Here is a 230686-nt window from a genome sequence, read left to right on the forward strand (position 1 = left end):
GCCGGTGCCGCCGGGGGCGGATGTGGGGGCGGAGGTGGAGGGGGTGACGGGGTGACTTCCCTTCTCCCCTTGTGGGAGAAGGTGGCATAGGCGGCCTACGGCCGCCGTCTTAAGCATACGCCGACGCGTAGCGTCGGCTACGGCGCCGGATGAGGCGTTGTTGCCGCGCGTGGGACCGTTCGCGAGGATAGAACCCCTCACCCGGCTTCGATGCTTCGCATCGAAGCCACCCTCTCCCACAAGGGGAGAGGGGAAGCGCACTCCGCTACCGCTGCTTTTGCCTTTCGCTGACACTTTTCGTTAAAATTCTCGGGCGCGGCTTAGGGGGATCGCATCAACTCTTTTCCATGATTGGGACAGATCAGCCGCCGCGACCTGCGGAGTTGGAGGAGACGTGCCAATGCATCCGCGCAAGTTTGTCCGTGTGAAGCCCGCGGGCCTGGTGTCACGCCAGGCCAAGATCATCACCGACCCGCGCGCGCCGGTGATCCCGTGCACGCTGATCGACTATTCGCCCGGCGGCGCCTGCGTCGATCTCGGCGGGCAGGTGACGATTCCCGATCGCTTCGAGCTGCTGCACGTCAACACCAAGAAGCGCTGCCGCATAGCCTGGAAGCGCGGCACGCGCGTGGGCGTGGTGTTTTGAGGGAATAGCGGCCGGTTGCTGGCCCTGCCTTTTTGGCAAGGACTCGCCTTGGAGAGATTTTCCCCTGCAGCCATCCTTCGAGACGCCCGCTTTAAGCGGGCTCCTCAGGATGAGGGTGGAGTGCGCGGCGGCAGTTCTCGACGGGCACCGGCGCCGATGAGCCTCATCCTGAGGAGGCGCGTAGCGCCGTCTCGAAGGACGAGGCGTGCGCGCCGGCCGCCGCCACATCTCATCTTCAACAGCCCCGCCCCTCGCGCTGCGAAACGGCCAGCGTCTTCGCGCATGACTGACGTGGCGGGGTCGGCTAGATTGCGGCCACAACAACACCAACGAATTGTCCGGGGAGGACAGGCGTGCACCAGGGACGTGTCGTGTTCGGCGCGATCGAGGAGGTCGTGTTCGGCCATCCTGCGGCCGAAGCCATCGTCGCGCAGATGGACCGGCTCGGAACAAGCCGCGCCTTCCTGATGGTGTCGGGGACGCTGAACCGGCAGACCGATGAGATCACGAAAATCAGGGAGGCGCTCGGCTCCCGCTGCGCCGGCCTGTTCGATGCCATGCCGGCCCATACGCCGCGCGAGGCGGTGATCGCGGCGACACAAGCGGCGCGCGCGGCGGAGGCCGATCTGATCGTCACAATCGGCGGCGGTTCCATCACCGACGGCGCCAAGGCGGTGCAGCTCTGCCTTGCCAACGGCATCGACGATATCGCGGGCATCGACCGCATCCGCGTGCACAAGGGCGTTGCGCCCGAGATGAACGCCCCTCACGTGCGGCAGGTCAGCGTGCCGACCACGATCGCCGGCGGCGAGTTCTCATCGATCGCCGGTGTCACCGACCGCGCGAGCCACGTGAAGCAGATGCTGCGGCATCCGCTCGCGGTGCCGCGCGCGACCATCCTCGATCCTGCGATCACCGTGCACACGCCGGAATGGCTGTTCCTGTCGACCGGCATCCGCGCCATCGACCATTGCGTCGAGGCGATCTGCTCGCGCGAGACGCATCCTTACGCCGATGCGCAGGCGGTGAAGGGCCTCGCCATGCTCGCCGACGCGCTGCCGCGGGTGAAGGCCGACCCTTTGGATCTCGATGCGCGGATGGATGCGCAGATCGGCACCTGGCTGTCGATGGGTGCGCTCGCCGCCGGCGTGCCCATGGGCGCGAGCCACGGCATCGGCTACGTGCTGGGCGGGGCCTTCGACGTGCCGCACGGCTACACCTCCTGCGTCATGCTGCCGGCGGTGATGCGCTGGAACGCGCGCGACAATGCCGAGCGGCAGATGATCGTCGCGGCCGCCATGGGCTATCCCGGCCGTGACGCAGCCGACGTGCTCGATGCCTTCATCCGCTCGCTCGGCATGCCGCGCAGCCTCGCCGACGTGCGCATCTCGCCGGAGCATTTCGACGCGATCGCTGAAGCCGCGATGCGCACGAACTGGATTCCGCGCAACCCGCGCAAGATCGAGGGCCCCGCCGATGTGCGCGAGATCCTGCTGCTTGCCGCCTGATCGACATCCGGAGGATCGATGTACACAGGTCACCACGCCCGCCTGCGTCCGCTGCAGCCCGCCTTCATCATGGCGGCGACCGGCGAGGCCGTCACCTATCGCGACTTGGAGGCGCGCAGCAACCGGCTGGCGCACTTGTTCCGCCAGCACGGCTTGAGGCGGCTCGACCATTATTCGATCTTCATGGAGAACAATGCGCGTTATCTCGAAGCCTGCGGCGCGGGCGAGCGCTCCGGGCTCTACTACACCTGCATCAACTCGTTCCTGACGCCGGGCGAGCTCGCCTATCTGCTCGTCAACAGCCAGTCGAAGATTTTGATCACGTCGATGGCCAAGCTCGCCATCGCGCGCGAGGCGATCGAGGCTTGTCCCGACATCAAGCTCTGCATCGTCGCCGACGGCCCTACCGAGAGCGAGCGCATCGTTGGCCTATCGGAGGTGACCGCCGGCCTGCCGGCAACGCCGATTCCCGACGAGTGGCTCGGCACCGCCATGCTCTATTCCTCCGGCACGACGGGACGACCTAAGGGCATCCTGCGCCCGCTGCCGGAGGAGAAGCCGAAGCACAATCTGCCGCTGTTCGATTTCCTGTTGAGGCTCTGGCACTACCGCGAGGGCATGGTCTACCTGTCGCCGGCGCCGCTCTATCATTCGGCGCCGCAGGCGGCCGTGAACCTCACGATCCGCATGGGCGGCACCGTGATCATCATGGAAAGCTTCGATCCCGAGCGTTACCTGCAGCTGGTCGAGCAATGGGGCATCACCCACACGCAATTGGTGCCGACGATGTTCTCGCGCATGCTGAAGTTGCCGGAGGAGGTGCGCGCCCGCTACGATCTGTCCTCGCTGGAGATCGCCATCCACGCCGCCGCGCCCTGTCCGCCGCAGGTCAAGGACGAGATGATCAAATGGTGGGGACCGATCATCCACGAATATTACGGCGCCACCGAAGGCCTCGGCTTCACCGCCTGCAACAGCGAGGAATGGCTGGCGCATCGCGGCACCGTCGGCAAGGTGCTGCTCGGGGACCTGCACATTCTCGACGAGAACATGCGGGAATGCCCGACCGGCACGCCCGGCCAGGTCTGGTTCAAGACGGCAACGCCGTTCGAATATTTCAACGATCCCGAGAAAACCAAGGAGGCGCGCTCTGCCGATGGGAGCATGAGCACGGTCGGCGACGTCGGCTATGTCGATGCCGACCGCTTCCTATACCTGACCGACCGCGCCACCTTCATGATCATCTCCGGCGGGGTGAACATCTATCCGCAGGAATGCGAGAACCTCCTGATCACCCACCCCAAGGTGGCGGACGCCGCGGTGTTCGGCGTACCCAATGCCGATCTCGGCGAGGAGGTGAAGGCGGTGGTGCAGCCGATGCCCGGCGTGGAGCCGGGGCCGGCGCTCGCCGAGGAGCTGATCGCGTTCTGCGCAAAGTCGCTGTCGCGGCAGAAGGTGCCGCGCTCGGTCGATTTCGAAAAGGAATTGCCGCGGCTGCCGACCGGCAAGCTGTACAAGCGGCTGCTGCGGGACCGGTACTGGGGGAACAAGGTCTCGCGGATCGTGTGAGGGTTTCCGCTACGTAAGGTGCGCAAGCAAGCGCCATACACGCAACTGTCTTCCCGGGGCGCGACGAAGTCGCGAGCCCGGGACCCATAACCCCAGGAAGGAGTTGCGGCATGGGCTGGCAACTCCGAGTCTTCGCCAAACTCCTCCCTGTGGCTATGGATCCCGGATCGGCGCGCGCTGAGGGCGCGCTTGTCCGGGATGACAGCGGAGGTTGTTGAGGCGACCTCGCGCAAACTCTCACAGGAATCGCGTCTTCGCACCTGCACTCTCGCATGATGAGAGAAGCCCCCGAGATATTCCGTCATCCGAATTGTCGAGATTGCAGCTGGCCTTGCGGGTTGCCTCGCTGCACGCGCCTCGCTATCGTCGGGATAACAGGCCGCAAAAGGCCGAGGTCCAGGGAGGATGAGCATGCGGAGCGTGTGGGCGCTCGCCGCAATGGCGGCGTTATCTGTGCTGACGGCCTCAACTGCCACGCTCGCCGGCGAGCCCAAGCAGGGCGGCATTTTGCGGATGTATCACCGCGACAGTCCGGCCAACGCCTCGATCCTCGAAGGCGCGACCTATTCGATCAACATCCCCTTCATGGGGGTGTTCAACAATCTCCTCATCTACGATCAGCACATCGCGCAGAACAGCCCCGATACGCTGCGGCCGGACCTCGCCGAAAGCTGGTCCTGGAGCAGCGACAACAAGAAGCTGACGTTCAAGCTGCGCCAGGGCGTGAAATGGCACGACGGCAAGCCGTTCACCTCGGCCGACGTCAAATGCAGCTTCGATCTGTTGATGGGCAAGTCGCAGCAGAAGCTGCGGCAGAATCCGCGCAAGGCCTGGTACAGCGAGGTCAACGAGGTCACGACCAACGGCGAATTCGAGGTCACCTTCGACCTGAAGCGGCCGCAGCCCTCGCTGCTGGCGATGCTCGCCTCCGGCTACACGCCGGTCTATCCCTGTCATGTCTCGCCGGCGGACATGCGCACCCATCCGATCGGGACCGGACCGTTCAAGTTCGTCGAGTTCAAGGCCAACGAATCGATCAAGCTGACGCGCAATCCCAACTATTGGAAGAAGGGTCTGCCCTATCTCGACGGCATCGAATACACCATCATCACCAACCGCTCGACCGCGATCCTGGCCTTCGTCGCCGGCAAGTTCGACATGACCTTTCCGACGCACATCACGATCCCGCTTTTGAAGGACATCAAGTCGCAGGCGCCGAACGCCACCTGCGTCGTCGAGCCGACCAACGTCTCGACCAACATCATCGTCAATTCCACCTCCGCGCCGTTCGACAACATCGACATCCGCCGCGCGATGGCGCTCGCGCTCGACCGCAAGGCGTTCGTCGACATCCTGTTCGAAGGCCAGGGCGACATCGGCGGCACCATGCTGCCGCCGCCGCAGGGCCTCTGGGGCATGCCGAAGGACCGGCTGGAGACCATTCCGGGCTATGGCCGCGACATCAACGCCAACCGCGAGGAAGCCAGGAAGCTGATGCAGAAGGCGGGCTACGGTCCGGACAAGCGCCTCGCCGTGAAAGTCTCGACGCGCAACATCGCGGAATATCGCGACCCCGCCGTGATCCTGATCGACCAGCTCAAGACCATCTATATCGACGGCGAGCTCGACGTCGTCGAAACCGCGAACTGGTTCCCGAAGGTCGCGCGCAAGGATTACATGCTCGGCCTCAACCTGACCGGCAATGCCGTCGACGATCCCGACCAGTCGTTCTACGAGAACTATGCCTGCGGCTCGGAGCGGAATTACACCAATTATTGCAACAAGGAGATCGAGAAGCTGTTCGACGTGCAGTCGCAGGAGACCGACATCGGAAAGCGCAGGCCGCTGGTCTGGGACATCGACAAGAAGCTGCAGGAGGACGTCGCCCGCCCGATCATCTTCCATGCCCGCGCCGGCACCTGCTGGCACCCCCACGTCAAGGGCGTCACGATCATGTCGAACAGCTCCTACAACGGCTTCCGCTACGAGGACGTGTGGCTCGACAAGTGACGCGACGCTAACGGCTGGCGCGGAGGGCGGTGCATGTTTGCCTATCTGGTGCGGCGCCTGTTCCTGATGTTCGTGACCCTGTTCGGGATCTCGATCGTCATCTTCTTCCTGCTGCGCATCGTACCGGGCAACATCGTCGACATCCTGTTCGCCGCCGCCGGCTATGTCGATCCCGCCGACAAGGCCAATCTGGAGAAGGAGCTCGGCATCGACCGTCCCCTGATCGTGCAATATTGGCACTGGATCAGCGGTTTCATGCGCGGCGATTTCGGCTTCTCCTATGTCTCGGAGAAGCCGGCGCTGCAGGAGATCCTGCCGCGAATTCCGATCACGGCAAAGCTCGCCGGCCTCGCGCTGCTGTTCTCGGCATCGATCGGCATTCCGCTCGGCGTCATCAGCGCGGTGAAGCAGGGCACGAAGCTCGACTACGCGCTTCGCGTCGTCAGCCTCAGCGGCCTGTCGCTGCCCTCGTTCTGGCTCGGCCTTCTGATCCTCACCGCCTCGGTGGCGATGTTCGGGCAGATGCCGATCTTCAATCCCAATCCGAAGACATGGCTCGAGGCGTTCGCGACCTACGCCGTGCCGGCCGCCGCCGTCGGCTTCCGCAGCGCGGCGCTGACCATGCGCATCACGCGCTCCTCGATGCTGGAGGTGCTGCGGCAGGACTACATCCGCACCGCCCGCGCCAAGGGGGCATCCGAAGCGGCGGTGAACTATCACCACGCGCTGAAGAACGCGATCCTGCCCGTGATCACCGTGATCGGCATCGAGGCGGCGTTCCTGATCGGCGGCCTGATCGTCACTGAGACCGTGTTCAACATCCCCGGCGTCGCGCGCTTCCTGGTGGAGGCGATCCGCTGGCGCGACTATCCGATCGTGCAGAACCTCGTGATGTTCATCGCGGTCGTGGTGGTGTTCGCCAATTTCACCGTCGACATGCTCTACGCGGTGTTCGACCCGCGGATCAGGTACACGGATTAGGAGATCAGCTTGGCCGCGATCGATTTCGACGTTGAGCTGAGGCGGGCCGGGGCGCATGCGACCGGGGGCTGGCGGCGCGTGCTGTTCATGGCGCAGCGGCACGTGCTGGGCGCGGCCGGGCTCGTCATCATGACATTGTTCGTGCTGACGGCGATCTTCGCCGATGTCATCGCGCGCTATGATCCGCTGACCGTCGATTCCGCCCGCGCGCTGGCGCGGCCGAGCTGGGCGCACTGGATGGGCACCGATTCCTTCGGCCGCGACGTGTTCAGCCGCATCATCCACGGCGCACGGATCTCGCTCGCGGTCGGCATCGGCTCGACCGTGCTCGGCGGCACCATCGGCGTGATCGTCGGCCTCACCTCCGGCTATCTCTCCGGCTGGTTCGATCTGGTGTTCCAGCGCGTCTCCGACGTGCTGCAGGCGCTGCCGCTGCTGGTGCTGGCGCTGGTGATGACGGCCGCGCTCGGGCCCTCGCTGCCGAACGTGATCATCGCCATCGCCATTCCGCTGATCCCGACGGTGGCGCGCGTCATCCGTGCCAACACGCTGGCGCTGCGCGAGCAGCCGTTCGTGGAGGCCGCCAAGTCGATCGGCATGAGCGAGATGCGGATTGCGCTGCGCCATGTGCTGCCGAACACGCTGGCGCCGCTGATCGTGCTGGCGACGGCGCAGCTCGGCTCGACCATCCTGACCGAAGCCTCGCTGTCTTTCCTCGGCCTCGGCATTCCCGAACCCTATCCGTCGTGGGGACGCATGCTGTCCGAATCCGCCGCCGAATATGTCCGCACCGCGCCCTGGCTCGTGATCTTCCCGGGCGTCGCGATCAGCCTCGCCGTGTTCGGCGCCAACCTCTTCGGCGACGCCCTGCGTGACATCCTGGATCCGAGGCAGCGCGGCTGATGGCGGACAAGACCGATCTCGTGCTCGACGTGAAGAACCTGAAGACGGTGTTCTTCACCAATTCCGGCCTGTTCAAGGCGGTCGACGACCTGTCCTTCAGCGTGAGGCGCGGCGAGACGCTGGCGATCGTCGGCGAGTCCGGCTGCGGCAAGAGCGTGACCGCGCTGTCGCTGATGCGCCTCGTGCCCGATCCGCCCGGCCGCATCGTCGGCGGCTCCGTCGCGCTGGAAGGCACCGACCTGCTGGCGCTGGATGAGGCGCAGATGCGCGCGGTCAGGGGCAATCGCATCTCCATGATCTTCCAGGAGCCGATGACCTCGCTCAATCCGGTGATGCGGATCGGCGACCAGATCGTCGAGGCGGTGCGGCTGCATCGGCATATCTCGGCGAAAGAGGCGCAAGGCATCGCGGTCGAGATGCTGCGGCTGGTGCGCATCCCCGAGCCGGCGCGGCGGGCGCGCGAATATCCGCACCAGCTCTCCGGCGGCATGCGCCAGCGCGCGATGATCGCGATGGCGCTGGCCTGCCGGCCGGCGCTCCTGATCGCGGATGAGCCGACCACCGCGCTCGACGTCACCATCCAGGCGCAGATCCTGGCGCTGATCCTCGACCTGCAGAAGGAGCTCGGCACCGGGCTCGTGCTGATCACGCACGATCTCGGCGTGGTCGCGCAGACCGCGCAACGCGTGATCGTGATGTATGCGGGGCGGAAGGTCGAGGAAGCCAGCGTCGAGGCGCTGTTCGCCGCGCCGAAGCATCCCTATACGCGCGGGCTGATGGCCTCGATCCCGGCCGTGCCGGCTTCCGGCGCCGCTGCGCAGGCGCGGCTCAACGAAATCCCCGGCACGGTGCCATCGCTGGTGCGGCTGCCGCAAGGCTGCGCCTTCGCGCCGCGGTGCAAGCTCGCCATCAAGCGTTGCGAGGCCGAGTATCCGCCGCTGGCCGATTGGGGCGGCGGACATCTCGCCGCATGCTGGCGCGCGGAAGAAGTCGCGGAGGTGGCATGACCGAGGCGCTGCTCGAAGTCACCGACCTCAAGAAGCACTACCCTGTGCGCGCCGGCGTGTTGCGCCGGCAGGTCGGCACCGTGCACGCGGTCGATGGCGTCTCGTTCGCGCTCGGCACCGGCGAGACGCTCGGCCTCGTCGGCGAATCCGGCTGCGGCAAGTCCACGGTGGCGCGCAGCGTGCTGCGGCTGGTCGAGCCGACCTCGGGCCAGATCCGCCTCGACGGCGAGGACATCACGCATCTGTCGAAAACCGCGATGCGGCCGCACCGCCGCTCGATGCAGATCGTGTTCCAGGATCCGTTCGCCTCGCTCAATCCGCGCATGACCGCCGGCGACATCGTCGGCGAGCCGATCGCCGTGCACGGGCTCGCCACCGGCAAGGAGCTGGACGCGCGGGTCGCAAGGCTGTTCGAGCAGGTGGGATTGCGGCCGGACCAGATGCGCAATTTCCCGCATCAATTCTCCGGCGGTCAGCGCCAGCGCATCTGCATTGCCCGCGCGCTGGCGCTGGGGCCACGCCTGATCGTCTGCGACGAGCCGGTCTCCGCGCTCGACGTCTCGATCCAGGCGCAGGTGATCAACCTTTTGATCGACCTGCAGCGGCAGCATGGCTTCTCCTATCTCTTCATCGCGCACGACCTTGCCGTGGTCGCCCATATCAGCCACCGCGTCGCCGTGATGTATCTCGGCCGCATCGTCGAGATCGCCGACAAGGACGAGCTGTTCCGCAATCCCAGGCATCCCTACACCCAGGCCCTGCTTGCCTCGGTGCCGATCGCCAATCCGCTGGCGAAGAAGCTCGCGCCTCTGGTCGACGGCGACGTGCCGAGCCCGGTCAATCCGCCGTCAGGCTGCGCATTTCACACCCGCTGCCGGTTTGCAATGGAGCGGTGCAAGACGGAACGGCCGGCGCTGGTGGATGCCGGTGACGGGCATCAGGTGGCGTGCCTGCTCAATGACGGGACGGGGCGAGGCCGCTAAGGCGGACTCATAGAAGAAATGTCAGCTCCTGAGGGAGGAGCGGAAATCTTCTGCTCGGCAGAGCGTTACCGCTTTTGACCCAAAGCGGACCTCAAGGGGCTATATGGGATCATCCTCACATGGAAATGACCAGTAAGGGCGGCTCTCGAGATTTGCGGGCCCAAGCCGATGCACCTCGCCCGCCAAGCAGGCGTGACAGGGACGGCGGCACATCCAAAGGATCCGGACAAGAACCTTGAAGTAGCGCAAAAATTTTTGCAGGTCCTCTTGACTAGAAATCCGCGTATTCCTAGGTCGTTTGCCGCCCGGGGGCCGGTTCCGGACCCGGATTTTGGACATCGCTGAACCTACCCAAAGGAGGATGTGCATGCATTTCCGCCCGTTGCACGACCGTGTGCTCGTGCGCCGCATCGATGCGGAGGAGAAGACCGCCGGCGGCATCATCATTCCCGACAACGCCAAGGAGAAGCCGCAGCAGGGCGAGGTCATCGCCGTGGGGCCGGGCGGGCGATACGAGCAGGGCCAGCTCGTGCCGCTCGACGTCAAGGTCGGCGACCGGGTGCTGTTCGGCAAGTGGTCGGGCACCGAGGTCAAAATCGACGGCGAGGAGCTGTTGATCATGAAGGAAAGCGATCTTCTCGGCGTGACCGAGCAGGCCGGCACGCTGAAGAAGGCGGCGTAACGCTGACAGTCATCGAACGGAAAGGAGTTTAACAACATGGCTGCCAAGGACGTGAAGTTCGCGACCGAGGCCCGCGAGCGCATGCTGCAGGGCGTCGACACACTGGCGAATGCGGTGAAGGTCACGCTCGGTCCAAAGGGGCGCAACGTCGTCCTCGAGAAATCGTTTGGCGCTCCCCGCATCACCAAGGACGGCGTCACCGTCGCCAAGGAGATCGAGCTGGAGGACAAGTTCGAGAATATGGGCGCCCAAATGGTGCGCGAGGTCGCCTCGAAGACCAGTGATCTCGCCGGAGACGGCACCACCACGGCGACGGTGCTGGCGCAGGCCATCGTCAAGGAGGGCGCCAAGGCCGTCGCGGCCGGCATGAATCCGATGGACCTCAAGCGCGGCGTCGACCTTGCCGTGGATGCGATCGTCGCCGACCTCAAGTCGCACGCCAAGAAGATCACCTCCAACGACGAGATCGTCCAGGTCGGCACCATCTCCGCCAACGGCGACACCGAGATCGGCCGCTTCCTGGCGGATGCGATGCAGAAGGTCGGCAATGAGGGCGTGATCACGGTCGAGGAGGCCAAGAGCCTGCACACCGAGCTCGAAGTGGTCGAGGGCATGCAGTTCGACCGCGGCTACATCTCGCCCTATTTCGTCACCAACGCCGAGAAGATGAAGGCCGAGCTCGAGGATCCCTATGTGCTGATCCACGAGAAGAAGCTGTCGGGCCTGCAGGCCGTGTTGCCGCTGCTGGAGCAGGTCGTGCAATCCGGCAAGCCGCTCCTGATCATCGCGGAGGAGGTCGAGGGTGAGGCGCTGGCGACGCTGGTCGTCAACCGCCTGCGCGGCGGCCTGAAGGTTGCCGCCGTCAAGGCGCCGGGCTTCGGCGACCGCCGCAAGGCGATGCTGGAGGATATCGCGATCCTCACCGGCGGCACCGTGATCTCCGAAGATCTCGGCATCAAGCTCGAGAACGTCACCGTGAAGATGCTGGGCCGTGCCAAGAAAGTGGTGATCGAGAAGGAGAACACGACGATCGTCGACGGCGCCGGCGCCAAGAAGGACATCGAGGCGCGCAGCCAGCAGATCAGGGCGCAGATCGAGGAAACCACCTCGGACTACGACCGCGAGAAGCTGCAGGAGCGCCTCGCCAAGCTCGCCGGCGGCGTCGCGGTGATCCGGGTCGGCGGCGCGACCGAGGTCGAGGTCAAGGAGCGCAAGGATCGCGTCGACGACGCTCTGCATGCGACCCGGGCCGCGGTCGAGGAAGGCATCCTGCCGGGCGGCGGCGTGGCACTGCTGCGCGCGCTCAAGGCGCTCGACGGGGTCAAGACCGCCAATGCCGACCAGAAGGCGGGCGTGGACATCGTGCGCCGCGCCATCCAGGTCCCGGCGCGGCAGATCGTGCAGAATGCGGGTGAGGACGGCTCCGTCGTCGTCGGCAAGCTGCTCGAGAACCAGACCTACACCTGGGGCTTCAATGCCGCGACTGGCGAGTACCAGGATCTGGTGCAGGCGGGCGTGATCGATCCTGCCAAGGTCGTCCGCACCGCCTTGCAGGATGCGGCCTCGGTGGCCTCGCTGCTCATCACGACCGAAGCGCTGGTGGCCGAGAAGCCGAAGAAGACGGAAGCGCCGAGCGCTCCCGCGATGGACTTCTAAGGACGGGCGAGCCCGGCCGAACGGCCGGGCTCGTTTGCCATGGATCTGTGACTGTGTTCTCGAACGAAAGGAGGATGAAATGATCAAGGATCGTGCTTTCTCCGCTCGCGGGGAAACCACTCGGAAAACGTTGCGGCGGCTCGCCGCCTTGGCCGTTGGGGCTGGCCTCTCGCTGGTGCCCTTTGCGGCCTTTGGCGCCGAAAGCCCCGGCCCTGCCGCCAAGACGGCGGACAGTTTCGAGCGGCTCGCCTTGCCGCCGATCCCGTACCTGGACACGATGCCGTGGTCGAGCTGGGACCGGGGCAGCCCGACCATGAAGGTGGACACATTGCTGCCGGTCCTCGGGCCATCCGGGATCCGGCTCGACCTCACGCCGCCTGATCGGGACAGGCCGGAGCCTGCCACCAGCTGATACGGGGGAGCGGCCGGCGAGGCCGCTCCTCATCGTTCAGCCACTCATCGCTCACGCGAAAGGAGGATCATCAGATGAGAGGCATTGTCCTCGCCGTCGCTGTGTTGGGCATGGCCAATGGGCTTCAGGCCAAGGAGGCCGACACGCCTCGCGCCGAGATGCGGAGCTCGGCCGAGCCCGCCCGGCAGCTTGCGACCAGTTCCGTCGGAGCGTCTCGGAGCAATCCTGAGAAGTCCGGCCAGACCGAGCGCAGGAGCCGGGAGTTTTCGCCCGAACGTCTTGTCCCCGATATCTGCAGAGGATGCTGATCGGCCTTGGCCGATCAGCATTCTTCTTCGCTCGCCTAACGCGACGTCGCAAGGCGCGCCTCATCGAGGCGCGCGAACATCTTCGCCTTGATCCGCTGCAACGCGCGCTGCTCGATCTGTCGGACGCGCTCGCGCGAGATGCCGAACTTGCCGGCGAGCGCATCCAGCGTCTGCTGCGGCTCGCCGAGATATCGCGCCTCGACGATGCTGCGCTCCCGCGGTGTCAGCGCAGCGAGTGCATCGGCGAGGGCAGCCTTGGTGCGTTCACGGTCGGCCGCGTCCAGCAGCAGACTCTCCGGATCGGGAGAGGGATCCACCAGCCGGTCCTGCCATTGGTCGCCTTCCGTCTCGACGCTGATCGGCGCGTTGAGTGAGATGTCGCCGCGCAGCCGGCCGTTCATCTCGGCGACGTCGGCTTCCCTGACGTCGAGATGCCTCGCGATAGATGTCAGCTGATCCGTCCGGAGCTCGCCATCCTCCGCAACGCCAAGTCTGTTCTTCAGCTTGCGCAGGTTGAAGAACAGCTTCTTCTGCGCAGCAGTGGTGCCCAGCTTGACGAGCGACCATGATCGCAGGATGTATTCCTGAACCGAGGCCTTGATCCACCAGGAGGCATAGGTCGCGAGCCGGAAGCCTTTCTCGGGATCGAACCGCTTGACGGCCAGCATCAGCCCGACATTGGCCTCCGAGATGAGGTCGGCGATGGCGAGGCCATAGCGGCGATATTGCAGCGCGATCTTCGCCGCGAGCCGCAAATGGCTCGTCACCAGCCGATAGGCGGCGTCACGATCGCCGCTATCGCGCAATCGCCTCGCATAGTCGGCTTCCTCCGATGCCTCGAGCAGCGGAAAACGATGGATCTCCTTGAGATAGCGGGATAGCCCGCTTTCCCCGTGAAGGGCAGGAAGTGAGGCAACCAACATCGCGCCCTCCCTCACGAGCACCGTTCGCCCCGATCAGGGGCGCTTTGCCGATCCAAGCGATAATCTGAGTGAAGCGCCGAGAGCGGCGCGGTCCGAGCGCAGTCAGGTTTCATGGCCAAATCCTCGTTAGAGCAAGATGGTTGGACCACCGCGAACCTGATCCGCTGAGCCCGATCATGGCACCCAGACGCCTCAGGCCGGTGGGCGCCACTAGAATTTGGAAATGGCCGGAATGTTCCAGCGTGAACGGTCGTGACGGAAATTGCGATTGCCGTATGCCTTTGCCGCTGCAGACAGGCTCTTGAAACGCGGAGCCTTCATTCCAATCTGGTCCACGCAGGCGCCGATGAGGCTGCACGCATGCTTGGTTCGTGGGATGGATGACTATCGTGATCTCGTGAGCGCAGCTCTTGCGCTGTTCTGCGCCGGCTTGATGTTGGTGGCCGGCCATCTCCTGATCGAATGGCACGCCAGAAGCACCGATCCCGGCATCGGGATCGAGGCGCCGAAGCGCGAGGGCGCGCCCGCGCCGCTCATCTCGAACGGTTCGCCGCCGGACACGTGGATGATCGAGCTTCCCGCCGAGATCAGGCGCAAGCGCGCCGCGTGAGTGGCCCTAGATCGCCCGCAGCCCTTCCTTGGGCATTTCCCGGATCAGCGCATCGATGTCGCTCTGCTCCAGCGTCTCCTTCTCGAGCAGCTTCCTTGCGGCGCGGTCCAGGATCGGCCGCCGCGTGGTCAGGATGCCCTGGGTGCGCTGGAACACCTGGTCGACGATGGTTTTCACCTCGTGGTCGACCGCGGCCGCGGTCTCCTCGGCATAGTCGCGCTCGCGCGTCGGATAGGGGCGGTCAGGGCCGGCCAGGAAGTTGCCGGGATCGCGCTCATAGGCGACGCTGCCGAGACGCTCCGACATGCCGTAGCGCGTCACCATGCTGCGGGCGATATCGGTGACGCGGCGCAGGTCGTCCGCCGCACCGGTCGACAAGTGCCCGAACACGATAAGCTCCGCGGCGCGGCCGCCGAGCAGCACCGCCATCTTGTTCTCCAGCTCCTCCTTGGTCATCAGGAAACGGTCCTCGATCGGCCGCTGGATGGTGTAGCCGAGCGCGCCGACGCCGCGCGGGATGATCGAGACCTTGTGCACGGGATCGGTCCCCGGCAGTGAGAGCGCGACGAGGGCGTGCCCCATCTCGTGATAGGCGACGATCTCGCGTTCCCTGGGGTTGAGCAGGCGGTTGCGCTTTTCCAGGCCTGCGATCATGCGCTCGACCGCATTGTTGAAATCGCTCATGGTCACCGCCTCGGCGGCGCGGCGCGTCGCCAGCAGCGCGGCCTCGTTGACGAGATTGGCGAGATCCGCGCCCGTGAAGCCTGGTGTCAGCGCGGCAACGGCGTCTGCATCGACATTCTCGGCCAGGCGCACCTTCTTCATGTGCACCTTGAGGATCTCGATCCGGCCCCGCTTGTCTGGACGGTCGACCAGCACCTGGCGGTCAAAGCGGCCGGCGCGGAGCAGGGCAGGGTCGAGGATCTCGGGCCGGTTGGTGGCGGCGAGGATGACGAGCCCGGAGCGCGAATCGAAGCCGTCGAGCTCGACGAGCAGCTGGTTGAGCGTCTGCTCCTTCTCGTCATGGCCGCCGGCGAATGGGCCGATGCCGCGGGCGCGGCCAAGCGCATCGAGCTCGTCGATGAAGATGATGGCCGGCGCCTTGTCGTGCGCCTGCTGGAACAGGTCCCGCACCCGCGCGGCGCCGACACCGACGAACATCTCGACGAACTCCGAGCCGGAGATCGAGAAGAACGGCACCTTGGCCTCGCCGGCCACCGCCTTGGCGAGCAAGGTCTTGCCTGTGCCCGGCGGTCCGACCAGCAGCACGCCTTTCGGCATGCGGCCGCCGAGCCGGCCATAATCGGTCGGGTTCTTCAGGAAATCGACAACCTCGCGCAGCTCGTCCTTGGCCTCGTCCACGCCGGCGACGTCGGCAAACGTGACGCCGGTGTTGGATTCGACGTAGACCTTGGCCTTGCTCTTGCCGATCGCCATCAGCCCGCCGCCGATCCCGCCGCCCTCGGCCATGCGGCGGCCGATGTACCACCAGACGCCGAAGAACAGCAGAACCGGCATCACCCAGGACAACAGGTCGCGCAGAAACGTGCTCTCGATCTGCCCGGTGAAACGGACGTTGTGCTTCTCGAGCTCCTGGGCGACGTCCTGGTCGACGCGCGTGGTGACGAATTGCTTCTGGCCGCCGGACAGCGGCTCCTTCAGCGTGCCCTGCAAGGTGCGGTCGGAGATGCCGACCGTCTCGACTTTCCCCTGGCGCAGCAATTGCTGATATTCGCTGTAGGGGATCACCGCGATCTGGTTCGCCGCCGAGATCAGATACTGAATCAGGAAGACCGCGAAAATTGCGGCGATGGCGTATCCGATATTGAAACGGGCATTCTTGTTCATGGGGAGGCCAGATCCGATCGTGTTACGCGGGCCGGGCTAACGTCGAGGCGCATTTTGGCGCGCTCGCTCGGGCCCGGTGCGCCTCCGGACCTGCATCTTAGCGACAGAACTTCTCCTGCTGCCATCGGTTCCAGTCATCTCAAACGCGGGCTCGGCAGCGCCGGACGCAGGCGATCGAGATGCCGGACAGCGATAAGGCCCGGTTGCGGGCCGGGCCTTTGCATCAGTTCACCAGGGATACCAGTAAGGATATGCCGCCGGATAATACCGGACGGTCCGGTAATAGCGGGGGCCATAATAGTATCGCGGCGGACCATAGACCGGCGCATAATAGACCGGAGGTGCGGCCGCGGCGGCCAGCGCTCCGGTGAACAGGCCGAGCGCGATGGCCGGACCGATGCCTGGACCGCCCCAATGATGATGATGGCCCCGCCAATGGGCCGAGGCCGGCGCAACGGTTCCGATGAGGAGCGTTGCTGCCGCGGCGATTGCAAGAGCAAGCTTTCTCATGTGACTTCCCTCGACTTATGCCCGCGCAAGCGGGCTTCTCGATCCTTTGCATGAGTTTCGTTTTGCCGGACACAGCCGGCAGCGTCTGAACTTAGGATGGGCGGCGACGACTTCAAGCCTCTAACCGACAATTGGCCAAGTGGAGAGAACAGTCAGATCGTGTCAATCGAAGAAGGGCTTCGAACGTCCCTGCTGGCGCGTGCCAATAGTGACTAAGTCCGTAAATTCAGCCTTTGGTCCATCTGCGAAGTTGCGCTGCGTCTCACAGAGGTCTGCTTATCGCGGCAGAGCGGTCCAGATTTGCTCAACCTGAGTTCTTCGCATTTTGACCCTTCAGCGACCTCCGAAGCCGTCCGCTTTCCCGCCGCTGTTAAGGTTGGGACCGCAGGCGGTCAGCTGCTTAATGAGCACACAGCCTAGGACAGCACCGGCGCGGCGGGTCCGCCTCTCCGTTGCCATTATGCCGCGGGCCGCGATGGAAACCGGCTCGGCGATTACGCGGTTGATTTGGCATCGAAACCTCCAATGGAGGGTGCCATGCAGAATTGGGAAGGGAATTGGACGAACGCAAAGTTTTGTGACGTTGCGAACCTGATCCTCGGCGCGATACTGTTCGTTTCGCCCTGGATATTCGGTTTCGATGCGGGGACGGTCTCTCAGAACGCCGTTATCACCGGTATCGCCATCGCGATCCTTGCGGTCGCGGCGCTGGCGGCGTTCGCGGTGTGGGAGGAGTGGCTGAACCTCGTCGTCGGCTTGTGGGCACTGGTATCGCCCTGGGTATTGGGCTTCCAGGGAACCACCGCGATGACCGTGCATGTGATCATCGGCGCGGCGGTCGCAATCTTGGCAGCGATCGAGCTCTGGATTATGTCCCGCAACCCGCCGCGGCTGACCACCGGTAGCTGAGAAGCTGGATCGTTTGGCTCGTGGCATAGCTTCGCCGTCATCGGAAAAACCTGTCCAGCCGACGCGGACGAAATTCGGTGCGGACCTGGGGCCGGCAGCTACTCAGCGCAGTCGGCCTTGGGTCAGCCGTAAGTGCCGCAGCTCGAGCTAGCCTTGCTGGACGGCTTACTCCCGGCGCCAAATTCCGAAAGTGCCGATGGAAAGGCCTTGCTCCGGGGCTAGGTTCATCGGGCATTCCGTTTGCGTCGGATTCCCAAATTTGAATGCCACGGGGCATGATTTTTGGGACCAAGCTGCGTTTGCCATCCAACGGCAGACCTCTCGGTCCCAGCTCGTTTTTCGATCCGGAAAAACCTCCAGGCTGGGGCCGATGTGGTCTACTCCGGGCGTAAGCCGCCCCATCAGTACCAGCCCATCTTGAAACAGAGACCAAGCCAACCAGCGAGCGCGATTAGAGCGGCAATGTTGATGTACTTCTGAGCGTCCTGCATCATTGCACCGCAATCAAAGGCGCCCCGCAATTCGGAGCAACGTTGATTTGTCACTACCCGTTCCGCCTCTCTGCCCTTGACCAGATCAACAAGGTTCCGGTTTCTGGCGCTCGGTTCATCGCGGGAGCTCGGGGTTCTCCACCTTATGTGCTTTGGCGTGTTCTTCTCGACCTGCGGGACCATGCGGGCGGGATCGGGACCGCCCGGAACGCCCCTGGGGCCGAGCAGCTCACGCGTAATGTCATCCTCGGTTCTTTCCGGCTCGACGCCGTTGATGGGCCGCTGTCGCACGGGAGCGACCTCCTGATGCCCACGGCAAGCTCAGGTCACCTCAGGCTTGAAGGTCTGCGGCTGCTGCTCTGGCGGCGGCATTTTAAAAGGAATGGGGAACGGCGTGCGCGCGAGGCTTACCAGCGCCGCCCGTTCCTCGGAGAGACGGCTTTCGATGTACTCGCGCTCCAGATCGGAAAGGCGGGTCTTGAGCAGCCGGTGGTAGCGGTGAATGCTATTGCGGTGGGTGCGCAAGCGGGCGAGCTTTTCTTCCAGTGTCATCATCGTCGTCCTCGACGGTTACAAGCAATCCTTTCCAAAAGAGGTCGGAGGAGCCCTCCGGCGTGAGACTTAGAGAGGCTTGATCTTGTTTCAAGATGGATCAGAAGATTGGACCAATTGCCTCAACCTCAAGCCAGCGTTCTGTACGCTCCGTGCTCCCCAGCGCGGGGCCGGATCATGGCAACCGAAAATCCGCCATGTGCTCTTGCATCGTCCCGTTGATGTCCGCTTGTGGCCCTCAGCCGACCATTGGGACCTCGCCCTCCGAGCACCGCTTTTGACCCATAGCAGAAGTCTGAGCCTGCACTCCAACCCCTCAACCGCCCGGGTCGAAACTCATTCTTGCGGTTGCACGTGCCTGACGCCGGAACGTGAGCATCGTCAGGGTCTCTGATCTCCTTAAACAATGGCATGGTCAGCAATCCCAGCGAATGTGTAGCAGTAATGCTGTCGCAAATTGGCTTGCCATATTGCAATTCTAGGAGCGGGAACAAATGCTTCTCGCTTCGTGGAGCTGGGGAGACAGAAGTCTGCGGCGGTTCGCGGATGCAACACTTTTGACCTTGGCCACTTTCAATGAGCTCGCCTGAACGGCTACGATGCCGTCACCAGAGAGCTTAGGAGCGCACATGAGACGGCGGGAGTTCATCACGCTTCTTGTCGGCGCGGCACCTCTGTGGCCGCTGACAGCGAGCGCGCAACGTTCAGCGGTAGCTGTTATCGGTGTGTTGTCCGTGGGTTCCCCTGACATTGCGAGTCCCTATGACGCAGCATTCGAAAGAGGTCTCGCGGAGAGGGGTTTCGTAGTTGGCAAAAACGTTACGATAGAACGTAGGTGGGCACGAGGAAACCACAGTAGGCTTCCGGAGCTCGCTCAGGAGCTCTTGCATTTCAATCCAGCGCTGATCATCGGAGGGGGCAATGTGGTTGCGCTCGCCGCAAGGAAAGTGACTTCAACCATTCCGATCGTATTCGTAATCGCGTCAGACCCCGTGAAGCTCGGACTGGCAAAGAGCTTCGCTCACCCCGGGGGCAACGCCACGGGCATATCTATGATGACAGCGAGGCTTGTCCTAAAGCGCCTCGAACTGATCCAGGAACTGCTCCAGCAAAAGGCTACCGTCGGATTTTTGGTGAACCCTGACAATCAAGACTTGCTTCAGGAAATTGACGAAGTTGCCCGTTCGACCGGGCGGACCTTGAAAGTAGCCAAGGCGCGCAACCAGGATGAATTAGAGCCAGCTTTCAGGCAGCTTGTTAGCGCCCAAGTCGGGGCGGTCCTCGTCAGCAACGATGCGATATTTTTCAACCTGCGTGCGCAACTTGTCGCATTGGCCGATCGTCATTCGCTTCCGGCGTCCTATGAATTCCGCGAGTTTCCGGCGGCCGGTGGCCTGATGAGCTACGGCCCGAGCCTTGTCGCAAACTTTGAAAAAGCCGGCATCTACGCCGCACGAATCTTGGGAGGTGCTCGGCCGGAGGATTTGCCCATTCAGCAGCCCACGGAGTTCAGTTTGGTTCTCAACTCAGCAACCGCGCGCTCCTTAGGCATCGAAATCCCGCCATCACTGCTCGCCCGTGCGGACGAGGTGATCGAATAAGGCTCTACGCCCGATGTCGGCCCGTAGCGACCTTGCCGCGCGACCGCGACCGTCTGCATTCGACCCATTGCGGACTCATTTCCCTATCCTCGGTCCTGATTGCGCCCCATAATGCTCCGCTGTTTGGAGGCTAGTCATGAGGCGACGCGATTTCATGTCGACCCTCGGCGGACTGGCCGCAATTTGGCCAGTTGCCGCGCGCGCCCGGCAAAAGGAACGTGTCCATCGAATTGTTTATCTAAGTGCTCCGAGCCGGGAGTTGGTACAACGCACGCTCGATGCTTTTCTGCGAAAGCTCCGAGAGCATAGTTGGGTTGAAGGCGAGAACTTCATCACTCGCTCTGACCTAATTCAGCGAGGTTCTCGCTGTGACGTTATTTTCGACTCATTCAACCCAAACGGCCCATCTCAGTCCCGCATACCTCCGTCGATCACACGGTCCCATGGCAAAATGCTAATGTAGTCATCCCCTGGCGTGGTCCTTGGAGGGTACATGCAGCGGCGGGAGTTCATTGCACTGATCGGGGCCATCGGTGCCGTTTGGCCGCGCAGCTTGATTGCGCAGCCCGCCCATCAGCTCATGAAGAAGATGCCTCGCATCGGTTTCCTGGCGTCAGTTCCGCACCAACGAATCGAAGCCTTCGATCGCGGACTCCGCGAGATGGGATATGTGGAGGGCGCGAACATCATCATCGAGCGCCGGTTCTGGAAGAATGACCGGGAACAACTGGCGAGATTTGCCGCCGAGCTGGTGGCTCTCGAAGTCGAGGTGATTGTGGCGTCCAGCACGCCCGAGGCAATTGCCGCCAGGGCAGTCACCGGCACGATCCCCATCGTGACTGCCACCGCAGACGCGGTCGGTGTCGGCCTTGCGGCAAGTCTTGCGCGGCCGGGTGGAAACGTGACGGGACTGACCGGGGTCGCAAGCAGCGGCAAGAATTTCGGGCTTCTGTTGGAGTTACTGCCACGGGCGTCGCGGTTCGCGGTGCTCCTCGACCCCGACAACCAATATCATGCACGGCTGATGGCCGACTTCCAGAAAACCGCCGCGGACCGGCAGGTCGAGATACTTCCGGTGATCAAACGCTCGGTGGAGGACATAGGCCCTGCTTTCCAGACCATAGCTTCGAAGGATATTCAGGGCCTGCTCGTGCTTGTGGACCCCATCGGGTTCGCCAACCGGCGCAAGATCATCGAGCTCGCCGCGCAAAACCGCATTCCGGCGGTGTATCACTGGCGTGAAGAAGCGGTCGAAGGTGGCCTTCTCGCGTATGGCCCTGACATCATTGACCTCAATCGCCGCTCCGCCGGTTATGTTGCAAAACTGCTGCGGGGCGCGAAAGCGGCCGAACTCCCGATCCAGCAGCCGGAACGCTTCCGATTGGTGATCAATCTTAAGACTGCTCGCGCTCTCGGTCTGAATATTCCAACCGCGCTACTCGCGACGGCTGACGAGGTGATTGAATGATGCTGCGCTGCATGAGTCCGCATGTGGCCCTTCAGCTACATTGGAAGATTGCTGCTTCTCCGCTGGTGTTGGGGCTTAAGCGGACATCAGTCGACGGCCAGCCGCTTAATGCGTACACGGCCTAGATCCGAGTGCCCGGATCACCGGCCAGGCCGCGAGCGCGGCGGCGAGATGTTTGAGCGTATGGCCCGAGACCATGTGGCCGGTCGCTTCGAACACGGTCACGTCGCCGAGTTCGAACAGCTTGGCTAGCACATAGAAGACGATCACGCCGCCGAGCGGCACGCCAAGCGCGCCGGGTCGCGGGCGTGTGAACGCGAGGCCCACGGCCAGCGCCATGCCGCCGAACTGCACGACCACCCAGGGCGTGAGATTCTCGCGTGCCACCCAGGCCGCCAACAGGCCCGCGACCATCGTCAGCACCAGCACCGCCTCGCCTGCGCGCGTGCTGATGCGCTCGCTGGCCGCGATGCCCAGAAAGCCCGCGAACGCGACCGCCATGCCGAGACGATCGGCGATGAGCCGTTGCGGCACGTCGGGGTCGAGATGATAGAAGCCCGAGCCGAGGCACGTGAGGATCAGGCCGACGAAGAACCAGTTCGCACCCACCGGCGCATCGTGGCGGGCACGCAGCCGCTCCGAGCCCCAGACGCCCATCGCGAGGAAGGCGAGATTGCTCAGCACGTCGCCGGCATTGGGCACGCCGAGGAAGGTGCGGCTATCGACGAAATGCGGGATGTGCCAGGCGGCGGCGGGCATCGTGGGCGCCAGAAGCGCGGTGAGCGTCAGGACGAGGAGCGCACCGATAAGATATTTCTCGCCGGTTTGAAGGGGGGCGTACGAGAGTCGGCGAACGACTGGCGGGACCAGTGCATTGGCCGGTTGAGCTTGGTCGCGCGCGCGCAGCATGAACATCTCCCGATATTGAACATTGTTCAATATTGGTAGCTCGAAAATGAACTATGTTCAATGGGAGATGTCGCGAGATTTCTGCACCAATCAAGATATTGAAATTGCTTTGTTTTTGGAATGTGAGCGGCCGCCACAGCCGTGGGGTGGGCAAAGCGAACCGTGCCCACCATTCCGCTTATGATCGACATTCGTGGGCACGGCGCTGCGCGCCTTTGCCCACCCTACGAGACCGCGTTTGTGGCGCTAACCCGCCCCGATCTCCGCGACGATGCGGCCCGTCGTGACCTGCTCGCCTTCGGCGACGTCGATCGCGCTGACCACGCCGTCGATGCCGGCCTTGTGGACGTGCTCCATCTTCATCGCTTCCAGCGTCAGCACCGGCTGGCCGGCGGTGACGCGGTCGCCGGGCTTGACCAGCACGGCGACGACGCGGCCGTTCATGGCAGCGCGGACCTTGCCGTCGCCGCCATTGCTCGCGGCGGCCTGCGGTGCGGCTAGCGTGAGATCATTCACCGCGAGCGGGATGCCACGATGCTGCAGATAGAGCCGATCGCCATCCCGCAGGAATTTCGCGCTGTCCATCACGCCGGCGTGGCGGAAGCGGATGGCGTCGAGATCGAGCTGGTCGATCTCGAACTTATGCTGGCGGCCTTCGACGGCGACGGTGTAGCTGCCGTCGCGCTCGCGCATGATGTCGAGCTCGTGCGCATCGCCGCCGATGTCGATTTTCGCCGGCAGCGGAAAGGTGGCGGCGAGGCTCCGTCCGCCCTGCCGCGATGGCGCGCGCGGATTGGTGACGTAGAGCAGCAGGCCTGCCAGCGCGATCTTGAATGCCGCGTCCGCACGCGGCGCAAGCAGCTCGTTGCGATGGGCGCCGATGAAAGCCGTCGTCGCCTCACCCTTGGCAAAGCCGGGATGACGCAGGCACGATAACAGGAACGCCTGATTGGTCGTCACGCCAAAGGCCGTAAGCTGCTCGAGGCCAACGATCAGCCGTCCCCTCGCCTCCTCGCGATTGGCGCCATGGCTGATCAGCTTGGCGATCATGGAATCGTAGAACGGCGGAATCTCCGAGCCCGGTTGCAACGCGTGCTCGACGCGGATGCCCTCAGGCACCTGCCAGCGCGCCATGCGGCCGGACTGCGGCATGAAATCCTGCGCGGCATCTTCCGAGCAGAGCCGCACCTCGATGGCGTGGCCGGAGAACCTGATGTCCTGCTGCTTCACCGGCAAGGGATCGCCGCGCGCGACGCGCAGCTGCAGCTCGACGAGATCGAGCCCGGTGATCGCCTCGGTGACGGGATGCTCGACCTGCAGCCGCGTGTTCATCTCCATGAAGTAGAACGCGCCGCTCTGATCGAGCAGGAATTCCAGCGTGCCGGCGCCCTCATAGCGCAGCGCCTTCACCGCTGACACCGCGACCTCGCCCATTTTCGCGCGCAGCTCCGGCGTGACCGCCGGCGACGGCGCCTCCTCGATCAGCTTCTGGTGCCGCCGCTGCACCGAGCAATCGCGCTCGCCGAGATGGATGGCATTGCCGTGCCTGTCGCCGAACACCTGGATCTCGATGTGGCGCGGGTTCTGGATCGCCCGCTCGAGGATGACGGCCGCATCGCCGAACGCGGCTTTCGCTTCCGACCGCGCGCTGCGCAGGGCTTCGGGGAAGGACGCAGCGTCAGTGACGAGCCGCATGCCGCGGCCGCCGCCGCCGGCGACCGCCTTGATCATCACGGGGAAGCCGATCTTCCCGGCTTCGGCGAGCATGACCTCGTCGCCTTGCTCAGCGCCCTGGTAGCCGGGCACGATGGGCACGCCGGCCTTCTTCATGATCTCCTTGGCGCCTGCCTTGTTGCCCATCGCCTCGATCGCCTGCGGCGACGGGCCGATGAAGACGAGGCCGGCATCCTTGCAGGCGCGCGCAAACGCCTCGTTCTCGGCGAGAAAGCCATAGCCGGGGTGAACGGCATCCGCGCCGCTGGCCTTGGCCGCTTCGATGATCGCGGGAATGTTGAGGTAGGATTGCGCCGGCAAGGCGTCGCCGATGCGCACGGCCTGGTCCGCCTGCTTCACATGAAGCGCATCGCGATCCGCATCGGAATAGACCGCGACGACACCGAGGCCGAGTTTTCGCGCGCTGCGCATCACGCGCAGTGCGATCTCGCCGCGATTGGCAACCAGAACCCTAGAGAACGGCCGGTGCTGCACTGATCCGTTCCTCATGGGCGGGCCACCGAAAACTGCATGCGCTGGGGCGTGCGCGCATCGCCCTCGCGGCAGATGGCGAGCACCTCCGACAGCACCGCGCGGGTGTCGCGCGGATCGATCACGCCGTCGTCGAGCACGCGGGCGCTGGTCGAGAATACGTCCATCTGGCCGTCGAACACGCCGATGATTTGCGCCTTCATCGCGTCGAGCTTGTCCTTCTCGATCGGCTTGCCGCGGCGCACCGCTGCGGCCTCGGTCACGATCGCCATGGTCTCGGCCGCCTGCTCGCCGCCCATCACGGCGGTCTTGGCGTTGGGCCACGAGAAGCAGAAGCGCGGATGGAAGCCGCGGCCGCACATGCCGTAATTGCCGGCGCCGAACGAGGCGCCGCAATAGATGGTGATCTGCGGCACCGTTGCCGAGGTCACCGCCTGGATCATCTTGGAGCCGTGCTTGATCATGCCGGCTTCCTCATAGGCTTTCCCGACCATGTAGCCGGTGGTGTTGTTGAGATAGAGGATCGGCGTGCGGGTCTGGCAGCAGGCCTGGATGAAATGCGTCGCCTTGTTGGCGCCGGCGGGATCGAGCGGGCCGTTGTTGGTGATGATCCCGATGGCCTGGCCCTCGATGCGGGCATGGCCGCAGACGGTGGCCGGGCCGTAACTCGGCGCCATCTCGGTGAAGTCGGAATCGTCGACGATGCGCGCGATCACCTGTTTCATGTCGACCGGGCGCTTGTGGTCCATCGGCATGATGCCGAGCAGCTCGTCCTGATCGTAGCGCGGCGGCTTGAACTGCGCCGACGCTCTGCCCGGCCGCTCCCATTGCAGCGCCGCCATGATCTCCCGCGCGATGCGCAAAGCGTCGCGATCGTCCTCGGCGAGGTAATCGCCGAGGCCGGAGATTTGCGTATGCATCTCGGCGCCGCCGAGCTCTTCCTCCGTCGCGATCTCGCCGGTCGCGGCTTTCAGCAGCGGGGGTCCGGCGAGAAAGGCGCGGGTGCGGCCGCGGACCATGACGATGTAGTCGGAGAGGCCGGTCTGATAGGCGCCGCCCGCGGTGGAGGAGCCGTGCGTGACGGTGACGACCGGCAGACCGGCAGCGGAGAGCCGCGCCAGGTTGCGAAAGATGTTGCCGCCGCGAACGAAATCCTCGACGCGGTAGCGCAGCAGATTGGCGCCGGCGCTTTCGACCAGCTGCACGTAAGGCAGCTTGTTCTCCAGCGCGAGCTCCTGCACGCGCAGCGTCTTGTCGAGGCCGTAAGGCTGCAGCGCACCGGCGTCGATGCCGGAATCGCTGGCGCTGACCATGCAGCGGATGCCCGAGACGAAGCCGATGCCGGCGATGACGCCGCCGCCCGGCACGCTCTTGCTCGCATCCGGCACGTCGAACATGTAGCCCGCCAGCGTCGAGAGCTCGATGAAGGGCGCGCCGGGATCGAGCACCAGCGCGACGCGCTCGCGCGGCAGCAGCTGGCCGCGCTTGTGGAAGCGGTCCTTGGCCGCGGCGGACGCGGCGCGCGTGCGCTCCTCGAGCGCGCGCATGCGGTCGATCAGGCCGAGCATGCCGTCGCGGTTGGCTTGGTAGGCGGCGCTGCCAGGGGAGATGGTGTTTTCGAGAATGGACATGACTTGATCCTGCTCGTCATTGCGAGGAGCGAAGCGACGAAGCAATCCAGACTGCATCCGCGGAAAGATTCTGGATTGCTTCGCTTCGCTCGCAATGACGGGGCGATACCTTACCTGTTCGTCCCAAAGATCTTCCGCGCCTCGGCGGGGCTCGCGATCTCGCGGCCGGCGCGCCTTGCGCAGGCGGCGACGGCTTCGATCAGCTGGCCGTTCGACGTCACTTTCTTGCCGTCGGCGAGATAGAAGGTGTCCTCGAGGCCGGTGCGCAGATGACCGCCGAGCTCGGCGCAGCGCTGGTGCAGCGGCCAGATCTCCTCGCGGCCGATGGCGGTGACCTGCCAATGCGCCTCGGGGCGCTTCAGCTTCAAGAGGATCGGCAGCAATTCAGGATCGGCCGGCATGCCGGAGGCGACGCCCATCACGAAATTGTACTCGAGCGGGCCGTTGTACATGCCGACCTGGTGGTACATGCCGACGCAGCGGACGATACCGACGTCGAAGCACTCGAACTCGGGGATGGTGCCGACCGCGTTCATGACGTCGAGATAGTCCTTCACCTTCTCGACCGAATTGTCGAACATCATCGGCGGCCAGGCCCAGCTGTTGTCGGCCTTCACCTTCAGGTAGTTCAGCGAGCCTGCGTTGCAGGCGGCAATCTCGGGCTTCGTCTCGCGGATGCAGTCGAGCGCGCCTGAGTAGTTCGGCCCCGACACGCCCGAGGTGTGGTTGATGATCGCGCCCGGGCAGGCTTCGCGGATCGCCTGCTGGATCTCCTTGCTGACCGCGACCTCCCAGGACGGCAGATGTCCCTTGCCCGGCGCCTGCTGGCGCAGATGGATGTGCATGATGGACGCGCCGGCCTCGAACGCAGCCCTGGCCTCGCGCGCCATCTGCTCGGGCGTCACGGGCACGTTGTGCTGCTTGGGGTCGGTGAGCACGCCGTTCAGCGCGCAGGTGATGACGGCCTTGTCGCTCATGCGTTCACTGTCTCGCACGTTGAGAATTCAACGCTTGCGATCATGTGACGCGCGACATGCGGCTTCTTGCGCGGAGAAGCTGGGAAAAACGACGAATTCGTAGGGTGGGTTAGCCGAAGGCGTAACCCACCACTGTCGGCCTCCGTGAAATTGACGAGGTGGGTTACGCCGAGCAGCTGCGCTTCGCGCATCTGATCGGCTAACCCACCCTATGAAGCCTCCGCCATCCGCACGGTCTCGGTGCTGCGGTAGATCGCAAGATCGCGCGAGCCGACGAAGATCGCCCGCGGCTTCAATCCGTAGAAGCGGCGGATCGAGTGGCTGAAATGCGTGGAATCGGGATAGCCGATGTCCTGCGCCAGATGGGCGAGGTTGAGGTCCTGGTTGGCGAAGTGCAGCAGATACCGCGCGCGCTTCCAGGCGCGGAAGGAGCGGAACGAGATGCCGGTCTCCTCCTTGAACAGGTGCAGGAAGCGCGAGGCCGAGAGGCCGGCTTCAGCGGCGCAGGTATCCGCCGTCACCGGCTCGCCGGAGAAGCGCTCGATGCGGGCCACCGCACGCATCACGCGCGGATCCAGCACGCGGCGCGGCAGCGCCTCGCCAAAGCACATCTCGTCGAACTCGGCGGTGGTGATGTCGCCATAGCGGCGCTGACGCAAAAGTGCGTAGGCGGCGAGGATCTTGCGGACATAGGCGGCCTGGTCGGGTCCGGTCAGACGTGCGGCCAAGGCTTCGATCACGCCATCCGGCATGCTCTCCGGCTCCAGCGTCACGCTGATGACGGTGCGATAGTCGCTGGCGATGGAGTGCCGCTGGTTCGGCAGGGTGACGAACAGCTCGCCGGTGGCGAGAACGTCGTCGATGGTCAGGTGCAGATTGCCCTTCACCGCGACATAGACATGGCAGCAGCCGGGTGTCCGTTTGCGCGGACGACCAAGCAGGCCCGCATAAAACACCCGCTCCGGCGTGATCAGCATCAGATGGTCGGATTCGCGACCGTTATATTCCATTGGGTTCCTCCTCGCGCGGCTCTCTGGCCGCTGCGGACGGAGGTCACCTTAGCGGAAATTCGGGCGCTGTCACGATAGGATAGCGCTGTCAAAAGACATAGCACGTCGTGGACGCGCAATAGCGCGAGCCGGGAAATCGCGAGGTTCCGGGATCGCGCTTCCGCGCCCCGGAATGACAGCCTTCCTTACGCCCTCACCCTCGGCGCAACATCCTGCTCTTGCCCGGCCTTTTGCTCCGCAGCAACCGCGCGCTTATAGCCGTCGCGCTGCTGCAGACGCGACCAATAGGCTGCGACGTTAGGGCCAAAATCCTTGGCAAGCCCGATATTGCTCGCGAGCCGAAGCGCGTAACCGATGACGATGTCGGCGGCGGTGAAGCGGCCCGCGCACAATGTTTCGGCATTCGCCGTCGCTGCCTCAACGGCGCGCAGTCTGCCCAGAAACCATTTCGCGTAATCGGTGGCGACCTGCGGGTTGCGGCGCTCCTCCGGCTCGAGCTGGGTGTATCTCAGCACCAGCGTCTGCGGGAAGGTTAACGTGGCATCGCTGAAATACATCCAGTTCAGGAACGCGCCGTAGGCGGGATCCTCAGGACCGACCATCAACGGCGTCGGGCCGTATGTGATGCCGAGGTAATGGCAGATGCCGGAGGATTCCGTCATCCTGGTCTCGCCGTCGATCATGAAGGGAATGGTGCCGAGCGGATTGAGCGCGAGATAGTCCTTGGCGAAGACGCGCGGCGGGAACGGCAGCATCTTCAATTCATAGGGCAGCCCCATCTCCTCCAGCATCCAGAGCGGACGGAACGAGCGTGCGGCGTCGCAATGATACAGCGTGATCATCAGGCGTTTCCTTTGCTGCCCGGCAGCGTCCCCATCATCTTGCACAGGACCATCAGCATGACCTCGTCGGCGCCGCCGCCGATCGAGGTCAGACGGCTGTCGCGATAGGCGCGGCTGACCGGTGTCTCGTTGGTAAAGCCCATTCCGCCCCAGTATTGCAAGCAGGCGTCGGTGAGCTCGCGGCCGAGCCGGCCGGCCTTCAGCTTGGCCATGGTCGCAAGCCGCGTCACATCCTCGCCGGCGACCAGCTGCTCGCCGGCGCGATAGATCAGCGCGCGCAGGAGCTCGACCTCGGTCTGCATCTCCGCGAGCTTGAAGTGCACGACCTGGTTGTCGAGGATGGACTTCCCGAAGGCTTTGCGGTTGCGGGTGTATTCGATGGTCTGGTCGATGATGTATTCGTGCGCCTTCAGACAGGCGGCCGCGCCCCACAAGCGCTCCTCCTGGAACTGGATCATCTGGTAGGTAAAACCCTGGCCCTCCTCGCCGATCCGGTTGCGCTTGGGCACGCGGACATTGTCGAAGAAGATCTGCGCGGTGTCGGACGAGCGCATCCCCATCTTGTCGAGTTTGCGCGCGACGGTGACGCCCTTGCTCTTCATAGGCACGCAGATCAGTGACTTGTTGCGGTGAACGGGGCCGTCGCCGGTGTTTGCGAGCAGGCAGATCCAGTCGGCCTGGGTGCCGTTGGTGATCCACATCTTGCCGCCATTGATGACGTAATCGTCGCCGTCGGAGCGCGCACTCGTCTTGATCGAGGCGACGTCCGAGCCTGCGCCCGGCTCGGAGACGCCGATGCAGGCGACGTAATCGCCCGAGATCGAGGGCGCCAGGAATTCGCGCCGCACCTCATCCGAGCCGAACCGCGCCAATGCCGGCGTCGCCATATCGGTCTGCACTCCGATCGCCATCGGCACGCCGCCGCAGGTGATGGCGCCCAGTTCCTCCGCCATCATCAGCGCGTAGGAATAGTCGAGGCCCGAGCCGCCGAATTCGACCGGCTTGTTCAGGCCGAGGAAGCCGAGGCTGCCCATCTTCTTGAACAGCTCGTGCGCCGGGAAGATGTCGGCCTTCTCCCACGCGTCGACGTGCGGATTGATCTCGTTGGCGATGAATCTTTGTAGCGAGCGGCGGATGTCGTCGTGGTCGGCGGTGAATAACATTCTCTCTCAGCCTCGTCATTCCGGGACGCGCCCCTTGGCGCGGGCCCGGAATCCATAACCTCCGCTTGTGGTTATGGATTCCGGGCTCGCTCCGCTTCGCTCGCGCCCCGGAATGACGCGAGGAGAGAGCGTTCAAAGCCCCATTTGCCGCGACGCCAGATCCTTCATGATCTCCTCGGTGCCGCCGCCGATGGCGTTGACCTTGACCTCGCGGTAGATGCGCTCGGCCTTGATGCCGCGCATGAAGCCGGCGCCGCCGAAGATCTGCACGGCCTCCGAGGCGCAGAACGCCATGGTCTGCGTCGCCTGGTTCTTCATCATGCAGATTTCGGCGACCGGGCTCTCGCCCTGCTCGAGCCGCCAGGCCAGCATCTCCAGCATGGCTTGCGATGCCGCCACCTTCTGCGCCATGTCGACGATCTTGTGGCGGATGACCTGGTGCTGCGCGAGCGGCTTGCCGAAGGTCGTGCGCTCTTTGGCATAGGCGATCGCCTCGTCGAGACAGACCCGCGCGAAGGCGGTGCAGCTCGCGGCCATGCCCATGCGCTCGCTGTTGAAGTTCTGCATGATGATCTTGAAGCCCTGGCCCTCCTCGCCGATCAGATTTTCGGCCGGCACACGGCATGCGTCGAAATGCAGCGTCGCGGTGTCGGAGGCCCACCAGCCCATCTTCTTCAGCTTGGTCCTGGACAGGCCGGGCGTGTCGCCTTCGATCAGGAGCAGGCTGACGCCGCCGGCGCCCTCGCCGCCGGTCCGCACCGCAACGGTCAGATAATCGGCACGCATCCCCGAGGTGATGAAGGTCTTCTCCCCGCTCACGACGTAGTCATCGCCGTCGCGACGCGCCCGGGTGCGCAGGTTCGCAACGTCCGAGCCGCCGCCCGGCTCGGTGATCGCCAGTGCGGAGATCTTCTCGCCTGCCAGCACCTGCGGCAGCACGCGCGCCTTCACCTCGGCGCGTGCGGCCCGCGCGATCGGGGGAGAGCCGATCGTATGGCTCATCAGGCTGGCGCTGACGCCGCCTGCGCCGGCGCGCGCAAGCTCCTGGCTCGCCACGATCTTCATGAATTGGTCGGCGGCGATGCCGCCATATTTTTCCGGGAATCCAAGTCCCAAGAGGCCAATTTCGGCCGCCTTGCGATAGAGCGTGCGCGGGAATTCGCCCGCTTCGTCCCATTGATGGGCAAAGGGCGCGATCTCCTTCTCGACGAAGCGCCGCATCACGTCGCGGAACGCGTCGTGCTCGGCGGTATAGAACGGGCTCTTCATCGCGAGACTTGCCTCGAACGGTTTCGTCTCAGCCACCATGGCTCTAACCTGGGCCGTTCACTTGCGCGGAGTGGCTGATCGGGCGCGAACGCTTCGAGCAAGCCAGCAACGCACCCCCAGCGGATTGCTGTCACAGCGTCAGAAACAACGCGAACGGCTCTTCCACCGTGCGGCGCAAGTGCTTTCGATACAAGGCGTGGTTGGGATCCTCGGGCGCAACCCGGCCCAAGGAGGGTTTTGGAATATTCCTGAGCGGCACATAGGCGATCGGCGCCGCGATCGGCGTGAGCTGCGAGCCGGGCCCGGCGCGCAGCGTCGAGATGATGCCGTACATCTCGCCTGATACCGTCGGCCGCGACACCGTGATCACGCGGTGCTGGCCGTGCTTGATGATGACGAGGTAGATGAAGCCGGACTGATGGGGAACGGCGACCTCGCCGGTATGCTCGTAGGCGGCATCGGTCCGATCGCCCTCGCGGAAGACCAGCGACGAGAGCTTCGGCTCCCAGGCGATCTCAGTGCGATAGGCGAAGATCGCATCCTTGTCGCCGAACGACGGCCGCAGGGTGATGTAGACGTCCTCGAGCCAGGTCACTGCGCGGTGGGCATAAGAGCCGAGGCTGTCGGGCGCGACGTCGTTTGCGGCCGGCGGCGTCGCCACGATGACGCTCTTGCGCAAGGAGACGCCGAGCGCCTGCTCCAGCCGAACGGTCGTCGCCAGCGTGAACGGCCGCCGGCCGCCGAGCACTTTCTCCAGCGTCGACAGGCTGAGCTTGGCTTGCTCGGCCAGCGCCTGCCGGGACATCCGGCGCCGGGCGAGCTCCTCGCGAATGGTCTCGGCGATCTCGCGGCTCTGCTCGTCCGAAAGCTGCTTGTCCGTGAGTTTGTCCTGCATCTGCATCGTCAGCCCCGCTCCAGGCCGGTCACTCTAGCAGGGCGGACAAACCAGCACAAAACCGCACATGACCGCCCCGGCTCAAACGAGCCTGGGCCGGCCGCGGCGGAACATTGCCGATCATTCTGCTCGCGAAATCCTGCCCCGCCGGCGGATGCTGAGGACCAGCAAACATGCTTCGGAGCAAGCCAAATGAACGCCTACGACACGGCCGATAGCGACGACCACCCGCTGTTGAGCCGCCTCATCAAGGTCGGACTGTTCCTTCTGGCGCAGGGCATCGCCGTGATGCTGGTCGCCTTCCTGGCCCTGCTGGTGAGTTTCGGGGCGAGCTGGTCGGCGACGACCGAACAGGCCAGCCTGCTCCAGCCCGGCGAAGCACGGTCGGGCAGCCTGCTACTGAAAGAGGACGGCACTACCACGGAGGCGATTCGCCTCGGGACCGATATCGACATCACCGTGTCGGGCCCGACCTTGCGCGCCCGCGTCACGCAAGCATTCCGCAACCCGACCAAGGATTGGGTCGAGGCCACCTACGTCTATCCGCTCGCGGCCGGCGGCGCCGTCGACACACTGAAGATGGTGGTCGGCGACCGCGTCATCATCGGCGACATCAAGGAACGGCAGCAAGCGCGCGTGATCTACGAGGAGGCGCGCCGCGCCGGCCAGAAGGCCGCGCTCACCGAGCAGGAGCGGCCGAACATCTTCACCAACTCGGTCGCCAATATCGGTCCCGGCGAAACCGTGCTGGTGCAGATCGAGTACCAGGAGCCGGTGCATCAAGTCGGCAACGAATATTCGTTGCGCCTGCCGCTCGTGGTCGGACCGCGCTACAATCCCGCACCGATCATCCAGAGCGTCGATTTCCGCAAGGACGGCTCGGGCTGGGGCGCGACGTCGTCGGACCCGGTGCCGGATCGCGAGCGCATCTCGCCCCCTGTGCTGGATCCCGCCAAACATGCGCCGCTCAATCCGACCAGCATCATTGTGCGCCTGCAGGCCGGCTTTGCGCTCGGCGAGGTCAGGAGCCACCATCACAACGTCAAGACGGAAAGCCCGGATAACATGACGCGCGTGGTGACGCTCGCCGACGGTGCCGTGCCCGCCGACCGTGATTTCGAGCTGACCTGGAAGCCGGCTGCCGAGACAGCGCCGTCGGTCGGACTGTTCCGCGAGCACATCGGCGATGCCGATTATTTGCTCGCCTTCGTCACCCCGCCGAGCGCCGAGCAGGCGGCGCAGAAGCCGCTGCCGCGCGAGGTCGTGTTCGTGATCGACAATTCCGGCTCGATGGGCGGCACGTCCATCGTGCAGGCCAAGGCAAGCCTGCTCTACGCTCTCGGCCGCCTGCAGCCGAATGACCGCTTCAACGTGATCCGCTTCGATGACACCATGGACATGCTGTTTCCGGCCTCCGTGCCGGCCGATGCTGCGCATGTCGGCGAGGCGACCTCCTTCGTCGGCGCCTTGCAGGCGCGCGGCGGCACCGAGATGGTGCCGGCGATGCGCGCGGCACTGGCCGACAGGCTCGGCGACACCGGCATGGTCCGCCAGGTCGTGTTCCTGACCGACGGCGCGATCGGCAACGAGCAGCAATTGTTCGATGCGATCACGACGATGCGCGGCCGCTCGCGCGTCTTCATGGTCGGCATCGGGTCCGCGCCCAACACCTATCTGATGACCCGTGCCGCCGAGCTCGGCCGCGGCGCCTTCACCCATATCGGCTCCACCGAGCAGGTGGAGGAGCGCATGCGCGGCCTGTTCGCCAAGCTGGAGAATCCGGCCGTGACCGGCCTCACCGCAAGGTTTTCCGAGGCCAATGCCGACGTCACCCCGGCGATCATCCCCGACGTCTATCGCGACGAGCCCCTGGTGCTGGCGGCGAGACTCGACAAGCTCGCAGGCTCGCTCGAGATCAAGGGCCGCGTCGGCGACCGTCCGTGGTCGGTGACGCTGCCGCTGCAAAACGCAGCCGAAGGCAAGGGCCTGTCAAAGCTCTGGGCCAGGCGCAAGATCGCCGATGCGGAGGTGGCGCGCACCCTGCGCGAGATGACGCCGGAGGAAGCTGACAAGGCGATCCTGGCGCTGGCGCTCGACCATCAGATCGTCACGCGGCTGACCAGCCTCGTCGCGGTCGACAAGACGCCGAGCCGGCCCGAGGGCGCGCCACTCAAGCTCAGCGAACTGCCGATCAACCTGCCCGCGGGCTGGGACTTCGAGAAGGTGTTTGGCGAGCGGCCGCATCTGACGCCGACGCAGCTGCACGAGCGCCATGCCGATGCGCGCAATCAGCCGGCAACGCGACGGCCGACGCCTGCTACGCCCGATGCGATCCGCCTGCCCAAGACCGCGACCTCGGCCGAGCTGAAGATGATCGCGGGTTTTATCCTGATCGTGCTCGCCCTGATCCTGTTCGTGTTCAAGCGGCGTCGGACCTTGCTCACCGACGCCGCTTGAGAGAGGAGCTCCCCGAACTCCTCTGTTAGCGCGCGCGGCTGCCCGTCCCCTCCAAACGGCCGCGCGCGCCTTTTTTCACTGTCATTGCGAGGAGCGAAGCGACGAAGCAATCCAGACTGCCGCCGCGGAGACAGTCTGGATTGCTTCGCGGAGCCTGTCATCGGGCCGCGCTTCGCGCGGACCCGGTGGCTCGCAATGACGGGAGACGAAACACAATGCCCCGCTTCATCTCTCCGCTGATCCTGGCGCTGATCGGCCTCCTCCTGTTCGGCGACGGCGCCTATATCCACGCCAAGGCGTGGCTGGCGCAGATGCTGCTGGAGCGGGCCTTCGACCGGAGCATTGCCACGGGACAGGCGGTGAAGCCCTGGTCTTGGGCCGACACCTGGCCGGTCGCGCGGATCGAGGTGAAGCGGATCGGCGCCAGCGCCATCGTGCTGGAAGGCACGAGCGGGCAAGCGCTCGCTTTCGGGCCCGGTCATATCCAGCACACGGCTGATGCGGGCGAACGCGGGATCGCCGTCTATGCCGCCCATCGCGACACTCATTTCCGCTTCCTGAAGGATGTTGCCATTGGCGACGTCATCGATGTCACGCGCAGTGACGGTCGACACTTTCGCTATCGCGCGGATTCCTCGGCCGTGGTTCGCTTCGATGCATCCGGCATCGATCCCATGGCACAGGGTTTCGAGCTTGTTCTCGCGACCTGCTGGCCATTCGATGCCGTCACATCCGGACCCGAGCGCTACATCCTGCATGCGACATTGATTGGCGCCGACGGATAGATCGCCGATCGGACTGACACGCACTGATGCGCGCTTCATTCCACCACACGGCATACCAGCCACACAGTTGCCAAAGGACTCGCCATAGAACAGAGTGACGCGACATCAATAAGAACAACAGGTGAGGTCACGCCATGGAAGCCCGTGTGTCTGCTGCGCTCGCATCACGTCCATGGTCTCCGCCGCCAGATGCCAGCGACATCGTCAAGGGCATCCATGCCATGCTGCACCCGCACAACATCGTGCTGGTGGGCGCGACCGACAAGCCCGGCAATTATGCCGAGCGCATCTGGAACAATCTGATCAAATATGGTTTCGAAGGCGGGCTCTATCCGGTCAACGCCAAGCGCGACACCGTCTGGGGCGTTCCCTGCTACAAGGATTTTGCGAGTCTTCCGGAGAAGCCCGATCACGTCCTGGTGCTGGTGCCTGCGCGCTTTGCCGTGCAGGTGATCCGCGATGCCGCCGCAGCCGGCGCGCGTTCGGCCACTATCGTCACCTCCGGCTTCAGCGAGCTGCAGGATGACGAAAGCCAGAAGCTCGCTGCCGAATTGCAGGCTGCGGTGCGCGAGACGGGGCTCGCCGTCACCGGCCCGAACTGCCTCGGCAATTTGAGCGCCGGCGAAAAGCTCTTCACCAATATCGACGATCGCATCGTCACCATGGAACAGGGCGCGGTGGCGATCGCCGGCCAATCCGGCGCGATCGTCATGGCGATCCGCCAGACGCTGGAAGACCGGGGTGTCGGCGTCGGCTACATGGTGACCACGGGCAACGAGGCCGGGCTCGAGACGCCGGATCTGATGCGCTACTTCGCCGAGGATCCGAGCATCAAGGTGATCGTCGTCTACCTCGAAGGCGTGCGCAACACCAAGGCGTTCCGCGATGCCTGCAAGGCGGCGCGCGCGGCGAGCAAGCCCGTGATCGCGCTCAAGCTCGGCGCCTCCGAAGGCGGCCGCGCCGCGGCGATGGCGCATACCGGCGCACTCGCCGGCTCGATCGAGACGTTCGACGCGATCGCGACGCGCGAAGGGGTGATCCGGGTCGGCGGCCTCGACGAGCTGATCGAGACCACCGAGTGCTTCGTGCACGCGGCCGTTCCGAAAGGCGACCGGCTCGCCGCTGTGACGCTGTCCGGCGGCAAGCGCGGCATGCTGATCGACGCATTCTATGCCGCAGGCCTGAATTTCACGCCGCTGAGCCCGCATGTCAGCGCGGAGCTGGCGAAGATGCTCGGCCCCGGCTCGATCGTCGGCAATCCGCTCGATGCCGGCTTCGCCGCAGTGGTCGATCCCTCCGTCTACATGAAATCGATCAAGCTGATGATCGACGACCCCGATATCGACATCGTCATCGTCGATGCCGAGCTGCCGAAGGCGCCGCACGAGCTGCGCGAGCGCAATTTGCGTATCGTCAACGAGATGGCGAGCCAGGCGGGCAAGCCGGTGATCTACATCAGTGCGATGTCGATCGGCTTCACCGAATACACCAAGGGCTTGCGGAAGTCGCTGCCGCATCTCGCGGTCATGCAGGGCATGGACCGCGCGGTGACCGCGATCAAGTCGCTGCTCGCCTATGCGAAGCTGCGCAAGGAGGTGCCCGATATCGTCTCGAGCTCGAAACCCGCCGCCCGCGCCGTGCTGGAGAAGACGTTGAAATCGGCGACCGGTGCTGCGCTCGACGAGGTCGCCTCGAAGAAGCTGCTCAAGGCCTACGGGATCCCGATCTCGAAGGAGGCGATCGCGCAGACTGCGGCGGACGCCGTGAAGATTGCGAAGCAGATCGGTTTTCCGGTCGTGGTAAAACTCGTCAGTGCGGAGATCCTGCACAAGTCCGACATCGGCGGCGTGGTGCTGAACCTCAACAGCGCAGCCGAGGTAAAGAAGGCGTTCGCTGACATCACCGCGCGCGTGGCGAAGCTCAAGGGCAAGCCGAAGCTCGACGGCATCCTGATCGCGCAGCAGGTCAAGGCCGAGCTCGAGCTGGTGGTCGGCGCTTCGCTCGATGCGGAGATGGGGCCGGTCGTGCTGTTCGGCACCGGCGGCATCGACATCGAACTGATGAAGGACGTCGCGCTCGCCGGCGCGCCGCTGGACGAGGCCGAGGCACGGCTCCTGATCGGCCGCACCAAGGCCGGCGTCAAGATGCGCGGCTATCGCGGCAGGCCGGTCTTGCACGAGGCCTCGGCGGTGAAGGCGCTGGTCGGGCTGTCCAACCTGATCGCGGATGCGGGTGATCGCATCGCCTCGATCGACATCAACCCGTTCCTGATCAACACCAGGACGGGTGTGGCCGTCGACGCCCTGATCGTGCTGAACAATGCTGCGGCAAAGCGGGCGGCCGGGCATTGACGTCGCGCCGTGCCGTAGGGTGGATTAGCGCAGCGTAATCCACCAATTCATCCCCAGGCGTACGAGAGATGGTGGCGGGTTACGCTTCGCTAACCCGCCCTACGTAACATCGCGGGCTCCTTCCAACTTCCCCGCTTTGGCCGTAAAATCGCCCCTGCATGGCACGCGCGAGCAATCTTGTGATCGGAACGGCAACGCTGGTGGCGATCGCCGTGGCGTTCGGTGGCCTGCTCGGCGTGCAGAAATGGCGCACCATCCAGAGCCGCAGCCAGTTGCGCGTGGTGTTCGAGGGCGGCTCCGCCAGCGGACTGCGCCGCGGCGGGCCGGTCAATTTCGACGGGGTGCCCGCCGGCCAGATCCTGTCGATCAAGCTGGATAGTCCGCGCAGGATCGTGGCACTCGTCATGCTCGACAACACCGCGCCGATCCGCAAGGACACCGTGGCCGGAATCGAGTTCCAGGGCCTCACCGGCATTGCCGCGATCTCACTCATCGGCGGCGCCCCCTCTGCACCGCCGGTGCCGCTGGACGCGGACGGCATCCCGGTGCTGACGGCCGATCTCAGCGACGCCGAAACCATCGTCGAAACCCTGCACAGCGTCGACCGCACCATCGTGAACAACGCCCCCGCAATCAAGGAGGGCCTGCACACGTTCGAGACCTATACCGCCGACCTCAGGAGCAAGGGCGCCGAGATCGATTCGGTCATGGCCAAGGTCGACAGCGCCTTTGCGGGCTTCGACAAGGCGGTCGCCAAGATCGAGGGCGCGGTGCCGGGCTTCGTCGACGGCAAGGCCGACGAGCTGTTCGAGAAGATCCAGGGACTGCACGAGCTTGCCGGCACCATGAAGAAGAAGTCGGCGGCCTATCTCGACGACATTCGCCGCTCGCTGCTCGACGTCAGCGAGGCCGCCAACAAGATGAGCGGCACGCCGGCGCCGCCGCGGCCCCCGCGCAGGCCCACCGAGCAGAAGCGGTAGAGCTCTTTCTTACCCTCCCCTGGAGGGTGACGCAGGCCGCAACAGCTCAGTAATTGCTGGCCGCCGCGCCGTTCGGGATGCCGTCGATCGGACATTCCTCGGTACCTGGAGTCGCGCGGGTCATTGCCTCGACCATGTCGCGCGTGCCTTCGGGATCCCTGATCCAGTTCTTGTAGAAATCATACGGGCACGCAGCGACGCCGCGCGGGCTGTCGCCGGAATTGATCATGCCGGTATAGCCGCGGTGAACCAGCTTGTAGAGATGGTTCTGCGACTGGCCGTTGCGGCGCGCGTCGCGGATCAGGTGTTTCGACAGCTGGGCGTACTGGATGCCGTAATCCTCCTCGCCGCATTCGCCGAGCGTGCGGCCGTCGAAACCGATGATCGCGGAGTGGCCGAAATAGGAGTAGACGCCGTCGAAGCCGGCGGCATTGGCGACCGCGACATAGACGTTGTTGGCCCAGGCCATCGCCTTGGAGATCATGACCTGCTGCTCCTTGGCCGGATACATGTAGCCCTGGCAGCGCACGATCAGCTCCGCGCCCTTCATGGCGCAGTCGCGCCAGATCTCGGGATAATTGCCGTCGTCGCAGATGATCAGGCTGACCTTCAGACCCTTGGGCCCCTCGGAGACATAGGTGCAATTGCCGGGGTACCAGCCTTCGATCGGTACCCAGGGCATGATCTTGCGATACTTCTGCACGATCTCGCCCTTGTCGTTCATGAGGATCAGGGTGTTGTAGGGCGCCTTGTGCGGATGCTCCTCGTGACGCTCGCCGGTGAGCGAGAAAACGCCCCACACTTTGGCCTTGCGGCAGGCCTCGGCGAAGATCGCGGTCTCCTCGCCCGGCACCATTGACGCCGTCTCGTACATCTCCTTGGCATCGTACATGATGCCTTGTGTGGAATATTCCGGGAAGATCACGAGATCCATGCCGGGCAGCCCGACCTTCATGCCGACGATCATGTCGGCGATCTTGCGGGCGTTGTCGAGCACCTCGGCCTTGGTGTGCAGGCGGGGCATCTTGTAATTGACCACCGCGACGCCGACCGTGTCGTTGCTGCTGGAGATGTCACCGTGAAGCATGTGGAGCGCTCCTGTTGTCTGATGCTGGCGTGGGTTAGTGGCTGATCATCCAAGGGCGTGCGGTCGGAAAGCCCTTGGCGCCGCTCCTGGTCTTGGTCATCAGCCGCGCCGGCTTTTTCCTGTCCGCCGCGCTCTTGTCCTTCACGGTCTTGCCCGAGGAGCAGCAGCCGCAGCCCGGGCCGTGCGAGGCCTTGTATTGCGCCAGCGTCTGCGGTGCGTGCGTGCTGCGGTCGTTGACGGCGTGCGCCTTGCGCTTCTCCGCCGGCATGCAGAAGAAGTTCGGCGCCGTCAGGATGACGCGGGGCGCCATCGTCTCGCAGTGTGGGCAGCTCTGCGGATCGTCGCATTCCGCCATCGGGCGCAGGTCCTTGAAGGGACCGCAATCGTCACAGAGATATTCGTAGACCGGCATCGCATCACCTACGCTCTTGCCTGTTCACACAACTCGCTGCCACCGCGCGTCGGGGACAGCCCCTCACCCCGCCCTCTCCCCGTGAGAACGGGGAGAGGGAGCGCGGCGTCACTTGTCCGGCGAGATCGGCATCTGAATGTCGCCGGTGATGTGCTTGATGGGTCCGGCCGCCGACGGCATCACGTCGAAGTCGAATATCTCGGTCGGCAGCCATAGCGTGGCGCAGGCGTTGGGCACGTCGACCACGCCGGAGATGTGGCCCTGGCACGGCGCGGTGCCGAGGATCGAATAGGCCTGGGCGCCGGAATAGCCGAACTTCTTGAGATACTCGATCGCATTCAAGCAGGCCTGGCGATAGGCGACGTGGACGTCGAGATAATGCTGCTTGCCGGCCTCGTCCACCGAGATGCCCTCGAAGATCAGATAGTCCTTGTAGTTCGGCGTGATCGGCGACGGCTTGAAGATCGGATTCTTGATGCCGTATTTCGACATGCCATCCTTGATCACCTCGACCTTCAGGTGCAGCCAGCCCGCCATCTCGATGGCACCGCAGAAGGTGATCTCGCCGTCGCCCTGGCTGAAGTGCAAATCGCCCATCGAAAGGCCCGCGCCGGGCACGTAGACCGGGAAGTAGATCTTCGAGCCGCGCGAGAGATCCTTGATGTCGCAATTGCCGCCATGCTCCCGCGGCGGCACGGTGCGCGCACCTTCGGCGCCGATCTTGGCTTTCACATCGCCCTTGGCGCGGCCGCCATGGGCCGTGGCCGCGAATGGCGGATTGGCGAGGCCGGGAACGCGGGTCGGGTTGGTCGAGATCAGCTCGGCCTCGCGCTTATTCCAGGTGTCCAGCATCTTCGGATCGGGCAGACAGCCGATCAGGCCGGGATGGATCAGACCGGCAAAGTTGACGCCGGGCACGTGACGCGACGAGGTGTAGAGACCTTTGATGTCCCAGATCGACTTCTGCGCCAGCGGGAAGTGGTCGGTGAGGAAGCCGCCGCCGTTCTGCTTGGAGAAGAAGCCGTTGAAGCCCCACAGGCTCTCCTTGAGCGGACCGACGTCGAGCAGGTCGACGACGAGAAGGTCGCCGGGCTCGGCGCCCTTGACGCCGATCGGGCCGGAGAGGAAGTGCACGATCGACAGGTCGATGTCGCGCACGTCGTCGGCGGAATCGTTGTTCTTGATGAAGCCGCCGGTCCAGTCATAGGTCTCGATGATGAAATCGTCGCCGGGATTGACCCAGGCCACGATCGGGATGTCGGGGTGCCAGCGGTTGTGCACCATGTCGTTTTCATAGGCCGACTTGGTGAGATCGACCTTGATCAGTGTCTCTGGCATCGAGATGCTCCCCTTTTACACGGTTGGTTAGACGGACAGATATTTCGAGACCTGCGCGGCATCGACGGCATCGCGCGGATCATCGCGCACGATCTCGCCGTTCTCGATCACCAGCACGCGATCGGCGATGTCGAGCGCGAAACTGAGGACCTGCTCGGACACGACGATCGACAGCCCCTTCTCGTCGCGGATGCGCTTCAACGTGCGCGCCATCTCCTTGATGATCGAGGGCTGGATGCCTTCGGTCGGCTCGTCCAGCAGCAGCACCTTCGGCTTGGTGGCGAGCGCGCGCGCGATCGCCAATTGTTGCTGTTGTCCGCCGGAGAGATTGCCGCCACGGCGGCCCTTCATCTCCAGCAGCACCGGGAACAGTTCGTAGATGTCGTCAGGCACCTCGGAGCCGCCGGAGACGACGAGCCCGGTCTCGATGTTCTCCTTCACCGTCATGGTGGAGAAGATCATGCGGCCCTGCGGCACATAGGCGAGACCCTTGGCGACGCGCTCAAAGCTCTTGAGGTTGCCGAGCTCGGCGCCATCCATGTTCACCGAGCCGCTTTTGGCCGGCAGGATGCCCATCAGCGACTTCATCAGCGTGGTCTTGCCCATGCCGTTGCGGCCCATGATCGCAACGATCTCGTTCGCCGCGACCTTGACGTTGAGCCCGTGCAGCACCTCGCTCTGGCCGTAGGCGACGTGGAGATCGGAAATAGCCAGCATCAGCCTGCTCCTTGTTTCTTGCGCATGATCTTGTCCGGAAACCGGACGCCACTTTCCGGGATCATGCGCTAGTGACCGAGGTACACTTCGATGACCTTGGGATCGTTCTTCACCTTCTCCATCGTCCCCTCCGAGAGGATCTGGCCCTGGTGCAGCACGGTGACCTTGTGCGCGATGTCCTCGACGAACTTCATGTCGTGCTCGATCACCAGCACCGAACGGTTCTTGATGATGCGGTTGAGCAGCTCGGCGGTCTTGGCGCGCTCGGACACGCTCATGCCGGCGACGGGCTCGTCGAGCATCAAGAGGTCGGGATCCTGGATCAGCAGCATGCCGATCTCGAGCCACTGCTTCTGGCCGTGGCTGAGCTCGTCGGCATAGGTGTTGAGCTTGTCCTTGAGGAAGATCATCTCGGCGACCTCCTCGACCCGGTCCTTCACCAGCTGATCGCGCTGAAAGGTCAGCGAGCCGAACACGGTGCGGCCGCGCGGAAACGAGATCTCGAGGTTCTCGAACACGGTCAGATCCTCGAACACCGACGGCGTCTGGAACTTGCGCCCGACGCCGGTCTGCACGATCTCGTTCTCCCTCATCTTCGTGAGCTCCTTGCCACGAAACTGGATCGAGCCCGAGGTCGCCCTGGTCTTGCCGCAGATCAAATCGAGCACCGTGGTCTTGCCGGCGCCGTTGGGGCCGATGATGACGCGGATCTCGTTCTCCTCGACATAGAAGGAGAGGTCGTTGACCGCCTTGAACCCGTCGAACGAGACGGTGAGGCCGGAGACCGCGAGCAGGAAGTCCTTGGGCTGGTGTCCAATAAGCATGATCGCCTCCTCACTCTGCCGGCGCGCCGTCGGCAACGGAATTGTCGGTCCAGCCGGCCTTCGGCTTGTGCGAGGCGAACAGCCGGTCGATGCGCGGCTGCACGTAATCGGCCCAGAGCCCGGACAAGCCGTTCGGGAAAGCAAGCACGACCGCGATGAACAGCGCGCCGAGGCCGAACAGCCAGAGTTGCGGGAAGGATTCCGACAGGCTGGTCTTGGCGAAGTTCACCAGGATGGCGCCCCAGACCGCGCCGAAGATCGACATCCGCCCGCCGACCGCGGTGTAGATCACCATCTCGATCGACGGCACGATGCCGACGAAGGACGGCGACATGAAGCCGACGTTGAGCGCGAACATGGCCCCACCGATCGCGGCGAAGACCGCAGCCATGCAGAAGGCGAAGATCTTGAAATTGGCGACGCTGTAGCCGGAGAAGCGGACGCGATCCTCCTGCTCGCGCATCGCCACCAGGATACGGCCGAGCTTGGTCAGGCGGATGAACTGCGCGATGCCGATGCAGGCGAACAGCAGCACCACCTCGACGAAGTACAGGATGATCTTGGCGTGATCGGGCCGGATGTCCCAACCCTTCAGCGTGCGCAGATCGGTCATGCCGTTGATGCCGCCGGTATAGCCCTGCTGGCCGACGATGAGGATGGTCAGGATGGCGGCGACGGCCTGGGTGATGATCGCGAAATAGGTGCCGCCGACGCGGCGCTTGAACATCGCGGTGCCGATGATCAGAGCGAAAAGGCCGGGCACCATGATGATGGCGAGGATGGTGAAGGTGAGGCTGTGAAACGGCTGCCAGAAGAACGGCAGCGCCGTGATCTGATTCCAGTCCATGAAATCGGGGATGCCGGGCGTCGACTGGATCTTGGTGTTCTCGACGCTTGAGGCCTCGAGCTTGAGGAACATCGCCATGCAATAGCCGCCGAGGCCGAAGAACACGCCCTGCCCCAGGCTCAAGATGCCGCCGTAGCCCCAGCACAGCACGAGGCCGATCGCGACGAAGGCGTAGGTCAGATATTTCGCGACCAGGTTGAGGCGGAACACGTCCAGCGTCAGCGGCAGGATCACGAACAGCACGGCGGCGAGCGCAATGAAGCCCATCAGTTCGGATCGGTTGAAGAAGCGTGAATTGATGATCATGACTTGCCTGCTTCTCGTTATTTGCGGACCTTGAGGGCGAACAGACCCTGCGGCCGCAGCATCAGGATGCCGACGACGGCGAGCAGCGTGAGCACCTTGGCCATCGAGCCCGACATGAAGAACTCGAGCGTCGATTGCGTCTGCGAGATCGAGAAGGCCGAGGCGATGGTGCCGAGCAGGCTGGCGGCGCCGCCGAACACGACGACGAGGAAAGTGTCGACGATGTAGAGCTGGCCCGACGTCGGCCCGGTCGAGCCGATCATGGTGAAGGCGCTGCCGGCGACACCGGCGATGCCGCAGCCAAGGCCGAAGGTGTAGCGGTCGACCTTCTCGGTGTTGATGCCAACCGCGCCGGCCATGATGCGGTTCTGCACGACCGCGCGGACCTGGCGGCCCCAGCGCGACATGTAGAGGACGTAGGCGACGGCGATGGTGATCAGCACGGTGAGGCACATCACGAAGACGCCGTTGATCGGCACCTCGATGCTGTCGGTGACGCGGAGCGAGCCCAGCATCCATTGCGGCAGCTCGACTCCGACCTCGCGCGCGCCGAACACCGAGCGATAGGCCTGCTGCAGCATCAGGCTGAGGCCCCAGGTGGCGAGCAGCGTATCGAGCGGGCGCTTGTAGAGGTGCCGTATCAACACCCACTCCACCAACATCCCCAAGGCGCCGGAGGCGAAGAAGGCCAGGATCATCGCGAGGAAGAAGTAGCCGCTGAACAGGCTCGGCAAATAGGCCTGGAAGAGATTGGAGGTCATCCAGGTGACGTAGGCCCCGAGGATCATGAACTCGCCATGGGCCATGTTGATGACGCCCATCTGGCCAAAGATGATCGCAAGGCCGAGCGCCATCAGGACATAGACGGAGAACAGGATCAGTCCGGCAAACCCCTGCATGACGAAGATCGAGCCGAGGTCGCCAATCGAATAGTCGCCGAACATCCATGTCCTCCGTCGGGAAAGGGTCCCGCGTCGCGAGCAGGTTCGCGACGCGGGGGCTTGAGGCATGGACTTGCGATCCACGCCAGGGAGCGGTTTTGCCTTGAGGGGGTGCGACGGGCGCCGCGACTTACCGGTAACGCTTCTTACTGGTAACCCTTCGGGAACGGATCCGGCTCGACGAGATCGGCGGTCTCGTAGATCAGCTCGAACTGGCCATCGAGCTTGGCGCGCCCCACCCGGGTCTTCGACCAGAGGTGATGGTTCTCATGGATGCGCACATAGCCCTCCGGCGCGCCCTTGAACTCGACGTCGGTCGAAGCCGTGGCGATCTTGTCGACGTCGAAAGAGCCGGCCTTTTCGACCGTCAGCTTCCACAGCCACGGGCCGAGATAGGCAGCCTGGGTGACGTCTCCGATCACGGTCTTCTCGCCCCACATCTTCTTGAACGCCGAGACGAAAGCCTTGTTGTTCGCATTGTCGAGCGACTGGAAGTACTTCATGCAGGCATAGGCGCCCGCGATGTTCTCGCCGCCGATACCGTCGATCTCGTCCTCGGTCACCGAGATCGTCAGCAGTGCCTGCTTGGAGAGATCGATGCCGGCCGCCTTGAGCTGCTTGTAGAAGGCGACGTTGGAGCCGCCGACGACGTCGGTGAAGATCACGTCCGGCTTGGTCAGCTTGATCTTGTTGATGACAGAGTTGAACTGCGTCGAGCCGAGCGCATAATATTCCTCGCCGACGACCTTGCCCTTGAGCACGTTTTCGACGTGCTTGCGCGCGATCTTGTTGGAGGTGCGCGGCCAGATGTAATCCGAGCCGATGAAGAAGAAGGACTTGGCGCCCTTCTCCTTGGCGATCCAGTTCAGGCCGGCGAGAATCTGCTGGGTCGCTTCCTGGCCGGTATAGATGACGTTCTTGGACTGCTCGAGGCCTTCGTAGAAGGTCGGGTAGTAGAGCATGCCGTTATATTGCTCGACGACCGGCAGCACCGCCTTGCGCGAGGCCGAGGTCCAGCAGCCCATGATCGCCGCGACCTTGTCGTTGACGAGGAGCTTCTTCGCCTTCTCGGCGAAGGTCGGCCAGTCCGATGCGCCGTCCTCCTGGATGAATTTGATCTTGCGGCCGAGCACGCCGCCGGCCGCGTTGATCTGCTCGATCGCAAGCTTTTCGGCCTGGATCGAGCCGGTCTCGGAGATCGCCATGGTGCCGGTCGCCGAATGCAGGATGCCGACCGTGACCTCGGTGTCGGTGACGGCCAGACCCGTGGTGTTGACCGCCGAGGTCGCCGGCGCCTGCGCAAATGACCCGCGCGGCAGCATGGTGATGGCCGGGACCGCGGCCATTCCCATCAATAATTTGCGCCGCAGCGGCGACAACAGGCCCTTGTTTGCTTCGTCTGACATGAGCACCCCACTTTTGTTCGAGAACACGCGATTGGTGCCCGTGAGGATGGCTCGAATTTATGCAGCCCACGCATACGCAAGATCGCGTATACTGCACCGCAAAATGCCGACGTAGGCTTCTGGTACGGAATTTGCGAGGGGTCCGGGTCCGTATCGGGAGTGGGGTTAAGTGGCAGGGCGGCAGCGAATAGACCGCGTCAGGCGCCAGTACAATCAATGGGTCGCCAACCAGACGCTGGAAGATTACGCCCTGCGCTTCACCGCCAAGAGCGCGCGGCGCTGGTCCGCCGCCCGCGTCGCCAACACGGCACTGGGCGCGATCTCGTTCCTGGCGATGGAGGCGATCGGCGGGACCATCACGCTGAACTATGGCGTCACCAACGCGACTGCCGCCATCGTCGTGGTTTCCATCATCATCTTCGGCTGCGGGGTGCCTATTGCGTATTATGCCGCCAAATGCGGCATCGACATCGACCTGCTGACGCGGGGGGCCGGCTTCGGTTACATCGGCTCGACCGTCACCTCGCTGATCTACGCCTCCTTCACCTTCATCTTCTTCGCGATCGAGGCCGTGATCCTCGCCTCAGCGCTCGAGATGTGCTTCGGGATTCCGCGGCCGGTGGGCTATCTCATCAGCGCCGTCGTCATCATCCCGCTGGTGGCCTACGGCATCACGCGATCAGCCGCTTCCAATTGTGGACGCAGCCGCTGTGGGTGATCCTTCACATCATTCCGTTTGCCGCGATCGCCTGGCACAACCCGCGCTCCTTTGCGGAGTGGCACAAGTTCTCCGGCGAGCACGGCGACCTCAACGGGCATTTCGATCTCCTGCTGTTCGGCGTTGCGGCCTCGGTCGTGTTCTCGCTGGTGGCGCAGATCGGCGAGCAGGTCGACTTCCTGCGGTTCCTGCCGCGCGACCGCCGCGCCTCCAGGGCCTCCTGGTGGATGGCGCTGATGAGCGCGGGGCCGGGCTGGATCGTGCTGGGCGCGCTGAAGCTGCTGGCCGGCTCGTTCCTCGCCTTCTTCGCGCTCAGCCACGGCGTGCCGCCCGAAGAAGCCGCCGAGCCGGCACACATGTATCTCGAAGCCTTCCGCTACGTGCTGTCGCAGCCTGACCTCGCTTTGGCCTTGACCGGCACTTTCGTGATCCTGTCGCAGGTCAAGATCAACGTCACCAACGCCTATGCCGGCTCGATCGCCTGGTCGAACTTCTTCTCGCGCTTGACCCACAGCCATCCCGGGCGCGTGGTCTGGCTGGTCTTCAACGTCGTCGTGGCCCTGCTGCTGATGGAGATCGGCGTCTACAAGGCCCTGGAGCAGACGCTGGCGCTCTATTCGAACGTCGCGATCGCCTGGGTCGGCGCGCTGGTCGCCGACCTCGTCATCAACAAGCCGCTCGGACTGCGGCCGCAGCAGATCGAGTTCAAGCGCGCGCATCTCTACGACGTCAATCCGGTCGGCGTGGGAGCGATGACGATCGCGACCATCGTCTCGATCAGCGCCTTCTACGGCCTGTTCGGGCCGACCGCGAAGGCGCTGTCGGCCTTCATCGCGCTCGCCGCGGCCTTCCTCACGGCGCCGTTGATCGCCTGGGCCACGGGCGGCAAATACTACATCGCGCGCAAGCCGAAGCGGAGCTGGCAGAACATCGAGGCGATCCAGTGCTGTATCTGTGAGCACGCGTTCGAGCCGGAAGACATGGCCTCCTGCCCCGCTTACGCCGGCCCGATCTGCTCGCTGTGCTGTTCGCTGGACGCGCGCTGCCACGATCTCTGCAAGCCGCATGCGAGATTCCAGGCGCAGGTGTCGGAGACGCTGGGCCGGCTGATGCCGCAGCCGATCTACGCCCGGATCAACTCGCAAGTCGGCCACTATATCGGCGTGTTCGTGGTCTCCGCCGGCCTGATCGCCCTGGTGCTGGGACTGATCTATCTACAGACGTCGGCGAATGTGCACGGCGACAACGAGCTCGTGTCCGACGTGCTGTGGAAGGTGTTCTTCTCGCTCAGCATCATCATCGGCGTGGTGGCGTGGCTGTTCGTGCTGGCGCAGCAGAGCCGCCGCGCCGCCGAGGCCGAGACGCGGCGGCAGACCGCGCTGCTGATCCAGGAGATCGACGCGCACAAGCGCACCGATGCCGAGCTCCAGCGTGCCAAGGAGGTCGCCGAATCCGCCAACCTCGCCAAGAGCCGCTATGTGGTCGGGCTGAGCCACGAGCTGCGCTCGCCGCTCAATGCGATCAGCGGCTATGCGCAACTGCTCGAGCAGGATACGAGCCTTGGTGCCAAGCCGCGCGACCAAGTCCGCGTCGTCCGCCGCAGCGCCGACCATCTCTCCGGCCTGATCGACGGCATCCTGGACATCTCCAAGATCGAGGCGGGGCGGCTGTATCTGTCGCGCGACGAGGTGCGCTTGAGCGAATTCCTCGACCAGCTCGTCGGCATGTTCCGCCTCCAGGCCGCCGCCAAGGGCATCGACTTCGTGTTCAGGCGGCCGCCGACGCTGCCGCGGGTGGTCTATGCCGACGAGAAGCGGCTGCGTCAGGTGCTGATCAACCTGCTCTCGAACGCCATCAAGTTCACCCAGTCCGGCAGCGTGCAGTTCGTGGTGCACTACCGCAGCCCGGTCGCCGAGTTCGAGGTGATCGACACCGGCCCGGGCATCCAGGGCGGCGACCTCGAACGTATCTTCGCACCATTCGAGCGGGGTGCGCTCGGCGCGTCGCAGCCGCAGACCGGCACCGGCCTCGGGCTCACCATCAGCCGCCTGCTCGCCGGCGTGATGGGCGGGGACATCAAGGTCACGAGCACGGTCGGCACCGGCTCGACCTTCAGGGTCAAGATCCTGCTCTCGGAGGTCGCCAATCCCCAGCGGATCGCGCCGGTGGAGGCGCCGGTCTCAGGCTATCACGGCCCGCGCAAGACCATCCTCGTCACCGACGACGATCCCGTGCATCGCGACCTCCTGCGCGAGGTGCTGACGCCGCTCGGCTTCATCCTGCTCAGCGCACCCGACGGCGCCGGCTGCCTCGCATTGGCGCAGCATTGCCGGCCCGATCTGTTCCTGCTCGACATCTCGATGCCTGCCATGGACGGCTGGGCGGTCGCCGAGGCCTTGCGCGCCAGCGGCCATCATCAGGCCCGCATCCTGATGGTGTCGGCAAGCGCGCTCGAGGCTCATGGCACGCCGCTGGCGCAGCCCTTCCACGACGGCTACCTGATGAAGCCGATCGACATCCCGCGGCTGCTGGCGACGATTCGCCAGCTTCTCAAGATCGAATGGCAATACGGCTCGCATGAGGTCGCGGTGCCGTTCTGGCATCCGGAGACCGGATCGAAGCCGCCGCTGCGGCACATCGAGGCGCTGATCGGGCTCGGCCAGATCGGCTACGTCAAGGGCATCCAGTTGAAGCTGGACGAGATCGGCAGCGAGCACCCCGAGCATGCCGACTTCGTCGCGCAGATGCGGTCGCTGGTCGATCGCTTCGATCTCGACCAGTACATGGACACATTGAAGACGTTGCATGCTTATGAGCATTGAATCGAAGAAGCGCGACGTCGCGCTCGTCGTCGACGATTCCCCGGAGACGCTCCGGCTGCTCACCGACGCGCTCGACAGCGCCGGCATGACGGTGATGGTGGCGCTCGACGGCGCCGCGGCGATGCGCATCATCGACCAGATCACGCCCGACATCATCCTGCTCGATGCCGTGATGCCCGGCATCGATGGCTTCGAGACCTGCCGCCGGCTCAAGCGCGATGCGGGTCTCGCCAATGTCCCAGTCATCTTCATGACGGGTCTGGCCGAAACCGAGCACATCGTGCGTGGATTGGAGGCCGGCGGCGTCGACTACGTGACCAAGCCGATCGTGATCGAGGAGATGCTCGCGCGCATCCGGGTCCATCTCGGCAATGCCCGGCTGACCCAGAGCGCGCGCGCCGCGCTCGACGTCTCCGGCCGTTTCCTGTTCGCGGTCAATCGCCAGGGCAGCGTGCTGTGGGCGACGCCGCAGGCGCAGAAGCTGCTATCCGATCATCACGGCGCGCAGGCCGACGACTTCGTGCTGCCGCCGACGCTGCTGCAATGGCTCGAGCAGGCGAAGGCCAAGAGCGGCTCGAAATCCCAGGCCGCGTCGCTGCCCGATAGTCCGCAGCTCCGCTTCTATTACATGGGCGAGACCGCGCCGAACGAATTCCTGCTGCGGCTGTCCAAGGAAGCCGGCACCGCGCTGCCGCCCGAATTCACCAGCGAGCTCGGCCTCACCACGCGCGAAGGCGAGGTGCTGGCCTGGCTCAGCAAGGGCAAGACCAACCGCGACATCGCACAAATTCTGGGCCTCAGCCCGCGCACCGTCGACAAGCACCTGGAGCAGATCTACGCCAAGCTCGGCGTCGAGAACCGGACCGCCGCGGCCGCGATCGCCGCGAATGCGACGCGGCGGAATTCTTGAGCGTGGTGTAGATGAGTTGAGGCGCTGCCAACCGAGCAAATGGTGTCGTCCCGGACAAGCGCAGCGAAGCGGAGCGCCGATCCGGGACCCATAACCCCAGGGAGTAGTTTGGCGAAGGCTCGGAGTGACCAGCTCGCTCTATAACCACCGCCTGGGAGTATGGGTCCCGGGCTCGCTTCGCGCCCCGGGACGACAGTGGCGATCGCTAACCTCGCCTTACATCGGCATCGTCAACTGTACACAAACGCCTTGTCGTCCAGGTCCGTCTTCGGGATCTCGTCCTTCTCGGTCCAGTAATCCTGGCTGTGCTGCCATTCCGGCTTGTCGCCGCGCTTGGGCAGCAGGTTCATGTTGCGCATCATGTAGCCGGGGTTGAAGTTTTCCGGATCGATCCAGGGCAGGATCGGCATGTTGTGGTCTTCAGGTCGCAGCTTGACCTCGACCTTCTTTGCACCCTTCGCCTTCATGTGCCCGAGCAGCCGGCAAACGAAATCGGCGACGAGATCGACGCGCAGCGTCCAGCTGGCGCGGAAATAGCCGAACACCCAGACCATGTTCGGCACGCCCGTGAACATCATGCCGCGATAGGTGACGGTGTCGCCGAAGGCCAGCGGCTTGCCGTCGATCTCGAAGGCGATATCGCCGAGCGCGGCAAGATTGAAGCCGGTCGCTGTGACGACGACATCGGCCTCAAGCAGCTTGCCGGACTTGAGCTGGATGCCATTCTCGACGAAGCATTCGATCTCGTCGGTGACGACGGAGGCCTTGCCGCTGGCGATGCCCTTGAACAAATCGGCATCCGGCACGAAGGCGATGCGCTGCCGCCACGGCCGGTATTTTGGCGTGAAATGGGTCTCGACGTCGTAGTCGGGACCGAGCACGGCGCTGATCTGGCCGATCAGCTCCTTCTTCACCTGCTCGGGCTTGGACACGCAGAGCTTGGTGAACGCATCCTGCTCGAACAGGATCTTGCGCCGCACGATCTCGTGGATCCAGGCTTCATCGACCTGCAACCGGCGCAGCTCTTCCGCGATCTCGATGGCGTTGCGGCCGAGGCGGAAATAGGTCGGCGAGCGCTGCAGCATGGTGACATGGGCGCACTTGTCGGTGATGTTCGGCACCAGTGTTGCCGCGGTTGCGCCCGAGCCGATCACGACGACCTTCTTGTTCGTGAGGTCGATATCGTCGGGCCAGGTCTGGGGATGGACGATGCGGCCCTTGAAACGGTCCATGCCCTTCCATTCCGGCGTGTAGCCTTCGGAATGCCGATAATAGCCCTGGCACATCCAGAGGAAGTTCGCCGTGAAGGTCCTGGGCTCGCCGGTGTCGGTCGTCACGGCGTCGATGGTCCAGAGATTCTGCTCGCTCGACCAGCTCGCGGAATTGATCTTGTGCTTGTAGCGAATGTGCCGCGCGATATCGTTGTCGTCGATCACCTCCTTCATATAGGAGAGGATCTCTTCGGCGGTCGCAATCGGCGGGCCGACCCAAGGCTTGAAGCTGTAGCCGAAAGTGTGGAGATCGCTGTCGGAGCGAATACCGGGATAGCGATGTGTGCTCCAGGTGCCGCCGAATGTTTCCTGCGTCTCCAGGATGACGTAGCTCGTGCCCGGCAGCTGCTTCTGGATGTGATAGGCGCTACCGATGCCGGATATGCCGGCGCCGACGATCAGCACGTCGAAATGTTCAGAAGCCTGTTTGGCCGTGGCGTGACTGCGAACAGCGACATTCATTGTTGCTTCTATGCCTTGCTTGTCTTTGTGGCCGTCCTTGATTGGACGGCGCGTTTCCTCCGCGACGGGCATGATCACCCGCCGCGCCTCCGCTTCAAAATGACATAGATCAAGTCGCGGTCAAATCACAGTGCCGCACCCCAGCTCCGCGCGGTCTGCAAGATCCAGTCGCGATAGAGCGTCAGCGGCGTCACGCCGGTCAAGCCGCCGCAACCGGCGGCGCCGTTCGGTCCTGTCGACCAGCTGATGAGGCCGACGAGCACGGGACCGTTCGACCTGTCCTCGAACACGGGGCCGCCGGAATCGCCGGTGCAGGCGCCAATTCCGCCGCGAACACCGTTGGTTACGGGATCGACCAGACGAATCTGCAGCGTGCCGGGCTGCCCGGTTGCAACGAGGCCGGCCACGCGCGTGGTGCCGCCGCTCTTGCCATCACCGAGAACCGTGACGCCGATGCCGGCGACGACGAAGCGACTGCCGACCTGAATTGGAATCGTGGGCATGCCGACCGTCACCGTGGATTTTCCCTTCAGTGGAATTTCCAACTGCAGCAGCGCCACGTCGGCGGTGGCGCGATGCGCCTGCATCGCCTGCATGTTGAAGTTCGGATGGATCGCGACGGTGCGCACGTTCAGCAATTGCGGCTGGCCGTCGCCGCCGCGATCGACCACCTTGTAATCCGCGCCCGGCTGCACGCAATGGGCGACCGTCAACACCAGCCTCGGGGCGATCAGGCTGCCGGTGCAGAAATTGCCGCGCGAGCCGACGATGGTGACGACGGCGCGGGCGACGCCATCTGCCTGCGGCGTGCCGCCGCCGACGATGGCGTGAGCGGGCGCAGCGAGCAGCAGCGTAGCTGCGATGAGGGTGGCGAGCTTCTTCATGGGAACACGCATCGGCATCGATGAAGGCGGGCGATTGCTTCGGACTGGCTCTTGCCGATAGCGCATGCTAGCCCTCTTGGAAAGCAATTGACGAGGGCAGGACATTGGCGATCGAGGCGGTGATCTTTGATTTCGGCGGCGTGCTGACGAGCTCGCCCTTCGAGGCGTTCACGCGGTTCGAGACCGAGCGCGGCCTGCCCGCCGATATCATCCGGCGCACCAACGCCGCCAATCATCTGGAAAACGCCTGGGCCAAATTCGAGCGGGCCGAGGTCGACATCGAGACGTTCGACGCATTGTTCGCCGCCGAATCGCTCGCGCTCGGTGCGGAGGTGCGCGGCCGAGACGTGCTGCCGCTGCTGCAGGGCGATCTGCGCCCGGAGATGGTCGAGGCCCTGAAGCGCATCAAGGCGCAATTCAAGACCGGCTGCATCACCAACAATCTGCCGGCCAACGCGATCGGCAGCATGACGGGACGTTCTCTCTACATCGCCGAAGTCATGGTGCTGTTCGATCACGTCATCGAATCCGCCAAGATCGGTCTGCGCAAACCCGATCCACGCATCTACCAGATGATGGTCGAGACGCTGAAGGTCGATCCGAACAATTGCGTCTATCTCGACGATCTCGGCGTCAACCTGAAGCCGGCGCGTCAGATGGGCATGACCACGATCAAGGTGACGAGCGGGGCGCAGGCGATCGCGGAGCTGGAGACGGCGACGGGGCTGAAGCTGGGGTAGTTCGACATACGCCGTCATTGCGAGCGCAGCGAAGCAATCCAGAGTCTTTCCGCGGAGGGAGTCTGGATTGCTTCGCTGCGCTCGCAATGACGGTTGTGGCGAGATATCGCCCAACCAAATCTACTTCGCCCCCGTAGAGATCCGCTCCGGAAATGCCGACGCCAGCGCGGCGCGATCCGGCTTCAGCACGCCGCGCTCGGTGATGAGACCGGTGACGAGCCGCGCCGGCGTCACGTCGAAGGCGTAATTCGCGACCGGCGAGTTTTCGGGCACGATGCGTACCGTCTCCAGCCGGCCGTCCGCGGTGCGGCCGGTCATGTCGGTGACCTCCACGCCGCTGCGCTGTTCGATCGGGATGTCGCGGATGCCGTCATGGACGGCGAAATCGATCGTCGGCGACGGCAGCGCGACGTAGAACGGCACACCGTTGTCATGCGCGGCAAGCGCCTTCAGGTAAGTGCCGATCTTGTTGCAGACGTCGCCATTGGCGGCGACGCGGTCGGTGCCGACGATGGCGAGATCGACCATGCCGTGCTGCATCAGGTGCCCGCCGGTATTGTCCGGGATCACCGTGTGCGGCACGCCGTGATGGCCAAGCTCCCAGGCCGTGAGCGAGGCGCCCTGGTTGCGCGGACGGGTCTCGTCGACCCAGACATGGATCTTGATGCCGCGCTCATGCGCGAGATAGATCGGCGCCGTCGCCGTGCCCCAGTCGACGGTGGCGAGCCAGCCGGCGTTGCAATGGGTCAGCACGTTGACGACTTCGCCCGGCTTCTTCGCCGCGGTCGCCTCGATCAGCTTCAGGCCGTTGTCGGCAATGCCGCGGTTGATCTCAACGTCCTGCTCGGCGATCTCGTCGGCGCGCGCATAGGCAGCTTCCGCCCGTTCCACCGGATCGATCGGCGCGAGCGCCGCGCGCATCTCGTCCAGCGCCCACTTCAGGTTGATCGCGGTCGGCCGCGCCACGACCAGCGTGTCATAGGCGCGTTGCAGCCCGGCGTCGGAAGCGTCCTCGCGCATCGCGAGCGCCATGCCGTAGGCGGCGGTGGCGCCGATCAGCGGCGCGCCGCGCACAAGCATGTCGCGTATAGCAACGGCCGCATCTTCACACGAAGTCAGCCGCGCAATGACGAATTCATGCGGCAGCCGGCGCTGATCGATCGCGCCGACCGACCAGCCGTCGCGCTCGCGCCAGATGCTGCGGAAATGCTTGCCGTCGACCTTCATGGCATTCTGCCTTTTCGTTTGTCTTGCGTCTCACGCTCGCAGGATGCGCCCGGCCACCGCATCGAGCTTCTTCAGGAGCTCGGGATCGCGCGCCTCGGGCGCCGTGATCAGCGCGGTGTCGAGCGCACGGTCCGAACCGATCGGGCACGGCTCGTGCTCACGCGGAAAATCCTTGGCCAACCGCGCCACCAGCGCCTTCGCCTTGTCGGCGTTCGAATTCAGCACGCGGATGATGTCCTGCACAGTGACCGCATCGTGGTCGGGATGCCAGCAGTCGAAATCCGTCACCATTGCGACGGTGGCGTAACAGATCTCCGCCTCACGGGCGAGCTTGGCTTCGGGCATATTGGTCATGCCGATCACCGAGTAGCCCAGCGTCTTGTAGGTCATGCTTTCGGCGTAAGTGGAGAATTGCGGCCCTTCCATGCAGACATAAGTGCCGCCGCGCGCGATCGCGATGCCTTCGGCTTCCGCGGCGGCCGCCAGATGGATGCGCAGCCGCGGCGAGACCGGGTGCGCCATCGACACATGCGCGACGCAGCCGCGGCCGAAGAACGAACTCTCGCGCTTATGGGTGCGGTCGACGAACTGGTCGACGAGAACGAAGGTGCCCGGCGGCAGTTCCTCCCTGAAGGAACCGCAGGCCGAGAGCGAGATCAGGTCGGTGACGCCGGCGCGCTTCAGCACGTCGATGTTGGCGCGATAATTGATGTCGGAGGGGGACAGCCGGTGCCCCTTGTCATGCCGGGGCAGGAACACGATCGGCAGGCCGGCGATGGAGCCACGCCTTAAAGGAGCCGACGGCTCGCCCCAGGGGCTCTCGATCACCTCTTCGCGCGCACCCTCTAAGCCGGGCAGGTCATAGATGCCCGAGCCGCCGATGATGCCCAATACCGCCTGCGTCATGCCTGCTCCACCCTGTCCGCCAGATGTGACATGGTTAAGCTATGCCAGTTTTGCGGCGGATTTGGAACGGGGGGAGATGCGCCCCTGTTAAGCCGCGGTCGCCGGCTGGAGCTGCATCGCGACCATCCGCTCCAGCGTCTCGACGGACTGGAAATTCTCCGGCGTGATCTCGGACTGCGGAATGGTGAAGTCGAATTCGGCCTCGACGCCGAGCATGAGATTGACCATGTCCATCGAGGTCAGGCCGATATCGACGAGCTTGGCCGAAGGCGTAACGTTCGCGGTGAGCGAATTCTGTTCGAGGATGCCCTTCACCAGCTTGATGATGCGATTGCGCAAAACGGTATCAAAGGCCTGCATCGGCAAATTCCCATCTGTCTATCGGAGGCGGACCGGACTGCCGGCTACGATGGGTGCGGGCTGCCGGTCCTGCAATGGGCGGCACCAATACTTCGCGTTTCTTAGTAAACGATGACTCAGATTGTCGGAAATCCAACCTTCTTCCAGAGTCCTAACGCGATGCCGGAAAATCCGGCGATGCGAACAACCGGACCTTAACTGTTCGTTCGGAATTGGGTTTTGTTTACCCTCTATTTCATCGACGAATTTGAATTAAATCCGTAGCCTCGTCTCACAAGCAAAGATGGCTGGAGGATCGCCTCAAGCGGCATCGCGAATGATGCCGGCGATCTCGAACGGCAAACCGGAGGCGGACGAGCATGAACGTGCGTGAAGCAGTCCTCACTGTCGACGAAATGCAGGCGAGCTTTCTCGAGCAGGGTCCCTCCCTGATCGAGCGCGCCGCCCGGACCGCCGCAGCGGCCGCGGCCGACGCCGACGAGGTCGATCGCGACGCCCGCTTCCCGCACCGGGCTTTCGACGTCGCACGCGAGCAGAAGCTGCTCGGCGTGATGATTCCGGTCGAGTTCGGCGGCTTCGGCGCCTCGATCCATGACGTCACCGACATCTGCTACACGCTCGGACGCGCCTGCGCGTCCACGGCGATGATCTACGCGATGCACCAGACCAAGGTCGCCTGCGTCATCAGGCACGGCCATGGCATCCCCTGGATGGAGACCATGATGCGCCGGGTCGCCCGCGACCAGTGGCTGCTCGCCTCCTCCACCACCGAAGGCCAGAACGGCGGCAACATCCGCGCCAGCGCGGCTGCGGTCGACCATGCCGGCGATACCGTCTCGCTGGTGCGCGACGCCACCGTGATCTCCTACGGCGCCGAAGCCGATGGCCTCGTCACCATCGCCCGCCGCGCCACCGAAGCCGCCGCCTCCGACCAGGTGCTGCTGGCGCTCGCCAAGGACGATTATTCGCTGAAGCGGACGCTGGGCTGGGAAACGCTCGGCATGCGCGGCACCTGCTCGACCGGGTTCGAGCTGAAGGTCGACTGCCCCGCCGACCGCATCTTCCCGGAATCCTATGACAAGATCCACGCCCAGACCATGACGCCGTTCGCGCATCTGTGCTGGTCGTCGGCCTGGGCCGGCATCGCCGCTGCGGCGGTGACGCGCGCGCAGGCCTTCATCCGCAAGGCGGCCCGCTCGTCCGGCGGACAGATGCCCCCGGCGGCGGCGCACTTCACCGCCGCCAAGATGTCGCTGGCCAAGCTGCGCGCTCTGATATCAGCCAATATCGACGCTTTCGCCCGCGTCGAGCATGACGAGCGTGCTCTGAGCTCGCTCGACTTCCAGTCCTCGATTACGCTCTTGAAGGTGCAGGCCTCCGAGCTCGCGGTCGAGACCGTGATGCACGCGATGCGCACCGCGGGACTTGCCGGCTATCGCAACGACGGCGAGTTCACGATGGGCCGCCACCTCCGCGACGTGCTGTCGTCGCCGATCATGATCAACAACGACCGGATCCTGGCCAATGCCGCGACGTCGACATTGATGAGCGGGGTGCCGGCGAGCCTTCGCGACTGACGTACCTCCGCGACCGATTCAACAAGAACAATTTTGAGATAGCAGGACATCGAACCATGAATATTGCCGTCCTCCCCGACTCGCCCACCACCGCGCCGCAAATGATCGATCCGCTCGATCATCTCGCCGACCAGCTGTTCCACCGCATGGGCGCCGATGGCGTCTATGCCCGCACCGCGCTCTACGAGGGCATTGTCGAGAAGCTCGCCGCGCTGATCACCGGTCATCGCGAGGCCGGCACCGAGGTGATGCGCTTCCCGCCGGTGATGAGCCGCTCGCAGCTGGAGAAGTCCGGCTATCTCAAGAGCTTTCCCAACCTGCTCGGCTGCGTCTGCGGCCTGCACGGCACCGAACGCGAGATCAACGCCGCGGTGAGCCGCTTCGATGCCGGCGGCGACTGGACGACTTCGCTGTCGCCGGCCGATCTCGTGCTGTCGCCGGCGGCCTGCTATCCGGTCTATCCGATCGCGGCGAGCCGCGGACCTTTGCCGAAGGGCGGGCTGCGCTTCGACGTTGCCGCGGATTGCTTCCGCCGCGAGCCGTCGAAGCATCTCGACCGGCTGCAATCGTTCCGCATGCGCGAATATGTCTGCATCGGCAGCCCCGACGACGTCGCCGATTTCCGCGAGCGCTGGATGGTGCGCGCGCAGAAGATCGCGACCGATCTCGGCCTCACCTTCCGCGTCGACTATGCCAGCGATCCGTTCTTCGGCCGCGTTGGCCAGATGAAAGCGGTGAGCCAGAAGCAGCAGCAGCTCAAGTTCGAGCTGCTCATCCCGCTGCGCTCGGAAGAGCAGCCGACGGCGTGCATGAGCTTCAACTATCACCGCGAGCATTTCGGTACGACCTGGGGAATCCAGGACGCCGACGGCGAGCCGGCGCACACCGGCTGCGTTGCCTTCGGCATGGACCGCCTGGCCGTCGCCATGTTCCACACCCACGGCACCGATCTTTCCGCCTGGCCCGCCAAGGTGCGGGACATCCTGGCCCTGCAGCCGCCTGTCGCGGCCGAGGCCCATGGCGAAGGCTGGCGCTAGAGCATGATCCGGAAAAGTGCGGAGCGGTTTTCCGAGAAGATCATGCTGAAACGATAGACCTCACGAGGCCGACCATTTCCACGGGCAAGACGAGCGTGATCCATACCAAGGTCCGATGCCGCGAGATCACCGAGTCCGACGTCGATAAGATCGCGGACTTGCTGACGCGCGGCTTCGTCGGCCGTTCACGCGACTACTGGATCCAGGGTCTGCGCCGGCAGGCCTTCCGGGCCGTGCCGGAGGGCTATCCGCGCTTCGGCTACATGCTCGACGACGACGGCAGGCCGGTCGGCGTGCTGCTCTTGATCTACACCTCACGCAAGGAGGGCGAAGAGACCGCCATCCGGTGCAATTTGTCGAGCTGGTATGTCGACCCGGCCTACCGCAACTACGCGCCGCTGCTGACCAAGATCGCCCAGCGGCACAAGCACGTCACTTATTTCAACATCAGCCCGGCGCAGTGGACCTGGCCAATCATCGAGACGCAGGGCTTTCGCGCCTATTGCCGCGGCATATTCTTCTCGGTCCCTGCGCTAGCGCGCGTCCCGCGCTGGAACGAGATCGAGGTCATTCCGCCGCACGCCAAGGAGATCAAGGGGCTTTCCGAGGCGGAGACCGAGCTTTTGACGCGACATGCGCGTTACAATTGCCTCAGTCTGGTGTGCCGCACGCCGAAGGGAACCTTCCCCTTCATCCTGCAACCGGTGCGCATCCGCCGCGGTTTCATCGCACCGCCCGCCATGAAGCTGATCTATTGCCGGAGCACCGCAGAATTTGCCGAATGCGCCGGCCGCATCGGACGGCTGCTGCTGCGGCTCGGCAAGATCGCGGTGGCCGTCGATGCCAACGGTCCGGTTCCCGGTCTCGTCGGCATTTACACCGAGCGGCGCGGCCGGAAATACTTCAGGGGCCCGCACCAGCCACAGCTCGGCGACCTCACCGACACGGAGCTCGTGCTGTACGGGCCGTAGAGCAACGCCCGGCTCTGTAAATCTGTACGAGCGGAGCGGGAATATCGCCGCGCTCGTCCGGAGCTACGGCCTATCGCCTTGGCAGCGGGCCGTTTACGCGTGCGCTCACCATCGCCGGTCATCCTCCGTAAACTACAGCGCTTAAGGGAATTTTCCGGCCTGTTCGCTAGCCTCGGCGGCTGAATTAGGCTGCATTCAGTCTATTGCTGGCCGAGGCCCCGCCGACCCCATGATGTCGACCCGCGAGAGCGAGCTTGGTACAGGCCGTGAGCAGGGCCCAGGCGCCCTGGTCGCGCTGAGCCAGCTTGCGCTCGACCACATGGAACAGGGCGTCTGCGTCTACGATGCCGACAACCGGATCGTGGTGACGAACCAGCGCTATCTCACGCTGTTCGACATGTCGGCCGACATCGTGCGGGTCGGCACGAGCTACCGAGAGGTGCTCGCGCACAGCGCAAGCCGCGGCAACTTTGCGCAGGACCAGCTCGACGCGTTGTATTCGACCCGGATGGCGCAGATCGCCGCGGGCAAGCCGTTCCGCACCGAGCAAATGCTGGCGAGCGGCCTCGTCATGGCGCTCGAGCTGAAGCCGCTCCCCGGCGGCGGCTGGATGACGATCTGCGACGACGTCACCCGCCTCGCCCGGCTCGAAGCGGAACTGCGCGTGCAGACCGAGCGCAGCCAGCACGCGCTCGCCAACATGTCGCACGGACTGATCATGTACGACGTCGACAGCCGTGTCGTCGTCTGCAACGAACGGTTCCTGAAGCTCTACAACCTCGACCCCGAGATCGTGAAGCCGGGCGTCGCGCATTCCACGGTGATCGAGCACTGGATGTCGCGCGGCAACCTGCCGGGCATGTCGGGCGACGAATTCTACCAGAGCCGGCTGGAGGACGTGCGCACTAGGAAGCCTAAGACGCTGCTGGTGATGCGCTACGACGGACGGATGGTGCAGGCGGTCTCCCGCTTCCTGCCCGACGGCGGCTGGGTGACGGTGCACGAGGACGTCACGGAGCGGCTGCAATACGAGGAAACGCTGCGGCAGCAGAATTTCATCCTCGATGCGGCGCTGGAGAACATGGCGCACGGGCTCGCCTTCTTCGACAGCGACATGCGGCTTCGGGTCTGCAACTCCACCTACCTCAAGATCTACCTGTTGTCGCCGGAGGAGACCCGCCCCGGCACCCACCTCGCCGAGCTGATCGAGCGATCCATGGCGAACGGCGCGTTCTCCCCGGAATACAGCCCGCAGCAGATCCTCAAAGCCGCCCGCGCGCGGATCGCAAGCCGTGATTCCTCGCCGATGCGCCGGCGCATGTCGAACGACACGGTGATCTCGGTGCGCTATTGCGCGCTGGCCGAAGGCGGCTTCGTCGCCACCTATGAGGACATTACCGAGCGCGAGCGTGCGATCGAGGAGCTGAGCGAGCAGTACCGCCGGTTCGACGCCGCCCTGAACAACATGAGCCAGGGCCTGTGCATGCTCGACGGCAGCCTGCGCGTGATCGTCTGCAACCGCCGCTATATCGAGATGTATGGATTGTCGCCGGAGACCGTGAAGCCAGGCGTCTCGATGCGCGACATCATGGAGCACGCCTGCGAGCTCGGCATCCATCCGAACATGACCGGCGCCAAGCTCTATGCCGACTACGTCGAGAGGCTGCGCGAGGGCGAGCACACGCTGCACCGCCATTTGAACGACGGCCGCATCATCAAGCTCAACCACAAGCGGATGGAGCATGGTGGCTGGGTCGTGACCTATGAGGACGTCACCGAGCGCCACAAGGCCCAGGCCCGGGTGGCGCACATGGCGCGGCACGATTCGCTCACCGACCTGCCCAACCGCACGCTGTTCCGCGAGAAGATGGGCGAGGGGCTGAACCAGGTCGCGATCGCCGGCGGCGCCATGGCCGTGCTGTGCTTCGACCTCGACAATTTCAAGACCGTCAACGACCGCCTCGGCCACGCCGCCGGCGACCGCCTGCTGCGCTGGGTCGCGGCGCGCCTCAAGGAGAATGTCGGCGAGCACGACACCGTCGCGCGGCTTGGCGGCGACGAGTTCGCCGTGCTCCAGCGCGGGCCGCAGCCGCAATCGGCCGAGGCGCTCGCCCGCCGCCTGGTCGAGATCATCGGTCATCCGCCGCCGCTGGAAAGCCAGTCGATCCATGTCGGCGTCTCCGTCGGCATCGCGATCGCGCCCGACCACGGACTCGATGCCGATGAGCTGATGAAATGCGCCGACCTCGCGCTCTACCAGGCCAAGGCCAAGGGGCGCGGAGCCTATCAGTTGTTCGAGCCCGAGATGGAGGAACAGGCGCGCAGCCGGCACGCGCTGGAGCAGGACCTGGTCGGCGCGCTGGAAGGGCGTGAATTCCACCTGGTGTTTCAACCGCAGATGCGGCTCGATTCCTCCGAGCTCACCGGCTTCGAGGCATTGCTGCGCTGGAAGCATCCCTCGCGCGGCTTCGTCTCTCCGGCCGAGTTCATCCCGATTGCGGAGGAGAACGGGCTGATCGTTCCGATCGGCGAATGGGTGCTGCGCACGGCCTGCGCCACCGCCGCGTCCTGGCCCGGCGTCACCGTCGCGGTGAACCTGTCTCCGGTGCAATTCCGCTCCCGCGGCCTGGTGGCGATGGTCACGAGCGCGCTTGCGGAAGCCGGCCTGCCGCCGCAGCGGCTCGAGCTCGAGGTCACCGAGACAGCGCTGCTCGACGACAGCAAGGCGACCATCGACATCCTGCACCAGCTCCGCGCGCTCGGGGTGCGCGTCAGCCTCGACGATTTCGGGGTCGGCTATTCCTCCCTGAGCTATCTGCGCAAGTTTCCATTCGACCGCATCAAGATCGACCGCTCCTTCGTCGGCACGCTCGGCGAAAGCCCGGAGAGCGTTGCCATCGTCAGAACGATCGCGAGCCTCGGCTCCGTGCTCGGCGTCGAGACCACGGCGGAGGGCGTGGAAACCGAGGAACAGCTCGACTTCGTCCGCGAATGCGGCTGCACCGCGGTCCAAGGCTATTATTTCGGCAAGCCGTGTCTCGCCTCGGAAGTCGGCCGCACCATCGAGACGCTGAACACGGTCCGGCGGGTGGCCTGACCGCTTCGGCCGCTCAAATTCCGCCTCTCGGCACGCGGCCAAACGACGAATTGTCGCAGAGGTCAGCTCTGTCGGCGTTAGCTGACCGACGGCCGCACAGCGATGCGCGCAACACGCTTTTCTTCTCCGTCAAATTCAGGAACAATCGCCTCGCAACGAGAGACGGCGCCCCCAGAGAGGCCGCCGCGAGGGAGGCTTTCGATGTCGGGATACGGGCTGAAGACGATTGCATTTGCCGCGGTGCACGCCGTCATGGGCGCATTGCTCACCACGGCGGTCAATGCGCAGGACTATCCAACGAAGCCGATCACGTTGATCGTGCCTTGGCCGGCCGGCGGATCGACTGATCTCTCGATGCGCGCGATCGCCGACAGCGCCTCGAAGGTGCTGGGCCAGCCGATCGTGATCGACAACAAGGCCGGCGGCAGCGGCACGGTCGGGCCGGCGACGATGGCCGCGGCGGCGAAGCCGGACGGCTATACCATCTCACAGATCCCGATCACCGTGTTTCGCCTGCCCTTGATGCAGGAGGTGTCGTGGGATCCGGCAAAGGATTTCACCTATATCGTCCATCTCACCGGCTACACTTTCGGCGTGACCACGAGCGCGGAATCGCAGTTCAAGAGCTGGAAGGACGTGGTGGAGTTCGCAAAGGCGAATCCGGGGAAGGTGACCTATGCCACGCCCGGCGCCGGCACCTCGCTGCATATCGGCATGGAGCAGATCGCCGCGATGTCCGGCATCAAGCTGACCCAGGTCCCCTTCAAGGGCGGCGCGGAGACCAACGCCGCCGTGCTGGGGCAGCACACCATGCTGCAGGCGGATTCCACGGGATGGCGGCCGCTGGTCGACGCCGGCAAGCTGCGGCTCCTGATGGTGTGGACCGGCGCACGCTCGCCGAACTATCCCGACGTGCCGACGCTGAAGGAGCTCGGCTATCCCATGGTCTATGATTCCCCGTTCGGCATTGCAGGACCGAAAGGGATGGATCCCAAGATCGTGGCCAAGCTGCACGACGCCTTCAAGAAGGCGGTCGAAGACCCCGCGGTGGTGGCGACGCTCGCCAAATACGACATGGTGCCGAACTACAAGAACACCGAGGATTACAAGAAATTCATCGTCGAGGTCACGGAATCCGAGCGCAAAGTGATCGAGACGCTCGGGCTCGCGAAGAAGTAAGACCGCGCTGCTTGTGTCCCGGACGCGCTGCAGCGTGCAACGCTGCTGCGCAGTGCCGGGACCCATCTTCTTCGCCCACACGCATGGGCCCCGGCTTTGCAGCGCACCTGCCATAGCACGTCGAAGACGTGCGTGAACGCAACTTGCGGTGCTGCGCTGCGTCCGGGGCACGAGAGAGAATCGATGAACGATCCAACCAACGTCAAGCTCCGCCTCAGCAACTCCGAACTCTGGGGCGGGCTGATCGGGCTCGCACTCGGCGGCTTCGTGATCTGGTCGGGCTTGAAGCTCAGGCTCGGCACCATCAACGATCCCGGCTCCGGCTATGTGCTGTTCTACACGGGCATCCTGATGTGCGTGTTCGCGAGCGCGATCATCGTCTCGGCGATCACCGAGGGTGGGCCGACGCTGGCCTCGCGCTGGGAGAACGTGCGCTGGAGCAAGCCGCTTGTCCTCATCGCCTGCCTCACCGCATTCGCGTTCGCGCTGGAGCCGCTGGGATTCCTGCTGTCATCGATCCCGCTGATGCTGCTGCTGTTGCGGCTGATCGATCCGGTGCGCTGGACGCTGGCGATTCCGATCGCGGTGCTGGTGCCATTGGGCATGTGGTGGGTGCTCAAGCGGCTGCTGTTGATCCAGTTGCCGTCAGGCCTGTTCGGGATCGGCTGACGCCATGGATACGCTTGTCAACGTGGCACATGGATTCGGCGTCGCGCTGCTGCCGGTCAACCTGCTCTATTGCTTCATCGGCGTCTTCATCGGCACGCTGGTCGGCGTGCTGCCCGGCATCGGCCCGATCTCGGCGATGTCGCTGCTGCTACCGGTGACACTGTCGGGAACGCCGGAATCCGGCATCATCATGATGGCCGGCATCTATTACGGCTCGATGTATGGCGGCTCGACCACCTCGATCCTGGTCAACATCCCCGGCGAGGCGGCCTCCGTCGTCACCTGCATCGACGGCCACCAGATGGCGAAGCAGGGCCGCGCGGGCCCCGCGCTTGGCATTGCTGCATTCGGCTCCTTCGCTGCCGGCACCTTTGCGCTGGTCGCCTTGATGTTGGTGGCGCCGAAGCTCGCCAGCCTCGCCATTGCTTTCGGCCCGGCCGAGTATTTCAGCCTGATGGTGCTCGGCCTCGTCGTGCTCACCTTCCTCACCCAGGGATCGATGCCGAAGGCATTGCTGATGGCGTGCATCGGTGTCGTGCTCGGGCTGATCGGGCTCGACAGCATCACCGCGCAGCCGCGACTGACCTTCGGCCGCATGGAGCTGATCGACGGCATCGGCCTCGTGCCCGTGGTGATGGGCCTGTTCGGCGTCGCCGAGGTGCTGCTCAACACCGAGCAGGCGATCAAGCGCGACGTCATCAACACCAGGATCACCCATCTCCTGCCGAGCAAGGAGGACTGGAAGGCGAGCGCCGGTCCGGTCGGCCGCGGCACCATCCTCGGCTTTTTCCTCGGCATCCTGCCGGGCGGCGGCGCCGTGGTCTCGTCATTCGCGTCCTACGCGCTGGAGAAGCGGCTGTCGAAGACCCCTGAAAGGTTCGGCCACGGCGCGATCGAGGGCGTCGCCGGCCCGGAATCGGCGAACAACGCCGCAGCCGGCGGCGCCTTCATTCCGCTGATGACGCTCGGCATCCCGCCGAACGTGGTGATGGCGCTACTGCTCGGGGCCTTCGTCATTCACGGCCTGCAGCCGGGCCCGCTGATGATCACGCAGAACCCCGGACTGTTCTGGGGCATCGTCGCCAGCATGTATATCGGCAACGTCATGCTGCTGATCCTGAACCTGCCGATGATCGGCATGTGGGTGCAGCTGCTCAAGCTGCCCTACAACATCCTGTTCCCCCTGATCATCCTGTTCACGATCCTCGGCGTCTACTGCTCGAGCAACAACGTGTTCGACGTCTATGTGATGATCGCGTTCGGGATCATCGGCTATTTCATGCGCAAGCTCGGCTACGAGCCGGCGCCACTGGTGCTGGCCTTCGTGCTGGGTCCGATGATGGAGAACAATTTGCGCAAGTCGCTGATCCTGTCGCAGGGCGATCTCTGGACGTTCGTGCAGCGGCCGATCTCGGCAGTGTGCCTTGTGTTTGCCCTGGTGCTGCTGATCGCGCCGCTGCTGCCGTCGCTGCGCAAGAAGCGCGAGCTGGTGGCGCTGGACGAGGGAGCGTGAGAAGATCTCGTAGTCTGTAGGGTGGATTAGCCGAAGGCGTAATCCACCGCTTCTCTCTCGACGCGGAGAGAAAGTGGTGGGTTACGCCTTCGGCTAACCCACCCTACGCCATCTCAGCTCGCCGCAGGCAGCGCATCCGACGGCACGCCCCATGGGCGCTCCGCCGAAGCCAGCCCGATCAGGCGGCCCTGGATGTAATCGCAGCCCCAGTCGCGCAACATGTTTGCGGCTTCGTCGTCCTGCACCCATTCGGCGACGGTCTTGATGTCGAGGCGGCGGGCGAGGTCGATCAGGGTCTGCACGAAGGCGCGGTCGTCGGCGGAATGGGTGATGTTCTGCACGAAGGCGCCGTCGATCTTGACGATGTCCACGCCGAGCTTGCGCAAATTGCGGAACGAGGTGTAGCCGGCGCCGAAATCGTCGATGGCGATGCGGCTGCCGAAATGCTTGAGGCGGCTGACGAAGGCGCGGACGTCGTCGATGTCCTGGATCGCGACCGTCTCGGTGATCTCGACGATCAGCCGCTCGGCGACGCCCGGATGGGCCAGCATCAGCGATTCGATCCCCGCCCACCAGTCCGGATCCATGGTCGTATCCGGCGAGATGTTGAGGCTGAGGCAGACGTCGGGCGCCGCCGCGAGCTCGGCGACCACGAGCTCGAGCACGCGGTGATCGACCAGGCGGATCAGGCCGAGCCGTTCGGCGACCGGCACGATGTCGGGCGCGAGCAGCACCTGGCCGTCGCCCTGGTCCATCCGCACCAGGCATTCATGGAATGCGCGCTCGCGCGAGACAGCCGAGACGACGGGCTCATAGGCGAGCCTGATGCGGCGCTCGTTGAGCGCGGTGACGATCTCGTCGGTGACGCGGATGTTGACGCGGCGCTGTGCGTCGCGCGCGGCATCCGGACGCCAGGCCGCGAACGAGCCGGAGCGGCGGCGCTTGGCGGCGTCCAGCGTCTCATGGGCGCGGTTGACGGCCTCGTCGGTGTTGCGGGCATAGCGCGGCAGACTGACCGCGCCGATCGACGCGGTGACCGAGACCGGACCGGATTTGGTCGGCACCACCTCGTCGCGGATGCCGGCGAGGAAGCGCTCCGCAGCCACGTTCATGTCGTCGACGGTGCAGTTCTTCAGGATCAGGCCGAACTTGTTGCCGGAGAAGCGCCCCAGCACGTCGCCGCCGCGCAGGCGCGCGCGAATGCGCTTGGCGACGTCGAGGATCACGGCGTCGGCGACGTCGAAGCCGAAAGCATCGTTGACGCGGGCGAGATGATCGATGCCGACCAGCATGAAGGCCGCTGTCGAGCGGAAGCGCGTGGTCTCCTCGATCGCCTCGGCCAGCGCCGCGATCAGATGCGAGCGGTTGAGCTCGCCGGTCAGCGGATCGAGCCGGGCCAGCCTGCTCAATTCCTCGTCCCGGGCGTGGCGCTCATTGTTGATGCGGACGGAGCCGATCGCTCGCGTGGGACGGCCGTCGGGACCTGCGAACCAGCGGCCGGTCTCCTCGATCCAGATCACGGGATCGGAGGCGCTCATGCGCACGCCGTACTCGATTCGGTAAGGGGTGCCGTCGGCGCCGTGCACCGGGGACGTCAGTGCCAGCGCCGCCGTCCGCAGCGTTTGCGCAGGCTCGATCAGCTTGGCGAATTCGGCGCCGGTCGAAAGCCGCTCGGCGGGAATGCCGGGGAATACGGCGCTGACCTGCTCACCCCAGACGATGGCATCGCTGGCGATGTCCCAGGCGAACACGGCCTGACCGAGCGCGGCCAGGATGTCGGAGGCTTGCGGCAATCCAGGGGTCAAAGTCGCCTCGTTTCGGGACAGTGGAGAAGTCCTGAGCCGGCACAGGATAGAGCCAGATTCGCTGCCGAACCTAGGCAAAGTTGATAAACAATTTGGAAACCACGTTTCCGAAGGCGTCGGAACCAAACCGGCCCGGCCGGCATAGGCCTTGCGAGTACAGGACTCGCGCCGGCCCCCGCGTCTCGAAACGCGACAGTCTCGCCGGATCAACGGTGATTGCGATGTTGAGTACTGATCGATCGGACGCGGCGGACAACGGCACAGGCACGGCCTTGGTGCCGCTGATGCCGACGTTGCGGTGGGTCCATAAGGTGCCCCTGCCCCGCCCCGATCCGAGCTTCGTCACACAATTGATCGCCAATGCCGAGCAGCTGCCGCAAACGAGCCGGCTCCGCCGCGCCTCCTCCGAGGATGCGCTGATGGCCTATGGCAGCAAGCGCCCGCTCGGAACCGTCAGCGCGCGCACGCGTCAGGTGGCTTAAGATTGATTGAAGTGAGAGCGCGCTTCTTACCTCTCGCCGCTTGCGGGGAGAGGTCGGATCGCCTCGGCGATGCGAAGCATCGTCCGGTGCGATCCGGGTGAGGGGGTACAGGTCCCGCGGCTATCGCATCCGCGGAGAGAGGCCCCTCACCCCAACCCACTCCCCGTAAGAACGGGGCAAGGGAGCACACTGCCGCGGCGGTGAGATGAGAGCCAATTCAGAGAAATCAGCGCGGCGGCGTGTCGGAAGACGGCGTGCCGTTCCCCGGCTGCAGCTGCGGCGAGGGAATTTCCGGCGAGGGGGCGCCCTGCACGGGCTTGGGCGCCGGGTGATCCATCAGCACGGATTCGGCGACGGATTGCGCGGTAGGCGCGGCCGGCGCCGGCTGCGGCGCGATCACCGGCTCGAACTTGCGCTCGGACTCCACGTCTTCCGCCGGCGCTTCGGCCCTGCGCTTGGCCTTACGAGGGGCCGGCACCGTGGTCTCGGCGACATAGGTGACTCGGCGGCGCGTGCGCTGGGCGATGCCAGCGAAGAAGTCCGCCATCGCCAGCAGCACCAGCAGAAAGAAGGTGGAGTTGCCGAATTTGGGCCACATCACGAATTCGGCAGCGGCCGCGCCGAAGATGATCAGCGACAGCAAATGATCCATCAGGAATTTCGAGCCCGGCCGCGCACCCTTGACCACCTCGAGCAGCAGCAGAACGATGCCGAGCGCGAGCAGGAGATCGGCGAGCGTGACCGGCCAGACCTCTCCGGACACCATAGGCACCTTGAACAGCACGTCCGTGAAGGACACGGTCGGCATCAGGAAGGCGATGATGTTGTAGACCGCGAGCGGAATCAGGAGCAGCGGGAAACCGACCATCGGCTTGATGCCTTCTCGATCAAGATATCCGGACAGAACAATGCAGCGGCGAAGCATCCGCTCCGCCGCCGTCACCGTCTATCTCATGGGTTGGCCGAATCGGGCGGGTCGATCTCCCGCCCGAGAAAGATCCTGGCTTCAGGACTCTTTCTTCTTCAGGACCTGGCGGCCCTTGTACATGCCGGTCTTGAGGTCGAGATGGTGCGGACGACGGAGCTCGCCGGAGTCCTTGTCTTCCACATAGGTCGGCTTCTTGATGGCGTCCGCCGAGCGGCGCATGCCACGGCGCGACGGCGAGGTTTTTCTTCTCGGAACGGCCATTTCAGTATCCTCTAGGGATTGGTGTCATCAGGGCATCGTCCGCGAAGGGACGGCTCAGCACCCGCAAATAACGAGGCGAGCTGAATGCCGATCAAGGCCGCGCTTATAGAGGAAGGCTGGCCGTAAAGCTAGGCTCTTGGGCCGGAAAATGCGCCCGGAACGGGCCAAAAATCAGCGATTTTCCCGCCAACAGGTCGCAAGCGAGCTCGCCTGCCCCCGCGCCATATAGGTGGCTGCCAGCCGCCGGACGCCCGGTCCCGGGGTCCGGGCGCTGCGCTTGACCGGATTCGGCAGGATCGAGGCCAGAAGCGCCGCCTCGCGGGGCGAGAGGCTTTCGGCCGATTTGCCGAAGGCATAGGCGCTGGCCGCCTCGACCCCGAACTGCCCCTGCGGGCCGAGCTCGGCGATGTTGAGGTAGATTTCGAGAATCCGCTGCTTGGGCAAGACGAGGTCGATCCAAAGCGCCAGCGGGAATTCGAGCGCCTTGCGAACGAAGTCGCGCCCCTGCCACAGAAACAGGTTCTTCGCGACCTGCTGGGTGATGGTGGAGGCGCCCCGGAAGGCGGTGCCGTCCTCCCTGGCGTCGTCGATCGCCTCGCGCAGCGCCCCCCAATCGATGCCGTGATGCTTGCAGAAATGGGCATCCTCGGCCGCCACCACCGCGCGCGGCAGAGAGGGCGACATATCAGCGAGATCGATCCACTCCCGCTGCATCGGCGCGCCCCGCAGGCTGCGCCAGGCCATCAGCGTCGAAACTGGGTGGCCGGTGCGGTAGAACGGCGCGATCACATAGGGTGCGAGGACCACGAGCGCGAGCACCACCAGCAGGATTTTGACGATGCGCAAATCGACCTTTCCGGCACGAACTGACGAGCGGCCACGGGCTGGAGCATTAAGTCTGTGATAATTCGGGCCTTTTCCAGCACTTTTTAGGCCTTCCAAACGATTGACTGGCGCGGGCGCATAAAGGATTGTCCCGCCGAATTTTAGTTCTGGAGCCCTTCTTGATGACCGGCACGTCCCCGTCCGATTTCGCCAAACGTCTGGACAAGACCGCTGATGACACCGAAGCCCTGCTCGGGCGCCTGCTGTCGGACGACATCCTGCATGACGAAATCGCCCGGCCCAAGCGACTGATGGACGCAATGCGCTATTCGAGCCTGAACGGCGGCAAGCGCCTGCGGCCGTTCCTGGTGGTCGAGAGCGCCGCCGTGTTCGGCGTGCCGCGCGAGGCGGCCCTGCTCGTGGGCGCCGCGCTCGAATGCATCCATTGCTATTCGCTGATCCATGACGACCTGCCGGCCATGGACAATTCGGACCTGCGCCGCGGCCGCCCCACGCTGCACAAGCAGACCGATGACGCCACCGCGATCCTCGCCGGCGACGGCCTCCTGACGCTCGCCTTCGACATCATCACCCGCGACGAGGTCCATCGCGACGCCAATGTGCGGCTGCTCTTGACGCGTGCACTGGCGCGCTGCGCCGGCATCGGCGGCATGGTCGGTGGCCAGATCCTCGATCTCGCCGGCGAAGGCCGCTTTGGCGGCAACGAGCCGATCGACGTCGCCCGTATCCAGCAGATGAAGACCGGCGCGCTCTTGCGCTACGGCTGCATTGCCGGCGCGATCCTCGGCCAGGCCTCGAAGGCGGAATATCAGGCGCTCGACGATTACGGCCGCGCGCTCGGCGAAGCCTTCCAGATCGCCGACGATCTGCTCGACGTCGAGGGCGATGCGGCCGCGCTCGGCAAGCCGGCCGGCGCCGATGCCGCGCTCGGCAAGACCACCTTCGTGACCCAGCTCGGGATCGAAGGCGCCAAGCAGCGCGTGCGCGACCTGCTCGCGCGCGCCGACAGCGCCGTCTCGATCTTCGGCGGCCGCGCCGCAATTTTGCAGGCCGCCGCGCGTTTCGTGGCCGAGCGGAAGAACTGAGCTAAAGCGCGATGCGATCAGGATGAATCGTCGTCGCGCTTTAGGTTATTGTTCGAGTGGTCAGGAAAGCCGTGCCATTTCAGTTGCAGACCTCGACATTGGCGTCGACGTGGGGGCCGCCGCCGCCGCGATAAACGAGGCGGCAACCGGGCCTGACCGGCCGGCAGAGCAGAGCGTTGCAAAAGATCTGACCACTGCCGCTCGATGCACGACCCGCGCCAGCCGCCGCAGCTGCACCGTAGCCGCCCGCTCCACCACCGGCCCGCTGCCGTGCGGGGCGGTCCTCGCCGTCGTCGCGCCGCGAGGTCGCGGGCTTTGACGCCGGCTTGGCGGCGCGCTTCTTCTCGCATTCATTGTCGTCGTTCAGGACATAGCCGTTGCCGCAAACGATCCTGGTGCACTTGTCGCCTTCGGCCTTGAAACCGTGCTCGCAGACCAGCGGGCAGACCCGCGACGGCTTGGCCTTGACCGCATCGAGCGCGTCGGTGCTCGCCACCTTCACGTCGAGCTTGGTGCCGGCATAGCGGTTGAACTGCGACAGCGACCGCTGCGAGGACGTATTCCAATTGCCGTCGGCCTGCCCGGAGAAGCAGCCGACGCGGCCGAGCTCGCTCTGCACCGAGCGGTTGAGATCGGCCGGCGCGGTCGTCGGACTGAGCGCGGCAACGTTGGTGCCGGCAGCGCTCGTGGTGTTGCCCGGCGCAACGCCCGGCGCCGTGGCGGCGAGGTTGACGCGCTGTTGCTCGGCGGCGGCGGCCTGCTGCTGGGCCTGCTCCTTGGCCTTCTGCGCGGCAAGCTGCGCCTGCTCGGCGGCCTTCGCATCGGCCGCGGCCTTGGCTTGCGCATCCTTCTGCGCGCCGAGCGCAGCAAGGCGGTCGCGCTCGACCTCGGCCTGCTTCGCTTTCGCGATCGCCGCCGCATGCGCCTGCTCCGCGCCGATCTTCTCGAGCTGGAGCTTGGCAAGGCTCGCATAGAACCCGTCGGGATGCTGGGCAAGGAAGGCTTCCCACGCCGGCCGGTTGCCGACCTGGAGCGCGAGCTCGTAGTCGCGGCGGATATCGGCCTGGGGATTGGCTACGGGCGCTGCCGGCGCCAGCTTGACCGGCACCAGCGGCACGTCCTCGCCACCAAGCGAGCCATAGACGAACGGCTCCTGCTTGTTGCCGGTCGACTTCAGCACATCGTCGCGCACGAATCCGAAGGCGCGGCGGACGTCGAGGCCCGGCGTCGTCAGATGCTTCGACAGCGCGATGGTGAACGGGCTGTTGGCACCGTCGCCGTCCTGCGCGGTGAAGCCGGCCTTGGCCGAATAGGCGATCAGCGTGTTGGGGCTGGACGGCTCGACCTGGGCGAGGCCGCGGCCGATGCCGCGCGAAGCGACCGTGCGCTTCATCCGCTTGCTGAACGGATTGTCGCGGCAGGCATCGAGGATCACCAGACGCAATTGCTTGGCGGGCTCGACCGCGACCAGGACACGGTCGAGGGAGAGCGCCTCGTCAAAGACGTCGGTGTCCCGCTCGAGCTTGGCATCCACCGGGATCAGATAGTTCGAGCCCTCCACCTCGATGCCGTGGCCGGCGTAGTAGACCACGGCGATTTCGGCGTCGCGGGTCGCGTCGGCGAAGTCGCGCAGCACGCGCCGTGTCTCCAGCGCCGACAGATCGTGCCGGGAGTCGACGACGTCGAAGCCGGCCTCCTTCAGGGTCTTGGCCATCACCGACCCGTCATTGACAGGATTGGCGAGCGAGGGCGCGTGCTGATAGGCCGAATTGGCCAGCACCAGCGCCACGCGCTTTCCGGCAACAGCCGGCCCGGCGCCGAACATCAGGCCGAGGGCGACGAAAAGCGGACAAAGTCTGAGCAAGCTGCGCATGACACGACTTCCGATGGTTCCGGGCCGTCCGGCCCTTTGGGACCGCTTTAGCAACATCCTCCGCCGGCGCTTGTGATGGAGGTCACGAAGCGGACCCCGGCGGCAGGCTGTACGACCTCTTTTGTTTGTCGCGCCAGCGCTGTCGCGGTTCGCCAACGGCCGGCGGTGCGGACCGGGTTCCGTCAGACAACCCCGATGTGCTCCCGATATTGCGGCAGATCGTCCGCAATTTCATGCCAGGGCGCCTTCGAGCCGACGAAAATATGGGCGCTCGGCCGGATCGAGGGGGCATCGACCAGGGTTCCCATGGCGACGTGGACCCACTCTCCTTCCCGGACCCGGGAATAGAGCAGCGAGCCGCAGCGGCCACAATGCGCGTCATGGGTGGTGTCGTCGCCGAAAATCATCCGGAGGTCGCTACCCCTGACAATACGAAGCCTGTCTTGCCGGATGCCGGCGAAGGGCTTGAAGGCGGCACCGGTGGTGCGCCGGCAGTTCGAGCAGTGGCAGTTCATCGCATAGGCGAACGCATCGGCCACCTCGAAGCGCACGGCGCGGCAAAAGCATTCGCCGACAAGAATGCGAGCGTTCGAATTTTCTGATTCTGTCATCGTGACGCCTTCACGCAAATCGCTGACACACCCATAGCGCATTTCGACGTGTACGACTAAGTTGGCCCGAAGCCATCATGCAAAGGAACGATCCATGAGCCAGGACCGGTCGAGCGTCGAAGCCGTCGTGCAATCCTATTTTGACGGACTTTACGAGGGCGACGCCGACAAGCTCGGCGCCATCTTCCATCCCTCCGCCGATCTGCGCTGGGTCGAAAAGGGCGAGCTCCAGGTTCTGACCGTGCCGGACTGGCTCGACCGCGTGCGCAAGCGCGCCTCGGCCAAGGCCGAAGGCAAGCCGCGCGAGGACTTCATCGTCACCATCGACCGCTCGGACGATAAGACCGCTTTCATCAAGGTGCGCTGCCAGCTGCCGCCGCGCTATTTCACCGACTATCTCGTGGCGATGAAGCTCGCCGACGGCTGGCAGATCGTGTCGAAGTCGTACCGATATGATTTGAGGGAGTGACGGGCGCCGTCCTGCTGCCCGAATTCGGACGCACTCGCTATCCAATTCTCCGTCGTTGCGACCGCAGCGAAGCAATCCAGAATCTCACCGCGGAGACAGTCTGGATTGCTTCGCTGCGCTCGCAATGACGACGCGGATGCACGTCCGCTCCATCTCCCACCCCTGCGCGCCTGGAAATCACCATGCTTGTCGACCGCCGCTCCCTGCTCGCCTCATTCGCCTGGTTGGCCGCCTCCCCTGCGCTCGCCGGGGATGCCCCATCAGAATTCGAATCCTACGAGCGCGAGAGCGGCGGGCGGATCGGGCTCTATGCGGAGAATCTCGCAACCGGCAAGAAGCTTGCCTGGCGCGCCGACGAACGGTTCGTGATGTGCTCGACGTTCAAGGCTTCGCTCGCAGCCAACGTGCTGGCGCGGGTCGATCGCGGCGAGGAGCAACTCGCGGCCATGATCCGCTATGGCCAGGCGGATCTGCTGGAATACGCCCCGGTGGCGAGGGAACATCTCGCGGCCGGCAAGATGTCGGTCGGCGAGATGTGCAAGGCCATCGTCGAGCTCAGCGACAACACCTGCGCCAATCTGCTGCTGGCGCGGATCGGCGGCCCCGCCGCGCTGACCGCATTCTGGCGGTCGCTTGGCGATACCACCTCGCGGCTCGACCACAACGAGCCCGAGCTCAACCGCTCGCAACCCGGCGACCCCCGGGACACCACGACGCCGGCAGCGATGGCGGGAAATTTGCGCCGGCTGGTCGCGGGCGAGGCGCTGTCGCCTGCTTCGCGGGCCCTGCTCACCGACTGGATGGTGAACTGCAAGACCGGCGCAAATCGCCTGCGTGGCGGACTCCCGGCAGGCTGGAAGATCGGCGACAAGACCGGCAACAACGGCAAGGACGCCTCGGGCGACATCGCGGTCGCCTGGCCGAAGCCGGATACGCCGATCCTGATCGCGGCCTATACCCAGGGCGGCACGCCGAGCGCGGCGCAGATCACATCCGCGTTCGCGCGGATTGGGCGGATGGTGGCCGAACGGCTGGCGTGAGCCGCGCATTGACCTAGCCGTCGCTTCCGGGTCAAGACAGACCATCATGGAAGCGAAGTTTCAGACCTTTCTCATCCTGCTGGCCGTGCTGGCAGGCGTGGCACTGGCCGCGCGACGCTTCAACGTCGCCCCTGCCATCCTGCTGATGCTGGCGGGCGTCGGCCTCGCTTTCGTGCCGGGCATGCCGACTGTGGAGCTGCCGCCGGAGCTGGTGCTGCTGGTGGTGCTGCCACCACTGATCTACTCGGCCAGCGTCGCGATGAGCTGGCGCGAATTCAAGAAGAACCTGCGTCCGATCGTGCTGCTCGCGGTCGGCGCCGTGATCTTCACCACGGCGATGGTGGCGGCCGCCACACACTACATGATCGGCCTGCCCTGGACCGTCGGCTTCCTGCTCGGGGCCATCGTCGCGCCGCCCGACGTGGTGGCGCCGCTCGCGATCGCGCGCCGGCTGAACATGCCGCGCCGCATCCTGGTCGTGCTCGAAGGCGAAGGTCTCGCCAACGATGCCACCGCGCTGATCCTCTACCGCTTCGCGCTCGCCGCGATCCTCATCGGCCACTTCTCGCTGCCGCTCGCGGCCGGTGAATTCCTCCTCATCGTCGCCGGCGAGATCGCCTTCGGCATCGGCGTCGGCTGGCTCTCCTTGCGCCTTCGCAAATGGTCTGGAGATCCGCAGGTCGAGCTGACGCTGTCGCTGATCACGCCCTATGTCTCGTACTGGCTGCCCGAGCATATCGGCGGCTCCGGCGTGATCGCAACGGTGGCCTGCGGGCTCTATGTCAGCTGGAACGGCCCATTGCTGATCTCCTCGGCGACGCGCCTGCAAGGCATCTTCTTCTGGGATCTCGTGATCTACCTGATCGAGGGCATGCTGTTCCTGCTCACCGGTTTCCAGATGCGCGCGCTCTACGAGAAATCAAAGACTTTTCCGCTCGACGACATTCTCATCGCAACCGCATTGGTCCTGGTGATCGTCGTGATCGCGCGTTTTGCCTGGCTCTATCCCGCAACTTATCTGCCGCGAATGCTCTCCAGGTCGCTGCGCGAGCGCGATCCTTCGCCGCCATGGCAATGGCCATTCGTGCTCGCCTTCACCGGCGTGCGCGGCGCGGTGTCGCTGGCCGCCGCGCTGGCGCTGCCGTTCACGCTGCCGAATGGCGAGGCGTTTCCGTATCGCGACCTGATCCTGTTCGTCGCCTTCGGTGTCATCTTCGTGACGCTGATCGGCGTCGGCCTGACGCTGCCGCCGATCGTGCGGTGGCTCGGCGTCGCCGAAGCCGGTCGTCACGAGCATGCCGCCGAGCACGAAGCGGAGATCGCCGCGCGCCGTCAGGCGCTGGAGGCCGCGCTGAAATCGCTCGACGCGCTCACGGCGGAAAAAGAGGTTTCCGACGAGGTGATGCGGCTGCTGCGCGCCCGCCACGAGATCCGCTTCAACCAGCTCCCGGACTCGCTCGATCCCAACCGTCACGACATCTCTGCCGCCGGCACCGCTCTGACCCGCGAACTGATCGCCGCCGAGCGCAAATTCATCCACAAGCTGCTGCGCGACGGCCAGATCACCGACGAGACGCGGCGGCGGATCGAGCGCGATCTGGATCTGGAGGAGGCGAGCCTGGCGAATAGGGAATATCGAGCCGGGCCGCTGTAGCTTCCTCGTCATTGCGAGCGTAGCGAAGCAATCCAGACTGCCGCCGCGGAAAGGCTCTGGATTGCTTCGCTGCGCTCGCAATGACGGGGCGTGAAAGCACCTGAGCCAACTACCGTCTCTCGCAAAACTCCCTCATCGCAGCCGCAACGGCGCCCGCGACGGCCTCCTGCCGCTCCGGCGAGTTCATCTCCATTTCCTCGTCGCGGTTGATGATCGAGCCGGCCTCGAGCAGCACGGCGGCGCTGCGCGTGCGCGACAGCACGACCAGGCCGTCATAGCGATAAACGCCGACATCCTTGTCGAGCAGCTGGCGCCGGTAGCGGCCCATCACCGGCAGGGTGTACTGGCTGGCATAGTTCAGGCCCTGCTCCTTCAACTGCCGGCCGATCATGCGGGCCAGCATCAGGCTGGTGGCAAAGTGCGGATTCTGCCGCGACACGAACAGCGAGTGGCCCGAGAAGCGATCGCTGAAATAGCTCTTTGCGCCGTCGAATTCCCAGGTCTCGAGCAGCTTGTCAGGCACCGAATCATGATGGACCGACAGGAACAGATCGGCGCGGCCTTCGTTCGCAGCACCGACGCGCCTGAACAGGCTCGGCCGTGCCTTGCCATCGGTGACGAGCAGGCGGGTTGCGGCAAAGCCTTCGGACTTGAGCTTGGCCGTGATGAGCCGCGCGAGGCGGAAGTTGAAGCCGAATTCCGGATCATTGCGGGCGCTCAACGCGCCGTACGAGTCCGGGGTGTGGCCGACATCCACGACAATCCGGAATTTCGGCATCTCGCATTTGGCCGGACGCGACGGCTTCGGCCTGGATCTGGCAATCTTTCGCGCAGCAGCAGCAGCGTCGCCGGCATCGACGAGGACGAGCGACGACAGCAGGATTGACGCGACCAGCCCGGCGATGATGCTCCGCAGTTGCCCCAAGCCCCGCTCCGCTACCGCAACCGACAAATCCGTTAGTATGTTTTACGGTAGATAGGCGCACGAATCGGAGGGCGTCAATGTCTGCGCGCCGCTCTGTCGAGCAGTTTGCCTGACACTCAAGGTTTCACAACCTTCACTGAAGCACCACTTATCCAAACAGTGAACTCGCGGAATGGTTGTATCTCAACCGGTTTGGAGTCCATACTACGCCGCTCGTCTGTGATACTCATGAGGAAAATGAGATGGCTTTTGCGCCAATTGACCGAGTGGTTTCTCGCGTCGACCGGAATAGCGATTCGGACTTCGCCCTCTTCATGGAGCTTCTCTACGTTGGGGAGCTAGTTGTAAAGATCACGACGGCGGCCTTTGTCGCTTGTATCGAAAATGACCGCGAGGGACATAGATATCAACTTCTCCATGCGCTTGTGCGTGCGGATGGCATAGGAGAGTGGGTAAGCAAGCTGTACGAAGCGTTGGTTGGACCAGCGACACAGCACCTCGCGAACGGTCTCGTCGCTGATAGACGGACATTTACGGAACGTGTTGGCGAGGGCGCTTGGCAATATGAGGCGAGCGACAAACTAAACCAAGTTCTGATGGAGATTCATCCGAGCGCGCAACCAATCGGCGGCAAGGTTAGCCTCCGCACTTGGTTTTCAATGTTCGCCGAACTCAGAAATAAAACGCGTGGCCACGGCGCAATTACACCCGCGACTTGCGCCAAAGTTGTAGCTGCGTTTCGCTCATCGATAAATTTGATGATCGACAATAACCCAATCTTCCAACGACCTTGGGCTTACCTTCACCGAAATCTTTCCGGGAAATACAACGTAGTTATGATGGGTGGGGATACCCTTGCCTTTCGGGCACTGACGACAAACACCGCCCTGACAGAAAACCTCGCTAACGGCGTTTACATATCTGCGGGTCGACTTCGCCCTGTTGAATTGCTCCAGAGCGACCTAAGCTTGTCCGACTTCTTCCTCCCGAACGGGGCTTTCAACGGGAAGTCCTTTGAGCTTCATTCACCTATTACTGACAGCCGCCTAACAGGCGACGCTCGGCCATATCTCGCGCTTGCCAACAATCGTCCGCCAAGTGAGACAGAGGGCAAACGAGAACTCGACGTGGTAGGCAATGTATTTACCAATATACCCTCCGTTCCAAGCGGATATGTAAGAAGACCACGACTAGAAGCTGAGGCCAACTCAATCGTCGCCAACGACCGACACCCGATAGTAACGCTTGTTGGTCGAGGCGGCACTGGAAAGACTTCGCTCGTTCTCGCCATCCTGCACGAGATGGCTACGACGACGCGATACCAAGCAATCCTCTGGTTCAGCGCGCGCGATATCGATCTAACAATAGGAGGACCTAAGGTTGTTCAGCCTCGGGTGATGGCTGAGAAAGATATCGCCGCCGAATACACCTCGCTCCTCGGCGATCTGATAGACGAAGTGTCCACGAGTAAATCTGCCGTCCAGACAATGGCAGAACACATGCGATCTTGCCCAATGGGTCCAACTCTATTTGTCTTCGATAATTTCGAGACTGTTCGAAATCCGGTCGACCTGTTTCAGTGGATCGACACGAATATCCGACTACCGAACAAAGTTCTTATTACTAGCCGCTTTCGAGAGTTCAAGGCAGACTTCCCGATCGAGGTCTCTGGCATGGAACGTGAGGAAGCTGAGAATCTAATCGATCAAACTGCGCAGAAGCTAGGCATCAGCTATTTGATTCACTCAAAGGAGCGCGACCAAATCATCGAAGAATCTAATGGGCACCCTTACATCATCAAGATAATCCTCGGAGAAATCGCCAACACTCATTCGTTCCGCAAGCCAAGCTCTATGATGGTTCGCAAGGACGACATCCTGGAAGCTCTGTTTGAGCGGACGTACGCCAATCTGTCGCCGTTGGCGGTTCATACATTCTTGACGCTCAGCGGCTGGCGTTCCTTGGTACCCCAATTGGCTGTAGAGGCGGTGCTCTTGAGGCACCACGCAGATGGCTCAGATCCAGAGCATGCTATAGACGAACTCGTTCGAATGTCTCTTGTTGATAGAACCCGGGCTCCCGATAACACTTCCTTCTTAGGCGTTCCACTAGCTGCGGCGTTCTTTGGGACCAAAAAGCTGAATGTCCACCCCCACCGACAGTTGATTGAGAACGATATTCGTTTCCTACAGGACATAGGAGCTACTGCGCCGACAGGACTCAAAGAGGGCATTGCTCCCCGCATGGAAGCCTTCTTCAAGAAGGTTGCTAAGCGGGTCAGCGAGGGAACGGCCTCTTTTGAGGAGATGCGTCCGATACTAGAATATGTGGCACGCAGCTATCATCCAGCGTGGTTGCTTCTGGCCCAGATCAATCGCGAGTGCGAGGGCATGAATGGTATCGAGGCAACAGCTGGATATCTTCGGAGCTTTCTTGAAGGGAGCCCATCTACAGAGCAGTCGGAGGAGGCGTGGCAGCAGCTTATCGCGGTCTACCGGTCAACCGGCAACGTAATCGGCGGTTGCGGTGCTTTCCTGCGCGCGGCAGAAATCAAAGACCCACCTCTTCATCAAATCACCAGCATGGCTCATTGGCTCAATAGCGAACGCGAAATAATCGATAGAATGTCAGTGGTCCGAACGCGGTGATCTGTTTAAGCCAATCGCAAAGCTGCTCGAAACCCATTTGGCAGTCGCGTCCGCAACGGATTTATCACGCCTCGCATGGTTATGGCTCCACGCTGGCAGCAATGATCGTGCATTGGAGGTAGCTCAAATCGGATTGAAACGAGAACCCGACAATAGATTTTGTCAAAGCTTAGTGGACAGGCTGGCCTGAAGTTTTCACAAACGCGCCTTTATTCAAGCCAGTCATCGGACGACGACAATCTTACTTAGTACCAATGCCCCCACTAGGATCATCGCCCTACACCGGCCGCTCGCCCTTCACCGTCACGCGCGTGCCCGAGCGTGTGTGCGGCCAGTAGTCCCACATCGCGCGGTGCTGGGTGCAGCGGTTGTCCCAGAAGGCGATGGCGTTCTCGGTCCAGCGGAAGCGGCACTGGAACAGCGGGTTTTCGGCGTGCTGGTAGAGATAGGCGAGCATCGCATCGCTCTCGTCGCGCGGGATGCCGTTGATGTGGCGGGTGAAGCCGCGGTTGACGTAGAGCGCCTTCTTGCCGGTGACCGGATGCGTGCGCACGACGGGATGCTCGGCATGGGGATAGGAGGGACGATCGGCAACGCCATAATTGGCATAGAGGCCGCGATAGATCGGCTCGCCGTCATGCAGCGCCGTTAAGCCATGGAGATAGGCCTTCATGCGCTCCGACAGCGCCTCATAGGCGGCATACATGTTGGCGAACAGCGTGTCGCCGCCGCGCGGCGGGCATTGCTTGATGTAGAGGATCGAGCCCATCGGCGGCTCGAGATCGCAGGACACGTCGGAGTGCCAGCCCTCGCCGTTCGCCCGAGGTGAGTTCTTGTCCGCATAGATCTTCATCAAGGCCGGGTCTTCGTCCTCGTGGGGAGCTGCGGGATGAAAATGCAGCTCGCCGAATTTGCGGCCGAAGGCGAGGTGCTGCTGCGGCGTGATGTGCTGGTCGCGGAAGAAGATGACGAGGTTTTCGGCGAGCGCGCGGTGGATCTCGTCCATCTGCCGGTTGGAGCGGGCATCGCCATCGACGAGCTTGCCGATATCGACGCCACTGATTTCTGCGCCGATGATGGGGGTGAGCTTTTCGACGGCGATGGTCTCATACGGCGCGCCGTCTTCAGCGGTGTGACGATAGCGCGGGCCCTGCTTGCCGGCGAGTGAGCTCATGGCGTGTCTCCCGATCGTTCTTGATTGGGAGCCATCGTAGCAACGTAGGGCGGGTTAGCGAAGCGTAACCCGCCACCTCGCGCCCGCAAAAAAATAGAGCGGGTTAGGCTGTGCTAACCCGCCCTACGATTCCGATGTTGAGGAGCGCCTACTCTGCCGCAGGAGCCGGCACCTTGGCGCCTTGGCCGTAGCGCTGGTCGATGTAGTCGATCACCAGCGCCTTGAAGTCGGCGGAGATGGTCGGGCCGCGCAGCGTCCGGAACTTCTTGCCATCGACGAAGACGGGCGCGGCCGGCGCTTCGCCGGTGCCGGGCAGCGAGATACCGATATTGGCGTGCTTGGACTCGCCGGGGCCGTTGACGATGCAGCCCATCACCGCGACGTTGAGCTCTTCCACGCCGGGATATTTGGTCTTCCAGGTCGGCATCTCGTCGCGGATGAAATCCTGGATCGAGCGGGCCAGCTCCTGGAACGTGGTCGAGGTGGTGCGGCCGCAGCCGGGGCAGGCGGCAACCAGCGGCACGAAAGTGCGGAAGCCCATGGTCTGCAGGAGCTCCTGGCCGACCTGCACCTCGCGGGTGCGGTCGCCGCCGGGCTCGGGCGTCAGCGAGATTCGGATGGTGTCGCCGATGCCCTGCTGCAAGAGGATGCCGAGCGCGGCCGAGGACGCAACGATGCCCTTCGAGCCCATGCCGGCCTCGGTGAGACCGAGATGGATGGCGTAGTCCGAACGGGACGCGAGATCCTGATAGACCGCGATGAGATCCTGCACCGCCGAGACTTTTGCCGAGAGGATGATGCGGTCCTTGGGCATGCCGAGCTCTTCGGCGCGCGCCGCCGAGAGCAGCGCCGACTGCACCATGGCCTCGCGCGTCACCGCGCGCACGTCGCGCGGATTGGGCGAGGCCGCGTTCTCGTCCATCAGCTTGGTCAGAAGCTCCTGGTCGAGCGAGCCCCAATTGGCGCCGATGCGCACCGGCTTGTTGTTCTTGTTCGCGATCTCGATGATGTCGGCGAACTGGGTGTCGCGCTTGTCCTTGAAGCCGACATTGCCGGGATTGATGCGGTATTTGGCCAGGGCCTCGGCGCAGGCCGGATAGGCCGCGAGCAGCTTGTGGCCGATATAGTGGAAGTCGCCGATCAGAGGCGTAGTGATGCCGCGCTTGGCGAGGCCGTCGCGGATGTACGGAACGGCGGCTGCGGCCTCCTCGCGGTCCACGGTGATGCGGACCATTTCGGAGCCGGCACGCGCGAGCGCTGCGACCTGGGCGATGGTGCCTTCGACATCGGCGGTATCGGTGTTGGTCATCGACTGCACGACGATCGGCGCACCGCCGCCCACAGTGACGTTGCCGACCTTGACCTGGGTGGTCCGATGCCGGGGCGCCGGGCCCGCAATGTCTGAATCGAGAGGGTTTTCGAGCTTGTTCATGGCGGTCCAAATATCAGGTTTTGGTGACGTTCAGCAATGCATCACGCGGCGCCGCAGCTGATGGGCTGGGACGGTTAACCAGAAAAAGCCCAGCAATTACAAGGACCGCTGCGGCCCCGAATGTCAGGCTGAGGGTGTCGTGCATGATGAAATAGCTACCCACCACGCCAAACAAAGGGGTGATGAAGGTAAAAGCGGACAATTTGCTGGCCGAATAGGCCTTCACCAGCGCGAACCAAAGCGTGAACGTGGTTCCGACCACCCAGATCGCCTGGAAGGCCATCAGGCCGAGCGACAGCGGCGACGGAGTGTGGGTGATGGATTCGCCGAACAGCCAGGCCGCCAGCCCCAGGATCGGGATCGAGGTCGCGACCTGATAACCCAGGGCCTTCTCGGGCGCGGCGAAGCGCAGCCGCGTGCCCTTGGCAACCAGCGTCGTCGCGGCCCACAGCGCGGCGCCTCCGACGATCATGAGATCGCCGAGCAGAACCTGCGAATCGACATTGGGCTGGGGCACGCCGATCGCAAGCGCCACGCCGGCAAAGCTGATGGCAAGGCCGAGCCATTGCGCGCCACCGAGACGCTCGCCGAGCACCTGGTAGGAGCCGAGCGCCACGAAGAACGGCGCGGTGTAGAGGAACACCACCGCACGAGAAGCAGACGTGAAGTGCAGCCCCTGGAAGATCAACACGAACTCGATGCCGAACATCAGCCCGGCGATCAGGCCGGGCTTCCAGGTGCCGTCACGTTCGAAGAATTTGACGCCGCGAAAGGTGCCGATGAGGAACAGCACCGGCAGTGCGCCCATCGAGCGGATGGTGGCCTGGAGCATCGGCGGAATGTCCGGCAGCACCAGCTTCACCGCGATCTGGTTGAATCCCCAGGTCAGGCATAGCATGAGCATCAGGGCGATGGCGCCGGCACTGAGGGGACGGCCGGCGGACGGTATGGCTTGAGGTGCGGACATTTCTTCCCAAAAATCCGGCTTTGCGCCGTTGTTGCTTCAAGACATTTTCTGACAATGCGTGCAGACGCCCGTGATCTCCACCACAGACAGCTTTGGCGCGAAGCCTGAGCTGCGCGCGGCGGCGTTGAGGTCCTTGGCGAAGGACGCCGAGGAGATCTCGCCGACCAGGCCGCAGCGCTCGCAGATCAGGAACGCCACCGCGGAGGTCGAATCGTGGTCGTGGGCTGCGCAAGCGAGATAGGCGTTGCGGCTTTCGATGCGATGCACGAGGCCGTTGGCCATCAGGAAGTCGAGCGCACGATAGATCGTGATCGGTGCCGGCCGCGCCATCGACTTGGCAAGCTCGTCGATGATTTCGTAGGCGCCGAGCGGGCGGTGGCTGGAGAGCAAGGCACCCAGCACCTGGCGGCGGATCGGCGTGAATTTCTGCGCACGCTGCTGGCAGACCACCTCGGCATGCGCAAGCGCGTCCGCGGTGCAGCGGCCGTGATCATGGTCGGGCGCGGGGAATGCCGGCTTTGCGAGGCTCATGTCGCCGTCTTCTAGCATTTCGGCGGGGGAACCCAAAGCACGACGAGTCGTTCGGCTGCCAGCCATGCTTCTCCCGCGGGACAGCACCGCGCCACCGGTCCGTGAATTAATCATAAGCTTGCTTATAATATTCAAGCTTATTGGAGACGACGCTCATGAGCCGCGGGTCGGTCGACCAGAATTTCCTGTTCACGCTCGGTGAGCTCTATCGCCTCTTGCGCGTTTATGCCGACAAGGAGGCCTCGCGCTTCGGCATCACCCGGGCGCAATGGGCGGTGCTGGCCAAGGTGGAGCGCAGCGAGGGCATGAAGCAGTCCGAGCTCGCCGAGCTCCTGGAGATGCAGCCGATCACGCTGACACGGCTGATCGACAAGCTCTGCGACAACGACTGGATCGAGCGCCGCAGCGACGCTTCGGATCGCCGGGTCAAGCGCCTGTACCTCAAGAAGGCCGGGCGGCAATTGCTCGGCCGCATGAGCGGCCTGAAGTCGGAGCTGACGGCGAACGCGCTCGACGGCATCAATCCGGCGGACGCGCACCGCCTCCTCACCCAGCTCGAAACCATCAAGGAAAACGTGCGAACCGCGATCCAGGCATCCGGCGCGGAGCAAGCACGCAAGGAGCAGCGCCATGGCTGATCAGGTCGTCAAGTTGCAGCCCGAGCAGAAGAGCGACAGCGGCAAGCCGACCAAGAAGGCCGGCACCGATCCGCGCCGCCGCCTGCTGGCGGGCCTGCGCCGCTATCGCCGTTTCCTGCTCCTGGTCGTGCTGCCGGTCATTGTCGCCATCGGCGGCGTCACCTTCTATCTGCATGGGGGCCGCTATGTCGGCACCGACAATGCCTATGTCGGCGCACAGAAGGTGCTGGTGACGCCCGACATCTCCGGCAAGATCCTGAAAGTGGTCGTGAAGGAGGGCCAGTCGGTCAAGCGCGGCGACGAACTGTTCGAGATCGACCCGGTTCCGTTCCGCCTCGCGGTCGAGGAGGCCAAGGCGCAGCTCGCGCAGGCGCGCACGACCTATGACAACCTCGTCGCCAACATCAAGATCTACGGCGACATGCTGGGCCTCGCCCAGCAGGGCATCGATCTGAAGCAGCGCGACGTCGAGCGCAAGCAGGCGCTGGTGAAAAACAATTTCGGCTCGCAGCTCGATCTCGACAATGCCTCCAACGCACTGGTCACCGCCGGGGCGCAGGCGCAATACATCAAGCAGCAGCTCTCCAACGCGAAGACCCAGTTGCTCGGCAACCCCGACCTGCCGCTCGAGCAATTCCCGCCCTACGCTCAGGCGAAAGCCAAGCTGGATGACGCGCAGCGCAACCTCGACCACACCGTGCTGCGCGCGCCGATGGATGGCGTGGCGACGCAGGTCGAACAGATTCAGCTCGGCCGCTATGTCGGCGCCGGCACGCCGGTGTTCTCCATCATCGACGTCGCCCATCCCTGGGTCGACGCCAATCCGAAGGAGAGCGACCTCACCTATGTCACCGAAGGCCAGTCCGTCACGCTCGAGGTCGACGCGTTCCCGAACCATGTCTTCAAGGGCAAGATCGGCTCGCTCTCGCCCGGCACCGGCGCGCAATTCGCGATCCTGCCGCCGCAGAACGCCATGGGCAATTTCGTCAAGGTGGTGCAGCGCGTGCCGATCCGCATCTATTTCGACGAGACCGACAAATATGTGCGGAAGCTGAAAGCCGGCATGAGCGTCTACGCCACCATCGACACCGGTCATCGGCGGTCGCTTGCCGGCCTGCTCGGCCTGTCCGCGACCGCGGGCCAGGATAAAGAATAAGACAAGGACTGGCGCGATGTCCGGCCCCCATGCCAGCCCGATGGTCCCCGGCCTGCGCCGGAACATGGTGACGATCTGCGCCATGACCGCGACCATCATGCAGGCGCTGGACACCACCATCGCCAACGTCGCGCTGCCCTACATGCAGGGCACGCTGTCGGCCTCGCAGGACCAGATTAACTGGGTGCTGACCTCCTACATCGTCGCCGCCGCGATCATGACGGCGCCGGTGGGCTGGATCGCCAACCGCTTCGGCCGCAAGCGCATCTTCATCATCTGCTCGGCCGGCTTCACCATGGCGTCGGTGCTGTGCGGCCTCGCGCAGGACATCAACCAGATGGTGCTGTTCCGCCTGCTGCAGGGCGTGTTCGGCGCGGCACTGGTGCCGCTGTCGCAATCGGTCATGCTCGACTATTACACGCTCCAGGAACGCGCCAAGGCGATGGCGATCTGGGGCATGGGCGTGATGATGGGTCCGATCATGGGACCGTCGCTGGGAGCCTGGCTCACCGAGACCTATTCCTGGCACTGGGTGTTCTTCGTCAACCTGCCGTTCGGCATCATCACCGTGCTCGGGCTGGTCGTCTTCATGGACGAGACCAGGAAGGATTTCAGCCTCAAATTCGACTGGTTCGGCTTCGCCGCGCTGGCGGTCGCGATCGGCGCGCTCCAGCTCGCGCTCGACCGCGGTGAGCAATTGGGCTGGCTGGAATCGAACGAGATCCTCGCCGAGTTCATCGTCTCGGCCGTCGCGTTCTACTTCTTCCTCGCGCATTCCTTCACGACCTCGACCCCGTTCATCCGCTTCGCCCTGTTCCGGGACCGCAACTTCGTCACCGGCTGCCTGTTCATGATCGTGATGGGGCTCGTCCTGTTCTCGACCATGGCACTCGCCTCGCCCTACATGCAGAACGTGATCGGCTATCCCATCATCACCGCCGGCCTGCTGCTGGCGACCCGCGGCATCGGCACCTTCTTCGCCATGATGCTGGTCGGCCGCATGATGCGTTATATCGAGGCGCGCACGCTGATCATCTGCGGCCTGACGCTGACGGCGGGCTCGCTGTTCCAGATGACCGGCTGGACCGATCTGACCCAGGTGCCGGAGATCGTCACCGTCAGCGTCATCCAGGGTTTTGGCTTCGGCCTCGTCTTCGTGCCGCTCTCGACCGTGGCGTTCCTGACACTGTCGAACGAGCTGCGCACCGACGGCACCGCGATGCTGACCCTGATGCGCAACGTCGCGAGCTCGGTCGGCATTTCCGTCGTGATCGCGCAATTGACGCAAGGCACGCGATGGACCTACGCGATCCTGTCCGAGCACATCAACCCGTTCAACCACGCACTGCAGATGCCCGGCGTCAGCGGCATCATCAATCTGTCGACCGACACCGGCCGCGCCATGGCCGACAGAATGGTCAACGTGCAGGCGCAGATCATCGCCTTCGCGCACGACTACCAGCTGGTGATGCTCTTTATCCTCTGCACCGTCCCGCTCGCTTTGCTGATCGGCTCGACCAAAGCCACGCTGCGCAAGCAGGCGGCGGGGCCGGAGCATGCGGTGATGGAGTAGCGGATCTCGGGCCCCGGACGCAGCGCAGCGCTACACGTTGCACCGCGTCCGGGACACAACAGCGCTACAACAGCTCCTCGCAGCCCAAATCATCCACGGCCGCAAACGCCCGCTCCAGATTGTTCCACCAGATCAGCGGCGGGATGTTGATGCTCCACTGCCAGACCGGCCGCGTGATCTGCCAGAGCACCGCCCAGCGATAGTCGCGGTCGAGCGCTCCGCGCGAATAGCCGGTGATGCCGCTCTCGACCAGCGTGTCGTGGTAGAGATTGAGCAGCAGCCGTTCGAGCGCCTGCCGGCGTTCCGGATACCAATGCATCGCCATCATGTAGGCGAGGTCGTGCGTCGGAACGTCGATGCTCCACAGATCGAAATCGAAGATGCGCACGGTGTCATCGATTCCCGTGCGCGGCAGCAGGAAATTCCAGACATGGGCATCGCCATGCGTGATACTGAGGTGGCGGCGTGAATGGTAACGCTGGGACAGCCGCTCCGACTGATCGATGAGCCGACGATAGAGGATCCGCCGTTCCTCGCTGAGGCGATCGCCGAGAAGATCGGCAAAGCGGTCGTAATGCCCCGCGAACGTCTCCATGCGTTGCGCGCTGTCCTCCACGCTGGCCCAGGTGCCGAGGGTCTCGCCGAGGCTCGGATGGTCCCACCAGGCTGCATGCCAGCGCGCCAGCGTCGTGACGATGGCGAACGTCTGCTCACGCGACGGCGGCACCGGCCAGGCCGTCGCGATCTCGTGGCTGTCGGTGAGATCTTCCAGGAGCAGATGCCAGGCGAAGCTGTCCTCGTCGAAATGCCCATCAAAGCAGCGCGGCACGAGTCCCGGCGGCATCTGCGGCACCAGCTGCGTGTAATAGCCCACCTCGCGCCGGCCGCCATTGGCGAGGCGCTTGGCGAAAGCGGCATTGGGCGTCTTGAGGATCAGCGACTGCGGAGCACCGGCGGACTCGCCGACATAGCGCAGCCCGAGCCTGACGATATGCGACACCACTGTGTCGCGCTGATGCAGCACCTTCACCTCGCGGACGGCGCCTGCATCCAGCGCGCCGCCCCGGCGCAGCGCGGCCGTCAGTCGGGCGGGCTCAACGACCGCCGGCAATTGTGGAGATGTCATGAACCACGATGCCCCTGTCCCGCGTCATACTGCACGATCACATGCCCGGGCACCAGCGGCTGCCGCCGGCTCAGGCTGCGGCGGTCGAGTCGCGCACCGTCCGCACGACGATCGCGCGCAGTTGATCGAGATTGGCCGTCATCCCGGCGATCGCCTGCCTCACATCCGCGGCGCGCTGGTTGACGGAGGCGGCATCGCGGCTGACGTCGCCGATCTTGGCCGAGACCTCCTGTGCGGCGGAGGCCGATTCGGAAATCGACCGCGTGATCTCCCGGGTCGCGGCATCCTGCTCTTCCATTGCGGCAGCGACCGATGTCGCCACGCCGTCGATCTCGATGATGTGGCCTCCCATGGCCTCGACGGCGTCGACCGCGGCCTGCGTCGAGGCCTGGATCTCTGCAATCAGCCGGCCGATCTCCTCGGTGGACTTGGCAGTCTGGTCGGACAGGGACTTCACCTCGGCGGCAACCACCGCGAAGCCGCGGCCGGCCTCGCCGGCGCGCGCCGCCTCGATCGTCGCGTTGAGCGCGAGGAGGTTGGTCTGGCCTGCGATGCCGCCGATGAGGTCGGAGACCTCCGCGATCTTCTTCACCGATCCGGCCAGCGCCTGAATGGTCGAACGCGCCTGCTCGCGGCCGGCCACCGCCGATTTGGTGACGGTGCTGGTCCGCGCGACCTGGCTCGTGATCTCGCGGATCGAGGCGCTCAACTCTTCGGCCGCAGCGGAGACGGCCTGCGAGCTGCCGAGCGCCTGGGTCGAGGCCGCCGCCACCGCCTGCGACTGCGCAGAGAGCGACTTTGCGATCTCAGAGAGGCCGGAGGCGGCTTGCTCCACGCCCTGCGTCGCCGCGGTCGCGGTATCGACCGAGCGGCCGGTCTCGCGCTCGACCGTTTCGGCCATCTGGTGCAGGGCGGAGCGCTTGGCGAGCGCCGCCGCCTGTTCCTGCCGCAACTGCTCCTCGCGCAGACGGGAGTTCTCGACCGCCGCCTGCTTGAACACCACAAGCGCACCCGCCATCGAGCCGACCTCGTCCTGGCGCTGCGCGAACGGAATCTCGGCGGCGAGATCGCCGGTCGCGAGCTTCTGCATCGTGTCCGTCATGCGCACGATCGGGCGCACCACGCCGAGCGCAACACCCAGCAGGCCGGCGGTAACGAAGGCGAGGACGGCGATGGAGACGCCGAGGAGGATATAGAGCATCGCGCTGTCGCGGTCCGCGGCCAGCTTCTCCATGGCGGCATTCCGCTTGTTAGCACTCTCGACGATGCTGTCGATGACGGCGCGATGCGCGGTATAGGCCTCCTTGAGCTGCGCATAGACGCGCTCGGAAGCCGCCGCGTCCTTGGCCTTGAGGGCGGGCAGAAGCTGATCCGACGCCTTCCAGAATTTCTGCACCTCCGCATCGGATTTCGACACCAGCGCGGTCTTGAGGTCGGCCGAGAGGCTGGAGGAGACCCAGAACGCCTTGCGCTCGTCGTAGTCCTTGCGGAGCTGGACCAGACGCTCGCCGTGGGCCGCCAGCTGATCCGGCTCGCGCATGGCCAGCGTCGCCTCGAGATAGGCTTCGATGATGTATTCGGGCGGCGGCAGGATGTCGGCGATGAGGTCGTTGCCGAGCTTGATGTCGGAATAGAGCGGACCGCCGACCTTGAGCTCTTTTAGGGCGTACAGGCTGGTCGAAACAACGGCGGCGAAACCAATGGCGAGAACGACGCCAAACGCGACGATCGCAGAGGACAAGGACAGACGAAATTTCATGAAACAATCCAGGTCGGCGTCGAAACTGCGGCCACCCTAGACGACTACGGTAAATACGGAATTGATTCGCGCCGGAATTGTATTTCACGAACCCCGCATGAATACGGAGGCTAGGCGTCAAGTCATCGGTATTGAGTCAGCGAGGCTGACGCACAACCGCGCAAAATCAACGTTCGAGTCTGATGCGGCAATGCAGCACCGGCTCCGATGCGCCGAATGAGATATGTGTGCCGAGGAGCAGGCCTCCCCGGCACGCCCTGCCCTCATACGTCGAAGAACACCGTCTCGTTGTCGCCCTGCAGGTGCAGGTCGAGCCGGTAGACCGGCTTGCCGGCCTCGCGGACCGCAGTGAGCGTGGCGCGGCGGTCAGCCGGCACCAGCGCCAGCACGGGATCGGCGGCGTTGCCGGCCTCGTCGCTGAAATAGATGCGGGTGTAGAGATGCCTGAGCATGCCGCGGCCAAACACCGCAACCAGGATGTGCGGCGCCTGCGGCTTGCCAGCAGGATCGGGCACGACACCCGGCTTGATGGTCTCGAAGGAATAGTTGCCGTCCTTGTCAGTGCCGCAGCGGGCAAAGCCGCGGAAGCTCGCATTCGGCAGCGCGCGCTTGTCCTGGGGATCGGCAAAGCGGCCCTGCGCATCCGCCTGCCAGATCTCCAGCATGCAATCGGGGACGGCCACGCCGTCGCCATCGAACACCCGGCCCTTGATGCGGATGCGATCGCCGGTGACATCGGGCGTCAGCGTCGAATTGGTGAACGCGTCGTTCCAGGCGTACTCGCCGGTCGGCGTCAGGCCGTATTTGAAGAACGGACCGACCGTCTGCGATGGGGTGATCCCGTCGGGCTTCGCGGACTCTTGCACTTAATGGTTCTCCATGGGGGTGGCGTCCTTGCCGCGCAGCACGATGTCAAAGCGGTAGCACAGCGCCCATTCGGGCTGGGTATTCTCCAAGTCGAACGACGAGACCATCCGCGCTCGCGCCTTCTCGTCCGGCACCGAGTTGAAGATCGGGTCGAACGGGAACAAGGGGTCGTTCGGGAAATACATCTGCGTCACCAGGCGCGTGACGAAGGAATGGCCGAACACCGACAGATGGATGTGCGCTGGACGCCAGGCATTGTGGTGATTGCCCCAAGGGTAGGCGCCAGGCTTAATCGTCACGAAGCGATAATAGCCGGACGCATCGCTCACGGTGCGGCCCGCGCCGGTGAAATTCGGATCGAGCGGCGCCGGATGCTGATCACGGACGTGGACATAACGGCCGCAGGAATTGGCCTGCCAGATCTCGACGAGCGAGTTCGGCACGCCGCGGCCGTCCTCGTCGCGCACATGGCCATGCACGATGATGCGCTCGCCGAGCGGCTCGCCCGCGTGCTGGCAGGTGAGGTCGTTGTCGCCCTCGCGCACGGTCTCGTGGCCGTAGACCGGCCCGGTCAGCTCCGACAGCGTATGGGGCATCGGAATCAAGGGCTTGTTCGGCGCGCGTTTGATCGAGCTCTTGTAGTCGGGCGACAGCGGCAGCGGATGCGCCGCGTTGCTGCCGGTGGGATAGATGAATGTCATTGGCGAACTCCTCCCCGGCCGTTTTCGGTCCGGCCAGTCAACTCTTCCGCCAATCATTATAGGATATAACTAATTTGGGAAAGCCGGTTTGGCGGCGTTCCCGCGCATGGCAGCCGGCCGCTGCTACCTGATCGGCGCACGCGGAAGCACGGCCTCTCCGGCCTCGAGCCGGTAGGTATGGTCGAGCGAATACCAAGGCAACGAGGCGTCCTTCGCCGTCGGATGCGGCGTATCGTGGCGCACGAACTTGCCGATCAGCGCCTGTGTCACACCGAACTGCACGTCGCTGTCGATATGGGGGTCGCTGGGATCATAGACCTGCGAGATCAGCACCTTGAATCCCGGCTTGAAGATCAGGGCATGCAGATGCGCGGGACGATAGGGGTGGCGGGCCTGCGCCGCGAGCAGGCGGCCGACGACACCGTCGGTCGGAATGGGATAGCCGACCATCATCACCGAGCGGAAGGAAAAGCGCCCGTCAGAATCGGTCGTGAACTTGCCGCGCAGATTCATGTCGGCCTGCTCGGGGTCCTGGTTCTCGTAGAGGCCGACCGGCGAGGCGTGCCAGACATCGACCTCGGCACCGGCGACGGGCCGGCCGTCCTGATCGACGACGCGGCCGCTGACGAACAGCGTGGCCCCCGGTGTCTCCGAGCGCACGATCGATCCACCATTCTCGACCCGGGGCGAATTCAACCGCCAGAACGGCCCGAGCAATGATTGATCGGTCTCCGTATTGCCTTGATCGCCGTTGTTGAGCAGGCACACCAGCGAGGAGACGCCGAGCGACCCCGCCATCAGCACGACTTCGTTATGCGTATCGGTGGTCAGCTTGCCGAGTTCGGCCACGATCGCCGCGGCGTCGCGGAACTCCTTCTCGGTCAGCCTGACATCGCGGACGAAGGCGTGCAAATGCTTGACCAGGGAGACCATGATCTCGCGCAGCCGCGGATCGGATGTCCGTTCCATTACCGCCAGGGCCGCGGCCGTGACGTCCTTCTCGCGCTCGATGATCACAGGCTATTTTCTCCCTGTCTTTCCGGAACGCGAGAGAAATGCGCGAGCCCGGGCACTTCGCCTCTCCCGCGAAGAGCGGGGAGAGGCGAAGGAGAGAGTTCAATTCAGCTTCTCGATCGCAACCGCGACGCCCTGACCGACGCCGACGCACATGGTGGCGAGCGCGAGCTTGCCGCCGCGCTTCTCCATGCCGTGCACGGCGGTGAGCGCGAGGCGGGCGCCGCTCATGCCGAGCGGATGGCCGAGCGCGATGGCGCCGCCATGCGGATTGACGAAATCGGCGTCATCGGTGACGCCGAGCTGGCGCATGCAGGCGATGCCTTGCGAGGCGAAGGCTTCGTTCAGCTCGATCAGGTCGAAATCGCTGATCCTCTTGCCGAGGCGCTCCATCAGCTTGCGGGTCGCCGGCACCGGGCCGATGCCCATGATCCGCGGCGGCACACCGGCCGAGGCGAGCCCGAGGATGCGCGCCCGCGGCGTCAGGCCGTGCTTCCTGACCGCGGCTTCCGAGGCCAGGATCATGGCGGCGGCGCCGTCATTGACGCCGGAGGCATTGCCGGCGGTGACGGTGCCGGGATTGCGCACGATCGGCTTCAGCTTGGCGAGACCTTCCAGCGTGGTCTCGGGGCGCGGATGCTCGTCCTTGTCGACCGTAACAGGACCGGCCTTGCCGCCGGGAATGGTGATCGGCGTGATTTCCTCGGCGAAATACCCCGCCGCGATCGCAGCGCCTGCGCGCTGCTGGGAGCGGATGGCGAAGGCGTCCTGGTCCGCGCGCGAGACCTGGAACTCCTCGGCGACGTTCTCGCCGGTTTCCGGCATCGCATCGACGCCATACTGCGCCTTCAGCAGCGGATTGATGAAGCGCCAGCCGATCGTGGTGTCGAAGATTTCGGCCGAGCGCGAGAAGGCTTCCTGCGCCTTGCCCATCACGAAGGGCGCGCGGGTCATCGATTCGACGCCGCCGGCAATCGCGAGATCGATCTCGCCGGAACGAATGGCGCGGCCCGCGGCGCCGACCGCATCCAGGCCCGAGGCGCAGAGCCGGTTCAGAGTCTGGCCGGGAACCGAATCCGGCAGGCCCGCCAGCAGCAGCGCCATGCGCGCGACGTTGCGATTGTCCTCGCCGGCCTGGTTGGCGCAGCCGAAGAACACCTCGTCCACCTGTGCCCAATCGAGATTGGGGTGCTTGGCCATCAGCGCCTTGATCGGGGCGGCGGCGAGATCGTCGGCGCGCACCTTGGCGAGCGAGCCGCCGAAACGGCCGATCGGGGTCCGCACGGCATCGCAGATAAAGACGTCACGCATCGTTGTTCTCCCTGAATGCCGCGATCCGGCCAAATTCTTCAATGTCGGCGGAGTTTTAGGAGGGCGCCCGCGGCAGGTCAATTGACGGTTTCGCGGAGCAGACGTCATTCCGGGGCGCGCCATTTGGCGCGAACCCGGAATCCATTTGTCGGCGTGACGTGCGGCCCGATGGATTCGGGGCCTGCGCCGTTCCGGCGCATCCCGGAATGACGGCGGAAAATGTGGCAGCCGCATGCGCTACACGGACAACGTGGAAAACCTTCGCTTCCCCGGCAAAGCAAATAGGAGCAGGTGCCGAAATTTTGTAGGTTGCGCCGCCCATGACGATGCAACAGCCGATACAAGTTCCGCCCGCCGATGACACGCCCGCGCCGCAGGCCGAGGCTGCCGCGCGCGTCACGCCGATGATGGAGCAGTATCTGGAGATCAAGGCGGCGCATCGGGGCTTGCTGCTGTTCTACCGGATGGGCGACTTCTACGAGCTGTTCTTCGAGGATGCCGAGATCGCCTCGAGGACGCTCGGCATCGTCCTGACCAAGCGCGGCAAGCACCAGGGCGCGGATATCCCGATGTGCGGCGTGCCGGTCGAGCGCTCAGAGGATTATCTGCATCGTCTCATCAGCGCCGGGCATCGGGTCGCGGTCTGCGAGCAGACCGAGGATCCCGCGGCGGCGAAAGCGCGCGGCAACAAGAGCGTGGTACGCCGCGGCGTGGTGCGGCTGGTGACGCCGGGCACGCTGACCGAGGACACACTGCTGGATGCGCGCGCCAATAATTACCTGCTGGCGATCGCGCGCGCCCGCTCCTCCGCCGGCGGCGACCGCTTCGGCCTTGCCTGGATCGACATCTCGACGGCCGAATTCATGGTCACCGAGGTCTCGGGCGGCGAGCTCGCCGCGACGCTGGCGCGCATCAACCCGAACGAGGCGATCGTCACCGACGCGCTCTTTGGCGACAACGAGCTCGGCCAGACCTTGCGCGAGCTGCCGGCGGTGACACCGCTGACTCGCGACGTCTTCGACGGCGCCACCGCCGAGAAGCGGCTCTGCGACTATTTTGCCGTCGCGACCATGGACGGGCTCGCGCAGCTGACGCGACTGGAGGCCACCGCGGCGGCCGCCGCCGTCACCTATGTCGACCGCACCCAGGTCGGCAAGCATCCGCCGCTCTCGCCGCCCGCGCGCGAAGCCTCGGGTGCGACCATGGCGATCGATCCGGCGACGCGCGCCAATCTCGAGCTGACGCGGACGCTCGCCGGCGAACGCCGCGGCTCGCTGCTCGACGCGATCGACTGCACCGTGACCTCGGCAGGCTCCCGCCTGCTGGCGCAGCGTCTGGCGGCGCCGCTGACCGATGCGCCGGCGATCGCGCGGCGGCTAGACGCAGTCAGCACCTTCGTGGCCGATTCCGCCGCGCGCGAGGACATCCGCAGCATCCTGCGCGGCGCGCCCGACATGTCGCGCGCTCTGGCCAGACTCTCGGTCGGCCGCGGCGGGCCGCGCGACCTCGCCGGCATCCGCGACGGCATCATCGCCGCCGACCAGGTGCTGACGCGGCTCGCCGAAATGGATCAGCCGCCGCAGGAAATCGCGGCGGTGATGGCGGCGCTGCAGCGGCCGTCGCGCGCCCTCGCAGCCGAGTTCGCCAGCGCGCTCGACGAGCAGCTGCCGCTGATCAAGCGCGACGGCGGCTTCGTGCGCCAGGGCTACGAGCCGGCGCTCGACGAAGCGCGCAACCTGCGCGATGCCTCGCGCCTCGTGGTCGCCTCGATGCAGGCGCGCTACGCCGATGCGACCTCCGTCAAGGGTCTCAAGATCCGGCACAACAACGTGCTCGGCTATTTCGTCGAGGTCACCGCCCAGCACGGCGACAAGCTGATGTCGCCGCCGCTGAACGCGACCTTCATCCATCGCCAGACGCTGGCGGGACAGGTGCGCTTCACCACGTCCGAGCTCGGCGAGATCGAGGCCAAGATCGCCAATGCCGGCGACCGCGCGCTCGGCCTCGAGCTCGAGATCTTCGAGCGGCTCTGCGGCAAGGCGCTCGCGATCAGCGACGATCTGCGCGCCGCGGCGCAAGGCTTTGCGCTGCTCGACGTCGCGACGTCACTGGCCAAGCTCGCCGTGGACGAGAACTATGTGCGGCCCGAGGTCGACGGTTCGCTCAGCTTTGCGATCGAGGCCGGCCGCCACCCCGTGGTCGAGCAGGCGCTCAAGCGCAACGGCGAGCCGTTCATCGCCAATGCCTGCGACCTGTCGCCGGCGCCGGCGCAGAAGTCAGGCCAGCTCTGGCTGCTCACCGGTCCCAACATGGCCGGTAAATCGACCTTCCTGCGCCAGAACGCGCTGATCGCCTTGATGGCCCAGATCGGCAGCTTCGTGCCGGCGACGCGCGCGCGGATCGGCATCGTCGACCGCCTGTTCTCGCGCGTCGGCGCCGCCGATGATCTCGCCCGCGGCCGCTCCACCTTCATGGTGGAGATGGTCGAGACCGCGGCGATCCTGAACCAGGCCGGCGAGCGCTCGCTCGTCATCCTGGATGAGATCGGCCGCGGCACCGCGACCTTCGACGGCCTCTCGATCGCCTGGGCCGCGATCGAGCATCTGCACGAGAGCAACCGCTGCCGAACCTTGTTCGCGACGCATTATCACGAGCTGACCGCGCTCGCGGCGAAACTGCCGCGGATGTTCAACGCCACGGTGCGGGTGAAGGAATGGCAGGGCAACGTCGTGTTCCTGCACGAGGTGCTGCCGGGCTCGGCCGACCGCTCCTACGGCATCCAGGTGGCGAAACTCGCCGGCCTGCCGCCGGCGGTGATCACGCGCGCCAAATCGGTGCTGTCCAAGCTGGAGGCGCAGGACCGCGGCCAGACCGCGCGAGCCCTGGTGGACGATCTGCCGCTGTTCGCTGTCCCTTCGCGCGCCGCCACTGAAGCCGCGCCGCCGAGCGAAGCGGAGCTGCTGATGGAGGCGGTGAAGGCGCTGCACCCCGACGAGATGTCGCCGCGCGAGGCGCTCGATGCTCTGTATGCGCTGAAGGCGAAGCTGCCGAAGCAGTGATGGTGCCGTAGGGCGGGCGAAGCGGAGCGTGCCCACCGCTCCATGAAGCGATCGGGGAGAGATGGTGGGCACGGCGCGCAAAGAGCGCACCTTTGCCCACCCTGCAATTCCGAGCCCGGCCTAGCCCCGCGCCGCGATCGCCGCGGCTTCCGCGGCGGCGCGCTGCATGCTGGTCGACATCTCGTTGGTCACCGTGCTCTGCTCCTCGATCGCGGCGGCGGTCGAGGTCACGTACTCGCTGACATTGTTGATCGCCTGCTTGATCGAGCCGAGCGCGCTGACGACGTCGCCGGAGATGCTGTTGAGGCTGCCGATCTCCTGGCCGATCTTGTCGGTCGCCTGCTTGGCCTGGTTGGCGAGGCTCTTGACCTCGGAAGCGACCACCGCGAAGCCGCGGCCGGCCTCGCCCGCGCGCGCCGATTCGATCGTGGCGTTGAGCGCGAGCAGGTTGATCTGCCCCGTGATGTTGTTGATCATCTCGACGATGCCGCTCATCGCCTGCGCGGCCTCGGTGAGGCGCTGGGCCTGCGCGTCGGCGGCGCCGACCTGCTCGACCGCGCCCATCGCGGTCTCGCGCGACTTGGTCATGGCCTCGGAGATCTCCCGCACCGATGCGTTGAGCTCCTCCGAGCCGGCGGCGACAGATTCCATCATGCCCCGCACGCGCTCGTTGCCCATGCGGACCAGGACCTGCTTGGTGACGTCGGTGGCGTATTTCACGACCTTGAACGGCTTGCCGTTGAGGTCGAGGATCGGATTGTAGGAGGCCTGGATATAGACCTCCTTGCCGCCCTTGCCGATGCGCTTGTATTCGGCAGCCTGGTACTGGCCGCGATTGAGCGCGGCCCAGAACTCGCGATAGCCGGCGCCGTCGCGCTCGGAGGGCTCGACGAACATGCTGTGGTGGCGGCCCTTGATCTCGGCCAGCGAATAGCCGAGCGCGCCGAGGAAGTTGGCGTTGGCGGTGATGATCGTGCCGTCCATGTTGAACTCGATCACGGCCTGGGCCTTGTCGATCGCCGCGATCTGGCCGGCGAGATCGGCATTCTTCAGCTTCTCCGCGGTGACGTCGGTCGCGAACTTGACCACGCCGTACGGCTTGCCGTTTTCGTCGAGCAACGGATTGTAGGAGGCGAGGATCCAGACCTCGCGGCCGCCCTTGCCGATGCGCTTGAACTCGCCCGCCTGGTATTCGCCGCGGTTGAGCGCGGCCCAGAATTCCCGATAGGCCGGGCTGTTGCGATCGCCGTCGGCCACGAACAGGCTGTGATGCTTGCCCTTGATCTCGTCGAGCGAATAGCCGAGCGCCTTGCAGAAGTTCTCGTTGGCCGAGACGATGGTGCCGTCGAGATTGAACTCGATGACGGCCTGGGCGCGGCTGATGGCAGCGATCTTGGAGGCGTCCGTCATGCTGCGGATCTTCTTCGCGGTGATGTCGGTCGCAATCTTGGCGACCATCACCGTCTTGCCGTTGCCGTCGAGCACCGGATTGTAGGATGCCTCGATCCAGACCTCGTGGCCGTCTTTCGCGATCCGCTTGAACTCGCGCGCCTGATACTCGCCACGGTTCAATGCGGCCCAAAACGCCTTGTACTCGGCGCTGTCGCGCTGGTCGGCCGGCACAAACATCGAGTGATGCTTGCCCTGGATCTCCTCGAGACGGTAGCCGAGTGCGTCGAGAAAATTCTTGTTGGCCGTGATGATCGTCCCATCAAGATTGAACTCGATCATCGCCTGCGAACGGCCGATGGCATCGAGCCGCGATTGTGCATCAGTGTGGAATTTACGGCCGAACATCAGGAAATCTCCATCTCGAATTGAGCCGAAGGGGGATATGCTCGTCAGTATCGAGGAACTGATCGCGCAGCAGTGCTGACATATTCCAATCTGCGTCTCCCCCAGATCCGATTGGAAGGTCCGTCGCGATGGTCGGACAGCAACGAAGCGGGCGAGCAGCCTGATTCTTTACGGCAAAAGCTCGAACAAAGTTCTAATTTTACTGTCGGGAATTCGACGGGGGTTATCAGCATGTCAGCGCGAGGAGCCGCTGGAGCTCACACCGGAACAGTACGGCAGGACTTGAAATGATGGCGCTCATTCAACGGTTGATCCGAGCGGGCCACATCGGCTTCTCGCGACGTCGCGTCGCGCATATCCGTAGTCTCACGGCATCGGCCGCGTGCGGCGCAAGGCGCGCCGTCCTATTCTCCACAGCGTCAGATTCCATGCCACGCAGGTTGCGAGCGCGAGGCACAAGCCGGCGGCGGAGCCGAACCACACGACTGCAACGTGCAGGACCGCAATCGCCATGCCAAATCCGAGCAGGCCCCAGGCGGAGTTGGCGAGCACGGCAGCGGTCGGCGGTCCACCGATGCGCGGATGCAGGATGACCATGATGCTGGAGAACACCACGGGAAAGAGTGCAATGATGCCGCTGATGCGCGGGCCGACCCAACTCGATGTCGAAACCACGATGGCGACAAGGGTCGCAACCAGCGCAGCGCGCATCGGCACATCGTACCAGCGGCGCGTCACCAGCGGCATCTTCGCATGGCGATAGCGCGCGAGCAGTGGAATGCAGATGCCGAACGCGATCAGATTGGCGGCGAGCCCCGCGGCGAGCGACCAGTCGAACTGGCGGATGATCGAGGCCATCCCGATCCATACCGCGAAAGCGCTTCCGCAGCTCACCACGAGAGTGTGCCGCTGCGACAGCACAACGTAAGTGAGGCACATCAAGATCGTTGCCGCATTGACCGGCAGGCTCGCCAGCGCGCCCTGGGCGACGAACGCGGCGTCATGATCGATCGCAAGAAAGACGTAGGACGGCCCGGCCGAGACCGGCAGGGTCGCGATCAGCGCGCCGATCACGGGTCCCGAGCGTTCGGTGATGATCGATGCCGTCACCACGAACGCCGCCGCGATCGCCATGCGCAGGAGCAGGAAGAGGAGGAAGTGGAGGTCGAGGGACATTTTATCTGTCATTCCGGGGCGCGCGAAGCGCGAGCCCGGAATCCATAACCACAGGCCATGGTGGCTTAAGAGCTAGGAGCAACGACCGTCCGAAAATCCCGACGGCCGGGGATTATGGGTCCCGGGCTCGCGCCAAGCGGCGCGCCCCGGGACGACACCAATCGGTGGAATGACGACCTGCGTCTTACATCCTTTGCATCGACACCGAAACCTTCGGGCCGTTCTTGATGGTCTGATAGACCACGCAATACCGCTCGGTGAGCTTGAGCAGCAGATCGAGCTTGTCCTGCGGCGCTGACGTGTCGACCTCGAAGCGCAGGCGGATCTCGGCGAAGCCGACCGGGGTCTCCTTGTCGATGCCGAGCGTGCCGCGGAAATCGAGATCGCCCTCGGCATAGACGTTGCCGGTCTTCAAGGGCACCTCGATCGCGGTCGCGACCGATTTCAGCGTGACGCCGGCACAGGCGACCAGGGCTTCGAGCAGCATGTCGCCGGAGCAGAGCTCGAGGCCGGAACCGCCTGTGCCCGGATGCAGGCCGGCCATCGCGATAGCGCGGCCGGTCTCGACCTTGCACGCAATGCCTTCGCTATCGGTGGAGCCCTTGGCCTTCAGCGTGATCAGCGCAGCCTTGGGATCGGTCTTGTAGCGCTCCTTGATCGGGGCCTGCATCTGGCGCAGCTCTGCAGCGTCCATCTTGTTCTCTCCCGGGGATATCGACGAGCGGTATAGAGCGCGATTGGTTTTGTGTCAGCCCATGATTGGTGGAGGCAGTCATGACCAGCCGGGATCCAGGAGAAAAATCTGAGCACATTCATGACGTTACCCCAGGCGCCGATATCGGTATCGAAGCCGATTCATCTGCGTGGCGAAACTCGCCGGTCGTCCCTTGCGAATGTCTCGTGACAGCGCCTGTCACCTCTTATATCCGGTAAGACATGGACAGCGTCGCGACTGAGCAGAAGCCACAGGTGGACGAGCGCTTCGATACCGCGCGGATCACCGCCGCGGTCGATGCGCTTGCCGAGAAGCACGAGGGGCGCGAGGACGCGTTCCGCACGGCGATGGCGCTATTGCTCAAGGCGGAGCTGATCGCGGCGCGCGCCGCCGCCCAGGCGATCCTTCTGAAGGACCGCCACGGCCGCCGCTGCGCCGAGCGGCTGTGCCACGTGCAGGACGAGATCATCCGCATCCTGTATTCGGCCGCGACGCGCCATCTCTACCGCTCGCCGATCCCGAGCGGCGCCGAGCGCATGGCGGTGGTGGCGACCGGCGGCTACGGCCGCGGCCTGATGGCGCCGGAATCGGACATCGATCTGCTCTTCATCCTGCCCTACAAGCAGACCGCCTGGGGCGAGCAGGTCGCCGAAGCCATTCTCTATTGCCTCTGGGACATGGGGCTGAAGGTCGGCCACGCCACGCGATCGGTCGATGAATCGATCCGGCAGGCGCGCGGCGACATGACCATCCGGACCGCGATCCTGGAGACGCGCTTCCTCACCGGCGACAAGCCGCTCTATGACGAGCTGGTCGAGCGCTTCGACAAGGAGGTGGTGCAGGGCACCGCGTCCGAATTCGTCACCGCAAAGCTCGCCGAGCGCGAGGAGCGCCACCGCCGCGGCGGCCAGTCGCGTTATCTGGTCGAGCCCAACGTCAAGGACGGCAAGGGGGCCTTGCGCGACCTGCACACACTGTTCTGGATCGCCAAATACGTCTACCGCGTCCGCGACACCCACGAGCTGGTCGGGCGCGGCGTGTTCGACGCGCAGGAATATCGCACCTTCCGCCGCTGCGCCGACTTCCTCTGGTCGGTGCGCTGCAATCTGCATTTCTACTCTGGTCGCGCCGAGGAGCGCCTCTCCTTCGATCTCCAGCGCGAGATCGCGATACGTCTCGGCTACACCTCGCATCCGGGCATGCAGGACGTCGAGCGCTTCATGAAGCACTACTTCCTGGTCGCCAAGGAAGTCGGCAACCTCACCGCCATCCTCTGCGCCAAGCTCGAGGACCAGCAGGCCAAGCCCGCGCCGGTGCTGAGCCGGGTGATGGCGCGGCTGCGACCGAGCGCAGTGAAGCGGCGCGTCCCCGACAGCGACGACTTCGTCGTCGACAACAACCGCATCAATGTTGCCGCGCCCGACGTGTTCAAGCACGACCCGGTCAATCTGATCCGCATCTTCCGCCTCGCGCAGAAGAACAACCTTGCCTTCCATCCGGATGCGATGCGCGACGTGACGCGCTCGCTCGGCCTGATCAATGCGGGCTTGCGCGAAAATCCCGAGGCCAACCGGCTGTTCATGGAGATCCTGACCTCGGACAATGCCGAGATCGTGCTGCGGCGGATGAACGAGACCGGCGTGCTCGGTCACTTCATCCGCGCCTTCGGCAAGATCGTCTCGATGATGCAGTTCAACATGTATCATCACTACACCGTCGACGAGCACCTGATCCGCTGCATCGGCTTCCTCCAGGACATCGAGCGCGGCGGCATCGAGGAGTTCGCGCTGGCGAGCGACCTGTTCCGCAAGATCCGGCCCGAGCACCGCGCGGTGATCTACATCGCAACGCTGCTGCACGACGTCGCCAAGGGCCGTCCCGAGGACCACTCCATCGCCGGCGCCAAGGTGGCGCGGCGGCTCTGCCCGCGGCTCGGCTTCAGCCCGGCCGACACCGAGCTCGTGGCCTGGCTGATCGAGGAGCACCTGACGATGTCCACGGTCGCGCAGTCGCGCGACCTCTCCGATCGCAAGACCATCGAGAATTTCGCTGCCGTGGTGCAGTCTGTGGAGCAGATGAAGCTCTTGACCATCCTGACCACCGCCGACATCCGCGGCGTCGGCCCTGGCGTGTGGAACGGCTGGAAGGCGCAGCTCTTGCGCTCGCTATACTACGAGACCGAGCCGGTGCTGACCGGCGGCTTCTCAGAGGTCGACCGCGGCAAGCGCCTCGCCGCTGCGCACGCCGAATTCCGCATGGCCTTCGCCGAATGGCCGAACGACGAGCTCGACGCCTATATCGGCCGGCACTATCCGGCCTACTGGCTCAAGGTCGAGCTGCCGCGCAAGATCCGGCACGCCCGCTTCGTCCGCTCCAGCGAGCAGGCCGGCCACAAGCTCGCGATCAATGTCGGTTTCGACGAGGTGCGCGGCGTCACCGAGCTGACGATCTTCGCCGCCGACCATCCCTGGCTGCTGTCGATCATCGCCGGCGCCTGCGCCTCGGCCGGCGCCAACATCGTCGACGCCCAGATCTACACCACGACCGACGGCCGCGCGCTCGACACCATCTCGATCTCGCGCGAATACGACCGCGACGAGGACGAGGGACGGCGCGCCACGCGCATCGGTGAGATGATCGAGGACGTGCTGGAGGGCAAGCTGCGCCTGCCCGAAGTGGTGGCGCGGCGCACCGTGCGCAGCAAGGCGAAGCCTTTCGTGATCGAACCAGAGGTGACGATCAACAACCAATGGTCCGATCGCTACACCGTGATCGAGGTCTCCGGGCTCGACCGGCCCGGCCTGCTCTACGAGCTGACCACCGCGATCTCCAAGCTCAATCTCAACATCGCCTCGGCCCATGTCGCGACCTTCGGCGAGCGCGCGCGCGACGTGTTCTACGTCACCGACCTCCTGGGCGCCCAGATCAACGCGCCGACGCGCCAGGCCGCGATCAAGAGCGCGCTGACCCATGTGATGGCCGGCGACAAGGCGGTGCAGCCGGCGGCTTGAACCAGCCTCGCAATCCCAAAAGGCTCAGCCGCAATGACTGATTACCTTCCGGTCGAATCTTACATAATCCAGCGCCTCGAACAGGGCGGATGGCGTGTGATCGAACGGCGCGCTGACCTAACAGACATTCCGATCGCCGACTTTGTTTCGCTTCGAGACGCAGAGGAATGGGTTGACTGGAAACAGGGGGATCCGCGCATTAACCCGAACAGCATCTGAGCTGCGCGTCAAATCTCCACCCCCTCGTGCCGCAGCAGCCATCTCTTCCGCTCGAGGCCACCACCATACTTCACCAGCGAACCGTCCGCTCCGATCAGGCGATGGCACGGGAGCACCACACTGATCGGATTTGAGCCGTTGGCGTGGCCGACGGCTCGTATCGCCCTGGGCATGTCGATCTTCGCGGCGAGCGCGCCGTAACTCATCGTGGTGCCGGCGGGGATCTGCGCGAGCGCGGTCCAGACTTTTTGCTGGAACGGCGTGCCGGCGATACGCCATGCGATGCTCTGGAGCTGACCGAGATCACCGTCGAAATAGCGCGAGAGTGCGGTCCGCATGTCCGACGGCGCAGGCTGATCACGCAGATCCACTGTGCCATAGTGCAGGCGCAGCAGATCGCGCATGCGGTGCTCATAGTCTTCCCAGTCGAGCGCGCGCAGCTTGCCCTCGGCATCGGTGACGAGCAGCGCAATCCCGATCGGCGTCGCCAGGTGGTCGAGACCGAAGCGTTCAGGCACCTTGGTTGATCGAGCGGACATTGCGGCACCAGCAATCGAAACACATCGATCGCACTTGCCACGGCGGCCGTGCTAACGTCCACCCGAAAGCTGATGCTTTTGGGGGAGCTCACCTTGATCCTGATCGCCAATATCCTGGTGGCGCTGGTCGCGGCGCTGCACGTCTTCTTCCTCGTCCTGGAGATGTTTCTCTGGGACAAGCCGCTGGGCCTGAAGGTGTTTCGGAATTCGCCCGAGAAGGCCGAGATCACCAGGGTGCTGGCCGCCAATCAGGGTCTCTATAACGGCTTCCTCGCGGCCGGCCTGGTCTGGGGCCTGTTCCACGGCAACCCGGCCTTCGCATTCCAGATCAAGGTGTTCTTCCTGCTCTGCGTAATCGTGGCCGGCGCCTATGGCGCGGCGACCGTCAGCACGCGGATTCTGATCGTGCAGGCGCTGCCGGCGGCAATCGCGCTGATTGCGATGTTTCTCGCCTGAGACGCTACGGCACAGCGCCGCGATCCTTGCGCTGCGGCGAAGCTTCCTCCACAATCTTCGGCAGCGATGGCGACCGTTGCAATCAACGGAGAAAGACCATCGGCCGATAATTCCGTCAGGAGGAACGTTCCAATATGAACAATCGCAGAGCCTTCCTAGCTGCCACGGCGGCGTTCGCCCTCGCAGTCTCGACCAGCCAGGCCCTCGCCCAGAAGAAATACGACACCGGCGCAAGCGACACCGAGATCAAGATTGGCCAGACCGTGCCGTTCTCCGGCGCCTATTCGGTCTACGCCAATATCGGCAAGACCCAGGCCGCATATTTCAGGATGATCAACGATCAGGGCGGCATCAACGGCCGCAAGATCAACCTGATCCAGTATGACGACGCCTATTCGCCGCCGAAGACCGTCGAGCAGGTGCGCAAGCTGGTCGAGGGCGACGAGGTCCTGTTCACCTTTCAGCTGATCGGCACAGCCGCGAACGCCGCCGTGCAGAAGTACCTCAACGGCAAGAAGGTACCTCAGCTGCTGGCCTCGACCGGCGCCGCGCGCTTCAACGATCCGCAGAACTATCCTTGGACCATCGCTTACAATCCCAACTATGTGTCCGAGGGGCGGATCTACGCAAAATACATTCTCGCCAATCACCCCAACGCCAAGATCGGCGTGCTCTACCAGAACGACGACATGGGCCGCGACTATCTTGCCGGCCTCAAGAGCGGCCTCGGCGACAAGGCCAACATGATCGTCGGCGAGGTGTCGTATGAGGTGACCGACCCCACCGTCGACTCGCAGGTGGTGAAGCTGAAGTCGATGGGCGTCGACCTGTTCTATAACGCCTCGACGCCGAAATTCGCGGCGCAGGCGATCAAGAAGCTTGCCGATCTCGGCTGGACGCCGGTGCACATCCTCGACATCAATGCGAGCCCGATTTCGGCGACGCTGAAGCCGGCAGGCCTCGACATCTCCAAGGGCATCATCTCGACCAATTACGGCAAGGAGCCGAGCGACCCGCAGTGGAAGGACGATCCCGGCGTGAAGGCTTTCTTCGCTTTCATGGACAAGTATTTCCCGGAAGGTGACAAGCTCAACACCATCAACACCTACGCCTATTCGGTCGCCGAGCTCTTGGTGCAGGTCTTGAAGCAATGCGGCGACGATCTGACGCGTGCGAACATCATGAAGCAGGCCGCCAATATCAAGGGCTACACGCCGAGCCTGGCGCTGCCCGGCATCAAGATCAACACCGGGCCGAACGACTACCGCGTCAACAAGCAGATGCAGATGATGAAGTTCAACGGCGAGCGCTGGGAGCTGTTCGGACCGATCATCGAGGACACCGGCCCGTCGGGCTAGAACGCATCTGCTTCTGCGACGTCATGCCCGGGCTTGTCCCGGGCATCCACGTTCTTGGGGCGTCAAGGAAGCCGTGGATGGCCGGGTCAAGCCCGGCCATGACGATCGAGAGAGCCTCCTACTTGGCGTTCAGGTCGGTATCTCTCCAAAGTTCTTCCCGACCGGCAGCACGGCGTGCCGGATCAGCCGCGAATCCTCCACCGCGGCCTGGCGGTGCTTCACCGCCTCACGATAGACGGGGTCGCGGATCATCTCGACGAAGGCGGCGACGGTTGGATATTCGGCGATGAAGCAATGGTCCCAGCGTTCCTCCTGCGGGCCGATCAGCATCAGCTCGAATTTGCCCTGCCAGACGATGCGGCCGCCGAGCCGTTCGAACACCGGGCCGCTTTCTCGGCCATAGGCCGCATAGGCTTCCGCGCCGCTGGCCTTGCGGCCGTCGGGATAGGCCGCCTCTTTGCGCAGGCGCACCAGGTTGAGCATGTGGATCGGGCCCGGCCGATCGTTCTCCCGGAATTGCGCGAAGATCTCCTTGGTCGGATCGATATGGCCCATGGCGCTCCCTCATCTTATTGATACGAGCGATCCTAGCCTTGCGGCCCCGGAAGCGGAACTGCGGCCGGCGAATGCCGCATCTCCTAATCGTGCGTTAACGCCGGGGTAACCCGGCCTTAAACAGCGACCGCTAGCGTCTCGGCGGGGCGGGCTGACCGGGCGTTTTGCGTATGGCGTGGGGAAAGAAAAAGGGTGCGCGGAAGGAGCCGCTGTTCGGCTTGCCCGCGGCGCTTGCCGATCTGCGGCTCACCCCGGCAGACCGCGTTCCCGGCGGCGACGACAAGCCGAAGAAATCCGCGAAACCATCCGCCAAGCGCAAGAGCGAGGATGCCGGCACCGAGCCGCCGCGCGAGCGCAAGGCGCCAGCCGGCCGCAGCGGCGCCAAGCGTCGAGCGAAGTCGCGTGGCGGGTTCGGTCTCGGCCGCCTGGTCTATTGGGGCGCGGTGCTGAGCCTGTGGGGCGTCATCGCGGTGATCGGCGTCGTGATCTATGTCGGCGCGCATCTGCCGCCGATCCAGTCGCTGGAGATCCCGAAGCGCCCGCCAACGATCCAGATCGTCGGCATCGACGGCAGCATTCTGGCCCAGCGCGGCGAGATGGCCGGCGCCAATGTCGCGCTGAAGGATCTGCCGCCGCATTTGCCGAAGGCGTTCATCGCGATCGAGGACCGCCGCTTCTATTCGCATTTCGGGATCGACCCGGTCGGCATCCTGCGCGCCCTCGTCACCAATTTGCTTCATCGCGGCGTGTCGCAGGGCGGCTCGACCTTGACGCAGCAGCTCGCGAAGAACCTGTTCCTGACCCAGGAGCGCACCATTCAGCGCAAGCTGCAGGAGGTGGAGCTCGCGATCTGGCTGGAGCGCAAGCATTCCAAGGACGAGATCCTGGAGCTTTATCTCAACCGCGTCTATTTCGGCTCCGGCGCCTACGGCGTCGAGGCGGCAGCGCAGAAATATTTCGGCAAGTCGGCGAAGGCCGTGACGGTCGCGGAAGCCGCGATGCTGGCCGGCCTCGTCAAGTCGCCGTCCCGCCTTGCCCCGAACCGCAATCCGGAAGGTGCCGAAGCGCGGGCCCAGATCGTGCTCGCGGCGATGGCGGATGCGAAGTTCATCACCGACGCGCAGGCGAAGGCCTCGATCGGCCATCCCTCCTACAACGTGAAGCCGGCCGGCGCCGGCACGGTGAACTATGTCGCCGACTGGATCGGCGAGGTGCTGGACGATCTGGTCGGGCAGATCGACGAGAGCATCAAGGTCGAGACCACGATCGATCCGAAACTGCAGAGCGTGGCGGAAGCCGCCATCATCGACGAGCTCGCGGCCAAGAGCGTGAAGTTCAACGTCAGCCAGGGCGCGCTGGTGGCCATGACGCCCGACGGCGCGGTGCGCGCCATGGTGGGCGGGCGGAACTATTCCGACAGCCAGTACAACCGCGCGGTCACCGCAAAACGTCAGCCGGGCTCCTCGTTCAAGCCGTTCGTGTACCTGACCGCGCTCGAGCAGGGGCTGACGCCCGACACCATGCGCCAGGACGCGCCGATCGAGGTCAAGGGCTGGCGTCCTGAGAACTACACCCATGAATATTTCGGCGCGGTGACGCTGACCCAGGCGCTGGCGATGTCGCTCAACACCGTCGCGATCCGTCTTGGCCTCGAGGTCGGGCCGAAGAACGTGGTGCGCACCGCACACCGCCTCGGCATCTGCTCCAAGCTCGAGCCCAACGCCTCGATCGCGCTCGGCACCTCCGAAGTCTCCATGGTCGAGCTGGTCGGCGCCTATGCGCCGTTCGCCAATGGCGGCCTCGCCGTGGCGCCGCATGTCGTCACAAGGATCAGGACAGTCAGCGGCAAGCTGCTCTACATGCGCCAGGCGGAGGAGCGCAACCAGGTCATCGACCCCCGCCATGTCGGCATGATGAACGCGATGATGCGGGAGACGCTTGTTTCGGGCACTGCCAAGAAGGCGGAGATCCCGGGCTGGCCGGCGGCGGGCAAAACCGGCACCAGCCAGGATTATCGCGACGCCTGGTTCATCGGCTACACCGCGAGTCTCGTCACCGGCGTCTGGCTCGGCAACGACGACAACTCGCCGACCAAGAAGGCGACCGGCGGCGGCCTGCCGGTCGAAGTCTGGTCGCGCTTCATGAAGGCCGCGCACGAGGGCGTGCCGGTGGCGGCCTTGCCGAGCTCACCCGGCGGCTGGGGCCTGTCGAACCTCGCGCAGGCGGCCTCGCAGGTGTCGCCGCCGACGCCCGCGGCACCGCCACAACCGAACGCCGGCGGCTATCGCCCGCCGCCTCCGACGCGCGCCAATGTCCGGCCGGAAGCGGCGGCGGGGCTCGATGGCTGGCTGATGGATCGGCTGTTCGGCGGGAATCGGTAGTTGTGGGTTAGGACCCTTCGGGCCTCAAAGCACAAACTGCGAAAACAACCCCATGCACAGTAGAAGACGAGGTCCGGCGCGATGCGCGCTGGATGCTGCGAAGCGGTTGATGCGCCGGGATTAATCAGGCAAGCGGCGCAATCGTCGCGAAGTGTGGCGAGAATGGAGCGGTGATGCCTGCCCACTCTCTCCTGTCATTCCCCGCGAAGGCGGGGAATCCAGTACTCCGAGGCATCGAGATTCATAACGGCTGCTGCGGCGTACTGGATCGCCCGCCTTCGCGGGCGATGACAGCGCTGAGAGCGCGGCCTGATCTGCGAGGAACTAATCCTCGACGCCATACCGGTGCAGATCATTCCCGTACGTGTCGAGCCACTTCTTGGCGCGCTCCATCGACGGGCAGACCTTGCCGCAGACGCGCCAGAAGCGCGGCGAGTGGTTCATCTCGACGAGATGGGCGACTTCGTGCGCGGCGAGGTAGTCGAGCACGAAGGGCGGGGCGAGGATCAGCCGCCAGGAGAACGACAGCGAGCCGGCCGAGGTGCAGGAGCCCCAACGGCTGGACTGATCGCGGATTGAGAGGCGCTTGACCCTGACCCCGAGCTCGGCCGCGTAGACCTCCGCCGAGCGCTGCAGGTCGCGGCGCGCCTCGCGCTTGAGGAAATCGCTGACGCGCCGATCGACATGCTCGAGGCCGCCAGCGACGCAGAGAATGCGCTCACCGCTGTCACGCACCTCGGTCCACACCGTGCCGCGGGTGCCGGCGCGATGAACGATGCGATGCGGCGTCCCGCGCAGCGGTATCACCGTGCCCGGCTGGAACGGTGCGGCCTTCGGCAAGCGGCCGAGGCGCGCTGCGATCCACGCACCGTGACGCTGTGCGAAGTCCTTGGCCTCCGCAAGCGTGCCGCGCGGCGGCATGGTGAGGATGGCTTCGCGGTCGCTCGGATGGATTCGGAGCGTGTAACGGCGCGCGCGGCGGTGCCGGCGCAGCCGAATCGCAAAAAATTGCGATCCGTGGGTGATGACGAGGGTCTTCGGTTCGTGGGGCCTACGATAAAGGAGTGCGCGGGTGGCCATGTCTGTCAGTCCGGGGGGCAGGAGGGCGCCCGGATTCTGCCATAACCGCCGCCATGGGAAGCGCTCGGCGCAAAAACAAATCATTTGCCCAATATACAGCGGTCAGGCGTCCGGGAGACCCTACAGACTGGGGTTGGAACCGGCTTTTTTCGCCCCCGCTGGACGCATGCAACACCCCCAAGGGGTGAGGGCAGACTCACTCCTATAAAGCTACCTAAATACCGCGAATCTGGCGTGGAGTTGCGCCCGCCGGAGGCCGCGACAGGGGCCGAAATTTCGACGGGAAAGCCGAAATTCGAGGTTATTCAGCCGCAAGCGCCTGCAACGAAGCAGGATTCGCAGCCGAAACCATGAAGTCATGAATCCGTGGCACGATCTCCGATTTGAAACGCGATCCATTGAACACGCCGTAATGTCCGACGCCCTTCTGGACGTAATGAACGCGGCGATGATCGGGAATCGCGCTGCACAATGTGTGCGTCGCCTCGGTCTGACCGAGACCGGAGATGTCGTCGTTCTCGCCTTCGACCGTCATCAACGCGACGCGCTTGACCTTGGAAGGATCGACGCGGGTTCCGCGATGGGTCATCTCGCCCTTCGGCAACGAGTGCTTCACGAACACGGTGTCGACGGTCTGCAGGTAATACTCGGCCGACAGATCCATCACCGCGAGATATTCGTCGTAGAAGTCGCGATGCTTGTCGGCGAGATCGCCGTCGCCCTTCACCAGATGGGCAAACAGCTGCTTGTGGGCATCCATGTGCCGGTCGAGATTCATGCTGATGAAGCCGTTGAGCTGCAAGAATCCTGGATAGACGTCGCGCATCATGCCCGGATGCGGGAACGGCACTTTGGTGATGACGTGGTTGCGGAACCAGTCGATGCCGCGCTCCTGGGCGAGATTGTTCACCGCGGTCGGATTGCGGCGGGTGTCGATCGGGCCGCCCATCAGCGTCATTGAGGTCGGCACGAACGGATCGCGCCGCGCTTCCATGATCGAGACCGCCGCGACGACGGGCACGGAGGGCTGGCACACCGCCATCACGTGGGTGTTGCCGCCGAGCACATGCAGCATCTCGATGACATAGTCGATGTAATCGTCGAGATCGAAGCGGCCTTCGCTCAAGGGCACCATGCGGGCATCGGCCCAGTCGGTGATGTAGACCTCATGCGCCGGCAGGAAGGCTTCGACCGTGCCGCGCAGCAGCGTCGCATAATGGCCGGACATCGGCGCCACGATCAGCACGCGCGGCTGCGGGCTGCGCAGCGGACGGGCGAACTTGCGGTCGAAGTAGAGCAGCTTGCAGAACGGCTTTTCCCAGACCGAGCGGATCTCGACGGGGACGCGGATGCCGTTGACCTCGGTGTCGTTGAGACCCCATTCCGGCTTGCCGTAGCGGCGCGTGGTGCGCTCGAACAATTCGCAGGCCGCAGCGACCGACTTGCCGACCTCGGTGCGCGACCAGGGATTGAGGGGGTTCTGAAACAGCAGCTTGGTCGCGTCGGTGACCGCACGCGCCGGATTGAGAGAGGCGTGCGCCATCTCGTACATCCAGTACATCGGCGTCGTCAGGACCGGACTGCCTTCTGCCGCCAGGGGCGGTGCGCCGCCGAACTCACCAATAGGCATCGTCATATTCCTCTTCGCATCGCAGCATACTGCCGAATGCGTAATATTGCGTCAATGCATGGTTCCGTACATCTACGTGCCGAAAACCGCCAAATCAGCGTGAATCCACGGGAAAGTGACTTTATTCACCGCCCGACAGCAGCGAGCCGTGCCGCTTTGCGCTGCGCAAAAGGGCAAGGAATGCCCCAAAAGATGCAACCAAAAGGACGGCGTTGATGAGCAACGCCTCCATCATCAGATCGCTCCTAAAGGTCTGCTCGATCAGCAGCGCGCGCATTCCCTCGAAGGCATAGGTCGGCGGCAACGCCCAGGCGACGTATTGCAGCCAGACCGGCAACACGCTGACGGGATAGTAGACGCAAGCAAGCGGCAGGATTGCGAACATCAACGTCCAGACGATGCTCTCGGCGCCGAGGCCGTTACGCACCACGAGGCCGGAGACGAAGATGCCGACGGACCAACTGGTGAAGATCAGATTGCAGAAGAACGCGATCAGGGGCAGGCCGAGGGCATAGATGTTGAAGTGAAACAGGAACAGCGCGAGCAGGGTCATCGGAATGATGCCGATCGCAAGCCGGATCAGGCTCATGACCATGAGCGCCAACAGAAACTCGATCGGCCTCAAGGGGCTCATCATGAGATTGCCGAGGTTGCGCGCCCACATCTCCTCCAGGAACGAGATGGAGAAGCCGAGCTGGCCGCGGAACAGGATGTCCCAGAGGATGACGGCGCCGATCAGCGTGCCGCCGGCGCGCGCGAAGAAATTGGCGTTCTCGGCGATGTAATACTGGAGAAAGCCCCAGGTGATGACCTGCAGCGCCGGCCAATAGAGCAGCTCGAGCAGCCGCGGCCAGGACGACAGCAGCAGATACCAATAGCGCAGGATCATCGCGCCGATGCGGTGGAGCGAGATGCCGCGGTGGAGGGAGAGCTCGGTCATGGCCGTACCCCGTGGCCGGGATGGAAAGTGTCATCCCGGGGCGCGACGTAGTCGCGAACCCGGGATCCATAATCACAGGATTGAATTTGGCGAAGACTCGGATTTACCAGTCTCGCCTCACAGCTGCCGCCTGTAGTTATGGATTCCGGGCTCGCGCTCCGCGCGCCCCGGAATGACGTCGCTCCATTGAAGTTACGATTACAGCTCTCCCTCACCGCACCGCCTCCTTCGCGCCGTTTGCCCTGCCGCGGGCGACGTCCAGAAACACCTCCTCCAGCGTGGTGCGGTTGTAGCGGGCCATGATCGCCGCGGGCGTGTCGTCGTCCTCGATGCGGCCGCGCTTCATGATGATGACGCGGTCGCAGAGCCGCTCGACCTCGAGCATGTTGTGCGAGGCGAGGAGAATGGTGGCGTTGTTGTCCCGGCGATACCGCTCCAGATGCGCCCGCACCCAATCGGCGGTATCAGGGTCGAGCGAGGCGGTCGGCTCGTCCAGCAAGAGCAGCTCCGGCTGGTTGATCAGCGCCTTTGCCAGCGCAACGCGGGTCTTCTGCCCGGCGGAGAGCTTGCCGTTGGCGCGGTCGATGAAATCGCCGAGGTCGAGATCGGCGGCGAGCCTGGCAATGCGGTCAGCGAGGTTCTTCACCGCATAGAGCTTGCCGAACACGGTGAGGTTCTGCCGCACCGTGAGCCGCATCGGCATGTCGACATAGGGGCTTTCGAAATTCATCCGCCCCAGCACGGACGCACTCTCGTCCGGCATCTCGTGACCGAGCACCTGCACGCGGCCGGAGGTCGGCAGCACCAAGCCCATGATCATCGCGATGGTCGTGGTCTTGCCGGCGCCGTTGCCGCCGAGCAGCCCGGTGATGCTGCCGCACGGCAGCGAGAAGGAGATGTCGTCGACGGCGCGGGTCTGCTTGTAGACCTTGACGAGGTGATCGACGGCAATTGCCGCGGACGAATCTCGATCCGCGACAGTCGGCCGACTTGAAGCCTTGCCATTCTCGGTCATGCTGGCCGTTCTTCTGCTATTGCATCGGCGAGCGCAAGGCTCGATGTAAGGGCTCCTCACCGGGCGGTTCCGTCAGCCCGGCGTCCGTGACCTTGGAAGGCGCCGCCACATTGGCCGATATGACCAAAATTGCCGATTCCGACTTCCATCACGCGCAGCGGCATATCCGGCTGGACACGATCCTGCGGCTGCGCTGGCTGGCGGTGCTGGGGCAACTCGCCGCGATCTTCATCGTGGCCCAGGGGCTGGAGTTCAACGTCGAGATCATTCCCTGCGTCAGCATCATCGCGCTCTCGGCGGCGCTCAACCTCGCACTCCAGACCGCAGCCAATCCGATGCAGCGGCTGGAGCCGATGCAGGCGGCCGGCCTGCTCGCGCTGAACATCGTCGAGCTGGCCGGTCTGTTGTTCTTCACCGGCGGACTGCAGAACCCGTTCTCGTTCCTGTTCCTCGCACCCGTGCTGATCTCGGCCACGGCGCTGCCGGCCCGTTTCACCTTCGGCCTCGGCCTGCTCGCGGTGGCCTGCGCGTCGGTCCTGTTCTTCTTCCATTTTCCGCTGCCGTGGGATTCCGAGGATCCCCTGGTGCTGCCGCCGGTCTATCTCGTCGGGGTCTGGCTTTCGATTGCGCTCGCGATCGGCGTCACCAGCCTCTACTCGTTCCAGGTGACCGAGGAGGCGCGCAAGCTTGCGGACGCGCTGGCCGCAACCGAACTGGTGCTGACGCGCGAGCAGCACCTGACCCAGCTCGACGGTCTTGCCGCCGCGGCCGCACACGAGCTCGGCACGCCGCTCGCGACGATCTTCCTGATCTCGCGCGAGCTGGAAAAGACGGTGAAGGAGCCAAGCATCGCCGCCGACCTGAAGACCTTGCGCGAGCAGACCCAGCGCTGCCGCGACATCCTCAGCAAGATCACCCAGCTTTCCCCCACCGGCGCGCCGTTCGACCACATGAAGCTGTCGGAGCTGATCGAGGAGGTGGTGGCGCCGCATCGCGATTTCGGCGTCGAGATCAAGGTGCGGATCGCGGTGGCCGCGGCGGCGGAGCCGGTCGGCTCGCGCAATCCCGCCATCCTCTACGGCATCGGCAACATCGTCGAGAATGCGGTCGATTTCGCCCGCACCACCGTCGAGGTGAACGCCTGGTGGAACCAGGACCATATCGAGCTCGTGATCTCCGACGACGGACCGGGCATTCCACCCGATATCCTCAACCGGATCGGCGAGCCCTATCTGTCGCGGCGACGCCCCCAGGATGATGGTGGCGGCGAACGGCGCGGCCTCGGCCTCGGCGTCTTCATCGCGCGCACCTTGCTGGAGCGCACCGGCGCGAAGGTCTCGTTTACCAACCGAATCTTTCCGGACCATGGTGCGGTGGTTCAGATCACATGGCCGAGACAGCGTTTTGAGGCTATCGAGACGCTCGAAGAAACAATAGGATAGCCGCGACCTTGCGTCGCACAACGGGGCGGGTCGACCATTTGCCGCCTTGGCACCGCGCGATTGCGACGCCATATGTCGATGCGCTGGAGAGAGGAAACAACCTTGAACGCCATTGCCGACCTGAACGAACAGACCGACCGCTCGCTGCTCATCGTTGAAGACGACAAGCCATTTCTGGAGCGTTTGTCACGGGCCATGGAGAGCCGCGGCTTTTCGGTGACATCATGCGACACGGTCTCGGACGGGCTTGCGCAGATCGGCAAATCGGCGCCGGCGTTCGCGGTGGTGGATCTGCGGCTCGGCGACGGCAACGGCCTCGACGTGGTCTCGGCGCTCAAGAAGAAGCGGCCGGATGCGCGCGCGATCGTGCTGACCGGCTACGGCAACATCGCCACTGCGGTGACCGCAGTGAAGATGGGCGCGATCGATTATCTCTCCAAGCCCGCGGATGCCGACGACGTCGTCGCCGCACTGCTGTCGACCAACACGGACAAATCCGAGCTGCCGGCCAACCCGATGTCGGCCGACCGCGTCCGCTGGGAGCACATCCAACGCATCTACGAGATGTGCAACCGCAACGTCTCGGAAACGGCGCGCCGGCTCAACATGCATCGGCGTACCTTGCAGCGGATCCTGGCGAAGCGCGCGCCGAGGTAGCGGTCTCGTAGGGTAGGCAAAGGCGCGAAGCGCCGTGCCCACGTTCTCTATTTCGATCCTGATTAATTTTAATTGGTGGGCACGCTTCGCTTTGCCCACCCTACGACACTGCGTAGCCCGGATGGAGCGCAGCGTAATCCGGGATTGGCGCGACGGGCTGCAATTGTCCCGGATTGCGCTGCGCTCCATCCGGGCTACGAAGTCAGCCTACTCCCAGAAATCCGCGTGGCCCTGCGGATCGACCAGGCGATTGATCCGCAAGGCCGCCGCCATCGCGAACCGCACCGTTATCTGCTTGCGGGTGGCGGCGGCGAGCTTGTGCTCCGGTGCCTCGCAATGCAGGTGCGCGCCGTAGGCGTCGGCGACGATCAAGCCGGTGTCACCGGGGAAGATCTCGCAGGGCAGATCCTGCGTGAAGGCGAAGAACAGCCGGTCGCAATGGGCGCGGTATTCGTGCCATTTCTGATCGGCACGCAGATCCTCCACCGACGACTTGATCTCGACGATCCAGATCTCGCCGCGCTCGTTCAGCGCGACGAGATCGGCGCGCCGGCCCGACGGCAGCGGCAATTCGCTGATGCAGGAGAAGCCGAGCGAGCGCAACAGACGCGCGGTGCCGCGCGCGATCGCCAGCGCCGTCTCCGACTGGCGACGATCCGGCGGCGGCACGAGTGTGATGCGGGCGGTGTTGTCCATGGCGGGAGAATAGCCGATTCCATCCCGCCCGTCATTCCGGGACGCGCGCAGCGCGAGCCCGGAATCCATAACCACAGGGAGACGTGTGGGGCAAAGCGGGCAACTCCGAGTCGTCGCAAAACTTCTTCCTGTGGTTATGGGTCCTCAGATGCGCAATTGCGCATCATAGCTCGCGACTTCGTCGCGCCCCGGGACGACAGTTAGGCGGGCGCCGCCACCACCACGCCCTCGTTGCCGCGCAGGTCCAGCACGCCTTCGATCTCCTCACCTTCGCGATCCAGGAACGTCGACAGCAGGATGCTGCTGCCGAAACGGATCGCGCTGCTGGTCACCGCGACCGGATCGGGGCCGAGATTGAGCGCGACGATCACGGCCTTGCCGCCGGCCGCGCGGCGATAGATCAGCAGATCGCCTTGCGCGGCGATCGGATGATAATCGCCCGTGACCAGCGGGGGGCAGCTCTTCCGCAAGCCGATCAGGCGCTTGTAGAGATTGAGGATCGAACGCGGATCGGCTTCGAGATTGGCGACATTCTCGCGGATGTGATCCTCCGGCAGCGGCAGCCACGGCCTTGCTTGCGAAAAACCTGCGAAGTTCGAGGAATCCCATTGCATCGGCGTGCGGCAGCCGTCGCGGCCGACACCGATGCCGGGGACGTTCTTCTCGAAGGGATCGCGCACGTCCTCCGGCGCGATCGCGAGCTGGTGCATGCCGATCTCGTCACCGTAGTAAAGCGTCGGCGTGCCGCGCAGCGTCAGCAGCAGCATGGCCGCGACGCGGGCCTGCTCGGGCCCGACGCGGCTCGCGACGCGCGGACGATCGTGATTGCCGAGCACCCAGTTCGGCCAGGCGCCGCGCGGCAATGCCTTTTCGTAATCCTCGATGATCTTTTCGATCGAGCGGGCGCTCCAGAACGTCGAGAGCAGCGCGAAGTTGAACGGCATCTGCGCGCCGGTGAGATCGTTGCCGTAATAGGCCACGAGCCGGTGCAGCGGCAGATAGATTTCGCCGATCAAGACGCGCGCGCCATAGGAATCGGTGACGCGCCGCATCTCGGCGATAACGTCATGCACCTCCGGCTGGTCGGTGGAATATTGCGTGAGGATTTTTTCGTTCGGCGGACGGCCCTCGACGTAGTGCGGATTGGCCGGATTGTCGCGGAATTCGGCGTCCTTGATCAGGTGCCAGATCACGTCGACGCGAAAGCCGTCGACGCCCTTGTCGAGCCAGAACCGCATCACGTCGTAGATCGCTTTGCGGACGTCCGGATTGCGCCAGTTGAGATCCGGCTGCTGGGCGAGGAAGGCGTGGTAGTAATATTGCCCCGTGATCTCGTCGAAAGCCCACGCGCTGCCGCCGAACTCGGACAACCAATTGTTCGGAACGCCGCCGCCTGGCGCCGGATCGCGCCAGATGTACCAGTCGCGCTTGGGATTGTCGCGCGAGGACCGGCTCTCGGTGAACCAGGGATGCAGGTCGGAGGTGTGGTTCGGCACGAGATCGAGGATCAGCTTCAGGCCATTGTCGTGGGCGGCCGCGAGCAACGCGTCGAAATCGGCCATCGTGCCGAACAGCGGCTCGATGCCGACATAGTCCGAGATGTCGTAGCCGAAATCGGCCATCGGCGAGGGAAAGATCGGCGACAGCCAGATCGCATCGACGCCGAGCGATTTGACGTAAGGCAGCCTCTTGAGGATGCCGGCGAGATCGCCGACGCCGTCACCGTCCGAGTCCTGAAACGAGCGCGGATAGATCTGATAGAAGATGCCGTCGCGCCACCAATTCTCGTTGTCGTGAGCCATGCCGAAGACCACCCAAATCTGACGCCTTGCGCGGGAGAACGCGACAGCAACGCCCCGGTTCAAATTGGCAGGCCAATTGGGACGGCCGTGTGACGGTTGTTCCCTGGCGCGGGCCCGAATCTTTTGCTTGGCGGCCCGGCAAAAATCGGCATTGTGAGGCCATGACCGAGCAAAACGACACCCAAGAATCCCGGCGAGAATCCCGGCAAGCCAAGGCGGGCGCGATCATCGTTCCCGTGACGCTGTTCGAGCAGAACTGCACCATCATCTGGGACGAGCCTTCCAAGAAGGCCGTGGTGATCGATCCCGGCGGCGACGTGCCGAAGATCCTGGATGCGATCAAGCAGACCGGCGTCACGGTGGAGAAGATCTGGCTGACCCACGGCCATATCGACCATGTCGGCGGCGCGGCCGAGCTGCGCGATGCGCTGACGGTGCCGATCGAGGGACCGCATGTCGCGGACAAGTTCCTGCTCGACAACGTCGTGGCGAGCGGCGCGCGCTTCGGCATGACGGGAGGACGCGATTTCACGCCCGACCGCTGGCTCGACGAGGGCGACAGCGTGTCGATCGGCGGCTTGCAGTTCGATATCCTGCATTGTCCGGGTCATTCGCCCGGCAGCGTGGTATTCTTCAACAAGGATCTGCGGTTTGCCCATGTCGGCGACGTCCTGTTCGCCGGCTCGGTCGGACGCACCGACCTGCCCGGCGGCAGTCACGCCACGCTGATCAGTTCGATCAAGACGAAATTGCTGCCGCTCGGCGACGATGTCGGCTTCATCTGCGGCCACGGCGCCGGCTCGAGCATCGGCCAGGAACGGATGACCAATCCGTTCATCACCGGCGAGATGTAGGCTTATTCAGCGGCGTCCGCGAGTGCCGTCGCCTCACCGAGATTGCGCTCGCCCCACTCGCGGATTGCGGCAACGACGGGGACGAAGCTCTTGCCCTTGCGCGTCAGGCGGTACTCGACCTTCGGCGGCACCTCGCCGAAATCCTTGCGGTCGATCAGGCCGCTCATCGTCAACGCCTTCAATTCGCGGCTGAGCACGCGCGGGGTGATCTCGGCGCTGCCTGATGCGCCGCGCAGCAAGCCGCTTCTGATCTCGCCGTAGCGGCGCGGGCCGTCCTTGAGGTCCCAGACGATGCGCAGCTTGTATTTGCCGCTGATCATCTTCTGAAACGCCGCGACCGGACAGGTGCGCGCGGGAGACGTCTTCGCCATGTCGTTTCCTCCATGTGGAAGATTCTTGTTTTGACGCGTTTTCTTTACGCGAACCGGTATCCACTTCGCTCGAAAACGCTATGCGATGAGGATAGGAGCAACGGCGAAAAAGTCCATACTATCAATTTTGTCCATACTTGCGGGATCGTATCAAGCGCGCAGATGATGACGCACAAGACGAACAGGGAGCGTCACATGAAGCACTTCATGATCAGATACGCGTTCAAGAACGGCACGACGGAGGAGTGGCACCGCGAGATCGGCCGCTTCATCAGGGCGATCGACGCCGATGCGGAGCTGAAGGGGAGGATCGGTTATCGTTGCCTGAAGCATCGCGACGACGGCAGCTATCTCCACTTCGCCAGCGTCGCCGACGATGCTGCGCAGAAAACGCTGCAATCGCGGGACTTCTTCAAGCACTACCAGGAGGTGACGCGGAAGGTCGCGGGCGGCGAGATCAGCGTGACACCGGTCGAGGTGATCGATCAGACGGGGTAGCTTTTCGCGGAGCTGAATTGAAGCCGCCGCTACAACTTCGCTGTCGTCCCGGACAAGCGCGCCTGAAGCGCGCGCCGATCCGGGATCCATAACCACAGGGAGATGTGGTTACGGGGACTCGGAGTCACCTCTTCGTGCCCAACTTTGTCCTGTGGCTATGGGTCCCGGATCGGCACGCGCTTCAGGCGCGCTTGTCCGGGACGACAGCGAGGCTACTTCATCAATCCCGCGGCCGTGAGCGCGCGCGTGATGATCTGGCCGAGGTCGAAGCCGCGCACCTTCTCGCCCTGCGGCTCGGCCGGCTCCGCGGCGACCGCGGTGCGGATCGAGCGGGCGAGATGCGGCGCGGGCGAGAGCGCCGGTTTCGCGGCAGGCTTCGTCGCGGGCTTCGTCGTGGATTTGGCTTCCGCCTTCGTCGTCGCGGCGTCCGCAATCCAGCCGGTGAGGCCGAAGAACTTCGCGATGTGGTAGGACGAGGAGATGCCGGCCTCGATCAGGAAGGCGCCTTCGATGCCGTAGCGCTGATCGTTGTCGGCGAGCCCCAGCGGCGTGCCGTGCGCCATGTCGGTGATGGCATAGGACTCGACCAGCGTCTCGCCGTACTTGTCCCACCAGGCCTGGCGCGGATAGCCGTCGACATTGGTCTCGGCCATCGGCAGTTCGGGCAGGCCATGCAGGTCGAGCCACTGCTTGACGATCTCGTTGGCATTGCCGGGATTGACGGTGCGGTCGGCGCTGCCGTGCCACACCGAGACCCTCGGCCAGGGCCCGCGATGATCGGAGGCGCTGCGCACGAGATCGCCGAGCTCGCGCGAAGGGCGCGCCGGGGAATGAAACATGCCGTCGAGCGCCTCGCGCAAGTTCGAGGCGATGCCGTAAGGCAGCCCGGCAATGATCGCGCCGGCCGCGAAGACTTCCGGATAGGTCGCGAGCATCACCGAGGTCATGCCGCCGCCGGCCGATAGGCCGGTGATGAAGACGCGCCTGGGATCGATGCGATGCGTCTTCACCATATGCGCGATCATCGCGCGGATCGAACCCGGCTCGCCGCTGTCCCGCGCGGTGTCCTCCGGATTGAACCAGTTGAAGCAGGTGTTGGCATTGTTGATGCGCTGCTGCTCGGGCATCAACAGCGCAAAGCCGTAATGTTGCGCGAGCGTCGACCAGCCCGCGCCGAGATCGTAAGCGGCCGCCGTTTGCCCGCAGCCATGCAGCACGACGACGAGCGCGCGCGGCCGCTGCAATTGCGCCGGCACGAACGCGAACATGCGCAAGGCGCCGGGATTGTCGCCAAAGCCAGTGACCTCCTGCAGCGGGCTCGATCCATCTGCACCGCGGCCGGGCTCGGCGAAGCGCAGTCCGTCCAGCCGGGGCAGACGTCTCAACAGATCGATGTTTCTGGCTAACGACACGGCAAGTTCCTGGTGGGCGACGTTCAACGTCCAGCCCAACCAGATAGTTGCTGCGGCGCAAAATAAAAAGACCGTGCGCTGTCAATCTCGGGAAATTGGCTGAAAATTCGCAAGAATCCGCACGTATTAACCGCAACGTCGCAATCTCGTGCCGATGCGCGGCGTATCCGCGCCGGAAATGCGGCGCCCATCATGACGAATGTCACAAATGACAAGAGCGAGGCGAGGAATTCTGCGCGCGCTGATTGTGAGGCTTCGCGGAGGTGTCGAACGCGAATGAAGGGACCCGCCCAGTCGCGCTGCGTGTCGTTATCGTGATGAAGCGCGAAGCGGGCGAGGACTACGCAACGTCTCGCTTGCCACCGCGCATGCCTGCATTCCACCGCGCGCGACATCGCGTGATTGCGTTCGTGCCGTCAGGCACGTAGCCTGACACGACCAACAAACAGAAAATTCAGCCGGAGAGACCGCCATGGCGCGCCTGAAGTTCGGAGCCTTTCTTGCCCCGCATCACCCGATCGGGGAGCATCCGATGCTGCAGTTCCGGCGCGATCTCGACCTGGTCGAGCAGCTGGATGCGCTCGGCTATGACGAGTTCTGGTGCGGCGAGCATCATTCCTCGGGCTGGGAGATGATCGCCTCGCCCGAGATGTTCCTGGCCGCGGCCGGCGAGCGCACCAAGCGGATCAAGCTCGGCACCGGCGTTGTGTCGCTGCCCTATCACCATCCCTTCAACGTCGCCCAGCGCATGGTGCAGCTCGACCACATGACCGGCGGCCGTGCCATCTTCGGCTCCGGCCCGGGCGCGCTCGCCTCCGATGCGCACACGCTCGGCATCGATCCGATGACGCAGCGCGACCGCCAGGACGAGGCGATCGGCATCATCCGCCGCCTTTTCAACGGCGAGCGCGTCACCGCCAAAAGCGACTGGTTCACGATGAACGACGCCGCGCTGCAGATCCTGCCCCTGCAGGAGGAGATGCCGTTCGTGGTAGCTTCGCAGATCTCGCCCTCCGGCATGACGCTCGCCGGCAAATACGGCATCGGCATCATCTCGCTGGGCTCGATGACGACCCAGGGCCTGATGTCGCTGCAGCAGCAATGGCAGTTCGCCGAGGATGCCGCCAAGAAGCACGGAACCACGGTGCGTCGCGCCGACTGGCGCGTGCTCCTGACCTGGCACATCGCCGAGACGCGCGAACAAGCCCGCCGCGAGGCCGGCGCCGGGCTGATGCGCTGGCACAACGAATATAATGTCGGAACGCTGCAGCGGCCGGGCCTCACCGCGTTCTCCTCGCCCGACGAGGCCGTCGACAAGACCGCCTTCGTCGAGGGGGCCGCGTCCACCATCGGCACGCCCGACGATCTCGTCAAGACCATCAAGAACGTGATGCAGGTCTCCGGCGGCGTCGGCGCCATCATCGGCTTCGTGCACGACTGGGCCAATCCGGAAAACACCCGCCGGAGCTGGGACATGGTGGCGCGCTACGTTGTGCCCGAGATCAACGGCTATATCGACGGGCTGCGCAGGTCGCAAAAATTCGTGATCGAGAACCGCGCGATCTTCGAGCGCGCGGGCCAGGCGGTGATGGCCAAGATCATGGAAAATGAGAAGGCCGCCGAGGCGCTCAAGGTGACAGGCCCCGGCCGCGTCGCCATCCCCGCCGTCAACGCGCCGGATCTGCAGAAGGAAGCGGCGAAGCGTTAGGCACTCCACTCGTCGTCCCGGGGCGCGCGCAGCGCGAGCTATGATGCGCAATTGCGCATCTGAGGACCCATAACCACAGGATGCGGATTTACGAAGACTCGGAGCTACCAGCCTCGCACCAAAACTCCTCCCTGTGGTTATGGGTCCCCGCCTCCGCGGGGACGACGGCGGTGGAAGTGACGATTTTGTGCGCAAGACGACCGCAGCTCATCGCGGCCGGATCGTGCTATGTTTGCGGGGCCAGCGAACCGGAGCAATCGTCATGTCGATGCAGAATGTGGCCGCCCCTGCGCTTCCGTTCACTCCGCCCAGGCGCAACGAGCTGACCCACATTCCCGGTGACGAAGGCTGGCCGATCATCGGCAAGACCTTTCAGGTGCTCGCCGATCCCAAGGGCCATATCGAGGCGAACGGCGCCAAATACGGTCTGGTCTACCGCACGCACTTTTTCGGCGAGACCAACGTCGTGCTGCTCGGGCCCGAGGCCAACGAGCTTGTCCTGTTCGACCAGCAGAAGCTGTTCTCCTCGACCCATGGCTGGGACAAGGTGCTGGGGCTGTTGTTTCCGCGCGGATTGATGCTGCTCGATTTCGAGGAGCATCGCCTGCATCGCAAGGCGCTCTCGGTCGCGTTCAAGTCCGGGCCGATGAAGTCCTATCTCGGCGATCTCGACCGGGGCATTTCCGCGCGCGTCGCGCAGTGGAAGGCGAAGCCGGGCGAGATGCAGCTTTATCCGGCGATGAAACAGCTTACGCTGGATCTCGCCGCGGCCTCGTTCCTCGGCGCCGATATCGGGCCCGAGGTCGATGAGATCAACCGCGCCTTCGTCGACATGGTGGCCGCCGCCGTCACCCCGATCCGCCGCCCCCTGCCCGGCACCCAGATGGCGCGAGGGGTGAAGGGACGCAAGCGCATCATCGCCTATTTCCGCGAGCAGATTCCGCTGCGGCGCGGCAATCACGGCGGCGACGATCTGTTCTCGCAGCTTTGCCGCGCCACCCATGAGAACGGCGCGCTGCTGTCGGACCAGGACATCATCGACCATATGAGCTTCCTGATGATGGCCGCGCACGACACGCTGACCTCGTCGCTGACCTCCTTCATCGGCGAGCTCGCCGCCAATCCGGACTGGCAGGACCGGCTGCGCGCGGAGGTGCTCGCGCTCGGCCTCGCCTCCGGCGCGCCGACCAGCTTCGACGATCTCGAGAAGATGCCGCTGACCGAGATGGCGTTCAAGGAAGCGCTGCGGCTCAAGCCGCCGGTGCCGTCGATGCCGCGCCGCGCGATGCGCGATTTCAGCTTCAAGGGTTTTGCGATTCCCGCCGGCACGGCGATCGGCATCAACCCGCTCTATACCCACCACATGAAGGAGATCTGGCCGGAGCCGGACCGTTTCGATCCCATGCGCTTCACCGAGGACGCACAGCGTGGCCGTCACCGTTTCGCCTTCGTGCCGTTCGGCGGCGGCGCGCATATGTGCCTCGGCCTGCACTTCGCCTACATGCAGGCGAAATGTTTCGCGCGGCATTTCCTGGAGAATATCGAAGTGTCGCTCGCGCCAGGCTACAAGCCCGACTGGCAGATGTGGCCGATCCCGAAGCCGCGGGACGGGCTGCGGGTGACGGTGAAGGCGGTTTAGGCGCCGATCTCGTAGGGTGGGCAAAGCGAAGCGTGCCCACCACGTTTCTCCGGGTGCAAACATCGATGGTGGGCACGGCGCGCGAAGGGCGCGCCTTTGCCCACCCTACGGCACCATCGCCGGAGCTGCTACGCCCCCTGATCGAACGCCTTGCGCAAGGCCACATAGCCCTGCTGCTGTTGACTCCAGTTGCGGCCGCCGGTCATGGCGCCGTCGACGACGAGGTCGTGGCCGTTGATGAAGCTGGATTCGTCGCTGGCCAGGAACACTGCGGCCTGGGCGATATCTTCAGGAAGACCCGCGCGGGGGATCGGCTGCGCGGTCTTGTAGACTTCGCGCATCACCGCCGGCGTCTTCTCGGCGGCATCGGTCGAGAGCCCCAGCGCCTTGCCGAAGATGCCGGTCGCGATCGCACCGGGCGAGATCGAATTGACGCGAACATTGGATTCGCCGAGCTCCATCGCCACGCATTTGGTGAGATGGATCACCGCCGCCTTGGCCGCGCCATAGACCATCGACGACGAGAAGCCGGCGAGGCGGCCGGCAATGCTGCCATTGTTGATGATGCTGCCGCCGCCCTGCTTCTTCATGTAGGGTGCGGCGTGCTTCATGCCGAGCATGACGCTGCGCACCAGCGTCGCCATCGCCGCATCGAACCGCTCGACCTCGAGGCCTTCGATGCCGCCGGTCTGTGCCGGCCCGCCGGCATTGTTGAACAGGCAATCGATCCTGCCGAACTTGTCGACCGCGAGCGCGATCAGCGCCTGCATCTGCGCTTCGACGGTGACGTCGGTCTGACGGAAGACGCAGCTTTCGCCGAGCTGCTTCGCCAGTGCCTCGCCTTCCGGTACGCGCCGGCCTGCGATCACAATTTTGGCACCTTCGGCAACGAAGACTTCCGCAGTGCGCAATCCGATGCCGCTCGTCGCCCCCGTGATCACCGCAACCTTGCCGTCCAGCCTGCCCATGGAATGTTCCTGTTTTCGAGTGATTTGATGCCAAATGGCGAATGCCGGCCGCCGCCGTCGCCGCAGCGGTCACTATTCCTGCCCGCTTCCGACAAGGCAAGCTATGCTTGTAGGGGCGGCATGCGTAACATCCTCACGGGCCGCTCGATCGTCGAACGCCTATCGCAACCAGGCAGTGCATGAGGAAGCTGATCGAGGAGTTCCGCAAGAGCTGGCAGGGTGCGGCGCCGCCCTCGCTCGCTCTGAGCATCGGCTTTGCGGTGGTCTGCCTGTTGGCTGCAACCCTGGTCCGCTGGGGCCTCGCTCAGGTTCGTCCCGACATCTATTTCACGCCGTACTTCCCGGCCGTCTTCTTTGCTGCGGCCCTGGGCGGATTCCGGATCGGCATCGTGACGGCGCTCGTCGGCGGCGTGCTCGGCGTCGCGCTGAATTTCGGCGATGCGTTTGCCGATCGCGCGCGGTTTGTCCTGCTGGCGCTTTACTGGACCGTGTGCGCGATCACCATCTGGGGTGTCGAGCACTACCGCACCATGTTGGCCGAGCAGCGCCGAATTTCCAGACGCCTGATCGAGGAAGAAGATTATCGCAAGCTGCTGGTCGAGGAGCTCCAGCATCGGCTGAAGAACAAGCTGTCGACGGTGCATGCCGTGGTGCACCAGGTGTTGCACGACCAGCCGCAGGTCTGGGCCCGGGTCGATCCGCGGCTGCGCTCGCTGGCCGCAACCGATGATTTGATCTCGCGGATCGACAAAGCCGGCTGCGACATCCGCGACCTTCTGATCTCCGAGCTCGGGCCTTACGGCCATGTCCGCTTCACGCTCAACGGCGAGCGGCTGTTCCTGCCGCCCAAGCTCGCGGTCACGCTGTCATTGATGTTTCACGAGCTTGCCACCAATGCAGGCAAGTACGGCGCATTCTCCTCACCGCGCGGTCTGTTGCAGGTGTCATGGACCATCACCGACGACCGCCTGACGATCACCTGGGACGAAACCGAAGGACCGAGCGTGGACAAGGTGTCGGAGCCCGGCTTCGGCACCAAGCTCTTGAAGTCGGCGCTGTCGGCTTTCGACGGCAAAACTGAGATCTCGTATCTGAAAACCGGGCTGCATTGCATCATGCAGTGCCGAATTCCACGAAGCGAGTAGACGTCGCAACATGTAAGGTGTGCTCCTTGCTGCCCGCGCGGTGGCGCAATCGCGTGTGGCACTTGCGCGACCTGAGCAAGCGCCTCGTCCTTCGAGACGACCGCTTCGCGGTCTCCTCAGGATGAGGCTAAGCGGCATCGGTGCTCGGGTGATATCGCGCAGCGCACTCCGGCCCTCATCCTGAGGGCCCGCCCACGGCGGGCGTCTCGAAGGATGGCCGCAGGCGAAATCGCTCCCACGCGGATACTTCGCTGTTTCGCCGAGCGCGTTGACGCTCCGTTAATGACGATCGCCAGCGCGCGTCCGATCGTCGCAAGTTTTCTCCAAAACACCCCCGTATTTCTCCTGACCCCTTAACCAAACTTAAGAGGGAACCGCGGAAGATCGCGCCCATTGCAAAGGCGCGCTGAAACAACAAGATTCATGACTTCTATGAACGACAATCAATATTCCGGCGCGACTGAAGCCGAGCTCGGTTTTCTCAAGGAAATCGTTAGAATGCTGCCGGCCGGCCTCACCGTGCAGGACGCGCATGGCGAGTTGCTGCTGGTCAACGATGCCGCCGCCGCGCAGCTCGGCCTGGACGGCAGCCGTCCTTCACCCGATCTGACGCCGCGGCGCGAGGCCTGCCGCCAGGCCCTGAGCGACGGGCAGCCGGTCGTGACCGAGGAAGCGCTTCACGTCGGCGCCGCGCGAAAGGTGCTGCTCACGACCCATCGCCCCGTTCGTCTCGACGGACGCGAGCTGCTGATCTCGGCATCCTCCGACATCACCGAGCAGAAGAATTTCGAGGACCAGCTGTTCCGCTCGGCCTATTTCGACGAGCTGACCGGGCTGCCCTCGCGCCGCGTGATCGAGCACCGCGCCAATGCCCTGCTCGCGCACGACCACGGCGGCGAACGCTTTGCGTTGGCCTTTCTCGACGTCGACAATTTCAAGCACATCAACGACTATTACGGCCACGCCGTGGGCGATGCGCTGCTGGTCGAGCTGGCGAAGCGGCTCGGACGGGACTTGCGCGATTCCGACATGCTCTCGCGCATCTCGGGCGACGAATTCCTGCTGCTGCTGTCACCGATCCAGAGCCAGGAGGAGGTCGCCGAATTCATGCAATCGACGCTGGAGCGGCTGACCGCGCCGTTCTTCATCGACAATTCGGAAGTGTTCGCCTCGACCTCGGTCGGCATCAGCCTCTATCCCGACCATGGACGCAGCTTCGAGACGCTGCGGCAGAACGCGGACATCGCGATGTACCGCATCAAGAACAACGGCAAGGGACTGGCCGCCTTCTTCGATGCCAGCATGGAGCGCGAGGCGCAGGCGCGGATGAAGGTCGAGCAGTCGCTGCGGCTCGCCATCCTGGAAAAGCGCTTCTGCTGCGCCTTCCAGTCCAAGGTCGACATCCGCACGCAGGCCGTGAAGGGCATCGAGGCCTTGGTGCGCCTGCGCGACGACGAAGGCGTGATCCAGGCGCCCGGCTCGTTCATCAATCTTGCCGGCGAGCTCGGCCTGATCGACGAGCTGACCCATCTCGTGCTCGCCGAGATCGTCAAGTCGATCGACCTGATCAACGACACGTTCGGCCCGGAAGCGACCATCAGCATCAACGTTGCCGCCAAGCAGGCCGGCAATCCCGAATTCATGCGCAGCTTTGCGCAGGCGCTGGAGGAGACCGGCTTTCCGCAGCGGTTCATGATCGAGGTGACGGAAGATGCTTTCGTCGCCAAGAATCATTTTCAGGACGAGATCCTGCCGATGTTCCGCAAGCTCGGCGTCGGCGTCTCCATCGACGATTTCGGCACCGGCTATTCCTCGCTCTCGGCGCTGGCCGACATCACCGCCGACGAGATCAAGATCGACCGCTCCTTCATCACCGACATTCATAATCGTCCGCGCAGCCAGGGTATCCTGCGCGCGATCGAATCCTTGAGCGAGGCGCTCGGCATGACGGTGATCGCCGAAGGCCTCGAAACCTACGAGGAGCTGGCCTATCTGCAGGCGGCGACCAAGATCCGCTACGCGCAGGGCTATTATTTCTCCCGGCCGATCTTCCTGGAGGAGCTGAAGCTCGCAACGCCCTCCTCGAGCGAGGCGCGGGTCAGCGTGGCAAGCCGCCCGGCGCAACAGCACCGCCAGGGCTATTCGCGGGCGAGCGGGTACCGGCGGTAGGGGCGGCACGACACATACCGCTGTCGTCCCGGGGCGCGAAGCGAGCCCGGGACCCATACCCAAAGGGAGCAATTTAGCGAAGACTCGGAGTGGGAGCGTCGCGCAGCAACTGCGCCCTGTGGTTATGGGTCCCGGGCTCGCGCTTTGCGCGCCCCGGGACGACAGCGATTGCTGAGCTGGGTTCAGCGCCCATTCCTCCTTTGGCGCCATTTCCCCCTTTGAAATCGCTGGACTTTTGCTAATACACGGGGCGGACCTCCCCGAGGTATCTCATGCCTGCCGCCGCCTCCTCGATCAGCGATCCCGCCTATCTCCGTGCGCGCGCGATGGAAACGCTGTTCGAGCGGCTGGAGAAGCTCTGCGAGGGCGCGATTGCGATCGATCGCGGCGGGCGCGTCGTCTACGTCAACGAGAAATATCTTGCCGCGCTCGGTCTCGACCATGCCAGCGAGGCGATCGGCCGGTCGATCGAGGAGGTGATCCCGAACAGCCTGATGCGGAAGGTGGCCGAGACCGGCGAGCCGATCCTGCTCGACATCATGGAGCTCGGCGGCGAGCAGCTCGTCGTCACCCGCATGCCGATCGAGGACGAGAACGGGACGGTGATCGGCGCGATCGGCTTCGTGCTCTATGATCATCTCGAAAGCCTGAAGCCCCTGCTCGCCCGCGTCGCCCAGCTCGAGAGCGATCTGCGGCTGGCTCGGCGGCAATTGTCCAACGCCCGCGCGGCGCGCTTCACCTTCGCCGATTTCGTCGGCACGACGCCTGCCATTGCTCACGCCAAGGAGCTCGCCAGCCGAGCCGCGCGGCAGAGCGTCACGGTCCTGCTCACCGGCGAGACCGGGACGGGCAAGGAGATGCTGGCGCAGGCGATCCACAACGCCTCCTCGCGCGCCGACAAGCCGTTCGTCAGCGTCAACGTCGCCGCCATCCCGGAGACGCTGATCGAGTCGGAGTTCTTCGGCACTGCGCCGGGCGCCTATACCGGTGCCGACCGACGGGGACGCGAGGGCAAGTTCCGCATTGCCGACGGCGGCACGCTGTTCCTCGACGAGATCGGCGAGATGCCGCTGCAATTGCAGGCCAAGCTGCTGCGCGTGCTGCAGGAGCGCGAGATCGAGCCGCTCGGCTCGGACAAGATCACCAGGGTCGACGTCCGCGTCATCGCCGCGACCAATGTGGACCTGCGCAAGCGTGTCAGCGACGGCGCATTTCGCGCCGATCTCTACTACCGGCTCAACGTGCTTTCAGTCGACCTGCCGCCGCTGCGCCACTGCCTCGACGATCTCCCCGACATTTGCGCCCGGCTGCTCGACGACATCAGCGCGTCGGGCGACTACGTCAAGGCGAAGATCACGCCGAGCGCGCTCGCCGCGCTCGCCCGCTACGATTGGCCGGGCAATGTCCGCGAGCTCCGCAACATCCTCGAGCGCGCGCTGATCCTCAGCGATTCCGGGCGGCTGACCGGCGAGGATGTCGCCCGCATCCTCCCCATCGGCACCGAGGTCAGGCTCGCACCGGCCGAGCGCCCGGCCGGATTGGTGGTGCCCTATGCCGAGGCCGAGGCCGAGTTCGAGAAGCACACGCTCGAACAGGCGCTCGCCGCCAGCAACGGCCAGATCACCGAGGCCGCCCGGATGCTGCGGATCTCGCGCGCGACCTTCTACAAGAAGCTCGCGAAATTCGGCCTCGCCTCGGGATCGGCGCCCGTCTGAGTTTCGAGACACCGGACTGTCCGGAGTCTCGGATTCCGGACACCGCACCCGGCTGCTCTTCCGAGGCGAATTGCAGGCAATTGCCGCAGATTTCAGCGGTCTTGCGCGAAGCTGCGGGATCTGGCGCGGACCTTGCTCTCCGCTTTGCCGTCTTTCCTTCGCGAGGAGCAACCTGTTCCGGGGCAGCGCTTCGCGATAAGATCAAGCACAACAAGGCCTACGGTCCAGGGAGCGGGAGGAACGCCGTGAGCCATCATCCAGCTCTGCCTTACTTGCGCAACTCCGAGAAGGGCAAGGTCGTCTCGGCGAATGAAGCCGTCATGCTGATCCGCGACGGCGACACGGTGGCGACCGGCGGCTTCGTCGGCATCGGCTTTGCCGAGGAGATCGCCATCGCACTGGAGGAGCTCTATCTGTCCCATGAGGGCGATGCGCCCTATACGCAAGGCAAGCCGCGCAATCTGACGCTGGTCTATGCGGCCGGTCAGGGCGACGGCAAGCAGCGCGGCCTCAATCATTTCGGACATGAAGGCCTGGTGCGGCGCGTGATCGGCGGGCATTGGGGCCTTGCGCCGAAACTGCAGCAGCTCGCGATTGCGAATCAGATCGAGGCCTATAACCTGCCGCAGGGCGTCATCACGCACCTGTTCCGCGACATCGCCGCGCACCGGCCCGGCCACATCACCCGTGTCGGCATGGGCACCTTCGTCGACCCCCGGCACGGCGGCGGCAAGCTGAACGCACGCACCACCGAGGACCTGGTGGAGCTGATCACGCTGCGCGGCGAGGAGTGCCTGCTCTACAAGACCTTCCCGATCGATGTCGGGATCATCCGCGCCACCACCGGCGATCCCGACGGCAATCTCACCATGGAGAAGGAGGCCCTGACGCTGGAGGCGCTCGCCATCGCCATGGCGGCGCATAATTCCGGCGGCATCGTCATCGCCCAGGTCGAGCGCGTCGCCGAGGCCGGCAGCCTCAATCCGCGCCAGGTCAAGATTCCCGGCATCCTGGTCGACTGCGTCGTGGTGTCGAGGCCCGAGAACCACTGGCAGACTTTCGGCACGCAATACAATCCGGCCTTCTCGAGCGAGATCCGGGTCCGCGCCGCCTCGCTGCCGGTGATGCCGATCAGCGAGCGCAAGATCATCGCCCGGCGCGCGGCGCTGGAGCTGAAGGCCAACAGCGTCGTCAATCTCGGCATCGGCATGCCCGAGGGGATCGCCTCGGTCGCCAATGAAGAGCGGATCATCGACCTCATCACGCTGACGGCGGAGCCGGGCGTGATCGGCGGCATCCCGGCGAGCGGCATCGATTTCGGCGCGGCGATCAACACGCAGGCGGTGATCGACCAGCCCTACCAGTTCGACTTCTACGACGGCGGCGGTTTGGACGCCGCCTTCCTTGGGCTTGCCCAAGTCGACCGCACCGGCAACCTCAATGTCAGCAAGTTCGGGCCGAAGCTCGCAGGCGCTGGCGGCTTCATCAACATCAGCCAGAACGCCAAGGAAGTGATCTTCGTCGGCACGTTCGGTGCGGGCAAGCAACGCATCGCGGTAAAGGACGGCAAGCTCGTCATCCTGGACGAGGCCACGTCGCGCAAATTCGTCGAGAATGTCGAGCACGTCACCTTCAGCGGCCCGTTTGCCGCCGCACGCAAGCAACGCACCCTTTACGTCACCGAGCGCTGCGTGTTCGAGCTCCGGGAGGACGGGCTCGAGCTCGTCGAGGTCGCGCCCGGCATCGAGATCGAGCGCGACATCCTGCGCCTGATGGACTTCAAGCCGCTGATCCCGCGCGACCCCGCCCTGATGGACGCGCGCATCTTCGGCGACGGCCTGATGGATCTGCGCGAGCGCCTGCTCACCATCCCGCTCGACCAGCGCTTCACGCTGGACGAGCAGCAGAACCTGTTCTTCGTCAATCTCGAGCGCTATCCGCTGCGCAGCAAGGCGGAGATCGACACCATCGCCGCCATCGTCGAGGCCCGCCTGGCGCCGCTCGGACGCCGCGTCTACGCCATCGTCAATTATGACAATTTTTCTATCCTGCCGGAACTGATGGACGATTATTCGGCCATGGTGCGCAGCCTCGTCGACCGCTTCTATTCCGGCGTGTCGCGCTACACCACGTCGGGTTTCCTGCGCATCAAGCTCGGCGAAGCCCTGGAGAAGCGCGGCGTCGCGCCGCACATCTTCGAGAGCGCGGAGGAAGCGCAGTCGGACTGGCGCCAGGTCGAGGCCGGCGCGGCGCGCAATGCGAGCCAGGCTCAAAAATGATGCATGCTCTCGCTCCGGCGCACGCCGCCGGAAGGATCAATTGCAATGTTCGTGACGTTGTGCAAATCGCTGTTGGCAGAAACTTTACATCAGGAGGGACCATCGTGCGTCGATCACTCATCATAACAACAACCATCCTCGCGCTCGGCGCGGGCACCTCCGCGCTCGCCGACGATCTCAAGATCGCGCTGATCTACGGCAAGACCGGTCCGCTCGAGGCCTACGCCAAGCAGACCGAGACCGGCCTGAAGATGGGATTCGAATACGCCACCAAGGGCAGCATGACGCTCGACGGCCGCAAGATCGTCATCATCACCAAGGACGACCAGGGCAAGCCGGACCTCGCCAAGGCCGCGCTCTCGGAGGCCTATCAGGATGACAAGGTCGATATCGCGATCGGCACGACCTCGTCGGCCGCGGCGCTCGCCATTCTTCCCGTCGCCGAGGAGAACAAGAAGATCCTGATCGTCGAGCCCGCGGTCGCGGACCAGATTACCGGCGAGAAATGGAATCGCTACATCTTCCGCACGGCGCGCAACTCCTCGCAGGACGCGATCTCCAACGCGGTCGCGATCGGCAAGCAGGGCGTCACCGTGGCGACGCTGGCGCAGGACTACGCCTTCGGCCGCGACGGCGTCGCCGCGTTCAAGGAAGCGCTCGCCAAGACCGGCGCGACGCTCGCGGCGGAAGAATATGCCCCGACCTCGACCACCGACTTCACCGCGGTCGGCCAGCGCCTGTTCGACGCGCTGAAGGACAAGCCGGGCCGCAAGGTGATCTGGGTGATCTGGGCCGGCGCCGGCAATCCGCTGGCCAAGCTCCAGGACATGGACCCGAAGCGCTACGGCATCGAGCTCTCCACCGGCGGCAACATCCTGCCGGCGCTCGCGGCCTATAAGGGTCTGCCCGGCATGGAAGGCGCGACCTATTACTTCTACGAGATCCCGAAGAACCCGGTGAACGACTGGCTGGTCGCCGAGCACCAGAAGCGCTTCAACGCGCCGCCGGACTTCTTCACCGCGGGCGGTTTTGCGGCTGCGATGTCCGTCGTCGCCGCCGTCACCAAGGCGAAGTCGACCGACACCGAGAAGCTGATCAGCGCGATGGAGGGCCTGGAGTTCGACACGCCCAAGGGCAAGATGGTGTTCCGGAAAGAGGACCATCAGGCGCTGCAGAGCATGTATCACTTCAAGGTCAAGGTCGATCCGAACGTCGCCTGGGCCGTGCTCGAGCCGGTGCGCGAGCTGAAGATCGAGGACATGAACGTTCCGATCAAGAACAAGCGGTAAGCTTTCTTGCTTCACCTCTCCCGCTCTCGTCCGCCGAAGCCTTAGCGAAGGCGGATGCGGAGAGGCCGGGAGAGGACTCCTTCCTCTTGGGGGTTCTCGCCTGCGGAGACAGCCCTCTCCCCGACCCTCCCCCGCAAGCGGGGGAGGGAGCGCAGCGTGACCTGCGGATCTATCTCGTTTCATCATTTGCCAGACTCTCCATGCCGCTCACCCTCGAAACCCGCGACCTCACCATCCGCTTCGGCGGCCATGTCGCGGTCAACAATGTCTCCTGCACGTTTCGCCCGGGCGAGCTGACCGCCATCGTCGGGCCGAACGGCGCCGGCAAGACCACCTATTTCAATCTGATCTCGGGCCAGCTGCGGGCATCCGGCGGCAGCATCCTGTTCGACGGCGCCGACATCACCGAGCATTCCGCACCAATGCGCACCCGTGCGGGTCTCGGACGTGCTTTCCAGCTCACCAATCTCTTCCCGAACCTCTCAGTGGAAGAGAATGTCCGCCTCGCAGTGCAGGCGGCAGCGGGCACGCATTACGACATGCTGCGGCCCTGGATGGTGCGCCGCGACCTGATCGCGCGCGCCGACGCCATCCTCGACCAGGTCGCGCTCGGCAATCGCCGCGGCGTCACTGCGACCGCGTTGTCGCATGGCGACCAGCGCAAGCTCGAGGTGGCGCTGATGATCGCGCTCGAGCCAAAAGTCTTCATGTTCGACGAACCGACCGCCGGCATGAGCATCGACGAGGTGCCGATCGTCCTGAACCTGATCGCGCAGCTCAAGCAGGACAGGAGCAAGATCATCCTCCTGGTCGAGCACAAGATGGATGTGGTGCGCTCGCTCGCCGACCGCATCATCGTGCTGCATAACGGGCAGCTGGTGGCGGACGGCGCACCCGCCGAGGTGATCGCCTCGCCGATCGTGCAGGAAGCCTATCTCGGCGTCGCGCCCAAAAGCGCTGCAGGGAGTGCAGCATGAGCGATCTCCTCAAGCTTTCCGGCGTGCACACCCATATCGGGCGCTATCACATCCTGCAGGGCATCGATCTCGCCGTTGCGGAAGGACAGGTCACGATGCTGCTCGGCCGCAACGGCGCCGGCAAGACCACGACGCTGCGGACCATCATAGGCCTGTGGCAGGCCTCGAAAGGCGAGATCACCCTGGCAGGCCAGCGCATCGAGAGCCTTGCGACGCCCGACATCGCGCGGCTCGGCGTCGGCTACGTGCCGGAGAGCATGGCCGTGTTCTCCGATCTCACGGTGAAGGAGAACCTGGTGCTGGCGGCGCGCGACGCGCCGCTCGACGACAAGCAGCTGGATTGGATCTTCGGCTTCTTCCCGGCGCTGCGCCGCTTCTGGCTGTCGCGCGCGGGAAGCCTGTCGGGCGGGCAGAAGCAGATGCTGTCGATTGCGCGCGCGATCGTCGAGCCGCGCAAGCTGCTCCTGATCGACGAGCCGACCAAGGGCCTCGCGCCCGCCATCGTGATGGCGCTGATCGAGTGCCTGAAGGAGATCAAGCGCAAGGGCGCCACGATCCTGATGGTCGAGCAGAATTTCTTTGCCGCCCGCGAGCTCGGCGACAACGTGCTGGTGATGGACAACGGCACCATCGTTCATCGCGGCGAGATGGCGGCACTCGCCGCCGACGTGCCGCTGCAGGAGCGGCTGCTCGGCCTGAGCCTGGAGGCGCATCAGTGACAGACCTTGCCGCAACCGATCCGCTGCCGAAGCCGAAACGCGATCTCGCGCCGATCCTGCTGCCGCTCGCGCTCGCGCTGCTGATGATCCCGCTGATCGGATCGACCTCGTCCTGGCTGACGCTGACCGTCGCGAGCCTCGCCATGGGCATGATGATCTTCATCATGGCCTCAGGGCTAACGCTGGTGTTCGGCCTGATGGACGTGCTCAATTTCGGCCACGGCGCCTTCATCGCCGTCGGCGCCTATGTCGCGACCCTGGTGCTGGCGCCGTTCGCGGCGTCCATCCAGGCCGATTCGCTCTGGATGAACCTCGCGGTGCTGGGGCCAGCCGCGCTGCTCTCAATGGCGGTGTCGGGTGCGCTCGGCCTCGTCGTCGAGCGCGTGCTGATCCTCCCCGTCTACGGCCAGCACCTGAAGCAGATCCTGATGACCACCGGCGGCCTGATCGTCGCCGAGCAGACGCTCTATGCGCTGTGGGGGCCGCAGATCATCCCGATGCCTCTGCCGGCCTCGCTCCGCGGCTCCTTCATCATCGGCGACGTCGCGATCGCCAAGTACCGCGTGCTGGCGATGCTGATCGGGCTTTCCGTCTTCATCGCGATCCAGCTCGTGCTCAACCGCACCAAGCTCGGCCTCCTGATCCGCGCCGGCGTCGAGAATCGCGAGATGGTGGAGGCGCTCGGCTACCGCATCCGCCGCCTGTTCCTCGGCGTGTTCATGACCGGATCGGCGCTGGCCGGCCTCGGCGGCGTGATGTGGGCGCTTTACCGCGAGCAGGTGCACGCCTCCATGAGTGACGACCTCACCGTCCTGATCTTCATCGTCGTCATCATCGGCGGGTTGGGATCGATCGGCGGCTGCTTCATCGGCGCCATCCTCGTCGCCATGGTCGCCAATTACGGCGGCTTCCTGGTGCCGAAGCTCGCCCTCGTCTCCAACATCCTGCTGATGGTCGCCATTCTGATGTGGCGGCCGCGCGGCCTCTATGCAGTGACCAGCCGATGATGATCCTCTCGGGCGATCCGCCGCGCAGCCGCGTCCTGACGCTCGTTCTCGTCGTCATCATCCTGGCGCTGGCGGCAACGCCATTCCTGTTCCCGGGCGCCAAGGCACTGAACGTCGCGGCCAAGATCTGCATCTTCGCAGCCCTCGTCGCCTCCTACGATCTCCTGCTCGGCTATACCGGCTCGGTGTCGTTCGCCCACACCATGTTCTACGGCATCGGCAGCTACGCGATCGCGATCGCGCTGTACGGCATGGGTCCGAACTGGGCCGCGGTCGCCACCGGCATCGTCGCCGGCCTGCCGCTCGCAGCCCTGCTTGCGCTCGCGATCGGGCTGTTCTCGCTGCGGGTCGCTGCGATCTTCTTCGCCATGATCACGCTTGCGGTCGCCTCGGCCTTCCAGGTGCTGGCCTCGCAGCTGTCCTGGCTGACCGGTGGTGAGGACGGGCGCAGCTTCCAGCTGCCGGAGCTGCTGCGCCCCGGCACGGTGCTGATCTCCAAGAACCTGTTCGGCTTCGAGATCAACGGCCGCATCCTGACCTTCTACCTGGTGTTCGCGATCTCGGCCCTGATGATCCTCGCGCTGCTGCGCGTCGTGAACTCGCCGTTCGGGCGCGTGCTCCAGGCGATCCGCGAAAATCGTTTCCGGGCCGAGGCGCTCGGCTTCCGCACCGTGTTCCACCTCACCTACGCCAACTGCCTCGCCGCTCTCGTCGCAGCCAGCGCCGGCATCCTGAATGCGCTGTGGCTGCGCTATGCAGGTCCCGACACCTCGCTGAGCTTCTCCATCATGCTCGACATCCTGCTGATGGTGGTGATCGGCGGCATGGGCACGATCTACGGCGCGATCATCGGCGCCACCATCTTCATCCTCGCCCAGAACTATCTGCAGTCGCTGATGGGCGTCGCCTCCAAGGCGGCGGACGAAGCCGGGCTGCCGCTGCTGCCGGGGCTGTTGCATCCCGACCGCTGGCTGCTGTGGCTCGGGCTGCTATTCATCGCCAGCGTCTATTTCTTCCCGACCGGCGTGGTCGGACGGCTGCGCCATGGCGGCGGCAAGAAGACCGCTGGCGCCTCGCATTAACCGATGATTCATGATGCAGCGCCGCGTTTGCGGCGGCGCCGCACAACCGGCGCGATACAAGCGCGGCTACATATCGGCGCCATCACGCAGCCGGATTAACGCTCAGGTAACTGGTTTTCCTAAGGTTTGCGCCATTTGTGCGGTGTATTCCTGTTCTTCCAGGGAGGGGGAATGCGCCAGGTCTTTGCCAAGGTAGCAGCCGGGATGTCTCTAGCCGCGAGGAACGGCTGGGAGGCCTTGGCGCGCCGCGGTCCTGTCCTGTGGCTGACCTTGTGCGGCGTATTTCTGGTCGCGGGCATTTTCATCGTCACGGCCATGGCGGTCGGCGAATTCCGCGAGCGGACCCTCGCCAACCGCGAGCGTGAGCTCGAAAACACGGTGAAGCTGATCGCGCGGCATTTCGATCAGCAATTCGAGGATTCCGACGTCGTCGCCGCCGACCTGATCGGACAGATGAACCTGCCGGAGATCACCTCGCCTGCGATGTTCCGCGAGCGCCTGTCCGGGCCTGCCGCCAACCAGATGCTGCGCAGCAAGATGAGCTCCGTGTCGTATCTCGGCGACATCGCGATCTACGATGCCGAGGGCGAGCTGATCAACTGGTCGCGGGCCCAGCCGCTGCCCAAGATCAACGTCTCCTCACGCGCCTATTTCAAGACATTCAAGCTGAATCCGCAGTCCGAGCCGGTGCTTCTGGAATCGGTCCGCAGCTTCATCATCAACAAATGGACCACGATCGTCGCACGCCGCTTGAACGGCGCGGACGGCACCTTCCTCGGCGCGATGGTCCGGCGGATCAATCCGGACAGCTACCAGCACTATTTCGCCTCCGTCGCCCTCGGCGAGGGTACGGCCATCTCCCTGTTCGACCGCGAAGGCAAGATGCTGGCGCGTCATCCGCATCGCGAAGAGCTGATCGGGCGGAACTTCAGGGATGCGCCACTGATGCAGAAGGTGCTGGCGCAAGGTGGTCATCAGAGCCACCGCGGCAACAGCCCGATCGACGGCGAGGAGCGGCTCGGTTCGGCCGCCTCGCTGAAGCACTTTCCGCTGGTCATCATCGCCACCAACACCACAGCGGCCGCGCTCGCGGACTGGCGCCAGCAGACCGGCTTCCTGGTGGCGACCGCTGCCCTCTCGGCCGCCACCATCGCGCTGATCCTCTATCTGATCATCCGCCAGATCAACCGGCAGAACCGCGAAGCCCAGCAGCGCATCGAAGCGGAGCGGCTGCGGCTCGACACCGCCCTCAACAACATGTCGCAAGGGCTGATCCTGTACGACGCGGGCGGCACCATCGTCACCTGCAACCGCCGCTACGCCGACATGTTCGGCCTGTCCCACGACGTCATCAAGCCCGGCTGCCACATCCGCGAGGCGATGTATCATCGCAAGGAGCGCGGCGCATTCGATGGCGATGTCGAAGCGTTTTGCGCCGACGTCATGAGGGTCGTCGCCGAAGGCACGGTCTCGACGAGAACGCATCAGCTGGCCAACGGCCGCGCCTTCCAGGTCATCAACACGCCGCTCGCGCAGGGCGGCTGGGTCGCCACGATCGAGGACATCACCGATCAGCGCAATCTGGAGCAGGAGCGCGACCGCAACTACACCTTCCTGCGCGAGATCATCGACCATATCCCGTCACGGATCACCGTGAAGGATGCCCGCACGCGGCGCTACCTGCTGGCCAACCAGGTGGCCGAGCAACAACTCGGCGAAACCAGCAAGACGATCGTCGGCAAGACCGCGTTCGATCTCTATCCGGCAGAAACCGCCGGGATCATCACCCGGGACGACGACAAGCTGCTGCAATCGCCGGACGGGCTATTCCTGGACGAGCACGTGTGGACCACGCCAAGCATCGGACGGCGCTACATCACGTCCACCCGGATCGGAATCCGCGACAGGTCGGGCGAGCCGCGCTACATCATCAATGTCGTCGAGGACGTCACCGAGCGGCGGCGCGATCACGAGAAGATCGCGCATATGGCGCATTACGACGCGCTGACCGACCTGCCGAACCGGGCCCTGTTCCGCGAGCAGATCGAATGCGAGCTGGAGAAGGTCGCCGAAGGCGGCCAGTTTGCGCTGCTATACATCGACGTCGACGAGTTCAAGGGCATCAACGATTCGCTCGGTCATCACGTCGGCGACGAGCTGTTGAAGGCGATAGGCGGCCGTCTGCGCGGCTGTCTCAAGCAGGGCGATTTGATCGCGCGGCTCGGGGGCGACGAATTCGCCGTGATCCAGACCGACATCGGGTCTTCCGCCGACGTGCTGTCCTTCGTGAAGCGGATCTACCAGGCGATCCGGCAGCCCTATCATTGCCTCGGCCATCAGCTCTCCACCGATGCCAGCATCGGCATCGCGCTGGCGCCCCAGGACGGCGCCGATCTCGATCAGCTGGTCAAGAACGCCGACCTCGCGATGTACGGGGCCAAGGCCGAGGGGCGGCGCACCCACCGCTTCTTCGAGCCCGCAATGGATGCCTGCGCCAAGGCACGCCTCAGCATGGAGCAGGATTTACGCCAGGCCCTCGTCAACGGCGGCTTCGAGATTCACTATCAGCCGCTGGTCGACCTGCGCTCGGGTGAAGTCTCCGGCTGCGAGGCGCTGCTGCGCTGGCGCCATCCCCAGCGCGGCATGGTGTCGCCGGCGGAGTTCATTCCGGTCGCCGAGGACACCGGCCTCATCACCGAGCTCGGCGACTGGGTGCTGCGCACCTCCTGCAGTGAGGCCGCGACCTGGCCGGCGCATGTGCGCCTCGCGGTCAACGTCTCGCCCGTGCAGCTCAAATGCGACACGCTGGCGCTGCGAATCGCGGGCGCGCTCGCCGCCTCCGGCCTCGACCCGCGCCGGCTCGAGCTCGAGATCACCGAGGCCGTGCTGATCCGCGACGACGAGGCGGCGCTCTCGATCCTGCACCAGTTGCGGTCGATCGGCGTGCGCATCGCGCTCGACGATTTCGGCACCGGCTATTCCTCGCTGAGCTATCTGAAGCGCTTCCCGTTCGACAAGATCAAGATCGACCGCTGCTTCGTCCTCGACATCGCCGAGGCGAGCGGCTCGCCCGTCATCGTGCAGGCGGTAGTGAACATCGCGGCCGCCAGCAGCATGACCACGGTCGCCGAGGGCGTCGAGACCGAGGCGCAGCGCGACATGCTGCGCGCGCTCGGCTGCACGCAGATGCAGGGCTACCTGTTCAGTGCACCGAAGCCGGCCAGCGAGGTACGCAAGCTGTTCGGTCCCTCCGATGGCTTGCCCGTGGCTGCGGTGGCCTGATGCCGAAGTCGCGCAAGGCGCTCGATGTCGCCGATTCCTACGCCGTCCGGCTGATGCAGCACCTCGTGGTGCCGACCTTCGTGATTGACCCGAAGCGCCGCGTCGTGATCTGGAACAGAGCCTGCGAGCGGCTGACCGGCGTCGGAGCCGCCGAAGTGATCGGCACCAGCAAGCACTGGCAGGCGTTCTACGAGACGAAGCGCCCTTGCCTTGCCGACCTCGTCGCCCTCGACCGGCCCGAGCAGTTGCCGGAGTATTATTCGGAATATGCCGCGCGCGGCCACAACGGGCTCGGCTTCTCCGCGGAGAACTGGTGCGTGATGCCCAAGCTCGGCAGCCAGCTCTATCTCGCCATCGACGCCGGCCCGATCCACGACGAGGCCGGCAACCTGATCGCGGTGGTGGAGACTCTGCGCGACCTCACCGACCAGAAGCGCGCCGAGATGGCGCTGAAGGAGCTCGCGACCAAGGACGGGCTCACTGGCCTCGCGAACCGCCGCGCCTTCGACCAGATGCTGCTCGGCGAATGGGCCCGCGCCCAACGCACGCAGAAGCCGCTGGCCCTGCTGTTCGTCGACGTCGACCATTTCAAGCTGTTCAACGACCAGCACGGCCACCAGAGCGGCGACGAGTGCCTGCGCGCGGTGGCTGACGTCGTCAGCCGGCATGCGGTGCGCCCGCTCGACCTCGCCAGCCGCTATGGCGGCGAGGAGTTTGCGCTGATCCTCCCCGACATGGATTGCGACAGCGCCTGCATGGTGGCCGAGGCGATCCGCTGCGCCGTGATGGCCTTGGCGATCGCCCATGGCGCGATCGGCGCCGGCGACCACGTTACCCTCAGCGTCGGCGTCGCAAGCCATATTCCCGGCGGTGCCGACGGCGGCCCCGACCGGCTGCTCGGCGCGGCCGACGAGGCGCTCTATGTCGCCAAACGCCTCGGCCGCAACCGCGTCATCTGCGCCGACCGGGTTTTGGCCGAATTCGCCGCCCTCGGCGGCAAGCCGGTTCCGGACCCGGTCAAGCGCAAATCGGCCTGAAGCGCGCTTCCATCGAGAAGCGGTTGCCCGCCCCGCGCCAATCGGCTAAATGAACCTCGACTAGCACCCGTAGCTCAGCTGGATAGAGCGTTGCCCTCCGAAGGCAAAGGTCACACGTTCGAATCGTGTCGGGTGCGCCATTTTGTGATTTGCGCGATATTGTCACCGATTGACGCGCAGCTCCCTCGATGCGGCGCGCTACCTCAACTAGCCCTACCTCAACTAGCCCTCGGCAGGCAGCTTCATCTGGCCGGTCGCTTCATCAATCTCCCTGATGGCCTGTATCGCGAAGCACACCCCAGATCAGGATAGAGTGACCAAGCGCGAAGCAGCGGAATGTCGCTCGCGCTACCGAACCGCCCCACATTCACCAGAGCCTTTTCGATCACGTCTTCGATGCAACGGCCTCGGCTCGCGTGAGCCAGTTCTGCCCGCCGGAGCCTCTCTCCCGGAGCGACGAATGTTACCGATTGGCGGCGAGATACCGGGCTTGATGCGACGTACACCGTCCCCCAAATCTCACGTCGGATGTTCAATCGCATCGACATAGCCCGGTTCACATGGGGGAGCGTGCGCGTTGCGCACCTCCGTCTGCCGCCCGCGGCGGACGCAGGTGATGCATCGCTCGCGCTGCCTGGAGCGATCGCGGTGGGGTTTAACGGCCAGAAGAACGCCGCTGTAATGCTGGCGAATGGACGCACGGTCGCTCGCGATGCGCCTGCCGGAACAATCGGTCTGACCGGCGGAGAACCGGTCAAATGGGTGCGAACAACTTCGCCCGCTGAAGTGGTAGAAATTTCAGCGGATGGCTCGCTGCGGAGGCAAATTGCCGAGGAACTTGGTGCTGAGGGCCATGCCGATCTTGCCGATATTCATGGCTGGGAGAACTTTCACGCATGGGCGATCGTTGACCGTTTCCGCGCAGCCGCGCGCGGGAGGCATCATTTGAACGACGTCGAACGCGATTCATTGGTGCGGACCCTCTACGCGATTGTCTTGTGCGGAAAATTCGGAGGGCGGGCGATCGAGCGCTCAAAAGGCTCGCTGGATACTCGGCGCCTGCGCAGAGTGCTGGATTTTGTAGAAGCACACACCGCCACGGATCTGACGCTCGCGCGGCTGGCCGAAGTTGCGGCACTAAGTCCGTTTCACTTTGCCAGGGCGTTCAAGGCCGCCACCGGATCTCCGCCGCATCAATATGTGTCGAGCCGCCGCCTAGAGCACGCGCGCCAACGCCTTCGGAACACGCCCGATAGCGTTGAAGCGATCGCCGCCGACCTCGGCTATTCGAACATCAATCATTTTCGTCGTCAGTTCCGTGCCCGGACAGGTCTGTTGCCGTCTGATATCCGCGCGCGCTGAAGCAAAAGACAGCAAGAATCGACCTGCCGCGCAGCGGCCTCATGCCTCTAGGTTCGCGTGACCGGAGAGCCAAGCCGTTTTTGTGAACGACGGCCTGCTGACATGGGAAGCGGAGGCGCAGGATAACCATGACTCAAAACGAAAACATTTGGCTATCGCGTCGTTCGATGACACTTGGCATCACCGCGGCGGCGGCTACGGCGGCTGCAGTCGGTCGAACAGACGCCCAAACGAATCAGTCGGGAGACCCAACCCGTGTTCTCGCGGGAAAAGTCGCGCTAATCACCGGAGGGCCGCGCAATCTCGGCCGCGCATATGCAGCAGGACTCGCAGCGGACGGTGCGAGCATCATGATCCACTATCATGACGCGGGCGATCGAGCTGATGCCGAGACTGCAGCGCACCTTGTCCGCGCACAGGGTGCTCGTGCCGCCACTATCGAAGGCGAACTCCACGAAATGCCGACTCATTCGCGCCTCGTGGAGGCGACGCTGCGCGAATTCGGTCGCATCGACATACTGATCAACAACGCCGGTCGCATGGTCAAGAAGCCGGTGGCCGAAATCAGCGAGGCCGAATACGACGACGTGTTCGGAGTGAACGCCAAGGCGAGCTTTTTCATAATGAAGGAGGTGAGCCGTCATCTTCCGGACGGTGGGCGAATCATTAATGCATGCTCGTCGCTGATCGACGGCTACCTTCCCAACTATGCGTTATATCAGGGATCGAAAGCAGCTCTCGAACAGTTCACGCGCTCCATGGCGCGCGAACTCGGGCCTCGCGGTGTCACGGTCAATGCCGTTGCGCCCGGACCGATAGATACACCCTTCTATCGGGCGCCCGAGGACGCGGCCGCCATCGCCTACGCGACGCGTCTTTCTGTAGCGGGGCGCCTCGGCACGGTCTCCGACGTCGTTCCGCTGATTCGGTTCCTTGCGTCGCCAGCATCGCATTGGGTCACGGGCCAGACTGTCTACATTAACGGCGGCTACACCGGGCGATAAACTACTCGAAAGCGACGCACGAAAGATCTTTCGATCTCATCATTGGCGGCATTGCGTAAGATTTGTCCGGGCGTTCGATATCCCCCGGGCACAATCCGGAGCTGCTCGCGATGCTGACCCCGGCGCTGGGCAGCGCACTGGACGAGAGCTCCGCGCGCAGGAAGCAGCGCCTCTCACCCACTGACCCGCAGCACCCGAACCGTGAAGACGAGCACGAGGCCGGCCCTCACGTCAGCATCGCGATGATCGCCTGGAGCTGGTCGGACGCTGCCGTCACCAATCCATCGTATGACGTGTGGCCGTGTGCGGCGGCGTTCAGGATGCATTCGGCGACGGCCGCTTTCAGGCCGAACACGGATTGATGCGCCGGTACGCTTGCCATCACGGTCTCCAATGCCTGACGCATCGTGTGAATGAGCTCGGAGCTGTATTGCATGGGCCTTGTCCTCCGCGGGCTCATATGGAAGCACAGGCTACGGCTTGCCACTCACAAGCGTGAGATCTTTTTTGAATCCATCCGGACTGAGCGCCTCAATTCAAGCGCCAGATCGCCGCATTGAGCACACCGGCGAACACGACCCAGGCTGCGTAGGGCACGAACAATGCGGCGGCGAGCCTGTCGCGTGACAGCTCGAGACCGATGTAGGTCACGATCGCGATGAACAGGCCGACGAGAATGACGAGCGCGGCGCCGATCTGGTGCATCGTGAACATGAGCGGAGACCAAATGAAGTTGAGCGCCATTTGCGCCGCCCAGGCCAGCATCGCCTTGCCCCTGGGCTCACGGCGAAAGGTTCGCCACCCCGCAACAGCGATCAGAACGTAAAGGATGGTCCAGGCGATCGGGAACGCCCAGTTCGGCGGGACGAAGCTCGGCTTGGCAAGGCCGGCATACCATTCACCGGGGGGATTGGTCGCGCCGATCAACCAGCCGGTGCCGACGACGCCCGCCACGAAGACCAACAACTGAAGCATCCGTCACCTCGCCCTTCTCATCATCCGATTGTAACATCCTTCCATGAGCCAATCCGACTCGATGCCTGGCGCAGCCGCGGCCGTGCGACGAGAAGCGATGCGCTGAGCGCCATGGCAAAGTCCTGCGTCTTCTCGCAGCAGCGTCGGATGGGTTGCCGACGTTGACGGAGACGGCCTGACCGGGGCGAGCCCGATTGGGGGAGAATTCGGCCCGTCCTGCGGTTGAGGAACGCATGCGGGCGCGCTAAAGGCAAGCGGGCGCGCGCGGATCCGCAGTCGGACGAACCGCCGCCAGTGGATTCAGCAATTGGTTACAAAGCTATCCCATCGACGCGACATTGACGGGCTCCGGGCGATCGCCGTCTTGAGCGTATTCCTCTATCATTTGGACGTTCCGCCGTTCGGCGGCGGCTTCGTCGGGGTCGACCTGTTTTTCGTCGTGTCCGGCTATCTGATCTCTCGGATCATTCTCAGCGAGGCAGATCGCGGTGAATTTTCGCTCCAGCGATTTTACGAGCGCCGCATCCGGCGCCTCTTTCCCGCAGCGATCGTCACCATCATCGGCATCTTGGCCGTCGGTGGCCTCTGGTTCTCTCCGGAGCTTTTCAAGGGCCTGACTCAAGACGCCGTGGCTACGCTGGTATCGGTCTCGAATTTCTACTTCTGGCGCGGCAGCCACGCCTATTTCGCCAACTCGACCGATCCCAGCCCCGTGCTTCACTTCTGGTCGCTGGCCGTCGAGGAGCAATTCTATCTGTTTTGGCCCGTGTTCATTCTGCTGGGGCGCCGATTGCTCGGTCGCGCACTGCCTTTGCTCATTCTTGGCATCGCAATTCTTTCGCTCGGCGTCGCGCAAGCGACACTCGCAACCGACAGCTCGGGTGCTTTCTACCTGCCGACCTGTCGCGCCTTCGAATTTGCGATCGGAGCGCTGGTCATCTTTGCTGAGCAGAGGCTAACCTTCCCGGCCGGAGCGCGCTCGCTGTTGGCTGCCGCCGGATTCGCTTTGATCGCTTACGCGGTCGTCAGCTTCGACAGTGCGACCTCCTTCCCTGGCGCGACGGCCCTCATCCCATGCCTGGGTGCAGCCTGCGTGATCTTGGCGGGCGAGCGTCACGTCCTTTCGCCTGTCCTGACCAATCCGCTGAGTGCGGGGATCGGGCTGGTGTCCTACTCGCTCTACCTCGTGCACTGGCCCCTGATCGTCTACGCAAACTACATCCTGGGCGATGACGCCAAGTCGGTTGCGGTGAAAGTGCTGATCGTCGCCCTCGCGATGGCGCTGGCTGCGCTGATGTATCGGCTGATCGAACAGCCGTATCGCGCGGGTCGCTCGTCACTGCTGCGAGTCGCCGGCCCCGCCGCCGCGACGATCGTCGCGCTCGCGATTGTTGCATTTGTGGCCAACCGCCAAGATGGCTGGCCATGGCGGCTCCCGGCACAGGCCCGCGAGGTCGCCGATCTGCAGCGTTTCGGCTTCTGGCCATGCGCCAAGAGCGCACAATCGAAATGTGCCTTCGGTTCATTGAGCGACCCCGTGGGGGTGCAAGTGCTCGGCGACTCCTTCGCCGAGCACTATGTCGCAGCGCTGGATCCGGCGGCAAAGCGCGCCGCCGTCCGGGGAGAGGCTTATACGGCCGAAGGTTGTCCGTTGCTCGTCGGGCTGGTGCGAACAGCGTTCGACGGCTCGCAGGACTGCAAACGCCAGCGCGATACCTACCTCGCCGCGATCAGGCAGAACCAGGCTCCAATCGTGCTCAGCCAATCCTGGATGACTTACGGCAATGCGCTCCGCAACGAGCTCACGCCGGAGGTCGATGCACCGGCCCTGCAAGTCTGGCGGGCCGGCATCGAGAACACGATCCATGAGCTCGGCGGCAGCGGACGGCGCATCCTGATCATAGCGCCCGGAGTCGAGCCGGGCTGCCGCAGCCCAATGTCCCGCTTCGCACCGGGACCCCTCTGGCACGCACCAAGCAAGCCCTGTCCTGCCGTGCCCCTCGATCGCGTGCAGGCCGACAATCGCGAATTCCACGCCATGCTCGAGGAGATCCGGAGCCGCTACCCGAACCAGGTCTTTCTGCTCTATCCAGAACGCTATTTGTGCGGAGAAGCCGAGTGTCCGACCGCCATGGACGGCCTCTGGCTCTATTGGGACGTCAATCACCTCACGGTCGCAGGTGCGCAGCGCGTTGGCGACGGAGCCTCAAGCCAGCTCCTTGAGTTCATCCGTGGCAAGTAGGGGCCTCTGCCTCTCCCAAGCGATCGCGGCCGAGCCGAAGCCATCTCGACTGAACGGAACTGACGAGCGCCTCTCGTCACGAGCCTGAGATGGCTTTTGACCCTGCCGCGATTGTGCAGCTCAATTCAGCCGCCGGATCGACGGAAGCATCCCTCGGCTCGCGCATCTCCCCACGCGATTGTATCATCTTTCCATGAGCGAATCCGACCCGACGACCGGCGAGCCCTCGCCTGTCCGCAAGATCATCCATATCGACATGGATGCGTTCTATGCCTCTGTGGAGCAGCGCGACAATCCGGAGCTGCGCGGCAAGCCGGTCGCGGTCGGCGGCTCCGCGGAACGCGGCGTCGTTGCGGCGGCGAGCTACGAGGCTCGAAAGTTCGGCGTTCGCTCGGCCATGCCGTCGGTGACGGCGAAGCGGCAATGTCCCGACCTGATCTTCGTCAGGCCGCGCTTCGAGGTCTACAAGGCGATCTCCAGACAAATCCGCGACATCTTTGCCGAGCACACGCCCGTCATCGAGCCGCTGTCGCTCGACGAAGCCTATCTCGACGTGACGGAGAACCTGCAAGGCATCCCGCTGGCGCGGGACATCGCGCTCGAGATCCGCGCGAAGATCAAGGCGGAGACCGGCCTCACCGCGTCGGCGGGGATCTCCTACAACAAGTTCCTGGCCAAGCTCGCGTCCGATCATCGCAAGCCCAACGGCCAGTTCGTGATCTCGCCGGAGATGGGGCCGGCCTTCGTCGAGCCGCTGCCGGTCGGCAAATTCCACGGCATCGGTCCGGCGACGGCTGCGAAGATGAACGCGCTCGGCCTGTTCACCGGCCGGGACATCCGCAACCAATCCCTGGAGTTCATGAACGCGAATTTCGGCAAGTCAGGCGCGTATTATTATTGGATATCGCGCGGCGTCGACGAGCGGCCGGTCCGCGCCAACCGGATCCGCAAATCCGTCGGCGCGGAGAACACGTTCTCGACCGACCTCGATGCGTTCGACGCGCTTGCCGCCGAGCTAAGGCCGCTCGTCGACAAGGTCTGGCGGCATTGCGAGGCGACGGGCAATCGCGGCCGCACCGTCACCCTGAAGATCAAGTTCGCCGATTTCGAGATCATCACGCGCAGCCGATCCGTCGCGGCGTCCGTTGCCGGACGCGACGATCTGGAGCGGCTGGCCTGCGGCCTGCTCGAAGCCGAGATGCCGCTGCCCAAGCGCGTCAGGCTGCTTGGGGTCTCGTTGTCGTCGCTCCACCCCGCCGGCGAGTCGGAGCCGCAGCTGACGCTGGGCATCTGAACGCGGCTTGAGGCCCCTTCGGTGAACGCGGCATCTTTATCCGCGACGCGGCGCCAAACCTGTCGTAGATACACCAGACATGACTTTTCGCGATTGAGTTTGGATGCTTGCCTTATTGATACGCCTCGGACTGCGCTTGGAAGACCGCATCGAGGAACGCCGGTTTGTCGACCAATATGTCCGGGGCAGTCTCGGATGGACGCAGATCGCGATGCTGCTTGGCGCCGCCACCTATGCCAGCTACACGCTCTGGGATTGGGTGCTCTACCCCGAAGTCGTGCCGACCACGCTCGCAATCCGCGGTGGAACCGCCGTGGTCATCCTGCTCCCGCTGACGGCGCTGCTGTCGCGGCGCCGGATGAAGCCATGGGCGGAGACGATCTTTCTCATCTATTGCGTCATCCCGGGCTGCATTCTGCCGAGCATCTATCTCGTGCTTCCCTCGGGCTTCACCTTTGCCGCGCCCGGCATGATGATGATCATACTGTTCGTCTCGACCATGCTGCCCTTGCGGATCGGCTCGCTGGCGATCTTCTGCCTGCTGTCGTGGGTGGCGTTGCTGGTCGCCGAGACATTCGCGTCGACAATGCCGACCGGCCTGAGCTTCATCAACCATTCTCTCGTCGGCAACGCCTACGCATTGTCGCTCTACGCGGTGGCTGCGCGCGAGTACCGGGCGCGAAAGCAGTTCCGGACATCCGAGGCGCTGCAACAGGAAAAGGAACGCTCCGAGAAATCGTTGCGCGATCTGCGCGCGACCCAGGAGCATCTCGTGCAGGCGGAAAAGCTCGCCTCGCTCGGGCAATTGGTGGCAGGTGTCGCTCACGAGGTCAGCACCCCGCTCGGCCTCGCCTTGACGTCAACGGCCATGCAGGATGACCTGCAAACGATGAGTGATGCATTGGGCGGAGCATCGGTCCGGCGGTCCGATCTAACCAAGGGCATTGACCGGCTCAAGCAGGGGCTCAACCTGACCTTCGAAAATCTGCACCGCGCATCCGAAATGGTGCACAGCTTCAGGCAGGTCGCGGTCCATCAAGCCGATGAGGACCGGCGCAGTTTCGAGCTCAGGGATTGGCTATCGGAGTTGATGTCCCGGCTCGGGCCATTGCTGTCGCATCATGCCCTGACCGTGGAGGTACACTGCCCGGCGGGAATCAAGCTCAACAGCTATCCCGGAGCGCTTGCTCAGGTGATCAGCAATCTCGCCCTCAACACTGCAGCGCATGCGTATCCTGACAAGAGAGGCGGCCGGTTCGTGATCACGGTAAACCAACCGAATCCGAGATCAGTCCGCCTTGTCTGCGCTGATGAAGGCGTCGGAATCCCTGACCACCTGCAGGCGCACATCTTCGATCCATTCGTCACGACAAGTCGCGAGAAAGGCAATGCCGGTCTGGGACTGCACATCGCGTTCAATCTCGTCACCTCATCGCTCAACGGGCGCTTGCTGCTCGAGAGCAAGGCGAGTCCGGGAACTCAGATCGTCATCGAAATTCCCGTTGAAGAACACGTTGCAAGAGAACCGCGAAGACTAGAGGTTTGACACTATTGCGAGCGGTTCTGTGTCGATCTTCGAGGCACTGCCTGACGTGAAGCTGACAGACCAGCCTCTTTTTCGATTTCGACGCGCTGCTCTGAACAAGATGCACTCCATTGGCTGTTCGTTCGAGCGCGATCGACGTAAAGTTTTTTGCGAACGCAGTTTGGTCGCGCCATTCAATTGACACGTACTGACGGATAGTCGTCGGCGTTTCGCGACGCTGCTCACGCGCGATAGCCTCGATGTCTCTCTCGTGCGGTGGTCCGCGCATGAGGGCGTCCGGTTGATCGCACATGAATGAAGCGCCAATCGCATGAAATCGAAAAGATAAACTGTCGTTTGATTCACCGTCTTGCTTTCGAACTGCGCTTGAAATTTTCGTTGTTCGCCGCTCGAGGAGCTGATCGTGACTCAACTCAACATGCGCTTGTCCGAGGACGAGCAGTCCCGGAACGTACGGAAAGGTGCGCTCGCTGCGATCGTCACTCAGGTCGTGCGTGTAGCGACGCAGACCGGATCTGTGATCCTGCTCTCGCGCCCACTGACGCCAGTCGACTTTGGTACTTATGCAATGGCTTCGCCGGTGCTCGCCTTCGCGGTGCTGTTCCAGGATCTCGGTCTTGGACACGCGACCGTGCAGAAGGACGAGTTGACGCACAACGAGCTGAGTGCGCTGTTCTGGGTGAACCTCTCGGTCGGCGCGCTACTGGCGGCCACACAGGTGGCGCTATCGCCGCTCGTCGCCAGGTTCTACAGCGCGCCAAATCTCGCCCCACTGACATCCGGTATGAGCGTCACGTTGCTGCTCAGCGGCGCTGACGTCCAGCATTTGTCGTTGCTGACGCGACAGATGAGATTCTGGACGCTGGCAGGCCTGGAGTCCGCGGCCGCACTGACTGGATTACTGACCTCTGCCGCGGTCGCGTACATCTATCACAGCTATTGGGCCATTCTCGCCGGCAGCCTGACATCAGGTCTGGTGCTCGCGAGCGGCGCGTGGCTGAGTTCGGGATGGTTGCCGTCGAGGCCCGGCTCGATCAAGGCTGCACGCGACATGCTGAACTTCGGGCTCGGCGTGACCGGCTACAATCTTGCCGAATTCCTGTCCCGCAATACCGACGGGGTGTTGATCGGCAAGGTCTGGGGGGCTGCCTCGCTTGGCGCGTATAACCGCGCCTACCGGTTGCTGCTGTTTCCGCTTCAGCAAGTCAGCAATCCGATGGTGCGAATCATGCTGCCGACGCTGTCGGGCCTGCTGAAGGAGCCGGAGCGCTATCGGGATTCGTTCCGTCGCGCGGTGCTGCCGGCGCTCCTGCTCGTGTTGCCTGGCGTCGGCTTCATGATCGCGACCGCCGATACGCTGGTCGAAACCCTGCTCGGCGACCAATGGAGCGAGGCTGCGCCGATCTTCGTCGCCCTCAGCATCGCCGGTCTGCTGCAGACCAGCAACAGCCCCGCCAACTGGCTTTTCCTCAGCCAGGGCCGCACCAAGGAATACATGCGCTGGGGCCTGTTCAATGTCTCAACATCGATTCTCGCTTTCATATGCGGGCTGCCGTTCGGACCAGTCGGCGTCGCCAGCGCATACTCGATCAGCGAGTGCGTGCGCACGCCCATCCTGTGGTGGCTGATTGGGCGACGCGGCCCGGTGCGTCATCGAGACCTCATGGTAGTGGTCGGGCCACATCTCGCCGGAGCCCTCGCTTCCGTGGTGACGGTGTCTCTGCTGCATCGCTGGCTGCTGGCGCGTTCGATCGGAGGGATCCCGGAATTGGCAGCCTGCTTCTGCCTTTCATATGCGGTTTCGCTCACGACCGTTGCGCTGTTTCCGGCCTGTCGCGGAGAAATGTGGCGCTACGCACAGAGCATTCGCGGCAGATAATGCGACCGGCACCAGACCGTTCGCAAGACGGCGGAGCTGATCACCACGTCACCAGTCACGCCAAAGCCGCGCGCCACGGGAGTGCCGTGGCGCACGTGTCTCCAAAACGTCCGTCGGGCTGCTCAATGCCTCACATGCTCGAACACCACGATCACGCCGGTCGGTTCGGGCTCATGCGCCATCAGGCGCGTCAGGTCGGAATCGCCCCAATCAGCGAGGCTCACGACCTCGCCGCTCTGGCGGTCGCCGCCGAGCGATCCCGTCGGCTCGAGCACCTTGAGGCCCATCTCGTCGACGAAGAAGGTGTGCTCGCCGAACATGCTGTTGAGCTGCGGCATCGCCGGATGTTCGTCGGGCAGCACCTGAGCGCCGAGCTGGTTGACGGTCTGCTTCACCTGTTCAGATGTGAGCTTCATGAGCTGCTCCGTTGTTGTATCCGGTTTCATCGAGCCAGGCGGGAGCGAGCATTCCCTGCGCCCTTATGCGCCTGGCTCAGAGTCCCGAACAGGTGCTGCGGACAAATGTTCCTGCGAAATGTATTTCGTGATCGCGGGGTTTCATCGGCCGCGTTCGCGGCACAAGATCGCCACAGGATGCACACGATCTATCGATCGACGCGCTACTCGCTGCTGTTCTCGCCGACCGAGAGTGCGCAGATGCGTGACAAATATGTGTACGGCAGGCCGGACTCCTCGGCCCAGGCGTTGAACTGCGCCTGCACCTTGGCGAGATCGCCCTTCGACTTGACCTCCTCCGCGATGTCGAGACCGGCAGCGCGCAGGCAGGCCACGACGTCCTTCGACGTCACGAAACCGTCCCAGCCGACGAAGCGCAAGAGCAGCTGGCCGGTGTTGCCGCCCAGCCGGCTGCCGCGCTTGGTGAGGAGGTCGAGCAGGCCGATCTCGTTGGACGACGGCCATTTCGCCAGGAACTTGCCGAAGCTGCCGTGCTCCTTCGCGATCTCCTGCACGAAGGCGGCGTTGTCGCGCACCGACATGATCTTGGCACCGTTGCGCACGATGCGCGCGTCGCGCAGCAGGCCTTCCCAATAGTCTTCGGGCTGGAACGTGAGCTTGGCGGGCTGGAAATGCAGGAAGGCCTGCTCAAAGCCGTCCCATTTGGAATCGATCACGCTCCAGGCAAAGCCGGCGCAGAACACCCGCTTGGTCATTTCGGCGAGGATACGATCGTCGCCGAGCTTGGCGAGCTGCTTGAGGTCCGGCTTGGCCGGCATCAACTTGTCCAGCGCCTTGGGCCCGCCCTTGCGCTTCTCGGCGCGGGCGCGAATGGTCTTGAAGGGGATCATGTGAACACGGGTGTTGAGGGCAGGCCACGACACCAGAATTCGGCGATCCGGTCCAGCCCCGCGTTGCCGCCCCTTGCGCCCTGCGACGGGACGCAGCATGCTGTCGTTCATCGGATTGATGCAAAGGGGCGGCCGGGCTGGTCTGCTTCTTGCTTTATATCGTTTTGGAATTCCCTGACATTTTGCTCTCTGGCCGTCGGATTTTCCATGCGCTGCCTGGTCGTGGCCGACTTGCACTATTCGCTGCCGCAGCTCGACTGGCTGGTCAGCGCGGCGCCGCAATTCGACCTCGTGATCTTCGCCGGCGACGCGCTCGACATCGGCTCGATGGTGGATTTCCGCGCCCAGATCGTGGTGGTGAAGAAGTATCTCGCGCTGCTGGCCGCGACGACCCGCGTGATCCTCTGCTCCGGCAATCACGATCTCGACGAGCGCAACGCCGAAGGTGAGAAGATTTCGCGCTGGATCTCGGAGGTGCGCGAGCTCGGCATCGCCTGCGACGGCGACGGCCTGACGGTCGGCGATACCCTGTTCACCGTGTGCCCGTGGTGGGATGGACCTCAGGTCAAGCAACGCCTCATCGAGCAGTTGCGCTATGCCGCAGCCGTCAGGCCGCAGCGTTGGATCTGGGCGCATCATGCGCCGCCGGCGGATTCACCGACGAGCTGGGGCGGCAAGCGCTTCTTCGGCGACGTCGAGCTGGTGCAGTGGATCATGCAATACCAGCCGTCGATGGTGATCTCGGGCCATGTGCATCAATCGCCCTTCATCAGCAATGGATCGTGGTTCGACCGGCTGGGCCAGACCTGGGTCTTCAACACGGGCCTGCAACCCGGCCGTCCCCCGACCTACATCGTGCTCGATCTCGATGCCGGCAAGGCGTTCTGGCTGGCGGCCGGCGAGGCGCAATGGATCGACCTGAATGCGCCGCTGCGGCGGCCCGCCGCCCCCATCGAGGCGCCGCCCGACTGGCTCACATTCTTGGATCGGATTGCCGATCAGAGCCGGGCGAAACCTCAGCCGGCGGCAGGTTGATCATGCTCTGGAGCACTTCGCCGACCATGGCCAGATGCGTGCCGTGGCCGGCATATTGCCGCTTCAGATCGGCGAGGTAGGTGTTGGCGATGTTGAGCCTCTGCGCCAGCATTTTTGCGATCAGCAGCGCTACGCCCGGCTCCTTCTCGAGGAACGAGGCGGCATCCTCGAATTCGTAGACGATGGCGTCGGAGCAGGCCCGTACCGTTGCGGTGTGCGGCTGGCCCAGCAGCACGGACATCTCACCCAGCACCGCGCCGGGCTCGGTGACGGTGGCGACCACCATCTCGGCCTTGAGCACCTCGAGCCTGCCTTGCATCAGCACGTAGAGATGGCCGGAGGTGCCCCCCTCGGCGACGATGATGGTGCCGGCGGGAAGCTGCCGCTCCGTTCCGCCGGTGCAGTAATCGAGGACTGCGCGCATGGTGCGAACGCTCCCGTCGCAGGGGTACACAACGCCGGAAGACTAGAGCACGATCCGTGCCGGGCGGCAATCGGTGGGGGAGCCGGCGGGCGCCGAGGCGCCTCACACCTGCGAGAGCGAGGGCGCCTCTCCGGGCATAATGGCTTGCAGCCCGCCGAAGCGGCGCTCGCGGCCATGGAAGGCGGCGAGCGCCTCGGCAAGATCGCCAGCGTCGAATTCGGGCCACATCCGCTCGGTGAAGTGCAGCTCGGCATAGGCGCCTTCCCAAAGCAGGAAGTCCGACAGCCGCTTCTCGCCGGAGGTGCGGATGATGAGGTCGACGTCGCGAAGGCCAGCCTCGCCCGTGACGAGCTGCGAGAAGGCTTCACGCGTCAGGCTGGTCAGCGCGGCCGCCTTCGCCGCGGCATTGAGGATGGCGTCGCGCGCGGAATAATCGACGGCGATGCGCACATGCAGCGCGCGGCCATCGGCGGTGGCCGCCTCGGCGCGCGCGATCGCGGCGGCGATGCCGTCGGGCAGGCGATCGCGCCGGCCGATGACGGAGAGGCGCACGCCGTTCTTGACGAGGCTCTGCACTTCGTTCGCGAGGTAGAAGCGCAGCAAGGTCATCAGCGCCGCGACCTCGGCCTTCGGCCGCCGCCAATTGTCGGTGGAGAAGGCGTAAAGCGTCAGCGTGCCGATGCCCTGCTTGGGCGCGGCCTCGACGATGCGGCGGATGGTCTCGACGCCGGCCTCGTGGCCGCGCACGCGCGACAGGCCGCGCCGCGTCGCCCAGCGGCCGTTGCCGTCCATGATGATGCCGACATGAAGCTTCTCGTTGCGGGACGTGATGTCACTTTGCATTGCAAAGTCTCCGGTCAAAAAGGGGAGATCAGGTCGAGGCGATGCCGAGACGGCCGAGCGGCGGCGCTTCGCGGCCGGCGGCCTTCGCCGCGTCGCGCACCAGCCGCTCGAGCACGGCGAGATAGTCGAGGAAGCGGCGGCGGCCGGCCTTGGTGAGGCGGCAGGTGGTGTGCGGGCGATTGCCCTCGTAGCCCTTGGTCACCTCGACCAGTCCGGCTTCCTGCAGCACGGCAAGGTGCCGGCTGAGATTGCCGTCGGTGAGGCCGCAGAGCTGCTTGAGATCGCCGAACGCCAGCCCCTTTGGATGCGCCATCAGCGAGGTCAGAAGCCCGAGCCTTGCCTTCTCGTGGATCACGCGGTCGAGCCCTTCATAGGAGAAGGGCGCGCTGTCAGTCTTCGACATCGTTGTCTCCGGACGCGAAATGCAGAATGGCCGCCATCAGCGATTGGCCGATCAGGAAAGGTAGGCCCATGGTCCATGGCGACAGCGTGTGGGTTCGGCTCGCGAGCACCACGACCGCGAAGCCGGACACGAAATACCAGGCGCCGGCGAGCGCCACCGTGCGCGGCAGCGAGCGGACCGAGGCAAAGATGCCGAGCGACACCAGGATCTGCCACAGGCCCGGCAGCAGCCACAGCGTCTCGCTCGCGAACTTCCACATCACCACCGCGAGCAGAACGCCGGCAACGCCCGCCGGCAGGAACTGCTCGACCGCCTGGTGGATCATCGCGTCGGCGAGACCGGAATGATGGCGTCGCGACCGGGCGCGCATCTCGATGCCGATGATCAGTCCAGACAGCGCGGCGGCGATGAACCAGCCGATGAAGAAAACGAGCGGCTCGCCGGTGGGATCATCCAACAGCCAGAATTGCAGGACGGCGGTGATGAGCGCAACGGCGCCGGTCGCCGCCATCGTCGCCGGGCCGTAGCCGCGGAAAGCGGTGCCTGCCGCGATCTGGCTGCGGATCGTCACGATGTCGGCCAGCGCCTTGTCGAGATCGCGCATCGGCAACGCCAAAACCTCGTTCCACCCGGACATTACGAGGCAACGGCCCCGTTACTTTGTATCGCAAAGTATACGGCACTGCAAAGTATGTGCAAGCCCGAATTGTCGCGGCCAGCCGGACGGGAGCGGACAACTGACGGTTGCTCCTGCCCTGCCCTCGCGGATAAGATGGGTGCAAGTGCGTTTGCCGGGGGCTGGTATGTGGTTGAGGTCGTTGGTCGTTGCGTTCGTGTTGCAGGTGAGTGTGTTCGGGGCGAACGCGGCGGGGCCGTTCGGCACCGTCAATGTCGGCAACTGGGCAGGCGGCGCATTCAGCAATGACGAGACGGGCGCGTTCTCCCATTGCGCGGCGACCGCACCTTACGCCAACGGCGTGAGTCTCTTCGTCGCGCAGAATGCGGCCGGCTCCTGGCTGCTGAGCTTTGCCAGCCCCAGCTTTCGCTTCAACAAGGGCGATACCGCGCCCATCGACTTCATCTTCGACGGCCAGGAGCAGGCGAGGTTGTTTGCGACCGCCGGCACCACCAATATGGTGACGACCATCCTGCCCCCCAACGTCGCTCGCACCTTCCAGAAGGCAAGCCTGATGGTGATCACGACCAACGGGAGCAAGCCACTCCAATTTGTGCTGACGTCGACGGCCCCCCTGATCGCGGCGCTGGCGAACTGCGTCACGCGGGTGAAGGCAGACGGGCTCAGCAAGGCCGGCGATTTCACCAAGGGTGCGGCCAAGCCGGCGGCGACGGCGGAGAAGCAGACGGCAGCGCCGGCCGGCGGCAAACCCGCCCGAGCCAGGAGCGGCAGCGGCTTCGTCGTCAGCGCGAGCGGGCACGTCGTCACCAACCATCATGTGATCGACGGCTGCGTCGGCGACGTCAGGGGCAATCTCACCGGCGAAGCCGCAATGGTGCTGCGCGTCGTCTCGAGCGATGCCAACAACGACCTTGCCCTGTTGCAGGCGCCGTCGACGACGACCTTCAAGGATTTTGCCCGGATCCGCGACCGCTCGATCCGCTCCGGCGATTCCGTGATCGCGATCGGCTTTCCCTATCACGGCATCCTGACCTCGGACTTCAGCGTGACCACCGGCATCGTGAGCTCGCTCAGCGGCATGCGCAACGACTCGCGCTTCCTGCAAATCAGCGCACCCGTGCAGCCAGGCAATAGCGGCGGGCCGCTGTTCGACAACACGGGTCAGGTCGTGGGCGTGGTCACGGGCAAGATTCCAGCCTTGCGGATCGCGGTGGCGACCGGCAACATCCCTGAAAACATCAATTTCGCCATCAAGACCGGAGTGCTGCGCGATTTCCTCGACAATTCGATCGTGCCCTATCAGACCGCCGAGCCAAAGAGCGAGCTCAAGACCACCGACATCGCCACCAACGCCCGGCCTTACACGATGCTGATCTCGTGCAACGCGGCGGAGCAGGCGGAGGCGAAGCGGTAGCTATCGGGGCAAGGCACACCCTGCACCTCACCCGTAGCTGTCATTCCCCGCGAAGGCGGGGAATCCAGTATGCCGCGGCCTTTCGATTCATCACTGCCGTCTCGGAATACTGGATCGCCCGGTCAAGCCGGGCGATGACACCTTTGATGTGCGTCGAGCGCTCCCCTCACCCGTGGCAGCACGCCGCCTTCGCCGGCTGCGGCTCGTACTGGTCGCGCAGGCGCACCCAGTCCATCGGATAAGGCAGGCCTTCCTCGTGACGGCCGAGCGGGGTGAGATCGAGATATTGATATGCAGCGTTCATCATGTCGAGGCCGCGGGCGAAGCAGGAATAAGTGTGGAAGATCGCGCCGGCCTCGTCGCGGAAGAACACGCTGATGCCGGGCAGTTCGGGGCCGTAGAACGGCGTGGTCCCGAAATTGTACATCGGCTTGCCGGTCGCGACCTCTTCCTGTGAGAACGTCACGCCGTAATCGCGGTTGAAGTCGTTGCGGCCTGAGGAAACCCAGTCGAAGGTCCAGCCCATCCGCTTCTTGAAGGCTTCGAGCTTTGCGCTTGGCGCCAGCGAGACCGCAACCATGGCGGTGTCGCGCGCGGCCAAATGCGGCACCATGCGCTCGAACCCATCGGCCCAGAACGAACAGCTCTTGCAGGCCGCGTCCCAATCGGGTGCGAACATCACGTGCTGCACGATCAGCTGCGGCCGGCCCTTGAACAGATCGCCCAGGGACACAATGCCGTTCGCCCCTTCGAATGCGTACGCCTTGTCGACCTTGACCCAGGGGAGCCGGCGGCGCTCGTCGGCAAGCCGTTCGCGAGCCTGGGTCAATTCCTTCTCGTGGACCAGAAGGGCCTTGCGCGCGACGATCCATTGCTCGCGCGAAACGATCTGATGTTGCTGCATGGCGTTCTCCTTGGGGATCAGGCGACGAAAGCATCGAGCTTGTCGAAAATCGAGCTCCAGCCGCGCTGGTGGTTGTCGCGCGCGGTCTCGTCGAAGAACTGGGCGTGATGGAAGATCATCAAGGTGCCGGCAGCGTCCGGCTTCAGCGAGATCGTCACCAGCGACTCACGCTCCGGCGTCGAGTGCCAGGCCCAGGTGAAGACCAGAAGCTCGTTCAGCACCACCTCGCGATAGCGGCCGCCGGCCTCGAAGTATTCGCCGTCGTCCCCCGTGAAGCTGATGCGAAACCGGCCGCCGACGCGGACGTCGAGCTCGGCTTGAAGCGTCGCCGGCTTCATGTTCGGCGGCCCGAACCATTGCGCTAGCTGCGCGGCTTGCGTCCAGGCGGCGTAGACCTTTTGCGGCGGCGCGCGGAGCCGGCGCGTGAGCGTGAGGCTTGGTCGTTCTGCCGGGCGTTCGGCGGTGTTGGCGGTTGCGTTGGCCATGTCTCTTCCTCCACGAAGGCGGCAAGGCGATCGAGATTGTGGGACCAGAACTGCGCATAACGATTGAGCCAGTTCATCGCCTGCTCCATCGGCTGCGCGGTCAGCCGGCAGGCGACTGTGCGCCCGGTCTTCTCGCGCACGATCAGCCCGGCATCGGTGAGCACGTCGAGATGCTTCATGATCGCCGGCAGCGATACCGCAAACGGGGCCGCCAGCTCGCTCACCGACAGGCCGTCCTGCTCGCCGAGGCGCGCCAGCAAGGCACGACGCGTCGGGTCTGACAGGGCCGCAAAAGTCCGGTCCAGCGTCTCGTCCTGATACTTAACCATGTGGTTTAGTATAGACGCGAGCGCGACAACGTCAAGCCGGAAGGCGCAGGCGCGGATCCGCACGAGAGCGTGATCGAGTTGCTGGCAATGCAGCCAAGAAAAAAGCCCTGCCGAACGGCAGGGCTCTCTTCCTCGTCATAACGAATTTTCTACTCGACCTTCAGGCCGGCGAAGTCGACGACCTTCTTCCACTTCTCGGTCTCGGCCTTGATCTCCTCGCCGAACGCCTCGGGCGTCTGCACCCGCGGCTCGCCACCGAGCTCGACCAGGCGCTTGGCCATGTCAGGCTCCTTGAGCACCGCGTTGACCTCGGCGTTGAGCTTGGCGATGATTTCCTTCGGCGTGTTCTTCGGCGCGCCCATGCCGAACAACGCGCTCGCCTCATAGCCCTTGACGGTGTCGGCGATCGGCTGCACGTCGGGCAGCTGCGGCGAGCGTTCCGTGGTGGTGACGCCGATCGCGCGCAGGCTGCCGGAGCGGATGTGCTGAATGATCGAGGGCATGTTGTCGAAGATCACCTGCACCTGGCCGGCGAGCATGTCGGTGATCGCGGGCGCGGCGCCGCGATAGGGCACGTGCTGCATCTTGCAGCCGGTCATGGCCATGAACATCTCGCCGGACAGATGCACCGAGGTGCCGTTGCCGGACGAGGCCATGTTCACCTTGCCGGGATTGGCCTTCACGTACTCGATGAACTCGGCGACGTTCTTGGCCGGCACGTCCTTGTTGACGGTCATCACGTTCGGAACGCGCTGGAACGAGGCGACCGGCGCGATATCGTTCACGAAGTTGAACTTGAGATTCTTGTAGAGCGAGGCGTTGATGTAGTTGGCCGGGTTGACCAGCTGCAGCGTGTAGCCGTCGGGCTCGGCATTGATGACCGATTCGGTCGCGATGTTGTTCCCGGCGCCGGGCTTGTTCTCGACCACGAATTGCTGGCCGAGCTTTTCCGACAGGCGCTGGCCGATCAGCCGTGCCAGGATGTCCGTGGCGCCGCCCGGCGGATAGCCCACCACCCATTTCACCGGACGGGCCGGATAATCGGCGGCAAGGGCCTTCGACAGCGGGGTGGCTGCAAGCGGACTGGCGGCGAGCAGGCCCAGCGCGGTACGGCGAGTGATCATCTCAAGGGTTCTCCCAGTGTTGTTCTTGAAGTCGGATGGCTTGAAAGCCGCGTCGCTGCGGTTGTAACAAAGCTTGCCGCGTGCGGAAAGTGCGCGGGGCACATCACGACGAAAGGATGAGACATGCCGGTCAAGGTTCATGCCCTGGATCATCTCGTGATCAATGTCAGCGACGTCGCGGCAAGTGCTGCGTGGTACGGCAAGATTCTCGGCATGGAAGTCAAGGTGTTCGATCCCGGCGGCGGCAAAGCGCCGCGGACTTTCCTTACATTCGGTAACCAGAGGATCAACGTCCGACAGCGCGATGCCGGCAAGGTGGAGTGGTTCACCGCGGACCAACCGACGGCGGGCAGCGACGATTTGTGCTTTCTCACCTCGGCCACGCCGGACGAGGTGGTGGCGCATTTGCGGGCACATGGCGTCGCGATCGAGGAAGGTCCGGGCCCGAGGCAAGGCGCCCGCGGCACGTTGCGCTCGGTCTATTGCCGGGATCCCGATGGAAGTTTGATCGAGATCTCGTCGTACGGGGACGCCGGCTGATAGGGCCGCCGCGCCCTCGAACGCCGTCATTGCGAGGAGCGCTTGCGACGAAGCAATCCAGACTGCCTCCGTGGAGAGAGTCTGGATTGCTTCGCTGCGCTCGCAATGACGGTGGAGAGAGCGCGCTCACGCATACCCCCGATTGCGTCCCGCGTCGTCCAATGGCAGGAAGACGCAATCATCAAAAGACAGCCGCCGGCAAGATGCGGCTGCACCGGGAGGAGCCATGCCAGTTCAACAGACCACAGCTGGAATCGTGGGCCCGTTCGACGGGCTCGACGTGCCCTGGCTGCTCAAGCTGCGCGCCGAGGTCCGGCGTGATCATCCGTTTCTGATCTGGGCCCCGTTCGACGCGCCGGCGCGGCGCTGGAGCTACGGCGAGTTTCACGAGCGCGTCGGCGCGCTCGCGGCCGGCCTCGCCAGGCGCGGCGTCAAGCCGGGCGAGTATGTGCTCATTCATCTCGACAATTGCATCGAGGCGATGCTGGCCTGGTTCGCCTGCGTCGAGCTCGGGGCCGTCGCCGTCACCACCAACACGCGCTCGGCGCCGGCCGAGATCGCGTATTTCGCCGATCATTGCGGCGCGGTCGCCGCGATCACGCAGCCGGCCTATGCGGAAGCCGTCGCGCAGAACTGCCGCAGCATACGCTGGCTGGCGGTGACCTCGCACGATGCGGGGGCGGCGCCCGCGCGGGGCGTCTCGCGGGGCGACAGCTTCGAATCGCTGTTCGCCGACAGTGCCGATCGCCCCCGGCGCGCGACCGATCCGCTCGCGCCATGCAGCGTGCAATACACCTCGGGCACGACGTCGCGGCCGAAGGCGGTGCTGTGGACCCACGCCAACGCACTGTGGGGCGCCAAGATCAACGCCGCGCATGAGGACCTTCATGCCCGCGACGTGCACCAGGCCTACCTGCCCCTGTTCCACACCAATGCGCTGGCCTATTCCATGCTGGCGACGCTGTGGGTCGGCGCCACTTGCGTGATCCAGCCGCGCTTCTCCGCCAGCCGGTTCTGGAGCGTCGCGCGCGAGCACGGCGCGACCTGGACCTCGACGATCCCGTTCTGCATGAAGGCGCTGCTCGAGCAGGATATCCCGAAAGACCACAAGTTCCGCCTGTGGGGCACCGCCATCAACGAGCCGCCGGCCTTTGCCGCCTTCGGCGTCAAGATGATCGGCTGGTGGGGCATGACCGAGACCATCACCCACGGCATCGTCGGCGAGGTCGATCAGCCCAACATCCCGATGTCGATCGGTCGCGCCGCGCCCGAATATCAGATCCGCATCACCGACGACGACGGACGGCCGACGGAGGTCGGCGACACCGGCAATCTCGCGATCAAGGGCATCCCCGGCCTGTCGCTGTTCGCCGAGTACCTGCACAACGAGAAGGCGACGCGCGAGAGTTTTGACGAGCACGGCTTCTTCCTCACCGGCGACCGCGTCGAGCGATTGGAGAACGGCTTCATCAAGTTCGGCGACCGCGCCAAGGACATGCTGAAGGTCGGCGGCGAGAACGTTGCGGCTTCCGAGATCGAGCAGGTGATCGCGCTGGTGCCGGGCGTGCGCGAGGCCGCCGTCGTGGCGAAGACGCATCCGATGCTGGACGAGGTGCCGGTCGTCTTCATCATCCCGCAAGGCGGCGTCGCAGGCGCGGCCCCCGACCTGCAGGACCGCGTCATGGAAGCCTGCCGCAGGGGCCTCGCCGACTTCAAGCTGCCGCGCGAGATCAGGCTCGTCGACGACATGCCGCGCTCGACGCTGGAGAAGGTGGCGAAGGCGGAGCTGCGGAAGCTGGTGGGGTGATCTCGTAGGTGGGTTAGCCGAAGGCGTAACCCACCTACTTCGTTCGGCAATTGCGGAGGCATGGTGGGTTACGCCTGGCGCCTGCGCTTCGCGCAGCCGCGAGGCTAACCCACCTTACGACTACGGCATCCCGACTAGAACGACCCCAGCGCGACCGGACGGAACGCCTGCAGCAGCTGCTGGTCGAGCTTGCCGCCCATGCCTTCCATCATCGTGAAGGCGCGGGAGTGGGTGAAGGGCATGCGGTAGGCGCGCTTCTCGACGAGCGCGGCGTAGATGTCGACGATTGTCGTCAGGCGCACGATGTCGCTGATCTGGTTCGACGACAGGCCGTTCGGATAGCCGGAGCCGTCGAGGAATTCGTGGTGATGCAGCACCACGTCCAGCATCTCCGGCGGGAAGCCGCCTTGGGCAGCGAGCGCATCATAGCCGCGGCGCGGATGCTGGCGGACCTCGGCCATCTCCTCGTCGGTGAGCTTGCCGGGCTTGTCGAGCAGCCAGGCCGGAACGAAGGCCTTGCCGACGTCGTGCAGCAGCGCGGCGCGGGTCAGGCGGCGCTGGTCGTCCTCGCGCATGCCGAGATGCTGGGCGAAGGCGACGGCGAAGCCGGTGACGAACAGGCAATGGCGGTAGCTGCCGACATGGTGACAGCCGACCGTGGTGAGCCATTCGCGCAGCGAGGAATGCTTGATCGCCTTCAGGATCTTGCTCTCGGCGGCGATGACGTCGTCGAAGGTCAGGGCCACGCCGAGCGGCAGCTTTTCGAACATCTTGGTCAGCACCGCATGCGCCGCCTCGACGCCGCGGTTGAGCGTCTTGCCGCGATCGGTCGCGTCATAGGCCGCGGTGTCCGGGAAGGCGGCGCGAATGCGCTGCAGGATGGCCTCGGCCTGGAGCGGCCTTGAGATGGTGTCAGTGGCTCCTAACGCCCAGGCCTGCATGGTACCGTGATGCAGGGCGTCCGCGAGCACGAACAGCCGCGGCATCGAACGATAGGCATCGCCGCGCAGTTTGTTGCGCACCCGCTGCACGCTGTCGGGCGAGCGCAGATTGATGTCGACCACGAGCCCGGAGAGATCGCGCGACGGCTGGGCGGGGATTTCGTCCGTCTTCACCGTGGAGACGTCGCCGACCGCCTTCAGGATGCTGGCGAGCTCGCTGCTCCCGTCGCTCCGATCGGAGGCGAGCAGGAGCCGGCGTTTGGCGGCGGATTTGGCTGTGGCGTTCATGGCTTCCCCCACAAGGACCGGGAACTCGGGCGTATTGGCCGATGAGCCTAAGCTGGTTCAGGTTCTCTGGCCCTTAAGAGGCGTGCTCAATGGAACCTTGGGGAATTGCACGCAATTTTACGGATTGGGGTTCAGAGGGGAAATTTCACAACCGGCGAAAACAACCCCATGCACAGTAGAACGGGCATTGATGGATAAGGGGAATTTTGGACGCTATCGCCCCGCCGTCCGTTGTCGTCGCCCGGCTCGACCGGGCGACCCAGTATGCTGAGACGGTCCGGCTGAAACCGAGAAGCCGCGGCGTACTGGATGCCCCGGTCGAGCCGGGGCATGACGGTGAGGGTGTGGAGGCGGCTCAAAAACAATCCGCCGGAGGTTGCCCTCCGGCGGATCAGCTCATTCGGCAATCGCAGCGCGGCTTACGCCTTCATGCTCGCCTTCACGGCTTCCGCGGTGATCGGCAGGGCGCGGACGCGGGCGCCGCTGGCATTGAAGATGGCGTTGCCGATGGCCGGCGCGACCACGGTGACCGCGGGCTCGCCGACGCCGGTGGCCTTCTCGCCATTGGCGATCACGGCGATCGCGACCTCGGGCGTCTGGCTCATGCGCAAGGGCGTGTAACCATCGAAATTGGTCTGCTCGATGCCACCGTCCTTCAGCGTCGCCTTCTCGTACATCGCCAGCGACAGGCCCCACAGCGCCGCGCCCTCGACCTGGGCGCGGACATTGTCGGGATGCACCTGCGTGCCGACGTCGGTTGCGACCGTGAGCTTCTTCACGGTCACCTCCCCCGACGGCGAGACGGCGACGTGAGCCACGCACGCCGTCCAGCTCGCGGTCGCCCGCTCCTGCGAGGAGACGCAGGCCACGCCCATGCCCTCGCCTTTCGGCAATTGCTTGGTGCCGTAGCCGGACAGTCCCATCGCGGCGAGCAGCGTGTTGCGCAAGCGCTGCGCGCCGCCGTCGTTCTTGCCGGCGCCGTCGAGCAGCGAGATGCGGAACTGGGCGGGATCCTTGCCCGTCGCCGCCGCGATCTCGTCGATCATGCTTTCGACCGCCCAGAAGGTCCAGCCCGGCGCCACCGAGCGAAGCTGGCCGGAGGGCGTGGCGTTGTGCGCGAGCTCGTTCTTGATCGCGCGCACATAATGGTTGGGCACGGTGTAGAAGAAGTCCGCCCCGTTCACCGTAAAGGAATCGAGCGGGCCCTTCTTGTCGACCGAGGGCGTCAGGAAATCGGGGATTCCCCAGCGCGCGGTCGGCCAGGCCGAGACCACGTCGTGGCTGATCGCAATGAGCTTGCCATCGCCGTCCACGCCGGCCTTGACCTTCTGGTAGGTGAGGGGACGCGAGAAATCCATCGTCATGTCGTTCTCGCGCGAATAGATCACCTTCACCGGCTTGCCGACGGCCTTGGCCGCCTGCACCGCCGGAATCATCATGTCGGCATCGAGACGCCGGCCGAAGCCGCCGCCCAGCCACATCTGGTGCATGACCACGAATTTCGGATCGATCCCGGCAGCGCCCGCCGCGATCGCGCCGGAGCGCGTCGCAAACTGGTTGCCGGAATAGATGTGCAGGATGTCGCCCTTGAACTCCGCAGTGGCGTTCATCGGCTCCAGCGGCGCGTGGATGTTGATGCTGGTGGTGTATTCCGCTTCCACCACCTTGGCCGCCGAACCGAAGGCCGCATTGGGATCGCCGTCCTTGACGAAGAACTGGCCGGAATCGTCCAGCTTCTGCAGCCGCTTGGCCTCGTCGAGCAGCGACTCGCTCGACAGCTTCGCGTTCGGACCCGCGTCATAGGCGATCTTCAGCGCCTGGGCCGCCTTCTTGGCGTTGGCGTAGGTGCTGGCGACCGCGACGACCCAGCCCGACGTCGTTGCGGTCTTGTCGTCGAGCGTGACGGCCTTGATGAAGCCCGGCACCTTCTTTGCCGCGCTGTCGTCGACCGATTTCACGGTGGCGCCAAAGCGCACCGGCGGCGTGACCAGCGCGCCATAGGCCATGCCCGGCAGCATCACGTCGATGCCGTACTTGGCCGTGCCGTTGGTCTTGGAGGGGATGTCGAGCTGCGGAACCGAGACGCCGATCATGGTGTACTGGTCCGGCGATTTCAGCTTGATCGCCTTCAGCTCGTCGGGCGAGAAGGTTTTCGTCGCCTTGCCGCTTTTCACGACATCGGCAAACGACATCTGCTTCTTCGATTTCGGATGCACGATCATGGAATCGCGCACCACGAGCTCCGATGCCGGCACGCCCATGGCGGCGGCGGCACCTTCGGTCAATGCGATGCGACCGGCGGCGCCGGCCCGGCTCATCGCTTCGAAGTTCATCATGGTCGACCAGCTGCCGCCGGTGATCTGCGCGCCCAGCACGGGATCGTTGAACTTGGGATCGTTGGAGGCGAGCTGCACGCGCATGTCGCTCCATTTCGCGCCCAATTCCTCGCAGACGATCTGCGCCATGGTGGAGGCGATGTGCTGGCCCATATCGGCCTTGCCGCAGGTCACGGTCACCAGCCCGTCCGGCGCGATCGCGTACCACACGCTCGGCTCGAAATTGGCGGGCGCGGCGGCTGCCGATTCGATGCCGGGCACGCCGGCATAGCCGAGCACGAGGCCGGTCGCGGCGGTGCCGACGAGGAAGGAGCGGCGGCTGAGATCCGTCGTCTCGGGCGTCAATTTCTTCACATGCTCGTTCATGTGGGCCTCCGCTCGCTCGAGGTGGCCGAGGCGGTGCGCATCTCGGATGCGGCGCGCATGATCGCCTTCTGGATCCGCGAATAGGTCATGCAGCGGCAGAGATTGCCGTCCATATGGGCGACCACCTCTTCCTTGGTCGGATTGGGATTCTTGGCGAGCAGCGAAGCCGCCTGCATGATCTGGCCGGACTGGCAGTAGCCGCATTGCGGCACCTGCTCGGCGATCCAGGCCTTCTGCAAGGGATGATCGCCCTTGGCGGAGAGACCTTCGATAGTGGTGATCTTCTTGCCGGCGACGTCACCGACCATGGTCTGGCACGAACGCACGGCTTCACCGTTGACGTGCACGGTGCAGGCACCGCACAGCCCGGCACCGCAGCCGAACTTGGTGCCTGTCATCTGCAATTGCTCGCGGATCGCCCAGAGGAGCGGCGTGTCGTTCGCCGCATCCACGGACAGACTCCGCCCGTTGATGGTGAGAGTTGGCATAGGCGTCTTCCCCTGCCGGTGCATGAAGCCGCTTACGGCGGCAATTTGAATGGCGGACGCCCACCGGGCTGGCGTCAGCCTTGCCGGCGAGAATGATCGCGTTCCGACGCGGAGGCAAACGCAATTTGGAACGAGTCGAAAAAACGACCGCCACACTCGCTCGTTGTGCGCCGCGCCAAGAGCGTCGACGCAGCCACTGGACGCAACAGCGCATGCCTCCGGCATGCGTGCTACGCATTCAGGCAGTTTCTTCGAGGTAACTTGGCGAGCTAAGGTGCAGCCGCGGCCGCTTTCTTCCTTCTCCCCTTGTGGGAGACGGTGGCGCGAAGCGCCGGATGAGGGGTTGTATCCGCGCACTCGCATTGAGAGAGTCATGCGCGGATAGAGACCCCTCACCCGGCTTCGCTTTCAGCGAAGTCACCCTCTCCCGCAAGGGGAGAGGGTGCAGCGGTGTCGTGGCGAGGAAAAAGAAAGGGCGGGAAGCAATGCCGGAGATCAATCGCGACGGCGTCAACATCTACTACGAGGTTCATGGCAACGGGCCGCCGCTGCTGCTCACGCACGGCTATTCCTCAACGTCGGCGATGTGGCATGGGCAAATCGACGCGCTGGCGAAGGACCACACGCTGATCCTGTGGGACATGCGCGGCCACGGCCAGTCCGATTACCCTGACGATGCGAGTGCTTATAGCGAAGACCTCACGGTCGGTGACATGGCGGCGATCCTCGATGCGGTCGGCACGAAGCGCGCCATCATCGGCGGGCTTTCGCTCGGCGGCTACATGTCGCTGGCGTTCTACCGCGCACATCCGGAGCGGGCCCGCGCGCTACTGATCATCGACACCGGCCCCGGCTTCAGGAAGGACGATGCGCGCGAAGCCTGGAACGCGCGGGCGCTTGCCACCGCCGACCGGCTCGACCGCGAAGGCCTCGATGTGCTGAAAGCGGCGACGCGCGAGCGCGCCACCGCGAGCCATCGCAACGCCAGGGGCCTGGCGCTCGCCGCGCGCGGCATGCTGACCCAGCGCGATGCGCGCGTGATGGAGCTGTTGCCTGAGATCAAGGTGCCCAGCCTGATCGTGGTCGGCGCCGACGACACCCCGTTCCTCGCCGCGTCCGACTACATGGCCGCAAAAATCCCCGGCGCACAAAAGGCCGTGATCCCCGCGGCCGGACACGCCGTCAACATCGATCAGCCCAAGGCTTTTGTTGACGCGGTCGCGCCTTTCCTGAAGAACTTTCCTGCATAGGCCGATCGAGCAGGGACACAGGCGATGAAGCTGATGATGCTGGCTGCGGGCACGATGTTGCTGTCGCTCTCTGCACAGGCCGAGCCGATCGGCGCCGTGCCGCCGCGCAAGCCCTTCGCCGCGACCTTGTCGAACAACATTCCGCTCGCCTTCGGCATGGATGCCGAGCAAACCGCGCGCGCCCTCGGGCAGCAGCTGCAATATGTGCGGGGACGTCCCGGCCACGAGATCTATCTCGCCTTGCGCAATATCGGCGGCAGCGGCCTGATCCCCTATCGCCATCGCCTGTTCCTGCAATTCCGCCACGGCCGGCTGGCCGGATGGAAGGAGGATTACGGCGAGAACTGGATGTGGGAGTGAGGTGTTACCCCTCATCCTGAGGAGCTTGCACAGCAAGCGTCTCGAAGATGCAGGCCCGGCTGCTGCATCTCGGCCTTTCATCCTTCGAGACGCGCGCAGGTGCGCGCTCCTCAGGATGAGGGAGAGAGCTGAATTTCGGATCGACAACCAAGAAGGACAACCCGCGTGGGACAGGACATCAAGCTGACAGCCTCGGACAATTTCCAGCTCGGCGCCTATCGCGCTGATCCCGCCGGCACGCCGAAGGGCGCGGTGGTGGTGATCCAGGAGATCTTTGGGGTCAATCACCACATCCGCTCGGTCTGCGACCGCCTCGCCGGGGAAGGCTATGTCGCGATCGCGCCGTCGATCTTCGACCGGACGGCGCCGAACTTCCAGTCGGGCTATTCGCCCGACGAGATCGCGGAGGCGCGCAAGTTCGTGGCCAATCCGGACTGGGCCGCGATGCTGCGCGACACGCAGGCTGCGATCGATGCGGTCAGAAGCGTCGGGCCCGTCGGCATCATCGGATTTTGCTTGGGCGGCAGCATCGCCTTCGTCGCGGCGACGCGACTGACCGGCCTGAAGGCGGCGATCGGTTATTACGGCGGCGCCGTCGTGCGCTTCGCCGACGAGACGCCGAAGGTGCCGACCCAGCTGCATTTCGGCGAGAAGGATGCCGGCATTCCGCTGACCGACGTCGAGACCATCAAGTCGAAGCGGCCGGATGTGGAGGTCTTCATCTATCCAGGCGCCCAGCATGGTTTCCATTGCGACGAGCGCGCCAGCTACGACAAGGCCAGCGCAGACATCGCCTGGCCGCGCAGCATGGATTTTTTCGCGAAGCATTTGACGAAGTAGCGCGCGGCTCTTTCCACTGTCATTCCGGGGCGCGCGCAGCGCGAGCCCGGAATCCATCGTGCGTCAGCGTTCGTGGATGAATGGATTCCGGGCTCGCGACTTCGTCGCGCCCCGGAATGACGGGAGGAGAGTGCCTGGGCTTGAGCCCTAGAACCAGCGCTCGCCGACGAACACGGTGTCGCCGGGCGCGAGCGGCGTGCCGAGCGGCACCACGGCGCGCATGGCGCCGCCGTTCTCGGTGTGCGTGACGGTGACCATGTCGCGCTTGGCGCGCGGCGAGAAGCCGCCGGCGATGGCGACCGCGCTCTCGACCGTCATGTTCGGCACGTAGGGATATTGGCCGGGCGCGAGGACCTCGCCGAGGATGAAGAACGGACGATAGGTCTCGATCTCGACCGCCACCGAAGGCTCGCGGATGTAGCCGTTGCGCAGGCGTGCGGCGATCTCGCCGGCCAGCCCCGCCGTGGTGCGGCCGCGGGCGGGCACCGCGCCGATCAGCGGCATGGTGATGGAGCCGCCGGCGTCGATCGCATAGCTGTTGGTGAGACCTTCCTGGCCGTAGACCACGACGCGGAGCTTGTCGCCGGCGTCGAGATGGTAGGAGGGGCCATTGCGCACCGGCACCGCCATCGGCGCGGCGTAGCCGACAGGCATCGGTGCGGGCGAAGCGGCAAAGGAATTGCTGAGCGCTGCGATCGCGCCACCGCCGTTATTGGCGACGACGACCGGCCGCGGCGCATTATAGGGCTGGCCATAGGCCATGGCATCGAGATCGGGACGAGGCTGCACCATCGCGACGGGAGTTGCGGTCTGCATGCAGCCGCCCAAAGCGAGCGCGGCGGACGCTGCCAAGGACGCCAAGTTCGACCATCGAAACGCGCGTGCAACCGGCACCGGACCCATCCTCGAAACGAGACGGCTCCAGTGATGCACCGGTTATGGTTAATAAAGCGTTGAGTGGGGCTCCAACCCTCCCCTGGAGGGGGAGGGTAAGAGGCAGCGCTGTTACGCGGGTGCCAGCTGCAGGCTCAATCCCGGGAATAGCCGATCAGCGGTTTCCGCGGGCGGAACAGGATCATCAGGAGGATGCCGAGAATGCCGAGGACGGCGAAGACCGGCTGCTCCAGCACCAGGCGGATCACCGAGGTCCAGAGCCAGGGCGCCTTGGCCTCGACCCAGGTGCGGAAGGCCGATTGGCTGGCCTGATTGATATCGTTCCAGAACTGGCCGAAGCGGGTGAATTTGAGGGTCTGGTCGGCCACCCAGCGGGCGCCGTCATAGACCATGAAGATGAACCCGCCGGCGAGCAGCAACAGCCCTATCAGTCGGAAAAAGCCGCGGATCATGCCTCACCTACGATGGCCGTCGAAGCGGACGACCTTTTCGGAACGATGCCAGCCAATAGCCGGGCGACGGCAGAAATTCAACCTCTTCAGGGCGTTACGGCACTCATCCAGGCCGCCAAAGGGGCGTTTCCGGCGCCCGAAAGCGTTGACGGTGCGAAAGACCCTCTCTATAAGGGCGCCAACTGGCGGTGGGCGCAATCCCGCCGCCGCTGTTCTTTGAGCAGTTGCAGGCACCCTGGGCTTCAGGACTCATCCGAGCTTGAAGACACCTTGGAGCCTCAGAGACAGCCGCAAGGCGGTCGCTCATGTTCCGGGAACGGCCCAGCAACCGAACACCCTAAATCCGAGCGTCGATTCCGCGGTCAAGCAAGCCGGCGCTACCCGACCAAGACGCGACCGGTACCCGCAAAGGACATTGAGACCATGGCCAATACCACTTCCGCCAAGAAAGCGACGCGCAAGATCGCCCGCCGCACTGCCGTCAACAAGTCGCGCCGCACCCAGATGCGTGGCGCCGTGCGCAACGTCGAGGAAGCCATCGAGAGCGGCGACCGCGCCGCTGCCGTGAAGGCGCTCGCGACGGCCGAGCCCGCCTTGATGCGCGCCGCCCAGCGCAACATCATTCACAAGAACAACGCCAGCCGCAAAGTCTCGCGCCTCACCGCGCAGATCGCCAAGCTCGCGAAGTAAATCTTGCCAAGTCATCTTGGCGACATCGTCTGATCGGTCGATCCGGTCAGCGCGTCAAACAGCCCGGCCTCGCGCCGGGCTTTTTTGTTGACTGTCACATTCACGCAAGCAGTCACGCGAGGCTCACGCCTCGCTTGGATGATTTACATCGTCTGCGTCAGTCTTCATTCCGTAATTCTACCTGCCGATGTTCTGCAACAGAGGAAACTTCACTGCGTTGCAAAAAACCCCTGTGAGGCGGGCGCGAATTGAATCGATGGCCGATGAGAGTTCTGCACACCGTAGATTCACCGGAACGTGTGTCACGGTGGAGTTACCCTGCAAAACGAGTCTCGAAAAGCGATGGCTCGATAATCACTTATCAACATAGCAGCGACAAGCATTTGGAAAATTCGCCCGCACGTCGGGCGCATGACGAATTTATAAAAATAATTTGGCGCTGAACGAGAATTGTCACATGACGCGCGGCCTTCTCGATTCTGTGCACGGATTCAAAAACTTGCTTCGCAGCCTGTGAACAACTCCTGTGCGACGTTAACCGAGGTCAAGTTTTTTGACGGCTCAACTGTGAATCAATTTCGTTGCGAGTCTTTCCGCTTAGTGTATTCCTTAACCCAGTCAGCGGCGCCCACGATCTTCAGACCAGCGCGGTTTAGGAAACGGGGCGAGCGTGCAAATCGGCGGCGGTGTGCACGTAGGCGACGCTTCAAAAAGTGATGTCGGTGCAAAACCCACAGCAATGTGGGAATGGTAGCTCTTTGTCTGAATGTTTCCAAGCGGGACCTTTCCCGCTCGCGCCAGGCGCATCTACTCGCGCCAGGCTCATATGAGAGACATCGCGAAGCTACCCCGGCACGCAAGGTGGCGAAGTCGAGCGGACGACTAGTACATTTGGGCAGGCATCCGCGACAGGAGTACGGCGCGGTTGTCTTTAGGACACGCAGGACCTTGTCGTGAGCGATCACGGCAGGACGGGGAGGTATCATGTCTTACGGACTCAACGCGGTATTGCAGCACGTTTCCTTTTCCAACGATGCCGTTTCAGCCCCGTCGGATTTCCAGCCTCCCGCGCGTGACGGAGCGCCGAGTACGCGCTGACCTCGCGACCCCACCATCTCTGACATCGCTGATCTGACCCGCGGCGTTCGCGCCGAACGGTCGAGCCATGCCCGACGATGGACTCGCTCGAGGTCGCGCCACTTCAGGGACCGTGGCAGGAACCCTGCATGGCGCTCACAAACGCAACTATATCTCTCAAGAGAAGTTTTCTGACGATGACAATGGAACAGGATCGCTGGTCACGCGTGAAGGGTCGGCTGCGCTCGAGCGTTGGCGAGGACGTCTACACGAGCTGGTTTGCGCGCATGGATCTGGAAGGCGTGCAGGACGAGAGCGTGCGGCTCTCGGTGCCGACGCGATTCCTGAAGAGCTGGATTCAGGCCCATTATGCCGAGCGCGTGCTGTCGTGCTGGCAGGCCGAGATGCCGGAAGTGCATCGCATCGACCTCACGGTGCGGTCCGCCGTGCGCCCCTCGGCGCAGCCGAAGGAAGCGCCCGCGCCGGTCGAGGCGCGCCGCGCGCCGACGCCGGAATTGCGTTCGACCGCGACCGCGCCGGTCTCGGCCAATCACGACGCACTCGGCGGCTCGCCGCTCGATCCGCGCCTGACCTTCGCCAGCTTCGTCGTCGGCCGCTCCAACACGCTGGCTCATGCGGCCGCGCGCCAGGTCGCCGAAGGGCGTCGTGGCGACCCCGTGATGTTCAACCCGCTCTACATCCATGCCGGCGTCGGCCTCGGCAAGACGCATCTCTTGCAGGCCGTGACCTGGGCCGGCAATTCCGGCAACGAGCGCAAGGTGCTGTATCTCACGGCCGAAAAATTCATGTATGGCTTCGTCGCCGCGCTGAAGACGCAGACGGCGCTGGCCTTCAAGGAAGCGCTGCGCGGCATCGACGTGCTTGTCATCGACGACCTCCAGTTCCTGCAGGGCAAGTCGACGCAGGCCGAGTTCTGCCACACGCTGAACGCGCTGATCGACGCCGGCCGCCAGGTCGTGATCGCGGCCGACCGTCCGCCGTCCGATCTGGAAAGCCTCGACGATCGCGTCCGCTCGCGGCTCGCCGGCGGGCTCGTGGTCGAGATGGGATCGCTCGGCGAGGAGCTGCGCCACGGCATCCTGAAGTCGCGCGTCGCGGCTGCCCGCGCCCATCACGCCACGTTCGAGGTGCCCGAGGAGGTGCTGCATTATCTGGCGCGCACCATCACCCATAACGGCCGCGACCTCGAAGGCGCGATCAACCGGCTGCTGGCGCATTCCAAGCTCAACAACCGGCCGGTGACGCTGGAGATGGCCGAGCACGAGGTGCGCGACCTGGTGCGGCCGCAGGAGCCGAAGCGGATCAAGATCGAGGACATCCAGCGCGTGGTGGCGCGGCAGTATAATGTCAGCCGCTCCGACCTCTTGTCCTCGCGCCGCACCGCCAACGTAGTTCGCCCGCGCCAGGTGGCGATGTATCTCGCCAAGACGCTGACGCTGCGCTCGCTGCCCGAGATCGGCCGCCGCTTCGGCGGGCGCGACCACACCACCGTGCTGCACGCGGTGCGCAAGATCGAGGCGCTGGTCTCCAAGGACACCGCGCTGTCGGAGGAAGTGGAATCGCTGAAGCGCCAGCTTCAGGAATAAAGGCCTAGGGCTCCCGCCCTGCTCCCGCCGCCCCGGCTTGCCTGGGCGGCGGTCTTCGTTTTGGGCGGTAAATCGTGGGGAACTGGCCCCAATGCCTTGAATCTGCGGGCCATCCGCGCCACCTTGCGCGACCCAGACGGCTTTGGTCATATCGGCAGGAATGATCCGGCCGGTCGGGGTCTTCGATGCCTGGCGCGCGTCCCGCCGCCCGGCCTTCTCAACGCTGTGTTTTCCTAAGGGATCGGGCGAGTAGTGCAATGAAGGTTACGGTCGAACGCGCACAACTGCTGAAGTCGCTGGGCCATGTCCACCGCGTGGTCGAGCGCCGCAACACGATCCCGATTCTCGGCAACGTGCTGGTGCGCGCCGAGAACGCGAAATTGTCGCTGAAGGCGACCGACCTCGACCTCGAAGTGACCGAGACGCTGCCGGCGGAAACCGCGACCGCGGGCTCCACCACCGTGCCGGCGCACATGTTCTACGACATCGTGCGCAAGCTGCCGGACGGCTCGCAGATCGTGCTGGAGGCCGACGGCGACCGCGCCGTGCTCGCCATCCGCGCCGGCCGCTCGCGCTTCACGCTGCAGACGCTGCCGGAGAACGATTTCCCGGATCTGGCCGCCGGCGACATGTCGCATTCGTTCTCGCTCGCCGCCAAGGACGTCAAGCGGCTGATCGACCGCACCCAGTTCGCGATCTCGACCGAGGAGACGCGCTATTACCTCAACGGCATCTATCTGCATGCCGCCGGCACGCCAAAGGCCGCCACCCTGCGCGGTGTCGCCACCGACGGTCACCGCCTCGCCCAGCTCGACCTGGTGCAGCCCAAGGGCGCCGAGGGCATGCCCGGCGTGATCGTGCCGCGCAAGACGGTCGGCGAGGTGCAGCGCCTGATCGAGGACACCGAGGCCGAGATGACGATCGAGCTGTCGCAGGCCAAGATCCGCTTCACCATCGGCAACGTCGTGCTGACCTCGAAGCTGATCGACGGCACCTTCCCCGATTACGGCCGCGTCATTCCGCAGAACAACGACAAGGAGCTCGTCGTCGACAAGAAGGATTTCGAGAACGCGGTCGACCGCGTCTCGACGATTTCGAGCGAGCGCGGCCGCGCGGTCAAATTGTCGCTGTCGGCGGGCAAGCTGGTGCTGTCGGTGACCAATCCGGATTCCGGCAGCGCGACCGAAGAGCTCGAGGTCGAATACGCCTCCGACGCGCTCGATATCGGCTTCAACTCCCGCTATCTGCTCGACATCGCCGCCCAGATCGAAGGCGACGTCGCCACGCTCCGCCTCGCCGACCCCGGCTCGCCGACCCTGGTGCAGGACCGCGACGACAAGAGCGCGCTGTACGTGCTGATGCCGATGCGGGTGTGAGACCTACCGGCATCCACACCTGTCACTACATCGTCATGGCCGGCGTAGCCGTCCGAAAGGACGGTGTCGCTTTGCTCCGCCTATGTCCCGGCCATCCACGTCTTCGGAGCCAAGAACGTGGATGCCCGGCACAAGGCCGGGCATGACGGAAAACGGATCTCATGACCCCCTCCCGCATTCATCGGCTGACGCTGACGCATTTTCGCAATTACCGGGCGGCGGGGCTCGAGACGGCGGCTGATCTGGTGGCGCTGGTCGGACCGAACGGGGCGGGCAAGACCAATTGCATCGAGGCGATCTCGTTCCTGTCGCCGGGCCGCGGCCTTCGCCGGGCGACGCTGGAGGATGTCGCCGACAACCAGGGCGACGGCTCCTGGGCGGTGTCGGCGCAGGTCGAGGGCGCGCTGGGGCTGGCGACGCTCGGCACCGGCATCGATGCGCCGCGCGCGGATACCACGGTCAGCCGGCGCTGCCGCATCGACCGCGAGCCGGTGGGCTCGGCCAGCGCCTTCGGCGATCATATCCGCATGGTGTGGCTGACGCCGGCCATGGACGGGCTGTTCATGGGCGCAGCGTCCGAACGGCGGCGCTTCTTCGACCGTCTCGTGCTCGCCATCGACAGCGAGCATTCCAGCCGCATCAACGCGCTCGAGCGCTCGTTGCGCTCGCGTAACCGCCTGCTGGAGACGCGCAATTACGACGACCATTGGTGCGACGCGATCGAGCGCGAGACGGCCGAACTCGCCGTCGCGGTGGCGGCCACGCGCGGCCAGACCGCGGCAAGGCTCACCGGCATGCTCAACGCGCGCGCACAGGCATCCGCATTTCCGTCCGCTCAGATCGCGCTCGACGGCTGGATGGAGAATGCGCTGCTCGAGGAGACCGCGACCTCGGTCGAGGACCGCTACCGCCAGATCCTGCGCGACAACCGCCCGCGCGATGCGATCGCCGGCCGCACCACCGACGGCCCGCATCTCACCGACCTCCAGGTGATCTACGCGCCCAAGAGCATGCCGGCGCGCGATGCCTCCACCGGCGAGCAGAAGGCGCTGCTGATCGGCCTCGTGCTGGCGCATGCGAGCCTGGTCGCCGAGATGACCGGCATCGTGCCGCTGCTGCTGCTCGACGAGGTGGTTGCGCATCTCGATCCGAACCGCCGGGCCGCGCTGTTCGATGAGCTGAAGAAGCTCGGCGCGCAGGTGTGGCTGACCGGTGCGGATCCTGCCGCCTTCGCCGAGATCGGCGCGGGGGGCGAAGTGTTTGACGTCGAGAGCGGACGAGTCTCGGCCCGCAGCTAGGCCGCCGCATTGAACCCGCCTGTTCCAGATCGCGACTAGCTGCTTGAGGCCGCAAGAAGCGGCCATCGCGCAGCACTCGGACATGCGCGACATCCTTCGCGATATTTTTGGAGCATGAGCATGACGGCGGTGAGGCATGGGGCGCAAGCTCCGGCACGATGGCAGTTGTTTGCGTGCGGCTTCGCCCTGTTTGCGATGTGCATGCTCGCGGCCAGCGCCGGTGCCTCGCTGCCGCATCTGTTTCCGACGCCGCTCACGCTGGATTCCGATGCCAAGCTGCCCGCACCGACCCGCTATACTTACAGGGGGATCCACACCACGCTGATGCAGGGCGTCGACGCGCCGCTCCGCGTCAGGCTGGAGGCCACCGTGCCCGCGGGGATCAGCGACGTGCTCGCCTTCTACCGGACCGAGCTTCGCAAGCTCGGCTGGCAAGAGCAGCATGATGGCGCCGTGATCAACGCCGATCACGTCCGGCTCGCCTTCGTCTCGCCGCTGGGGCCGGCCGCGCTGATGCTCGATCGCAAGGATTCCGGCACCGCGGTTCATCTGGTGCAGAAGAACGCGGACACGGCGACGAAGGCGAACGTGCTGCCCGAGCCCGGCCAGGCGAAGCTGGTGTTCAGCAATATCGGCGACAAGGAAGCGGTCCTCACCATCAACGAGCGGACCATCCCGCGCCCGGCCGGCGCGAACGCCGTCGCGCTGGACCTCGCTCCGGGCGAATATTCGTACAGGCTGCGCGTCCCGGGCCAACCCGCCACCACGAACATCCTCACCGTCGCCGCCGGCGACACCTGGGAGCTCACGGTCGGGCGCGACGGTGACGCCTGGCCGCCGCTGCAGCTATACTGAGCGTGTTGAACCTCTCCGGTTCCCTGCGCGACTTCTCGTCTGAGGCCGCGCCGACGGCGCCGCAGCCCGCCAATGCACAAGGGCATGACGACCCGCGCGACATCCAGGAGTTTTTTGACGATGCCGATGATCCGGCGCGGGGCGCAAGTCCCGGCAAGATGGCTGCTGCTTGCCTGCGGCATTCTCGCGATAGTGATCCCCTCGCGTCCCGCCGGCGCGGCAGACGACGGCATCGTCGACGTCCATACGCTGCCGCGGCTCGACGGCGCGGTGGAGGACACTTCGCGTCCCGACACCTATCGCGTGATCTACACCGTGCCGACACCGCTTGCGGCCACGTCGGACGCCACCGGGAAGCTGCTGAGCGCCGACGGCTGGGTGCCCTATGTGTATCCGCTGGATGAGAAAAGCGCAGCGTTGACTTTCAAGAAGGGACGGCAGGGGCTGCGCGTTTCCTTCACACAGGCGCGCGGGCGACCCGACCAGTCCGCCGTGTTCTACACGCCGAACCGGATCTATGCGAACGTGCCCTTTCCGGAAGGTGCGATCGATCTCGTGTTCGACGAGACCCGGCCCTATCTCAGCTGCATTGCGCCCGGCGCGCTCGATGCGACCGCAGCATTCTTTACCAAGGACATGGCGGCGATGGGGTGGCGCAAGCTGAACCCAGAGACGGCCTTGCGCTGGCCGAACGCCGATCTTGCCGGGACCGTTCCGAACGGCGTTCGCGTCTTCTACGACCACCCCGATCGCGACGCGACGCACGTCTACCAGAAGCCGGTGATGCTGACCCTGACGCGCCGCGACGATGGCCGCACCAATGTCGAGATCCGGGTCGCGCCGTTCGCGCTGCCGGAGGTGCTCGAGGCCGACGACGACATGGCCGGCCTGCCGCGGCCGAAGCCGACCAAATCTGCGCGGGGCCTCGGCAGCGCCAACTCGAACAAGCGCGAGATCTCGGCCGCCGCGATCGCCGAGCTGCCCGCCGTGCTCGCCTTCTACCAGCGCGAGCTCACCGCGCGCGGCTGGCAGGAGGACGGCCGCGCGCCGCTCGCACCCGGCGACGAGATCGCGATCAAGATTTCCAACACTGATGAAACCGGTGTGCTGCGGCTCGGCCGCAAGTATGATTTCACCATGGTCAGCCTGACCGCGCAGGTGAAGGAATCCGCGCTCGCTGCCCGCGCCAAGGCGAAGAAGGAGGCCGACGCGAGGTTCCTGAGCGATGCCTTGGGTACGGCTCAGCAGCTCATTGCGGCCGATGATATCAGGCGCAAGACGCAGGCCGCCTCCCTGTCGGACGCCCCGCTCACCGCGCTCGCTGACGGCAAGACGCCGGTGCCGCTGCCCGAAAACGCCGAAGCCGTGACGTTCGAAGGCGGCGACGGCCACCTGGAATTCTCCTCGGCGTCGAGCGTGAAGGCGCTCAGCAGCTTCTATCGGACGGCGCTGAAGAGCTCGGGCTGGAAGGAGCAGCCCTCCGTCATCAACCAGCCGAACATGGCGGTGATGGCGTTCTCGAAGGGCGGCAAGTCGATCTCGATGACGGTGATGCAGATGGGCCCGAAGGTGAATGTCCGCGCCGACGGATCGGGCCTGGTGACGGAAGCGGCCAAGGCTGCGGCCGGCGCGGAGGTGGAGGTTCAGGCCAAATCCGCCGAGCCGCTCAAGCCCGATCCTGAGTCCCCGCTGCCGGTACCGACGCAGCGTTCGTCGAAATCGCTCGCGACCACCAAGATACCCGGAGGCGAAGCGCCGCTCCGCCGCGAGCTCGAGGCCCGCATCCCCGCTTCGCTCGACGAGGTCCTCGCCTTCTACCGGGCCGAGCTTGCAAAGCTGGGCTGGCAGGAGAAGACCGACGGCGCAGCCGTGTCCGCGGAACGCGCGCAGATCGACTTCACCTCGCCGCAAGGTCCCGCCGTGCTCAAGCTCGGCCGCGCCAAGGGCGAGACCACGGTCAGCCTGGCGCAGAAGAATGCCGATGCCGCGGCCAAGGCCGAGATCATGCCGAAGGCGGGACAAGCGCGGCTCATGCTCGGAAACATGGCAGCGAACGAGGTCGCGCTGACGATCAACAAGCAGACGGTGAAGATCGCAGCCGGCGCCGGCGGCCCGCAATCACCGAAAGGCCCGATGCTCGACCTACCGCCCGGCAAATACGTGTACGCGTTGCGCCTGCCCGGCCGCCCTGCGCGTAGCGAGTCCCTGACCGTTGCCGCCGGCGAGGCCTGGGGCCTTCTGGTGGGCCCGAGCGGCGACGTGCTGCCGCTGCAGATGTATTGAGGCTGCACGCTTTCAGATTCGCGGTATCGTCATGGCCGGGCTTGTCCCGGCCATCCACGTCTTCCGCGACGCCAAGAACGTGGATGCCAGGACAAGGCCGGGCATGACGGCGATCGATGAATCAGTTTCAGGTGCCCCAAAACCACTCTTCCTGGCCCCGCAAAATCCACGGCTTTTCGAGGCAAAAAACTGCCCTCGAATCGGGCTTTTTGCGGCGCCCAGAATCGGCCCTCCGGCGCCTTGAAAGCCGGCCGAAAAACCCTATCTGCTCAAAGGGTTGCCGGAGGATACTTTGCGCTAGGCGCAAGCGGTCTTTCATGGCACAAATAGCCCCGCAAATCAGCGCCTTTTGCGCCGCTGATTCGGGCGACATCTCGAAGGCCTCTCATGACAGAACCTGCTCGGCAGCACGCTGCCGAAAACGAGCCCTCCAACGCGAGCGATTACGGCGCGGAATCGATCCGCGTGCTCAAGGGACTCGATGCCGTCCGCAAGCGCCCGGGCATGTATATCGGCGACACCGACGACGGCTCGGGCCTGCACCACATGGTCTACGAAGTCGTCGATAACGCCATCGACGAGGCGCTCGCCGGCCATGCCTCGCGCGTCGAGGTGATCCTCAACGCGGATAATTCCGTCACCGTGCGCGACGACGGCCGCGGCATTCCCGTCGACATCCACAAGGGCGAAGGCATCTCGGCGGCCGAGGTCATCATGACCCAGCTGCACGCCGGCGGTAAGTTCGACCAGAACTCCTACAAAGTTTCCGGCGGCCTGCACGGCGTCGGCGTCTCCGTCGTCAACGCGCTGTCGAGCAAGCTCGGCTTGCGCATCTGGCGTGACAACAAGGAGCACTATATCGAGTTCGCTCACGGCGATGCCGTCGCACCGCTGAAGGTGGTCGGCGAGGCGCCGGGCCGGCGCGGCACCGAGGTGACGTTCCTGGCCTCGACCGAGACCTTCAAGAACATCGAATACGACTTCGCCACGCTCGAGCATCGCTTACGCGAGCTCGCCTTCCTCAATTCCGGCGTCAACATCGTGCTCTCCGACATGCGCCACGCGGTCGAGAAGCGCGAGGAGATGTTCTATTCCGGCGGCGTCGAGGAGTTCGTCAAATATCTCGACCGCAACAAGAAGGCCCTGGTGCCGGCGCCGATCATGGTGCGCTCGGAAGCCAACGGCATCGGCGTCGAGGCCGCTTTGTGGTGGAACGACAGCTACCACGAGAACGTGCTGTGCTTCACCAACAACATCCCGCAACGCGACGGGGGCACCCATCTCGCCGGCTTCCGCGGCGCGCTGACGCGCCAGGTCAACGGCTATGCCGAGGCCAATGCCAAGAAGGAAAAGATCGCGCTGACCGGCGACGATTGCCGCGAAGGGCTCACCGCCGTTCTCTCGGTGAAGGTGCCCGATCCGAAGTTTTCGTCGCAAACCAAGGACAAGCTGGTGTCCTCGGAAGTGCGCCCCGTCGTCGAGAACGTCCTTAACGAGGCGCTTGCCGCCTGGTTCGAGGAGCACCCGAGCGAAGCCAAGATGATCGTCGGCAAGGTGATCCAGGCCGCGGCGGCCCGTGAAGCTGCGCGAAAGGCGCGCGAGCTGACGCGCAAGAGCCCGCTCTCGGTCTCCTCGCTGCCGGGCAAGCTCGCCGACTGCCAGGAAAAGGATCCGGCCAAGTCCGAGCTCTTCATCGTCGAGGGCGACTCGGCAGGCGGCAGCGCCAAGCAGGGCCGCAACCGCGAGTTCCAGGCCGTCTTGCCGCTCCGCGGCAAGATCCTGAACGTCGAGCGCGTGCGTCCCGACAAGATGCTGTCGTCAGAGCAGATCGGCACGCTGATCACCGCGCTCGGCACCGGCATCAGCGACGAGTTCTCGGTCGAGAAGCTGCGCTATCACAAGATCATCGTGATGACGGACGCCGACGTCGACGGCGCCCACATCCGCACGCTGCTGCTGACGTTCTTCTACCGGCAGATGCGCGACATCATCGATGGCGGCTATCTCTATATCGCCCAGCCGCCGCTCTATAAGGTCTCACGCGGCAAGTCCGAGCAGTACCTGAAGGACGAGCGGGCGCTGGAAGACTATCTCATCGACGCCGGCCTCGATGATTGCGTGTACATCCCCGGCACCGGCGGCGACCGCTCCGGGCGCGATCTGCGCGCGCTGGTCGACGACGCCCGCGTAGTCCGCAGCGTCCTGCGCAACCTGCACAGCCGCTATAATCGCAAGGTGGTCGAGCAGGCCGCGATCACCGGCGTGCTGAACAAGGAGATCTACGGCGATCCCGAGAAGGCGGCGGCCGCCGCGCAATACATCGCGAGCCGGCTGGACAACCAGGCCGAGGAGGTCGAGCGCGGCTGGGTCGGACAATTCATCGAGGGTCAAGGCTTCCTGTTCGAGCGCACCGTGCGCGGCGTCAAGGAAGCCGCCGTCATCGACGATGCGCTGCTTGGCTCGGCCGAGGCGCGCAAGCTCGACGAATACACGACCAAGCTCCAGGACGTTTACGCCCGCTCCGGCAAGCTGCGGCGCAAGGATTCAGAGCACGTGGTCCACGGCCCGGTCGATCTGTTCGAGGCCGTGACCGATTCGGGTCGCAAGGGCATCAGCCTGCAGCGCTATAAAGGCCTGGGCGAGATGAACCCGGAGCAGCTCTGGGAAACGACGCTCGACACCGAGGCACGCTCGCTGCTCCAGGTGAAGGTCAAGGAGGTCGACGAGGCCGACGACATCTTCACCAAGCTGATGGGCGACGTCGTCGAGCCGCGCCGCGATTTCATTCAGGAACATTCGCTGAGCGCGACGATCGATATTTGAGGGCGGTTGGCTTTGGATTGATCTGCTGGCCAAGCACTCGCTGCACCTCTCCCGCTTGCGGGAGAGGTCGACACGCTCGCAGAGCGTGGCGGGTGAGGGCTTCCTCCTCTAGGGGATTGTCCCGTGTGGAGAGACCCTCTCCCCCGCCCTCCCCCGCAAGCGGGGGAGGGGGCGCACCACCTTCGTGGCAACACCGCCCCTGAACCTCCCCACCCGCCATCGCGACGAAACGGCATGACCCCGCAAGGCCAGTTCCGGCCGGGAAGCTCGCGCCATGACCGCCTCTGCAACGCCCAGTTCCGCTATGCCCTCACGCCGCCTCGGCATCATCGGCAGCATCGTCGGTGTGCTGGCGTTGATGGCGGCAGTGCTGCCGCATTGGGTCGTGCCGATCGTGTTTCCGCCGCCGCCGGCAGACAAGGTGATCGTCGACACCGGACATCGCATCAAGGACCGCATCGTCGCGAAGGTGAAGGGCGTGGAGTTCAAGGCTCCGGACCTCGAGAAATCGGCTGGACGAAGCTGGAGTGATATCGCATCGGTCACGGCGATCTCGCTCGGCCTGCTCGCCATCCTGCTGTCGGTGCTCTCGCTGATCTTTCGGGAGGAACGGCTCCTTGCCGCTGTCGCCGCCGCACTCGGCACCGGCGCCATCGCCATCGAAATCTCCTTCTTCCTGATGGGCGTCCTGATCCTGATCGCGTTCCTCTATGTGGTCGGGAGTATCATCGGGTTGTTTTGAGGGCGGGTCCTGCCACAAGCGACGGACGGAGGTGTGCGGGTCCCAGCCGGCACAATTGCTCCCGCGCTCAAATCTCTGTAGTTTCCGCCCGAAACAGGCCCTCCCACTCAACAGGACAGCGAGAACCCCGTGGCGCCCATCCAATACATCGTCGAGGGCGGTCACCGGCTCTCGGGCTCGATCGAGCCGTCCGGCAACAAGAATTCGGCGCTACCGATCATCGCCGCCGCGCTGCTGACCGAGCATCCGGTCGTGCTGGAGAACGTGCCGCGGATCCGCGACACCGAGACGCTGGTCGAGCTGGTCCGCTCGGTCGGCGCGTCGGCCGAATGGTCCGCGCGCAACACGCTTCACATCCATGCCAAGAGCATCCGCGCCGCCGACCTCGACCCCGAGCTGTGCGTGCGCATTCGCGCCTCGATCCTGCTCGCCGGGCCCCTGCTCGCCCGCTGCGGCGAGGTGATGCTGCCGCCGCCGGGCGGCGACGTCATCGGCCGCCGGCGACTGGACACGCATGTGCTCGCGCTGGAGCAGCTCGGCGCCAAGGTCACCGCGACCGATCGGCTCGAATTCCGTGCGCCAAAGCTCGCGGGCGCGGACGTGTTCCTGGACGAGCCGAGCGTCACCGCCACCGAGAACGCGCTGGTCGCGGCGGTCGCCGCCGACGGCATCACCTATTTGCGCAACGCGGCCTCCGAGCCGCATGTGCAGGACCTCGCCAATTTCCTGGTCGCGCTCGGTGCCAGGATCGAAGGCATCGGCACCAACACCATGATCATCCATGGTCAAGCGACGCTCGGCGGGACGACCTACCGGATCCAGCCCGACCACATCGAGGTCGGCTCGCTGATCGGGCTTGCCGCCGTGACGCGCTCTCCCTTGCGCGTCGCGCGCGCGGGGGTTGAGCATCTGCGCTCGATCCGCATGGGCTTCGAGCGGCTCGGCATCGTCTGCCGCATTGAGGGCGACGACCTCATCGTGCCCTCCAACCAGACATTGAAGATCCAGGACGATTTCGGCGGCCATGTGCCGAAGCTGGAGGACCAGCCCTGGCCGGCCTTCCCGGCCGACCTGATGTCGATCGCCATCGTCACGGCCACGCAATGCGAGGGCGTGATCCTGATGTTCGAGAAGATGTTCGAATCCAGGATGTTCTTCGTCGACAAGCTGATCGCGATGGGCGCGCGCATCGTGCTGTGCGACCCGCACCGCGCCATCATCGCCGGCCCCAGCCGCCTGCACGGCGCCACAATGACCTCGCCCGATATCCGCGCCGGCATGGCGATGCTGCTCGCGGCCGTCTGCGCCGAGGGCACCTCGACCATCAACAACGCCGACCAGATCGAGCGCGGCTATGAGCGCATCGAGGAGCGGCTGAACGCGCTTGGTGCGAAGATCAAGCGCGTGCCGGAGCGGAGCTAACCTGTTCTATTTTGGCGGATTCGCGTCGAAGGCCTGTTTGCAGGCCGCGGACAAGCTCGCGTAATTGTCGCCGAGGCATTTGCGGATGCGGCCGCTCCCGGGCATGGTGCCGGCGCAGAACCGTGAATAGTCTGCCTTGCAGGCCTGCTTTGCCTCACTCCGCGCATCACCTGCGGAGGCTTGCGAAAGAAACAGCACGAGAATTGCGATCAGGCTCGCGGCCGCAAGCCCCGCACGCACGTAGACGGCCGTCCGATGCGAGAACCTCACCACTGGTCCGCTTGCCGTCCTGTCAAATCGTTGCACCATGTCACCTCCATCAATTCGCAGACATCGATGTAGGTGATACGTCTGGACGGGCCGAATCCCTCGTTCACTCTGCGCGGCTCAGCGAAAATAGCCGCCGACGAGTTGTCGGCGTCCTTTCGCTGAAATTCGTTCCAGCATCTCGACGAAGGTCGAGACGACGAGGTCGCCAATCTTCACGCGCTTGTCGCGGGCATCCTTCACGGCTGCTTCCAGCTCGGCCTTGTCGAGATTCGTCTGCGCCGCCGTTTTCATCGCCTTCATCAACGCGAGCCGGTACTCGGCCTGGAGCGGGGCCAGCTCCGCCTCCTTGCCGCGATAGATGCTCCACAGGATCTCCGCGTCTTCCGCCGGCAATCGCTCCGCGACGCGCTCGATCATGCGGAGCGGCACGCCCGCGCCGGCCCGGAAGCCGCCGGGCCGCAGCCATTGCACCGAGACATAGGTGAACAGGACGACGTTGACGCACAGCGACAGCAGCATGAGCGCCCGCCAAGGTATGGACCATTCTCGCCGGAACTTCATTGCACCGATCCCAAACCGATTGAGTAGACGTCGAAGACGCCGCTCATGACGGACAACGGGTCCGACGCCGAATGGACATAGGGCATCGCCCCCGCCAGCCACACGCCGACGATCGCGGAGCAGGCGAGACTTGCGGCGGGAACGAGCGTGGGCCAGCGCAGCAGGCGTCGATACCATGCCGGCCGATGCTGCTGCGGGACCGCGGCGAGCCGCTGCAGGACGAGCAGGCTCGAACGATCCGCCCTCGCCTCGTCGATCTCCGGGGCCACCGCGAGCAGGCGATCGAGCCGTCCCTGCTCATCCAGGACGGCCGCGCCTTCCGCACTTGCCGCAAATCGCCGCGCGGCCTCGCGCGTTGCCGCGGGCCAACGCTCGACATCGCCTCCCCATGTCTCGGCCAATCGTCTGAACTGATCCGGCGTCATGCGTAGCTCCCTGTCTCCTGTATTTTCTGGACGTTTGCTTTCAGCGCCGCGCGGGCGCGGCCCAGCAGCGATTCGAACGCTTTGGCGCTGAGATTCATCGCGTTCGCCGCCTCCTCGCCGCTCAATCCCTCCATGTGGAAGAGGGCGATCGCGCCGCGCTGCCGGTCCGACAGGCCGGCCATCGCGCGATTGAGAAGACTGAGCTCCTCATCCGCGATCAGCCGCTCGACAGCATGCGGTCCCATGTCGGGTACGTCGCCGGCGTCTTCGAGCGGCAGGAACGTTCGCCGCCGCGTGCGGTCGAACGTCAGGTTGAGGACGATGCGGTAGAGCCAGGTCGTGAATTTCGCAACCTCTGGGTCGAAAGAGGCCGCGTGAGTCCAGACCCGCATGAACGCCTCCTGGCCGATGTCGTCGGCCTCGGCCGGGTCGCGCACGATCCGCTCCGCGACCCGCAGCGCCCGAGGCATATGGCGCCGCATGAGGACGCGAAACGCATGCTGCCGCTGCGCCGAAACCTCCGCCATCAAGGCCTCGTCCGATGGCTCTTCCATCACATCGATCTGTTGCCCTGGCCTGCGGACATCGTAGCCGAGAATTGCGAACCGATCCTACCAGACGATAGCCGCCTCCAACCGAGCATCAAAAGCGCCAATAGACTCCGGCTCGCACCGTGTGCGTGTCGAGCCGGGACTCGCGCGCGCCGAAGGTCGTCGCGCCGACCGTCTGGGCGGCCAGCGTCTTCGAGCCGTAATTGTCATAGAGATATTCGAGCCGGACCGAGGCCTGCGGTGCGAAGCGGAATTCCCCGCCCGCTCCGATCGACCAGCCGATCCGTGTATCGCTCCAGCTCGCAACGGCCCCGATCCCATTGTCGAACGCCTTGCTCTCGACGCCCGCGACGGCAAGGCCACCGGCGGCGAACAGCAGCGTGCGGTCGAAAGCATAGCCGATCCGTCCACGGAGATGGCTGTTCCAATTGACCGCGGATTGAAGCTGCGTGACCGCGGGGGTAGGCGCAAAGCCGGTATCGATCGTCGTGCGCGCATCGACGAAGTTCACGTCGCCCTCGAGCCCGGCGACGATCCGGCCCCATTGCGCCGAGAAGCCCGCCGTTGCACCGACGGTCGCGCCCTTCGGATCGACAAAGTGGAATTCACCCGTCGCGGGCAGCGAGATCTCGGAGCGGCCCGAAAGATAGCCGGCCTGAACGCCGAAATAGGGCCCCGCCCAGCTCAGCAGGGCTGCCGACGCCGCCTGCGCCGGCGGTGCTGCGGGCAGCCTCAGGTCGGCCGCTGCAGCGGCGCCGGCACCCAGGATGGCAGAACCGATGAACAGTGCGGCGAACGTCAGTCTAAATCTCGTTATCATACTCAATTCCCAATGTGAGACCGGCCCAGATTCGCCGCACATGACGAATACGGTGCAACCCGACCTTTCCTTCGCCTGAGCCCCCGCCTTTTTTCAGCGGCGCCCGCCCTCACATTTCTTTGCCGTTACTTCGCCGATCGAGGCTGCTATGTCCCCGGCATGACCGAGCTTTTGGATACCAAACGGCGGTACCGGGCACGCCTGGACGCACGGCAGAACCATCTTGCCGAAGAATTCATCGAGACGCTGCGCCTCGCCGTGCCGCTGATGCTGACGCAGCTCGGCCAGATCGCGATGATCACGACCGATCTTGCGATGATCGGGCGGCTCGGCGAGGAGGCGGTGGCCGCGGCGGCGCTGGCACATACGGTCTATTTCGTCAGCTTCACCTTCGGGCTCGGATTGACCTCCGCAGTGTCGCCGCTGGCGGCGCAGGCGTACGGCGCCGGCGACGTCAGGCGCATTCGGCGCTCCTTGCGCGTCGGTCTGTGGGCCGCGCTGCTGATCTCACTGCCGATGATGGCCTCGCCGCTCTATGGCGAGCAGATTTTGCTCACGCTCGGTCAAATGCCGCACTCGGCCGCGCTGGCACAGCACTACCTGAATGGCCTCGCCTGGGGCATCGCACCGGCGCTCGGATTCATCGCGCTGCGCAGCATGATGAGCGCAGTGAACCGACCGCAGGCGCCGCTATGGATCACGCTGGCGGCGATCCCGGTCAATGCCGCGCTGGTCTATGCCCTGATCCACGGGCTGTTCGGCCTGCCCGAGCTCGGCCTGTTCGGCGCGGGGCTTGCGACCACGCTGGTCAATCTCGGCACCTTCCTCGCCGCGCTCGCGATCGCCGGGCTACGCAAGCCGTTCGCGGACTATCATCCGCTCGCCCGCCTCTGGCGGATCGACTGGCCCTTGATGCGCCAGCTGATCTCGATCGGCGCGCCGATCTCGTTCTCCCTGCTGCTGGAATATGGCCTGTTCTCCTCGGCCGCCCTGCTGATGGGCTTGATCTCGACCACCGCGATTGCCGCGCACCAGATCGCGCTCCAGGTCACCGCCGTGCTGTTCATGGTGCCGCTCGGCATCGGCATGGCGGCGACCGTGCGGGTCGGTCATGCCTTCGGCCGCAATGATCCGGCGGCGGTGAAGCGCGCAGGGCTCGTCGCAGCCGTGCTCGGCCTCGCGCTGGTCTCCGCGCTGACGATCACCATCGTGATCGGTCGCTATCAGCTCGGCCGGCTGTTCTTCGGCGCCGGCAGCGAAAGTGCGGTCACCGTCGAGCTGACGGCAACGCTGCTGCTGGTCGGGGCCAGCTTCTTCATCGCCGACGGCCTGCAGACCATCATGGGCGGCGCGCTGCGCGGCATCAACGACACCAAGATGACCCTGCTGTTCGCCGCGATCGGCTATTGGGGCGTCTCTTTTCCCATCGGCTGGTTGCTGGCGTTCCACACAGGGCTGGGCGCGATCGGCGTCTGGATCGGATTCTCGACCGGCACGTTCGTCTATGCCGGGCTCCTGATCTTGCGCTTCCGGATGCTGACGCGCAAAATGGCGGGATGATCGGGACGGTCCGCGAAGTCGCGCCTGAAGTCGATGCCGATGCGCTGCTCGCCGGCGCGCAGTTCATCGACGCGTTTTGCGTGGACATCGGCGCCGCGGCGGTGAATGCCCGCGAAGCCTGCACCAGGATGGTGCTGCACGGGCCGCGCTGGATCGACGCACTGCTGCGCCTGCGCAACATTCTGGTGAGGCCGTTCGGGCTGAAGACATCGGGCGAAGGCGCCCCGGCGCCGGGCGGCATGATCGGCCTGTTTCCGGTGCTGAGCGAGACGCCGGAGCAGCTGGTCGCGGGCTTCGATGATTCGCACCTCGATTTCCGCATCGTGGTCGACGTTTCAGGCAATGCCGCGCGCCGGCAGGTGACCTCGACCACGCTGGTGCGCACGCACAACCTGCTCGGCCGGACCTATCTTGCGCTGATCATGCCCTTCCACAAGCTCGTGGTCCGCAACATGATGGGACGCATCGTGGAGACGGCCCGATGAACTGTGCGGGCCGACATTGAACGAACACGCCCTGTTCAGCCCACCGGCCCTGCAGTCCAATTGTCGCCAGCGAGCGGACTGACTTTCACGTCAGGAATGACACCGAGGTCCATGCTCGGATCGAAATGGCGCATCGTTCGCTCATTGAGGTCGATGATGCGGCCAGGTCTTAGTGGTCCCACGTCGTTTATCTTGACGATGACCTTCTTGCCCACGGCCTCGACGAGAGCATATTTCGGCCTCGCGCCGAATCCGACCCCACCGAATTTCCGGCGCAGGCTCGTCTTGATGGCAGCCGTCCAGGCGGAGGGATCATAACGTTCGCCGGAAGCCGTCTGCGGACCGCCCTCCTCCTTGCCGGGCTTGAACGGATTATAGGTGGACGCCGCGCCAATAATCGCATCGCCTGAGGCGGCATCGACGACGGCACTTGAGTGATCCCCACGCGTTTCACTTCGAGCAACGGCAACAGAGAAGGCAAGCGTAACCAGGGCGCCGCAAACTGCGGCGCTCGAGCGGAAGAGCATCATGAGTCCTGTGATTTTTTAGATTGTCCGGTTCCAGAACCGCAAACGTGGTCAAGCGAACGCAGCAGCGCTCATGAACTTGCCGAACGTTTTGCGGATTCGAGCCAACCCCTGGCTACGGAACCGTTGTGAGAACCGGAGTGGTCTCACGTCGTGTTTAGCTTGCCGCCGATTAAAACAGAGAATGCGTCAGCAACATGACCCGATGGAACCTCGTGCGTGGAGCGGCTTAGAGCCGCAGACCGCCGATCACCGCCGCGCTTCGCACACGCGCATTACTGTCGAAAGCCGACGTTGACGACGACGCGCCCGAACTCACTCCGCAACGCGTGCGGTTTTATCTGTCGAGGCCTCCGACCATTCGCCGACGACGCGGTCGAGGTCGCCGAGATTCTGGTGCATCTGCTCCAGGGAGAAGCCGAGCGCGAAGAAGCGCTCGGCTGTGTCGCTCGCGTGGCCGCGGATCAGGCCATCCTGACGGACGGACGCGACGGCCTCGGCGTAGTGCTGGAGCGCGACATGGACGGGATGGATCGGCGGCGCGCCGGCGCCCTCGCGCAAGGCGCCAGCGGCCGAGCGGAGGAAGCGGGCGATCACGGTCGACACTTCCGACAGGGGCGCTGCCAGCCGCAATTGCACTTCCACCGGCAGCGGCACCACCGTGGCGCGGCCGATCATCACGACGTCATGGCGCAGCCGCAGGATCGTTCGCAGCAACGGGCCGGTGTCCGGGCCACTCGACAGCCGCGCCGCGCGCTCACGCTCGGCTTCGGAGCCGATCGCATTCAGATTGACCATCGCGGTGCCGATGCCGTCCTGGATCCGGTGCAGCGCGTCGTTGTCGCGGCCGCGCGTGAGGCCTGCCAGCAGCTCGGCGAGGGCATCGGCGATCAATTCGAGCAGAACCGCCGCGCTGGCGCGGATCTGCCGCACCGCGCGCGAGGGCAGCACCAGGAAGGAGACCAGCAATCCCGTGACGGCACCGACGCCGACCTCGCTGACCCGATCGATCGCCGAGGTCAGGGGATCGGCATGATGCAGGGTCGGAACCAGGAGCACGATCACGGCGGTGACCGTGGCGGCGCTGAGGCTCGGATTGATCGCGGCGATGAAGGCGAGCGGAGCGACGGAGAGGACCAGCAGGCCGAGCAGGCCCGCCTCGCTGGAATAGGGAATCAGGATGGCGATGGCGCCGCCATAGAGGGCTCCGCCGATGGTGCCGAGCATGTAGTCGCGCGTCGCCTTCAGCGAGCGGCCGACGCTCATCTGGGTCACGATCAGCGAGGTCAGCACCGCCCAGAGCGGCAGCAGCAGATGCAGCGCGGTCGCGATCGCATAGGCCGCTGTCGCGGCGACCGTGACCCGGATCGCCAGCCCCAATTGCGTCCGCCGCGCTCGAATCCGGTCGAACAGCTGCCTTGCGCGCGTCATGCGGAATATCCCGATCCTTTTCGCCTAAGCAAAAGCATGGCTGATCCCCGCCGACGCAAGGCCGCTTGAAAGGCCAAATCAGCCCGCCTAACTTGCGCGCCAAATCGAGGAAACACGATGGCTCACGAAACCGCAACGCTCGCCGCCTATGTCTTCAATCTCAAGTACCAGGATATTCCGGCGGAGGTGCTGGAGCGCGCCAAGGTCCTGACGCTGGACTTCCTCGGCAGCGCCATCCGGGCGCGGCGCGAGGCGGAATCGACCCCGTCGATGCTGAAGATGCTGGAGGCGCTGGCGCTCGACACCAAGGGCGAGTCCACCGTGTTCGGCGATGCCAAGACCTGGACGCCGGCGGTCGCGGCGCTGCTCAACGGCGCGCTCGGCCACTCCTTCGATTTCGACGACACCCATGCCGATTCCTCGCTGCATCCGAGCGCACCGGTGGTGCCGGCCGCCTTCGCTGTCGGCGAGATGGTCGGCGCCTCCGGGCGCGACGTGCTTACGGCGATCGTTGCTGGCTACGAGGTCTGCTGCCGCCTCGGCAATGCGCTCGATCCGACCTCGCATTACGCGCGCGGCTTCCACCCGACGGCGACCGCCGGCACCTATGGCGCGGCCGCGGCGGCGGGCAAGCTGTTCGGCCTGAGCGAGAAGCAGCTGATTGCCGCGTTTGGCGTCTCCGGCAGCCAGGCCGCGGGCTCGCTGCAATTCCTGGTCAACGGCGCCTGGAACAAGCGCTACCAGGTCGGCGCCGCCGCGATGAACGGGGTGATCGCCGCGACGCTCGCGCGCAACGATTTCGTCGGTGCGACCGAATCGGTCGAGGGCAAGCACGGCCTGCTCGCCGGCTACACCGACGATGCGCATCCCGACAAGGCAGTCGCCGAGCTCGGCAAGACCTACGAAACGATGAAGATTGGCGTGAAGCCCTATCCGAGCTGCCGCTACACCCATGCCGCGATCGACGCGCTGATCGCGATGCGGCGCGAGCACAATCTGACGCCGGAGCAGGTCAAGCGCGTCGAGATCGGCCTGCACCGCAACGGCATCACGCTGACCGGCGACGCCGCGACCAAGCGGCACCCGCGCTCGATCGTCGGCGGCCAGTTCTCGATGTTCTTCACCGGCGCGCTCGCACTCGACCAGGGTTCATTCGGCTGGGACGATTACAACCGGCTCGGCGATGCCGCCATCGACGCGCTCGCCGACAAGTTCGACGTGGTGCAGGACGATCGCCTCGAGATCGGCCGCACTCATCCCTTCGGCGCGCGCGTGAGCATCACCACGGACGACGGCGTGCACGAGCGGCTCTACGCCGATCCGTCCGGAGAGCCGACCTCGTTCCCGGATACACAGGCGATGCAGCAGAAATTTTTGACATTGGCCCGCCCCGTGCTGAACGCGCGCGCGGAAAAGTTCGCGGATGCGATCATGACGCTGGAGCGGTTCGACCGCGTGGCGCAGGCGACGGAATTGGGGAGGTAAGTTCACCGCGGCGCTCCGCTTCCCCCCTGGAGGGTAAGAAGACCTCAATCCCCTCCCGCCAGCCTCCCCTTCTCGCGCGTTGCCGCCACCACATCGCGCACGAGGTCGAACACACCGTCGGCGTGCGGCGGCGCGTTCGGCGAGCGCCCCATGCGCACGATCACCAGCTGCTCCGACGGGATCACGATGGTGTACTGCCCGATCGTGCCCTTGGCGAAGAAGGCATCGCGCGGCCAGCCGTGCTCCATGCGAAGATTTGCGCCGAAGCTGTCGCCCTGGTTGGTCCAGAAGCCGGCGCCGATGCCGACCCACGCATTCGGCGTGGCCGTCGCCGAATAGGTGACCCACCCTTCCGGCAGGATGCGTTTGCCACCGGCGACGCCGTCATTGAGATAGAGCTGGCCGAAGCGCGCCCAGTCGCGGGCGGAGGCGAGCATCTCGCTCGACCCCTCGATCGTGCCGGCCCCGTCGAGCTGAAGCACCACATTGCGCATGCCGAGCGGGGCGAACAATTCGCGGCGCGCAAAGCGCAGCGCGTCTTGCGGTGTGCCGCCGGCCGCATCGCGGATCAGACGCGAGAGAATGAGGGTGTTGCCGTCGTGATAATTCCATGCGGTGCCGGGCGCGGTTGCGAGCGGCATGCTCTCGGCATAGGCGGCCATGTCCTTCTCGGCGAATTTCATCCTGTTGACCGGCTCGAAGGCGGAGCCCAGCGAGGCCTGCAACGAGCTGCCGAGCGCGAGGCCTGCGGTGTGGCGCAGCAGCTGATCGACATTGATGGCATGGCGCGGATCGTCGGGATCCTTCCAGGCCGCGACCGGCGCGGGGTCGTCGAGCTTCAGCTTGCCCTGGCGCACCAGCACGCCGATCAGCGCCGAGACCACCGACTTGGTCATGGAGAAGCCGAGCAGCGGCGTCTCGGGGCCGATGCCGTCGGCGTAGCGTTCGGCGACGACGCGGCCGGCCTTCATCACGACGATGGCGCGGGTGCGGCGGTAAGGCGGCTGAGCAGGCTCGGCGAAGGCGCGGTCGAGCGCGGCGCCGAGCTCGGGGCTCTGCGGCGGCACGATCGCGGGGCCGGCGATCGCGGGAAGCAACGCGGGCCGCTTGTCGTCAGGCAGCGGCTCGACGGAGGCAATGCCGGCGCCGTGCTCAAGCGTGCAGCCGAGGCCCTCGCGATAGATGGCGTGGCTGCGGCCGAGGCCGAACAGCGTCACCGTGACATCCTTGCGGACGCGGTCGATTCTGTACTCCATCGCCCAGCTGATCAGGCCCGCTCCGGGCATGGCGTCGGTGGTCTCGGCGAAGTTGCGCCCGGGATCGAGGCCGGACACGAACGTCTCGGCGCACAGGATGTCGGCGACGAAGCCGGTCGCGACCTTCGGCACGTCGTGGGCTCGAGCCGCGCCGAGCGCGAGGCCGGCTGCGGCGATGGCGGAGGCGAAAAGGACGATCTTGCGGCGGCGGGTCACGGGCGTTCTCCGGCTGAGGCGTATGCCGGGGAGGAAGCGGGATGCGGGCGGGGGATGCTCGCCGGATTTGGAAAAGGGGTTGGTTGAAATCGGGGCGGGCTGGCCGATTTTGGAATAAGCGAGCTATTTCAGAGTGATACGAAAATGAGACAGCGATGGGTCTGCTCCCTCTCCCCGTTCTGACGGGGCCGCGACGAGCTTCGCTCGCGCTGAGAGGGTTGGGGTGAGGGGCCTCTCCGCACGCGAGACTGCCGACGGACCCGTACCCCCTCACCCGGATCGCAAGAGCGATCCGACCTCTCCGCGCAAGCGGGGAGAGGTAAAGAAAGATCAAGCCGCACTCGTCTTCAACCGCCGGTACTCGGTCGGCGTCACGCCTGTCACCGCCTTGAAGGCGCGGTTGAATGGTCCCAGCGACTGGAAGCCGGCGTCCATGGCAATGGTGATGACGGGGACCTCGGCCTGGGAGGGATCGGCGAGCGCGGCCTTGGCTTCCTCGATGCGGTGGTTGTTCAGGAACACATTGAAATTGCGATAGCCGAGCCGCTGGTTGATCAGGCGGCGCAGCCTGTATTCGGGAATCCTGAGCCGGCCCGCCAGCACACCGATGGTAATGTTCTCCTGGCGATAGATCCGCTCGTCCGCCATCAGGCGCATCAGGGCATCGATGAGTTTCTGGTCGGAGTCCTCGGCCAAAGGCTGGATCGGCGCGATCGCGGGTGCGGGCTCTGGCGCAATCGGAAACAGATCGGCGCCATCGACTCGCAACATTGCGTAGGCGATCGCGGCAACGATGCAGGCGAGCACGCCTGTATTGACGGTGTCGGCGACATCGCTCGCGCTGAAGGCAACGAGGATCTGGAGCAGCGCATTCAACCCGCCATAGAGTGCGGCGGCGCAGACGATGACGACGCGCAGGCGGCGGCGACGCTCGACCAGATCGGCGGACCACGATCCGATCGTCTGCACCACCGCGAGCGCGATGAAGCCGAGCACGATCAGGTTCACTGCCGTCACGGAGAACCGCGCGTTGCCGCCCGGCGCGATCCAGAGACATCCGACGAAGCTGAAGGCGGTCACCGCGGCCCAGATCAAACCATGCCACCAGCGTAACCGAAACTCGTCGTCGAACAGCGCGCGCGTGAACAGCCAGAACACGACGATGTTGCCGGTCGACAGTGCAATCAGCGGCGCGTGCCAGATTGGAACGAGCGACGACACGCCGATGGAATAGCTCGCGGCATGCGCCGCCGAGCCTAGCGCGAAGGCCGCGCCGAGGCGGGCCGCGAGCACATTGCGGAAATCGGAGAGCAATGACGCCGCCAGCACCAATAGCAGCGCGACGCTGGCAGCGCGGAAGGCAAGTTCGGTTGCGGCAAGGGTCATCGGCTGGGTCGAACGGTCGCAGTTGAAGGCAGCCGAACATCGTTCGTTGCGCCCGGTTTTTCAAGGACGATCCGCATGCAAGGGTTAGCGGAGCTTTGTCGCGACGGCGACGCCAAATCCTGCTAGCGTCGCGTTCAACAAAGCCAAAAGGAGTCCCCCCATGAGCTGGCAGCCCTCGAACGATCCCGTGCTCGGCGATCCCATGTCCTGCGATGCGCTCGATCTCGTCATCGTGCCGCGCACGCGCGATCTCGGTGACGGGTTCGCGGTGCGCCGGGCGTTGCCGCATGGCAAGCGGCAGATGGTCGGGCCTTTCATCTTCTTCGATCATTTCGGCCCGGTGCAGTTCGTCTCCGGCAAGGGCATGGACGTGCGGCCGCATCCGCATATCGGGCTCGCCACCGTCACCTATCTGTTCGACGGCGCCATCATGCATCGCGACAGCGAGGGCAACGTCCAGGAGATCGCGCCCGGCGCAATGAACCTGATGACGGCCGGCCGCGGCATTGCGCATTCCGAGCGCACGCCGGACGCGCAGCGCGCCGCGGGCCAGAAGATGCTCGGCCTGCAAAGCTGGATCGCGCTGCCGGCGAGCTCCGAAGAGATCGCGCCGTCGTTCCAGCATTATGCGGCAGGCGATTTGCCGATGATTTCCGAGCGCGACTTCACTGCGCGGGTGATCGCGGGCTCCGCCTTCGGCATCGCCTCGCCGGTGTCGATGGTCTCGCCCTGGTTCTACACCGAGGTCACGGCGCTCGCGGGCGCGAGCGTGCCGCTCGACCCCGATCATGAGGAGCGTGCGATCTATGTCGTCGACGGCGAGGTCGAGATCGCCAACGAGCGCTACGAGGGGCCGCGCCTGCTGATCTTCCGGCCCGGCGACCGCATCACCGTGAAGGCGCTGAAGGCGACGCGAATGATGTTTCTCGGCGGCGATGCGCTGGAAGGCCCGCGCCACATCTGGTGGAATTTCGTCTCCTCCAGCAAGGAGCGGATCGAGCAGGCCAAGCAGGACTGGAAAACCGGGCGCTTCGCCGCAGTTCCGCAGGAACACGAGTTCATTCCGCTGCCGGAATAGGCTAATCCGGTGTCCGGCCGCGCCATCAGACGCGGCCGGATGTCCTGTGCGAAGGCTTTGCCGATGACCACCATGCTCTCCAGCGACCTGCCTCTATCCAAGATCGGACGCGGCAAGGTGCGCGATATCTACGCCGTCGACGACGACCGCCTGCTGCTCGTCACCACCGACCGCATCAGCGCCTTCGATGTGGTGATGAGCGAGACCATCCCGATGAAGGGCGCGGTGCTGACCCAGATCAGCGCGTGGTGGTTCAATGAGCTCGAAGGCGTGGTGCCGCATCACATGATCAGCGCCGACACCGACGAGATCATTGCGGCCGTGCCGGCGTTGCAGCCGCACCGCGCCGAGATCCTCGGCCGCGCCATGCTGTGCAAGCGGACCACCGTGTTTCCGATCGAATGCGTGATCCGCGGCTATCTCTCGGGCTCCGCCTGGAAGGAATATGCCGCGAGCGGCACACTGGCCGGCGAGAAGCTGAAGCCGGGCCTCATCGAGAGCGAGAAGCTGGAGCCGGCGATCTTTAGCCCCGCGACCAAGGCCGAAAGCGGCCATGACGAGAACATCACCATCGCGAAGATGCGCGCGGTGGTCGGCGACGAGGTGGCCTACACGCTGGAGAGCATGACGCGGGCGATCTACACGCTGGGCGAGGAGCTCGCCCGCGAGCAGGGCATCATCATCGCCGACACCAAGTTCGAGTTCGGCCGCGACAAGGACGGCCGCATCATCCTGATCGACGAGGTGATGACGCCGGACTCGTCGCGCTTCTGGGCGGTGGACGCCTACAAGCCGGGCCAGCCGCAGGCGAGCTTCGACAAGCAGCCGCTGCGCGACTATCTCGACGTCGAGCGCCGCGCCGGCCGCTGGAACGGCGACGCCCCGCCGCCGCCGCTGCCGGCCAGCGTGGTGGACGCGACCAGCAAGCGGTACTTGGAAGCGTATCGGCGCGTGACGGGGACACAGCTGAAGATTTAGGCGCGACTGTCGCGTCTCGCTCCGTCATTGCGAGCGCAGCGAAGCAATCCAGAGTGTTTCCGCGGAGGGATTCTGGATTGCTTCGCTGCGCTCGCAATGACGTGGAGAGGCCGGTCGGCCTCTCCAACATCTCCGCCTGGCTCGCATTCGCGCTGACACGAGCGAGCCGCTCACACCCCCGCCATCATCACGTATTTGATCTCGACATATTCTTCCATGCCGTGACGGGAGCCTTCGCGGCCCAGGCCGCTTTCCTTGACGCCGCCGAAGGGCGCGACTTCGGTGGTGATGAGGCCGGTGTTGACGCCGACCATGCCCGATTCCAGCGCCTCGGCGACACGCCAGACGCGGCCGAGGTCACGGGAATAGAAGTACGAGGCGAGGCCGAACGGCGAGGCATTGCACATCGCGATGACGTCGGCCTCGTCCTTGAAGCGGATCACGGGCGCGAGCGGGCCGAAGGTCTCCTCCTGCGACACCAGCGAGTCCGGCTTGACGTCGGCCAGCACCGTCGGCTCGAAGAAGGAGCGACCGAGCTCGCTGCGCTTGCCGCCGGTGACGACCTTGGCGCCGCGCTTGACGGCATCGGCAATGTGGCGCTCGACCTTGTCGACCGCCTTCATGTTGATCAGCGGGCCCTGCGTCACGCCGCTCTCGGTGCCGTCGCCGATCTTCATTGCCGCGACCTTCTTCGACAGCTTCTGCACTAACTCGTCGTAGATCTTGTCCTGGGCGTAGATGCGGTTGGCGCAGACGCAGGTCTGGCCCATGTTGCGGTATTTCGAGACGATGGCGCCCTCGACCGCAGCATCGATGTCGGCGTCGTCGAACACGATGAACGGCGCATTGCCGCCGAGCTCGAGGCCGAGCCGCTTCACGCCGACCGAGGCCTGTTGATAGAGGATCTTGCCGACGGCGGTGGAGCCGGTGAAGCCGACGAAGCGCACCGCCGGATGCTCGCACAGCACCTTGCCGATCGGCGGCGCATCGCCCGTGATGATGTTGAGCACGCCCTTGGGGATGCCGGCCCTCTCGGCAAGCACGGCCAGTGCCAGCGCCGACAGCGGCGTCTCATTGGCGGGCTTGAGCACCACGGTGCAGCCGGCCGCCAGCGCCGGCGAGACCTTGCGGGTGATCATCGAGTTCGGAAAATTCCACGGCGTGATCGCACCGCAGACGCCGATCGGCTGCTTGATGGCGAGCAGGCGCGCATCGGGCCGCTGGGTCGGGATGGTCTCGCCATAGACGCGCCTCGCTTCTTCGGCGAAGAACTCGATATAGGCGGCGCCGATATCGACCTCGCCCAGCGCCTCGGTGAGCGGCTTGCCTTGCTCGGAGGTGAGGATCAGCGCGAGATCCTCGCGATTGGCCGTGATCAGCTCGAACCATTTGCGCAGAATGTTCGAGCGCTGTTTTGCAGTGTGCTTGGCCCAGCCCGGAAAGGCGCGCTCGGCAGCTTCCACCGCCCGGGTGGTGTCGTCAGCACCAAGCTGCGGCACCTTTGCGAGCTCGACGCCGGTGGCGGGATTGTTGACGGCGAAGACCGGCGTGCCGACCCAGGCGCCGTCGATGTAGCAGGCCTCCTTCAGCAGCGAGGGGTCCTTCAACCGGTCGCGCAGGGTGGCGGTGGCTTGCGGGGCGCGTGCGGCGGCGGTCTGGGTCATGGCGTTTCTCCCTGGCGGCGATCGGATCGGCCGCAATATAGGGACAGACGGTGCGCAATGCACCGCCCTGCAAACGCACGTCAGATGGCAGCTAAACTGGCAGCGGCCTTAGGCCGCGCCGCTCATATAGGTCTCGCGGCGGCCGATCATGCGCTCCGCGGCGGCCTTGGCATCCGCTTTCGTGGACGTCGCGCAGGTCCGGTACTCTAAATCGGGGACTGACGAGGTGTCGCGGCGACCGAACCATGACTTCGAGCCGACCGGCAGCAGCGCCAGCGCCTGCGCCAGATTGTCCACCGCCCCGAAGGAATAAAGGGCGCCGGTACCGGCGACGCGGACCTCGTAGATCCCCGGCGAAATCGGCGCCTCCAGGTTCTCGCCACGTCCCGGACGGGGATAGCGCTTCCATTCGCTCCAGGTCGAAATCATCTGAGGTCCCCCTCGCCGCCCATCCACGGCCGGCACATTTGCATCAAGTCTTAACGGCTCGTCGATCGGGCCGGGTGCTGAACGCGGCAGCTCACGAAATGTTTCAGGGGTTCGAGAACCACAAAGCATATCGCGAGCAACCCATCCAAGGTGAGGCGAGACACGCCGATCCACCGCAGATTGTAGAAGAGCGTACGCGCTCAGCCTCGTTGTCGTCCTGCGTTGGATCAAGACCGTCAAGTCACGACATCGCGACCGGTGCAGGTACATAGATGGCGCTTGCCGCGCCGGAGATCCGGGAAGACAATCGATCACTTCCAACAATAATCAAACCCGAGGAAACGCCATGCAAAGCCAAGCCCAGATCGATGAGATTCTGCGTCAGAAGAGCGAGACCAAGGAGATTCCGGGCGTCGTCGCCATCGCGGCCAGCGGTCAAGACGTGCTGTATCAGGGCGCGTTCGGCAAGCGCGATCTGTCCAAGCCCGATGCGATGAGTGTCGACAGCGTGTTCTGGATCGCCTCCATGACGAAGGCGGTGACCACAGCGGGTGCCATGCAGCTGGTCGAGCAGGGCAAGCTGTCGCTGGATGCGCCGATCGGCGACGTCTTGCCGGAGCTCGCCAATCCGCAGGTGCTCGAAGGCTTTGACGCCAAGGGCGAGGCGAAGCTGCGGCCGGCCAAAGGACCGATCACGCTGCGCCAGCTCATGACCCACACCGCCGGCTTCTGTTACAATATGTGGAACGGCGATCTCGCGGTCTATCTGGACAAGCACGGCATCCCCGCCATCACCACTTGCCAGAATGCGGCATTGAAGACGCCGATCATGTCCGACCCCGGCACGCGCTGGGAATACGGCACCAACATCGATTTCGTCGGCAAGGCCGTGGAGGCCGCCAGCGGCAAGCGGCTCGACGCGTACCTGCGCGACAATCTGTTCGCGCCGCTCGGCATGCGGGACACCGCTTTCAAGATCAGCGACGACATGCGCAAGCGCCTGGTCGGCATGCATGCGCGCGGCGAGGACGGCCAGCTGGCAGCGATCCCGTTCGAGCTGGAGCAGGAGCCGGAATTCCACATGGGCGGCGGCGGCCTGTACTCGACGGCGGGCGACTACATCAAGTTCACCCAGATGATCCTCAACAAGGGGCGCGGCAACGGCAACCAGGTGCTGAAAGCCGAGACGGTCGCGACGATGGGGCAGAACCACATCGGCGATCTCGCTATGGGCAAGATGACGACGGCGGCGCCGATGTACACCAACGACGTCGATCTCTATCCTGAGCAGGTGAAGAAGTGGGGCCTCAGCTTCATGATCAACACCGCCAAGACCGCCGAGGGCCGCAGCGCCGGCAGCCTCGCCTGGGCAGGCCTTGCCAACACCTATTACTGGATCGATCCGGCGCGCGACGTCACCGGCGTCATCCTGATGCAGCTGCTGCCGTTCGCGGATGCGAAATGCCTGGAGGCGTTCGCGGGCTTCGAGCGCGGCGTTTATGCCGGGCTCGATGCTGCCGGAAGCGGGCAGAAGGCGGCGTGACTCGCAACCTCTCACCTGACGTCATGGCCGGGCTTGTCCCGGCCATCCACGACTTGCCACGCGGCACAAAGAACGTGGATGCCCGGGACAAGCCCGGGCATGACGACGGGTAGAGTGTGCCGATCATCACTCACGAAAGGATTTCGACTTGGCGGACAAAGCGGACAGCTACGTTTGCGGCATCTCGGACGCGCCGCTGCTCGGCCACACGATCGGCCGGAGTCTCGACCAGGCCGCGCAGCGCTGGTGCAATCGCGAAGCGCTGGTCTCGCCCAGCCACGAGGTGCGATGGACCTGGTCGGAATTCGCCGAACGGGTCGATGCGCTCGCCGCCGGCTTTCTCGCGCTCGGACTCGAGCGGGGCCAGCGGATCGGCATCTGGTCGCTGAACCGACCGGAATGGACGCTGACCCAGTTCGCCGCCGCCAAGGCCGGCCTGATCCTGGTGACGATCAATCCTGCCTATCGCCTGAGCGAGCTGGAATTTGCCCTTCGCAAGGTCGGCTGCGCGGCGATCGTCACCGCGACGGCGTTCAAGACCAGCAACTACATGGAGATGCTCAACACGCTATTGCCGGAGCTGGCGGGCGCAAGGCCCGGACAGCTGCAAGCGGCACGGCTGCCGGCCCTCCGCAATGTCATCCAGATCGGCGGCCCGGCCGCACCGGGCACAATTGCCTTCGACGAGGTCGCGCAGATGGGTGGCGACCGGCACCGTCAGCAATTGGCCGCGCTCGGCGCCGAGCTGCAATTCGACGATCCCGTCAACATCCAGTTCACCAGCGGCACGACCGGATCACCGAAGGGCGTGACGCTGACCCACCACAACATCCTCAACAACGGCTATTTCGTCGGCCGCGCGATGCGCCTCACCGAGCAGGACCGCATCTGCATTCCGGTGCCGCTCTATCATTGCTTCGGCATGGTGATGGGCAACCTTGCCTCCGTGACGCTCGGCGCCGCAATGGTCTATCCCGGCGAGGGTTTTGACCCGCTCGCGACGCTGCGCACCATCGAGCAGGAGAAATGCACGGCGCTCTACGGCGTGCCGACGATGTTCATCGCCGAACTTGATCACCCCGAATTCGCCGGCTTCGACCTGACATCGCTGCGGACCGGCATCATGGCCGGCGCGCCCTGCCCTATCGAGGTGATGAAGCGCGTCAACACCGAAATGAACATGCGCGAGGTCACCATCGCCTATGGCATGACCGAGACCAGCCCGGTCAGCTTCCAGAGCGCAACCGACGATCCGCTCGAGCGGCGCGTCTCCACGGTCGGCCGCATCCACCCGCATGTCGAGGTCAAGGTCGTCGACCTCGAAGGCAAGATCGTCAAGCGGGGCGAACGCGGCGAGCTCTGCACCCGCGGCTACAGTGTCATGCTGGGCTATTGGGAGGAGAAGGAAAAGACCGCCGACGTGCTCGACGCCAACGGCTGGATGCACACCGGCGATCTCGCCACCGTGGACGACGAAGGCTATTGCAACATCGTCGGCCGCATCAAGGACATGGTGATCCGCGGCGGCGAAAACCTCTATCCGCGCGAGATCGAGGAGTTTCTTTATCGCCATCCCAAGATCCAGGACGTGCAAATCTTTGGCGTCGCCGATACCCGCTACGGCGAGGAGCTCTGCGCCTGGATTCGTGTCAGAGCGGGCGAGCAACTGACGGCTGAGGAAGTACGTGCCTTCTGCGAGGGCCAGATCGCCCACAACAAGATCCCGCGCTACGTCGAGTTCGTCGACGAATTTCCGATGACCGTGACCGGAAAGATCCAGAAATTCCTGATGCGGGACGCGGTGGAGCAGCGGCTGGGATTGAAGGCGGCGAAGACGGCATGAGTGTCGAACGCTCGCGCAACACTGACGGTGTCATTCCCCGCGAAAGCGGGGAATCCAGTACGCCGTGGCTTTTCCGTAACCCGCTGACGCTTCTGGAATACTGGATCGCCCGCCTTCGCGGGCGATGACACCGGTGAATGAGGGTCGCGATGACGGAGTGAGAGCGGGACCCTACCCCGTCAACCCGCGCTGCTCGGCCAGCTCCTTCAGCGAGACAAGCGGGCGGGCGCCGATGTGCTGGATGACTTCGGCGGCGGCGAGCGCGCCGAGCTCGCCGCACTGCTTGTAGCCGAAATTGCGCGCGAGGCCGTAGAGGAAGCCGGCGGCGAACAGGTCGCCGGCGCCGGTGGTGTCGACCACCTTGTCGACCGGGAACGCCGGCGCTGCGACGGCATCCTCGGACGAGACCACCATGCAGCCCTTCTCGCTGCGGGTGACGACACCGAGATTGACGTCGTTGCGCAGCTGCTTCAGCGCGGTGTCGAAGTCCGAGGTCATGTAGAGCGAGTGCAGTTCGGACTCGTTGGCGAACACGATGTCGACGGTGCCGCCCCGCATCAGCGAGAGAAACTCGTCGCGATAGCGATCAACGCAGAAGGAATCGGACAGCGTCAGCGCCACCTTGCGCTTGGCGTCATGGGCGATCTTGGCCGCCTTGACGAAGGCCTCCTTGGCGTTCTTGGGGTCCCAGAGATAGCCCTCGAGGTAGACGATGCCGGCGCCGGCAATCTCGGCCGGATCGATGTCGGCGGGCGACAGGTCCTGCGCCGCGCCGAGATAGGTGTTCATGGTGCGCTCGCCGTCGCCGGTGACCAGGATGTAGGAGCAGCCGGTGGCGGGGCCGTCCTTGGCGGCCGGCGTGTTGAAGGCGACGCCGGCGGCGCGAATGTCGTGCACGTAGAGCTTGCCGATCTGGTCGTCCTTGACCTTGCCGACATAGGCGGCGCGTGCCCCCAGGCTGCCGATGCCGACGATGGTGTTGGCGGCCGAACCGCCCGAGACCTCGGTCGCCGGACCCATGTCCTTGTAGATGGCGGCCGCGCGCGCCTCGTCGATCAGCGACATGCTGCCCTTCGCCATGCCATGCTTGGCCAGAAAGGCCTCGTCGGTCCGAACCAGCACGTCGAACAGCGCGTTGCCGATGCCGAGAACGTCATATTTCACGTCAGCCATTCACCTTGATCCTGTTTGCCGGATTGCGATCTAACCGGAAATCCGCTTCCTGTCGGCCTGAAATCCAAGCTCGCGGCCTATCACGACCGGGCCTTGGCGGGCAAGCAACGGTATTTTCGAGAGCATGATCCGCTCCTTCCTGACCGTCTCGACGGGAACGCTGGCCTCGCGCCTGCTGGGTTTCGCCCGCGATTCCCTGATTGCGGCGCTGCTCGGCACCGGCGCCGTGGCGGATGCGTTTCTGGCGGCGTTCCAGCTCGTCAACGTGGTGCGGCGGCTGCTCAGCGAGGGCGCGCTGAACGCGGCGCTGATCCCAGCCTGGCTGCGGGTGCGGGACCGCGACGGGGTGGCGGAAGCCGCGGCGTTCGCCGGGCGCGTGATCGGCACGGTCAGCACGGCCCTGATCGGGATCTCACTCCTGCTCGCATTGTTGATGCCGCTGATCATGACGGTGATCGCGCCGGGATTCCTCGGCAGTGGCACGCTCGATCTCGCGGTTCAGAACGCGCGGCTGATGCTGCCTTACCTCGCCTTCGCCGGTCCCGTCACCGTGCTGATGGGGCTGCTCAATGCGCAGGGACGCTTCGCGCTGACGGCGTTCTCGCCACTGCTGTTCAACATTGCGCTGATCGCCGCGATCGCGATGCTGCTGGTCTGGCATGCAGACGCCGGCTTCGCCGCCTGGATCCTGGCAGCGACCGTCGGCCTCGCCGGCTTGCTGCAACTCTTGATGCTGCTGTCGCAGCGAAGCGCGCGCCTTGCGAGACCGCTGCGCGCGAGTTTCGACAAGGAGATGCGCGGCTTCTTCGCCAAGGCGATCCCCGGCATGATCGCAAGCTCGGGGCCGCAATGGCTGATGGTGGCGGGTGCGATCATCGCGTCCGCAACGCCGTCCGCGGTGTCCTGGCTCTATTTCGCCAACCGCTTGATCGAGCTGCCGCTCGGCATCGTCGGCGTCGCCATGGGCACCGTGCTGGTGCCGGAGCTGACGCGCGCCGTCGCGAGCTCCGATCGCGACGCGGTGGCGCATGCCGAATCCCGCGCGCTGGAGCTTTCCGCCGGGCTGGCGCTGCCGGCCACGGTCGGCCTGATCGTGCTCGCCGAGCCGATCGTGGGGCTGCTGTTCGAGCATGGCGCGTTCGGTGCGGCGGACAGCGCGGCCACCGCGCGTGCCCTGATGTGGCTGGCGCTGGGCCTGCCGGCGCATGTGCTCATCAAGGCGCTGTCGCCGGCGTTCTATGCCCGCAGCGACACGATGACGCCGCTGCTCGCGACTGCCAAGGGCTTCGTGGTGACGGTCGTGCTCGCGGTTCTGCTCGGTCATGTCTTTGGCGCAAGCGGAATCGCGGCAAGCATCGCGGCTGGCGCCTGGAGCAGCGCGCTCGCGCTGCTCCGCAAGGGCGCGGGCGAGTTCGGCTTCTCGATCGACGCGGCGGCCCGCACGCGATTGCCGCGGATCGTGCTGGCCGCGATCGCCATGGGCGCCCTGCTCTGGCTGACCGCGGGTCTGGTGCCGGCCGGCGCCCATGGGCTCATCCACTTCATTGTGCTGGGTGTGCAGATCGCAGCCGGGATCGCCGTCTACGGCCTGTTGCTGCAGATCCTCGGTGCCGCCTCCTGGCGCGAGGCGGTTAACGCATTGAAACGGCCCAGCTAGACCACGGCCTCCGCGAAAGACCCTTGACGGGGCAGCGCCGCTGTTGGAAACGACGGCCGAATACCTATGGGAAGGCTGACCATGCCATTCGTTGAACGGGTCTTTTCGGGCGTCCAGCCGACGGGCAATCTGCACCTCGGCAATTACCTCGGCGCCATCGTCAACTTCGTGAAGATGCAGGAAACCCACAATTGCATCTATTGCGTCGTCGACATGCACGCGATCACGCAAGGGGTGGAGGTCTGGGGCGGGCCGGTCGAGCTCGCGCGCAACACCCGCGAGGTGACCGCCGCGTTCATCGCGGCCGGCATCGACCCGAAGAAGCACATCGTGTTCAACCAGAGCCAGGTCTCGGGCCATGCCGAGCTCGCCTGGATCTTCAACTGCGTCGCGCGCATGGGCTGGCTCGGCCGCATGACCCAGTTCAAGGAGAAGGCCGGCAAGGACCGGGAGAACGCCTCGGTCGGGCTGTTCGACTATCCCGTGCTGATGGCCGCCGACATCCTGCTCTACCGCGCCACCCACGTTCCCGTGGGCGAGGACCAGAAGCAGCATCTCGAGCTTTCGCGCGACATCGCGCAGAAGTTCAACAACGACTTCGGCGACTCGATCCGCGCGCAGGGCGTCAATGACGGGCTGTTCTTCCCGCTGCCGGAGCCCTTGATCACGGGTCCGGCAACGCGCGTGATGAGCCTGCGCGACGGCACCAAGAAGATGTCGAAGTCGGACGCCTCCGACAATTCGCGCATCAACCTCACCGACGATGCCGACACCATCGCGCAGAAGATCCGCAAGGCGAAGACCGATCCGGAGCCGCTGCCGACGGAAGAGAAGGGCCTGGAAGCGCGGCCCGAGGCCGACAATCTCGTCGGCATCTTCGCCGCGCTGTCCGGCCGCTCCAAGGCGGACGTACTGCGTGAGTTCGGCAACGGCCAGTTCTCCAGCTTCAAGAACGCGCTGGCAGAGCTGTGCGTGACCAAGCTCGCGCCGATCGCCGGCGAGATGAAGCGCCTCGTCGCCGACCCTGGCCACATCGAGGCGATCCTGAACGACGGATCCGACCGGGCGCGCGCGATCGCCGACGAGACCATGAAGCTCTCCAAGGACATCGTCGGCTTCATTCGCCGGCGCTAGAGCGCGCTTCGCGATACCGGCTGGCGCCACGGCGCCGGCCGCTTCGCCCCTCCCAAACATCGCGGGAGTGTGGCAGCATGCTCCCCGTGCACAATCCGGGACATGCATGACCAGCAAGCGACTTTGCTACGAGCCGGGTCACAAGCCCAAATGCCTCGTCATCGTCGACGACAGCGCCGAATGGGATCGCGCCGTCTATTACGCCAGCCGCTGGGCGATTCGCGCCGGCGGCGGCGTGGTGATGCTGCGCATCATCGAGCCTGAGCAGCAGAGCCAGGAATGGCTGGGGGTCGCCGACATCATGCGCGCCGAGGCACAGGAAGCCGCCGAAGCCGCGCTCGACCGCGCCGCCGGGCGCGCCAACGGCATCGCCGCCATCACGCCGGAGCGCGTCATTCGCGAAGGCAGCGCGATGGAACAGCTGCTCGCAGTGATCGACGAGGATCCTGATATCGCCATGCTGGTGCTCGCCGCCAATCCTGGCGCGGAAGGGCCCGGGCCTCTGGTCTCGCTGCTCGCGCATGCGCTCGGCACATTCCCGGTGCCGGTGACGATCATCTCGGGTGCCCTGAGCGATGAGAGCGTGGATTCGCTGTCCTAGCGACGATGCATCTTATCCTCCCCTGGAGGAGAGGGTCGGCTCATGTTGAGCGAAGCGAGGCATAAGACGGGGTGGGGTGACGGTCTCTCCACATCCGACACTGCCCGAGTGGAGAGATCAACCCACCCCGCTCGCGCTGCGCGCGATCGACCACGGGCGAGCTACGCTCGTCCCGGACCCCTCCAGGGGAGGGTAAGGCCAACCCACTGATTTTTATGAGCTAATATCCCGCCTCCCCTTGACCGTGCGTTAGCCGTCGCCATCTGCTAGGGGATAGAGCACGCGCCGGCCTTGAACCGGCGACGTCTGGAGAAAACCATGTTCATTCAAACCGAAGCCACCCCCAATCCCGCCACGCTGAAGTTCATTCCCGGCCGCGTCGTGGTCGACGGCAGCCCGATGGAATTTTCGAGCCGCGAATCGGCGGCGCGCTCCCCGCTCGCTGAGAAGCTGTTCGAGGTGCCCGGCGTCACCGGCGTGTTCTACGGATCGGACTTCATCACCGTGACGAAGGCGAGCGGTGAGTGGCAGCAGCTCAAGCCCGCGATTCTCGGCGCCATCATGGAGCACTACATGTCCGGCGCGCCGCTGCTCGCCGGCGGCGAAGCGCACAGCGATGCCGATCTTGACGACGAGGACGAGTTCTTCGATGAAGCCGACGCCGAGACCGTCGACATGATCAAGGACCTGATCGAGACCCGGGTGCGGCCGGCCGTTGCCAATGACGGCGGCGACATCACCTTCCGCGGCTTCAAGGACGGTATCGTCTATCTCAACATGAAGGGCGCCTGCTCCGGCTGCCCGTCATCGACGGCGACGCTCCAGCACGGCATCCAGAACCTGCTCAAGCACTTCGTGCCTGACGTGGTCGAAGTCCGGCCGATGTAAGCCGGTTACGCCGCCTTCTTCTTCGCGCTGATCAGCTTGCGGTTGATCAGCACTTCCGCGATCTGGATCGCGTTGAGGGCGGCGCCCTTGCGTAAGTTATCGGATACGCACCACAGCGCGAGACCGTTCTCCACAGTCGCGTCCTCGCGGATGCGGCTGATGTAAGTCGCGTCCTCGCCGGCCGCTTCGTAAGGAGTGGCGTAGCCGCCGGGCTCCTGCTTGTCGATGACGAGACAGCCGGGCGCCACGCGCAGGATGTTGCGCGCTTCATCGGCGGTGATCGGATTCTCGAACTCGATGTTGACGGCCTCGGAATGGCCGACGAACACAGGCACGCGCACGCAGGTGGCGGACAGCTTGATCTTGGGATCCAGGATCTTCTTGGTCTCCGCCATCATCTTCCACTCTTCCTTGGTGTAGCCGTCCTCCATGAAGACATCGATGTGAGGGATGACGTTGAAGGCGATGCGCTTGGGGAATTTCTTCGCGACCAGCTCGTCGTTGGTGTAGACGGCCTTGGTCTGCGAGAACAATTCGTCCATTGCGTCCTTGCCGGCGCCCGATACCGACTGATAGGTCGAGACCACGACGCGCTTGATCGTCGCCTTCTCGTGCAGCGGCTTGAGCGCCACCACAAGCTGGGCGGTCGAGCAGTTCGGGTTGGCGATGATGTTCTTCTTCTTGAAGCCTTCGGTCGCGGCCGCATTCACCTCGGGCACGATCAGCGGCACGTCCGGATCCATGCGCCAGGCCGAGGAATTGTCGATCACGACGGCACCGGCGGCGCCGATCTTCGGCGACCATTCCTTCGACACCGACCCGCCCGCCGACATCAGACAGATGTCGACGTCGGAGAAGTCGTAATGCTCGAGCGCTTTGACCTTCAGGGTGCGGTCGCCATAGGAGACTTCGACACCGACGCTGCGGCGCGACGCCAAGGCCACGACCTCGTCCGCGGGGAATTTGCGCTCATCCAGGATGTTGAGCATTTCCCGACCGACATTGCCGGTCGCGCCGACGACTGCGACTTTGTAACCCATCGTTCACTCTCCGATGAAAAAGCCCGTTCCCGAAGCTGACGCTTAAACAGGAAGAGCAGCGCTTCTATGCGAGAACCGGACTCAAGACAACGTTAAGACCATGCCTTGGGGACGTGGATGCAGTCGCCTGAGGCCAGCACGGCCGTTAGCCCTACCCAGATCCAGCTGACGCTCTTGGCCTTGGCCGACGAGGTCGTCGGCACGCTGGCGCATCTGGTCGCCTATGTGGGGGCGCTCGCCCTGTTTGCCATCCTCGCCCTTGCGGCATTGGGACAGCTGCCTGACCTGCGTGGCGATGGTCCGGCGGACAGACCGGGCTGGAGCATCGCCGACCGCTCGCATCCGGCCTTCGCCGTCAGCCGGATCGATTCATCAGAAAAAACAGCCTCTTACGTCATCTTTAGGCATTCCGAGGGCGGCCGCAGGGACGTGCTGCGCTGGACCGATATGGCGGACAAGCCGGTGGCCGAACTCGAAATCTACCGCCAAGGCGCCGAATTCGACGTGACACGGCCGGCGGCCGCGGGTTTGGCCGCCCGGATGGGTTTGGGTGCAGATGCCCCGCTCGAGCAGGCCGGCCTGATTGACAGCAAATTCGGCCCCGTCGCCCTGTTCCGGCCGGTCGGCGCGACAGAGGGGACGCGGGCCTGCCTCGGCTATCTCAAGCGCTACGAGGAGCCCGCCTTGCAGATCTCCGGCTTCTCCTGCCAGGGCGACAGCTTGCCCGCCCGCCGCGCGGCGATCGCCTGCACGCTGAACCGGCTGACGCTGCTGGCCTCAGGCAACGAGCCGAGGCTGGCGGAATTGTTCGCCCATGCCGAGCTCAGGCGCCGCGGCTGTGACCCCCAGGGCTCGCCGGACTGGCTGCTGGGCGCAGCGAACGCGCAATTGCGCGGAGCGCTTTGACTTGCATCAAGGATTCTGCATCAAGCTCAAGTAGCTGGTTTGCATGCAACTTTTGCCGGCGCGCACGATTATTCCGAGCTGGTGTGACCCAATTGACCTAGTTGCGTCCGCCCCGGCCGGGCTAGTATGGGGTGAAATCGACTGGCGGCCTGCCGCCTGAAGGGGACGTGATGAGCTTGAAATTTTCTGCCGCGAACAAACTGGCGACATTGCTTGCGGCGGGCGCCGCAATGGCCGTTGCGTTCGCGACCGCGGCTTCCGCCGACACCAGGACCAAGCAGCGCTATGACGACCGCGGCCGGCCCTATTACGGCCCGAGCGGCCCCAACACGGTCTATCAACAGGGCCGCACCCGCCTCTATGTGAGCAAGCGCTCCTGGCTCGATGGCGGCACCGAGGTCAATCCGGGCGACCGCAAGTTCACCGACTACGCCTTCCCCCCGGCCGTGGGCTATCCGTCCTTCGCCCGCGAGAACCTCAACCGGCCGATCGACCGCCAGCCGCTCTCCCCGCCGCAGGATGTCGGCGGCTATCCGCAAAACTTCCCGCTGTACTGAGGCGGGCGTCACGACCGAATCAAAATGGCCGGTGCTCACGCCCGGCCATTTTTGTTTTTCGCGAGATGCGTCCGTCTTACGCATTGGCTGCCGGATCGTAGCGCCGGCAAAATTCTTCGATGGCCTCGGAGCGGAAATCACTGAGGCGTTCGAAGATCAGCGCATCCGGCCAATCCCACCAGGCGATGCGGCGCAGGCTTGCGGAAACGGTATCGTCAAAGCGCTTGCGGATGGGACGGGCGGGAACGCCACCGACGATGGTGTACGGCTCGACATCGCGGCTAACGACGGCGCCTGCGGCGATCACTGCGCCATCGCCGACGCTCACGCCCGGCAGCAGGATGGCGGCGTGGCCGATCCAGACGTCGTTGCCGACGATCACCCGGTCGCCGCGCCTACCTGCGAAGAAGTCGCGGTCGCGCGTCGCGCCCGCCTCGTAATATTCGGGGACGTAGGTGAAGCGGTGCTGCGAGGGACGGCCCATCGGGTGGTTTGGCGCACCGATCCGCACCGAGTTGGCGATCGCCGTGAACTTGCCGATCACGGCGTCGGCGACGTCGCAATTCTCGCCGAGATAGGAGTAGTCGCCGAGCGAAGCATATTCGATGCGCGTGCCCGCAAGCACCTCGCAACGCCGCCCGACCTGCGCCTCGCGCAGGCGCACCGTCTCATGGATGACGGTTTCCGCGATCTTGGGGCGGGGTGTATCCATGAGGCGGTTTCCAATGAGGCCGTAGCCCGGATGGAGCGAAGCGCAATCCGGGAAGGTCTGTCCACGGGGTGAGAACCCGGATTTCGCTTCGCTCCATCCAGGCTACGATTCTTCCCGCCTTACGCGTGCAGCTTCTGCAATTCCTTCAGGATCGCTTCGCCCATCTGCGTGGTGGAAGCGGCCGTGGTGCCTTCCGACTTGATGTCGGCGGTGCGCAGGCCGCTGGCCAGCACGGCAGCGATGGCCTGGTCGACCTTGTCGGCGAGATCGCCCATGTCGAAAGAATAGCGCAACGCCATGCCGAAGGACGAGATCATCGCGATGGGATTGGCGAGGCCCTTGCCGGCGATATCGGGGGCCGAGCCGTGCACGGGCTCGTACAGCGCCTTGCGCTTCTTGGTCTTGACGTCGACCTCGCCGAGCGAGGCCGAGGGCAGCATGCCGAGCGAGCCGGTGAGCATCGCCGCGATGTCGGAGAGCATGTCGCCGAACAGATTGTCCGTCACGATGACGTCGAACTGCTTCGGCCATTTCACCAGCATCATGCCGCCGGAATCGGCGAGCTGATGCTCGAGCGTGACATCGGGGTATTCGCGCTTGTGGACCTGAGTCATGACCTCGTTCCAGAGCACGCCCGATTTCATGACGTTGCGCTTCTCCATCGACGTCACCTTGTTCTTGCGCTTCCGGGCAAGCTCGAAGGCGACGCGGCCGATGCGCTCGATCTCATAGGTATCGTAGACCTGGGTATCGATGGCGCGCTTCTGGCCGTTGCCGAGATCGGTGATGGTCTTGGGCTCGCCGAAATAGACGCCGCCGGTGAGCTCACGCACGATGACGATGTCGAGGCCCTCGACCGCCTCGCGCTTCAGGCTGGAAGCATCCGCCAGCGCCGGATAGCACACGGCGGGACGGAGGTTGGCGAACAGCGCGAGATCCTTGCGCAGGCGCAAGAGGCCGGCTTCCGGGCGCACCTCGTAAGGCACGGCATCCCACTTCGGACCGCCGACCGCGCCGAAGATCACGGCGTCGGCGTCCTTGGCCTTGGCCATGTCGCCTTCGGAGATCGACACCTTGTGCGCGTCATAGGCGGAGCCGCCGACGAGGCCGGTGTCGGTCTCGAACTTGGCGATCCCGGCCGAATTGAGCCAGTCGATCAGCCGCTTCACCTCGCCCATCACCTCGGGGCCGATACCGTCGCCGGGAAGCAGCAGCAGTTTGTGGGTCGCCATGTCGTGTCCTTTTCGATCCTCTCTCGTCATTCCGGGACGCGCCTCTTAGCGCGGGCCCGGAATCCATAGCCACCAGCCGGGGTTATGGATTCCGGGCTCGCGCTTCGCGCGCCCCGGAATGACGGCGCCGGAGTGCTAGAGCGGCGTTGCGCGCTTGGCAAGACACCATTGCCGCGCTGCGGCTGTGCAAGGCCGGCGGGGCCTGCCACACTGGACGGGCCGGAGTACCCCTTGCACGCCCCTGATCGCCCCCTGCCCGACGCACACCCCGCGCGGCTGATCCTGACCCTGTCGCTGGCAGCCACCGTCGGGCTCGGCATCGGCCGCTTTGCCTATGCGCTGGTGCTGCCGGACATGCGGGAGGACCTCGGCTGGTCCTACTCGGCGGCCGGTTTCATGAACACGATCAACGCCGTCGGCTATCTCGTCGGCGCGCTGGTGGCGTCCCGCCTGATCCGGCGCGTCGGCTGGGCCGCCGCGATCCGCGGCGGAACCATTGCCTGCGTCGCCGCGCTCGCCACCTGCGCGCTGACGGGGGATTTCGTCGCGCTGAGCCTGGCGCGCCTGGTGCTGGGCCTGGGCGCGGCGGCCGGCTTCGTCGCCGGCGGCGCGCTCGCCGCCACCATCGCCCAGTCGCGGCCCGAACGGGCCAACTTTCTGCTCAGCCTGTTCTATGCCGGACCCGGCATCGGCATTCTGTCCTCGGGGCTGATCGCCCCGTTCACGCTGCAATATTTCGGGCCGGGCTCGTGGTGGATCGTGTGGTGGGCGCTGACGCTGCTGTCGGTCGCGATGACGATCCCGCTGTTCCTGATCCGCATCGAGAGCGGCGCGCGCTTCTCCGAAGGCGGTCATGCCTCGTTCGCGATCCTGCCGGTGCTGATTTATCTGGCCGGCTATTTCCTGTTCGGCGCCGGCTACATCGCCTACATGACCTTCATGATCGCCTATGTGCGCGACGGCGGCGGCGGGGCCGCGGCGCAGGCGGCGTTCTGGGGGTTGATCGGTCTGAGCGCGTTCGTGACGCCCTGGGCCTGGCGCGGCGTGCTGGCGCTCGACCGCGGCGGGCTCGCCACCGCCATCATCCTCGGCACCAACGCAGCTGGCGCAGCGCTGCCGATGCTCGGGCATTCGCCGGCCTGGCTCGCGGTCTCCGCGATCGTGTTCGGCGTCGCCTTTTTCGCCGTGGTCGGCTCGACCACCGCCTTCGTCCGCTTCAACTATCCGCCAGAGGTGTGGCCGACCGCGATCGCGGCGATGACGATCTCGTTCGGCGTCGGCCAGACGCTCGGGCCGATCGTGGTCGGCGCGATCACCGATGCGCTGGGGAGCCTGAGTTACGCGCTGAATGTGTCGGCGGCGCTATTGGCGCTGGGCGCGGTGGCGGCGTTGTGCCAGCGGAAGGTGGGGCCGGCCAAGCAATCGGTGCCGTAGGGTGGATTAGCGAAGCGTAATCCACCAACTTCGCTCGGCAACTGCGGAAGTATGGTGGATTACGCCCACCGACTGCGCTTCGCGCAGCCGCTCGGCTAATCCACCCTACGACAGCGGAGCTAGCTCCCGCTGAACGAATTATACCCCTGGTCTTCCCAATAGCCGCCCTTGTAATCGTTGGTGACTTCCATCGAGACCACGTATTTCGGGTTCTTGAAGCCGAGCTTGGTCGGCACGCGGATCTTCATCGGAAAGCCGTAAGCGCGCGGCAGGATCTCGTTGGCGTATTTGAACGTCATCTGCGTCTGCGGATGCAGCGCACTGCGCATGTCGAGCGGCGAGTTGTAGCCGTCCTTGTCGGCGCACTGGAACCAGACATAATTCGCGCGCGTATCGGCGCCGATAAGCTTGAGGAAATCGCGCAAGGGCGTGCCGGTCCAGCTGCCGATCGCGCTCCAGCCCTCGACGCAGATGTGACGCGTGATCTGCGTGACCTGGGGCAGCTTGTAGAGTTCATCCAGCGTCCAGGACTTCTTGTTGTCGACGAGGCCGCGCACCTCGAGCTTCCAATCCGCGGCCGAGATGTCAGGCGCGTCGTCGAGATCGTAATAGGCGTTGAACGGGAAGGGCTTGGTGATCGCGCTTTCGGGGAAGGTCGGCGCCAGCGCGTCGGGATTGAACATCCAGGCCTGCACGGCATCGTTGAACTTCGAGACCTTCGCCAGCATGGTCTCGGCCGAGGACGAATCGATCACGTCGCAACCCGTGAGCAGCGTCAGCGCACCCAGGCTCGCACCGCCCGCGATGAAGCGGCGCCGGGCGAGATCAGGCATGGTCTTGATGGAATCCTTGATCAGCAGCCGCTTGTCGACGCCGGGGATCAGGAAGGGACGTTTGGCCATGTTCTCCTCACATATCCATTTTGAGCATGATCTTGTCGGAAAACCGCCTCACACTTTTCCGGATCATGCTCTAGCGACCGATGATCATCGCGCGCAGACTCTTCGGCACGAGCAGCGCAAGCAAGACGTGGACGACCAGAAACGCGCAGATCGCGGCCATGCAGAAGAAGTGGACATAGCGCGCGGCCGGATAATCGCCGAACAGCATCACGAGATAATAAAGCTGAACGGGCTTCCAAATCGCAAGGCCCGACAGCACGATCAGCACACCGACCACGATGATGCCGGCATAGAGCAGCCGCTGCACGTAATTGTAGACGGTGAGATCGTCATGGCCGAGCTTGAAGGTCAGCGCCGCCCTGACGTCGTGGAGCACGCCTGATGCCGTGATCGGCAGCAGCTTCTTGCGGAAGCGGCCGGTAGCGATGCCGGTGACGAGATAGGCGAGGCCGTTGATCATCAGCAGCCACATCGCCGCAAAATGCCAGAGCAGGCCGCCGCCGAGCCAGCCGCCCAGCGTGTACTCGCGCGGAAAGCGGAAGTCGAACAGCGGCGAGGCGTTGTAGATCTGCCAGCCCGACAGGATCATCAGGATCATGGCGAGCGCGTTGATCCAATGCATGACCCGCACCCAGGCCGGCTGGATCACTTTGGACTTGGTGGCCGTGACCTGCTCGTCGGTGACTGTGAGGCTCGCCATGGCGGGTTCCATCCTGAGGTCGTGTGACAGCGATTATACGCCGGTGTTTCGGCTTTCGTTACATCCCGTTCGCCATCGAATCGATGTCGTGAGGCTATTGTGGTCACAAAAGAGCGAGCCGGGTATCCCCGGCTCGCGGTCTGAGGACGTCCTGTTCGGGGATGAAACAGGATCGCGCGGTGTTACGTCGCCGGCATCAGCACGGTATCGACCACATGGATCACGCCGTTCGACTGGTTGACGTTGGTGATCGTCACCATCGAGGTGCCGCCCTTGGCGTCGACGATCCAGACCTTGCCGTCCATTTTCTTCACCGTCAGCTCCTCGCCTTCGGCGGTCTTCAGCTTCTTGCCGTCGGTGAGGTCGGAAGCCGCGAGCTTGCCGGGCACGACATGGTAGGTGAGAATCTTGGTCAGCGTTGCCTTGTTCTCGGGCTTGACCAGGCTGTCGACGGTGCCGGCCGGCAGCTTGCCGAAGGCGGCGTTGGTCGGCGCGAACACCGTGAACGGGCCCTTGCCTTCGAGCGTCGGCACCAGGCCGGCTGCCTTCACCGCCGCCACCAGCGTGGTGTGATCCTTGGAGTTGACCGCGTTCTGGACGATGTTCTTGGACGGGTACATCGCGGCGCCGCCGACCATGACGGTCTTTTCCTCGGCACTGGCGGGCGCGACGACGGTCGCGGTGAGGGCCAGGGCGCTGAAGGCGGCGGCAGCGAGATAGGTAATGCGCTTCGACATGAGAGAGTCTCCCGATTGAATTGAGACCGGCGATGGCCGGCGTTGAGTTGGGCAACAACGGCGCCTGCGACAGTTAAGGGTGATGCAGCAGTGCCGTCGTTGGACCGAACTACGGGAGGGTTTGCGGGGCGGTTTCGAGGAAAAATTCTTTGTGATGGGTGAAACTAACTGCGGGGATGTTCGTGTGCGAACGAGAGCACCCGGACAAGCGTAGCGAAGCAGTAGGGTGGGCAAAGCGAAGCGTGCCCACCAAACGCAAATGCGGAGAGAGACGGTCGGCACGGCGCTTCGCGCCTTTGCCCACCCTGCGACGGCGTACCCGTTGAGGCAGTGTCCTCGCCTCAATCCCTGTTGTTCGGAGTCTGAATGAACCCGCGATTATGCGTCGGGCTGATCAGCACTTCGTTGATGCAGACCCGCGCCGGCATGCTCGCGATGAAGGCGATGGTACGGCCGAGATCTTCGGGCTGCAGCATCTTCGCCTGCTCGGCTTCGCTCGGCACCACCGGTCGCAGCTTCAGGATCGGCGTCGCCACCTCGCCCGGCATCAGGCAGCAGGCGCGCAGGCCGTTGACGCATTCGTCCATGTTGAAGGAATGGGTCAGCGCCAGCACCGCGTGCTTAGTGGTGGTGTAGGCCGGGCCCGGCATCTTCGAGACGTGACGGCCGGCCCAGGACGAGACGTTGATGATGGAACCGTCCTGCTGCTGGCGCATCGTCGGCAGCACGGCGCGCATGCAATAAAGCACGCCGTTGAGATTGACCTGGACCAGTCTGTCCCAGCCCTCCAGCTCCATGTCCTTCCAGCTGCGCTTGGGGACATTGATGCCGGCATTGTTGACGAGCAGGTCGATGCGGCCGTGCTTCGCGACAATCTGGTCGGCTGCCTTCTGGGCTGCGGCCGCGCTGGCGACGTCGAGCGCAATGGCCTCGGCCGCCCCACCGTCCGCCGTGATCTTCGCCACCACGGCATCGAGGGCTGACTGCCGCCGGCCCGAGACCACCACCGTCCAGCCGTCGGCAGCTAACGCCTCCGCGCCGGCCTCCCCGATCCCGCTGCCACCGCCCGTGACCCAGGCCACGCGTTTCCCGCTTTTTGACATGCAAACTGTCTCCGTTGCTTGATCGGGGCGGTTTTTGCTAATCCAGCCCTCGGTTTTGACCGGCCTATGCCGGTGAGGAATGTTGCATGAACCAAGCTGCCAACGCCAATTTGTTTTCCCGTCTGTTCGATGGCCTCGCCGATCCGAAGCGGCTCGCGATCGAGACGCATGACGGCGCGCATATCAGCTATGGCGATCTGATCGCGCGCGCGGGCCAAATGGCGAACGTGCTGGTCGCGCGCGGCGTGAAGCCGGGCGACCGTGTCGCGGTGCAGGTGGAGAAGTCGGTGGCCAATATCGTGCTGTATCTCGGCACAGTGCGCGCCGGCGCGGTTTATCTGCCGCTGAACACGGCCTATACGCTGAACGAGCTCGACTATTTCATCGGCGATGCCGAGCCGTCGCTGGTGGTCTGCGATCCCGCCAAGGCGGAAGGGCTGGCGACGATCGCAGGCAAAGTGAGCGCGATGGTCGAGACGCTCGGGGCTGACGGCAAGGGCTCGCTGACGGAGGCCGCCGACAAAGCGAGCCGCGAATTCACGACGGTGCCGCGTGAAAGCGACGATCTTGCCGCGATCCTCTACACCTCGGGCACCACCGGCCGCTCCAAGGGCGCGATGCTGACGCATGACAATCTCGCGTCTAACTCGCTCTCGCTCGTCGACTATTGGCGCTTCACCGACAAGGACGTCCTGATCCACGCGCTGCCGATCTACCACACCCACGGCCTGTTCGTGGCGACCAACGTGACGCTGTTCGCCCGCGCCTCGATGATCTTCCTGCCGAAGCTCGATCCGGACCTGATCATCAAGCTGATGGCGCGCGCCACGGTGCTGATGGGCGTGCCGACCTTCTACACCCGCCTGCTGCAGAACCCTGCGCTGTCGCACGAGACGACGAAGCACATGCGTCTGTTCATCTCGGGTTCGGCGCCGCTGCTCGCCGACACCCATCGCGAATGGTCGGCGCGCACGGGCCATGCCGTGCTCGAGCGCTACGGCATGACCGAGACCAACATGAACACGTCGAACCCGTATGACGGCGAGCGCGTGCCCGGCGCGGTCGGCTTTCCGCTGCCGGGCGTCTCCGTGCGCGTGACCGATCCCGAGACAGCGAAAGAGCTGCCGCGCGACGAAATCGGCATGATCGAGGTGAAGGGGCCGAACGTCTTCAAGGGCTATTGGCGCATGCCGGAGAAGACCAAGGCCGAATTCCGGCCCGACGGCTTCTTCATCACCGGCGATCTCGGCAAGATCGACGCCAAGGGTTACGTGCACATCCTCGGACGCGGCAAGGATCTCGTGATCTCCGGCGGCTTCAACGTCTACCCGAAGGAGATCGAGAGCGAGATCGATGCCATGCCTGGCGTGGTGGAGTCGGCCGTGATCGGCGTGCCGCACGCCGATTTCGGCGAGTGCGTCACCGCGGTGCTGGTGCGCCAGCCCGGCGCGAGCATCGATGAAGCGGCCGTGCTGAAGGGCCTCGACGGGCGCCTCGCGAAATTCAAGATGCCGAAGCGGGTCTTCGTGGTCGACGAGCTACCGCGCAATACGATGGGCAAGGTGCAGAAGAACGTGCTGCGCGAAACGTACAAGGATATTTACGCGAAGAAGTGAGAGAGCTCCGCTCTGTCGGGGTCATTGCGAGGAGCTCTTGCGACGAAGCAAGCCGGCTGCCGAGACCAACAGATAGCACCTGACACGTCGCACGGTCGGGCTGGGGTGGAATGCAGGGTGCGCATATCCGCCCGAGCGCGGGAACCGGTGCGCGTGCCGGGAGTCGCGGTGGGTCGCAGCCGGGACGGTTTACCCTCGGCATCGTCCCCTCGCACGTTGCGGCCGCACGGGCCCAAGGCGGCTTAGAGGCGTTCCAATAGCGATTTCAATGCGCCGTACGCTCGCGCCAAAGAGATGAATTTGGATTCCTATGTTCGTTGGCGGACCGATAGGCTGGTATACCAAGACCCTGATTGGCCTTGGTTCATCAAGGCCATAGAGCTGAACCACAATTCGGTTTATGGCGATTTGGTGATTGCGCAGGCCAGATCGACTCCGTAAATAGAGCCCACCTTTCGCGATCCCCGCGCGCCCCATGCTGGGCCGCAACAAACATCAAAAGCCGCCCATGACCGCACGGATCGAACGACCGCTTTCGCCGCACATCCAAACCTATCGCTGGACGCTGACGATGGCTCTGTCCATCGTCCATCGCGCCACCGGTATCGCCCTTTACGTCGGAACCCTGCTGCTGGTCTGGTGGCTGGTTGCCGCGGCCTCCGGCCCGGCCGCCTATGCCCATGTCCAGGCTTTCTCCAGCAGCATCATCGGCCGGCTGATTGTGTTCGGCTACACCTGGGCCCTGATGCACCACATGCTTAGCGGCATCCGGCATTTCGTCTGGGATCTCGGCTACGGCTTCAAGGCCAATGAGCGCGAAGCGCTGACCTGGGGCGCCCTGGTCGGCGGCATCGCACTGACGGTGCTGATCTGGATCATCGCTTATGCGAACGGAGGCGGCCGATGAGCTTTGACGAGTCCCACGGCTCTCCGAAGCGTCCCTCGATGCGCACCCCGCTCGGGCGCGTCCGCAATCTCGGCGCCGCGCATTCCGGCACGTCCGATTTCTGGCGCCAGCGCATCACCGGCGTCGCCATGACGCTGCTGATGATCCCGGCGCTGGTCATCATCATGATGCTGCTCGGCCGCAACCAGGTCTACGCGGCGCAGACCCTGAGCTCCATTCCCGTTGCGGTGATCCTGCTGCTCTTCATCTTCGCCAGCGCCTGGCACATGAAGATCGGCATGCAGGTGGTGATCGAGGACTACGTCCATAACGAGAAGCTCAAGCTCACCGCGATCATGCTCAACAATTTCTTCTCGGTCGCCGTGGCGCTCGCCTCGACCTACGCGATCCTGAAGCTCTCTTCCGGAGTGTAACCCATGGCCGCTGAGACCAATGGCAAGGGCAACGGCGCTCCCGCCACCAACGGAAAAGCCTATCCGATCGAAGACCACACCTATGACGTCGTCGTGGTCGGCGCCGGCGGTGCCGGCCTGCGCGCCGTCGTCGGCTGCAGCGAAGCCGGCCTCCGCACCGCCTGCATCACCAAGGTGTTTCCGACCCGTTCGCACACGGTCGCGGCGCAGGGCGGCATCTCCGCTTCGCTCGGCAACATGCACAAGGACGACTGGCGCTGGCACATGTACGACACCGTGAAGGGGTCGGACTGGCTCGGGGACCAGGACGCGATCGAATACATGGTGCGCAACGCGCCCGACGCGGTCTACGAGCTCGAGCATTGGGGCGTGCCGTTCTCGCGCACCGAGGACGGCAAGATCTACCAGCGTCCGTTCGGCGGCATGACCACCGAGTTCGGCAAGGCCCAGGCGCAGCGCACCTGCGCCGCCGCCGACCGCACCGGCCACGCCATGCTGCACACGATGTACGGCCAGTCGCTGCGCCACGCGGCCGAGTTCTTCATCGAGTTCTTCGCCATCGACCTGATCATGGACGACCAGGGCACCTGCCGCGGCGTCATCGCGCTCAAGCTCGACGACGGCACGCTGCACCGTTTCCGCGCCCAGACCACGATCCTGGCGACCGGCGGCTATGGCCGCGCCTATGCCTCCTGCACCTCGGCGCACACCTGCACCGGCGATGGCGGCGGCATGGTGCTGCGCGCCGGCCTGCCGATGCAGGACATGGAGTTCGTGCAGTTCCATCCGACCGGCATCTACGGCTCGGGCTGTCTCGTCACCGAGGGTGCGCGCGGCGAAGGCGGCTATCTCGTCAACGCCGAAGGCGAGCGCTTCATGGAGCGCTATGCGCCGTCGGCAAAGGACCTCGCTTCGCGCGACGTGGTCTCGCGCGCGATGACCATCGAGATCCGCGAGGGACGCGGCGTCGGCAAGAAGAAGGACCACATCTTCCTGCATCTCGACCATCTCGATCCCGCTGTGCTCGCCGAACGCCTGCCGGGCATCTCGGAATCGGCCAAGATCTTCGCCAATGTCGACGTGACGCGCGAGCCGATCCCGATCGTGCCGACCGTGCATTACAACATGGGCGGCATCCCCACGAACTATCACGGCGAGGTGCTGACCAAGAAGGACGGCGACGACAACGCGGTGATCCCCGGCCTGATGGCGATCGGCGAAGCGGCCTGCGTCTCCGTGCACGGCGCCAACCGCCTCGGCTCCAACTCGCTGATTGACCTCGTCGTGTTCGGCCGCGCCGCCGCGTTGCGCCTCGCCGAAAAGCTCACGCCCAATGCCAAGCAGCCCGAGCTGCCGACGAACTCGGCCGAGATGGCGCTCGGCCGCCTCGACCATTACCGCTACGCCTCAGGCGGCACGCCGACCGCGAAGCTGCGCGAAGGCATGCAGCACGTGATGCAGAACAATTGCGCGGTGTTCCGCACCGGCGAAGTGCTGAGCGAAGGCCAGAACCTGATCGCGAAGGTCCACAGCGGCATTACCGACATCGCAGTCTCCGACCGCTCGCTGGTGTGGAATTCGGACCTCGTCGAGACGCTGGAGTTCGACAATCTGATCTCGCAGGCGGTGGTGACGATGAACTCGGCCGCCAACCGCACCGAGAGCCGCGGCGCCCATGCCCGCGAGGACTTCTCCGAGCGCGACGACAAGAACTGGATGAAGCACACGCTGGCCTGGCTGGACGATGCCGGCAAGGTCAGGATCGAGTATCGCCCGGTTCACAACTACACCATGACCAACGACGTGCAGTACATCCCGCCCAAAGCTCGCGTTTACTAAACGTCGCGCGTGTATTGATCGAACAGCGAAGGCCTTAATCGAATGGTTGAATTCGCACTTCCGAAGAACTCCAAGATCACTGGCGGCAAGACCTGGCCGAAGCCCCCGGGCGCGACCGAGCTCCGCGAGTTCAAGGTCTATCGCTGGAATCCGGACGACGGCAAGAATCCAAGCGTCGATACCTATTACATCGACACCAATGATTGCGGCCCGATGGTGCTGGACGGCCTGATCTGGATCAAGAACCACATCGACCCGTCGCTGACCTTCCGCCGCTCCTGCCGTGAAGGCGTCTGCGGCTCCTGCGCGATGAACATCGACGGCCAGAACACGCTGGCCTGCACCAAGTCCATGCACGACGTGAAGGACGGCGCGGTGAAGATCAACCCGCTGCCGCATCAGCCGGTGGTGAAGGACCTCGTCCCCGACCTCACCAATTTCTACGCGCAATACGCCTCGGTCGAGCCCTGGCTGAAGACGACCTCGCCGACGCCGCAGAAGGAATGGCGCCAGAGCCACGAGGACCGCGAGAAGCTCGACGGCCTCTACGAGTGCATCCTCTGCGCCTGCTGCTCGACCTCCTGCCCGAGCTATTGGTGGAACAGCGAGCGCTATCTCGGCCCCGCCGCGCTGCTCCAGGCCAACCGCTGGGTCTCGGATTCGCGCGACGAGGCCACCGGCGAGCGGCTCGACAATCTCGAGGACCCGTTCCGGCTCTATCGCTGCCACACCATCATGAACTGCGCCAAGGCCTGCCCGAAGGGCCTCAACCCGGCCGAAGCCATCGCCGAGCTCAAGCTCAAGATGGTCGAACGCCAGATCTGAGGCGAAGTCCCCCCTGCCGCTCCGGCTAAACCGGCCGGGGTGTTCTGCATTTGCCGTTAATTCGAGCAGAATTTTTCTCTGACCCGCTCGACGCGCAAATTTCCGGCTCGCAACCAACGGTTCCAGCACAAGCTGCTTCCTTCCTTGCGCGGGATTCAGTTAAGCTCCCGTCAGGGACGGAGCGACTGTGCAGAGGGCGCAACGCAACTCGCTGAGGCTGTTGCAGTGGATGATGGCGGCATCCCTGGCGCTGCCGATTGGGCTGTTCGTCGTCGCCGCCGCGATCTCCTACACATCGACCAACGATACCGCCGACCGCGAGATCGAGCGCACGGTCGATGTCGCCCATGAGCACGCGCTCAAGGTCTTCGAGACCATCGACCGCAGCCTCGCCGAGCTCAACGAGGTCGTGCGCGGTCTGCCCGACGGCATCATCCGCGAGCGCGAGCCGGCGCTGCATCGCCGGCTGAAGCGGCTGACCGATTCGCTGCCGCAGCTCAAATCGGCCTGGATCTTCGACGCGAACGGAAAGGCGCTGGTCAACAGCCTCGTCTCGCCGCCGCCGGACCTGAGCTTTGCCGACCGCGATTACTTCTATTCCCATGTGGACCAGAGCATCGGCACGTTCATCGGCACGGCGCTGACGCCACGACCGCCCTATCAGGGCGCCCGATTCTTCGGCGTCAGCCGCCGCCGCGAGTCCGACGACGGTCGCTTCATCGGCGTGATCCAGGCCTCCGTGTTGCCGGAATATTTCGAAAGCTTCTATGCCAGGATCGGCACCGATCCCGGCAACTTCTTCGCGATGGGGCGCACCGACGGCGCAATGCTCGCGCATTTTCCCCGGCTCGACCACGAGCTTCGGCTCGATCCGACCGGACCGGTGGGCCAGAAGATCGCGACCCAGCCCGTGCACGGCCTCATCACGGTCGCTTGGCCCTCGGACGGTATCGAGCGGCGCATCGCCTACCGGCGCGTCGCCGAATATCCGATCTATGTCAGCGCCGGATTGGAGACCTCTGCGATCCGCGCACGCTGGCTCGCCACCATCGGCCAGCATCTGGTGTTCGGCATTCCCGCCACCGCGCTGCTGTTCCTGCTGCTGGTGCTCGCTCTGCGGCGTACCCAGCACCTTCAGGCCGAAGCTGCAAAGCGGCGCGAGGCCGAGGAGGCGCTCAAGCACAGCCAGCGGCTGGAAGCGCTCGGCCAGCTCACCGGCGGCGTCGCGCACGACTTCAACAACCTCCTGACGGTGATCCGTGCTTCGGTCGATCTCTTGAACCGTCCGCAGCTGACGGAGGAGCGGCGACAACGCTACATCACGGCCATTGCCGATTCGGTGGCGCGTGCGGCCAAGCTGACTTCGCAATTGCTCGCCTTTGCGCGGCGCCAGACCCTCAAGCCGGAGGTGTTCGACGTCGGCGCACGGGTGCAGTCGCTGCACGACATGCTCGCCACGCTACTGGGCCCCGCGATCGAGATCGTCATGCAACTGCCGGCGGAACCGTGCCTCGTCAATGCCGATGCCAGCCAGTTCGAGACGGCCCTGATCAACATGGCGACCAATGCGCGCGATGCCATGCAAGGCCAGGGGCGAATCGTTTTCAGGGTCGAGGCCACGACGACCGTTCCGGACGCGCTGGTGCAGCTTTCGGCCAGCCCAGACCACGGCTTCGTCCGCGTCACCGTCAGCGACACCGGCGTCGGCATTCCCGCCGCGCGGCTCGGCCGCATCTTCGAGCCGTTCTTCACCACCAAGCAGGTCGGCCGCGGCACCGGCCTCGGTCTGTCCCAGGTGTTCGGCTTCGCCCGACAATCCGGCGGCGAGGTGACCGTGACGAGCGAGGTGGGGCACGGCAGCACCTTCTCGCTCTATCTGCCGCGCGTGCCGCCGGGCCTGCTGCCGCAGCGCCAGGCTCCCAACACGGCGCCGGCGGTGGCCGGCAGCGGCATGTCGGTGCTGGTGGTCGAGGACAATATCGAGCTGGCCAATTTCGCCGCCGACGGGCTCACCGAGCTCGGCTACAGCATCACGTTGGTCGACAACGCGGCCGACGCGCTCGCCGAGCTCGTCGTGGACACCGACCGCTTCGATGTCGTGTTCTCGGACGTGGTGATGCCCGGCATGACCGGGCTCGATCTGGCGCAGGCGATCCGCGAGCGCAGCCTCGGCGTGCCGGTCGTGCTGACCACCGGCTACAGCCAGGCCCTGTCGCAGGAGGGTACAGGCGGCTGCGACCTCGTGCAAAAGCCTTATACGATCGAGGAATTGTCGCGCGTTCTGCATCGGGCGGCGCGGATCCGGCGCGTCAGGAACGGCGCCGCCGAATAGGGGCACGCGGAACTCTCGTGGGAACCGGCCGAGTTCCCTTGGCGTTGTCCGCTCATGTACAAGCCGGCCGCGACGCGTGAAAAGGGCAAGAAGCCGCCCATCATCGACATCCAGGGCGAGAACGGCGACGAAGTGACACCGCCGCCGCCCGAACTGGTCGAACCCGACCCCCAATTGTCACCCGAGGCAGCTGAGCAGGTCCGCAAGGATTATCTGCTGACACGGTTCTGGATCAGCGCCCGCGGCTTCTGGGGCCGCAACGGCGACCGCCTCGCCTGGCCGTTCTCGGTTGGTCTCGGCCTGCTGATCGTGCTGACCGTCGGCTTCCAATACGGCATCAATGTCTGGAATCGCGCGATCTTCGACGCCATCGAGAAGCGCGATGCGGCGAGCGTCTTCCATCTCACCGCAATGTTCTTCCCGCTCGCGATCGGCAGCATCGTGCTCGCAGTCGTGCAGGTGTTCGCGCGCATGGGCATCCAGCGACGCTGGCGCGCCTGGCTGACGGCGAGCGTGCTGACACGGTGGCTCAAGAACGGGCGCTACTATCAGCTCAACCTTGTCGGCGGCGACCACAAGAATCCCGAATACCGGATCGCGGAGGATTTGCGGATTGCGACCGACTCCCCCGTCGACTTCCTCGCCGGCGTGACTTCGGCGCTGCTGTCGGCCGCGACCTTCATCGTCGTGCTCTGGACCATC

At 64.7% G+C, this 230686-nt stretch carries 197 protein-coding genes, 1 tRNA gene and 2 pseudogenes (1 of these 200 cut by a window edge); 105 read left to right on the forward strand and 95 right to left on the reverse strand.

What is annotated here, in order from left to right; genetic code table 11:
* The first annotated feature begins 400 nt into the window (after positions 1 to 400).
* The 11 genes from I6F37_RS30645 to I6F37_RS30695 all read left to right on the forward strand — a co-directional run bounded on the left by I6F37_RS30645 (position 401) and on the right by I6F37_RS30695 (position 12357).
* Positions 401 to 646, forward strand: coding sequence for a PilZ domain-containing protein (locus I6F37_RS30645; RefSeq protein WP_036002017.1), 246 nt, complete (start codon positions 401 to 403; stop codon positions 644 to 646).
* A 353-nt stretch (positions 647 to 999) separates the two neighbouring features.
* Positions 1000 to 2154 (forward strand): iron-containing alcohol dehydrogenase, encoded by a 1155-nt coding sequence (locus I6F37_RS30650; RefSeq protein WP_225153556.1) that lies wholly within the window; start codon positions 1000 to 1002, stop codon positions 2152 to 2154.
* 18 nt (positions 2155 to 2172) lie between these two features.
* On the forward strand, positions 2173 to 3723 hold the full coding sequence (locus I6F37_RS30655) for an AMP-binding protein (protein ID WP_225131493.1): 1551 nt from the start codon (positions 2173 to 2175) through the stop codon (positions 3721 to 3723).
* A gap of 411 nt (positions 3724 to 4134) precedes the next feature.
* Entirely contained in the window at positions 4135 to 5733 is a 1599-nt protein-coding gene (locus I6F37_RS30660; protein WP_036002044.1) for an ABC transporter substrate-binding protein, read from the forward strand.
* 33 nt (positions 5734 to 5766) lie between these two features.
* Positions 5767 to 6714, forward strand: a complete 948-nt coding sequence (locus I6F37_RS30665; RefSeq protein WP_036002026.1) for an ABC transporter permease — start codon at positions 5767 to 5769, stop codon at positions 6712 to 6714.
* Positions 6715 to 6723: 9 nt separating this feature from the next.
* On the forward strand, positions 6724 to 7617 hold the full coding sequence (locus I6F37_RS30670) for an ABC transporter permease (RefSeq protein WP_036020171.1): 894 nt from the start codon (positions 6724 to 6726) through the stop codon (positions 7615 to 7617).
* Positions 7617 to 8624, forward strand: coding sequence for an ABC transporter ATP-binding protein (locus I6F37_RS30675; protein WP_036045381.1), 1008 nt, complete (start codon positions 7617 to 7619; stop codon positions 8622 to 8624). The genes I6F37_RS30670 and I6F37_RS30675 overlap by 1 nt, the downstream gene beginning before the upstream one ends.
* Positions 8621 to 9607 carry an ABC transporter ATP-binding protein gene (locus I6F37_RS30680; protein ID WP_225153557.1) on the forward strand — a complete coding sequence of 329 codons (987 nt, stop codon included), beginning with the start codon at positions 8621 to 8623 and terminating at the stop codon, positions 9605 to 9607. Before I6F37_RS30675 ends, I6F37_RS30680 begins: the two co-directional genes overlap by 4 nt.
* Before the next feature lie 367 nt (positions 9608 to 9974).
* The gene (gene groES / locus I6F37_RS30685; RefSeq protein WP_225153559.1) at positions 9975 to 10289 is read left to right on the forward strand and encodes a co-chaperone GroES; all 315 of its coding nucleotides are present in this window, start codon (positions 9975 to 9977) and stop codon (positions 10287 to 10289) included.
* A gap of 36 nt (positions 10290 to 10325) precedes the next feature.
* A complete protein-coding gene (gene groL / locus I6F37_RS30690; RefSeq protein ID WP_225153561.1) occupies positions 10326 to 11945 on the forward strand; it encodes a chaperonin GroEL in 1620 nt (539 codons plus the stop codon).
* Between the two features lie 79 nt (positions 11946 to 12024).
* Positions 12025 to 12357 (forward strand): hypothetical protein, encoded by a 333-nt coding sequence (locus tag I6F37_RS30695; protein ID WP_225153563.1) that lies wholly within the window; start codon positions 12025 to 12027, stop codon positions 12355 to 12357.
* Between the two features lie 343 nt (positions 12358 to 12700).
* On the opposite strand, the gene rpoH is transcribed toward I6F37_RS30695, so the two are convergent.
* Positions 12701 to 13588, reverse strand: a complete 888-nt coding sequence (rpoH, locus tag I6F37_RS30700) for an RNA polymerase sigma factor RpoH (RefSeq protein WP_225153564.1) — start codon at positions 13586 to 13588, stop codon at positions 12701 to 12703.
* A 376-nt stretch (positions 13589 to 13964) separates the two neighbouring features.
* Between rpoH and I6F37_RS30705 the strand changes: the two genes are divergently transcribed.
* Positions 13965 to 14198, forward strand: coding sequence for a hypothetical protein (locus I6F37_RS30705; protein WP_225153566.1), 234 nt, complete (start codon positions 13965 to 13967; stop codon positions 14196 to 14198).
* Positions 14199 to 14204: 6 nt separating this feature from the next.
* On the opposite strand, the gene ftsH is transcribed toward I6F37_RS30705, so the two are convergent.
* Together ftsH and I6F37_RS30715 are read right to left on the reverse strand one after the other, a co-directional pair.
* Positions 14205 to 16046 carry an ATP-dependent zinc metalloprotease FtsH gene (ftsH, locus tag I6F37_RS30710; protein ID WP_225153568.1) on the reverse strand — a complete coding sequence of 614 codons (1842 nt, stop codon included), beginning with the start codon at positions 16044 to 16046 and terminating at the stop codon, positions 14205 to 14207.
* A 228-nt stretch (positions 16047 to 16274) separates the two neighbouring features.
* Positions 16275 to 16556 (reverse strand): hypothetical protein, encoded by a 282-nt coding sequence (locus I6F37_RS30715; protein WP_036002069.1) that lies wholly within the window; start codon positions 16554 to 16556, stop codon positions 16275 to 16277.
* 537 nt (positions 16557 to 17093) lie between these two features.
* Here I6F37_RS30715 and I6F37_RS30720 point away from each other — a divergent pair.
* Positions 17094 to 17465: an SPW repeat protein gene (locus tag I6F37_RS30720; protein ID WP_036002168.1), complete on the forward strand. Its 372-nt coding sequence runs from the start codon at positions 17094 to 17096 to the stop codon at positions 17463 to 17465.
* A gap of 401 nt (positions 17466 to 17866) precedes the next feature.
* On the opposite strand, the gene I6F37_RS30725 is transcribed toward I6F37_RS30720, so the two are convergent.
* Both I6F37_RS30725 and I6F37_RS30730 read right to left on the reverse strand, forming a co-directional pair.
* Entirely contained in the window at positions 17867 to 18247 is a 381-nt protein-coding gene (locus I6F37_RS30725; RefSeq protein WP_225114829.1) for a hypothetical protein, read from the reverse strand.
* Between the two features lie 30 nt (positions 18248 to 18277).
* Positions 18278 to 18511, reverse strand: coding sequence for a hypothetical protein (locus tag I6F37_RS30730; RefSeq protein ID WP_306469161.1), 234 nt, complete (start codon positions 18509 to 18511; stop codon positions 18278 to 18280).
* Between the two features lie 626 nt (positions 18512 to 19137).
* Here I6F37_RS30730 and I6F37_RS30735 point away from each other — a divergent pair.
* Both I6F37_RS30735 and I6F37_RS30740 read left to right on the forward strand, forming a co-directional pair.
* Positions 19138 to 20109, forward strand: coding sequence for an ABC transporter substrate-binding protein (locus tag I6F37_RS30735; protein WP_036023876.1), 972 nt, complete (start codon positions 19138 to 19140; stop codon positions 20107 to 20109).
* Between the two features lie 493 nt (positions 20110 to 20602).
* On the forward strand, positions 20603 to 21577 hold the full coding sequence (locus I6F37_RS30740) for an ABC transporter substrate-binding protein (protein WP_036002174.1): 975 nt from the start codon (positions 20603 to 20605) through the stop codon (positions 21575 to 21577).
* A gap of 105 nt (positions 21578 to 21682) precedes the next feature.
* On the opposite strand, the gene I6F37_RS30745 is transcribed toward I6F37_RS30740, so the two are convergent.
* The 9 genes from I6F37_RS30745 to I6F37_RS30785 form a co-directional block, all read right to left on the reverse strand.
* On the reverse strand, positions 21683 to 22486 hold the full coding sequence (locus tag I6F37_RS30745; protein ID WP_225153570.1) for a hypothetical protein: 804 nt from the start codon (positions 22484 to 22486) through the stop codon (positions 21683 to 21685).
* A gap of 246 nt (positions 22487 to 22732) precedes the next feature.
* Positions 22733 to 24709, reverse strand: coding sequence for an acetyl-CoA carboxylase biotin carboxylase subunit (locus I6F37_RS30750; protein ID WP_225153572.1), 1977 nt, complete (start codon positions 24707 to 24709; stop codon positions 22733 to 22735).
* Positions 24706 to 26322 carry an acyl-CoA carboxylase subunit beta gene (locus I6F37_RS30755; protein WP_225153574.1) on the reverse strand — a complete coding sequence of 539 codons (1617 nt, stop codon included), beginning with the start codon at positions 26320 to 26322 and terminating at the stop codon, positions 24706 to 24708. Before I6F37_RS30755 ends, I6F37_RS30750 begins: the two co-directional genes overlap by 4 nt.
* A 110-nt stretch (positions 26323 to 26432) precedes the next feature.
* On the reverse strand, positions 26433 to 27299 hold the full coding sequence (locus I6F37_RS30760; RefSeq protein ID WP_225153576.1) for a 3-keto-5-aminohexanoate cleavage protein: 867 nt from the start codon (positions 27297 to 27299) through the stop codon (positions 26433 to 26435).
* 209 nt (positions 27300 to 27508) lie between these two features.
* On the reverse strand, positions 27509 to 28309 hold the full coding sequence (locus tag I6F37_RS30765) for an AraC family transcriptional regulator (RefSeq protein ID WP_036002084.1): 801 nt from the start codon (positions 28307 to 28309) through the stop codon (positions 27509 to 27511).
* Between the two features lie 185 nt (positions 28310 to 28494).
* Positions 28495 to 29151, reverse strand: a complete 657-nt coding sequence (locus I6F37_RS30770; RefSeq protein ID WP_225141236.1) for a glutathione S-transferase family protein — start codon at positions 29149 to 29151, stop codon at positions 28495 to 28497.
* A complete protein-coding gene (locus I6F37_RS30775) occupies positions 29151 to 30314 on the reverse strand; it encodes an acyl-CoA dehydrogenase family protein (RefSeq protein ID WP_225153578.1) in 1164 nt (387 codons plus the stop codon). Before I6F37_RS30775 ends, I6F37_RS30770 begins: the two co-directional genes overlap by 1 nt.
* 132 nt (positions 30315 to 30446) lie before the next feature.
* Positions 30447 to 31583, reverse strand: a complete 1137-nt coding sequence (locus I6F37_RS30780; protein WP_225153686.1) for an acyl-CoA dehydrogenase family protein — start codon at positions 31581 to 31583, stop codon at positions 30447 to 30449.
* A 130-nt stretch (positions 31584 to 31713) separates the two neighbouring features.
* Positions 31714 to 32484, reverse strand: coding sequence for a helix-turn-helix transcriptional regulator (locus I6F37_RS30785; RefSeq protein ID WP_225153580.1), 771 nt, complete (start codon positions 32482 to 32484; stop codon positions 31714 to 31716).
* A gap of 186 nt (positions 32485 to 32670) precedes the next feature.
* On the opposite strand from I6F37_RS30785, the gene I6F37_RS30790 reads away from it, so the two are divergent.
* From I6F37_RS30790 to I6F37_RS30805, 4 genes are all read left to right on the forward strand, one after another.
* Complete coding sequence (locus tag I6F37_RS30790) at positions 32671 to 34935, forward strand: marine proteobacterial sortase target protein (protein WP_225153582.1); 2265 nt, start codon at positions 32671 to 32673, stop codon at positions 34933 to 34935.
* Between the two features lie 215 nt (positions 34936 to 35150).
* Positions 35151 to 35720 (forward strand): class GN sortase, encoded by a 570-nt coding sequence (locus I6F37_RS30795; protein WP_225153584.1) that lies wholly within the window; start codon positions 35151 to 35153, stop codon positions 35718 to 35720.
* Positions 35721 to 35854: 134 nt separating this feature from the next.
* Positions 35855 to 38071 (forward strand): acetate--CoA ligase family protein, encoded by a 2217-nt coding sequence (locus I6F37_RS30800; RefSeq protein WP_225153586.1) that lies wholly within the window; start codon positions 35855 to 35857, stop codon positions 38069 to 38071.
* A gap of 158 nt (positions 38072 to 38229) precedes the next feature.
* The gene (locus I6F37_RS30805; protein WP_225153587.1) at positions 38230 to 39051 is read left to right on the forward strand and encodes an MlaD family protein; all 822 of its coding nucleotides are present in this window, start codon (positions 38230 to 38232) and stop codon (positions 39049 to 39051) included.
* 46 nt (positions 39052 to 39097) lie between these two features.
* Here I6F37_RS30805 and I6F37_RS30810 read toward each other — a convergent pair whose 3' ends face one another.
* The 8 genes from I6F37_RS30810 to urtA form a co-directional block, all read right to left on the reverse strand.
* A complete protein-coding gene (locus I6F37_RS30810; RefSeq protein WP_057025957.1) occupies positions 39098 to 40138 on the reverse strand; it encodes an aliphatic amidase in 1041 nt (346 codons plus the stop codon).
* Between the two features lie 34 nt (positions 40139 to 40172).
* Positions 40173 to 40550 carry a zinc ribbon domain-containing protein gene (locus I6F37_RS30815; RefSeq protein ID WP_225153589.1) on the reverse strand — a complete coding sequence of 126 codons (378 nt, stop codon included), beginning with the start codon at positions 40548 to 40550 and terminating at the stop codon, positions 40173 to 40175.
* Positions 40551 to 40658: 108 nt separating this feature from the next.
* Positions 40659 to 41888: a formamidase gene (gene fmdA, locus I6F37_RS30820; RefSeq protein WP_225153591.1), complete on the reverse strand. Its 1230-nt coding sequence runs from the start codon at positions 41886 to 41888 to the stop codon at positions 40659 to 40661.
* A gap of 27 nt (positions 41889 to 41915) precedes the next feature.
* Positions 41916 to 42605 carry an urea ABC transporter ATP-binding subunit UrtE gene (gene urtE / locus I6F37_RS30825; protein WP_036002119.1) on the reverse strand — a complete coding sequence of 230 codons (690 nt, stop codon included), beginning with the start codon at positions 42603 to 42605 and terminating at the stop codon, positions 41916 to 41918.
* A gap of 68 nt (positions 42606 to 42673) precedes the next feature.
* On the reverse strand, positions 42674 to 43429 hold the full coding sequence (gene urtD / locus I6F37_RS30830; protein WP_036023985.1) for an urea ABC transporter ATP-binding protein UrtD: 756 nt from the start codon (positions 43427 to 43429) through the stop codon (positions 42674 to 42676).
* A gap of 10 nt (positions 43430 to 43439) precedes the next feature.
* Entirely contained in the window at positions 43440 to 44582 is a 1143-nt protein-coding gene (gene urtC, locus I6F37_RS30835) for an urea ABC transporter permease subunit UrtC (RefSeq protein ID WP_036023911.1), read from the reverse strand.
* A gap of 17 nt (positions 44583 to 44599) precedes the next feature.
* Positions 44600 to 45526: an urea ABC transporter permease subunit UrtB gene (urtB, locus tag I6F37_RS30840; RefSeq protein WP_057025951.1), complete on the reverse strand. Its 927-nt coding sequence runs from the start codon at positions 45524 to 45526 to the stop codon at positions 44600 to 44602.
* Between the two features lie 143 nt (positions 45527 to 45669).
* The gene (gene urtA, locus I6F37_RS30845) at positions 45670 to 46929 is read right to left on the reverse strand and encodes an urea ABC transporter substrate-binding protein (protein ID WP_225153593.1); all 1260 of its coding nucleotides are present in this window, start codon (positions 46927 to 46929) and stop codon (positions 45670 to 45672) included.
* A gap of 169 nt (positions 46930 to 47098) precedes the next feature.
* Here urtA and I6F37_RS30850 point away from each other — a divergent pair.
* Together I6F37_RS30850 and I6F37_RS30855 are read left to right on the forward strand one after the other, a co-directional pair.
* Positions 47099 to 50469, forward strand: a pseudogene (locus tag I6F37_RS30850) (ATP-binding protein).
* Entirely contained in the window at positions 50453 to 51379 is a 927-nt protein-coding gene (locus I6F37_RS30855; protein WP_225153595.1) for a response regulator, read from the forward strand. The pseudogene I6F37_RS30850 and the gene I6F37_RS30855 overlap by 17 nt, the downstream one beginning before the upstream one ends.
* A 230-nt stretch (positions 51380 to 51609) precedes the next feature.
* On the opposite strand, the gene I6F37_RS30860 is transcribed toward I6F37_RS30855, so the two are convergent.
* Both I6F37_RS30860 and I6F37_RS30865 read right to left on the reverse strand, forming a co-directional pair.
* Complete coding sequence (locus tag I6F37_RS30860) at positions 51610 to 53112, reverse strand: NAD(P)/FAD-dependent oxidoreductase (RefSeq protein WP_036002183.1); 1503 nt, start codon at positions 53110 to 53112, stop codon at positions 51610 to 51612.
* Between the two features lie 125 nt (positions 53113 to 53237).
* The gene (locus I6F37_RS30865; protein ID WP_036023917.1) at positions 53238 to 53996 is read right to left on the reverse strand and encodes a trypsin-like serine protease; all 759 of its coding nucleotides are present in this window, start codon (positions 53994 to 53996) and stop codon (positions 53238 to 53240) included.
* 104 nt (positions 53997 to 54100) lie between these two features.
* Between I6F37_RS30865 and I6F37_RS30870 the strand changes: the two genes are divergently transcribed.
* Entirely contained in the window at positions 54101 to 54736 is a 636-nt protein-coding gene (locus I6F37_RS30870) for an HAD-IA family hydrolase (protein WP_036002146.1), read from the forward strand.
* Positions 54737 to 54856: 120 nt separating this feature from the next.
* On the opposite strand, the gene mtnA is transcribed toward I6F37_RS30870, so the two are convergent.
* From mtnA to I6F37_RS30885, 3 genes are all read right to left on the reverse strand, one after another.
* Complete coding sequence (gene mtnA / locus I6F37_RS30875; protein WP_225153597.1) at positions 54857 to 55963, reverse strand: S-methyl-5-thioribose-1-phosphate isomerase; 1107 nt, start codon at positions 55961 to 55963, stop codon at positions 54857 to 54859.
* Positions 55964 to 55993: 30 nt separating this feature from the next.
* Complete coding sequence (locus I6F37_RS30880; protein WP_057025947.1) at positions 55994 to 56869, reverse strand: S-methyl-5'-thioadenosine phosphorylase; 876 nt, start codon at positions 56867 to 56869, stop codon at positions 55994 to 55996.
* An 87-nt stretch (positions 56870 to 56956) separates the two neighbouring features.
* Positions 56957 to 57229 carry a phosphopantetheine-binding protein gene (locus tag I6F37_RS30885; RefSeq protein WP_036002155.1) on the reverse strand — a complete coding sequence of 91 codons (273 nt, stop codon included), beginning with the start codon at positions 57227 to 57229 and terminating at the stop codon, positions 56957 to 56959.
* A gap of 359 nt (positions 57230 to 57588) precedes the next feature.
* Here I6F37_RS30885 and I6F37_RS30890 point away from each other — a divergent pair, with 359 nt between their 5' ends.
* From I6F37_RS30890 to I6F37_RS30920, 7 genes are all read left to right on the forward strand, one after another.
* The gene (locus I6F37_RS30890) at positions 57589 to 58806 is read left to right on the forward strand and encodes an acyl-CoA dehydrogenase family protein (RefSeq protein ID WP_057025945.1); all 1218 of its coding nucleotides are present in this window, start codon (positions 57589 to 57591) and stop codon (positions 58804 to 58806) included.
* Between the two features lie 56 nt (positions 58807 to 58862).
* Entirely contained in the window at positions 58863 to 59843 is a 981-nt protein-coding gene (locus I6F37_RS30895; protein WP_225153599.1) for an amino acid--[acyl-carrier-protein] ligase, read from the forward strand.
* Between the two features lie 95 nt (positions 59844 to 59938).
* On the forward strand, positions 59939 to 60814 hold the full coding sequence (locus I6F37_RS30900; protein WP_036023925.1) for an acyl-CoA acyltransferase: 876 nt from the start codon (positions 59939 to 59941) through the stop codon (positions 60812 to 60814).
* 229 nt (positions 60815 to 61043) lie between these two features.
* Entirely contained in the window at positions 61044 to 63911 is a 2868-nt protein-coding gene (locus I6F37_RS30905; protein ID WP_225153601.1) for a PAS-domain containing protein, read from the forward strand.
* 201 nt (positions 63912 to 64112) lie between these two features.
* Complete coding sequence (locus tag I6F37_RS30910; RefSeq protein WP_036002208.1) at positions 64113 to 65090, forward strand: tripartite tricarboxylate transporter substrate binding protein; 978 nt, start codon at positions 64113 to 64115, stop codon at positions 65088 to 65090.
* A gap of 183 nt (positions 65091 to 65273) precedes the next feature.
* Complete coding sequence (locus tag I6F37_RS30915; RefSeq protein WP_036002211.1) at positions 65274 to 65759, forward strand: tripartite tricarboxylate transporter TctB family protein; 486 nt, start codon at positions 65274 to 65276, stop codon at positions 65757 to 65759.
* 4 nt (positions 65760 to 65763) lie between these two features.
* Positions 65764 to 67272 carry a tripartite tricarboxylate transporter permease gene (locus I6F37_RS30920; protein ID WP_036002213.1) on the forward strand — a complete coding sequence of 503 codons (1509 nt, stop codon included), beginning with the start codon at positions 65764 to 65766 and terminating at the stop codon, positions 67270 to 67272.
* Positions 67273 to 67385: 113 nt separating this feature from the next.
* On the opposite strand, the gene I6F37_RS30925 is transcribed toward I6F37_RS30920, so the two are convergent.
* Positions 67386 to 69077 (reverse strand): bifunctional diguanylate cyclase/phosphodiesterase, encoded by a 1692-nt coding sequence (locus tag I6F37_RS30925; protein ID WP_036002216.1) that lies wholly within the window; start codon positions 69075 to 69077, stop codon positions 67386 to 67388.
* 221 nt (positions 69078 to 69298) lie between these two features.
* Here I6F37_RS30925 and I6F37_RS30930 point away from each other — a divergent pair, with 221 nt between their 5' ends.
* On the forward strand, positions 69299 to 69559 hold the full coding sequence (locus I6F37_RS30930) for a hypothetical protein (RefSeq protein WP_036002219.1): 261 nt from the start codon (positions 69299 to 69301) through the stop codon (positions 69557 to 69559).
* Positions 69560 to 69785: 226 nt separating this feature from the next.
* Here I6F37_RS30930 and I6F37_RS30935 read toward each other — a convergent pair whose 3' ends face one another.
* The 3 genes from I6F37_RS30935 to mtgA all read right to left on the reverse strand — a co-directional run bounded on the left by I6F37_RS30935 (position 69786) and on the right by mtgA (position 71594).
* Positions 69786 to 70427 carry a hypothetical protein gene (locus I6F37_RS30935; RefSeq protein ID WP_036002287.1) on the reverse strand — a complete coding sequence of 214 codons (642 nt, stop codon included), beginning with the start codon at positions 70425 to 70427 and terminating at the stop codon, positions 69786 to 69788.
* 138 nt (positions 70428 to 70565) lie between these two features.
* On the reverse strand, positions 70566 to 70748 hold the full coding sequence (gene rpmF, locus I6F37_RS30940) for a 50S ribosomal protein L32 (RefSeq protein ID WP_007598106.1): 183 nt from the start codon (positions 70746 to 70748) through the stop codon (positions 70566 to 70568).
* A 171-nt stretch (positions 70749 to 70919) separates the two neighbouring features.
* Positions 70920 to 71594: a monofunctional biosynthetic peptidoglycan transglycosylase gene (mtgA, locus tag I6F37_RS30945; RefSeq protein WP_036002223.1), complete on the reverse strand. Its 675-nt coding sequence runs from the start codon at positions 71592 to 71594 to the stop codon at positions 70920 to 70922.
* A gap of 161 nt (positions 71595 to 71755) precedes the next feature.
* Between mtgA and I6F37_RS30950 the strand changes: the two genes are divergently transcribed.
* On the forward strand, positions 71756 to 72679 hold the full coding sequence (locus tag I6F37_RS30950; RefSeq protein ID WP_036002225.1) for a polyprenyl synthetase family protein: 924 nt from the start codon (positions 71756 to 71758) through the stop codon (positions 72677 to 72679).
* Positions 72680 to 72758: 79 nt separating this feature from the next.
* Here the strand turns inward: I6F37_RS30950 and I6F37_RS30955 are convergent, their stop codons facing one another.
* Both I6F37_RS30955 and I6F37_RS30960 read right to left on the reverse strand, forming a co-directional pair.
* The gene (locus tag I6F37_RS30955) at positions 72759 to 74552 is read right to left on the reverse strand and encodes a caspase family protein (RefSeq protein WP_225153603.1); all 1794 of its coding nucleotides are present in this window, start codon (positions 74550 to 74552) and stop codon (positions 72759 to 72761) included.
* Between the two features lie 182 nt (positions 74553 to 74734).
* Complete coding sequence (locus I6F37_RS30960) at positions 74735 to 75163, reverse strand: GFA family protein (RefSeq protein WP_036002230.1); 429 nt, start codon at positions 75161 to 75163, stop codon at positions 74735 to 74737.
* Between the two features lie 94 nt (positions 75164 to 75257).
* Here I6F37_RS30960 and I6F37_RS30965 point away from each other — a divergent pair, with 94 nt between their 5' ends.
* The 3 genes from I6F37_RS30965 to I6F37_RS30975 all read left to right on the forward strand — a co-directional run bounded on the left by I6F37_RS30965 (position 75258) and on the right by I6F37_RS30975 (position 78326).
* Positions 75258 to 75632: a nuclear transport factor 2 family protein gene (locus I6F37_RS30965; RefSeq protein WP_025033299.1), complete on the forward strand. Its 375-nt coding sequence runs from the start codon at positions 75258 to 75260 to the stop codon at positions 75630 to 75632.
* 182 nt (positions 75633 to 75814) lie between these two features.
* Positions 75815 to 76672: a class A beta-lactamase gene (gene bla, locus I6F37_RS30970; protein ID WP_036002234.1), complete on the forward strand. Its 858-nt coding sequence runs from the start codon at positions 75815 to 75817 to the stop codon at positions 76670 to 76672.
* Positions 76673 to 76718: 46 nt separating this feature from the next.
* Positions 76719 to 78326: a Na+/H+ antiporter gene (locus tag I6F37_RS30975; RefSeq protein ID WP_036002237.1), complete on the forward strand. Its 1608-nt coding sequence runs from the start codon at positions 76719 to 76721 to the stop codon at positions 78324 to 78326.
* Between the two features lie 109 nt (positions 78327 to 78435).
* Here I6F37_RS30975 and I6F37_RS30980 read toward each other — a convergent pair whose 3' ends face one another.
* Positions 78436 to 79251, reverse strand: a complete 816-nt coding sequence (locus tag I6F37_RS30980; RefSeq protein WP_036002240.1) for an N-acetylmuramoyl-L-alanine amidase — start codon at positions 79249 to 79251, stop codon at positions 78436 to 78438.
* A 242-nt stretch (positions 79252 to 79493) separates the two neighbouring features.
* On the opposite strand from I6F37_RS30980, the gene I6F37_RS30985 reads away from it, so the two are divergent.
* Complete coding sequence (locus I6F37_RS30985; RefSeq protein WP_225153605.1) at positions 79494 to 81899, forward strand: NB-ARC domain-containing protein; 2406 nt, start codon at positions 79494 to 79496, stop codon at positions 81897 to 81899.
* Positions 81900 to 82176: 277 nt separating this feature from the next.
* On the opposite strand, the gene I6F37_RS30990 is transcribed toward I6F37_RS30985, so the two are convergent.
* From I6F37_RS30990 to I6F37_RS31005, 4 genes are all read right to left on the reverse strand, one after another.
* Complete coding sequence (locus I6F37_RS30990; RefSeq protein WP_036002249.1) at positions 82177 to 83073, reverse strand: TauD/TfdA family dioxygenase; 897 nt, start codon at positions 83071 to 83073, stop codon at positions 82177 to 82179.
* 148 nt (positions 83074 to 83221) lie between these two features.
* Positions 83222 to 84505: a flavodoxin-dependent (E)-4-hydroxy-3-methylbut-2-enyl-diphosphate synthase gene (gene ispG, locus I6F37_RS30995; RefSeq protein WP_036002253.1), complete on the reverse strand. Its 1284-nt coding sequence runs from the start codon at positions 84503 to 84505 to the stop codon at positions 83222 to 83224.
* Positions 84506 to 84518: 13 nt separating this feature from the next.
* Positions 84519 to 85472 carry a DMT family transporter gene (locus tag I6F37_RS31000; protein ID WP_036002256.1) on the reverse strand — a complete coding sequence of 318 codons (954 nt, stop codon included), beginning with the start codon at positions 85470 to 85472 and terminating at the stop codon, positions 84519 to 84521.
* Between the two features lie 36 nt (positions 85473 to 85508).
* Positions 85509 to 86003, reverse strand: a complete 495-nt coding sequence (locus I6F37_RS31005) for a Fur family transcriptional regulator (RefSeq protein ID WP_036002259.1) — start codon at positions 86001 to 86003, stop codon at positions 85509 to 85511.
* 155 nt (positions 86004 to 86158) lie between these two features.
* Between I6F37_RS31005 and I6F37_RS31010 the strand changes: the two genes are divergently transcribed.
* The 3 genes from I6F37_RS31010 to I6F37_RS31020 are packed head-to-tail and all read left to right on the forward strand — an operon-like array spanning position 86159 to position 89370.
* On the forward strand, positions 86159 to 86641 hold the full coding sequence (locus tag I6F37_RS31010; protein ID WP_036002289.1) for a MarR family winged helix-turn-helix transcriptional regulator: 483 nt from the start codon (positions 86159 to 86161) through the stop codon (positions 86639 to 86641).
* Positions 86634 to 87797, forward strand: coding sequence for an HlyD family secretion protein (locus I6F37_RS31015; RefSeq protein WP_036002262.1), 1164 nt, complete (start codon positions 86634 to 86636; stop codon positions 87795 to 87797). The genes I6F37_RS31010 and I6F37_RS31015 overlap by 8 nt, the downstream gene beginning before the upstream one ends.
* A gap of 16 nt (positions 87798 to 87813) precedes the next feature.
* On the forward strand, positions 87814 to 89370 hold the full coding sequence (locus I6F37_RS31020; RefSeq protein WP_036002265.1) for an MDR family MFS transporter: 1557 nt from the start codon (positions 87814 to 87816) through the stop codon (positions 89368 to 89370).
* A gap of 64 nt (positions 89371 to 89434) precedes the next feature.
* Here the strand turns inward: I6F37_RS31020 and I6F37_RS31025 are convergent, their stop codons facing one another.
* The 6 genes from I6F37_RS31025 to pcaF form a co-directional block, all read right to left on the reverse strand.
* A complete protein-coding gene (locus I6F37_RS31025) occupies positions 89435 to 90496 on the reverse strand; it encodes a phosphotransferase (RefSeq protein WP_036002268.1) in 1062 nt (353 codons plus the stop codon).
* 70 nt (positions 90497 to 90566) lie between these two features.
* A complete protein-coding gene (locus I6F37_RS31030) occupies positions 90567 to 92255 on the reverse strand; it encodes a methyl-accepting chemotaxis protein (protein WP_225153609.1) in 1689 nt (562 codons plus the stop codon).
* Between the two features lie 263 nt (positions 92256 to 92518).
* A complete protein-coding gene (gene pcaG / locus I6F37_RS31035; RefSeq protein WP_225153611.1) occupies positions 92519 to 93121 on the reverse strand; it encodes a protocatechuate 3,4-dioxygenase subunit alpha in 603 nt (200 codons plus the stop codon).
* Positions 93122 to 93823 carry a protocatechuate 3,4-dioxygenase subunit beta gene (pcaH, locus tag I6F37_RS31040; RefSeq protein WP_225153613.1) on the reverse strand — a complete coding sequence of 234 codons (702 nt, stop codon included), beginning with the start codon at positions 93821 to 93823 and terminating at the stop codon, positions 93122 to 93124.
* 123 nt (positions 93824 to 93946) lie between these two features.
* Positions 93947 to 94840 carry a dioxygenase gene (locus I6F37_RS31045; protein ID WP_225153616.1) on the reverse strand — a complete coding sequence of 298 codons (894 nt, stop codon included), beginning with the start codon at positions 94838 to 94840 and terminating at the stop codon, positions 93947 to 93949.
* Positions 94841 to 94939: 99 nt separating this feature from the next.
* Positions 94940 to 96148, reverse strand: coding sequence for a 3-oxoadipyl-CoA thiolase (gene pcaF / locus I6F37_RS31050; RefSeq protein ID WP_225113303.1), 1209 nt, complete (start codon positions 96146 to 96148; stop codon positions 94940 to 94942).
* Positions 96149 to 96468: 320 nt separating this feature from the next.
* Between pcaF and mutS the strand changes: the two genes are divergently transcribed.
* Positions 96469 to 99207, forward strand: coding sequence for a DNA mismatch repair protein MutS (gene mutS / locus I6F37_RS31055; RefSeq protein WP_225153618.1), 2739 nt, complete (start codon positions 96469 to 96471; stop codon positions 99205 to 99207).
* Positions 99208 to 99327: 120 nt separating this feature from the next.
* Here the strand turns inward: mutS and I6F37_RS31060 are convergent, their stop codons facing one another.
* The 3 genes from I6F37_RS31060 to I6F37_RS31070 form a co-directional block, all read right to left on the reverse strand.
* Positions 99328 to 101004 carry a PAS domain-containing methyl-accepting chemotaxis protein gene (locus I6F37_RS31060; RefSeq protein WP_225153620.1) on the reverse strand — a complete coding sequence of 559 codons (1677 nt, stop codon included), beginning with the start codon at positions 101002 to 101004 and terminating at the stop codon, positions 99328 to 99330.
* Between the two features lie 366 nt (positions 101005 to 101370).
* The gene (locus tag I6F37_RS31065; protein WP_036002311.1) at positions 101371 to 102180 is read right to left on the reverse strand and encodes a hypothetical protein; all 810 of its coding nucleotides are present in this window, start codon (positions 102178 to 102180) and stop codon (positions 101371 to 101373) included.
* Positions 102181 to 102364: 184 nt separating this feature from the next.
* Positions 102365 to 102874, reverse strand: a complete 510-nt coding sequence (locus tag I6F37_RS31070; RefSeq protein ID WP_036002314.1) for an OsmC family protein — start codon at positions 102872 to 102874, stop codon at positions 102365 to 102367.
* A gap of 242 nt (positions 102875 to 103116) precedes the next feature.
* Between I6F37_RS31070 and I6F37_RS31075 the strand changes: the two genes are divergently transcribed.
* Positions 103117 to 105906: a [protein-PII] uridylyltransferase gene (locus I6F37_RS31075; RefSeq protein WP_225153622.1), complete on the forward strand. Its 2790-nt coding sequence runs from the start codon at positions 103117 to 103119 to the stop codon at positions 105904 to 105906.
* Between the two features lie 33 nt (positions 105907 to 105939).
* Positions 105940 to 106125, forward strand: coding sequence for a hypothetical protein (locus tag I6F37_RS31080; RefSeq protein WP_036023964.1), 186 nt, complete (start codon positions 105940 to 105942; stop codon positions 106123 to 106125).
* A gap of 8 nt (positions 106126 to 106133) precedes the next feature.
* Here I6F37_RS31080 and I6F37_RS31085 read toward each other — a convergent pair whose 3' ends face one another.
* Entirely contained in the window at positions 106134 to 106664 is a 531-nt protein-coding gene (locus I6F37_RS31085; RefSeq protein WP_036023966.1) for a methylated-DNA--[protein]-cysteine S-methyltransferase, read from the reverse strand.
* Between the two features lie 72 nt (positions 106665 to 106736).
* On the opposite strand from I6F37_RS31085, the gene I6F37_RS31090 reads away from it, so the two are divergent.
* Both I6F37_RS31090 and I6F37_RS31095 read left to right on the forward strand, forming a co-directional pair.
* Complete coding sequence (locus tag I6F37_RS31090) at positions 106737 to 107120, forward strand: DUF1304 domain-containing protein (protein WP_081494490.1); 384 nt, start codon at positions 106737 to 106739, stop codon at positions 107118 to 107120.
* 134 nt (positions 107121 to 107254) lie between these two features.
* Positions 107255 to 108478: an ABC transporter substrate-binding protein gene (locus I6F37_RS31095; RefSeq protein ID WP_225153624.1), complete on the forward strand. Its 1224-nt coding sequence runs from the start codon at positions 107255 to 107257 to the stop codon at positions 108476 to 108478.
* 129 nt (positions 108479 to 108607) lie between these two features.
* Here I6F37_RS31095 and I6F37_RS31100 read toward each other — a convergent pair whose 3' ends face one another.
* Complete coding sequence (locus tag I6F37_RS31100; protein WP_036002330.1) at positions 108608 to 109033, reverse strand: DUF1330 domain-containing protein; 426 nt, start codon at positions 109031 to 109033, stop codon at positions 108608 to 108610.
* Between the two features lie 170 nt (positions 109034 to 109203).
* Here I6F37_RS31100 and I6F37_RS31105 point away from each other — a divergent pair, with 170 nt between their 5' ends.
* Entirely contained in the window at positions 109204 to 111414 is a 2211-nt protein-coding gene (locus tag I6F37_RS31105; RefSeq protein ID WP_225153626.1) for a transglycosylase domain-containing protein, read from the forward strand.
* A gap of 324 nt (positions 111415 to 111738) precedes the next feature.
* Here the strand turns inward: I6F37_RS31105 and I6F37_RS31110 are convergent, their stop codons facing one another.
* The 4 genes from I6F37_RS31110 to I6F37_RS31125 all read right to left on the reverse strand — a co-directional run bounded on the left by I6F37_RS31110 (position 111739) and on the right by I6F37_RS31125 (position 116079).
* Positions 111739 to 112578 carry a M48 family metallopeptidase gene (locus I6F37_RS31110; protein ID WP_036023974.1) on the reverse strand — a complete coding sequence of 280 codons (840 nt, stop codon included), beginning with the start codon at positions 112576 to 112578 and terminating at the stop codon, positions 111739 to 111741.
* Between the two features lie 217 nt (positions 112579 to 112795).
* Entirely contained in the window at positions 112796 to 114124 is a 1329-nt protein-coding gene (locus tag I6F37_RS31115; RefSeq protein WP_025033269.1) for a polyhydroxyalkanoate depolymerase, read from the reverse strand.
* A 121-nt stretch (positions 114125 to 114245) separates the two neighbouring features.
* The gene (locus I6F37_RS31120) at positions 114246 to 115064 is read right to left on the reverse strand and encodes an ABC transporter permease (RefSeq protein WP_036002338.1); all 819 of its coding nucleotides are present in this window, start codon (positions 115062 to 115064) and stop codon (positions 114246 to 114248) included.
* A 211-nt stretch (positions 115065 to 115275) separates the two neighbouring features.
* Positions 115276 to 116079, reverse strand: coding sequence for an ABC transporter ATP-binding protein (locus tag I6F37_RS31125; protein WP_036002341.1), 804 nt, complete (start codon positions 116077 to 116079; stop codon positions 115276 to 115278).
* 119 nt (positions 116080 to 116198) lie between these two features.
* Here I6F37_RS31125 and I6F37_RS31130 point away from each other — a divergent pair, with 119 nt between their 5' ends.
* Together I6F37_RS31130 and I6F37_RS31135 are read left to right on the forward strand one after the other, a co-directional pair.
* Positions 116199 to 117521: an ActS/PrrB/RegB family redox-sensitive histidine kinase gene (locus I6F37_RS31130; RefSeq protein WP_109142077.1), complete on the forward strand. Its 1323-nt coding sequence runs from the start codon at positions 116199 to 116201 to the stop codon at positions 117519 to 117521.
* A 102-nt stretch (positions 117522 to 117623) separates the two neighbouring features.
* Positions 117624 to 118178: an ActR/PrrA/RegA family redox response regulator transcription factor gene (locus I6F37_RS31135; protein WP_036002403.1), complete on the forward strand. Its 555-nt coding sequence runs from the start codon at positions 117624 to 117626 to the stop codon at positions 118176 to 118178.
* A gap of 207 nt (positions 118179 to 118385) precedes the next feature.
* On the opposite strand, the gene I6F37_RS31140 is transcribed toward I6F37_RS31135, so the two are convergent.
* Both I6F37_RS31140 and I6F37_RS31145 read right to left on the reverse strand, forming a co-directional pair.
* Entirely contained in the window at positions 118386 to 118874 is a 489-nt protein-coding gene (locus tag I6F37_RS31140) for an MmcB family DNA repair protein (protein ID WP_225153628.1), read from the reverse strand.
* 200 nt (positions 118875 to 119074) lie between these two features.
* Positions 119075 to 120676, reverse strand: a complete 1602-nt coding sequence (locus I6F37_RS31145) for an alpha-amylase family glycosyl hydrolase (RefSeq protein WP_225153630.1) — start codon at positions 120674 to 120676, stop codon at positions 119075 to 119077.
* A gap of 161 nt (positions 120677 to 120837) precedes the next feature.
* On the opposite strand from I6F37_RS31145, the gene I6F37_RS31150 reads away from it, so the two are divergent.
* Positions 120838 to 121530, forward strand: a complete 693-nt coding sequence (locus I6F37_RS31150; protein WP_225130139.1) for an MBL fold metallo-hydrolase — start codon at positions 120838 to 120840, stop codon at positions 121528 to 121530.
* A 2-nt stretch (positions 121531 to 121532) separates the two neighbouring features.
* Here the strand turns inward: I6F37_RS31150 and I6F37_RS31155 are convergent, their stop codons facing one another.
* Entirely contained in the window at positions 121533 to 121901 is a 369-nt protein-coding gene (locus I6F37_RS31155) for a helix-turn-helix domain-containing protein (RefSeq protein ID WP_036038584.1), read from the reverse strand.
* A gap of 195 nt (positions 121902 to 122096) precedes the next feature.
* On the opposite strand from I6F37_RS31155, the gene I6F37_RS31160 reads away from it, so the two are divergent.
* Positions 122097 to 122399: a hypothetical protein gene (locus tag I6F37_RS31160; RefSeq protein ID WP_225130141.1), complete on the forward strand. Its 303-nt coding sequence runs from the start codon at positions 122097 to 122099 to the stop codon at positions 122397 to 122399.
* A 212-nt stretch (positions 122400 to 122611) separates the two neighbouring features.
* Here I6F37_RS31160 and I6F37_RS31165 read toward each other — a convergent pair whose 3' ends face one another.
* Positions 122612 to 123811 carry a PHB depolymerase family esterase gene (locus I6F37_RS31165; protein ID WP_225153632.1) on the reverse strand — a complete coding sequence of 400 codons (1200 nt, stop codon included), beginning with the start codon at positions 123809 to 123811 and terminating at the stop codon, positions 122612 to 122614.
* Between the two features lie 472 nt (positions 123812 to 124283).
* Here I6F37_RS31165 and I6F37_RS31170 point away from each other — a divergent pair, with 472 nt between their 5' ends.
* The gene (locus tag I6F37_RS31170; protein ID WP_109142075.1) at positions 124284 to 125519 is read left to right on the forward strand and encodes an LLM class flavin-dependent oxidoreductase; all 1236 of its coding nucleotides are present in this window, start codon (positions 124284 to 124286) and stop codon (positions 125517 to 125519) included.
* Between the two features lie 262 nt (positions 125520 to 125781).
* Entirely contained in the window at positions 125782 to 127158 is a 1377-nt protein-coding gene (locus I6F37_RS31175; protein ID WP_225153634.1) for a cytochrome P450, read from the forward strand.
* Positions 127159 to 127286: 128 nt separating this feature from the next.
* Here the strand turns inward: I6F37_RS31175 and I6F37_RS31180 are convergent, their stop codons facing one another.
* Positions 127287 to 128126: an SDR family NAD(P)-dependent oxidoreductase gene (locus I6F37_RS31180; protein WP_036002369.1), complete on the reverse strand. Its 840-nt coding sequence runs from the start codon at positions 128124 to 128126 to the stop codon at positions 127287 to 127289.
* Between the two features lie 179 nt (positions 128127 to 128305).
* Between I6F37_RS31180 and I6F37_RS31185 the strand changes: the two genes are divergently transcribed.
* From I6F37_RS31185 to I6F37_RS31250, 14 genes are all read left to right on the forward strand, one after another.
* Complete coding sequence (locus I6F37_RS31185; protein ID WP_225153635.1) at positions 128306 to 129271, forward strand: sensor histidine kinase; 966 nt, start codon at positions 128306 to 128308, stop codon at positions 129269 to 129271.
* 432 nt (positions 129272 to 129703) lie between these two features.
* Positions 129704 to 131440, forward strand: coding sequence for a bifunctional diguanylate cyclase/phosphodiesterase (locus tag I6F37_RS31190; protein ID WP_225153637.1), 1737 nt, complete (start codon positions 129704 to 129706; stop codon positions 131438 to 131440).
* Positions 131441 to 131712: 272 nt separating this feature from the next.
* A complete protein-coding gene (locus tag I6F37_RS31195; protein ID WP_225153639.1) occupies positions 131713 to 133155 on the forward strand; it encodes a sigma-54-dependent Fis family transcriptional regulator in 1443 nt (480 codons plus the stop codon).
* Positions 133156 to 133400: 245 nt separating this feature from the next.
* Positions 133401 to 135434, forward strand: coding sequence for an acyl CoA:acetate/3-ketoacid CoA transferase (locus I6F37_RS31200; RefSeq protein ID WP_225153641.1), 2034 nt, complete (start codon positions 133401 to 133403; stop codon positions 135432 to 135434).
* Between the two features lie 104 nt (positions 135435 to 135538).
* Entirely contained in the window at positions 135539 to 136723 is a 1185-nt protein-coding gene (locus I6F37_RS31205) for a substrate-binding domain-containing protein (RefSeq protein ID WP_036002387.1), read from the forward strand.
* 200 nt (positions 136724 to 136923) lie between these two features.
* Positions 136924 to 137700 carry an ABC transporter ATP-binding protein gene (locus tag I6F37_RS31210; RefSeq protein WP_225134715.1) on the forward strand — a complete coding sequence of 259 codons (777 nt, stop codon included), beginning with the start codon at positions 136924 to 136926 and terminating at the stop codon, positions 137698 to 137700.
* Positions 137697 to 138419, forward strand: a complete 723-nt coding sequence (locus tag I6F37_RS31215; RefSeq protein ID WP_057025905.1) for an ABC transporter ATP-binding protein — start codon at positions 137697 to 137699, stop codon at positions 138417 to 138419. The genes I6F37_RS31210 and I6F37_RS31215 overlap by 4 nt, the downstream gene beginning before the upstream one ends.
* A complete protein-coding gene (locus I6F37_RS31220; RefSeq protein ID WP_036002397.1) occupies positions 138416 to 139426 on the forward strand; it encodes a branched-chain amino acid ABC transporter permease in 1011 nt (336 codons plus the stop codon). The genes I6F37_RS31215 and I6F37_RS31220 overlap by 4 nt, the downstream gene beginning before the upstream one ends.
* Positions 139423 to 140508: a branched-chain amino acid ABC transporter permease gene (locus I6F37_RS31225; RefSeq protein WP_193760773.1), complete on the forward strand. Its 1086-nt coding sequence runs from the start codon at positions 139423 to 139425 to the stop codon at positions 140506 to 140508. The genes I6F37_RS31220 and I6F37_RS31225 overlap by 4 nt, the downstream gene beginning before the upstream one ends.
* Before the next feature lie 171 nt (positions 140509 to 140679).
* Positions 140680 to 143790 carry an EAL domain-containing protein gene (locus I6F37_RS31230; RefSeq protein ID WP_225153643.1) on the forward strand — a complete coding sequence of 1037 codons (3111 nt, stop codon included), beginning with the start codon at positions 140680 to 140682 and terminating at the stop codon, positions 143788 to 143790.
* The gene (locus I6F37_RS31235; protein WP_225153645.1) at positions 143790 to 144827 is read left to right on the forward strand and encodes a diguanylate cyclase; all 1038 of its coding nucleotides are present in this window, start codon (positions 143790 to 143792) and stop codon (positions 144825 to 144827) included. Before I6F37_RS31230 ends, I6F37_RS31235 begins: the two co-directional genes overlap by 1 nt.
* A 63-nt stretch (positions 144828 to 144890) precedes the next feature.
* A tRNA-Arg gene (locus tag I6F37_RS31240) sits at positions 144891 to 144967 on the forward strand.
* A 388-nt stretch (positions 144968 to 145355) separates the two neighbouring features.
* Entirely contained in the window at positions 145356 to 146189 is an 834-nt protein-coding gene (locus tag I6F37_RS31245) for a helix-turn-helix domain-containing protein (RefSeq protein WP_225153646.1), read from the forward strand.
* A gap of 128 nt (positions 146190 to 146317) precedes the next feature.
* The gene (locus I6F37_RS31250) at positions 146318 to 147193 is read left to right on the forward strand and encodes an SDR family oxidoreductase (RefSeq protein WP_225144829.1); all 876 of its coding nucleotides are present in this window, start codon (positions 146318 to 146320) and stop codon (positions 147191 to 147193) included.
* Between the two features lie 226 nt (positions 147194 to 147419).
* Here the strand turns inward: I6F37_RS31250 and I6F37_RS31255 are convergent, their stop codons facing one another.
* The gene (locus I6F37_RS31255) at positions 147420 to 147629 is read right to left on the reverse strand and encodes a hypothetical protein (RefSeq protein WP_225113284.1); all 210 of its coding nucleotides are present in this window, start codon (positions 147627 to 147629) and stop codon (positions 147420 to 147422) included.
* A gap of 95 nt (positions 147630 to 147724) precedes the next feature.
* Positions 147725 to 148168, reverse strand: coding sequence for a TspO/MBR family protein (locus tag I6F37_RS31260; RefSeq protein WP_225153648.1), 444 nt, complete (start codon positions 148166 to 148168; stop codon positions 147725 to 147727).
* Positions 148169 to 148475: 307 nt separating this feature from the next.
* Here I6F37_RS31260 and I6F37_RS31265 point away from each other — a divergent pair, with 307 nt between their 5' ends.
* From I6F37_RS31265 to I6F37_RS31275, 3 genes are all read left to right on the forward strand, one after another.
* On the forward strand, positions 148476 to 150410 hold the full coding sequence (locus tag I6F37_RS31265) for an acyltransferase family protein (RefSeq protein WP_225153649.1): 1935 nt from the start codon (positions 148476 to 148478) through the stop codon (positions 150408 to 150410).
* A 193-nt stretch (positions 150411 to 150603) separates the two neighbouring features.
* Complete coding sequence (gene dinB, locus I6F37_RS31270; RefSeq protein WP_225143030.1) at positions 150604 to 151704, forward strand: DNA polymerase IV; 1101 nt, start codon at positions 150604 to 150606, stop codon at positions 151702 to 151704.
* Between the two features lie 103 nt (positions 151705 to 151807).
* Positions 151808 to 153250, forward strand: a complete 1443-nt coding sequence (locus tag I6F37_RS31275; RefSeq protein ID WP_225153651.1) for a sensor histidine kinase — start codon at positions 151808 to 151810, stop codon at positions 153248 to 153250.
* Here I6F37_RS31275 and I6F37_RS45990 read toward each other — a convergent pair.
* The gene (locus I6F37_RS45990; protein WP_368736799.1) at positions 153192 to 153875 is read right to left on the reverse strand and encodes a hypothetical protein; all 684 of its coding nucleotides are present in this window, start codon (positions 153873 to 153875) and stop codon (positions 153192 to 153194) included. The two genes, I6F37_RS31275 and I6F37_RS45990, sit on opposite strands and share 59 nt — an antisense overlap.
* On the opposite strand from I6F37_RS45990, the gene I6F37_RS31280 reads away from it, so the two are divergent.
* Positions 153768 to 155129 carry a lipopolysaccharide biosynthesis protein gene (locus tag I6F37_RS31280; protein ID WP_368736797.1) on the forward strand — a complete coding sequence of 454 codons (1362 nt, stop codon included), beginning with the start codon at positions 153768 to 153770 and terminating at the stop codon, positions 155127 to 155129. The genes I6F37_RS45990 and I6F37_RS31280 overlap by 108 nt on opposite strands.
* Positions 155130 to 155251: 122 nt before the next feature.
* Here the strand turns inward: I6F37_RS31280 and I6F37_RS31285 are convergent, their stop codons facing one another.
* Both I6F37_RS31285 and I6F37_RS31290 read right to left on the reverse strand, forming a co-directional pair.
* Positions 155252 to 155545 (reverse strand): hypothetical protein, encoded by a 294-nt coding sequence (locus I6F37_RS31285; RefSeq protein WP_225153653.1) that lies wholly within the window; start codon positions 155543 to 155545, stop codon positions 155252 to 155254.
* Positions 155546 to 155748: 203 nt separating this feature from the next.
* Entirely contained in the window at positions 155749 to 156435 is a 687-nt protein-coding gene (locus I6F37_RS31290) for a DNA-3-methyladenine glycosylase I (protein WP_225153690.1), read from the reverse strand.
* 207 nt (positions 156436 to 156642) lie between these two features.
* On the opposite strand from I6F37_RS31290, the gene I6F37_RS31295 reads away from it, so the two are divergent.
* Positions 156643 to 157470 carry a metallophosphoesterase gene (locus tag I6F37_RS31295; protein WP_225153655.1) on the forward strand — a complete coding sequence of 276 codons (828 nt, stop codon included), beginning with the start codon at positions 156643 to 156645 and terminating at the stop codon, positions 157468 to 157470.
* Here the strand turns inward: I6F37_RS31295 and I6F37_RS31300 are convergent.
* The 4 genes from I6F37_RS31300 to I6F37_RS31315 form a co-directional block, all read right to left on the reverse strand.
* Positions 157409 to 157894, reverse strand: coding sequence for a Crp/Fnr family transcriptional regulator (locus I6F37_RS31300; protein WP_225153657.1), 486 nt, complete (start codon positions 157892 to 157894; stop codon positions 157409 to 157411). The genes I6F37_RS31295 and I6F37_RS31300 overlap by 62 nt on opposite strands.
* Positions 157895 to 157996: 102 nt before the next feature.
* Positions 157997 to 158737: a di-trans,poly-cis-decaprenylcistransferase gene (locus I6F37_RS31305; RefSeq protein WP_225134682.1), complete on the reverse strand. Its 741-nt coding sequence runs from the start codon at positions 158735 to 158737 to the stop codon at positions 157997 to 157999.
* 28 nt (positions 158738 to 158765) lie between these two features.
* A complete protein-coding gene (locus tag I6F37_RS31310; protein ID WP_025033235.1) occupies positions 158766 to 159140 on the reverse strand; it encodes a transcriptional regulator in 375 nt (124 codons plus the stop codon).
* Entirely contained in the window at positions 159127 to 159744 is a 618-nt protein-coding gene (locus tag I6F37_RS31315; protein ID WP_036002509.1) for a hypothetical protein, read from the reverse strand. Before I6F37_RS31315 ends, I6F37_RS31310 begins: the two co-directional genes overlap by 14 nt.
* Before the next feature lie 199 nt (positions 159745 to 159943).
* Between I6F37_RS31315 and I6F37_RS31320 the strand changes: the two genes are divergently transcribed.
* The gene (locus I6F37_RS31320; RefSeq protein WP_225144823.1) at positions 159944 to 161191 is read left to right on the forward strand and encodes a S1C family serine protease; all 1248 of its coding nucleotides are present in this window, start codon (positions 159944 to 159946) and stop codon (positions 161189 to 161191) included.
* Between the two features lie 166 nt (positions 161192 to 161357).
* Here I6F37_RS31320 and I6F37_RS31325 read toward each other — a convergent pair whose 3' ends face one another.
* From I6F37_RS31325 to I6F37_RS31340, 4 genes and pseudogenes are all read right to left on the reverse strand, one after another.
* Positions 161358 to 162095, reverse strand: coding sequence for a thioredoxin family protein (locus I6F37_RS31325; RefSeq protein ID WP_225130185.1), 738 nt, complete (start codon positions 162093 to 162095; stop codon positions 161358 to 161360).
* Positions 162096 to 162112: 17 nt separating this feature from the next.
* Positions 162113 to 162448 (reverse strand): annotated as a pseudogene (locus I6F37_RS31330) (SRPBCC domain-containing protein); the annotation flags it as partial.
* Between the two features lie 8 nt (positions 162449 to 162456).
* The gene (locus I6F37_RS31335) at positions 162457 to 162909 is read right to left on the reverse strand and encodes a helix-turn-helix transcriptional regulator (protein WP_036002521.1); all 453 of its coding nucleotides are present in this window, start codon (positions 162907 to 162909) and stop codon (positions 162457 to 162459) included.
* A gap of 149 nt (positions 162910 to 163058) precedes the next feature.
* On the reverse strand, positions 163059 to 164033 hold the full coding sequence (locus I6F37_RS31340; RefSeq protein ID WP_036002523.1) for a tripartite tricarboxylate transporter substrate binding protein: 975 nt from the start codon (positions 164031 to 164033) through the stop codon (positions 163059 to 163061).
* 123 nt (positions 164034 to 164156) lie between these two features.
* Here I6F37_RS31340 and I6F37_RS31345 point away from each other — a divergent pair, with 123 nt between their 5' ends.
* Positions 164157 to 164573: a VOC family protein gene (locus I6F37_RS31345; RefSeq protein WP_036002526.1), complete on the forward strand. Its 417-nt coding sequence runs from the start codon at positions 164157 to 164159 to the stop codon at positions 164571 to 164573.
* Between the two features lie 226 nt (positions 164574 to 164799).
* Entirely contained in the window at positions 164800 to 166380 is a 1581-nt protein-coding gene (locus I6F37_RS31350; protein WP_036002528.1) for an AMP-binding protein, read from the forward strand.
* 134 nt (positions 166381 to 166514) lie between these two features.
* On the opposite strand, the gene I6F37_RS31355 is transcribed toward I6F37_RS31350, so the two are convergent.
* From I6F37_RS31355 to I6F37_RS31365, 3 genes are all read right to left on the reverse strand, one after another.
* Complete coding sequence (locus I6F37_RS31355; protein ID WP_036002556.1) at positions 166515 to 167609, reverse strand: HD-GYP domain-containing protein; 1095 nt, start codon at positions 167607 to 167609, stop codon at positions 166515 to 166517.
* Positions 167610 to 168028: 419 nt separating this feature from the next.
* The gene (locus I6F37_RS31360; RefSeq protein WP_225113273.1) at positions 168029 to 170311 is read right to left on the reverse strand and encodes a molybdopterin cofactor-binding domain-containing protein; all 2283 of its coding nucleotides are present in this window, start codon (positions 170309 to 170311) and stop codon (positions 168029 to 168031) included.
* A complete protein-coding gene (locus I6F37_RS31365) occupies positions 170308 to 170799 on the reverse strand; it encodes a (2Fe-2S)-binding protein (RefSeq protein WP_036002624.1) in 492 nt (163 codons plus the stop codon). Before I6F37_RS31365 ends, I6F37_RS31360 begins: the two co-directional genes overlap by 4 nt.
* 485 nt (positions 170800 to 171284) lie before the next feature.
* Between I6F37_RS31365 and I6F37_RS31370 the strand changes: the two genes are divergently transcribed.
* The 3 genes from I6F37_RS31370 (at position 171285) to I6F37_RS31380 (ending at position 173249) form a co-directional block, all read left to right on the forward strand.
* Complete coding sequence (locus I6F37_RS31370; protein WP_225153659.1) at positions 171285 to 172049, forward strand: alpha/beta fold hydrolase; 765 nt, start codon at positions 171285 to 171287, stop codon at positions 172047 to 172049.
* A 24-nt stretch (positions 172050 to 172073) separates the two neighbouring features.
* On the forward strand, positions 172074 to 172409 hold the full coding sequence (locus tag I6F37_RS31375) for a hypothetical protein (RefSeq protein ID WP_036002601.1): 336 nt from the start codon (positions 172074 to 172076) through the stop codon (positions 172407 to 172409).
* A gap of 165 nt (positions 172410 to 172574) precedes the next feature.
* On the forward strand, positions 172575 to 173249 hold the full coding sequence (locus I6F37_RS31380; RefSeq protein WP_036002604.1) for a dienelactone hydrolase family protein: 675 nt from the start codon (positions 172575 to 172577) through the stop codon (positions 173247 to 173249).
* A 147-nt stretch (positions 173250 to 173396) separates the two neighbouring features.
* On the opposite strand, the gene I6F37_RS31385 is transcribed toward I6F37_RS31380, so the two are convergent.
* The gene (locus tag I6F37_RS31385; RefSeq protein WP_036002627.1) at positions 173397 to 174143 is read right to left on the reverse strand and encodes a polysaccharide biosynthesis/export family protein; all 747 of its coding nucleotides are present in this window, start codon (positions 174141 to 174143) and stop codon (positions 173397 to 173399) included.
* A 134-nt stretch (positions 174144 to 174277) separates the two neighbouring features.
* A complete protein-coding gene (locus I6F37_RS31390; RefSeq protein WP_025033220.1) occupies positions 174278 to 174595 on the reverse strand; it encodes a hypothetical protein in 318 nt (105 codons plus the stop codon).
* Between the two features lie 423 nt (positions 174596 to 175018).
* Between I6F37_RS31390 and rpsT the strand changes: the two genes are divergently transcribed.
* From rpsT to murA, 9 genes are all read left to right on the forward strand, one after another.
* The gene (gene rpsT, locus I6F37_RS31395; protein ID WP_036002606.1) at positions 175019 to 175285 is read left to right on the forward strand and encodes a 30S ribosomal protein S20; all 267 of its coding nucleotides are present in this window, start codon (positions 175019 to 175021) and stop codon (positions 175283 to 175285) included.
* Positions 175286 to 176559: 1274 nt separating this feature from the next.
* Complete coding sequence (gene dnaA, locus I6F37_RS31400) at positions 176560 to 177969, forward strand: chromosomal replication initiator protein DnaA (RefSeq protein ID WP_036002610.1); 1410 nt, start codon at positions 176560 to 176562, stop codon at positions 177967 to 177969.
* 257 nt (positions 177970 to 178226) lie between these two features.
* Positions 178227 to 179345: a DNA polymerase III subunit beta gene (gene dnaN, locus I6F37_RS31405; protein ID WP_036002613.1), complete on the forward strand. Its 1119-nt coding sequence runs from the start codon at positions 178227 to 178229 to the stop codon at positions 179343 to 179345.
* 161 nt (positions 179346 to 179506) lie between these two features.
* On the forward strand, positions 179507 to 180643 hold the full coding sequence (gene recF / locus I6F37_RS31410; RefSeq protein WP_036002616.1) for a DNA replication/repair protein RecF: 1137 nt from the start codon (positions 179507 to 179509) through the stop codon (positions 180641 to 180643).
* A 120-nt stretch (positions 180644 to 180763) separates the two neighbouring features.
* Positions 180764 to 181498: a hypothetical protein gene (locus tag I6F37_RS31415; RefSeq protein ID WP_036002630.1), complete on the forward strand. Its 735-nt coding sequence runs from the start codon at positions 180764 to 180766 to the stop codon at positions 181496 to 181498.
* A 120-nt stretch (positions 181499 to 181618) separates the two neighbouring features.
* Positions 181619 to 183781, forward strand: coding sequence for a hypothetical protein (locus I6F37_RS31420; RefSeq protein WP_036002618.1), 2163 nt, complete (start codon positions 181619 to 181621; stop codon positions 183779 to 183781).
* Between the two features lie 387 nt (positions 183782 to 184168).
* Positions 184169 to 186604, forward strand: coding sequence for a DNA topoisomerase (ATP-hydrolyzing) subunit B (gene gyrB, locus I6F37_RS31425; RefSeq protein ID WP_036002622.1), 2436 nt, complete (start codon positions 184169 to 184171; stop codon positions 186602 to 186604).
* Between the two features lie 274 nt (positions 186605 to 186878).
* Positions 186879 to 187346 carry a hypothetical protein gene (locus I6F37_RS31430; RefSeq protein WP_225144812.1) on the forward strand — a complete coding sequence of 156 codons (468 nt, stop codon included), beginning with the start codon at positions 186879 to 186881 and terminating at the stop codon, positions 187344 to 187346.
* 129 nt (positions 187347 to 187475) lie between these two features.
* The gene (gene murA / locus I6F37_RS31435; protein WP_225153660.1) at positions 187476 to 188768 is read left to right on the forward strand and encodes a UDP-N-acetylglucosamine 1-carboxyvinyltransferase; all 1293 of its coding nucleotides are present in this window, start codon (positions 187476 to 187478) and stop codon (positions 188766 to 188768) included.
* Positions 188769 to 188774: 6 nt separating this feature from the next.
* Here murA and I6F37_RS31440 read toward each other — a convergent pair whose 3' ends face one another.
* From I6F37_RS31440 to I6F37_RS31460, 5 genes are all read right to left on the reverse strand, one after another.
* Entirely contained in the window at positions 188775 to 189077 is a 303-nt protein-coding gene (locus I6F37_RS31440; RefSeq protein WP_225134668.1) for a cysteine rich repeat-containing protein, read from the reverse strand.
* 78 nt (positions 189078 to 189155) lie between these two features.
* Complete coding sequence (locus I6F37_RS31445) at positions 189156 to 189599, reverse strand: periplasmic heavy metal sensor (RefSeq protein WP_036024092.1); 444 nt, start codon at positions 189597 to 189599, stop codon at positions 189156 to 189158.
* The gene (locus I6F37_RS31450) at positions 189596 to 190024 is read right to left on the reverse strand and encodes a hypothetical protein (RefSeq protein ID WP_036024094.1); all 429 of its coding nucleotides are present in this window, start codon (positions 190022 to 190024) and stop codon (positions 189596 to 189598) included. Before I6F37_RS31450 ends, I6F37_RS31445 begins: the two co-directional genes overlap by 4 nt.
* Positions 190021 to 190623 (reverse strand): RNA polymerase sigma factor, encoded by a 603-nt coding sequence (locus tag I6F37_RS31455; RefSeq protein ID WP_368736798.1) that lies wholly within the window; start codon positions 190621 to 190623, stop codon positions 190021 to 190023. The genes I6F37_RS31450 and I6F37_RS31455 overlap by 4 nt, the downstream gene beginning before the upstream one ends.
* 43 nt (positions 190624 to 190666) lie before the next feature.
* Positions 190667 to 191395, reverse strand: coding sequence for an outer membrane protein (locus tag I6F37_RS31460; protein ID WP_225153664.1), 729 nt, complete (start codon positions 191393 to 191395; stop codon positions 190667 to 190669).
* 159 nt (positions 191396 to 191554) lie between these two features.
* On the opposite strand from I6F37_RS31460, the gene I6F37_RS31465 reads away from it, so the two are divergent.
* Positions 191555 to 192955, forward strand: coding sequence for an MATE family efflux transporter (locus I6F37_RS31465; RefSeq protein ID WP_225153666.1), 1401 nt, complete (start codon positions 191555 to 191557; stop codon positions 192953 to 192955).
* Positions 192952 to 193440: a DUF2867 domain-containing protein gene (locus I6F37_RS31470; RefSeq protein WP_036002662.1), complete on the forward strand. Its 489-nt coding sequence runs from the start codon at positions 192952 to 192954 to the stop codon at positions 193438 to 193440. The genes I6F37_RS31465 and I6F37_RS31470 overlap by 4 nt, the downstream gene beginning before the upstream one ends.
* Before the next feature lie 35 nt (positions 193441 to 193475).
* On the opposite strand, the gene I6F37_RS31475 is transcribed toward I6F37_RS31470, so the two are convergent.
* Entirely contained in the window at positions 193476 to 193970 is a 495-nt protein-coding gene (locus I6F37_RS31475) for a septal ring lytic transglycosylase RlpA family protein (RefSeq protein WP_192893029.1), read from the reverse strand.
* A gap of 312 nt (positions 193971 to 194282) precedes the next feature.
* The gene (locus I6F37_RS31480; RefSeq protein WP_036002665.1) at positions 194283 to 195398 is read right to left on the reverse strand and encodes an aromatic acid exporter family protein; all 1116 of its coding nucleotides are present in this window, start codon (positions 195396 to 195398) and stop codon (positions 194283 to 194285) included.
* Positions 195399 to 195515: 117 nt separating this feature from the next.
* Between I6F37_RS31480 and I6F37_RS31485 the strand changes: the two genes are divergently transcribed.
* A complete protein-coding gene (locus I6F37_RS31485; RefSeq protein ID WP_225153668.1) occupies positions 195516 to 196883 on the forward strand; it encodes an MmgE/PrpD family protein in 1368 nt (455 codons plus the stop codon).
* A 44-nt stretch (positions 196884 to 196927) separates the two neighbouring features.
* Here the strand turns inward: I6F37_RS31485 and I6F37_RS31490 are convergent, their stop codons facing one another.
* On the reverse strand, positions 196928 to 198355 hold the full coding sequence (locus I6F37_RS31490; RefSeq protein ID WP_036002672.1) for a serine hydrolase: 1428 nt from the start codon (positions 198353 to 198355) through the stop codon (positions 196928 to 196930).
* 330 nt (positions 198356 to 198685) lie between these two features.
* Entirely contained in the window at positions 198686 to 199741 is a 1056-nt protein-coding gene (locus I6F37_RS31495; RefSeq protein ID WP_036002675.1) for a helix-turn-helix domain-containing protein, read from the reverse strand.
* A gap of 160 nt (positions 199742 to 199901) precedes the next feature.
* On the opposite strand from I6F37_RS31495, the gene I6F37_RS31500 reads away from it, so the two are divergent.
* Together I6F37_RS31500 and I6F37_RS31505 are read left to right on the forward strand one after the other, a co-directional pair.
* On the forward strand, positions 199902 to 200819 hold the full coding sequence (locus I6F37_RS31500; protein ID WP_036002678.1) for a pirin family protein: 918 nt from the start codon (positions 199902 to 199904) through the stop codon (positions 200817 to 200819).
* 63 nt (positions 200820 to 200882) lie between these two features.
* Complete coding sequence (locus tag I6F37_RS31505) at positions 200883 to 201797, forward strand: phosphoribosylaminoimidazolesuccinocarboxamide synthase (RefSeq protein ID WP_036002686.1); 915 nt, start codon at positions 200883 to 200885, stop codon at positions 201795 to 201797.
* Between the two features lie 170 nt (positions 201798 to 201967).
* Here I6F37_RS31505 and I6F37_RS31510 read toward each other — a convergent pair whose 3' ends face one another.
* Positions 201968 to 203461, reverse strand: coding sequence for an NAD-dependent succinate-semialdehyde dehydrogenase (locus I6F37_RS31510; RefSeq protein ID WP_225153669.1), 1494 nt, complete (start codon positions 203459 to 203461; stop codon positions 201968 to 201970).
* 108 nt (positions 203462 to 203569) lie between these two features.
* On the reverse strand, positions 203570 to 203890 hold the full coding sequence (locus tag I6F37_RS31515) for a hypothetical protein (RefSeq protein ID WP_036002694.1): 321 nt from the start codon (positions 203888 to 203890) through the stop codon (positions 203570 to 203572).
* 346 nt (positions 203891 to 204236) lie between these two features.
* On the opposite strand from I6F37_RS31515, the gene I6F37_RS31520 reads away from it, so the two are divergent.
* Positions 204237 to 205433, forward strand: coding sequence for a serine hydrolase (locus I6F37_RS31520; RefSeq protein WP_036002698.1), 1197 nt, complete (start codon positions 204237 to 204239; stop codon positions 205431 to 205433).
* Between the two features lie 148 nt (positions 205434 to 205581).
* Positions 205582 to 207276, forward strand: a complete 1695-nt coding sequence (locus I6F37_RS31525) for an AMP-binding protein (protein WP_225153671.1) — start codon at positions 205582 to 205584, stop codon at positions 207274 to 207276.
* Between the two features lie 171 nt (positions 207277 to 207447).
* Here I6F37_RS31525 and I6F37_RS31530 read toward each other — a convergent pair whose 3' ends face one another.
* Positions 207448 to 208449 carry an adenosine kinase gene (locus I6F37_RS31530; protein WP_225153673.1) on the reverse strand — a complete coding sequence of 334 codons (1002 nt, stop codon included), beginning with the start codon at positions 208447 to 208449 and terminating at the stop codon, positions 207448 to 207450.
* A gap of 124 nt (positions 208450 to 208573) precedes the next feature.
* On the opposite strand from I6F37_RS31530, the gene murJ reads away from it, so the two are divergent.
* From murJ to I6F37_RS31550, 4 genes are all read left to right on the forward strand, one after another.
* Positions 208574 to 210106, forward strand: a complete 1533-nt coding sequence (murJ, locus tag I6F37_RS31535; RefSeq protein WP_225153675.1) for a murein biosynthesis integral membrane protein MurJ — start codon at positions 208574 to 208576, stop codon at positions 210104 to 210106.
* 81 nt (positions 210107 to 210187) lie between these two features.
* Positions 210188 to 211240: a tryptophan--tRNA ligase gene (gene trpS / locus I6F37_RS31540; RefSeq protein WP_225153676.1), complete on the forward strand. Its 1053-nt coding sequence runs from the start codon at positions 210188 to 210190 to the stop codon at positions 211238 to 211240.
* A 106-nt stretch (positions 211241 to 211346) separates the two neighbouring features.
* Entirely contained in the window at positions 211347 to 211841 is a 495-nt protein-coding gene (locus I6F37_RS31545; RefSeq protein WP_036002710.1) for a universal stress protein, read from the forward strand.
* Positions 211842 to 212159: 318 nt separating this feature from the next.
* Positions 212160 to 212729 (forward strand): NifU family protein, encoded by a 570-nt coding sequence (locus I6F37_RS31550; protein ID WP_036002713.1) that lies wholly within the window; start codon positions 212160 to 212162, stop codon positions 212727 to 212729.
* 5 nt (positions 212730 to 212734) lie between these two features.
* Here the strand turns inward: I6F37_RS31550 and I6F37_RS31555 are convergent, their stop codons facing one another.
* A complete protein-coding gene (locus I6F37_RS31555; protein ID WP_057025860.1) occupies positions 212735 to 213769 on the reverse strand; it encodes an aspartate-semialdehyde dehydrogenase in 1035 nt (344 codons plus the stop codon).
* A 117-nt stretch (positions 213770 to 213886) separates the two neighbouring features.
* Between I6F37_RS31555 and I6F37_RS31560 the strand changes: the two genes are divergently transcribed.
* Both I6F37_RS31560 and I6F37_RS31565 read left to right on the forward strand, forming a co-directional pair.
* Entirely contained in the window at positions 213887 to 214675 is a 789-nt protein-coding gene (locus tag I6F37_RS31560) for a hypothetical protein (protein WP_225130236.1), read from the forward strand.
* A 170-nt stretch (positions 214676 to 214845) separates the two neighbouring features.
* Complete coding sequence (locus tag I6F37_RS31565) at positions 214846 to 215232, forward strand: hypothetical protein (RefSeq protein ID WP_036002720.1); 387 nt, start codon at positions 214846 to 214848, stop codon at positions 215230 to 215232.
* A gap of 76 nt (positions 215233 to 215308) precedes the next feature.
* Here I6F37_RS31565 and I6F37_RS31570 read toward each other — a convergent pair whose 3' ends face one another.
* On the reverse strand, positions 215309 to 215944 hold the full coding sequence (locus tag I6F37_RS31570; protein WP_036002723.1) for a DapH/DapD/GlmU-related protein: 636 nt from the start codon (positions 215942 to 215944) through the stop codon (positions 215309 to 215311).
* A gap of 119 nt (positions 215945 to 216063) precedes the next feature.
* On the reverse strand, positions 216064 to 217176 hold the full coding sequence (gene leuB / locus I6F37_RS31575; RefSeq protein ID WP_036002726.1) for a 3-isopropylmalate dehydrogenase: 1113 nt from the start codon (positions 217174 to 217176) through the stop codon (positions 216064 to 216066).
* Between the two features lie 231 nt (positions 217177 to 217407).
* Between leuB and I6F37_RS31580 the strand changes: the two genes are divergently transcribed.
* The gene (locus I6F37_RS31580) at positions 217408 to 218610 is read left to right on the forward strand and encodes a YbfB/YjiJ family MFS transporter (protein ID WP_036024151.1); all 1203 of its coding nucleotides are present in this window, start codon (positions 217408 to 217410) and stop codon (positions 218608 to 218610) included.
* A gap of 119 nt (positions 218611 to 218729) precedes the next feature.
* Here I6F37_RS31580 and I6F37_RS31585 read toward each other — a convergent pair whose 3' ends face one another.
* The 4 genes from I6F37_RS31585 to I6F37_RS31600 all read right to left on the reverse strand — a co-directional run bounded on the left by I6F37_RS31585 (position 218730) and on the right by I6F37_RS31600 (position 222052).
* Positions 218730 to 219512 carry a molybdopterin-binding protein gene (locus tag I6F37_RS31585; RefSeq protein ID WP_036002733.1) on the reverse strand — a complete coding sequence of 261 codons (783 nt, stop codon included), beginning with the start codon at positions 219510 to 219512 and terminating at the stop codon, positions 218730 to 218732.
* A 70-nt stretch (positions 219513 to 219582) separates the two neighbouring features.
* On the reverse strand, positions 219583 to 220212 hold the full coding sequence (locus tag I6F37_RS31590; protein ID WP_036002769.1) for a cytochrome b/b6 domain-containing protein: 630 nt from the start codon (positions 220210 to 220212) through the stop codon (positions 219583 to 219585).
* 182 nt (positions 220213 to 220394) lie between these two features.
* A complete protein-coding gene (locus I6F37_RS31595; RefSeq protein ID WP_225153678.1) occupies positions 220395 to 220949 on the reverse strand; it encodes a fasciclin domain-containing protein in 555 nt (184 codons plus the stop codon).
* Positions 220950 to 221290: 341 nt separating this feature from the next.
* Positions 221291 to 222052, reverse strand: coding sequence for an SDR family oxidoreductase (locus I6F37_RS31600; protein ID WP_225153680.1), 762 nt, complete (start codon positions 222050 to 222052; stop codon positions 221291 to 221293).
* Between the two features lie 86 nt (positions 222053 to 222138).
* On the opposite strand from I6F37_RS31600, the gene I6F37_RS31605 reads away from it, so the two are divergent.
* The 7 genes from I6F37_RS31605 to I6F37_RS31635 all read left to right on the forward strand — a co-directional run.
* The gene (locus I6F37_RS31605) at positions 222139 to 223668 is read left to right on the forward strand and encodes a malonyl-CoA synthase (protein ID WP_225153682.1); all 1530 of its coding nucleotides are present in this window, start codon (positions 222139 to 222141) and stop codon (positions 223666 to 223668) included.
* Between the two features lie 508 nt (positions 223669 to 224176).
* On the forward strand, positions 224177 to 224575 hold the full coding sequence (gene sdhC, locus I6F37_RS31610; RefSeq protein ID WP_036024159.1) for a succinate dehydrogenase, cytochrome b556 subunit: 399 nt from the start codon (positions 224177 to 224179) through the stop codon (positions 224573 to 224575).
* A complete protein-coding gene (gene sdhD / locus I6F37_RS31615; RefSeq protein WP_036002745.1) occupies positions 224572 to 224988 on the forward strand; it encodes a succinate dehydrogenase, hydrophobic membrane anchor protein in 417 nt (138 codons plus the stop codon). The genes sdhC and sdhD overlap by 4 nt, the downstream gene beginning before the upstream one ends.
* Positions 224989 to 224991: 3 nt before the next feature.
* Positions 224992 to 226827 (forward strand): succinate dehydrogenase flavoprotein subunit, encoded by a 1836-nt coding sequence (gene sdhA, locus I6F37_RS31620; RefSeq protein ID WP_036002747.1) that lies wholly within the window; start codon positions 224992 to 224994, stop codon positions 226825 to 226827.
* A 42-nt stretch (positions 226828 to 226869) separates the two neighbouring features.
* A complete protein-coding gene (locus I6F37_RS31625) occupies positions 226870 to 227652 on the forward strand; it encodes a succinate dehydrogenase iron-sulfur subunit (RefSeq protein WP_036002750.1) in 783 nt (260 codons plus the stop codon).
* A 187-nt stretch (positions 227653 to 227839) separates the two neighbouring features.
* Entirely contained in the window at positions 227840 to 229984 is a 2145-nt protein-coding gene (locus tag I6F37_RS31630) for a hybrid sensor histidine kinase/response regulator (RefSeq protein ID WP_225153684.1), read from the forward strand.
* Positions 229985 to 230038: 54 nt separating this feature from the next.
* Positions 230039 to 230686, forward strand: the beginning of a protein-coding gene (locus I6F37_RS31635; protein ID WP_036002757.1) for an ABC transporter ATP-binding protein/permease. Its footprint extends 1299 nt past the window's final position; 648 of the gene's 1947 nt are visible here — the first part of the coding sequence; it begins with the start codon at positions 230039 to 230041; its stop codon lies off the right edge, out of view.

The sequence above is a fragment of the Bradyrhizobium sp. NBAIM08 genome, assembly GCF_020193935.1.
Lineage (GTDB): Bacteria > Pseudomonadota > Alphaproteobacteria > Rhizobiales > Xanthobacteraceae > Bradyrhizobium > Bradyrhizobium yuanmingense.

Coding starts and splice junctions, on each gene's coding strand:
- I6F37_RS31015 (WP_036002262.1), top strand. CDS start 86,634: ATGGCTGATCAGGTCGTCAAGTTGCAGCCCGAGCAGAAGAGCGACAGC.
- I6F37_RS30920 (WP_036002213.1), top strand. CDS start 65,764: ATGGATACGCTTGTCAACGTGGCACATGGATTCGGCGTCGCGCTGCTG.
- I6F37_RS31245 (WP_225153646.1), top strand. CDS start 145,356: ATGTTCAATCGCATCGACATAGCCCGGTTCACATGGGGGAGCGTGCGC.
- mtnA (WP_225153597.1), bottom strand. CDS start 55,963: ATGAAGGTCGACGGCAAGCATTTCCGCAGCATCTGGCGCGAGCGCGAC.
- I6F37_RS31150 (WP_225130139.1), top strand. CDS start 120,838: ATGACCGAGCAAAACGACACCCAAGAATCCCGGCGAGAATCCCGGCAA.
- I6F37_RS31005 (WP_036002259.1), bottom strand. CDS start 86,003: ATGAGCCTCGCAAAGCCGGCATTCCCCGCGCCCGACCATGATCACGGC.
- I6F37_RS31080 (WP_036023964.1), top strand. CDS start 105,940: ATGACTGATTACCTTCCGGTCGAATCTTACATAATCCAGCGCCTCGAA.
- I6F37_RS31495 (WP_036002675.1), bottom strand. CDS start 199,741: ATGACCCTTGCCGCAACCGAACTTGCCTTCCGCGCTGCCAGCGTCGCG.
- gyrB (WP_036002622.1), top strand. CDS start 184,169: ATGACAGAACCTGCTCGGCAGCACGCTGCCGAAAACGAGCCCTCCAAC.
- I6F37_RS30790 (WP_225153582.1), top strand. CDS start 32,671: ATGAACGCCTACGACACGGCCGATAGCGACGACCACCCGCTGTTGAGC.
- I6F37_RS30915 (WP_036002211.1), top strand. CDS start 65,274: ATGAACGATCCAACCAACGTCAAGCTCCGCCTCAGCAACTCCGAACTC.
- I6F37_RS30680 (WP_225153557.1), top strand. CDS start 8,621: ATGACCGAGGCGCTGCTCGAAGTCACCGACCTCAAGAAGCACTACCCT.
- I6F37_RS30975 (WP_036002237.1), top strand. CDS start 76,719: ATGGAAGCGAAGTTTCAGACCTTTCTCATCCTGCTGGCCGTGCTGGCA.
- I6F37_RS31075 (WP_225153622.1), top strand. CDS start 103,117: ATGGACAGCGTCGCGACTGAGCAGAAGCCACAGGTGGACGAGCGCTTC.
- I6F37_RS31120 (WP_036002338.1), bottom strand. CDS start 115,064: ATGACCGAGCTCTCCCTCCACCGCGGCATCTCGCTCCACCGCATCGGC.
- I6F37_RS30795 (WP_225153584.1), top strand. CDS start 35,151: ATGCCCCGCTTCATCTCTCCGCTGATCCTGGCGCTGATCGGCCTCCTC.
- I6F37_RS30855 (WP_225153595.1), top strand. CDS start 50,453: ATGCTTATGAGCATTGAATCGAAGAAGCGCGACGTCGCGCTCGTCGTC.
- ftsH (WP_225153568.1), bottom strand. CDS start 16,046: ATGAACAAGAATGCCCGTTTCAATATCGGATACGCCATCGCCGCAATT.
- I6F37_RS30760 (WP_225153576.1), bottom strand. CDS start 27,299: ATGAGCGACAAGGCCGTCATCACCTGCGCGCTGAACGGCGTGCTCACC.
- I6F37_RS31260 (WP_225153648.1), bottom strand. CDS start 148,168: ATGCTTCAGTTGTTGGTCTTCGTGGCGGGCGTCGTCGGCACCGGCTGG.
- I6F37_RS31505 (WP_036002686.1), top strand. CDS start 200,883: ATGACCACCATGCTCTCCAGCGACCTGCCTCTATCCAAGATCGGACGC.
- I6F37_RS31460 (WP_225153664.1), bottom strand. CDS start 191,395: ATGATAACGAGATTTAGACTGACGTTCGCCGCACTGTTCATCGGTTCT.
- groL (WP_225153561.1), top strand. CDS start 10,326: ATGGCTGCCAAGGACGTGAAGTTCGCGACCGAGGCCCGCGAGCGCATG.
- I6F37_RS31420 (WP_036002618.1), top strand. CDS start 181,619: ATGCCGATGATCCGGCGCGGGGCGCAAGTCCCGGCAAGATGGCTGCTG.
- I6F37_RS30805 (WP_225153587.1), top strand. CDS start 38,230: ATGGCACGCGCGAGCAATCTTGTGATCGGAACGGCAACGCTGGTGGCG.
- I6F37_RS30885 (WP_036002155.1), bottom strand. CDS start 57,229: ATGCAGGCCTTTGATACCGTTTTGCGCAATCGCATCATCAAGCTGGTG.
- I6F37_RS30745 (WP_225153570.1), bottom strand. CDS start 22,486: ATGCTGCGCGCGCGCGACCAAGCTCAACCGGCCAATGCACTGGTCCCG.
- I6F37_RS30880 (WP_057025947.1), bottom strand. CDS start 56,869: ATGACGCAGGCGGTATTGGGCATCATCGGCGGCTCGGGCATCTATGAC.
- I6F37_RS30965 (WP_025033299.1), top strand. CDS start 75,258: ATGAGCCAGGACCGGTCGAGCGTCGAAGCCGTCGTGCAATCCTATTTT.
- I6F37_RS31105 (WP_225153626.1), top strand. CDS start 109,204: ATGGCGTGGGGAAAGAAAAAGGGTGCGCGGAAGGAGCCGCTGTTCGGC.
- I6F37_RS30695 (WP_225153563.1), top strand. CDS start 12,025: ATGATCAAGGATCGTGCTTTCTCCGCTCGCGGGGAAACCACTCGGAAA.
- I6F37_RS31310 (WP_025033235.1), bottom strand. CDS start 159,140: ATGTCGAAGACTGACAGCGCGCCCTTCTCCTATGAAGGGCTCGACCGC.
- I6F37_RS31605 (WP_225153682.1), top strand. CDS start 222,139: ATGAACCAAGCTGCCAACGCCAATTTGTTTTCCCGTCTGTTCGATGGC.
- fmdA (WP_225153591.1), bottom strand. CDS start 41,888: ATGCCAGAGACACTGATCAAGGTCGATCTCACCAAGTCGGCCTATGAA.
- I6F37_RS31345 (WP_036002526.1), top strand. CDS start 164,157: ATGCCGGTCAAGGTTCATGCCCTGGATCATCTCGTGATCAATGTCAGC.
- dnaN (WP_036002613.1), top strand. CDS start 178,227: ATGAAGGTTACGGTCGAACGCGCACAACTGCTGAAGTCGCTGGGCCAT.
- ispG (WP_036002253.1), bottom strand. CDS start 84,505: ATGAACAAGCTCGAAAACCCTCTCGATTCAGACATTGCGGGCCCGGCG.
- I6F37_RS31170 (WP_109142075.1), top strand. CDS start 124,284: ATGGCGCGCCTGAAGTTCGGAGCCTTTCTTGCCCCGCATCACCCGATC.
- I6F37_RS31360 (WP_225113273.1), bottom strand. CDS start 170,311: ATGAACGAGCATGTGAAGAAATTGACGCCCGAGACGACGGATCTCAGC.
- I6F37_RS31415 (WP_036002630.1), top strand. CDS start 180,764: ATGACGGCGGTGAGGCATGGGGCGCAAGCTCCGGCACGATGGCAGTTG.
- sdhD (WP_036002745.1), top strand. CDS start 224,572: ATGAGCTTTGACGAGTCCCACGGCTCTCCGAAGCGTCCCTCGATGCGC.
- I6F37_RS31145 (WP_225153630.1), bottom strand. CDS start 120,676: ATGGCTCACGACAACGAGAATTGGTGGCGCGACGGCATCTTCTATCAG.
- I6F37_RS31095 (WP_225153624.1), top strand. CDS start 107,255: ATGAACAATCGCAGAGCCTTCCTAGCTGCCACGGCGGCGTTCGCCCTC.
- I6F37_RS31550 (WP_036002713.1), top strand. CDS start 212,160: ATGTTCATTCAAACCGAAGCCACCCCCAATCCCGCCACGCTGAAGTTC.
- I6F37_RS31295 (WP_225153655.1), top strand. CDS start 156,643: ATGCGCTGCCTGGTCGTGGCCGACTTGCACTATTCGCTGCCGCAGCTC.
- I6F37_RS31560 (WP_225130236.1), top strand. CDS start 213,887: ATGCAGTCGCCTGAGGCCAGCACGGCCGTTAGCCCTACCCAGATCCAG.
- I6F37_RS31335 (WP_036002521.1), bottom strand. CDS start 162,909: ATGGTTAAGTATCAGGACGAGACGCTGGACCGGACTTTTGCGGCCCTG.
- I6F37_RS31125 (WP_036002341.1), bottom strand. CDS start 116,079: ATGACCGAGAATGGCAAGGCTTCAAGTCGGCCGACTGTCGCGGATCGA.
- I6F37_RS31290 (WP_225153690.1), bottom strand. CDS start 156,435: ATGATCCCCTTCAAGACCATTCGCGCCCGCGCCGAGAAGCGCAAGGGC.
- I6F37_RS31320 (WP_225144823.1), top strand. CDS start 159,944: ATGTGGTTGAGGTCGTTGGTCGTTGCGTTCGTGTTGCAGGTGAGTGTG.
- I6F37_RS31440 (WP_225134668.1), bottom strand. CDS start 189,077: ATGGTGCAACGATTTGACAGGACGGCAAGCGGACCAGTGGTGAGGTTC.
- I6F37_RS30765 (WP_036002084.1), bottom strand. CDS start 28,309: ATGGAATATAACGGTCGCGAATCCGACCATCTGATGCTGATCACGCCG.
- I6F37_RS31110 (WP_036023974.1), bottom strand. CDS start 112,578: ATGATTTGTTTTTGCGCCGAGCGCTTCCCATGGCGGCGGTTATGGCAG.
- I6F37_RS30715 (WP_036002069.1), bottom strand. CDS start 16,556: ATGAGAAAGCTTGCTCTTGCAATCGCCGCGGCAGCAACGCTCCTCATC.
- I6F37_RS31300 (WP_225153657.1), bottom strand. CDS start 157,894: ATGCGCGCAGTCCTCGATTACTGCACCGGCGGAACGGAGCGGCAGCTT.
- I6F37_RS30910 (WP_036002208.1), top strand. CDS start 64,113: ATGTCGGGATACGGGCTGAAGACGATTGCATTTGCCGCGGTGCACGCC.
- bla (WP_036002234.1), top strand. CDS start 75,815: ATGCTTGTCGACCGCCGCTCCCTGCTCGCCTCATTCGCCTGGTTGGCC.
- trpS (WP_225153676.1), top strand. CDS start 210,188: ATGCCATTCGTTGAACGGGTCTTTTCGGGCGTCCAGCCGACGGGCAAT.
- I6F37_RS31155 (WP_036038584.1), bottom strand. CDS start 121,901: ATGGCGAAGACGTCTCCCGCGCGCACCTGTCCGGTCGCGGCGTTTCAG.
- I6F37_RS31585 (WP_036002733.1), bottom strand. CDS start 219,512: ATGGCCAAACGTCCCTTCCTGATCCCCGGCGTCGACAAGCGGCTGCTG.
- urtB (WP_057025951.1), bottom strand. CDS start 45,526: ATGTTCGGCGACTATTCGATTGGCGACCTCGGCTCGATCTTCGTCATG.
- dinB (WP_225143030.1), top strand. CDS start 150,604: ATGAGCGAATCCGACCCGACGACCGGCGAGCCCTCGCCTGTCCGCAAG.
- dnaA (WP_036002610.1), top strand. CDS start 176,560: ATGACAATGGAACAGGATCGCTGGTCACGCGTGAAGGGTCGGCTGCGC.
- I6F37_RS31115 (WP_025033269.1), bottom strand. CDS start 114,124: ATGCCTATTGGTGAGTTCGGCGGCGCACCGCCCCTGGCGGCAGAAGGC.
- I6F37_RS30930 (WP_036002219.1), top strand. CDS start 69,299: ATGTTGAGTACTGATCGATCGGACGCGGCGGACAACGGCACAGGCACG.
- murJ (WP_225153675.1), top strand. CDS start 208,574: ATGATCCGCTCCTTCCTGACCGTCTCGACGGGAACGCTGGCCTCGCGC.
- I6F37_RS30675 (WP_036045381.1), top strand. CDS start 7,617: ATGGCGGACAAGACCGATCTCGTGCTCGACGTGAAGAACCTGAAGACG.
- I6F37_RS30950 (WP_036002225.1), top strand. CDS start 71,756: ATGACCGGCACGTCCCCGTCCGATTTCGCCAAACGTCTGGACAAGACC.
- I6F37_RS30895 (WP_225153599.1), top strand. CDS start 58,863: ATGAATATTGCCGTCCTCCCCGACTCGCCCACCACCGCGCCGCAAATG.
- I6F37_RS30705 (WP_225153566.1), top strand. CDS start 13,965: ATGGATGACTATCGTGATCTCGTGAGCGCAGCTCTTGCGCTGTTCTGC.
- I6F37_RS31180 (WP_036002369.1), bottom strand. CDS start 128,126: ATGGGCAGGCTGGACGGCAAGGTTGCGGTGATCACGGGGGCGACGAGC.
- I6F37_RS30860 (WP_036002183.1), bottom strand. CDS start 53,112: ATGAATGTCGCTGTTCGCAGTCACGCCACGGCCAAACAGGCTTCTGAA.
- sdhC (WP_036024159.1), top strand. CDS start 224,177: ATGACCGCACGGATCGAACGACCGCTTTCGCCGCACATCCAAACCTAT.
- I6F37_RS31185 (WP_225153635.1), top strand. CDS start 128,306: ATGAGGAAGCTGATCGAGGAGTTCCGCAAGAGCTGGCAGGGTGCGGCG.
- recF (WP_036002616.1), top strand. CDS start 179,507: ATGACCCCCTCCCGCATTCATCGGCTGACGCTGACGCATTTTCGCAAT.
- I6F37_RS31230 (WP_225153643.1), top strand. CDS start 140,680: ATGCGCCAGGTCTTTGCCAAGGTAGCAGCCGGGATGTCTCTAGCCGCG.
- I6F37_RS30755 (WP_225153574.1), bottom strand. CDS start 26,322: ATGTCCATTCTCGAAAACACCATCTCCCCTGGCAGCGCCGCCTACCAA.
- I6F37_RS31365 (WP_036002624.1), bottom strand. CDS start 170,799: ATGCCAACTCTCACCATCAACGGGCGGAGTCTGTCCGTGGATGCGGCG.
- I6F37_RS31325 (WP_225130185.1), bottom strand. CDS start 162,095: ATGCAGCAACATCAGATCGTTTCGCGCGAGCAATGGATCGTCGCGCGC.
- I6F37_RS31140 (WP_225153628.1), bottom strand. CDS start 118,874: ATGGACAACACCGCCCGCATCACACTCGTGCCGCCGCCGGATCGTCGC.
- I6F37_RS31235 (WP_225153645.1), top strand. CDS start 143,790: ATGCCGAAGTCGCGCAAGGCGCTCGATGTCGCCGATTCCTACGCCGTC.
- I6F37_RS30750 (WP_225153572.1), bottom strand. CDS start 24,709: ATGAGGAACGGATCAGTGCAGCACCGGCCGTTCTCTAGGGTTCTGGTT.
- I6F37_RS31565 (WP_036002720.1), top strand. CDS start 214,846: ATGAGCTTGAAATTTTCTGCCGCGAACAAACTGGCGACATTGCTTGCG.
- I6F37_RS30960 (WP_036002230.1), bottom strand. CDS start 75,163: ATGACAGAATCAGAAAATTCGAACGCTCGCATTCTTGTCGGCGAATGC.
- urtC (WP_036023911.1), bottom strand. CDS start 44,582: ATGATCATCAATTCACGCTTCTTCAACCGATCCGAACTGATGGGCTTC.
- pcaH (WP_225153613.1), bottom strand. CDS start 93,823: ATGACATTCATCTATCCCACCGGCAGCAACGCGGCGCATCCGCTGCCG.
- I6F37_RS30730 (WP_306469161.1), bottom strand. CDS start 18,511: ATGATGACACTGGAAGAAAAGCTCGCCCGCTTGCGCACCCACCGCAAT.
- I6F37_RS31275 (WP_225153651.1), top strand. CDS start 151,808: ATGCTTGCCTTATTGATACGCCTCGGACTGCGCTTGGAAGACCGCATC.
- mutS (WP_225153618.1), top strand. CDS start 96,469: ATGACGATGCAACAGCCGATACAAGTTCCGCCCGCCGATGACACGCCC.
- I6F37_RS31160 (WP_225130141.1), top strand. CDS start 122,097: ATGAAGCACTTCATGATCAGATACGCGTTCAAGAACGGCACGACGGAG.
- I6F37_RS30660 (WP_036002044.1), top strand. CDS start 4,135: ATGCGGAGCGTGTGGGCGCTCGCCGCAATGGCGGCGTTATCTGTGCTG.
- I6F37_RS31000 (WP_036002256.1), bottom strand. CDS start 85,472: ATGTCCGCACCTCAAGCCATACCGTCCGCCGGCCGTCCCCTCAGTGCC.
- I6F37_RS31355 (WP_036002556.1), bottom strand. CDS start 167,609: ATGAACGCCACAGCCAAATCCGCCGCCAAACGCCGGCTCCTGCTCGCC.
- I6F37_RS31190 (WP_225153637.1), top strand. CDS start 129,704: ATGAACGACAATCAATATTCCGGCGCGACTGAAGCCGAGCTCGGTTTT.
- I6F37_RS31250 (WP_225144829.1), top strand. CDS start 146,318: ATGACTCAAAACGAAAACATTTGGCTATCGCGTCGTTCGATGACACTT.
- I6F37_RS31520 (WP_036002698.1), top strand. CDS start 204,237: ATGCAAAGCCAAGCCCAGATCGATGAGATTCTGCGTCAGAAGAGCGAG.
- I6F37_RS31430 (WP_225144812.1), top strand. CDS start 186,879: ATGACCGCCTCTGCAACGCCCAGTTCCGCTATGCCCTCACGCCGCCTC.
- pcaF (WP_225113303.1), bottom strand. CDS start 96,148: ATGCGTGACGTCTTTATCTGCGATGCCGTGCGGACCCCGATCGGCCGT.
- I6F37_RS31100 (WP_036002330.1), bottom strand. CDS start 109,033: ATGGGCCATATCGATCCGACCAAGGAGATCTTCGCGCAATTCCGGGAG.
- I6F37_RS30800 (WP_225153586.1), top strand. CDS start 35,855: ATGGAAGCCCGTGTGTCTGCTGCGCTCGCATCACGTCCATGGTCTCCG.
- I6F37_RS31555 (WP_057025860.1), bottom strand. CDS start 213,769: ATGGGTTACAAAGTCGCAGTCGTCGGCGCGACCGGCAATGTCGGTCGG.
- I6F37_RS31470 (WP_036002662.1), top strand. CDS start 192,952: ATGATCGGGACGGTCCGCGAAGTCGCGCCTGAAGTCGATGCCGATGCG.
- I6F37_RS31370 (WP_225153659.1), top strand. CDS start 171,285: ATGCCGGAGATCAATCGCGACGGCGTCAACATCTACTACGAGGTTCAT.
- I6F37_RS30740 (WP_036002174.1), top strand. CDS start 20,603: ATGCAGCGGCGGGAGTTCATTGCACTGATCGGGGCCATCGGTGCCGTT.
- I6F37_RS31485 (WP_225153668.1), top strand. CDS start 195,516: ATGGCTCACGAAACCGCAACGCTCGCCGCCTATGTCTTCAATCTCAAG.
- I6F37_RS31340 (WP_036002523.1), bottom strand. CDS start 164,033: ATGATCACTCGCCGTACCGCGCTGGGCCTGCTCGCCGCCAGTCCGCTT.
- I6F37_RS30645 (WP_036002017.1), top strand. CDS start 401: ATGCATCCGCGCAAGTTTGTCCGTGTGAAGCCCGCGGGCCTGGTGTCA.
- I6F37_RS31215 (WP_057025905.1), top strand. CDS start 137,697: ATGAGCGATCTCCTCAAGCTTTCCGGCGTGCACACCCATATCGGGCGC.
- I6F37_RS30955 (WP_225153603.1), bottom strand. CDS start 74,552: ATGCGCAGCTTGCTCAGACTTTGTCCGCTTTTCGTCGCCCTCGGCCTG.
- I6F37_RS31315 (WP_036002509.1), bottom strand. CDS start 159,744: ATGCGCGATCTCGACAAGGCGCTGGCCGACATCGTGACGATCCGCAGC.
- I6F37_RS31030 (WP_225153609.1), bottom strand. CDS start 92,255: ATGAAATTTCGTCTGTCCTTGTCCTCTGCGATCGTCGCGTTTGGCGTC.
- I6F37_RS31590 (WP_036002769.1), bottom strand. CDS start 220,212: ATGGCGAGCCTCACAGTCACCGACGAGCAGGTCACGGCCACCAAGTCC.
- I6F37_RS31175 (WP_225153634.1), top strand. CDS start 125,782: ATGTCGATGCAGAATGTGGCCGCCCCTGCGCTTCCGTTCACTCCGCCC.
- rpoH (WP_225153564.1), bottom strand. CDS start 13,588: ATGTTGGTTGCCTCACTTCCTGCCCTTCACGGGGAAAGCGGGCTATCC.
- I6F37_RS31060 (WP_225153620.1), bottom strand. CDS start 101,004: ATGTTCGGCCGTAAATTCCACACTGATGCACAATCGCGGCTCGATGCC.
- leuB (WP_036002726.1), bottom strand. CDS start 217,176: ATGGCGACCCACAAACTGCTGCTGCTTCCCGGCGACGGTATCGGCCCC.
- I6F37_RS31500 (WP_036002678.1), top strand. CDS start 199,902: ATGAGCTGGCAGCCCTCGAACGATCCCGTGCTCGGCGATCCCATGTCC.
- I6F37_RS30665 (WP_036002026.1), top strand. CDS start 5,767: ATGTTTGCCTATCTGGTGCGGCGCCTGTTCCTGATGTTCGTGACCCTG.
- I6F37_RS30905 (WP_225153601.1), top strand. CDS start 61,044: ATGATGTCGACCCGCGAGAGCGAGCTTGGTACAGGCCGTGAGCAGGGC.
- I6F37_RS31375 (WP_036002601.1), top strand. CDS start 172,074: ATGAAGCTGATGATGCTGGCTGCGGGCACGATGTTGCTGTCGCTCTCT.
- I6F37_RS31530 (WP_225153673.1), bottom strand. CDS start 208,449: ATGGCTGACGTGAAATATGACGTTCTCGGCATCGGCAACGCGCTGTTC.
- I6F37_RS31070 (WP_036002314.1), bottom strand. CDS start 102,874: ATGGACGCTGCAGAGCTGCGCCAGATGCAGGCCCCGATCAAGGAGCGC.
- I6F37_RS30865 (WP_036023917.1), bottom strand. CDS start 53,996: ATGAAGAAGCTCGCCACCCTCATCGCAGCTACGCTGCTGCTCGCTGCG.
- I6F37_RS31600 (WP_225153680.1), bottom strand. CDS start 222,052: ATGTCAAAAAGCGGGAAACGCGTGGCCTGGGTCACGGGCGGTGGCAGC.
- I6F37_RS30935 (WP_036002287.1), bottom strand. CDS start 70,427: ATGGTCGGTTTCCCGCTGCTCCTGATTCCGCTCGCGGTCTACAACATC.
- I6F37_RS31350 (WP_036002528.1), top strand. CDS start 164,800: ATGCCAGTTCAACAGACCACAGCTGGAATCGTGGGCCCGTTCGACGGG.
- I6F37_RS31210 (WP_225134715.1), top strand. CDS start 136,924: ATGCCGCTCACCCTCGAAACCCGCGACCTCACCATCCGCTTCGGCGGC.
- I6F37_RS31130 (WP_109142077.1), top strand. CDS start 116,199: ATGACCAAAATTGCCGATTCCGACTTCCATCACGCGCAGCGGCATATC.
- I6F37_RS31445 (WP_036024092.1), bottom strand. CDS start 189,599: ATGAAGTTCCGGCGAGAATGGTCCATACCTTGGCGGGCGCTCATGCTG.
- I6F37_RS30720 (WP_036002168.1), top strand. CDS start 17,094: ATGCAGAATTGGGAAGGGAATTGGACGAACGCAAAGTTTTGTGACGTT.
- I6F37_RS31085 (WP_036023966.1), bottom strand. CDS start 106,664: ATGTCCGCTCGATCAACCAAGGTGCCTGAACGCTTCGGTCTCGACCAC.
- I6F37_RS31025 (WP_036002268.1), bottom strand. CDS start 90,496: ATGACATCTCCACAATTGCCGGCGGTCGTTGAGCCCGCCCGACTGACG.
- I6F37_RS31195 (WP_225153639.1), top strand. CDS start 131,713: ATGCCTGCCGCCGCCTCCTCGATCAGCGATCCCGCCTATCTCCGTGCG.
- I6F37_RS31255 (WP_225113284.1), bottom strand. CDS start 147,629: ATGCAATACAGCTCCGAGCTCATTCACACGATGCGTCAGGCATTGGAG.
- I6F37_RS30780 (WP_225153686.1), bottom strand. CDS start 31,583: ATGAAGAGCCCGTTCTATACCGCCGAGCACGACGCGTTCCGCGACGTG.
- I6F37_RS30735 (WP_036023876.1), top strand. CDS start 19,138: ATGAGACGGCGGGAGTTCATCACGCTTCTTGTCGGCGCGGCACCTCTG.
- I6F37_RS31010 (WP_036002289.1), top strand. CDS start 86,159: ATGAGCCGCGGGTCGGTCGACCAGAATTTCCTGTTCACGCTCGGTGAG.
- I6F37_RS31305 (WP_225134682.1), bottom strand. CDS start 158,737: ATGCAAAGTGACATCACGTCCCGCAACGAGAAGCTTCATGTCGGCATC.
- urtA (WP_225153593.1), bottom strand. CDS start 46,929: ATGTCAGACGAAGCAAACAAGGGCCTGTTGTCGCCGCTGCGGCGCAAA.
- I6F37_RS31515 (WP_036002694.1), bottom strand. CDS start 203,890: ATGATTTCGACCTGGAGCGAATGGAAGCGCTATCCCCGTCCGGGACGT.
- urtD (WP_036023985.1), bottom strand. CDS start 43,429: ATGCTTATTGGACACCAGCCCAAGGACTTCCTGCTCGCGGTCTCCGGC.
- I6F37_RS31595 (WP_225153678.1), bottom strand. CDS start 220,949: ATGTCGAAGCGCATTACCTATCTCGCTGCCGCCGCCTTCAGCGCCCTG.
- I6F37_RS30770 (WP_225141236.1), bottom strand. CDS start 29,151: ATGATCACGCTGTATCATTGCGACGCCGCACGCTCGTTCCGTCCGCTC.
- I6F37_RS30810 (WP_057025957.1), bottom strand. CDS start 40,138: ATGCTTCACGGTGACATCTCCAGCAGCAACGACACGGTCGGCGTCGCG.
- I6F37_RS30785 (WP_225153580.1), bottom strand. CDS start 32,484: ATGCAGATGCAGGACAAACTCACGGACAAGCAGCTTTCGGACGAGCAG.
- urtE (WP_036002119.1), bottom strand. CDS start 42,605: ATGCTGGCTATTTCCGATCTCCACGTCGCCTACGGCCAGAGCGAGGTG.
- I6F37_RS30890 (WP_057025945.1), top strand. CDS start 57,589: ATGAACGTGCGTGAAGCAGTCCTCACTGTCGACGAAATGCAGGCGAGC.
- I6F37_RS31465 (WP_225153666.1), top strand. CDS start 191,555: ATGACCGAGCTTTTGGATACCAAACGGCGGTACCGGGCACGCCTGGAC.
- I6F37_RS30775 (WP_225153578.1), bottom strand. CDS start 30,314: ATGTTATTCACCGCCGACCACGACGACATCCGCCGCTCGCTACAAAGA.
- I6F37_RS31625 (WP_036002750.1), top strand. CDS start 226,870: ATGGTTGAATTCGCACTTCCGAAGAACTCCAAGATCACTGGCGGCAAG.
- I6F37_RS31570 (WP_036002723.1), bottom strand. CDS start 215,944: ATGGATACACCCCGCCCCAAGATCGCGGAAACCGTCATCCATGAGACG.
- I6F37_RS31480 (WP_036002665.1), bottom strand. CDS start 195,398: ATGACGCGCGCAAGGCAGCTGTTCGACCGGATTCGAGCGCGGCGGACG.
- I6F37_RS30990 (WP_036002249.1), bottom strand. CDS start 83,073: ATGAGCTCACTCGCCGGCAAGCAGGGCCCGCGCTATCGTCACACCGCT.
- I6F37_RS31285 (WP_225153653.1), bottom strand. CDS start 155,545: ATGAAGCTCACATCTGAACAGGTGAAGCAGACCGTCAACCAGCTCGGC.
- rpmF (WP_007598106.1), bottom strand. CDS start 70,748: ATGGCCGTTCCGAGAAGAAAAACCTCGCCGTCGCGCCGTGGCATGCGC.
- I6F37_RS31390 (WP_025033220.1), bottom strand. CDS start 174,595: ATGATCCGCGGCTTTTTCCGACTGATAGGGCTGTTGCTGCTCGCCGGC.
- I6F37_RS31510 (WP_225153669.1), bottom strand. CDS start 203,461: ATGACCCAGACCGCCGCCGCACGCGCCCCGCAAGCCACCGCCACCCTG.
- sdhA (WP_036002747.1), top strand. CDS start 224,992: ATGGCCGCTGAGACCAATGGCAAGGGCAACGGCGCTCCCGCCACCAAC.
- rpsT (WP_036002606.1), top strand. CDS start 175,019: ATGGCCAATACCACTTCCGCCAAGAAAGCGACGCGCAAGATCGCCCGC.
- groES (WP_225153559.1), top strand. CDS start 9,975: ATGCATTTCCGCCCGTTGCACGACCGTGTGCTCGTGCGCCGCATCGAT.
- I6F37_RS31020 (WP_036002265.1), top strand. CDS start 87,814: ATGTCCGGCCCCCATGCCAGCCCGATGGTCCCCGGCCTGCGCCGGAAC.
- I6F37_RS31225 (WP_193760773.1), top strand. CDS start 139,423: ATGATGATCCTCTCGGGCGATCCGCCGCGCAGCCGCGTCCTGACGCTC.
- I6F37_RS30815 (WP_225153589.1), bottom strand. CDS start 40,550: ATGCCGGTCTACGAATATCTCTGTGACGATTGCGGTCCCTTCAAGGAC.
- I6F37_RS30655 (WP_225131493.1), top strand. CDS start 2,173: ATGTACACAGGTCACCACGCCCGCCTGCGTCCGCTGCAGCCCGCCTTC.
- I6F37_RS31090 (WP_081494490.1), top strand. CDS start 106,737: ATGCTTTTGGGGGAGCTCACCTTGATCCTGATCGCCAATATCCTGGTG.
- I6F37_RS31545 (WP_036002710.1), top strand. CDS start 211,347: ATGACCAGCAAGCGACTTTGCTACGAGCCGGGTCACAAGCCCAAATGC.
- I6F37_RS31065 (WP_036002311.1), bottom strand. CDS start 102,180: ATGTCCCTCGACCTCCACTTCCTCCTCTTCCTGCTCCTGCGCATGGCG.
- I6F37_RS30985 (WP_225153605.1), top strand. CDS start 79,494: ATGGCTTTTGCGCCAATTGACCGAGTGGTTTCTCGCGTCGACCGGAAT.
- I6F37_RS31475 (WP_192893029.1), bottom strand. CDS start 193,970: ATGATGCTCTTCCGCTCGAGCGCCGCAGTTTGCGGCGCCCTGGTTACG.
- I6F37_RS31450 (WP_036024094.1), bottom strand. CDS start 190,024: ATGACGCCGGATCAGTTCAGACGATTGGCCGAGACATGGGGAGGCGAT.